Source organism: Shimia haliotis, assembly GCF_900114415.1.
In the GTDB taxonomy this organism is placed as follows: domain Bacteria; phylum Pseudomonadota; class Alphaproteobacteria; order Rhodobacterales; family Rhodobacteraceae; genus Shimia; species Shimia haliotis.
In genome coordinates this window covers 1-227722 of record NZ_FOSZ01000005.1, presented here as the reverse complement: position 1 = coordinate 227722, position 227722 = coordinate 1, and the positions used below count along the sequence as shown (strand labels likewise).

Annotated in this window: 208 protein-coding genes and 3 tRNA genes (1 of these 211 cut by a window edge); 113 read left to right on the top strand and 98 right to left on the bottom strand. The window is 59.1% G+C overall.

The genetic code is table 11. The features are described 5' to 3' along the window. The 3 genes from BM069_RS13575 to trxB all read right to left on the bottom strand — a co-directional run. Positions 1 to 1593: the 5' portion of an adenylate/guanylate cyclase domain-containing protein gene (locus BM069_RS13575; RefSeq protein WP_244503624.1), read on the bottom strand. 105 nt of this gene lie to the left of the window's left edge; only the first 1593 of its 1698 coding nucleotides appear in the window; it begins with the start codon at positions 1591 to 1593; the stop codon falls past the left edge of the window. A gap of 52 nt (positions 1594 to 1645) precedes the next feature. Further along, positions 1646 to 2998 carry a cytochrome P450 gene (locus tag BM069_RS13570; protein WP_093324426.1) on the bottom strand — a complete coding sequence of 451 codons (1353 nt, stop codon included), beginning with the start codon at positions 2996 to 2998 and terminating at the stop codon, positions 1646 to 1648. Positions 2999 to 3094: 96 nt separating this feature from the next. After that, positions 3095 to 4036, bottom strand: a complete 942-nt coding sequence (gene trxB, locus BM069_RS13565) for a thioredoxin-disulfide reductase (protein ID WP_093324424.1) — start codon at positions 4034 to 4036, stop codon at positions 3095 to 3097. A 218-nt stretch (positions 4037 to 4254) separates the two neighbouring features. Here trxB and BM069_RS13560 point away from each other — a divergent pair, with 218 nt between their 5' ends. Continuing rightward, positions 4255 to 4755: an Lrp/AsnC family transcriptional regulator gene (locus tag BM069_RS13560; RefSeq protein WP_093324423.1), complete on the top strand. Its 501-nt coding sequence runs from the start codon at positions 4255 to 4257 to the stop codon at positions 4753 to 4755. A gap of 90 nt (positions 4756 to 4845) precedes the next feature. On the opposite strand, the gene BM069_RS19850 is transcribed toward BM069_RS13560, so the two are convergent. The 4 genes from BM069_RS19850 to lgt form a co-directional block, all read right to left on the bottom strand. Further along, complete coding sequence (locus BM069_RS19850) at positions 4846 to 4983, bottom strand: hypothetical protein (RefSeq protein WP_170846747.1); 138 nt, start codon at positions 4981 to 4983, stop codon at positions 4846 to 4848. 178 nt (positions 4984 to 5161) lie between these two features. Further along, the gene (gene pgeF, locus BM069_RS13555; RefSeq protein ID WP_093324421.1) at positions 5162 to 5920 is read right to left on the bottom strand and encodes a peptidoglycan editing factor PgeF; all 759 of its coding nucleotides are present in this window, start codon (positions 5918 to 5920) and stop codon (positions 5162 to 5164) included. Then, positions 5917 to 6972, bottom strand: coding sequence for a class I SAM-dependent methyltransferase (locus tag BM069_RS13550; protein WP_425288682.1), 1056 nt, complete (start codon positions 6970 to 6972; stop codon positions 5917 to 5919). The genes pgeF and BM069_RS13550 overlap by 4 nt, the downstream gene beginning before the upstream one ends. Then, the gene (lgt, locus tag BM069_RS13545) at positions 6969 to 7850 is read right to left on the bottom strand and encodes a prolipoprotein diacylglyceryl transferase (protein WP_093324420.1); all 882 of its coding nucleotides are present in this window, start codon (positions 7848 to 7850) and stop codon (positions 6969 to 6971) included. Before lgt ends, BM069_RS13550 begins: the two co-directional genes overlap by 4 nt. Before the next feature lie 121 nt (positions 7851 to 7971). Here lgt and BM069_RS13540 point away from each other — a divergent pair, with 121 nt between their 5' ends. From BM069_RS13540 to BM069_RS13505, 8 genes are all read left to right on the top strand, one after another. Next, complete coding sequence (locus BM069_RS13540) at positions 7972 to 8211, top strand: accessory factor UbiK family protein (RefSeq protein ID WP_093324418.1); 240 nt, start codon at positions 7972 to 7974, stop codon at positions 8209 to 8211. 95 nt (positions 8212 to 8306) lie between these two features. Continuing rightward, a complete protein-coding gene (locus tag BM069_RS13535; protein ID WP_093324417.1) occupies positions 8307 to 9035 on the top strand; it encodes an ABC transporter ATP-binding protein in 729 nt (242 codons plus the stop codon). A gap of 4 nt (positions 9036 to 9039) precedes the next feature. Further along, positions 9040 to 11403: an ABC transporter permease gene (locus BM069_RS13530; protein WP_093324415.1), complete on the top strand. Its 2364-nt coding sequence runs from the start codon at positions 9040 to 9042 to the stop codon at positions 11401 to 11403. 5 nt (positions 11404 to 11408) lie between these two features. Continuing rightward, positions 11409 to 12644 (top strand): efflux RND transporter periplasmic adaptor subunit, encoded by a 1236-nt coding sequence (locus tag BM069_RS13525; RefSeq protein WP_093324414.1) that lies wholly within the window; start codon positions 11409 to 11411, stop codon positions 12642 to 12644. 300 nt (positions 12645 to 12944) lie between these two features. Then, the gene (locus BM069_RS13520; RefSeq protein ID WP_093324412.1) at positions 12945 to 13445 is read left to right on the top strand and encodes a type III secretion system chaperone family protein; all 501 of its coding nucleotides are present in this window, start codon (positions 12945 to 12947) and stop codon (positions 13443 to 13445) included. Between the two features lie 32 nt (positions 13446 to 13477). Next, positions 13478 to 14293, top strand: coding sequence for a pyrroline-5-carboxylate reductase (proC, locus tag BM069_RS13515; protein ID WP_093324411.1), 816 nt, complete (start codon positions 13478 to 13480; stop codon positions 14291 to 14293). Beyond that, complete coding sequence (locus BM069_RS13510; protein ID WP_093324409.1) at positions 14286 to 14624, top strand: tRNA-binding protein; 339 nt, start codon at positions 14286 to 14288, stop codon at positions 14622 to 14624. Before proC ends, BM069_RS13510 begins: the two co-directional genes overlap by 8 nt. Beyond that, positions 14621 to 15574, top strand: a complete 954-nt coding sequence (locus BM069_RS13505) for a 2-hydroxyacid dehydrogenase (RefSeq protein ID WP_244503623.1) — start codon at positions 14621 to 14623, stop codon at positions 15572 to 15574. The genes BM069_RS13510 and BM069_RS13505 overlap by 4 nt, the downstream gene beginning before the upstream one ends. 59 nt (positions 15575 to 15633) lie before the next feature. Here BM069_RS13505 and BM069_RS13500 read toward each other — a convergent pair whose 3' ends face one another. Continuing rightward, positions 15634 to 16224 carry a thymidine kinase gene (locus BM069_RS13500; protein WP_093324408.1) on the bottom strand — a complete coding sequence of 197 codons (591 nt, stop codon included), beginning with the start codon at positions 16222 to 16224 and terminating at the stop codon, positions 15634 to 15636. 350 nt (positions 16225 to 16574) lie between these two features. Between BM069_RS13500 and BM069_RS13495 the strand changes: the two genes are divergently transcribed. After that, positions 16575 to 17033, top strand: a complete 459-nt coding sequence (locus BM069_RS13495; protein WP_093324406.1) for a hypothetical protein — start codon at positions 16575 to 16577, stop codon at positions 17031 to 17033. A 71-nt stretch (positions 17034 to 17104) separates the two neighbouring features. Further along, positions 17105 to 17923 (top strand): helix-turn-helix transcriptional regulator, encoded by an 819-nt coding sequence (locus tag BM069_RS13490; protein ID WP_139216205.1) that lies wholly within the window; start codon positions 17105 to 17107, stop codon positions 17921 to 17923. Between the two features lie 383 nt (positions 17924 to 18306). On the opposite strand, the gene BM069_RS13485 is transcribed toward BM069_RS13490, so the two are convergent. Both BM069_RS13485 and BM069_RS13480 read right to left on the bottom strand, forming a co-directional pair. Further along, entirely contained in the window at positions 18307 to 19422 is a 1116-nt protein-coding gene (locus BM069_RS13485; protein WP_093324403.1) for a beta-ketoacyl-ACP synthase III, read from the bottom strand. Positions 19423 to 19497: 75 nt separating this feature from the next. Continuing rightward, positions 19498 to 21324: an ABC transporter ATP-binding protein gene (locus BM069_RS13480; RefSeq protein WP_093324616.1), complete on the bottom strand. Its 1827-nt coding sequence runs from the start codon at positions 21322 to 21324 to the stop codon at positions 19498 to 19500. A 185-nt stretch (positions 21325 to 21509) separates the two neighbouring features. Here BM069_RS13480 and BM069_RS13475 point away from each other — a divergent pair, with 185 nt between their 5' ends. After that, complete coding sequence (locus BM069_RS13475) at positions 21510 to 22706, top strand: pyridoxal-phosphate-dependent aminotransferase family protein (RefSeq protein ID WP_093324402.1); 1197 nt, start codon at positions 21510 to 21512, stop codon at positions 22704 to 22706. Here the strand turns inward: BM069_RS13475 and BM069_RS19845 are convergent. Then, positions 22703 to 22873, bottom strand: a complete 171-nt coding sequence (locus tag BM069_RS19845) for a hypothetical protein (RefSeq protein WP_170846746.1) — start codon at positions 22871 to 22873, stop codon at positions 22703 to 22705. The two genes, BM069_RS13475 and BM069_RS19845, sit on opposite strands and share 4 nt — an antisense overlap. 106 nt (positions 22874 to 22979) lie before the next feature. Continuing rightward, positions 22980 to 24083, bottom strand: a complete 1104-nt coding sequence (locus BM069_RS13470; protein ID WP_093324400.1) for a pyridoxal phosphate-dependent aminotransferase — start codon at positions 24081 to 24083, stop codon at positions 22980 to 22982. Positions 24084 to 24205: 122 nt separating this feature from the next. On the opposite strand from BM069_RS13470, the gene BM069_RS13465 reads away from it, so the two are divergent. Continuing rightward, positions 24206 to 24997, top strand: a complete 792-nt coding sequence (locus tag BM069_RS13465; RefSeq protein ID WP_093324399.1) for a crotonase/enoyl-CoA hydratase family protein — start codon at positions 24206 to 24208, stop codon at positions 24995 to 24997. 78 nt (positions 24998 to 25075) lie between these two features. Here BM069_RS13465 and BM069_RS13460 read toward each other — a convergent pair whose 3' ends face one another. The 4 genes from BM069_RS13460 to BM069_RS13445 form a co-directional block, all read right to left on the bottom strand. Continuing rightward, a complete protein-coding gene (locus BM069_RS13460; RefSeq protein ID WP_093324397.1) occupies positions 25076 to 25402 on the bottom strand; it encodes a DnaJ family domain-containing protein in 327 nt (108 codons plus the stop codon). A 40-nt stretch (positions 25403 to 25442) separates the two neighbouring features. Then, positions 25443 to 28577 carry a valine--tRNA ligase gene (locus tag BM069_RS13455; protein ID WP_093324396.1) on the bottom strand — a complete coding sequence of 1045 codons (3135 nt, stop codon included), beginning with the start codon at positions 28575 to 28577 and terminating at the stop codon, positions 25443 to 25445. A 353-nt stretch (positions 28578 to 28930) separates the two neighbouring features. After that, on the bottom strand, positions 28931 to 29557 hold the full coding sequence (locus BM069_RS13450; RefSeq protein ID WP_093324614.1) for an HD domain-containing protein: 627 nt from the start codon (positions 29555 to 29557) through the stop codon (positions 28931 to 28933). A gap of 14 nt (positions 29558 to 29571) precedes the next feature. Next, on the bottom strand, positions 29572 to 30429 hold the full coding sequence (locus BM069_RS13445; protein WP_093324394.1) for a phytanoyl-CoA dioxygenase family protein: 858 nt from the start codon (positions 30427 to 30429) through the stop codon (positions 29572 to 29574). A 105-nt stretch (positions 30430 to 30534) separates the two neighbouring features. Here BM069_RS13445 and BM069_RS13440 point away from each other — a divergent pair, with 105 nt between their 5' ends. Then, a complete protein-coding gene (locus BM069_RS13440; protein ID WP_093324392.1) occupies positions 30535 to 31425 on the top strand; it encodes a LysR family transcriptional regulator in 891 nt (296 codons plus the stop codon). Position 31426: 1 nt separating this feature from the next. Here BM069_RS13440 and BM069_RS13435 read toward each other — a convergent pair whose 3' ends face one another. Continuing rightward, a complete protein-coding gene (locus BM069_RS13435) occupies positions 31427 to 31864 on the bottom strand; it encodes an Lrp/AsnC family transcriptional regulator (protein ID WP_093324612.1) in 438 nt (145 codons plus the stop codon). A 105-nt stretch (positions 31865 to 31969) separates the two neighbouring features. Here BM069_RS13435 and BM069_RS13430 point away from each other — a divergent pair, with 105 nt between their 5' ends. From BM069_RS13430 to BM069_RS13420, 3 genes are all read left to right on the top strand, one after another. Then, positions 31970 to 33097: a type III PLP-dependent enzyme gene (locus tag BM069_RS13430; protein ID WP_093324390.1), complete on the top strand. Its 1128-nt coding sequence runs from the start codon at positions 31970 to 31972 to the stop codon at positions 33095 to 33097. A 73-nt stretch (positions 33098 to 33170) separates the two neighbouring features. Further along, positions 33171 to 35471 (top strand): xanthine dehydrogenase family protein molybdopterin-binding subunit, encoded by a 2301-nt coding sequence (locus BM069_RS13425; protein ID WP_093324388.1) that lies wholly within the window; start codon positions 33171 to 33173, stop codon positions 35469 to 35471. Beyond that, positions 35449 to 36519, top strand: coding sequence for a DUF2235 domain-containing protein (locus tag BM069_RS13420; RefSeq protein ID WP_093324387.1), 1071 nt, complete (start codon positions 35449 to 35451; stop codon positions 36517 to 36519). The genes BM069_RS13425 and BM069_RS13420 overlap by 23 nt, the downstream gene beginning before the upstream one ends. Before the next feature lie 5 nt (positions 36520 to 36524). Here BM069_RS13420 and BM069_RS13415 read toward each other — a convergent pair whose 3' ends face one another. From BM069_RS13415 to BM069_RS13380, 8 genes are all read right to left on the bottom strand, one after another. Next, positions 36525 to 37196, bottom strand: a complete 672-nt coding sequence (locus BM069_RS13415; protein ID WP_093324385.1) for a nitroreductase — start codon at positions 37194 to 37196, stop codon at positions 36525 to 36527. A gap of 19 nt (positions 37197 to 37215) precedes the next feature. Then, positions 37216 to 38322, bottom strand: coding sequence for a TFIIB-type zinc finger domain-containing protein (locus tag BM069_RS13410; protein WP_093324383.1), 1107 nt, complete (start codon positions 38320 to 38322; stop codon positions 37216 to 37218). Between the two features lie 90 nt (positions 38323 to 38412). Then, positions 38413 to 39558, bottom strand: a complete 1146-nt coding sequence (locus tag BM069_RS13405; RefSeq protein ID WP_093324382.1) for an SPFH domain-containing protein — start codon at positions 39556 to 39558, stop codon at positions 38413 to 38415. A gap of 24 nt (positions 39559 to 39582) precedes the next feature. Next, positions 39583 to 40476, bottom strand: a complete 894-nt coding sequence (locus BM069_RS13400; RefSeq protein WP_244503622.1) for a DUF2927 domain-containing protein — start codon at positions 40474 to 40476, stop codon at positions 39583 to 39585. Positions 40477 to 40502: 26 nt separating this feature from the next. Then, entirely contained in the window at positions 40503 to 41702 is a 1200-nt protein-coding gene (locus tag BM069_RS13395) for a toxic anion resistance protein (RefSeq protein WP_093324379.1), read from the bottom strand. A gap of 29 nt (positions 41703 to 41731) precedes the next feature. Beyond that, on the bottom strand, positions 41732 to 42607 hold the full coding sequence (locus BM069_RS13390; RefSeq protein ID WP_093324377.1) for a 5-bromo-4-chloroindolyl phosphate hydrolysis family protein: 876 nt from the start codon (positions 42605 to 42607) through the stop codon (positions 41732 to 41734). A 165-nt stretch (positions 42608 to 42772) separates the two neighbouring features. Further along, the gene (locus BM069_RS13385) at positions 42773 to 43600 is read right to left on the bottom strand and encodes a TerC family protein (protein ID WP_093324376.1); all 828 of its coding nucleotides are present in this window, start codon (positions 43598 to 43600) and stop codon (positions 42773 to 42775) included. A gap of 144 nt (positions 43601 to 43744) precedes the next feature. Further along, a complete protein-coding gene (locus BM069_RS13380) occupies positions 43745 to 44614 on the bottom strand; it encodes a pseudouridine synthase (protein WP_093324374.1) in 870 nt (289 codons plus the stop codon). A gap of 64 nt (positions 44615 to 44678) precedes the next feature. On the opposite strand from BM069_RS13380, the gene BM069_RS13375 reads away from it, so the two are divergent. Continuing rightward, positions 44679 to 45128: a nucleoside deaminase gene (locus tag BM069_RS13375; protein ID WP_093324373.1), complete on the top strand. Its 450-nt coding sequence runs from the start codon at positions 44679 to 44681 to the stop codon at positions 45126 to 45128. Here BM069_RS13375 and BM069_RS13370 read toward each other — a convergent pair. Both BM069_RS13370 and BM069_RS13365 read right to left on the bottom strand, forming a co-directional pair. Further along, positions 45125 to 46294 carry a M24 family metallopeptidase gene (locus BM069_RS13370; protein ID WP_093324371.1) on the bottom strand — a complete coding sequence of 390 codons (1170 nt, stop codon included), beginning with the start codon at positions 46292 to 46294 and terminating at the stop codon, positions 45125 to 45127. The genes BM069_RS13375 and BM069_RS13370 overlap by 4 nt on opposite strands. Beyond that, positions 46294 to 46989, bottom strand: coding sequence for a metal-dependent hydrolase (locus BM069_RS13365; protein WP_093324370.1), 696 nt, complete (start codon positions 46987 to 46989; stop codon positions 46294 to 46296). Before BM069_RS13365 ends, BM069_RS13370 begins: the two co-directional genes overlap by 1 nt. Before the next feature lie 60 nt (positions 46990 to 47049). Here BM069_RS13365 and BM069_RS13360 point away from each other — a divergent pair, with 60 nt between their 5' ends. The 4 genes from BM069_RS13360 to BM069_RS13345 all read left to right on the top strand — a co-directional run bounded on the left by BM069_RS13360 (position 47050) and on the right by BM069_RS13345 (position 49133). Next, the gene (locus BM069_RS13360; protein WP_093324368.1) at positions 47050 to 47700 is read left to right on the top strand and encodes a ceramidase domain-containing protein; all 651 of its coding nucleotides are present in this window, start codon (positions 47050 to 47052) and stop codon (positions 47698 to 47700) included. Between the two features lie 76 nt (positions 47701 to 47776). Then, positions 47777 to 48436, top strand: coding sequence for a CDP-diacylglycerol--glycerol-3-phosphate 3-phosphatidyltransferase (gene pgsA / locus BM069_RS13355; RefSeq protein ID WP_093324367.1), 660 nt, complete (start codon positions 47777 to 47779; stop codon positions 48434 to 48436). A 4-nt stretch (positions 48437 to 48440) separates the two neighbouring features. Then, positions 48441 to 48686, top strand: coding sequence for a molybdopterin converting factor subunit 1 (moaD, locus tag BM069_RS13350; protein WP_093324366.1), 246 nt, complete (start codon positions 48441 to 48443; stop codon positions 48684 to 48686). Between the two features lie 3 nt (positions 48687 to 48689). Further along, the gene (locus BM069_RS13345; RefSeq protein ID WP_093324364.1) at positions 48690 to 49133 is read left to right on the top strand and encodes a molybdenum cofactor biosynthesis protein MoaE; all 444 of its coding nucleotides are present in this window, start codon (positions 48690 to 48692) and stop codon (positions 49131 to 49133) included. 184 nt (positions 49134 to 49317) lie between these two features. Here BM069_RS13345 and BM069_RS13340 read toward each other — a convergent pair whose 3' ends face one another. From BM069_RS13340 to ubiA, 3 genes are read right to left on the bottom strand one after another with little or no spacing between them, the layout of a single operon-like run. Next, positions 49318 to 49644: a hypothetical protein gene (locus BM069_RS13340; RefSeq protein WP_093324363.1), complete on the bottom strand. Its 327-nt coding sequence runs from the start codon at positions 49642 to 49644 to the stop codon at positions 49318 to 49320. Continuing rightward, positions 49631 to 51769 (bottom strand): OmpA family protein, encoded by a 2139-nt coding sequence (locus BM069_RS13335; RefSeq protein WP_093324361.1) that lies wholly within the window; start codon positions 51767 to 51769, stop codon positions 49631 to 49633. Before BM069_RS13335 ends, BM069_RS13340 begins: the two co-directional genes overlap by 14 nt. A gap of 57 nt (positions 51770 to 51826) precedes the next feature. Beyond that, the gene (gene ubiA, locus BM069_RS13330; protein ID WP_244503621.1) at positions 51827 to 52807 is read right to left on the bottom strand and encodes a 4-hydroxybenzoate octaprenyltransferase; all 981 of its coding nucleotides are present in this window, start codon (positions 52805 to 52807) and stop codon (positions 51827 to 51829) included. Between the two features lie 12 nt (positions 52808 to 52819). Between ubiA and BM069_RS20055 the strand changes: the two genes are divergently transcribed. The 3 genes from BM069_RS20055 (at position 52820) to BM069_RS13315 (ending at position 55657) form a co-directional block, all read left to right on the top strand. After that, a complete protein-coding gene (locus BM069_RS20055) occupies positions 52820 to 53638 on the top strand; it encodes a 16S rRNA (uracil(1498)-N(3))-methyltransferase (RefSeq protein WP_244503620.1) in 819 nt (272 codons plus the stop codon). Between the two features lie 57 nt (positions 53639 to 53695). Further along, positions 53696 to 54205 carry a hypothetical protein gene (locus tag BM069_RS13320; RefSeq protein WP_093324360.1) on the top strand — a complete coding sequence of 170 codons (510 nt, stop codon included), beginning with the start codon at positions 53696 to 53698 and terminating at the stop codon, positions 54203 to 54205. 81 nt (positions 54206 to 54286) lie between these two features. Beyond that, positions 54287 to 55657, top strand: a complete 1371-nt coding sequence (locus BM069_RS13315) for a glutamate--cysteine ligase (protein ID WP_093324358.1) — start codon at positions 54287 to 54289, stop codon at positions 55655 to 55657. Between the two features lie 162 nt (positions 55658 to 55819). On the opposite strand, the gene plsY is transcribed toward BM069_RS13315, so the two are convergent. The 7 genes from plsY to BM069_RS13280 form a co-directional block, all read right to left on the bottom strand. Beyond that, positions 55820 to 56428, bottom strand: a complete 609-nt coding sequence (gene plsY / locus BM069_RS13310; RefSeq protein ID WP_093324357.1) for a glycerol-3-phosphate 1-O-acyltransferase PlsY — start codon at positions 56426 to 56428, stop codon at positions 55820 to 55822. After that, positions 56429 to 57706, bottom strand: a complete 1278-nt coding sequence (gene pyrC / locus BM069_RS13305) for a dihydroorotase (RefSeq protein WP_093324355.1) — start codon at positions 57704 to 57706, stop codon at positions 56429 to 56431. It lies immediately after the preceding gene. Continuing rightward, entirely contained in the window at positions 57703 to 58164 is a 462-nt protein-coding gene (locus BM069_RS13300; RefSeq protein ID WP_093324354.1) for a hypothetical protein, read from the bottom strand. The genes pyrC and BM069_RS13300 overlap by 4 nt, the downstream gene beginning before the upstream one ends. Next, entirely contained in the window at positions 58161 to 58613 is a 453-nt protein-coding gene (locus BM069_RS13295) for a hypothetical protein (protein WP_244503619.1), read from the bottom strand. The genes BM069_RS13300 and BM069_RS13295 overlap by 4 nt, the downstream gene beginning before the upstream one ends. Next, the gene (locus BM069_RS13290; protein ID WP_093324351.1) at positions 58610 to 59116 is read right to left on the bottom strand and encodes a hypothetical protein; all 507 of its coding nucleotides are present in this window, start codon (positions 59114 to 59116) and stop codon (positions 58610 to 58612) included. Before BM069_RS13290 ends, BM069_RS13295 begins: the two co-directional genes overlap by 4 nt. Next, complete coding sequence (locus tag BM069_RS13285) at positions 59113 to 59673, bottom strand: hypothetical protein (RefSeq protein WP_139216204.1); 561 nt, start codon at positions 59671 to 59673, stop codon at positions 59113 to 59115. Before BM069_RS13285 ends, BM069_RS13290 begins: the two co-directional genes overlap by 4 nt. Before the next feature lie 108 nt (positions 59674 to 59781). Continuing rightward, positions 59782 to 60750, bottom strand: a complete 969-nt coding sequence (locus tag BM069_RS13280; RefSeq protein ID WP_093324348.1) for an aspartate carbamoyltransferase catalytic subunit — start codon at positions 60748 to 60750, stop codon at positions 59782 to 59784. Positions 60751 to 60924: 174 nt separating this feature from the next. On the opposite strand from BM069_RS13280, the gene BM069_RS13275 reads away from it, so the two are divergent. From BM069_RS13275 to BM069_RS13255, 5 genes are all read left to right on the top strand, one after another. Next, positions 60925 to 61719 carry a uracil-DNA glycosylase gene (locus BM069_RS13275; RefSeq protein WP_093324347.1) on the top strand — a complete coding sequence of 265 codons (795 nt, stop codon included), beginning with the start codon at positions 60925 to 60927 and terminating at the stop codon, positions 61717 to 61719. Continuing rightward, positions 61716 to 62321 (top strand): metallophosphoesterase family protein, encoded by a 606-nt coding sequence (locus tag BM069_RS13270; protein WP_093324345.1) that lies wholly within the window; start codon positions 61716 to 61718, stop codon positions 62319 to 62321. Before BM069_RS13275 ends, BM069_RS13270 begins: the two co-directional genes overlap by 4 nt. Positions 62322 to 62325: 4 nt before the next feature. Next, positions 62326 to 62868 (top strand): molybdenum cofactor biosynthesis protein B, encoded by a 543-nt coding sequence (gene moaB, locus BM069_RS13265; protein ID WP_093324344.1) that lies wholly within the window; start codon positions 62326 to 62328, stop codon positions 62866 to 62868. Positions 62869 to 63007: 139 nt separating this feature from the next. Continuing rightward, positions 63008 to 64462 (top strand): efflux RND transporter periplasmic adaptor subunit, encoded by a 1455-nt coding sequence (locus tag BM069_RS13260; RefSeq protein ID WP_093324343.1) that lies wholly within the window; start codon positions 63008 to 63010, stop codon positions 64460 to 64462. A gap of 3 nt (positions 64463 to 64465) precedes the next feature. Next, a complete protein-coding gene (locus BM069_RS13255) occupies positions 64466 to 67861 on the top strand; it encodes an efflux RND transporter permease subunit (RefSeq protein WP_093324341.1) in 3396 nt (1131 codons plus the stop codon). Here the strand turns inward: BM069_RS13255 and BM069_RS13250 are convergent. Further along, a complete protein-coding gene (locus tag BM069_RS13250) occupies positions 67853 to 68653 on the bottom strand; it encodes a protein-disulfide reductase DsbD domain-containing protein (protein WP_093324607.1) in 801 nt (266 codons plus the stop codon). The genes BM069_RS13255 and BM069_RS13250 overlap by 9 nt on opposite strands. Positions 68654 to 68804: 151 nt before the next feature. Here BM069_RS13250 and BM069_RS13245 point away from each other — a divergent pair, with 151 nt between their 5' ends. From BM069_RS13245 to BM069_RS13230, 4 genes are all read left to right on the top strand, one after another. Further along, positions 68805 to 69389, top strand: a complete 585-nt coding sequence (locus BM069_RS13245; protein ID WP_280137038.1) for a YqgE/AlgH family protein — start codon at positions 68805 to 68807, stop codon at positions 69387 to 69389. A gap of 229 nt (positions 69390 to 69618) precedes the next feature. After that, positions 69619 to 69909 carry a 50S ribosomal protein L28 gene (gene rpmB / locus BM069_RS13240; RefSeq protein ID WP_093324340.1) on the top strand — a complete coding sequence of 97 codons (291 nt, stop codon included), beginning with the start codon at positions 69619 to 69621 and terminating at the stop codon, positions 69907 to 69909. A 99-nt stretch (positions 69910 to 70008) separates the two neighbouring features. Continuing rightward, positions 70009 to 70359 carry a hypothetical protein gene (locus BM069_RS13235; protein WP_093324338.1) on the top strand — a complete coding sequence of 117 codons (351 nt, stop codon included), beginning with the start codon at positions 70009 to 70011 and terminating at the stop codon, positions 70357 to 70359. A gap of 47 nt (positions 70360 to 70406) precedes the next feature. Further along, the gene (locus BM069_RS13230; RefSeq protein ID WP_093324337.1) at positions 70407 to 70874 is read left to right on the top strand and encodes a copper chaperone PCu(A)C; all 468 of its coding nucleotides are present in this window, start codon (positions 70407 to 70409) and stop codon (positions 70872 to 70874) included. A 50-nt stretch (positions 70875 to 70924) separates the two neighbouring features. Here BM069_RS13230 and BM069_RS13225 read toward each other — a convergent pair whose 3' ends face one another. Beyond that, on the bottom strand, positions 70925 to 71626 hold the full coding sequence (locus BM069_RS13225) for an NAD-dependent deacylase (protein WP_093324335.1): 702 nt from the start codon (positions 71624 to 71626) through the stop codon (positions 70925 to 70927). Between the two features lie 129 nt (positions 71627 to 71755). On the opposite strand from BM069_RS13225, the gene BM069_RS13220 reads away from it, so the two are divergent. After that, positions 71756 to 72193: a low molecular weight protein-tyrosine-phosphatase gene (locus BM069_RS13220; protein ID WP_093324334.1), complete on the top strand. Its 438-nt coding sequence runs from the start codon at positions 71756 to 71758 to the stop codon at positions 72191 to 72193. A gap of 32 nt (positions 72194 to 72225) precedes the next feature. Here BM069_RS13220 and BM069_RS13215 read toward each other — a convergent pair whose 3' ends face one another. The 3 genes from BM069_RS13215 to BM069_RS13205 all read right to left on the bottom strand — a co-directional run bounded on the left by BM069_RS13215 (position 72226) and on the right by BM069_RS13205 (position 74372). Next, positions 72226 to 73191: a LysR family transcriptional regulator gene (locus tag BM069_RS13215; protein WP_093324332.1), complete on the bottom strand. Its 966-nt coding sequence runs from the start codon at positions 73189 to 73191 to the stop codon at positions 72226 to 72228. Positions 73192 to 73254: 63 nt separating this feature from the next. Beyond that, positions 73255 to 73575 carry a hypothetical protein gene (locus BM069_RS13210; protein WP_093324331.1) on the bottom strand — a complete coding sequence of 107 codons (321 nt, stop codon included), beginning with the start codon at positions 73573 to 73575 and terminating at the stop codon, positions 73255 to 73257. 146 nt (positions 73576 to 73721) lie between these two features. Beyond that, entirely contained in the window at positions 73722 to 74372 is a 651-nt protein-coding gene (locus tag BM069_RS13205; RefSeq protein WP_139216203.1) for a hypothetical protein, read from the bottom strand. Between the two features lie 131 nt (positions 74373 to 74503). On the opposite strand from BM069_RS13205, the gene BM069_RS13200 reads away from it, so the two are divergent. From BM069_RS13200 to BM069_RS13190, 3 genes are read left to right on the top strand one after another with little or no spacing between them, the layout of a single operon-like run. After that, positions 74504 to 74824 (top strand): antibiotic biosynthesis monooxygenase family protein, encoded by a 321-nt coding sequence (locus tag BM069_RS13200; protein ID WP_093324328.1) that lies wholly within the window; start codon positions 74504 to 74506, stop codon positions 74822 to 74824. Positions 74825 to 74842: 18 nt separating this feature from the next. Further along, the gene (locus BM069_RS13195) at positions 74843 to 75250 is read left to right on the top strand and encodes a universal stress protein (protein WP_093324327.1); all 408 of its coding nucleotides are present in this window, start codon (positions 74843 to 74845) and stop codon (positions 75248 to 75250) included. Positions 75251 to 75310: 60 nt separating this feature from the next. After that, the gene (locus tag BM069_RS13190; protein WP_093324325.1) at positions 75311 to 75805 is read left to right on the top strand and encodes a hypothetical protein; all 495 of its coding nucleotides are present in this window, start codon (positions 75311 to 75313) and stop codon (positions 75803 to 75805) included. Between the two features lie 114 nt (positions 75806 to 75919). On the opposite strand, the gene BM069_RS13185 is transcribed toward BM069_RS13190, so the two are convergent. Then, on the bottom strand, positions 75920 to 76318 hold the full coding sequence (locus tag BM069_RS13185; protein ID WP_093324324.1) for a VOC family protein: 399 nt from the start codon (positions 76316 to 76318) through the stop codon (positions 75920 to 75922). A 410-nt stretch (positions 76319 to 76728) separates the two neighbouring features. Between BM069_RS13185 and BM069_RS19675 the strand changes: the two genes are divergently transcribed. Beyond that, positions 76729 to 76947, top strand: coding sequence for a hypothetical protein (locus tag BM069_RS19675; RefSeq protein ID WP_139216202.1), 219 nt, complete (start codon positions 76729 to 76731; stop codon positions 76945 to 76947). 1 nt (position 76948) lies between these two features. On the opposite strand, the gene BM069_RS13175 is transcribed toward BM069_RS19675, so the two are convergent. The 3 genes from BM069_RS13175 to uvrB all read right to left on the bottom strand — a co-directional run bounded on the left by BM069_RS13175 (position 76949) and on the right by uvrB (position 80606). Beyond that, the gene (locus BM069_RS13175; RefSeq protein WP_093324321.1) at positions 76949 to 77449 is read right to left on the bottom strand and encodes a HugZ family pyridoxamine 5'-phosphate oxidase; all 501 of its coding nucleotides are present in this window, start codon (positions 77447 to 77449) and stop codon (positions 76949 to 76951) included. A gap of 295 nt (positions 77450 to 77744) precedes the next feature. After that, the gene (locus BM069_RS13170) at positions 77745 to 78176 is read right to left on the bottom strand and encodes a hypothetical protein (protein ID WP_093324319.1); all 432 of its coding nucleotides are present in this window, start codon (positions 78174 to 78176) and stop codon (positions 77745 to 77747) included. 240 nt (positions 78177 to 78416) lie between these two features. Further along, positions 78417 to 80606 (bottom strand): excinuclease ABC subunit UvrB, encoded by a 2190-nt coding sequence (uvrB, locus tag BM069_RS13165; protein ID WP_093324318.1) that lies wholly within the window; start codon positions 80604 to 80606, stop codon positions 78417 to 78419. Positions 80607 to 81121: 515 nt separating this feature from the next. Here uvrB and BM069_RS13160 point away from each other — a divergent pair. From BM069_RS13160 to BM069_RS13105, 12 genes are all read left to right on the top strand, one after another. Further along, positions 81122 to 81433: an ETC complex I subunit gene (locus BM069_RS13160; protein WP_093324317.1), complete on the top strand. Its 312-nt coding sequence runs from the start codon at positions 81122 to 81124 to the stop codon at positions 81431 to 81433. Positions 81434 to 81775: 342 nt separating this feature from the next. After that, positions 81776 to 82576, top strand: coding sequence for a transporter substrate-binding domain-containing protein (locus BM069_RS13155; RefSeq protein ID WP_093324315.1), 801 nt, complete (start codon positions 81776 to 81778; stop codon positions 82574 to 82576). Between the two features lie 60 nt (positions 82577 to 82636). Beyond that, positions 82637 to 83299: an amino acid ABC transporter permease gene (locus BM069_RS13150; RefSeq protein ID WP_093324604.1), complete on the top strand. Its 663-nt coding sequence runs from the start codon at positions 82637 to 82639 to the stop codon at positions 83297 to 83299. Positions 83300 to 83309: 10 nt separating this feature from the next. Next, positions 83310 to 83972 carry an amino acid ABC transporter permease gene (locus BM069_RS13145; RefSeq protein ID WP_093324313.1) on the top strand — a complete coding sequence of 221 codons (663 nt, stop codon included), beginning with the start codon at positions 83310 to 83312 and terminating at the stop codon, positions 83970 to 83972. Then, on the top strand, positions 83969 to 84691 hold the full coding sequence (locus BM069_RS13140) for an amino acid ABC transporter ATP-binding protein (protein WP_093324312.1): 723 nt from the start codon (positions 83969 to 83971) through the stop codon (positions 84689 to 84691). The genes BM069_RS13145 and BM069_RS13140 overlap by 4 nt, the downstream gene beginning before the upstream one ends. Before the next feature lie 37 nt (positions 84692 to 84728). Further along, positions 84729 to 85688: a dihydrodipicolinate synthase family protein gene (locus tag BM069_RS13135; RefSeq protein WP_093324310.1), complete on the top strand. Its 960-nt coding sequence runs from the start codon at positions 84729 to 84731 to the stop codon at positions 85686 to 85688. Continuing rightward, positions 85679 to 86611, top strand: a complete 933-nt coding sequence (locus tag BM069_RS13130) for a 4-hydroxyproline epimerase (RefSeq protein WP_093324309.1) — start codon at positions 85679 to 85681, stop codon at positions 86609 to 86611. The genes BM069_RS13135 and BM069_RS13130 overlap by 10 nt, the downstream gene beginning before the upstream one ends. After that, positions 86608 to 87867: an NAD(P)/FAD-dependent oxidoreductase gene (locus BM069_RS13125; RefSeq protein WP_093324308.1), complete on the top strand. Its 1260-nt coding sequence runs from the start codon at positions 86608 to 86610 to the stop codon at positions 87865 to 87867. Before BM069_RS13130 ends, BM069_RS13125 begins: the two co-directional genes overlap by 4 nt. Before the next feature lie 13 nt (positions 87868 to 87880). Continuing rightward, positions 87881 to 88984, top strand: a complete 1104-nt coding sequence (locus BM069_RS13120; RefSeq protein ID WP_093324306.1) for a cis-3-hydroxy-L-proline dehydratase — start codon at positions 87881 to 87883, stop codon at positions 88982 to 88984. 9 nt (positions 88985 to 88993) lie between these two features. After that, complete coding sequence (locus tag BM069_RS13115) at positions 88994 to 90025, top strand: trans-3-hydroxy-L-proline dehydratase (protein ID WP_093324305.1); 1032 nt, start codon at positions 88994 to 88996, stop codon at positions 90023 to 90025. 107 nt (positions 90026 to 90132) lie between these two features. Further along, positions 90133 to 90813 carry a GntR family transcriptional regulator gene (locus BM069_RS13110; protein WP_093324304.1) on the top strand — a complete coding sequence of 227 codons (681 nt, stop codon included), beginning with the start codon at positions 90133 to 90135 and terminating at the stop codon, positions 90811 to 90813. Positions 90814 to 90891: 78 nt separating this feature from the next. Further along, entirely contained in the window at positions 90892 to 92400 is a 1509-nt protein-coding gene (locus tag BM069_RS13105; protein WP_093324302.1) for an aldehyde dehydrogenase (NADP(+)), read from the top strand. Positions 92401 to 92465: 65 nt separating this feature from the next. Here BM069_RS13105 and BM069_RS13100 read toward each other — a convergent pair whose 3' ends face one another. Next, positions 92466 to 93683 (bottom strand): acyl-CoA dehydrogenase, encoded by a 1218-nt coding sequence (locus tag BM069_RS13100; protein WP_093324602.1) that lies wholly within the window; start codon positions 93681 to 93683, stop codon positions 92466 to 92468. Between the two features lie 101 nt (positions 93684 to 93784). Between BM069_RS13100 and BM069_RS13095 the strand changes: the two genes are divergently transcribed. Then, entirely contained in the window at positions 93785 to 94666 is an 882-nt protein-coding gene (locus BM069_RS13095; protein WP_093324301.1) for a LysR substrate-binding domain-containing protein, read from the top strand. A gap of 159 nt (positions 94667 to 94825) precedes the next feature. Here BM069_RS13095 and BM069_RS13090 read toward each other — a convergent pair whose 3' ends face one another. The 5 genes from BM069_RS13090 to BM069_RS13070 form a co-directional block, all read right to left on the bottom strand. Beyond that, on the bottom strand, positions 94826 to 95320 hold the full coding sequence (locus BM069_RS13090) for a DUF3299 domain-containing protein (protein ID WP_093324299.1): 495 nt from the start codon (positions 95318 to 95320) through the stop codon (positions 94826 to 94828). Between the two features lie 23 nt (positions 95321 to 95343). Continuing rightward, positions 95344 to 96591, bottom strand: coding sequence for an ABC transporter permease (locus tag BM069_RS13085; RefSeq protein WP_093324601.1), 1248 nt, complete (start codon positions 96589 to 96591; stop codon positions 95344 to 95346). Beyond that, on the bottom strand, positions 96591 to 97286 hold the full coding sequence (locus BM069_RS13080) for an ABC transporter ATP-binding protein (protein ID WP_093324298.1): 696 nt from the start codon (positions 97284 to 97286) through the stop codon (positions 96591 to 96593). The genes BM069_RS13085 and BM069_RS13080 overlap by 1 nt, the downstream gene beginning before the upstream one ends. Before the next feature lie 20 nt (positions 97287 to 97306). Further along, the gene (zrgA, locus tag BM069_RS13075; protein ID WP_093324296.1) at positions 97307 to 97939 is read right to left on the bottom strand and encodes a zinc uptake protein ZrgA; all 633 of its coding nucleotides are present in this window, start codon (positions 97937 to 97939) and stop codon (positions 97307 to 97309) included. 84 nt (positions 97940 to 98023) lie between these two features. Next, a complete protein-coding gene (locus BM069_RS13070) occupies positions 98024 to 98713 on the bottom strand; it encodes a Crp/Fnr family transcriptional regulator (RefSeq protein WP_093324295.1) in 690 nt (229 codons plus the stop codon). 256 nt (positions 98714 to 98969) lie between these two features. On the opposite strand from BM069_RS13070, the gene BM069_RS13065 reads away from it, so the two are divergent. The 13 genes from BM069_RS13065 (at position 98970) to BM069_RS13005 (ending at position 115218) form a co-directional block, all read left to right on the top strand. Further along, complete coding sequence (locus tag BM069_RS13065) at positions 98970 to 99569, top strand: TetR/AcrR family transcriptional regulator (protein ID WP_093324293.1); 600 nt, start codon at positions 98970 to 98972, stop codon at positions 99567 to 99569. A gap of 177 nt (positions 99570 to 99746) precedes the next feature. Continuing rightward, the gene (locus BM069_RS13060; RefSeq protein WP_093324599.1) at positions 99747 to 101666 is read left to right on the top strand and encodes an acyl-CoA synthetase; all 1920 of its coding nucleotides are present in this window, start codon (positions 99747 to 99749) and stop codon (positions 101664 to 101666) included. A 147-nt stretch (positions 101667 to 101813) separates the two neighbouring features. Continuing rightward, positions 101814 to 102860: a pyridoxal-phosphate dependent enzyme gene (locus tag BM069_RS13055; protein ID WP_093324292.1), complete on the top strand. Its 1047-nt coding sequence runs from the start codon at positions 101814 to 101816 to the stop codon at positions 102858 to 102860. Further along, a complete protein-coding gene (locus BM069_RS13050) occupies positions 102857 to 104008 on the top strand; it encodes a M24 family metallopeptidase (protein WP_280137037.1) in 1152 nt (383 codons plus the stop codon). The genes BM069_RS13055 and BM069_RS13050 overlap by 4 nt, the downstream gene beginning before the upstream one ends. Further along, entirely contained in the window at positions 104005 to 104712 is a 708-nt protein-coding gene (locus BM069_RS13045; protein WP_093324290.1) for a maleate cis-trans isomerase family protein, read from the top strand. Before BM069_RS13050 ends, BM069_RS13045 begins: the two co-directional genes overlap by 4 nt. A 133-nt stretch (positions 104713 to 104845) precedes the next feature. After that, positions 104846 to 105946, top strand: coding sequence for an ABC transporter ATP-binding protein (locus BM069_RS13040; RefSeq protein WP_093324289.1), 1101 nt, complete (start codon positions 104846 to 104848; stop codon positions 105944 to 105946). Between the two features lie 75 nt (positions 105947 to 106021). Then, positions 106022 to 107110 (top strand): extracellular solute-binding protein, encoded by a 1089-nt coding sequence (locus tag BM069_RS13035; RefSeq protein WP_093324596.1) that lies wholly within the window; start codon positions 106022 to 106024, stop codon positions 107108 to 107110. A 92-nt stretch (positions 107111 to 107202) separates the two neighbouring features. Further along, on the top strand, positions 107203 to 108474 hold the full coding sequence (locus BM069_RS13030; protein ID WP_093324287.1) for an ABC transporter permease: 1272 nt from the start codon (positions 107203 to 107205) through the stop codon (positions 108472 to 108474). A 4-nt stretch (positions 108475 to 108478) separates the two neighbouring features. After that, entirely contained in the window at positions 108479 to 109690 is a 1212-nt protein-coding gene (locus tag BM069_RS13025) for an ABC transporter permease (protein ID WP_093324285.1), read from the top strand. A 160-nt stretch (positions 109691 to 109850) separates the two neighbouring features. Continuing rightward, positions 109851 to 111068, top strand: a complete 1218-nt coding sequence (locus tag BM069_RS13020) for an aminopeptidase P family protein (protein ID WP_093324284.1) — start codon at positions 109851 to 109853, stop codon at positions 111066 to 111068. A 152-nt stretch (positions 111069 to 111220) separates the two neighbouring features. After that, positions 111221 to 111832, top strand: coding sequence for an NAD(P)H-dependent oxidoreductase (locus BM069_RS13015; protein ID WP_093324595.1), 612 nt, complete (start codon positions 111221 to 111223; stop codon positions 111830 to 111832). Between the two features lie 3 nt (positions 111833 to 111835). Further along, positions 111836 to 113806, top strand: coding sequence for a cation:proton antiporter domain-containing protein (locus BM069_RS13010; RefSeq protein WP_093324282.1), 1971 nt, complete (start codon positions 111836 to 111838; stop codon positions 113804 to 113806). Beyond that, positions 113803 to 115218 (top strand): MATE family efflux transporter, encoded by a 1416-nt coding sequence (locus BM069_RS13005; RefSeq protein WP_244503617.1) that lies wholly within the window; start codon positions 113803 to 113805, stop codon positions 115216 to 115218. The genes BM069_RS13010 and BM069_RS13005 overlap by 4 nt, the downstream gene beginning before the upstream one ends. Here the strand turns inward: BM069_RS13005 and urtE are convergent. The 6 genes from urtE to BM069_RS12975 form a co-directional block, all read right to left on the bottom strand. Further along, the gene (urtE, locus tag BM069_RS13000) at positions 115215 to 115922 is read right to left on the bottom strand and encodes an urea ABC transporter ATP-binding subunit UrtE (protein WP_093324281.1); all 708 of its coding nucleotides are present in this window, start codon (positions 115920 to 115922) and stop codon (positions 115215 to 115217) included. The two genes, BM069_RS13005 and urtE, sit on opposite strands and share 4 nt — an antisense overlap. Further along, positions 115912 to 116652: an urea ABC transporter ATP-binding protein UrtD gene (urtD, locus tag BM069_RS12995; protein WP_093324279.1), complete on the bottom strand. Its 741-nt coding sequence runs from the start codon at positions 116650 to 116652 to the stop codon at positions 115912 to 115914. Before urtD ends, urtE begins: the two co-directional genes overlap by 11 nt. Then, entirely contained in the window at positions 116649 to 117905 is a 1257-nt protein-coding gene (gene urtC / locus BM069_RS12990) for an urea ABC transporter permease subunit UrtC (protein ID WP_093324277.1), read from the bottom strand. The genes urtD and urtC overlap by 4 nt, the downstream gene beginning before the upstream one ends. Then, positions 117906 to 119849, bottom strand: coding sequence for an urea ABC transporter permease subunit UrtB (gene urtB / locus BM069_RS12985; RefSeq protein ID WP_093324276.1), 1944 nt, complete (start codon positions 119847 to 119849; stop codon positions 117906 to 117908). Between the two features lie 73 nt (positions 119850 to 119922). Beyond that, positions 119923 to 121197, bottom strand: a complete 1275-nt coding sequence (urtA, locus tag BM069_RS12980) for an urea ABC transporter substrate-binding protein (RefSeq protein WP_093324274.1) — start codon at positions 121195 to 121197, stop codon at positions 119923 to 119925. 289 nt (positions 121198 to 121486) lie between these two features. Next, a complete protein-coding gene (locus BM069_RS12975) occupies positions 121487 to 121867 on the bottom strand; it encodes a hypothetical protein (RefSeq protein WP_093324273.1) in 381 nt (126 codons plus the stop codon). A 152-nt stretch (positions 121868 to 122019) separates the two neighbouring features. Between BM069_RS12975 and BM069_RS12970 the strand changes: the two genes are divergently transcribed. The 4 genes from BM069_RS12970 to BM069_RS12955 all read left to right on the top strand — a co-directional run bounded on the left by BM069_RS12970 (position 122020) and on the right by BM069_RS12955 (position 127053). After that, a complete protein-coding gene (locus BM069_RS12970) occupies positions 122020 to 122658 on the top strand; it encodes an alpha/beta family hydrolase (protein ID WP_093324271.1) in 639 nt (212 codons plus the stop codon). A 60-nt stretch (positions 122659 to 122718) separates the two neighbouring features. Beyond that, positions 122719 to 122795 (top strand) — tRNA-Arg (locus BM069_RS12965). A 330-nt stretch (positions 122796 to 123125) separates the two neighbouring features. Further along, entirely contained in the window at positions 123126 to 124364 is a 1239-nt protein-coding gene (locus BM069_RS12960) for a glycerate kinase type-2 family protein (RefSeq protein ID WP_093324592.1), read from the top strand. Positions 124365 to 124608: 244 nt separating this feature from the next. Beyond that, positions 124609 to 127053 (top strand): Hint domain-containing protein, encoded by a 2445-nt coding sequence (locus tag BM069_RS12955; RefSeq protein ID WP_093324270.1) that lies wholly within the window; start codon positions 124609 to 124611, stop codon positions 127051 to 127053. Here BM069_RS12955 and BM069_RS12950 read toward each other — a convergent pair whose 3' ends face one another. Together BM069_RS12950 and BM069_RS12945 are read right to left on the bottom strand one after the other, a co-directional pair. After that, complete coding sequence (locus BM069_RS12950) at positions 127054 to 127818, bottom strand: DeoR/GlpR family DNA-binding transcription regulator (protein WP_093324268.1); 765 nt, start codon at positions 127816 to 127818, stop codon at positions 127054 to 127056. 107 nt (positions 127819 to 127925) lie between these two features. Continuing rightward, positions 127926 to 134882, bottom strand: coding sequence for an autotransporter outer membrane beta-barrel domain-containing protein (locus tag BM069_RS12945; RefSeq protein WP_093324267.1), 6957 nt, complete (start codon positions 134880 to 134882; stop codon positions 127926 to 127928). Between the two features lie 326 nt (positions 134883 to 135208). Between BM069_RS12945 and glpD the strand changes: the two genes are divergently transcribed. From glpD to BM069_RS12930, 3 genes are all read left to right on the top strand, one after another. Then, positions 135209 to 136810, top strand: coding sequence for a glycerol-3-phosphate dehydrogenase (gene glpD / locus BM069_RS12940; protein ID WP_093324591.1), 1602 nt, complete (start codon positions 135209 to 135211; stop codon positions 136808 to 136810). A 156-nt stretch (positions 136811 to 136966) separates the two neighbouring features. Continuing rightward, the gene (locus tag BM069_RS12935) at positions 136967 to 139183 is read left to right on the top strand and encodes an NADP-dependent isocitrate dehydrogenase (RefSeq protein WP_093324265.1); all 2217 of its coding nucleotides are present in this window, start codon (positions 136967 to 136969) and stop codon (positions 139181 to 139183) included. Between the two features lie 257 nt (positions 139184 to 139440). Further along, the gene (locus tag BM069_RS12930) at positions 139441 to 140391 is read left to right on the top strand and encodes an NAD(P)-dependent oxidoreductase (RefSeq protein ID WP_093324264.1); all 951 of its coding nucleotides are present in this window, start codon (positions 139441 to 139443) and stop codon (positions 140389 to 140391) included. Positions 140392 to 140466: 75 nt separating this feature from the next. Here the strand turns inward: BM069_RS12930 and BM069_RS12925 are convergent, their stop codons facing one another. The 6 genes from BM069_RS12925 to BM069_RS12900 all read right to left on the bottom strand — a co-directional run bounded on the left by BM069_RS12925 (position 140467) and on the right by BM069_RS12900 (position 146790). Further along, entirely contained in the window at positions 140467 to 141963 is a 1497-nt protein-coding gene (locus BM069_RS12925) for a phosphomannomutase/phosphoglucomutase (RefSeq protein WP_093324262.1), read from the bottom strand. A gap of 32 nt (positions 141964 to 141995) precedes the next feature. Next, complete coding sequence (gene kdsA, locus BM069_RS12920; RefSeq protein ID WP_093324261.1) at positions 141996 to 142829, bottom strand: 3-deoxy-8-phosphooctulonate synthase; 834 nt, start codon at positions 142827 to 142829, stop codon at positions 141996 to 141998. Further along, positions 142829 to 144529, bottom strand: a complete 1701-nt coding sequence (locus BM069_RS12915) for a KpsE/RkpR family capsule polysaccharide export protein (protein ID WP_093324259.1) — start codon at positions 144527 to 144529, stop codon at positions 142829 to 142831. Before BM069_RS12915 ends, kdsA begins: the two co-directional genes overlap by 1 nt. After that, the gene (locus tag BM069_RS12910; protein WP_093324258.1) at positions 144507 to 145166 is read right to left on the bottom strand and encodes an ABC transporter ATP-binding protein; all 660 of its coding nucleotides are present in this window, start codon (positions 145164 to 145166) and stop codon (positions 144507 to 144509) included. Before BM069_RS12910 ends, BM069_RS12915 begins: the two co-directional genes overlap by 23 nt. Positions 145167 to 145418: 252 nt before the next feature. Continuing rightward, a complete protein-coding gene (locus BM069_RS12905) occupies positions 145419 to 146453 on the bottom strand; it encodes a permease (protein ID WP_093324256.1) in 1035 nt (344 codons plus the stop codon). Beyond that, positions 146446 to 146790: an ArsR/SmtB family transcription factor gene (locus BM069_RS12900; RefSeq protein WP_093324255.1), complete on the bottom strand. Its 345-nt coding sequence runs from the start codon at positions 146788 to 146790 to the stop codon at positions 146446 to 146448. Before BM069_RS12900 ends, BM069_RS12905 begins: the two co-directional genes overlap by 8 nt. An 86-nt stretch (positions 146791 to 146876) precedes the next feature. Between BM069_RS12900 and BM069_RS12895 the strand changes: the two genes are divergently transcribed. Both BM069_RS12895 and BM069_RS12890 read left to right on the top strand, forming a co-directional pair. Then, complete coding sequence (locus tag BM069_RS12895) at positions 146877 to 147458, top strand: uracil-DNA glycosylase family protein (protein ID WP_093324589.1); 582 nt, start codon at positions 146877 to 146879, stop codon at positions 147456 to 147458. After that, positions 147455 to 148246 carry an SseB family protein gene (locus tag BM069_RS12890; protein ID WP_093324253.1) on the top strand — a complete coding sequence of 264 codons (792 nt, stop codon included), beginning with the start codon at positions 147455 to 147457 and terminating at the stop codon, positions 148244 to 148246. Before BM069_RS12895 ends, BM069_RS12890 begins: the two co-directional genes overlap by 4 nt. A 51-nt stretch (positions 148247 to 148297) precedes the next feature. Here BM069_RS12890 and BM069_RS12885 read toward each other — a convergent pair whose 3' ends face one another. From BM069_RS12885 to BM069_RS12850, 8 genes are all read right to left on the bottom strand, one after another. Beyond that, on the bottom strand, positions 148298 to 149227 hold the full coding sequence (locus BM069_RS12885) for a 2-hydroxyacid dehydrogenase (RefSeq protein WP_093324252.1): 930 nt from the start codon (positions 149225 to 149227) through the stop codon (positions 148298 to 148300). Further along, entirely contained in the window at positions 149224 to 149634 is a 411-nt protein-coding gene (locus tag BM069_RS12880; RefSeq protein ID WP_093324588.1) for a VOC family protein, read from the bottom strand. Before BM069_RS12880 ends, BM069_RS12885 begins: the two co-directional genes overlap by 4 nt. Before the next feature lie 144 nt (positions 149635 to 149778). Further along, positions 149779 to 150918, bottom strand: a complete 1140-nt coding sequence (gene rodA, locus BM069_RS12875) for a rod shape-determining protein RodA (protein WP_093324250.1) — start codon at positions 150916 to 150918, stop codon at positions 149779 to 149781. Positions 150919 to 150926: 8 nt separating this feature from the next. After that, positions 150927 to 152870: a penicillin-binding protein 2 gene (gene mrdA / locus BM069_RS12870; RefSeq protein ID WP_093324249.1), complete on the bottom strand. Its 1944-nt coding sequence runs from the start codon at positions 152868 to 152870 to the stop codon at positions 150927 to 150929. Next, a complete protein-coding gene (locus BM069_RS12865) occupies positions 152870 to 153370 on the bottom strand; it encodes a hypothetical protein (protein WP_093324247.1) in 501 nt (166 codons plus the stop codon). The genes mrdA and BM069_RS12865 overlap by 1 nt, the downstream gene beginning before the upstream one ends. 25 nt (positions 153371 to 153395) lie before the next feature. Continuing rightward, positions 153396 to 154289 (bottom strand): rod shape-determining protein MreC, encoded by an 894-nt coding sequence (mreC, locus tag BM069_RS12860; RefSeq protein WP_093324246.1) that lies wholly within the window; start codon positions 154287 to 154289, stop codon positions 153396 to 153398. Positions 154290 to 154369: 80 nt separating this feature from the next. Beyond that, positions 154370 to 155410 carry a rod shape-determining protein gene (locus tag BM069_RS12855; RefSeq protein ID WP_093324244.1) on the bottom strand — a complete coding sequence of 347 codons (1041 nt, stop codon included), beginning with the start codon at positions 155408 to 155410 and terminating at the stop codon, positions 154370 to 154372. 164 nt (positions 155411 to 155574) lie between these two features. After that, the gene (locus BM069_RS12850; RefSeq protein ID WP_093324243.1) at positions 155575 to 156225 is read right to left on the bottom strand and encodes a TorF family putative porin; all 651 of its coding nucleotides are present in this window, start codon (positions 156223 to 156225) and stop codon (positions 155575 to 155577) included. Between the two features lie 190 nt (positions 156226 to 156415). Between BM069_RS12850 and rlmJ the strand changes: the two genes are divergently transcribed. From rlmJ to BM069_RS12805, 9 genes are all read left to right on the top strand, one after another. Beyond that, positions 156416 to 157201 (top strand): 23S rRNA (adenine(2030)-N(6))-methyltransferase RlmJ, encoded by a 786-nt coding sequence (gene rlmJ / locus BM069_RS12845; RefSeq protein ID WP_093324241.1) that lies wholly within the window; start codon positions 156416 to 156418, stop codon positions 157199 to 157201. 191 nt (positions 157202 to 157392) lie between these two features. Then, positions 157393 to 160257: a monovalent cation/H+ antiporter subunit A gene (locus tag BM069_RS12840; protein WP_093324240.1), complete on the top strand. Its 2865-nt coding sequence runs from the start codon at positions 157393 to 157395 to the stop codon at positions 160255 to 160257. Position 160258: 1 nt separating this feature from the next. Next, positions 160259 to 160627 (top strand): Na+/H+ antiporter subunit C, encoded by a 369-nt coding sequence (locus tag BM069_RS12835; RefSeq protein ID WP_093324238.1) that lies wholly within the window; start codon positions 160259 to 160261, stop codon positions 160625 to 160627. Continuing rightward, positions 160624 to 162150 carry a monovalent cation/H+ antiporter subunit D gene (locus BM069_RS12830; protein WP_093324237.1) on the top strand — a complete coding sequence of 509 codons (1527 nt, stop codon included), beginning with the start codon at positions 160624 to 160626 and terminating at the stop codon, positions 162148 to 162150. Before BM069_RS12835 ends, BM069_RS12830 begins: the two co-directional genes overlap by 4 nt. Beyond that, the gene (locus BM069_RS12825) at positions 162147 to 162635 is read left to right on the top strand and encodes a Na+/H+ antiporter subunit E (RefSeq protein WP_093324235.1); all 489 of its coding nucleotides are present in this window, start codon (positions 162147 to 162149) and stop codon (positions 162633 to 162635) included. The genes BM069_RS12830 and BM069_RS12825 overlap by 4 nt, the downstream gene beginning before the upstream one ends. After that, positions 162635 to 162904, top strand: a complete 270-nt coding sequence (locus tag BM069_RS12820) for a K+/H+ antiporter subunit F (RefSeq protein ID WP_093324234.1) — start codon at positions 162635 to 162637, stop codon at positions 162902 to 162904. Before BM069_RS12825 ends, BM069_RS12820 begins: the two co-directional genes overlap by 1 nt. A 10-nt stretch (positions 162905 to 162914) precedes the next feature. Beyond that, positions 162915 to 163301 carry a Na+/H+ antiporter subunit G gene (locus BM069_RS12815; protein ID WP_093324232.1) on the top strand — a complete coding sequence of 129 codons (387 nt, stop codon included), beginning with the start codon at positions 162915 to 162917 and terminating at the stop codon, positions 163299 to 163301. Between the two features lie 151 nt (positions 163302 to 163452). Next, positions 163453 to 164589, top strand: coding sequence for an efflux RND transporter periplasmic adaptor subunit (locus tag BM069_RS12810; RefSeq protein WP_093324231.1), 1137 nt, complete (start codon positions 163453 to 163455; stop codon positions 164587 to 164589). A gap of 3 nt (positions 164590 to 164592) precedes the next feature. Further along, positions 164593 to 167727 (top strand): efflux RND transporter permease subunit, encoded by a 3135-nt coding sequence (locus BM069_RS12805; RefSeq protein WP_093324229.1) that lies wholly within the window; start codon positions 164593 to 164595, stop codon positions 167725 to 167727. Positions 167728 to 167937: 210 nt separating this feature from the next. On the opposite strand, the gene BM069_RS12800 is transcribed toward BM069_RS12805, so the two are convergent. After that, positions 167938 to 168840 carry a LysR substrate-binding domain-containing protein gene (locus BM069_RS12800; protein ID WP_093324228.1) on the bottom strand — a complete coding sequence of 301 codons (903 nt, stop codon included), beginning with the start codon at positions 168838 to 168840 and terminating at the stop codon, positions 167938 to 167940. Between the two features lie 112 nt (positions 168841 to 168952). Between BM069_RS12800 and katG the strand changes: the two genes are divergently transcribed. Continuing rightward, the gene (katG, locus tag BM069_RS12795) at positions 168953 to 171136 is read left to right on the top strand and encodes a catalase/peroxidase HPI (RefSeq protein WP_093324227.1); all 2184 of its coding nucleotides are present in this window, start codon (positions 168953 to 168955) and stop codon (positions 171134 to 171136) included. A 78-nt stretch (positions 171137 to 171214) separates the two neighbouring features. On the opposite strand, the gene BM069_RS12790 is transcribed toward katG, so the two are convergent. The 5 genes from BM069_RS12790 to xylF all read right to left on the bottom strand — a co-directional run bounded on the left by BM069_RS12790 (position 171215) and on the right by xylF (position 176605). Continuing rightward, positions 171215 to 172411, bottom strand: a complete 1197-nt coding sequence (locus tag BM069_RS12790; RefSeq protein ID WP_093324225.1) for an NADH:flavin oxidoreductase/NADH oxidase family protein — start codon at positions 172409 to 172411, stop codon at positions 171215 to 171217. Between the two features lie 92 nt (positions 172412 to 172503). After that, positions 172504 to 173427, bottom strand: a complete 924-nt coding sequence (locus BM069_RS12785; protein WP_093324224.1) for a glucokinase — start codon at positions 173425 to 173427, stop codon at positions 172504 to 172506. A gap of 26 nt (positions 173428 to 173453) precedes the next feature. Beyond that, on the bottom strand, positions 173454 to 174215 hold the full coding sequence (locus BM069_RS12780) for an ATP-binding cassette domain-containing protein (protein WP_212611542.1): 762 nt from the start codon (positions 174213 to 174215) through the stop codon (positions 173454 to 173456). Continuing rightward, positions 174212 to 175510: a sugar ABC transporter permease gene (locus BM069_RS12775; protein ID WP_093324222.1), complete on the bottom strand. Its 1299-nt coding sequence runs from the start codon at positions 175508 to 175510 to the stop codon at positions 174212 to 174214. The genes BM069_RS12780 and BM069_RS12775 overlap by 4 nt, the downstream gene beginning before the upstream one ends. 66 nt (positions 175511 to 175576) lie before the next feature. Continuing rightward, positions 175577 to 176605 carry a D-xylose ABC transporter substrate-binding protein gene (xylF, locus tag BM069_RS12770; protein ID WP_093324221.1) on the bottom strand — a complete coding sequence of 343 codons (1029 nt, stop codon included), beginning with the start codon at positions 176603 to 176605 and terminating at the stop codon, positions 175577 to 175579. 214 nt (positions 176606 to 176819) lie between these two features. On the opposite strand from xylF, the gene BM069_RS12765 reads away from it, so the two are divergent. Next, entirely contained in the window at positions 176820 to 178007 is a 1188-nt protein-coding gene (locus tag BM069_RS12765) for an ROK family transcriptional regulator (protein ID WP_093324220.1), read from the top strand. After that, positions 177997 to 179538, top strand: a complete 1542-nt coding sequence (locus BM069_RS12760) for a CRTAC1 family protein (RefSeq protein ID WP_093324218.1) — start codon at positions 177997 to 177999, stop codon at positions 179536 to 179538. The genes BM069_RS12765 and BM069_RS12760 overlap by 11 nt, the downstream gene beginning before the upstream one ends. A gap of 24 nt (positions 179539 to 179562) precedes the next feature. Here the strand turns inward: BM069_RS12760 and BM069_RS12755 are convergent, their stop codons facing one another. The 3 genes from BM069_RS12755 to xylB all read right to left on the bottom strand — a co-directional run bounded on the left by BM069_RS12755 (position 179563) and on the right by xylB (position 183704). Further along, on the bottom strand, positions 179563 to 180867 hold the full coding sequence (locus BM069_RS12755) for a cytochrome-c peroxidase (RefSeq protein ID WP_093324585.1): 1305 nt from the start codon (positions 180865 to 180867) through the stop codon (positions 179563 to 179565). An 81-nt stretch (positions 180868 to 180948) separates the two neighbouring features. Further along, on the bottom strand, positions 180949 to 182253 hold the full coding sequence (xylA, locus tag BM069_RS12750; protein ID WP_093324217.1) for a xylose isomerase: 1305 nt from the start codon (positions 182251 to 182253) through the stop codon (positions 180949 to 180951). After that, on the bottom strand, positions 182250 to 183704 hold the full coding sequence (gene xylB, locus BM069_RS12745) for a xylulokinase (RefSeq protein WP_093324215.1): 1455 nt from the start codon (positions 183702 to 183704) through the stop codon (positions 182250 to 182252). The genes xylA and xylB overlap by 4 nt, the downstream gene beginning before the upstream one ends. A 242-nt stretch (positions 183705 to 183946) precedes the next feature. Here xylB and BM069_RS12740 point away from each other — a divergent pair, with 242 nt between their 5' ends. From BM069_RS12740 to BM069_RS12720, 5 genes are all read left to right on the top strand, one after another. Next, positions 183947 to 186400 (top strand): heavy metal translocating P-type ATPase, encoded by a 2454-nt coding sequence (locus tag BM069_RS12740; RefSeq protein ID WP_093324214.1) that lies wholly within the window; start codon positions 183947 to 183949, stop codon positions 186398 to 186400. Next, complete coding sequence (cueR, locus tag BM069_RS12735; RefSeq protein ID WP_093324212.1) at positions 186397 to 186792, top strand: Cu(I)-responsive transcriptional regulator; 396 nt, start codon at positions 186397 to 186399, stop codon at positions 186790 to 186792. Before BM069_RS12740 ends, cueR begins: the two co-directional genes overlap by 4 nt. Before the next feature lie 65 nt (positions 186793 to 186857). Continuing rightward, complete coding sequence (locus tag BM069_RS12730) at positions 186858 to 187364, top strand: TRAP transporter small permease (RefSeq protein ID WP_244503615.1); 507 nt, start codon at positions 186858 to 186860, stop codon at positions 187362 to 187364. Beyond that, the gene (locus BM069_RS12725; RefSeq protein ID WP_093324210.1) at positions 187361 to 188683 is read left to right on the top strand and encodes a TRAP transporter large permease; all 1323 of its coding nucleotides are present in this window, start codon (positions 187361 to 187363) and stop codon (positions 188681 to 188683) included. Before BM069_RS12730 ends, BM069_RS12725 begins: the two co-directional genes overlap by 4 nt. Positions 188684 to 188694: 11 nt before the next feature. After that, entirely contained in the window at positions 188695 to 189177 is a 483-nt protein-coding gene (locus BM069_RS12720) for an SAM-dependent methyltransferase (RefSeq protein ID WP_212611541.1), read from the top strand. Here BM069_RS12720 and BM069_RS12715 read toward each other — a convergent pair. From BM069_RS12715 to BM069_RS12680, 8 genes are all read right to left on the bottom strand, one after another. Continuing rightward, on the bottom strand, positions 189174 to 189374 hold the full coding sequence (locus BM069_RS12715) for a hypothetical protein (RefSeq protein ID WP_093324209.1): 201 nt from the start codon (positions 189372 to 189374) through the stop codon (positions 189174 to 189176). The two genes, BM069_RS12720 and BM069_RS12715, sit on opposite strands and share 4 nt — an antisense overlap. A gap of 248 nt (positions 189375 to 189622) precedes the next feature. Next, positions 189623 to 189697, bottom strand: a tRNA-Glu gene (locus tag BM069_RS12710). Positions 189698 to 189742: 45 nt separating this feature from the next. Next, positions 189743 to 189817, bottom strand: a tRNA-Glu gene (locus BM069_RS12705). A gap of 207 nt (positions 189818 to 190024) precedes the next feature. Continuing rightward, a complete protein-coding gene (locus tag BM069_RS12700; RefSeq protein WP_093324207.1) occupies positions 190025 to 192760 on the bottom strand; it encodes a cation-translocating P-type ATPase in 2736 nt (911 codons plus the stop codon). Between the two features lie 245 nt (positions 192761 to 193005). Beyond that, a complete protein-coding gene (recJ, locus tag BM069_RS12695; RefSeq protein WP_093324206.1) occupies positions 193006 to 194748 on the bottom strand; it encodes a single-stranded-DNA-specific exonuclease RecJ in 1743 nt (580 codons plus the stop codon). Positions 194749 to 194834: 86 nt separating this feature from the next. After that, positions 194835 to 195809, bottom strand: a complete 975-nt coding sequence (gene glpX / locus BM069_RS12690) for a class II fructose-bisphosphatase (protein ID WP_093324204.1) — start codon at positions 195807 to 195809, stop codon at positions 194835 to 194837. An 87-nt stretch (positions 195810 to 195896) separates the two neighbouring features. Next, the gene (locus tag BM069_RS12685; RefSeq protein WP_093324203.1) at positions 195897 to 197195 is read right to left on the bottom strand and encodes a homoserine dehydrogenase; all 1299 of its coding nucleotides are present in this window, start codon (positions 197193 to 197195) and stop codon (positions 195897 to 195899) included. A gap of 83 nt (positions 197196 to 197278) precedes the next feature. Further along, the gene (locus BM069_RS12680; RefSeq protein ID WP_093324201.1) at positions 197279 to 197542 is read right to left on the bottom strand and encodes a hypothetical protein; all 264 of its coding nucleotides are present in this window, start codon (positions 197540 to 197542) and stop codon (positions 197279 to 197281) included. Between the two features lie 110 nt (positions 197543 to 197652). On the opposite strand from BM069_RS12680, the gene BM069_RS12675 reads away from it, so the two are divergent. Next, a complete protein-coding gene (locus BM069_RS12675; RefSeq protein ID WP_093324200.1) occupies positions 197653 to 198240 on the top strand; it encodes a TetR/AcrR family transcriptional regulator in 588 nt (195 codons plus the stop codon). 140 nt (positions 198241 to 198380) lie between these two features. Here BM069_RS12675 and BM069_RS12670 read toward each other — a convergent pair whose 3' ends face one another. Next, a complete protein-coding gene (locus tag BM069_RS12670) occupies positions 198381 to 199292 on the bottom strand; it encodes a pirin family protein (RefSeq protein WP_093324198.1) in 912 nt (303 codons plus the stop codon). Between the two features lie 233 nt (positions 199293 to 199525). On the opposite strand from BM069_RS12670, the gene BM069_RS12665 reads away from it, so the two are divergent. The 7 genes from BM069_RS12665 (at position 199526) to BM069_RS12635 (ending at position 206184) form a co-directional block, all read left to right on the top strand. Then, positions 199526 to 201151: a long-chain fatty acid--CoA ligase gene (locus tag BM069_RS12665; protein ID WP_093324197.1), complete on the top strand. Its 1626-nt coding sequence runs from the start codon at positions 199526 to 199528 to the stop codon at positions 201149 to 201151. After that, complete coding sequence (locus BM069_RS12660; protein ID WP_093324195.1) at positions 201151 to 202041, top strand: alpha/beta fold hydrolase; 891 nt, start codon at positions 201151 to 201153, stop codon at positions 202039 to 202041. The genes BM069_RS12665 and BM069_RS12660 overlap by 1 nt, the downstream gene beginning before the upstream one ends. A 196-nt stretch (positions 202042 to 202237) precedes the next feature. Beyond that, positions 202238 to 203227 (top strand): NAD(P)H-dependent flavin oxidoreductase, encoded by a 990-nt coding sequence (locus tag BM069_RS12655; protein WP_093324194.1) that lies wholly within the window; start codon positions 202238 to 202240, stop codon positions 203225 to 203227. Further along, a complete protein-coding gene (locus BM069_RS12650) occupies positions 203224 to 203895 on the top strand; it encodes a histidine phosphatase family protein (protein ID WP_244503614.1) in 672 nt (223 codons plus the stop codon). Before BM069_RS12655 ends, BM069_RS12650 begins: the two co-directional genes overlap by 4 nt. 33 nt (positions 203896 to 203928) lie before the next feature. Then, the gene (locus tag BM069_RS12645; RefSeq protein WP_093324191.1) at positions 203929 to 204954 is read left to right on the top strand and encodes a phosphotransferase family protein; all 1026 of its coding nucleotides are present in this window, start codon (positions 203929 to 203931) and stop codon (positions 204952 to 204954) included. A gap of 1 nt (position 204955) precedes the next feature. Then, on the top strand, positions 204956 to 205732 hold the full coding sequence (locus BM069_RS12640; RefSeq protein WP_093324189.1) for an SDR family NAD(P)-dependent oxidoreductase: 777 nt from the start codon (positions 204956 to 204958) through the stop codon (positions 205730 to 205732). Between the two features lie 119 nt (positions 205733 to 205851). Continuing rightward, positions 205852 to 206184: a PepSY domain-containing protein gene (locus BM069_RS12635; RefSeq protein WP_170846744.1), complete on the top strand. Its 333-nt coding sequence runs from the start codon at positions 205852 to 205854 to the stop codon at positions 206182 to 206184. Positions 206185 to 206319: 135 nt separating this feature from the next. Here the strand turns inward: BM069_RS12635 and BM069_RS12630 are convergent, their stop codons facing one another. Beyond that, positions 206320 to 206757 carry a pseudoazurin gene (locus tag BM069_RS12630; protein ID WP_093324580.1) on the bottom strand — a complete coding sequence of 146 codons (438 nt, stop codon included), beginning with the start codon at positions 206755 to 206757 and terminating at the stop codon, positions 206320 to 206322. A 213-nt stretch (positions 206758 to 206970) separates the two neighbouring features. Between BM069_RS12630 and BM069_RS12625 the strand changes: the two genes are divergently transcribed. Beyond that, positions 206971 to 207390 carry a PaaI family thioesterase gene (locus BM069_RS12625; protein ID WP_093324186.1) on the top strand — a complete coding sequence of 140 codons (420 nt, stop codon included), beginning with the start codon at positions 206971 to 206973 and terminating at the stop codon, positions 207388 to 207390. Positions 207391 to 207399: 9 nt separating this feature from the next. On the opposite strand, the gene BM069_RS12620 is transcribed toward BM069_RS12625, so the two are convergent. After that, entirely contained in the window at positions 207400 to 208803 is a 1404-nt protein-coding gene (locus BM069_RS12620; protein ID WP_093324184.1) for an aminotransferase class V-fold PLP-dependent enzyme, read from the bottom strand. Positions 208804 to 208933: 130 nt separating this feature from the next. Here BM069_RS12620 and BM069_RS12615 point away from each other — a divergent pair, with 130 nt between their 5' ends. The 5 genes from BM069_RS12615 (at position 208934) to arsJ (ending at position 213332) form a co-directional block, all read left to right on the top strand. After that, entirely contained in the window at positions 208934 to 209413 is a 480-nt protein-coding gene (locus BM069_RS12615) for an Lrp/AsnC family transcriptional regulator (RefSeq protein WP_212611540.1), read from the top strand. 76 nt (positions 209414 to 209489) lie between these two features. Beyond that, positions 209490 to 209831 (top strand): ArsR/SmtB family transcription factor, encoded by a 342-nt coding sequence (locus BM069_RS12610; RefSeq protein WP_093324181.1) that lies wholly within the window; start codon positions 209490 to 209492, stop codon positions 209829 to 209831. Positions 209832 to 209833: 2 nt separating this feature from the next. Beyond that, complete coding sequence (gene arsB, locus BM069_RS12605) at positions 209834 to 210883, top strand: ACR3 family arsenite efflux transporter (protein WP_093324179.1); 1050 nt, start codon at positions 209834 to 209836, stop codon at positions 210881 to 210883. A gap of 129 nt (positions 210884 to 211012) precedes the next feature. Then, positions 211013 to 212023: an ArsJ-associated glyceraldehyde-3-phosphate dehydrogenase gene (locus BM069_RS12600; protein ID WP_093324178.1), complete on the top strand. Its 1011-nt coding sequence runs from the start codon at positions 211013 to 211015 to the stop codon at positions 212021 to 212023. 52 nt (positions 212024 to 212075) lie between these two features. Further along, complete coding sequence (gene arsJ / locus BM069_RS12595; protein ID WP_093324176.1) at positions 212076 to 213332, top strand: organoarsenical effux MFS transporter ArsJ; 1257 nt, start codon at positions 212076 to 212078, stop codon at positions 213330 to 213332. Between the two features lie 7 nt (positions 213333 to 213339). Here arsJ and BM069_RS12590 read toward each other — a convergent pair whose 3' ends face one another. Continuing rightward, the gene (locus tag BM069_RS12590) at positions 213340 to 214998 is read right to left on the bottom strand and encodes an adenylate/guanylate cyclase domain-containing protein (RefSeq protein ID WP_093324175.1); all 1659 of its coding nucleotides are present in this window, start codon (positions 214996 to 214998) and stop codon (positions 213340 to 213342) included. Between the two features lie 138 nt (positions 214999 to 215136). Further along, positions 215137 to 216111, bottom strand: a complete 975-nt coding sequence (locus tag BM069_RS12585; RefSeq protein WP_093324173.1) for a hypothetical protein — start codon at positions 216109 to 216111, stop codon at positions 215137 to 215139. A gap of 276 nt (positions 216112 to 216387) precedes the next feature. Between BM069_RS12585 and lepA the strand changes: the two genes are divergently transcribed. Continuing rightward, on the top strand, positions 216388 to 218202 hold the full coding sequence (lepA, locus tag BM069_RS12580; protein WP_093324172.1) for a translation elongation factor 4: 1815 nt from the start codon (positions 216388 to 216390) through the stop codon (positions 218200 to 218202). 343 nt (positions 218203 to 218545) lie between these two features. Here lepA and BM069_RS12575 read toward each other — a convergent pair whose 3' ends face one another. Continuing rightward, on the bottom strand, positions 218546 to 219022 hold the full coding sequence (locus tag BM069_RS12575; protein ID WP_093324170.1) for a deaminase: 477 nt from the start codon (positions 219020 to 219022) through the stop codon (positions 218546 to 218548). A 41-nt stretch (positions 219023 to 219063) separates the two neighbouring features. Here BM069_RS12575 and BM069_RS12570 point away from each other — a divergent pair, with 41 nt between their 5' ends. The 5 genes from BM069_RS12570 (at position 219064) to BM069_RS12545 (ending at position 223476) form a co-directional block, all read left to right on the top strand. Then, entirely contained in the window at positions 219064 to 219672 is a 609-nt protein-coding gene (locus BM069_RS12570) for a dCTP deaminase domain-containing protein (protein ID WP_093324169.1), read from the top strand. Between the two features lie 957 nt (positions 219673 to 220629). Beyond that, positions 220630 to 221022, top strand: coding sequence for a rhodanese-like domain-containing protein (locus BM069_RS12560; protein ID WP_093324166.1), 393 nt, complete (start codon positions 220630 to 220632; stop codon positions 221020 to 221022). A 196-nt stretch (positions 221023 to 221218) separates the two neighbouring features. Further along, positions 221219 to 221482, top strand: coding sequence for a phosphopantetheine-binding protein (locus BM069_RS19840; protein WP_093324164.1), 264 nt, complete (start codon positions 221219 to 221221; stop codon positions 221480 to 221482). A 1-nt stretch (position 221483) separates the two neighbouring features. Beyond that, on the top strand, positions 221484 to 222698 hold the full coding sequence (locus BM069_RS12550; RefSeq protein ID WP_093324163.1) for a beta-ketoacyl-[acyl-carrier-protein] synthase family protein: 1215 nt from the start codon (positions 221484 to 221486) through the stop codon (positions 222696 to 222698). Next, positions 222685 to 223476 (top strand): MaoC family dehydratase, encoded by a 792-nt coding sequence (locus BM069_RS12545; protein ID WP_093324161.1) that lies wholly within the window; start codon positions 222685 to 222687, stop codon positions 223474 to 223476. Before BM069_RS12550 ends, BM069_RS12545 begins: the two co-directional genes overlap by 14 nt. 11 nt (positions 223477 to 223487) lie before the next feature. Here the strand turns inward: BM069_RS12545 and BM069_RS12540 are convergent, their stop codons facing one another. Next, on the bottom strand, positions 223488 to 223868 hold the full coding sequence (locus tag BM069_RS12540; protein WP_093324160.1) for a DUF3307 domain-containing protein: 381 nt from the start codon (positions 223866 to 223868) through the stop codon (positions 223488 to 223490). A 236-nt stretch (positions 223869 to 224104) separates the two neighbouring features. Here BM069_RS12540 and BM069_RS12535 point away from each other — a divergent pair, with 236 nt between their 5' ends. Continuing rightward, positions 224105 to 227140 carry a cyclic nucleotide-binding domain-containing protein gene (locus BM069_RS12535; RefSeq protein ID WP_093324158.1) on the top strand — a complete coding sequence of 1012 codons (3036 nt, stop codon included), beginning with the start codon at positions 224105 to 224107 and terminating at the stop codon, positions 227138 to 227140. 357 nt (positions 227141 to 227497) lie between these two features. After that, positions 227498 to 227722, top strand: a 225-nt coding sequence (locus BM069_RS19935; protein WP_139216198.1) for a hypothetical protein, incomplete at its 3' end; no start/stop codon positions are given.

Sequence of the window (227722 nt, the reverse complement as noted above, 5' to 3'; positions counted from 1 at the left end):
GACAAATTCAAAACGGCTGGTGTCATGGCCCGCTGCTTCAAGCAGGTCCTTGGAGATCAGCGCCTCAACCGCGAGCTCTTTGGTTTTGCCCTCAAGGCGCGAGGTTGCATTCACGGTGTCGCCGATGATGGTGCGCGGCGCGTTTTCCGCAGCCCCGATTTCCCCCATGACCAGAGTGCCGAGGTGCAACCCCATGCCGATGGCGACGGGCGGTGCCTTTTCGGCTTTGAGTGTTTGATTGAACGTGGCGAGAGCTGCGCTGATGCCTGCAGCGGCGTCAAGTGCTGCCTGTGCGGAGGCCTGCTCGTCGTCTTGTTCAAATACCGCAAGCAGGCCGTCGCCAAGGTATTTATCCACTGTGCCGCCTGCGCCGGTGATCGACGGGACAATTGCATCAAAAAAGCGGTTGAGCAGAAAGACCACATCATAGGGCAATTGGCCGGTGGTGCGGGCGGTGAAGCCACGCATGTCGAGAAACAGGATGGCCATTCCGCGTTCCTGACCCAAACTCTGATGGGCGCGTGCACGGCGACCATCGCCGCGAAAGACCTGTAGGACTGTCGCGGAATTGGTTGGGCGCAGCTGACACGCAAGGCGTGCATTGGGGGGGGCGTTGACCGCCCTGAGGCTGGCGGCTTCTTCAGCGGATGGTGGGTGCAGCAGGTCCGCGCCTTCTTCGATGATGACACGACAGGTGGTGCAGCGCCCTTTGCCCCCGCAAAGCGCCATGTGCTCAACCCCGTTTGACCGTGACATTTCCAGCAGCGTCATGCCGCGCTGCCCCCTGATTTCCGGCCCTGATACATACCGGATAGGCACCGCGCCTCGGTTGATCACAAACCGTCGGGTCAGATGGATCGCAAGGGTTATCAAAACGATGGCGCCAAAAATTAGCAGGTTTCGGTTGGTGGCTTGCAGAAGGTAGGCAAATTGCTCGGCCGAGAGCCAATTGTATTGCTCGGCCAGCGCGGGAAAGGTTTCGGGATCTCTGAACAGGGCTTTCTGTTGGCGGCCTTGCACCATAAAGCCGGTGAGGGCCCAAGCGGGGATAAGGGTGGCGAGGCTGATAAGAATGAGCAGGGAGTTGCGCCACCATGCCTGTGAGCGGAGCCAGAAATGCAGCCCCATGCAGCCGTGTGTCCATGTGATGAGCAGCAAAGCGGACTGATTCCAGCCGCTGGTGGTGTCCCAGATCAGCCCGACGAGATAGCCCATGCGGTCGTTCAAACCAAAGAAGTCGTGGGCCATGCGCGTGTGCACGATATGCGCCATCAGAAGAAGCGGGATCAGCAGGCCGAGGATGATTTGAAAGGCTTCCCAAGCGGGCATTTTGAGGGTGCGGCGGCGGGCAAGCCGGTAAAGGGCAAGGCCCATATGGATGAAGAGAGCGCCGTAGAGCAGGACCGTGCCCAGCAGGGAGCGGTGGATGGCTTGGCGGATGTCCTGAAACCGTTCCATCGCGTCCAGAGAGAAAATCCCGAGCCCGATGTTGATGAAATGAAAAAGGATATAGGCAAACAGGATCAGGCCCGAGATGACCCGCGCCCGCGTGCGCCAGTTGCCTTTCCAGAGGGAGGAGCCGGTTTTTGTCAAAGTTACGTCCTGTCGCGTCTTGAGCCGAGAGTGGCCGCGCAGCAGGGTCGGGTCAAGACACGGTTGTTTGTGCGCGTACGCGCAGAACCACGGGCAGGCCGCCTTTGGGTTGCGGGATAGGTACGCGGATCCAGTCGATGGGCGTATCCGTGGCCAGTTCGATCCGGTGGGTTTTCAGTAGCGCCGCAAGGAAAATTTTCACCTGCATCGTCGCAAAATGCAGGCCGATACATTTGTGGGCGCCACCGCCAAAAGGTGCCCATGCGTATTTGTGGCTGCGGTCTTCGGCGCGGTCGGGGCCAAATCGGTCGGGGTCGAATTTTTCCGGATCGGTCCAGTGTTTGGGCGACAGCATCACCGTCCCCGGTGTTGCGGAGACCCAAGTACCTGCGGGGATGATGTGGCCCTGCCATTCAAAGTCCCGCACCGCGCGTCGCGGGATCAGCGGCACTGGCGGCAAAAGACGCAACGCTTCTTTCAGCACCAGATCGGCAGAATGCATTGAGGCCAGCCCCGCGTCATCCATCGGAGCATCGGGCAGGGCATCGACTTCGGCAATGATTTTGTCCTGCCATTCCGGGTAGGTGGCCAGCGCCCATGCGACTTTGGTCAGGGCGGAGGCGGTGGTGTCATGCGCCGCCATCATCAGGAAATTGAAATGGTCAACCAGGTCCTCGGTGGACCACGCGTTGCCGTCTTCATCGGCGGCGAGCACCATTTGAGAGAAGAAATCATCACCCGGATTGTCGCGCCGTTCGGGGATCATCAGTGAGAAGTGTTGTGTCAGCGTGGTACGGGCGGCCATGCCGCGGGCCATTTTGGTGAAGGGCACGGGTTTGCGGATGACGGCGGTGGCGGCGGCGACCTCGGCCTGAAAGGCATTTGACAGCAGGTCGGCGCGCGGATCACCAAGGTCGAGACCCATGAATACCGCAGCCCCCATGCGCAGGGTCATGTCTTTGATGGCGGGGAAGAATTTGAAAGGTTGGTCGGCCTTCCAGTCCTTCAGCAGGGTATCGGTCGCCTCCTCAAGCCGAGCGCGGTAGGCATCCAGCACCGGTTTGCGAAAGGCCGCTTGCATGATGCGGCGGTGGGAGCGGTGGTCGTCGAAATCACGCAGCATCAGCCCGCCGGGAAACAGCGTGTGCAGCATGTCCCAGCCCTCAAACGAGGAAAAGAGTTTCTGGGTATCTCCAAGGATGAATTCCAGCGCCTCGGCCCCACCAAGAGATACCCGCCATTGGCCCAGAACCTTGACCTTGTAGACGGGGCCGAATTTTGCCGCGGCGCCCATATGCAAACCCATCGGGTCGCGCAACAAATCCAGCGTATGCCCGACAACCGGTGTCAGCGGCGGGTGGGGGATGTCATCTAAGCTGAGGGCGGTGGCTTGGGCTTGGGTCAAGGCGTGGCTCCTGTTCGCTGAGCGAAGGCTACGGCCTTGGGGGTGGGTGTGGCAACCGGCAGTTGTGCCGGTTGCCTGTGTTTTTTCGTGGCAGGATTATTCCTGTTCAGCGATGAATTTTTCGGCGTCCAGCGCGGCCATGCAGCCCATGCCGGCCGAGGTCACGGCCTGACGATAAACGTGGTCTGTCAGATCGCCCGCAGCAAATACGCCGGGGATCGAGGTGCGGGTGGAGCCGGCCTCGACGTGCACATAGCCGCCGTTGTGAAGCTCAAGCTGATCCGCGACCAGCTCGGAGGCTGGCGCATGGCCGATGGCGATGAACACGCCTGCCGCCGGAATCTCGGTGATTTCACCGGTTTGGGTGTGCTTGACCTTCACGCCGGTCACGCCTTTGGGCATGTCGGTGCCGACAACCTCTTCCAATTCGTGGAACCAGAGGGTCTCGATCTTTTCGTGCTTGAGCAGGCGGTCCTGAAGGATCTTCTCGGCGCGCAGTTCATCGCGGCGGTGGATCAGGGTCACTTTGGAGGCGAAGTTTGTCAGGAACAACGCTTCCTCAACAGCGGTGTTGCCGCCGCCGACAACCACGATCTCCTGACCGCGGTAGAAGAAGCCGTCACAGGTGGCACAGGCAGACACGCCGAAGCCCTTGAAGGCTTCTTCGCTTTCCAGACCCAGCCATTTGGCGCGGGCGCCGGTGCAGAGGATCACGGCATCGGCTGTGTAAAGTGTGCCGCTGTCGCCTTTGGCTTTGAACGGGCGCTCGGACAGGTCGAGATCGGTGATGATGTCTCCGATCACCTCGCATCCCATGGCGCGGGCGTGCTCTTCCATCTTCATCATCAATTCAGGGCCCTGCACTTCGACAAAAGAGGGGTAGTTCTCAACCTCGGTTGTGGTGGTCAACTGGCCACCCGGCTCAAGGCCTTGCACAAGGATCGGCCCCAACATGGCGCGGCTGGCATAAACGCCGGCGGTGTAGCCAGCAGGGCCGGAGCCGATGATCAGAACCTTGGTGTGTTTCGTGTCGGCCATGAGGCACCTTTTCATGTGTTGTCTTTGCGAGTCCGTTAGCGGATATAGCCGCCCCGCGCTTTCAGGAAAAGGGGCAGTGCTGTTTCAGGAACGCACAGTCTCGCGATCCGCCGATGTGGGGGACAATGCAAAAGGATATTGCGCTGACGCGAAACATTATTGCGCGCGGGCGTTGCGGTGGTATAAGAACCGCAAATCCAAGAAGAAAGATTGCCCACATGGCTGGACACCGGCTTGATCCGATTGATCGCAAAATTCTGGCAGAATTGCAGGCCGATGGCCGGATGACCAACGTGGAACTCGCCAAGCGAGTCGGGATTTCGGCGCCGCCGTGCCTGCGGCGTGTGCGCACGCTGGAAGAAGCTGGGTACATCCGCGGCTATCACGCAGATGTGGACAGCCGCGAATTGGGCTTTGAAGTGCAGGTTTTTGCCATGGTCGGGTTGGTGAGCCAAGCCGAGGCAGATCTGAGTGCTTTTGAGGAACGCTGCCGCGAATGGCCGCTGGTGCGCGAGTGTCATATGCTCAATGGCGAGGTGGATTTCATCCTGAAATGTGTCGCTCCGGACCTGAGCACGTTCCAGACGTTCTTGACCGAAGATTTGCTGAAGGCGGACAATGTGGCGAGTGTGAAAACCTCGTTGGTGATCCGCGGGGCAAAGGATGATCCGGGCGTGCCGTTTGAAGTGCTTGAAGAGCGCCTCAGCCGCGACGCCTGAGACCTCAGCGGTTCAGAAATTACCAAGACAAACAAAAGAAGCCGCCCGATTAGGCGGCTCTTTCACGAGGGGTCCGGGTATCCGGAGGTCTTAGGCGACTTTCGCCAGACCTGCGCCTTTGCGCTTGGCGATGAACGCTTGGCGACGCGCGCCGCGAGCCCATGGCATGGCAGGGGTCTCTGCTTTGGATGCCGCGACGACCGATTTGATAAAGCGTTGGTTTTTCATGTCTGCTCTCCTTGGCTCACGGCCCTTCTTTTGTGGCCGGTCTGTTTCCGTGTTGAGAACAATTTGGCCCTCGAATGGGGCGCAGATGGGGCAGGATTGGTCAGATTTGAGGAAAATTGCGCACCAACTTTAAGGCAATTTGGCGCAAATGTGGCGCGCGGCGTCCCAAAGCCCCAAATTACAAGCGAATGACCGAGATCAGCCTGCCATAGTCTGCTTCTTTGGCGTGGGTGGTGCGGCGATAGGAGTAGAATCGGTCTTTGTCCGCGTAGGTGCAGTGGCGGGTCCATTCTGCGGCGCCGATTCCCGAGGCGTGCAGGCGGTGCAGGCCAAAGCCCTGAAGGTCAAAGAGTTTGCGATCACCGGTGCCGTCCGCAAAGAAACGGGCATAGTCGGTGTCGTTGCTTGTGAAACTGTCAAAAAATTCGGGGCCGACTTCATAGGCATCCTGCGAAATCGACGGGCCGATGACGGCGCTGGTGTCGGCGCGGGAGGCGCCAAGGGCTTCCATTGCGTCCAAAGTGGCTTCAAGCACACCGTCCAGCGCGCCGCGCCAGCCGGCGTGGGCGGCGCCGATAACACCCGCATCGTGATCGGCAAAAAGCACCGGCTGGCAATCCGCCGTTAGAATGGCAAGCGCAAGGCCAGGTGTGGCGGTCACAATGGCGTCGGCTTTGGGACGGTCGCCGGTTTGCGGCCCTGTCACGGTGATCACGTCAGCGGAATGCACCTGATAGGGCTGCGCCAGATGGCTTAAGGGCACATCCATAGCCTCGGCGACGCGGCTGCGGTTGATTTCCACAATCTCGGATTGATCCGAACTGCCGGTGCCGCAGTTCAACCCCTCAAACACACCGGAAGATGCCCCGCCGCGACGCGTGAAAAACCCGTGACGCACAGGGCTGAGAAGGTCGGACGTGAGGATTTCCAAGGTCATGAGGTGCATCCAGGTGGAGGGGGTGAGTCTTGCGCAAAGAGGGCAAGGACTTTGAACAGGTTTCCCATTTCCTGTGGATGCGTCAAGCGGCGATGGGCGATGATGTGGTTTTCGAGCGCTTCTCCGCGGAGGCGCTTGGCCAGCATTTGCGCCCTTTGGGTGATGCCAAGACGTTCAAGAAAAACGCCTTGCGGTGTAAGCCGGCTGTGCGCGCAGGGAGCGGCTTGGGCGATGGCCTCGAAGTCGACGTGCGCTGTCAGGTCGGCCTCGCCCGGCGAGGCGAGCGGGTCGACGGGGGCGTGGTTTTGCAGTGCTTGCAGCGTGTCGCCCAGCGAGGTCCAGTCGCCATAATCAACCAGCAGAGCCGCGCCGCCATGGGTTTGGATGCGGGTGCCGATGATGTCGGCCACCGAGTGTGCAGGGGCGCATGTTTCCACGATCTGACCGATGGTGGTGTCGGCAAGCCGGTGCTGCAGTTGGGGCTGGGGAAGCTCGGGACCGAGGGCGAAGGCAAGCGCTCCGTCGCGGGCGGTGATCAGGCGTTCAAACCAGCCTTCAGAGCCGCGTTGGAACTGGCGGATGGGCAGGGCGTCGAAGAATTCATTGGCCACAAGGAACAGGGGTTGCTCCGGCAGATCATTGACGCTGTTGTGCCAAGTGGCTGCGCCAACCGTGTCTTTTTGCTTGGCTCGCAACGTGGGGGAGGCTTCGACGAGATGCACTTGGGCAGCGGCGTGAAAGCCGGGCACCTGTTGTGTGGCGCGCAAAATGTCGGCCATTAGCGTGCCACGCCCGGGGCCGAGTTCGGCCAGCGTGAAGGGCGCGGGCGCACCTTGATCCAGCCAAGCCTGAGCCAGCGCGAGACCGATGAGTTCGCCAAACATTTGCGAGATCTCCGGCGCGGTGGTGAAATCGCCGGCCGCGCCGAGCGGGTCGCGGGTGGTGTAGTAGCCAAGCGTGGGGTGCAGCAGCGCCTCGGTCATGAAATCGGCCACGGTCATGGGGCCGTGGGCCTCGATGCGGGCCAAAAGGTGTTGGGTCAGCGCGCTCACGCCGGTTTAGCTCGCGCGATCAGATAGCCTCCGATCAGGATCATTGGCAGCGACAGCAATTGGCCCATGGTGAACCCGTAGCCGCCAAGATGCAGGGCAAGGCCAAGCGGGTTGCCTTCGGTCACAAAATGGGCGTCGGGTTGGCGGAAGAATTCGACGATAAAGCGGGCGGCGCCGTAGCCGGCAAAGAAAACGCCAGACAGCAAGCCAGAACGTTTGAGGCCACCGCGACGCCATGCGAGCCAGAGCAGAAGAGCCCCGAGAATGAGGCCCTCCATTGCGGCCTCATAGAGTTGGGACGGATGGCGGGCGCAAAGGCCGAGCAGTTGGCCGCAATCCTGCGCCGCGTGGCCGGGGAAGATCACGCCCCATGGCATTTCCGTTTGCCGGCCCCAGAGTTCCGCGTTGATGAAATTGGCAATCCGACCAAGAAGCAAACCCGGCCAAATACCGAGAACCATGGCGTCAGAAACGCGCAGCTTGTTGAGCTTGTGAGCGGACGTGTAAAGCCATGCGGCGACGATCACGCCAAGCATGCCGCCGTGAAACGCCATGCCGCCTTGCCAGATTTGCAGAATTTCAGCCGGGTTGGCGGCGTAGTAGGCGGGCTTGTAAAAGAGAATATAGCCCAGACGCCCGCCGAGGATCACGCCAAGGATCACCCAAGTCAGCAGGTCTTCTATCTGGCGTGGATTGATGGGGGCCTCGTCATTGGGCCAAAGGCGCGGGGCGCGCACCGCTGCGACAACGATCCGCCAGCCGATCAGGATGCCAACGATATACGCCAGCGCGTACCAGCGCAGGGCAAACTCCATGCCAAAGACCGTGATCGAGAAGATCTCGGGTGAAATCTCGGGGAACATAATGGATGCGCGCATAGGGTCCTCACCAGTTGGGCCTAAGTGGCCGTGCGGGGCGGATAAAGTCAAGGCGGGCAAAGCGACTTGTGTCCGCGCGCGCAGCCCCCCATATAGAGGACAGCCAAAAGCGGAGAGATTGATGCAGACCCGTAACAAGTTCATGGACGACATGTCCCAGCTGATGACCAATGCGATGGGCGTGGCCCAAGGTGCAAAGGACGAGGCGGAAAACGCCATGAAATCGCTGATGGACCGCTGGCTGGCGGACCGCGATTTTGTCACCCGCGAAGAATTCGATGCGGTGCGAGCGATGGCCCAGAAAGCGCGTGAAGAAAACGAAGCGCTGAAGGCGCGTATTGACGCGCTTGAAAACAAGTAAGCGTTTCTGATCAGGCGTAAAATTGCCTGATACTTTGCGACACATGGACAGGGCCGCGCCGGCGGCCTAGTCTCCTTTGGCAAGAAGGAGACGTCATGTTGGACCGCAATACGATACCTCAATCCGCAACATTTCGCACCCGCGGCCTGACCAAGGTATACGGCGAAGGCGCGGCGGCCGTGCATGCCTTGCGCGGCGTGGATCTGGAGATTCCTGAAGGCGAAATTGTCGTTTTGTTGGGGCCGTCCGGATCAGGCAAGTCGACTTTGCTCAATATTGTCGGGGGGCTGGATCGGGCCAGCGATGGCGAGGCGTGGTTTCAGGATCAGAACCTGAGCGAGATGAGCGACCGCGAGTTGACGCTTTATCGGCGCGACCATGTGGGCTTTGTGTTTCAGTTCTACAATCTGATGCCCTCGCTGACCGCCTATGAAAATGTCGAGCTTGTCACTGAGATCGCCGACAATCCGATGGAGGTTGAGCGCGCGCTTGAGCTTGTGGGGCTTGGAGAGCGGATGAACCATTTTCCGGCGCAAATGTCGGGCGGCGAGCAGCAGCGCGTGGCGATCGCGCGCGCAATTGCCAAAAACCCGACGGTGCTTTTCTGTGATGAACCCACCGGCGCATTAGACAGCGCAACGGGGCGGGCAGTGCTGCATGTGATCAACGACGTGAACCGCGAACTTGGCGCGACGGTGATGGTCGTGACCCATGCAGCGGCAACCGCGCAAATGGCGCATCGGGTGATCCATTTCGCCGACGGGCAAATTCGGACCGTCACCGAAAACGACACCCGACTGAGCCCTGACGAGATCGCATGGTGAGGTGATGCGCGCGCTCGACCGGAAACTGCTGCGTGATTTGTGGCGCATTAAAGGGCAGGCCGCTGCTATCGCGATGGTGGTGGCTGTCGGTGTGCTTTTGCAGGTGATGATGTCGGGGATGATCACATCTCTCGAGCAGACCCGCGCCACCTACTATGAGCGGTATCGGTTGGCCGATGTGTTCGCGCCTGTCACGCGGGCCCCGCAGAAGATGCTGGATCGGTTGGCGGATATTCCTGGCGTGGCCGCGGTTGAGGGGCGGGTCCAGGGGGGCGCGCTGGTTGATATGGCGGGGCAGGATTTGCCGGTCAGAGCGCAGGTGTTGAGCCTTCCGGAGTGGCGCGATCCGTGGCTGAATGATGTCTATATTTCGGAGGGGCAGCGGCCCCGTGCTGGTCGCACGGACGAAATTTTGTTGCTGCGCGCTTTTGCCGACGCTCACGGTTTGGGGCTTGGCGACGTTCTTTCGGCCACGATGTACGGCAGCAAGCGCGCGTTTCGCATCGTCGGAATCGCGCAGTCGCCAGAGTTCCTGTTTACCACCGCACCGGGAGAATTTGTGCCCGATGATGCACGCTTTGCCGTGTTGTGGCTGAATGCCGACGCGCTTGAGGCGGCATATGACATGAAAGGTGCCTTCAATGAGGCGTTGTTGTCGCTTGAGCGGGGCGCGGAGTTGGAGCCGGTTTTGACCGCGGTGGATGCGCTCTTGGACCGCTATGGCGGGCTTGGCGCATATGGGCTGGAGGATCAACTTTCGAACCGGTTTCTCAGCGAGGAAATCAAAGGGCTGACGGCGACGTCTTCGGCTGTGCCGCCCATTTTTATGGGGGTTGCCGCCTTTCTGCTTTATATCGTGGTCAGCCGCATGGTCAGCGCCGAGCGGGAACAAATCGGCCTGATCAAGGCATTTGGCTATACCGACACCGAAGTTGCGCTTCACTACTTTAAGCTGGTGGTTTTCATCGCACTTGCGGGGGCATTGATGGGATGTCTTGGTGGGGTGTGGGCAGGGCGTGGACTGGCGGGGCTGTATCAGGATATCTATCATCTGCCGTTTCTGGTTTTTCGCGTTGAACCCTCAAGTTTTGCGACCGGAATCTTTATCTCAGTGTTGGCGGCGATGGTCGGGGGATTGTCGGTGTTGCGGCAGGTCTTTGCCCTGACGCCTGCGGTGGCCATGCGCCCGCCCGCGCCAGCCGACTATTCGAGGTCCGGCGCAATCACCGCTTCGCTCAAGTCGTGGCTTGATCAGCCGAGCCGTATGGTGCTGCGCCGTGTGATGCGCAATCCGGGGCGAGTGTTTGGCGCGGTGCTCGGGATCGCGGCCGGCATGGGGTTAAGTTCGGCGCAGATGTCGGTGATGTCGGGCTTTGACGAGGCGCTGGACACCACATTCAGCGTGATCGACCGCTCTGATGTGACAGTCACATTCTTTGAGCAGATGCCGCTGAAGGCGGCATTTGATCTGGCGCATATGCCGGGGGTGATCGAGGTTGAGCCGACTCGTGGAGTGAGCGCAGTTTTGCGCTATGGCACAGAGACCTACCGAGGGTCGGTTACGGGCATGGTTGACGGGGCGCACCTCAGCCGGGCAGTGGATGCGGACCATCGCGATATTCCGATGCCGGCCAGCGGAATCGTTCTTGCAAAATCATTGGCGGACACGCTTGGGGTTCAGGCGGGTGACACGGTGACTGTGGAAGTTCTTCAGGGGCGCAGGCCGACGCTGGAGTTGCGGGTGGCGCGGATAGCGGACACGTTGATGGGCGCGCCGGCCTATATGAACATTGATGCGCTGAACCGTGCGATGGGCGAACCAGGGCGGATTTCGGGAGCATTTCTGCGGATCGACCCAGATGCCTATCGAGCGTTTTTCAAAGAGATCAAGGACGTGCCGAGTGTGGCCGGCGTGACCCGTAAAAACGACGCGCGTCTGGCGATGAAAAAGCTGATGGATGAGGGCGCGGGTACTATGCGTTATGTCATGGCGTTGATCGCGGGGATCATTACATTTGGCATTGTTTATAACAGTGCGCGCATAAGTTTTGGCGAACAATCGCGCGATCTGGCGAGCCTGCGGGTGATGGGGTTTTCGCAAGGCGAGGCGGCTTTTATCCTTTTGGGTGAACTGGCGCTTGTGGTGCTGATCGCGCTGCCGCTCGGGGTGCTGTTGGGTTTTGGTCTGAGCTATCTTGTGGCCGCCGGGTTCAGCACGGATTTGTACCAGATCCCTACGGGCTTCCGCGCCGATGCATTTGGCATCGCGGGTGTGGCTGTGGTGCTGGCTGCTTTGATCAGCGGGTGGCTGGTAAAACGTGAGATCGAGAAGGTCGACCTTGTGGCGACCCTGAAGACGAGAGAGTGAGCGCAATGGCGAAGAAACGGCAATCACGGCGGGTTTTGACGGTTGTGGCAGCGTTGGCCATTGGCGGCGCTTTGGCGGCGGCGTTCTGGCCCAAACCTATGTTGGTGGACCTTGGCGAGGTGACGCGCGGACCGATGGTGGTGACGGTGGATGAGGAAGCGCGCACGCAGGTGCGGGATCCCTATGTGGTGTCCACCCCGATTGCCGGCCGGCTTATGCGGGTGTCGCTGGAGCCAGGTGATTTTGTTGAGGAAGGCAAGACCGTGGTGGCGCAGATGCTGCCAATCAATCCGGCGGCGTTGGACATTCGCACCAAGGAACAGGCGCGGGCGGCGATTGCGGCGGCAGAGGCTGCCCTACGCGTGTCGGAGGCGGATTTGAACAAGGCGCTGGCTGATCGGGGTCTGGCTGAGGAAGACGTGAAACGTGCGCGGGCATTGTTCAAACAGGACACGATTTCGCGGGCGGCGCTTGATCGGGCAGAAAGCACATGGAAGGCGGTACAAGCCACGGTGGATACCTCGCGGGCGGCGATTTCCATGCGGGTGGCGGATTTGAACAACGCCGAGGCACGGCTGATCAGCTTTGACGATCAGGGACTTTATGGCGTTGCCCAGAGTGCCGAGGCCAACCCGATTTCGTTGCCGTCCCCGATCACTGGTCGTGTGTTGCGGGTGATACAGAAAAGCGAAACCACGCTGGGCGCCGGCGCGCCAATCTTGGAAGTCGGAGATACGACCAGTGACCTTGAGGTGATCGTGGAGTTGCTGTCCACCGATGCGGTGCGTGTGACCATAGGCGATCGGGTGATCATCACAAACTGGGGCGGCGAAGGGGATCTGGAAGGCGTGGTCGAACGCATCGATCCGTGGGGGTTCACAAAACATTCCGCGCTGGGCGTGGAAGAGCAGAGGGTGAATGCGGTGATCCGTTTTGCGGGTGAGCCTGACAGTTGGAGCACGTTGGGCCACGGGTTTCGGGTTGAAACGCGGATCGTGGTTTGGGAGGCCGAGGACACGTTGATTGTGCCGTCCAGCGCGCTGTTCAGGCAGGACGGAAAGTGGATGGTTTTTGTGGGCGGAGAGAACGGGATTGCGGCGCTGCGCACGGTTCGGGTCGGGCGCAATAACGGACTTGAGGCGCAGGTTCTGGACGGGCTTGCGGCAGGAGATCGCGTGGTTCTGTACCCCTCGGCGGGTCTGATGGATGGCACGACAATCGCCCAAAGAACCGCAAATTGATGGCGCACAACATGGTGCGTCGGGGCGCATTTTTGCGTTAACCAATTAATTTCTAGCGAAAAATTCCGGTCTCGACCGATTTTTGCGGGCGAGGGCGCAGGAAAAGACTGCGTCTTGTACTGAAATCAGTTTAATCCACAACTTATTGCGTTATCCACAGATATTTTGCTTTACAGGCCTGCACCGGCGCAGCACGATATGTTGTAAGATCCGTGGGAACGACCACAGGGTCTAGAGCAGACACCAAGCGTTAGGGATGCTGCCACGTCCTAAGCGCACAGCAAAAAACGAGGTGGCGCTATGGCATTGTCTGAACATCTTCTTGAAGAAGACCTGCATCCAATCGACATCGTCGAACATATTGCAACGCACTATGATTGGAACTTTGACCGTATCGCCGACGATCAGATCGCCATGGCCGTGGAGGGACAGTGGAAGACCTATTCCATCACACTGGCCTGGTCGGGATATGACGAAACGCTGCGCCTTGTATGTTCGTTTGAAAACGAGCCGCCCGAGGAAAAACTGCCGCAGCTCTATGAAGCGCTGAATGCGGTGAACGATGAGTGTTGGACCGGTGCGTTCACCTATTGGCACAAGCAACAGCTGATGATTTATCGCTACGGCCTTGCGTTGACTGGCGGGCAGATTGCCGGCCCCGAGCAGATTGACACGTTGATCCGTGCAGCGGTTGAGGCATGCGAGCGGTTTTATCCGGCGTTCCAACTGGTTGTCTGGGGCGATCGCAAGGTGGAAGACGCGATGCAGGTTGCCATTGCAGAGGCCTACGGGCGGGCGTAACACTTTCCCCCAAACGAACAGGGGGAACCATCATGGACATGAAAACGGTCGCCGACAAAGGGCTGGTCTTGCTGGGATGCGGCAAGATGGGATCCGCGATGTTACAGGGCTGGCTGGCAGACGGGCTTCCGGCCGCCTCGGTTTGGGTGAAAGACCCGTACCCAAATGATTTTGTGCAAAATTCCGGCGTTCATGTGAATGCTGATCTGCCGGCTCAGCCAGCTATTGTGATCATTGCGGTCAAGCCTCAGATGATGGCTGATGCTCTGCCGACGCTGGCTGCGATGGGCAATGGCGATACGCTGTTTGTGTCAGTGGCCGCCGGCATTTCGATTGCGACCTATGAACAGATGCTCGGCGCGGCGACACCCATCGTGCGGGCCATGCCAAACACACCCGCCGCAGTTGGCAAGGGTATCTCCGCCATTGTAGGCAACGGCCCCGCAGGCGACATCGGATTGCGGGCCGCCGAGGGTTTGCTTCAGGCGGTGGGACAGGTGGTTCGCCTAGAGCACGAAGGGCAGATGGATGCGGTGACTGGCGTCAGCGGATCCGGACCGGCCTATGTCTTTCATATGATTGAAACATTGGCCGCTGCGGGCGAGGCACAAGGGTTGCCTGCCGAGCTGGCGATGGCGCTGGCGAAAGCAACGGTGGCAGGCGCGGGCGCGTTGGCTGAGATTGCAGAAGAAACGCCGGAGCAGCTGCGCATTAATGTGACAAGTCCGAACGGCACGACGCAGGCAGGGTTGGACGAATTGATGGATCCGCAATCCGGTTTGCCGCCGCTGATGCAACGAACGGTTGGCGCGGCGGCGCTGCGCAGTAAGGAGCTGGCGAATGGCTGATATTGATTTTGACGACTTTCTGAAAGTTGACATTCGCGTCGGCACGGTGACACGGGCGGAGCCTTATCCCGAGGCGCGAAAACCCGCGATCAAGCTTTGGGTGGATTTTGGCGACGGGCTTGGCGAACGCAAAAGTTCGGCACAGATCACGAAACACTATGATCCAGACCAGTTGATCGGCAAGCAGGTGATGGCGGTCGTGAATTTCCCGCCGCGCCAGATTGGCAAGTTCATGAGCGAAATTCTGGTGCTTGGACTGCCCGACGAGAACGGGGACATTGTGCTAGTCGGCCCCGACAAAGACGTGCCGGTCGGCGGGAGAATGCATTGAAAAAATTATTCATTTCAAGGCCTTTACCAGAGGTCGTGGTGACGGCTGCGCGGCAGGTTTTTGACGTGGTGGTTCGGCAGGAAACGCTGCCTTTGGACCAAGAGGAATTACGGGCGGCGTTGGCGGAATATGACGTGGTCCTGCCCACTTTGGGTGATGCGTTTGATGCCGCGGTATTTGCGGACGTGCCGGAGCCACGGTGCAAGCTACTTGCCAATTTTGGTGTTGGGTTCAACCACATCGATGTCTCTGCGGCGCGGGCTGCGGGGGTGGAGGTGACAAACACCCCAGGTGCCGTGACAGATGCGACCGCAGACATTGCGATGACGTTGATGTTGATGAGCGCGCGACGGGCTGCGGAAGGTGAGCGGTTGGTGCGATCCGGTCAATGGGAGGGCTGGCATCCGACACAGATGTTGGGCATGCATCTGACGCAGAAAACTGTGGCGATTGCGGGCATGGGGCGGATTGGTCAGGCGATTGCGCAGCGGTGCCATTTTGGCTTTGGCATGAAGGTACTGTATTGGAACCGTTCAGAAAAACAGTTGTCGTTTGACGCCGAGCGCGTGACGTCCTTGGCCGAGATGGCCGCGCGCGCCGATGTTGTGGTTGCCGCCGTTCCCGGGGGAGTAGATACCCGCCATTTGTTTGATGCGGATGTGTTTGCCGCGATGCAATCGCATGCGCATTTCATCAATATTTCGCGCGGCGAGGTGGTTGATGAACAGGCGCTTGTTGCGGCCTTGCAGGCCGGTGTCATAGGCGGAGCGGGGCTGGATGTTTATGAATTTGAGCCCGAAGTTCCGGAGGCCCTGCGTGACTTAGACAACGTCACTTTGCTTCCGCATCTGGGCACGGCAGCGCTTGAGGTTCGGACGCAAATGGGCCTGATGGCGGTGGACAACCTGAGGGCTTTTACCGCGAAGAAACCGCTGCCCAATAGGGTCTGACGGGCAGGTCGGCACAGCGTCGGCATTTTGTCGGTATTGCGTCGGTGTCTGCGGTGGTCTTAGCAGTCGGGCAAATCATCCATTGCTTCGCGCCAGTGGTAGCGGCAGAGCGAGACATAGGTTTCGTTGCCGCCGATCTGGACCTGCGCGCCTTCGCGCAGCGCGTTGCCTTGTTCGTCTTGTCGGACAACCATGGTGGCTTTCTTGCCGCAATGACAGATCGTGCGCACTTCGCGCATTTCGTCCGCCAAGGCCAGAAGCGCCGCAGAGCCGGGGAAGAGGTGGCCTTGAAAGTCCACCCGCAGGCCGTAGCACATGATCGGCACCTTGAGGTCGTCCACCACGCGGGCCAGTTGCCAGACCTGATCCTGTGTCAGGAATTGCGCTTCGTCGATGAACACGCAGGTGAAGGGATCCGCCGCAAGTTGGTCGCGGATTTGCGCGAACAAGTCACTGGTTTCGTCAAAGGTGTCGGCGTCGGCCTCGATGCCGATGCGGCTGGCGATTTTTCCAGCACCCGCACGGTTGTCAAATCGCGCGGTCAGCAAATAGGTGTGCATGCCGCGTTCGCGGTAGTTGTGGGACGCTTGCAGAAGCACCGTCGATTTGCCGGCGTTCATGGTCGAGTAGTGAAAGTAGAGTTTGGCCATGGGCGAGGTGATAAAGCGTTGGTGAGGTGGCTCGCAAGACTGAACGCAAAACGGGACGGAAATTTTTCAATTCCCGTCCCGCCTCGACACTTGGTTGCACTTTCCGCTCCGTAAAGGCCTTGACCTTTGGGGATGGATTGGACCGGGCCGTGCGGCCGAGGAGGCTAGGGGCACCGATGGACAGATCGGTTTGTGCCGGAGCCAGCCCCTTTGCGATAAACTTTCAACTCGTCAATCCGGACGTTTGCATCCGGTCTTTTTCAAATGACAAATTCAGAGTAAGTCTTTAATGGGAAAAGACTTGGCGCATTCCCCTGTAATTGGGAAAGCCGGAGAACGGAGCAGGTGTAATGAGTGTTGTAGGCAGCTATCTCAAGAAGCATACCGAGGCCTTGGTCAAGGATGTCGGCATTGAGGCGGCGTGTGAATTGACCGGAAAGTCCAAGGCGACTTTGGGCCGGTATTATTCTTCTCACGATGAACATTTGGACCGCTTCATGCCAATCGACGCGGTTGCGGCGTTGGAAGAGGCCTCGTCTTATCCGCATGTGACTTCGGCTTTGGCCGAACTCAAGGGAAATACGATCAACCACGATGACCGCAGAAGGAACTCTGAGGACACGGGGGGCGTGAACGCGGACGTCATTGCACTGAGCCAACGGTTTGCCGTGTTGATGGCTGAATACAGCCAGTCGATTGAGGATGGCATTATCACGGTCAGCGAGGCCAAGCGGTTGTTGCGGGAGACTGTGGCGTTGCAGCAAGTGTTGGTGGACATGAAGTTGCACCTTGAGGAGGAAACTGTCTGAGCCCTGAGCACAGTACGCGCCGACCGCTGTTTTTGGCCGAGCGCCATACCCCGGAACTGCTGCATACCTTTTTGGTCGACTTGGAGAGCACCAACAGCTCTGCCGAGGTCTGGGCGCTGATTGTTGGTGTTGGACGCACGCTTAACCTGCCATTTGTAGATTTTATTTCGGCGGACAATTATGCCGATTGGCGCCGCACTCTTTTTGTTCGCACGTCTTACGATTCAAGTTGGCTGAATGCGTATAATTCTGACCCCGAAGTTTTGAAATGGTCCTACTTCCGGACGCATGCCGTTAACCACCTGACTCCGATTGCCGTGGGATTGGAATTCATCGACGAATATATGCACATTCCGCAAGCTCGATATCAGGTGCTAGAGGAAGCGGCGCGTCGTGGAATTCGGGCCGGCTTTTCTATTCCGCTTCGGGCGCATGCGCCGCCTCAGGCCTCTGTGATCACTTTCTCGGGCGATCACAGCAAGCGCGACATGAAGCGGATCATTCAGACCCATGGATGGGTGTTGAACACCGTGGCGACGATGGGGTTTCAACACTATCAGGCCCATTTTGCGGCCGAATTTATCGACCGGAACCGGATTTCAGAAAAGCAGCGGGAGTTGCTTGAGATGATTGGCGCCGGATTGCAAGACAAGGTGATTGCCGAGCGGCTGGGCGTGACGGTGTCGGCTGTGCGGCAGCGGATGAACAACATTCTGGCAAAAACAGGATTGAACAATCGGGCCGATCTTGCGGCTTTGGCTATGAGTGTCGGGCTGGTGCCTGACCCGCTGAGCCGCGAGCGCCAAGGGGAGCCGATAGTGCTTGTGGAGATGGGCGTCTCGCCACAAGGCAAGGGCCGATTCCGGCGCAGAGACCCCGAGGAGACATAGTGGCTACGGCGCATGTCGGCGGGACAAAATAAGGGTGCCCCGGACGAGCCGAGGCACCCTCACGTCATAAAAAGACATACAGGAACAAGTGCACGGGTGTGTGCAACAACCTCTGCACGGGACTGCACAGAGCAGAAGGGGGTCGCGGAAAATTCCCAAAACCGGGCCTGATCCTACGGGTCGCCTGGGGAAGCAACGCTATGCAGTGCCAGCACCTTCCATAGACAATGCTAGCGCAGGAACATGAAGGAGTCTGTTAAAGTTCAGTCACAATACGCGCTTGAATAACTGATAATTTTGACAGGTATCCAATGTGTGACTGTAATTCACATCAGGTTTGATTGAGCGGCCGAGGCGGAAATCTTACCGGCGTGGCGGGCGACTCAGTGGCGACGCACCAGCACGGACCCGACAGAGTAACCGGCCCCGAAGGAGCAGATCATGCCATAGTCTCCGGGCTGCAAGTCATCGGAATACTTAGAGAAAGCGATGATTGAGCCCGCGGATGAGGTGTTGGCGTAGTCTTGCAAGATGTTGGGCTGTTCGCCGGCCTCAGGTGTTCTGCCCATGACCTTTTTGCCGATAAAGTCGTTCATCGACTTGTTGGCCTGATGCAGCCACAGGCGGCGCACGTTGGTCACGTCTTCGGCGTCGAGGTGGCTCAGCATATGGGCCGACACCATTGGGACAACCTCTTTGAACACTTTACGGCCGTTTTGCATGAACTGCATGTCGCGCCGGTCGGCAACGCCGTCGGGACGCGAGCGGCGCAGGAAGCCGTTGTTGTTGCGGATGTTGTTGGAGAATTGCGTGGCACAACGGGTCGAAATGATTTCGAAGTGGTCGCCTTTGGCGTCCTCAGAGCGTTCGATCACGGTGGCAGTGGCGACGTCTCCAAAGATGAAGTGGCAGTCACGGTCGCGCCATTCCAGGTGGCCGGAGCAAATTTCGGGGTTCACGACGATGGCGCGGCGCACAGAGCCCGAGCGCACCATGTCTGCGGCGGCTTGAATGCCGAAGGTGGCTGATGAGCAGGCGACGTTCATGTCAAAGGCAAATCCGTTTGCGCCGAGTTCTTTCTGGATTTCGATGGCGACAGCCGGATAGGCGCGTTCCATGTTTGAGGCTGCGCAGATCACGAGATCGATGTCGGCACCGGTCAGGCCCGCCTGTGCAAGCGCTTTGCCGCAGGCATCAACGGCCATTTCGGTCATAACACCAGGTTCGTCGTCAGACCGCTGGCGCAATGTGGGGTGCATCACGTCGGGATCAAGCACGCCGGATTTGTCCAGAACGTGCCGCTGTTCGATGCCGGAGGCCTTGAAGATGAATTCCGAGGAGGAATGCGGCAGCGGCTCCATTTCGCCGGCGGCGATGGCCTCGGCGTTTTGCGCGTTCATTTTGTCTGCGTAGGCGTTGAAGCTTTCGACCAGTTCATCGTTGGTGATGACTTGTTCGGGTGTGAAAACACCGGTGCCGGTGATGGCTGGCTTAAACATATCGCTTCCCCTCGCAGATCTGGTGGCAGGCAGCAAGCACTCAAACCGCCCGAAAGGTCAAGAGTTTCCCCTGGGTTAATTGCGCAACCATCCACCGAAGATACGCCCCAAGATGCCAGGGCGTGGCTCGGCAGAGCCGGCGGCGATTGCGGGCACCGGATGCAGCGCCTGCTGCTCGGCTGTGGCGCCCTCGGTGTTGAACTGCAAGCGATGCAGTTCAGCGTAGACACCGCCGCGCGCCAGCAGTTCTTCGTGGGTGCCTTGATCAACGACCGCGCCCTTGTCCATGACAACGATCTTGTCGGCCTCACGCACGGTGGACAGGCGATGTGCGATCACCAGCGTTGTGCGGCCCTTGGAGAGTTTGTCGAGCGCCTTTTGCACTACGGTTTCGGACTTTGTGTCGAGCGCGGAGGTCGCTTCGTCGAGCAACAAAATAGGTGTGTTGCGCAGCAGGGCACGGGCGATCACCACCCTCTGACGTTGACCGCCGGACAGGTTTGAGCCACGCGGGCCGACCTCTGTGTCCAGACCTTTGGCCAGTTTGGGCAGGAAGTCGGACACATGGGCGGCGTCGAGCACTTTTTTCAGGTCTTCTTCAGACACGTCTTCGCGGCCCAGAAGGATGTTTTCACGCACGGTCTCGTCAAACAGCAGTGCTTCCTGACTGACCACGGAGAACTGATTGCGCAGGTCGTTCAACGTCAGATCGCGGTTGTTCACCCCCTGAAGAGTGACGGTACCTTTTTGCGGGTCCACGAGGCGTGTGAGAACATTGAAGATCGTGGATTTGCCAGCGCCTGACGCGCCGACAATGGCCGTGGTTTTGCCAGCCTCGGCCGTGAAGGTGGCGCCTTGCAGAACGGCGGTGTCGCCATAGGAGAGCTTTACGCCGTCCAGTTTCAGTTCGGGAACGCCAGCGGGCGCCGGTTTGGCTTTGACGGGATCGGTGATGGTGGGTTTGAGCTCCATCAATTCCTTGAGCCGTTCGATGGCTGCGGCCGCGACCTGCCAGAGGCCGGTGATGCCTGCGAGGCGCCGCAGCGGTTCAAACATCATCCCCATCGCGGTGAAAAAGGCCATGAATTCGCCCACGGTTTTTTCGCCGGATACAATTTCGGAACCGCCATAAAGCAGAACGCAGAACACGCCGAGACCGGCGGTGAAATCGACCATGCCGGAGATGGACGAGGTGCCGGCGGTGGATTTGATCTGGGCCTTGACCAGCGATTTTGTGTCACGGCGGAACCGTTCGGACTGGTAGGCTTCCAACCGGTTCAGCTTTGTTGGCACAATGCCGTGAAAGATTTCGTCCAAGCGGGTGGAAATGTCGGCGCCAAGGTCGCGGGCTTCGCGGGCGCGGCGGCGCACGAAACGTTGCGCCACAAGGGCCGGCAGTATGAGGATCGGAATGCCGACAAGGGCCACAAGCGTCCAGACCCAGTCAATTGAGAGCGCGACACCGATCAAGGAAAACAGGGCGATCACGTCGCGGCCTGCGCCGGTGATGAACGCGGCCCAAACACCGTTGATGGATTGCACATCTGCCTGCACGCGCTGAATCAGATGACCCGGTGGGTGGGTTTGGTGAAAGGCGTTGTCTTGCACCATGAGGTTGCTAACCAAATCCATGCGCAGATCGGCGCTCGATTTTTGCGACACCGTGGCCATCAGGATTTTGTGACAGACACTTGTGACGCCCCGAAGCAGGAAAATTCCGCCAAACACCAGTGACACTGAAAACAAAGCACCGCTGTTGCCGGTGGCAAACGCCGTGTCAAACATGGGCTTCATCATATAGCTGAAAGCACCAAGTGAGCCGCCCTCTAGAGCCATCAATATGGCAGCGGCCAAAAGCAACCATTTGTATTTGTTTAGATATCCGGACCAGAGCCAGCGCATCAGCGGCCAGGCTTTGGTTTCGGGCAGGGCCTTGGGTGTGTCCACGGGCGGAGCCTTTGATAGTGTCCGATGTTTCGGGTTTACCGCGCGGTGCGGGGTGAGGCTAGCGCAAACTGGCGTGAGGCGGATTGACGCCGCCGTGCGGGGGCGTAGTGTCTGGCGTTGGAGCAGAGGGAGTTTTGAAAATGACGCTAGCGCACGGACAGGGGTATCTGGCGATTCCGGGCCCATCGGTGATGCCTGAGGCTGTGTTGAGGGCGATGCATCGGGGGGCGCCCAACATCTATGAGGGCGAGCTGATTGATTTGACCCATGGGCTGTTACCGGACCTGAAGATGGTCGCGGGCACAGCGCACGATGCGGCGATCTATATCGGCAACGGCCATGCCGTGTGGGAAGCGTCTTTGGCAAATGTGCTGTCGGCAGGGGACAAGGTTCTGGTGCCGGTCGCGGGATCTTTCGGGCTGGGATGGAGCGATGTCGCCGCAGGGCGGGGGATCGAGACGGACGTGGTGGATTTCGGCCGACGCGGTGCGATTGATCCGGCGCGGGTTGCCGAGGCGCTGGCTGCCGACAAGGATCACAAGATCAAGGCGGTACTGGCGGTGCATGTCGACACTTCGACATCGGCCAAAAGTGACATTGCCGCCATTCGGGTCGCGATGGATGCCGTGGGGCATCCGGCCCTGTTGATGGCGGATTGTATCGCCTCATTGGGGTGTGACCGGTTCGAGATGGATGCTTGGGGCGTCGATGTGATGGTCGCCGCGAGCCAAAAAGGGCTTATGGTGCCGCCGGGCATGGCTTTCGTGTTTTTCAACGACAGGGCGCAGGCGGTCAGGGCGCAACAGGAGCGGGTCAGCAAATATTGGGATTGGGTACCACGGGCCAATCCGGAGTTTTACTATCAACTCTTTTGCGGCACCGCGCCGACGCATCATTTGTACGGATTGCGTGTGGCCCTGGATATGATCAAAGACGAAGGTCTGGAGGCTGTTTGGCGTCGGCATGAGGTGCTGGCGCGGACGATTTGGGCGGCAGGCGATGCCTGGGCCACGGGCGGGCCCTTTGAGTTGAATATTCCAGATGTGGCGGCGCGCAGCCATGCGGTGACGTCGTTGCGGATCGGTAAGGAACACGGCACGCGCTTGCGGCGGTGGTGTCAGGATCAGGCAGGGCTGACGCTTGGCATCGGGCTGGGCATGAGCACGCAAGACGATCCCAAGGGCGACGGGTTTTTCCGATTTGGTCACATGGGGCACGTCAACGCACAGATGATCCTTGGCATGCTGGCCACGGTGCAGACAGGTATGCGGGTGCTGGATATCCCGCACGGCTCGGGCGCGCTTGAGGCGGCGGCGGATGTGATCGCCAGCGCTTAGCGTCGGGCGAGGCGGGTGATGCCGAGGTTCAGAACCCAACCCGTGAAGAGCACCCACACGAAACCGAAGAGCGCCCAGATTGCGGCGAAAATCCAAAGAAGATTTACCAGCCCCAGCACGAGGCAGGTGGTGGTGTAGTTTTCAACGCGGTTGACCGGACTGGACATGGCTGCACTCCCTTCAACGGGGAGTGTAGCGTGGAATGATGCGTTTTGGTGCCACAAGTGCGTGAGGCGCGTGCGCGCGGCAATGTGCAGAGCGGGTATTAGGTGACTAGCCCAGCTCGGCCAGCACATCTTTTAGTGCCGCGTCAAACAAAGCCAGCGCGTCAGCAGGGCCACAACTCAGCCGGATGCAGCGGTTTTGCGGTGCGACAAACGGCATGCGCACAAAGACGCCACGCGCCACCAAACCGTCCAGAACGGCCTTGGCAAAGGCGCCGTCGCGGCCACAGTCGATGGCGACAAAGTTGGTGGCGCTTGGCAGGGCCTTGAGGCCGTGTTTTTCGGCGATGCCTGTGATGGTGTCGCGCGCCTCGGCAACATTGGCCTGCGTACTGGCAAGCCACCCGGCGTCTTGCAGGGCGGCCAGCGCGCCGGCCTGTGCAGCGCGGTTCAGGCCGAAATGGTTGCGGATTTTTTCAAAGGCGCGGATGAAGCCGGTCTCGCCAAGCGCATAGCCGATGCGGGCACCGGCCATGCCGTAGCCTTTGGAGAAAGTGCGCATGCGGATCACGCGCGGGTCGTTGATGTCAACCGGTGCCGCGGCGCCTTCGGGGGCGAGTTCGATGTAGGCCTCATCCAGCAGCAGCACACAGCCCTCGGGGATCATGTCGAGGTGTGCGACAATGTCTTCGCCGGTGAACCAGCTGCCCATCGGATTGTCGGGGTTGGCGAAATAGACCAGCTTGGCATCGACCTCGGCGGCTTTAGCGAGCAATGCGGGCAGGTCTTCGGCGTCGTCGCGGTAGGGCACTTTGTGGAGCACACCACCAAAGCCCGCGACGTGATAGTTGAAGGTTGGATAAGCGCCATCAGAAGTCACAACGGTGTCGCCCTGCTCGATGAGCAGGCGCACCAGATAGCCGAGCAGCCCGTCAATGCCTTCGCCCACAACGATGTTTTGCGGGGTGACACCGTGGAAATCGGCCAGCGCGGTGCGCAACTCATGGCTTTCGGGGTCGGCGTACATCCAGATGTCGCTTGCGGCCTGTTCCATTGCGGCAATGGCCTTGGGGGAAGGACCGAAGATATTTTCGTTCGCCCCCAATCGCGCAGCAAAGGGACGGGACATAGCGCGCTCCTGTGCTTCGGGGCCGACAAAAGGCACGGTTGCTGGCAAGGATTGGGCGAGTTTGGTAAAGCGAGGTCCGGTCATAGGGATTAACTGCCGCAACGGCGTCTGCGCAGCAAGGGGAAATGCCCTCACGTCAGGGTGGATTTCCTTGGCTATGCGGGAAGAGTAGTCTGCGAGAGATCGGAATTCTGAGGAGGCTGGCCATGAGCCGCGTATCTATCGAAGTTGAAAACCACATCGCGCGCGTAACCCTGACCCGCGGGGATAAGATGAATGCGCTGGACCCCGAGATGCTGGACGCGATTGCGGCGGCAGGCGAGAGCTTGATGGGGCGCGATGATGTGCGGGTTGTCGTGCTGTCGGGCGAGGGCGCTTCGTTCTGCGCCGGGCTTGATGTGATGAGCTTTGGTGCGATGGCGGGCAAAGACCCTGAAGAGATGTTGATGCCGCGCACCCACTGCAATGCCAACCTGTTCCAGCAGGTGCCGCTTGTGTGGCGCAAGTTGCCGATGCCGGTGATCTGTGCGCTTCAGGGCGTGGCTTACGGCGGCGGGTTCCAGATCGCGCTGGGCGCGGATGTGCGCTTTGCGGCGCCGGGCACCAAGTTTTCGATCATGGAAATGAAATGGGGCATCGTGCCGGATATGGGCGGCATGGCCTTGCTGCCGCATCTGACACGCTCTGATGTTCTGCGTCGCTTGACCTATACCGCGGAACCCTTTGTGGCGGAGCAGGCGCTGGAGTGGGGGCTTGTGACCGAGATCACCGAGGACCCGCTGGCGGCGGCGATGGCGCTGGCCGAAGAAATTGCGGGCAAGAGCCCCTCGGCCATCCGGGCAGCCAAGGCGCTGATCGGGTTTGCCGAAGACAACATGCACGACCCTGACGCTGTGTTGTTGGAAGAGAGCCGCTTGCAGGCGACTTTGATCGGCAAACCGCATCAGATGGAAGTCATCATGGCCAACATGCAGAAACGCGCGCCTGTGTTTGACTGACGATCGGTCGGAAGCGGGGGCCAGCCCCCGCGCCCCCGAGGTATTTGCAGCAACAGGAAGGGCGCCTTCGGGCGTCGTCTATTTCATGAAGTTGAGGTAGGCCTCGCGCTCGATGTTGTAGGCCAGCTCGAGCTTGGCGATCTCGGCCACCAATGCCTTTTTCTTTTCCGGATCAGTGGTGTCCTGAAGCGATTTTCGCGCTTCGGCGAGCTGTTCCTTGAGCGGTCCCTGTCTGCGGGGCACGCCCATGCCGGCCTTGATCGTGCTGCTGACCGATGCCATGCCGGTTTCTGTGACGTATTTTCTCGGCAGCGGTTTGCCCGCGCCGGAGATGTTGTCCAGCTGCCCCTCGGCTTGCGCCTTGAGCATCTGCCGTTCGATGAGGGATGAAATAGAGTGTGTCATATCCAGTACCTAGGTATGACACACCCCGACTTCAAAGATCTCAGTCCAGCTCGGCAAGTTTTTGCAGAGCGGCTTTGATCTTGGCCTCTTCTTCCTCGCGTGCGGCAAGGTTTGCGCGGGCTTCTTCGACCACTTCATCCGGTGCCGAGGCCACGAATTTGGGGTTGTTCAGACGGCCGCGCAGTCCGCCGAGTTCCTTGGCGAGTTTGCCCAAACCCTTTTCAAGGCGGGCTTTTTCGGCGTCGATGTCGATGATGTCAGCCAGTGGTAGACCAAAGGTTGCGCCATCCACGGCCACGGTTGCCGTGCCTTTGGGGAAGGTTTCAACTTCTTCGAGGGACACCACGCGGGCGATTTTGAAGATCAGCGCCTCGTTGCGTTTGAAAGCGTCGCGGTTCTGATCAGTGATGTCGCTGACCACCACGTCGATTTTGGCACCAGCATTCACACCCATTTGCGCGCGCACGGAGCGGATCTGGTCGATCACGGAAATGACCCAGTTCATCTCGCGGTCGGCCTCGGCAGTCACGAAATCGGCCGACGAGTAGGTAGGCCACTCAGCGTGTACCAGCATCTTTTCGCGATCCCCCAATTCGCCCCAAAGCTCTTCGGTGATGAAGGGCATGATCGGGTGCAAGAGGATCAGACATTGGTCGATGACCCAACGCATGGTGGCTTTGGTTTCGGCCACAGCCGCTGCGTCGACGGAGCCAAAGAGCGGCTTGGAGAATTCCAGATACCAGTCGCAGACCTTGCCCCAGACAAAGGCATAAAGCGCGGAGGCCGCGTCGTTGAAGCGGAAGCTTTCCAGCGCCGCGTCGACCTCTTCGCGGACCTTGGCGGTTTCACCCACGATCCAGAGGTTGGCGGTTTGCGTCAGTTTCTCGCCGGACCATGCGGTCACGTCGTCGGCAAAGACCTCGTTCATCTCGGCAAAGCGCGCAGCGTTCCAGAGCTTGGTGCCGAAGTTGCGGTAGCCCGCGATACGCTGCATGTCGAGTTTCAGAACGCCACCAAGTGCGGCCATAGCGGCCGAGGAGAAGCGCAGCGCGTCGGCGCCGTATTCGTCAATGATCTCCAGCGGGTCCATGACGTTGCCGGTGGATTTGGACATCTTCTTGCCTTTGGCGTCGCGCACGAGGCCATGCAGATAGACGGTGTCGAACGGGATCTGATCCACAACAGCCAACTGCATCATCATCATACGCGCGACCCAGAAGAACAGGATGTCCTGACCGGTGACCAGAGTGGAAGTCGGGAAATATTTTTCCAGCTCTGGCGTCTGGTCAGGCCAGCCGAGTGTACCGATGGGCCAGAGGCCGGAGGAGAACCATGTGTCGAGCACGTCGGGGTCGCGCCAGACGGGATAGACCAGTTTCAGCGGATCTTGGTCGATCACATATTGTGCGAGGCTTTCCCCGAGGCGGTGGATGGCCTCGTGTTTGTCGGACACTTCGATGACCTGCGCGTGGCTCAGCGGCGCCGGAATGTTGGCGTTGTCATCAAGGAAGCCGGATTCGACCTCGGCAAAGCTGGCCGCGCAATGAGAGACATTCTCGCGATGAAGCATGCCGCCTTCTCCAAGCAGACGGCCCATCTCGACAAGATCGAGCGCGCCATCGTTTTCATCATCCTTGAAGTCTTCGGCGGAGAGATCCAGCCCGTACCACACCGGGATCTGATGCCCCCACCAGAGCTGGCGGGAAATGCACCAGGGCTCGATGTTTTCCAGCCAGTGGTAGTAGGTTTTCTCGCCCGACTCCGGCAGGATTTTCACGGTGCCGTCGCGCACAGCATCTAGCGCGGGGCCGACAACTTTCTCGGCGTCCACGAACCATTGGTCGGTCAGCATCGGTTCGATGACCACTTTGGAGCGGTCGCCAAACGGCTGCTGGATCGGCTTGTTTTCAACGTAAGGCACGGAGACTTCGATCTCGTTGCCGTCTTCGTCTTTCTGCGTCTCGGTGGTCATCACCGCGAGGCCTTCAGACGTGATCTGCTCCACCACCAGCTTGCGGGCTTCGAACCGGTCCAGACCGCGCAGGTCGTCGGGCACGAGGTTGACCGCGTCGGCTTCGTTTTCCGTCAGGGTGCGCTCACCCTTGGCGACGGCCATGGCGATGGTTGCGGCGGCTTCGTAGTTGTCGCCGTCCGCGCGCATCGCGCCTTTGGTGTCCATCAGGCGATACATCGGGATTCCGCCGCGCTTGGCGACCTGATAGTCGTTGAAATCATGCGCGCCGGTGATCTTCACAGCACCGGAGCCGAAGTCTTTGTCGGGGTATTCGTCGGTGATGATCGGGATCAGGCGGCGGTGCTCTTTGGGGCCAACCGGAATTTCACAGAGCTTGCCCACGATAGGCGCATAGCGTTCATCCGACGGATGCACCGCCACCGCGCCGTCGCCCAGCATGGTTTCGGGGCGGGTGGTTGCGATAGAGATGTAGTCGCGCTCTTCTTCCAGCGTGACGTTGCCGTCTTCGTCTTTCTCGACATAGGTGTAGGTCGCGCCACCGGCGAGCGGGTATTTGAAGTGCCACATGTGGCCGGCGACTTCGATGTTTTCCACTTCGAGGTCGGAGATCGCGGTTTCAAAATGCGGGTCCCAGTTCACGAGGCGCTTGCCGCGATAGATGAGGCCCTTGTTGTACATATCGACAAAGACCTTGAGCACGGCATCGTGGAAGTTGCCGCCAGCCACGTCTTCGGGTGCGCCGGGCGCGCCGGACATGGTGAAGGCTTCGCGGTCCCAATCGCAGGAGGCGCCGAGGCGTTTGAGCTGATTGACGATGATGCCGCCGCTCTCGCCTTTCCACTCCCAGACTTTTTCGAGGAATTTCTCGCGGCCCAACTCGCGGCGCGAAGGTTGTTGGGTCTCGGCCAGCTTGCGCTCGACAACCATCTGGGTGGCGATGCCTGCGTGATCGGTGCCTGGCTGCCAGAGGGTGTCAAATCCCTGCATACGTTTCCAGCGCATCAGGATGTCCTGAAGCGTGTTGTTGAACGCATGGCCCATGTGCAGAACGCCGGTGACGTTGGGCGGGGGGATCATGATACAATAGGTGGACGCGCCGGGTTTTGCATTCGCGCCTGCGCTGAAGCAGCCCGCTTTTTCCCATGCGTCATAGAGCCGGCTCTCGGCCTCGGCCGCGTTGAAGGTCTTTTCCATCGCCATCGGTCTTGATCCTCGGTGTGATCGGTCTTGTGATCGTGTTTCTCAGTCGGGCATGTCTCTAACGCGCACAGGCCCAAAGGGGAAGCGCGAAGCGGCGGTTGGTGGCTCAAGTTTACCATGGCCGTTCGGTGATGCAAAAGCGCTAGAGGCGGTGGGCTAGTCAATTGGGTCTTTGCCGTCAAAGAGAAGTAGCAAGGATTTGTTAACTTTGGTGCCGTAAAATGAGTCTGCGGTACAGGCTGGGGAGCCGATGACCGTGCCAGTGAAAAATCGCCCGATCCTGCGATACGGATCGGGCGCGTTTGTTTCAGGTTGGTGCTATTTCTGTCGACAAAATGTGCCGATAGCGCGCGCTATTGGCTGGCGCGTTCGGCAGCGATGACCGGGTCGGTCAGCGGCACGCGCTCTCCGGCGCGGATGATGGCAGGGTCATAGGCGGGTCGATCAAAGACCTCGCGCACCATTGGGGTGAAAAACTCGATGGGCTTGGTGTCGTAGTCGGGATCAAAGCTGGCCTGGTCCCAACGCTCGCAGAACACAACGTTGTCCTCGAAATAGGGGTTATCGCGGTGGCGTTCCCGTTTGTTTTGGTCGTGTCCTTCAAGGTGGTGGCCATAGTACACCATTTGAAAGTCACCGTGAGTTTCTACCACCCATTTGCATTGCTCGCGTACAAAGGGTTTGAGGATCGTGGCGGCGTATTCGTCATGGTTATAAGGAGCATAGATGTCGCCGATGTCGTGCAGCAGGGCAGAGACCACCCAGTCGATATCGGCCCCGTCGTTCCACGCCCGCGTGGCGGATTGCAGCGAATGGCCAAGGCGCGTGATCTGATAGCCCGATAGGCTTTCGTCCAGCTCCACCAGCGCCTTAAGCAGCCGGTCAGCGGTGTGGCGCGTGTGGTCGATTTCCAGCGCGTTGAGGAATTCGTATTCCTCTTTCGTGCCGTCCTTCATTTGGGTGAAATCGACTTTGTCCATTTTGGGTGTTTTGGTCATCCGTAAAGCCTTTTGGTGTCTTTGCTGCCTTTCATGAGGGCGGCGGCCTGTGCAGTTCTGATTTCTTCGTAAAGCGCCAGCGACTGTGGAGCAAATGCCGTTTGCGGTGGGGCGACATGGATAAAGTTGCCGATCCGGTCCGCACCGCGCGCCAGCATGGCGAAGTCTTTGTCAGCCACTTCCTGTGCGATTTCGGGTTTGATGTAGCGCACGACAAAGCCGATGCGCCGATCATCAGACGCATTTGGGCCCGAGCCGTGAATGGTCAGTCCGTGGTGCAGCGACATCTGACCGGGATGCAGTTCGATGGCGGTCTTGTCTTCCGCTGCGATGTCCACGGCCACCTCTTGGCCGCGAGACAGAAGATTGTTTTCGCCATGGGAGTCAGCGTGGGGCAGGATCGGGTTTTTGTGGCTGCCTTTGACAAAATCCATACAGCCCGACTGCACGGTGGCCGGTGAGAGCGCGATCCAGGCCGTGACCAGACCGTCGATCGCGCCGAGACCCCAATAGGTCAGATCCTGATGCATCGACACGTAGGCCGTGGTGTTGGGTTCTTTGATAAAAAACTCGGCGCTCCAAACGAGGATGTCCGGCCCCAGCACGCCCTCGACAATGTCCAGCACGCGCGGATTTGAGGCAAGTTTGGCGGCCATTGGCAGCACCACGTGGGCGTTCACGCGCTTGTAGCTGTTCAGCGGCAGGGGCAGGTCGGCCGCGAGCCAGTCGTCTTCGATGGTTTCTATTTCGGCACGCCATTGTGCGGCTTCGTCGGGGCTCATCAAATCGAGTGGAAAGAGGAAGCCGTCGTCCCAATACTGGGCTGTCTGGCTGTCGGAAAGGGTGGATTGCATGGGGGTGTCCTGTGTGGTTCGCACCACGCAGATTAGGTCAGAGCGCGGCAATGGCAGCACGATGGTTCTAGACGGGCAGGCTAAGTTGTACTTAGTCTGGTTGGCATGACAGGACGCTTACCATCACTGAACTGGCTTCGGGTGTTTGAAGCGGCGGCACGCACAGAGAGCTTTGCGCGTGCGGCGCAGCAGTTGCACATGTCACCGGCCGCCGTGAGCCAACAGGTGAAAAGTCTGGAAGAAAGACTTGGCGCGCCGCTTTTTGTGCGCAAGGCCCATTCGGTCGCCTTGACCGACGCGGGACGGGCCTACTTGGCGCCGGTGCAGCAATCGTTGATGACGCTGGAAGAAGCCACGGAAGGACTGTTCGGCCAGTCGCGCGAGCAGGGGCTTTATGTGCAGTGCGTATTGATCTTTGCCCATGGGGTTCTGGCGCCGGGGTTGCAGGGGTTTGAGGCCGCGCATCCGGGGCTATCGGTGGTGTTGAGCACCGGCAACTCCGCGCAGGATTTTCAACAGGGATTTTTCGATCTGAAAATCATTTTCGGCAATCCACATGCTTATGGCGCGGAAAGTGACCGGATCATGGGAGAATGGTTATACCCTGCGGCCACTCCGGAGGTCGCGGCGCGGATCACGCAGGCTTCGGACCTGTTGAACTGGCCGCTGATCGAAGTGGGCACGCATCGCAGTGGCTGGCGGCAAATGCTGGAGTCGCTCAGGGTGATGCCGGGGGCCGGCCGGATGGTATTCGCCGACAGCACGGTGATGGCGATGGCCATGGCCAAGGCCGGACGGGGAATTGCCTTGGCGCGGGCGCCGGCCAGTGATGCGGAGATGCAGGGCGCGGGGCTGGTGCCCTGTCTTGGCGACGCGCGGGTGCGAGGGTCTCAAGCCTATCACCTTGTCTATGAGGATCTGAGTGCCTTGCGGCCACCAGCGCGCAAGTTTCGGGATTGGTTGCTGGGCTGGGTGCGTGCTCAGGGCTGGGACTAGGTCAGGATCGGGTGCGATCAAGGCGGGTTGAGAGGTGGACCAGGCTTTCGGAGCTTTTGACTCCTTTGGCCTCGCCGATGCTGTCCAGCGTGTCGTCGAGTTCGGCGGTGCTGTCGGCGGCGAGTTGTACGATCAGATCCACGCGGCCCGAACAGGTGTGGACCGTTTCCACAGCGGGCAGGGTTTTGAGTTTTTGCAACACGGCGGGACCGGCGCGCAGTTCTATGGACAACAGCGCGGTGGCACGGATGCGCGGGCGGGCGATTTCGCCAAGCCGCAAAGTGTAGGCCGCTATGGCTCCGGAACTTTCCAGGCGGTCAAGGCGGGCCTGCACTGTGGTGCGGGCAAGGTTGAGTTTGCGTGCCAGCGTGGCAACAGGCGCGCGTGCGTTTTCAGACAGCAGGGAGAGCAGTTTGTGGTCGGTGTCGTCAAGTTGCATCATTGAGTCGTCTTTTCGCCATATGTTTTCAGCAATTTATCCTGAGTGACGCGTGAAATCGACCAAAATTCACCTCAATCTGGAAAGAAACAGGAGAGGCAGAATATGCGCAATCAACCGGCTTTGTGGCCGTCCCCACAGTGGCATTTGCCAAAATTCCAACCGGACGCGCCGGTGTTGTATTTTGCACCGGAAGTGTTGCAGGCCACCGCGCGGCGGTTTTTGCAGGGGTTTGACGGGCTTGTCACATATGCGGTGAAGGCCAATGACCACGAAGCGGTTTTGCACAATCTGGTGACTGCTGGCGTGGGAGCGTTTGATGTGGCGTCGCCATTGGAGATGGCGCGGGTGCGTCGGGCGAAAGCGGATGCCGTCCTGCATTACCACAATCCGGTGCGGTCGCGGTCTGAGATTGCGGAGGCGGTTGGTCACGGGATCGCAAGCTGGTCGGTGGATTGTCATGGCGAGCTGGCGAAGCTGGCGGATGTGCCGCGTCAGGATACTGAGATCGCGGTGCGCTTGCGATTGCCAGTGGCGGGCGCAGCCTATGATTTTGGCGAGAAATTCGGGGCGGACCCGGAGCAGGCGGTCACTCTGTTGCAGGCGGCCCGTGATATGGGGTTTGCCACGTCGATCACCTTTCATCCGGGCACGCAATGCGCCGATCCGGAAGCTTGGGCGGTTTATGTCGGTGTGGCTGCGGATGTGACGCGGCAGGCTGGCGTGGTGTTGAAGCGACTGAACGTCGGTGGCGGGTTTGCAGCACACCGCAGTGGTGCAGCGCCGGATCTGGAGGCAATTTTCTCGCGGATTTCACAAGAAGTGCGGGCGGTTTTTGGGCAGGATGCCCCTGGACTGGTGTGTGAGCCGGGACGGGCGATGGTGGCGGAGGCCTTTACACTGGCGCTGCGGGTGAAGGCTGTGCGAGGTGAGTCGGTGTTTCTGAACGATGGCGCATACGGATCGCTAACCGAGTTGCGCGACATAGGCCTGCCGGATCGGGTGTCGGTTTTGCGCGGCGGAGACAGGGTTAGCGGAAAGGCCGTGCCGCGGGTGGTTTTCGGGCCGACGTGTGACAGTCTTGACCGTTTGCCGGATTTGATGCCGCTGCCGGAAGATGTGGCAGAGGAAGATTATGTCTTGATCCGCGCAATGGGGGCTTATTCGGCGTCTATTTCCACGGGGTTTAACGGGTATGGCCGCCAAGAGATCGTAACTGTCGCGACGTTGTGAAGCGCAAGACCTCTGGACACGGCTTGCATGAACGCTACTGTCCCTGACGTTAAGCGCGCGGGGAGAGCCAGCCATGGAAAAATTCGGAAAAAGCCAGCCGGTCAAACGGTTTGAAGACACGCGGTTTCTGACCGGTCAGGGGCAGTACGTCGATGACATTACGCCGGACGGTGCGCTGTTTGCCTATTTCCTGCGTTCACCGGTGGCCCATGCTGTGATCACCGAGCTGGATGTGGCGGATGCGCGTGAGTCGGACGGCGTGGCGGTTGTGCTGACACAGGAAGATCTGCTGGCGGCTGGCATGGATGCGACGCTTGAAGGCACGCAGGTTGAAAACCGCGATGGCACAAAGGGCGCGGGGCCGGTGCGGCCTTTGCTGGCGACGGACCGTGTGCGCTATGTCGGAGAGCCGATTGCTGTGATTGTCGCGGAAACGATGGATCAGGCGCGCGATGCGGCCGAGATGATCATGTTTGACTATGACGATCTGGACGCGCATGTGGCTCTGTCTCGCGGCGGCGAGCAGCTGCACGAGGAGGCCCCGGAGAACCTCGCGTTTGACTGGGGCATGGGCGATGAGGCGGCGACTGCGGCGGCCTTTGAGGCGGCAGCGCATGTGGTCAGCCTTGAGGTTGGAGACAACCGTGTGATTGTGAACGCCATGGAGCCGCGCGGGGCCTTTGCAGAATGGGGCGAAGATGGCCGTGTGCATGTGGCGATCAATGGTCAGGGCGTCTGGGGGCCGAAAGCCCAGATTTCACGGATGCTGGGCATTGATGCGGAATTGGTGCGGATCACCAATCCGGACACCGGCGGCGGTTTTGGCATGAAGGCCATGATGTACAACGAACCGGGCGTGATTGCCCATGCTGCCAAGGTTGCCGGCAAACCAGTGCGCTGGATCGCGGACCGCACAGAATCGATGTTGTCGGACAACGCGGGGCGCGACCTGACTTCGACCGTAGAGATGGCGTTTGACGAGACCCTCAAGGCGACGGCGTATCGCGTTCTCAGCGTCGCCAATATGGGGGCCTATAACTCGCAGTTCGCGCAGGCCATTCAGACGCAGCTTTTCAGCCGCGTTTTGATGGGCGTTTATGACGTGCAGACCACCTGGTTGCAGGTGGACGGGGTTTATACCAACTCGACGCCGGTGGATGCCTATCGAGGGGCGGGACGGCCTGAGGCGATTTATGCGCTGGAGCGGCTGATGGATCGCGCAGCACGCGAGTTGGGCGTGTCTGGTTCCGAGCTGCGGCGGCGCAACTTCATTCCGAAAGAGGCGTTTCCCTATAAGACAACCACGGACGAGACCTATGATGTGGGTGATTTCGTGCGGGTTCTTGATCGTGCGGAAGAGTTCGCGGACCTGCCCGGATATGGTGCCCGTAAGGCAAATTCCGAGGCCGCGGGCAAACTGCGCGGCGTTGGGCTTTGCTACTACATCGAGAGCATTCTGGGCGATCCGAGCGAGAGCGCCAAGGTCGAGTTCAACGAAGACGGCACTGTGTCGATCTATGTCGGAACGCAATCCAACGGGCAGGGGCACGAGACCGTTTATGCCCAATTCCTGAGCGATCAGACCGGTATTCCGGTGGAAATGATCGAGGTTGTGCAGGGCGACAGTGACCGCATCAAACAGGGCGGGGGCACCGGCGGGTCGCGTTCGGTTACAGTGCAGAACACCGCAACACTGGCAACGGTGCAAACCATGATCAAAGCCTTCACGCCCTATTTGGCGGAGAAGATGGGCGTGGACGAGGCCGACGTGCGGTTTGACGATGAACAGTTCCGCGCTGACGGCTCGAACCTGCATCCGACGTTCCTTGAGGCGGCAGACATGGCGCGGGCTGACGGGCGTGAGGATTTGCTGAGCCATGAGGAGCGCACGACCCTTCCGGCGCGCAGCTTCCCCAATGGGGCGCATTTCGCCGAGGTGGAAATTGACCCCGAAACCGGACAGGTGACTATGGGCCGCTATAACGTGGTCGATGATTTTGGTAATCTGATCAACCCGATGCTGGCCGAAGGGCAAGTCCATGGCGGCGTCGCGCAGGGCGCGGGGCAGGCCTTGATGGAGCATGTGGTCTTTGATGAAGACGGCCAACTTTTGACCGCGACCTTTATGGATTATGCGATGCCACGGGCCAGCGATATGCCGATGATCGGATTTACCACCGAAGCTGTGCCGTCGACCGCCAATATCATGGGCATGAAGGGCTGCGGCGAGGCCGGCACCGTGGGGGCGATGGCGGCTGTGGCCAATGCAGTGCAGGATGCCCTTTGGGCGCGGGGTGTGCGTCAGGCGGACATGCCGTTCACACCTTTGCGTGTTTGGGAAATGTTGCAGGATGCCGCTTCGAACGCTGAGTGACAAATTTTGGGGATGGTTGCGCGGGGGATCCGGTGCGGACCATTCAAAGGTGGCGGTTCGGCGCGGGCCTTTGACCCATGTGATCATTCTGGACGGCACATTGTCGAGCTTGCGGGCAGGTGAAGAAACCAATGCGGGCCTGACCTATCGTTTGTTGCAGGAGGCAGGGCCGGACATCTCGCTTTATTACGAGGCGGGGGTGCAATGGCCTGGCTGGCGGCAGACTCTGGATGTGCTGATGGGGCGCGGCATCAACCGGCAAATCCGGCGGGCCTATGGCTATCTCGCCAGTCGCTATCGCGAGGGCGACCGGATTGTCCTGATGGGGTATTCACGCGGGGCTTTTGCGGTGCGTTCGCTTGCCGGTGTGATTGATCGGGTCGGGCTTTTGCGGGCGGAATGCGCGACAGAGCGCAACATCCGCACGGCCTATCGGCACTATGAGTTGACACCGGACAGTGCTGCGGCGCGAGCCTTTGGCGACGCGCATTGTCACGAATGCATCGACGTCGAGATGGTCGGTGTATGGGACACAGTCAAAGCGTTGGGCGCGCGGTTGCCGCTGTTGTGGCGTCTGACAGAAAAGCGGCATGCCTTTCACAATCACCACCTGAGTCCGGTGGTGCGGCACGGCTTTCAAGCTTTGGCGCTTGATGAGACCCGCTCGGTGTTCATGCCGGAGATGTGGGAGTGTCCGGACATGTGGGACGGGCGCATGGAGCAGGTCTGGTTTCGGGGGGCGCATGGCGACGTGGGTGGGCAGTTGCACGGGTTTGGTGCGGCACGGCCGTTGGGCAATATCTCTCTGGTTTGGATGTTGGAGCGGCTTGAAGCCTGCGGGGTGAATTTGCCGGAGGGATGGCGCGGGCGGTTTGCTTGTGACGTCAATGTGCCGATGCTGGGCACATGGCGACGATGGGGCAAGTTTTTCTGGCTTCGCCGCCGCCGGATCGCCGGAAAGGATCGCAGCGAGGCCGTGCACGAAAGCGCGCGGCCCTTTGTTGAAGCGGGCGACGTCAAAGCGCGGGTTGTTGGCGGATTGCGGTGAGGCGCCTAGCTCTTCCACTCCACAAACTCGTCAAGCTCTGCGCGGTCAGTGCGGAACCTGTTGATCGGGGCGTCTTCCTTGCCATACCCAAAAGAGATGGCGGCGAGAACCTTACGGTCTTCGGGTATGTCAAAGTGGTCGCGGATGGCGTCGGAAAAGAGCGACAGCGCCGCCTGCGGCACAGTGCCGATGCCCTGTGCCTGTGCTGACAGGCAAAACGCGGTGATGAAGCCGCCGCAATCCAGCACGCCGTAGGGGCCGAGTTCGTTCGGACAAGTGACCACGGCGACGTGAGGCGCGCCAAAGAAGGTGTAGTTTTCCCGCATCTGTGCCGCGCGTGCGGTCCGGTCTCCGCGTCCGATGCCGACGGCCTCATAAAGTTGCATGCCGCAGGTGCGGCGGCGTTGCAGGTGTGCGCCAGAGTAGGTCGCCGGAAACGGATAATCCGGTGCCGGTTTGCCACTGTCATAGGCCGCGGCCATGACATCGCGAAAGGCGTCGGTTTCGGCGCCAGAGGTGAGGATCACTTTCCAAGGCTGGGCATTGCACCAAGACGGCGCGCGGCCCGCGTCCAGAAGGATCTGTGAAATGACCTCATGCGGCACCGGATCGGCGCGGAATGCGCGGCAGGAAAAACGGCTGCCGAGCAGCTCTTGCAAAGCGGCGTGATGAGTCATTTTCAATGTCCCAAGTCGATTACTGGTTTTGGGCGATGATATAGCCAATCCCGCCAGCCACAAGCAGGCCCAACACAACGGCAATCGCTATTTTGATTGCAGAATAGGGCCGTTCGCCTTGAACGCGTCCGGTTTGGCCGTTCACGACAAAGCGATACGTCTTGCCGCGGTATTTGTAGGCAGCCATCCAGACGGGCAACAGGATGTGCTTGAAGGTCACATCGCTGACGGCGGTGGAAATGCTGTGGATGCGCTGGCGGTCGCCGCCGATGTCAAAGGCCACGTCGCGGCGGATCACAGCGTCCATATGCGCGCGGGCTTCGTCGTAGCCATCCTGCAATTCCACCGAATAGCCTTCGGCTTGAAAGCCGGCGAGAAATTCGGGTGTATAGGGTTCCAGATTGGACAGGTCCCAAGGTTGCAGGGCGTCCGTGTAACGTTTGGGCAGAGCGCGGGAGGCCAGAACCAGAATGTCGTCAAACCAGCGCGCCACGCGGCCTGATGCGGGCCGCCAACGGATTTTCTGTACCTGCCTCTGTTCGGGTTTCCCGTCCCGCATGACGGTTTCAGTCACGTAGTAAACCGTGCCACGCTCGCCGGTGTAGCGCGATTTTGTGTCTGCATCATAGGTCCAGTAGGGCACATAGACGCCGTTCATTTTGCGGCCTTTTCGCGCATAATTGGCAAGGCCGTTCGGCGCGAACCAAAGTTTGCCAAGCCAGGAATTCATCGCGTCATGCGCGACGCGTTCGTCCAATTGGAACGGCAGCACCGCTCGGGGCTTGATTTGACGGTGGGTGCCGGTGTCGACCACTACCGGAGTGGCGCAGAACGGGCATTCGGTGGCGTGTGTGTCGCCCTCAAACACCACATGAGCCGCGCAATTCGGGCAGGTGGATGCACGGGTTTCGACCATTTCGGCGGTGGGCAGCTGTTCCGCCAATGCGGCCTTGAAATCGAGCTCTGCAATGGCGGTGGCGCGATCGCCCTGTTCGGTGGCTTCTTCATTGCCGCAGTGGTCACACACCAGTTTGCCCTGTTGCGGGGCAAAGCGGTAATCCGCGCCGCAGTTGGGGCAGGGAAAACGAGTGGTTTCCTTGGGTGCAGGTGGCGGCATGTCGGTCATGGAAAACAGCTTTCGCGGTTTGCGGAAATCAACGTGGTACGGGCCAATCCGAGAGGCCGCGTGGCTCGGCGGTGCCGCCGGGCGATGTGCTTAGGCACCAGGCGGCGGCGGCGGCAGGATGGTGAAGAGTTGCGCCAACTCCGCCACGTCTTCCGCGTGTTTCCAGCCGTCCTGACCCGCAGTCCAAACGTGGGTTTCGCGCGTCAGTTCACCGGCCGCTGCCATCCGGCCAAGGGCGGCTTTGGAGAACGGGCCTTTGGTGGCGCCATTTTCCGCCACGTGCCAGACGTGTTCCACGGGCGGTGGGGGCGGCGGCGCAGCATGTGCGGCTTGCGGCGCGGGCGCGGCGGCGGGGGCCGCACCCCAAGGGCCAGGCTGTGCCTGCGCGGTCTGGTTGGCCATTTGCTGTGCCATTGCCATGCCCATACCCATGCCGAGACCCGCACCCATGCCGGAGTTCGGTGTTTGCGCGGCGGCGGTCATGGCCTCGGCTGCGGAGAACTGCGTGTATTTGCCCAGATCACCGACGATGCCCATTGAGGTGCGCTTGTCCATCGCTTCCTCCACGGCTGGCGGCAGGGAGATATTTTCGATGTAAAGCTCGGGGATGGCGAGGCCGTATTCCGCAATGGTGCCGGAGATTTCGGCCGCCACCAGCTTGCCCAGATCGGCGGTGTTCGCCGCCATATCCAAAACCGGAATACCGGAGCCTGCGATCACGCGGGAGAATTCTTGCACGATGATGTTGCGGATCTGGAAGCTGATCTCGTCCATGGTGAATTCGCCGTCGGTGCCGACGATCTCGGTCAGGAAACGCGCCGGATCAACTACGCGGATGGCGTAGGTGCCATAAGCCCGCAGTCGCACGGGGCCAAACTCCGGATCGCGGGCCATGATCGGGTTTTTGGTGCCCCACTTCAGATCGGCAAAGCGCGTGGTGTTGACGTAGTAGATTTCGGACTTGAACGGGCTCTTGAAGCCGTGATCCCAGTGCTGCAACGTCGTCATGATCGGCATGTTGTTGGTCTCAAGCATGTAGAGACCGGGGGTGAAAACGTCAGCCAGTTGGCCTTCGTGCACGAACACGGCAGCTTGCCCTTCGCGCACCGTGAGCTTGGCGCCGTATTTGATCTCATGGCCTTCGCGTTCAAACCGCCAGACCAGCGTGTCGCGGGTGTCGTCTACCCAATGGATGACGTCGATGAATTCACCGGTGAGGAAGTCGAAGATACCCATTTTTTGGCTCCTTTGGAGGTGGGATCAATAATTGCGGCCCGTCTGTTCGCGGGCCAAGATGTAAATGATGGGACGGGCTTCGTCCACGGTCATGCCCGCGCTCAGGCGTGGGTCGTAGAGCATGGAAAGCAGCATTTCGTCATGCGTCGTCAGCAGGGCGAATTCGTCGTCGTCGTTAAAAATGGAGGGCCGTGCAGACGGGCTGTCGTTGGCAAGGCCAAGGCCCTGCGCGACCTCTTCGTGCAGGCAGGATTTGCGCAAAAGGTCGGGGTGTTCCGCGCGCACAAGGGCGACCGCTTTGCCGTAGGTGTTGCGGTTTTCGCCGTCAGGGAAGGCGACCACAAAGCAATAGAGGTCACGTGGCAAGTTCAGGAACAGGTTGCGTGTGGTGGCGGATGTGTTGGGCAAGAGTTGGTCGACGCGGGCCTGAAGGGCATCGCGGTCATCGTGCCCCATCACCAGCACGTGAAAGTTTGCGTTGCGGGACGATTGCGAGATTTTGTGACCGGATGCGGCCGCAAGGCGCGGCACAAGAGCGTCCAGCGCGGCGCGGTCTGCGGATTGCATTGCCGATGTAACCGAGGGGCCGAACTCCATGTTGATCCGCACAGGCCGTTCCCAGCGGCGCAGATCGGAGGCTTGTCCCTTGCGGCTGAATCCCGCGTTTTGGGCATATTCCTCAAAGAAAGCGATCTGTTCAAAGTTGCGTGCCAGCATGTCCGGCGTGAACGGGGTGTCCGGGCCGCCGCCATCTACGCGCAATAGGCCACGCGCCTGCAAATCCTGTTGTACATGCGCATAGTAGTTGCGCAGGGACTGGCTGGTTTCCGACACAGCGGGCGCAGATGTCGGAGGCGCGGTCGTGCGAGGCGTGCCCGAGTCGATGGCGTCGCAGGCGGCGAGGGCCGCCAACGACAATGTCGCTGCTATGAGACAGCGTGCCGTCACGCGTTTGGCACGGCGGTCGACGCGGTGTCGCCCAGACCGGTTTTGCGTGCTTTGGCAGACGCCAGAGTATCGCGCAGTTCGGCTTCCATCTTTTTCATGTCTTCTTCGGCGGCGGCCCGTTTGGCCTTGCCTTCGTCCGCGATCTGGAGCGACTCGTTGATGGTGGCGATCAGGTCGGCGTTGGCCTGTTTCACGGCTTCGATGTCAAAGACGCCGCGCTCCATTTCTTCGCGCACCACCTTGTTGGTTTCACGCAGGTTCTTGGCGTTGGCGGTCAGCAGCTCGTTGGTAAGATCGTTGGCATCGCGCACCGCGGCGGCCGCTTCGGCAGAACGCTGGATGGTCACGGCTTGGGCCAGTTGGGTTTCCCACAGCGGCACGGTGTTGACCAAGGTCGAGTTGATCTTGGTCACCAGCGACTTGTCGTTTTCTTGCACCAGACGGATCGAAGGCAGCGATTGCATGGTCACCTGACGGGTGAGTTTCAGGTCGTGAACGCGGCGTTCCAGATCATCACGCGCGGCACGCAGATCGCGCAATTCCTGCGCTTTCATCACCTGATCATTTTCGTCAGCGGCCTGCACTTCGGCTTCTTTGGCGGGAATGGTCGTGGTGTCGAGTTCCGCAATCTTGGCTTCACCGGCTGCGATGTAGAGGGCCAACTCGTCATAGAACGCCAGCGTCTTGTCATAGAGCACGTCGAGAGATTTGATGTCTTTCAGAAGTTTGTGCTCATGACCCAGTAGGTCGTCGGTGACACGATCAATCTGGTCTTGCACTTCTTCAAAGCGCGCGGAGAACTGGGCGAAGGGGGCAGCGCGACCCAGTAGTTTCTCCCAGAAAGTGCGTTTGCGGCGCACGTCCAGTTCTGAGACCGAAAAGCCGCGAATTGTGGTCACGATATCACGCAGGCTGTCACCGGCAGGGCCGACGTCTTTGTTGCGCACGTCCTGCAGCATGGCCTGAGAAATGGTCTGCAATTCCGACTGCGCGGCGGAGCCAAAGGAGACAATCGAATTGGTGTCGCTCATGTCCAGTTCAGCCATGCGCTTGGTGATCGCATCAGAGGTCGGTGCGTCGGCTTCGGCAAGCGGGACGATCGCGTTGGCCTCGGTTGGTTCGGGCAGGATCACGGCGGATACCTGTTCCACTTCGGCGAGCGTGGCCTCGGCTTGTTTGCGGGTCGTGTCAGACATTGTGGTCCCTCTCCGTTGGAGTATGTGTATCAGTTATGGTGGACGCCTTCGCGCGCCAGACGTTCGCGCAGAACGTCGATTTCGATGTTCAGATCGCCCTTGTCGTCCAGCAAAAGCTTCTGGTTGCGGGCGGCGAAGTTTTCTTCGAGATCGTCAAGCAGCGCCTCATATTCGGCACGCGCTTCGACGTTGCGCGTACGGCTGTAAAGATCGGCAAACTTCACCGTCGCGTCCTTGGCCCCCAGCAGATAGACGCCGAGATAGCGACGTGCCGAACTCAGGTCACGTGGGTCGTTTTCGATTGTACGAAAAAGGGCGCGTGCCGCTTGTTGAAAGCGCTCCACACGGCTCTCTAGATCGCGGTCGCCGGCGCGTTTGATCGCATCGGACATGGCTCGCAGGTGTTCTTCGGCTTCGTCAACTGCACGGGCGACGCGATCGGTCTGATGCAGGTTCACACCTTCCATCCCCTTGTCGCGCAAAGGATCAGGGCCAAAGGCGAAAAGGTGCAATCCAAAGCCGACAGCCGCAAAGATCAGGGCTTCGACGACGCCATGTCCCGCAAGCCCGGCCAGCGCAAGGCCGCCGCCAGTGAAAATTGACCCCAGTATTTTGCGCGGCAAAGCCGGCCGGCGGGCCACTTTGCGTGCATCATAAGCGTCATGTGCTTCCTGACCTGATCGGGTCAGCCACGCGGCCATCAGCAACACCACCAGAGCGCAAAGATATTGCGCCATCACCAGAGGTTCGGAGGTGAAGGCCTTCCAGATCAGCGGCAACGGGGCCATGAACAGCAGGTTTACGCGCCCGCCTGCACGGCTGCGGCGCGCATTTTGGAAGGTTTCTGCTTGGGGAGACACCTTGGCGCCACCCGGGCTGTATTTTCCACCAAATTTCTGAGCCATCACGCGCCTCCTGTGACTGTCACATAGAGGATGAGGATGACGAGCAGAACAAACGAGAGTTTCTGCAATCCGCTTTCAGACATAATGGTTCCGGCCTTTTCCAACCCGCTTAAAACCTAGGAACTCCAGCGCCCTATGGCTAGGGGGAAGTTTCATGCAGCTGGCTCAGTGTTTCCCGCCATTTTGTTCGGCGGCGCGTTCGGCAGCCAATTTACGGGCATAGCCCGATTGCAAGATCTCCACGATAAAGAGCACCGCCACCGAGAAATAGAAGGTGGTTTTGGACATAGGCACAACTTCGTAGCCGAAGATTTTCAATGCAAGGCTAGGATCGTGCATCGCGTGCGCAGCCGCTTGGCCCGCCTCGCCCAACAGAACCACACCGACGATCAACAGAATAAACAAGCCCAGAACCTCGTACATGCGGTTCTTTTCGAGAAAGGCGGTCACACCATCCGCAAGCAGAAGCATGGCAGCACCGGACAGCAAGATCGCGGTGGCGAGCACAAAGAAAACGTCGGTGATCGCGAGCGCCGAGAGCACGGAGTCAAAGGAGAAGATCAGGTTCATCGTCACAATCAGGGTGACAACCTGAACCGCGGATTTGCGGCCCTTGTGTTGGACGTCGGTGCCAAGGTGTTCAATCGAAAGCATGTGGCCGATTTCCTTGACCGCCGTGTACATCAAGAAAATGCCACCTACGATAAAGATACAGGTGGCGAAGTTCACACCGCCTTCGATTAGACCGCCTTGGGCAAAGACAAAGAACGGATCCGCCATAGCATCGATCAGTTGGATCATGGTGAACAGCAACACGACGCGCAGGACCACGGCGATGATGATGCCCCAGAACCGCACGGCTTTTTGCTGATGCTCGGGCGCACGTTGGCTCTCGATCGAGATATAGAGCAGGTTGTCAAACCCCAGAACGGCCTGCAGGAAGCAGAGCATCAAAAGGTCGGTGAGGTTTCCCAAGGTCAATAGATCGGCCATCGCGCGCGTCCCCGTTGTTTTTCATGTGTTTTTTCGCTCAATATCGCAGAGCGCGTGACAAACAAATGAAAATCGCCTGCGGGATTTCCCCCTAGGCTCAAGCTAAGAGCTTGAGCCATGCCCAAGCGGCATCGCGCGGGCGGTTTACTTGCGGCGGCGCGTCGGGGTTTTGCGGGTTTCGGGCGGGACGGCACCCTCCAGACCCAATTGGTCGCGCACCACGCGACGGCGCAGTTCTTCGACTTCACCGGGCTTGAGGTTACCAAGTTGGAAAGGGCCATAACTCACGCGGATCAGACGGTTCACGTTGAGGTTGATGGCCTCCATCGCACGGCGGATTTCGCGGTTTTTGCCTTCACGCAGGCCGACAGTGACCCATGCGTTTGCGCCCTGTTGCCGGTCCAGAGTGATTTCCATGGGCTGAAATTTTTCACCTTCGACCACGATGCCCTTGCGCAGCGGGGCAAAGGTGTCCTCGGTCGGGCGGCCGTTGATCCGCACGCGGTATTTGCGCAGCCAGCCGGTGGAGGGAAGCTCTAGCTGGCGTTTGACGCCACCATCATTGGTCAGCAGCAAAAGCCCTTCGGAGTTAAGATCCAGACGGCCCACGGTCATGACGCGGGGAAGATCCGGCGGCAGCTTGTCAAAAATCGTAGCGCGACCTTTTTCGTCCTTGTTGGTCGTCACCAGCCCTGAGGGTTTGTGATAAAGCCAGATGCGTTCGGGCTCGGGCTCACCAACCGGTTTGCCGTCCACGGTGATGCGCGCCCTTGCAGTCACATTGAGCGCGGGGCTGTCGATGATTGTGCCGTTCACCGCGACGCGACCTGCTTCAACCATCCGCTCTGCTTCGCGGCGGGAGGCCACACCTGCGCGGGCGAGAACCTTGGCGATGCGGTCGCCCTCGGGCCTGTCACCACCTGCCTTGGCAGGGGCTTTGGAAGTCGCGGGGCGACGGGCAGCAGGCTTTGCGGGCTTGCCGGAGGGGCGCGGAGATGTGGGTTTGCGGGTCATTGGGCTGCCATAGCGCTATTTCGGGGATTGCGAAAGGGGGCGTTGGCGGGCAAACCCTTGGGCTATGACGTTCAAGAGCCATATGGCGCGGGCTTTGGCCGAAGCGCGGGCCGCTGCGGATCGCGGTGAGGTGCCGGTGGGCGCGGTTGTTGTGTCGCCTGCCGGAGAGGTCGTTGCGGCGGCGGGCAACCGTACGCGGGAGCTGAACGATCCTACGGCCCATGCAGAGGTTCTGGCGATCCGTGCTGCCTGTGAGGCGGCGGGCAGCGAACGACTTGTGGGGCATGACCTCTATGTGACACTGGAGCCGTGCCCGATGTGTGCCAGCGTGATTTCGCAGGCGCGGATTGCACGGCTGTATTACGGCGCAGCCGATCCGAAATCCGGCGGCGTCGCACAGGGGCCGCGTGTGTTTTCCCATCCGCAAAGCCATCACGTGCCGGAAATTTATGATGGGATTGCCGCAGACGAAGCCGAAGCCCTGTTGAAGGCGTTTTTTGGCGAGCGCCGTTAGGCCTGAACAGCGTGGATGTCGCGCGGAATTTTGGCTAAGGGTTTGCCGCCTTCAGGCGTGACCACAAAGCTTTCGGTAATCGCCACGCCCCAGTCCGGTGTCCAGAGGCCTGGCATCAGGTGGAAGGTCATGTTTTCCATGAGTTCTGTCGTGTCGCCGGGTCGCAGGCTCATGGTGCGTTCGCCCCAGTCGGGCGGGTAGCTAAGGCCGATAGGATAACCGGTCCGGTTGGCTTTTTCGTATCCGGCGCGGGCAAAGCTTTCATAGACACAGGCGGCGACGTCTTCGCAGGTGGCGCCAGGTTTTGCGGCGGCGAACGTGTCGTCGATGGCGCGCAAAATCGCTTCTTCGGCGCGGCGGATGTCGGCGGGAGGATCCCCGAGGTAAAGTGTGCGGCTGGCGGGCGCATGGTAGCGTCGGAAACAGCCCGAGACTTCGAAGTAGGTGGCCTCGCCGCGGGTCAGGGGGCGGTCGTTCCATGTGATATGGGAGGCAGACGCCTCAAGACCTGAAGGCGCGATGGGCGCAATGGCAGGGTAGTCACCGGCGATGCCGTTTGTACCTGTGATACCAGCGGCTTGCACCTCGGCGACCAAGTCGTGTTTGAGCCGACCTTCGCGAAATCCGGCCCGAAGGGTGGCGTGCATATGGGCGGTGAGTTGACCCGCGTTGCGCATCAACGCCAGTTCGGCTTGGCTTTTGATGGCGCGTTGCCAGTTCACAAGGCCGGTGGCGTCGGCAAGCTCGCCAAAGGCGGTCGCCAGAATGGCATGGGCTTTGGCTGAGTAGTAGTAATTGTCCATTTCGACGCCGATGGCGCGGGTCAGGTCGCGGTCGTGCAGGTGCTGAACAAGGGACTCAAACGGGTGATGATCGGGATGCTGGACATGTGCCTCGGGCCAATCGAGCAGATCCTCCGACGAGAGCCATGTTGTTTGAGCCGCGCCGGCCTTGTCCTGTGGGCGGCCCCACCAGATCGGGTTGCCGGTTGACGGCAGGATCACCGCTTGGGGAACGTAGAAGCTCCATCCGTCATAGCCGGTCAGCCACGCCATGTTGGACGGGTCCGCCACAATCAGCGTTTCGATGCCGCGCGCGGACATTGCCGCACGGGTTTTGGCCAGCCCTGTCGCGTATTCGTCTGCGCTGAAGTCGCTCGCAGGCATCAGAGGTCAATGGCCTGCATGAGCCGCGGTTCGATTACGTCGACGCCGGGCAGACCGTCGATCAGGTCTTGCGCGGATTGTTCGAGGATCGGGAAGGTGGCGTAGTGGCACGGGATCACGGTTTTGAAGTTGAAATAGCGCTTTGCGGCGTAGGCTGCGCCCTTCATGTCCATGGTGAAATGGCCGCCTGCCGAAAGGATGCCGATGTCGGGTTTGTAGTAGTCGCCCATCCAATCCATGTCAGCCATGATGCCGGTGTCGCCGGAGATGTAGAGCGTCTTGCCCTCAGCCATCAGCATGTAGCCGACTTCGGAGCCTGCGGCCTTGGGGCCGGTGTCGCTGCCGAAGGTGGAGCTGTGGCAGGCCGGCACCATTGCCAAAGACACGCCGTCGCCCAAGGTAACTGTGCCGCCTTTGTTAAATCCAACGGTTTCAATGCCTTCGTGTTCGGCCCAATAGCCCATGAGGTCGTATTGACCAACCACCGGCACCGACAGATCGCGTGCAAGTGGCAGCATGTCTGCCACATGATCAAAGTGCGCGTGGGTCAGGATCAGGTGGGTCGCGCCAGCGGTGGCGGCGGCGTGGTGCTCCTCGGACAGGACCGGATTTCCGGTCAGCCATGGGTCGAGGAGCAAGACTAGACCTTCGGTCTCGATGCGAAAGGAGCCATGCCCCATCCAGATGATTTTCATGCTGTTCCTCCGTCTGCTTTGGGGCGAGACTAGCACGGGTTGGGATTTTGGGAAGAATTCATGGAGTGGACACGCCAGATCGACAGCTATTGTGAGCGGTTGGGGCCGGAGTATTGGGCGGAGCCGGTGAATGCTGTGACCAATGCGGCCTTTGTGATTGCGGCGCTGATCATGTGGCGGCGCGTGCAGGGGAGCGGGTTGGGCATGGCGCGGGCGCTTTGCGTGATCTTGGGGCTGATCGGAATCGGCAGCTATCTGTTTCATACACACGCGGTTGTGTGGGCCGCGATTGCCGACACCGCACCGATTGCGGCCTTTGTCCTGTTTTACATTTTTGTGGCCAATCACGCTTATTGGGGCATGCGGTGGCCTTGGGCCGTGGTGGCGACGCTTTTGTTTTTTCCTTTTGCCTACATCACTTTACCGATGTTTGAGCGGGTGCCGATACTGGGCGTTTCGGCGGGATACCTGCCGGTACCCGCGATGATTGCGCTTTATGCGGTGCTATTGCGGCGGCGGTTGCCGGACGTGGCGCGTGGGCTGGCTGTCGGGGTGGCGATCCTGTTGGCGTCGCTGACGTTTCGGTCTTTGGATGAGGCGGTTTGCGCTTCAGTACCGGTCGGTACGCATTTTATGTGGCACGTTCTAAACGCCGTCATGCTGGGCTGGATGATCGAGGTCTATCGGCGGTATCAGCTGCGTCAGGTTTGAGCGGTCAGGCGCGACAAAGAGGGGCGGCGACATCGTTGGGGTTTTCGTGAGTGGAAAAAGGCCGTAGGAAGTGGCTATGACTTGGAATATTCCCAATATGCTTTCGGTCCTGCGCCTTGTTGCTGCGCCGATGATCGCCGTGATGTTTCTTTATTTTACAAGACCTTACGCGGACTGGTTTGCATTGTGCCTGTTCGTGCTGGCGTCTGTCACCGATTGGTTTGACGGCTATCTTGCGCGGCTCTGGAAGCAGGAGACCCGCCTTGGTGCGATGATCGACCCGATTGCTGACAAGGCAATGGTGGTAATCGCGCTGATGGTGATTGTGGGATATTCGTCCATGTCGCCGTGGCTGGTGTTGCCGGCGACTGTCATTCTGTTTCGCGAAGTATTTGTGTCGGGACTGCGGGAATTTCTCGGGGATGTGGCCGGAACATTGAAGGTCACAAAGCTGGCGAAATGGAAGACCGCGACACAGATGGTGGCGATCGCCTTTTTGTTCGGGCAAGGGGTGTTTGAGCACTATCTCGGAATGTCAGTGCTGGGCATGGATGTCGACATCGTGGACGGCATTATGACAGGGCAAATCGAGGACACTTTGGGGCTGCATTGGAAGCATGCCGGCATGGTCTGGTCGGGTTGGGTCGGAATGGTGCTATTGTGGGTTGCTGCGGTGCTGACTGCGGTGACGGGGTACGATTATTTCCGCAAAGCTTTGCCGCATTTGAAGGATTGATGTGATGGACGTTCTTTATTTCGCGTGGGTGCGCGAGCGTATTGGGGTTCCTAAGGAAGCTGTTGAAACCGATGCAAAAACCGTGACAGATCTGGTCGCGGAACTGCGTTCCAGAGAAGAACGGTATGAAGCAGCCTTTGCAGATTTGAGCGCGCTGCGGGTTGCCGTGGATCAGGAGTTGACGGATTTTGATGCCTCGATCGAGGGTGCGCGCGAAGTCGCGTTTTTCCCGCCGATGACCGGAGGCTAAGCCATGAAGATTGCGGTGCAGACCGAGGCGTTTGATCTGGGCGCGGAGGCCAGCGCGTTGGCACAAGGGCATCGCGACATGGGCGCGGTTGTCACCTTTATCGGCGTGGTGCGGGATCTGGCAGAGAGTGATCTGGACCGTATGGTTATCGAGCACTATCCGGGCATGACGCTTAAGGCGATCCAAGCCATTGCTGAGGACGCAAAAAGTCGTTGGAACCTTGGCGATGTACTGGTCATTCACCGGTATGGCGATCTGGCGCCGGGGGAGATGATCATGATGGTGGGCACGGTTGCGCCGCATCGCAAGGATGCCTTTGAGGCGGCGGAATATCTGATGGACTATCTGAAGTCCCGTGCGCCGTTCTGGAAGAAAGAAATCACCTCTGACGGGGCCGATTGGGTGGCTGCCAAGGACGAGGATGAGGATGCGCTGAGCCGTTGGTAAAATCGGTGGCGCGAATCAGGCATTAACCTTCTGAAAATTTTGACAAAACAGGTGTCGGCATCGCGTCGGTAAAACGTCGGTATTGCGTCGGTGCATTTGCGCTCTCAGCGCATTGTAAACGCAACGTTCGGTGGGTGAGGCGCAAGAATGGTAGACGCGCCGCGTGTCGGTGCGGGGCCTGTCGTTATCCGGCGTTCAGACGTTCCACGTAGGCGCGCATCTCTTCGGCCTCGGCGCGGGCGTCGCGCAAACCGTCCATGGCAGCGCGCAATTCGGCTTCGGTCTGGGTGATCTGATTGGTCAGTTCGGCTTCGCGCTGCTGAAGATAGGTGATCGCCTGATCACGGGTTTCTTCGGCCTCGTGCAATTCCTGACTCATACGTTCCAGCTCGTCTACATCAGCCTGTGCGACGCGGGTGAAACGATGCACCAGCCAGTTGGCGAACCAGCCCATGCAAAACGCCACAAACAGGATGACAGCGGTGGTCAGGATGAACTCAGTTCTGGTCATTTGTGGTCTCCTCGCCTGCAGGGGCCGTTTGTTCGGCCTCGTCCGCTGGGGCGGTTTCTGCTTCTGCCTCAACTTCGGTTTCGGACGGTTCCGTCTCCGAGTCAACGGGGGCAGGGGCAGTTTCCGTCGCTTCTTGCTCGGAGGCGGTGGCAGATTCGCCTTCGGCGGGGGCGGCGGGGGCCTCGTCCGCCTGAGTGCTGTCCTCTGCCGTGTCATCGCCTTCAGAGGTGCCTTCAGAGGCCGCGACGTCATCGCCGGCTGTCGCTTCATCGGCAGCCGAGCCCTCTTCGGCATCGCCAGCGGCACCCGTGTCTGGTGTGATCAGCACAAATTCGATCCGGCGGTTGGCCTCGCGGCCTTCTTCGGTCTCATTGTCGGCAATCGGCTGCGTCTCGCCGTAGCCATTGGCGACGAAGCCTTTGGTCAGGATGCGCCGGTCTTGCAGCGCGGTGAGGACCGATTGCGCGCGGGTCTGGCTGAGCGCCTGATTCATCGACTCCCGACCTTGGCTGTCGGTGTGTCCCTGAATTTCGAGCTGCATCTCGGGGCAGTCGGAAATCTTGATCGCGATGCTGTCCAGAATGTCGGCGGCGGAGGCATCCAGCGTGCCGGACCCCGGTTCAAAGACGATTTTGTTGTCTTTGTTGAACGCTTGAATGTCGGCGATGCATTCTTCGACGGTGGGCAGAGCGGCAAGCGGGTCAAGTTCTTCGACGTAGAGCACATCAATGGAGAAGTGATCGGTCGAGGACAGGTTGCCCGCAAGAAGTTGGGCGATGCGCGCGTTGGCCTCTGTGTCGCCGGTCTTGCCGGTCACAGCCAGAGATTCCGGCGTGATGCGCAAGGTGCCGTGGTGCAACTGCGCCAGCGCGTCCAGACCGGCCATCACGCGGAACGGCCAGCTTTGCGGCAGGGTCTCGTCCAGACGGGCGGCCATATAGACCTGTTCGGAGCCGAATTTGGCCTTGGCAAAGCTTTCGGTGGTGGCGCGGGCGACGTCATTGGACAGGCGGCCCCGCAGCGCGACCAGACCTTCGGGGCTGAGGGTCGCGGTGAATTCCGGTGTGGTGCCTTCGGCGACGGTTTCCGGTGTTTCCGGCAGGGTGGCCGCGAGAGCAAAGACCTCGGGCAGGGCGCTGTCCATTTCGCCGATGACGCGGTCAAACACCGCCTGATCGGTGCCTTGCGCTGCGGTCAGGGACATGTCGGCGTCCGAAAATGTCACAGAGCCCGCGCCCAGTTCGGCCAGCCCATTGATGGCGACCTCGACCGCTTCGGCCCAGTTTGGCGACGGCACGCCCAGACCGATGGTGCAGTTCGTGCGGCTGGCGTCCATGCCGGCGTTGCGGGCGGCGGTCAGGATGCGGGTGCGGGAGCGGTCAGTGTCTGCCGAGCAGGCATCAAACCGTGCGCCGTCTTCGTCGATGAGAAAGCGCAGCGTGAACGGGGCAATGACGGGACGCGGGGCGGAGATGTCGAGGTTCACGTCCACGGTGCCAGGTGCGGTGCGTACCAGCTTGGCGGAGAGCTCCTGACGTTCGTCGGGGCTGTTGGCCATGGCGGTGATGCTGACCTGTCCGGCGTCCACAGAAATTTTGGATCGCGGCAGGTCGCGGAGCGCCTTGAGCGCATAGTCGAGGCTGTCTTGCCACGCGCGCGGGGCATCATATTCGGCGGTTTCAAGAAGGTCGGTCACGGTGCGGGTGCCGGCCAGTTTGCGGATGGTGCGCAAAATGGCGTCGCGGTCGCTGTCCGCCGGAATCAGGCCGATCAGGGAAATGCCGGCGTCGTTGCGCAGGATTTCGATGGAAAAGCGGGGCGGCGCGATGTCTGCGGTGGCGATCACCTGCATGTTGTCGATCACGCGGGCGGCGTCGACGATGCGCCCTGCGGCGGTCATGGCGCGGAAGCGGTCGGCCTCGGTCGGGGCGGTGCCCGCGAGAAAGACCTGCAAGCCTTCGGCATGCACTTCGGCCCAATCCTGTCCGGCGAGGGAAAGTTCGCGTTTGACGGCGGATTTGGAGGTGTCTTCGATCAGGTCGGCCGAAAGGCTTGCGGCCACAATAGAAAGCAGCGCAGCAGTGGCGAACGTCGCGAAGACGATAAGAAGGGAAGAAAGTCGCATACAGGTCAGGCTTATCTGGTGTTCTGGTGTGATAGGCTGATTGGGTCGATCATGCAATCACAGGAAAAGGGCTATGGCGAAAAACCCCACCGCCAAAAGGCCGGTGTCGCGGTTTGAGCGAAAGAGCATCATGCAAAGATGCGGGTCCGAGGTGTCAAGCTTGCGCAGTTGCCATTGCATGTGCCAGCCCATGCACAAAGGGCCCAGCAGCGCCACGATCAGCGCCGCGGGGCTTGCGGAGAGGCCGGCCATGATGGTGGCCAGACCCATGAGCGCGACGGTGGCGATCAAAAAGAATTGAAGCCACTGTGGAGTTTTCTCGGCAAACAGCCGTGCGGTGGATTTCACTCCGATCAGAGCATCGTCTTCGGTATCCTGATGAGCGTAGATGGTGTCATAAAACAGCGTCCATGCGATGCCCGCGGCATAAAGAACCAAGGCGGGCGGTTGCAGCGCGCCGGTGTGGGCTGTCCACGCCAGAAGCGCACCCCAGTTAAAGGCGATGCCAAGAAAGACCTGCGGCCACCAAGTGAAGCGTTTGGCAAACGGGTAGATGGCAACCGGCACCAGCGACAGTACACCCAGCAGAATGGCCGCTGTGTTGAAGGTGAGCAGGATGCCCAAAGATATCAGCGCCTGAAGCCCCATCCAGACCGCCGCCTGTTTGGCGCTGACCTGACCCGAGGGGATCGGGCGGGAGCGGGTGCGCTCGACCTGCGCGTCTATCTTGCGGTCGGTGATGTCGTTCCATGTACAGCCTGCGCCACGCATGAGAAAGGCGCCAAGAGCGCAGCCGACAGCGATCCAGAGGTCGTGCAGCGAGGCGGTGCCGGTGCTGAGCATGGCGAGCAAAAGGCCCATCCAGCACGGCAGCAAGAGCAGCCATGTGCCAATCGGGCGGTCCGCACGGGACAGCCGCAGGTAAGGACGGGAGAATGCCGGCGCGAAGTGGTCGACCCAGTTGCCTTTGACGGCATCGGAGACCTGACCTTGAGGGTCTTTGACGGTTGGTTCTTCCGTTGGGCGCATGTCAGCCATATGTATGGTCCCATGAAACAGGCAAAAGTCAGATTGTATGTAGAGCAGGGGCTGGGGGAAGGGCAAACCATTCCTCTGGAGCGCGATCAGGCGCACTATCTGTTTGGCGTGATGCGGATGGCCGTGGGCGATCCGGTATTGTTGTTTAACGGGCGCGACGGCGAGTGGCGGTGCAGCGTGACTGTGGCGAATAAGCGCAATGGCGAATTGGTTTGCGAAACACAGGCCAAGCCCCTGCAGATGCCGCCGGACCTGTGGCTGTGTTTTGCGCCGATCAAAAAGGCGCGTACAGATTTCATCGTTGAAAAGGCCGCCGAGATGGGGGCTGCGCGGATTGTGCCGGTGGCGACCGAGTTCACCAATTCCGAGCGCATCCGGCAGGATCGGTTGCAAGCCCATGCGGTTGAGGCGGCAGAGCAATGCGGCGGAACATATGTGCCCGAGGTTGCGGATCTGACCAAGCTGGAGAAGCTGTTGACGGATTGGCCCGAGGGGCGGCAGTTGATGTTTTGTGATGAGGCGGAAGTTGGCGAGAACCTTTGGCTGGAGACGCAGCCCAGCGGCCGATCCGAGGGCGGAAGCGAAGCGCCCGCCCGTGGGGGCGGATCGGGCGCTGATCGGATCGCGAGCGATCCGATTTTGGGGAAGGATGGCAAGCAATGGGCCATCCTCATCGGACCGGAAGGCGGGTTTTCGGATGCGGAGCGGGCGAAACTAAAGGCCCTGCCGTTTGCTCATGTGGTCAGCCTTGGTCCGCGGATATTGCGGGCAGATACGGCTGCTGTGGCGGCGATGACTTTGTGGCAGCAGGCGCTGGGAGACTGGGGATGAACCGGCGGGCGGTCGCGGGGGCGGCCGGTCGGTCAGGCACATGGGGAGACATCTGATATGAGTTTCATTCGACCGGAAGCGCGGGTGGCGCTTATGAAGTGGCGCGAAGTGTTGATCGGGTTTGGCGTGTTGTGCGTGGGTTTCTGGTGGGCCAGCGGCGGCGGCATTCTGCGCTGGATCGGCTATGCGGTTTTGATCGCGGGCGCTGTTCTGATTGTCAGTGGCATTCAGCGCGCGCGGTTCCGGCGAGGGGCCGGCGGGCCGGGGGTGGTTCAGGTTGATGAAGGCGAAGTCGCTTATTTCGGCCCGCTCAACGGCGGCAGTGTGGCCGTGCGCGCGCTCAGCCGGTTGGTGCTGGACGGGCGCAGCAGCCCCGCGGTCTGGGCGCTTTACCAGCCGGGGCGGCAGCCGCTTCACATCCCTGTGAATGCCGAAGGGGGCGAGACTTTGTTTGATGCGTTTGCCAGCCTTCCCGGGCTGAAAACCGAACAAATGCTGGCCAAGCTGAACGAACAGAAGCCTGAGCCGGTTCTGATCTGGGCCAAGGATGATCGACGGTTGAGTTAGATGTGCGTCTGAGCACATTGACAGTCCCGACAAATCGCTCCACCACTGGATGCCACGGCATTTTTTGAGCGGAGCGAGCTTATGTCTATTCCCCAGTCCGGCGGCGGCCCGATTGAGCATCACGATCAGTTGGCAGAATACCTGTCCTCGGGCTGCAAGCCCCGTGAGGAGTGGCGCATCGGGACCGAGCATGAGAAATTCGGGTATTGCAAGGACACGCACAAGCCGCTGCCCTATGAGGGTGAGCGCTCGATTCTGGCGGTGCTGGAAGGGCTGCGTGATGGCCACGGTTGGACTCCGCTTGAGGAAGGCGGCAAGCTGATCGGGCTTGAGAAAGACGGGGCGAACGTCAGCCTTGAGCCGGGCGGGCAGCTTGAGCTGTCGGGCGCGCCGCTGGAAAACATCCACCAGACCTGTGACGAGGTGAACGAGCACCTGCGCGACGTGAAGGACATTGCCGACAAGATCGGTGTGGGTTTCATCGGGCTGGGCGCGGCGCCGGAATGGTCACACGAGCAGATGCCGGTGATGCCCAAGGGGCGTTACAAGCTGATGACCGATTATATGGATCGCGTCGGCACCATGGGCAAAGTGATGATGTATCGGACCTGCACGGTGCAGGTTAACCTAGATTTCGCATCCGAGGCCGACATGGTGCAAAAGCTGCGCGTGGCGTTGGCGTTGCAGCCTGTTGCCAATGCTTTGTTCGCGAATTCGCCGTTTCTGGACGGCAAACCCAACGGCATGAAGTCGACCCGGGGGCTGGTGTGGCGGCATCTGGATGATGCCCGCACGGGCATGTTGCCGTTTGTGTTCGAAGAAGGTTTCGGGTTTGAACGGTGGGTGCAGTACGGCCTCGATGTCCCGATGTATTTTGTCTATCGCGATGGGAAATATATTGACGCGCTGGGCATGTCGTTCCGTGACTTCCTGAAGGGTGAATTGCCTGCGTTGCCGGGGGAGACCCCGACGTTGAGCGACTGGGCGGATCACCTGACGACCGCCTTCCCCGAGGCGCGGATCAAGAAATACATGGAGATGCGCGGGGCCGATGGTGGCCCTTGGCGGCGGCTCTGTGCCTTGCCGGCATTCTGGGTGGGGCTGATGTATGATCAAGCCTCGCTGGACGCGGCGTGGGATCTGGCAAAGGGCTGGGATGCGGAAACCCGCGAGGCTCTGCGGGTGGCGGCGAGCGAAGACGGACTTCAGGCGCAGGTTGGCTCCATCAAGATGCATGATCTGGCGCGCGAGGTTCTGGCGATCTCGGAAGCTGGCCTGAAGGCACGGGCGCGGCCCGGAGCGGGCGGTTTGGTGCCGGATGAGACCCATTTTCTGAATGCGCTGAAAGACAGCATTGAAAGCGGCAAGGTGCCGGCGGATGAGCTGCTTGAGCGCTATCACGGCGATTGGGGCGGGGATCTGAGTAAGATCTACGGCGACTACAGCTACTAAGTGAGCGCCGCCGAAGTCCGGCGGCGGTCCTTTTCCAGGTTATGACATCCGGTCTCGCCGATGTGGCGGGGCAGCTGCATCAGTTTTCATCCAAATCCGAAATCTCGCTCATTTCAGTAAATACCAAAAGTGGGTCGGATCAGAAACTGCCCATGGTGGGGCTTAGCTTTTTTGTCCAATTTTGGGTTCCGTGCCTTCGCGCATGCGGCGGATGTTGTCCCGATGGCGCCAGAACACAATGATCGTGAGGATGACGCCGAGGACAAAAGCGTTGGAGTGTCCGAGGAACACCATCCAGAGCGTCGATGAGCCAGCGGCGAGCAAAGCCGCGAGCGACGAGATGCGGAACAGTGCGGCGCCGACCAGCCATGTCAGGCAGCAGGCGATGCCGACGGGCCAAGCCAGTGCGAGCATCAGGCCGAGGAAGGTGGCAACCCCTTTGCCGCCTTTGAACTTGAGCCAGACGGGGTAGCAATGGCCGATGAATGCCATCAGGCCCGCAACCTGTGCTGCGTCTTCGCCAACGAGGCTCCGCGCAAGCAGCACGGCAACGGCGCCTTTGGCACCATCAAGCAGCAGGGTCAGGGCGGCGGCTTTCTTGGAGCCGGTGCGCAAGACGTTGGTGGCGCCGATATTGCCCGACCCGATGTCGCGCAGGTTGCCAAGGCCCATGGCCTTGGCCAGCACCATGCCGAAGGGGATCGACCCTAGGAGATATCCGAGCACCGCCCAGAGCATGAGGACGGTGAGGGGCGAGTCGATCAGCGGCATTTAGTCTCTCCGGTAGACGGCCTTTCCGGCCACGTAAGTGGCGTGCACCTTACCCTGCATCTTGGCGCCGTCAAACGGGGTGTTCTTGGATTTGGACTGCAATGTGAAGCGGTCCAGAATAAACGGCGCGTCAGGGTCGAAGACTACGAAGTCGGCGGGCGCGCCCTCTTCGATGCGACCGGCCGGCAGGCCAAGGCGGTTGGCGGGGTTGAGCGCCATGGCTTTGAACAGCTGCGGCAGGGTCAGGTCGCCGTTCTGATAAAGCTGCATCGCGGCGGGCAGCAGGGTTTCCAGACCCACGGCACCAGAGGCGGCTTCCTCAAACGGCAGGCGTTTGCTTTCTTCGTCCTGCGGGGTGTGCATGGAGCAGATCACGTCGATCAGGCCGGATTTCACAGCTTCGACCAGCGCGAGGCGGTCTTCTTCGGCGCGCAGGGGAGGTTTGACTTTGTAGAACGTACGGTAGTCGGCGACGTCGAGCTCATTCAGCGTCAGGTGGTGGATCGAGGTGCCGGCGGTCACGTCAAAGCCGTTTTTCTTGGCACGTTCCAGCGCGGGAAGCGCACGTGCGGCGGTGATCTGGTCGGCGTGGTATTTCACGCCGGTCATTTCCACCAGCGCAAGATCCCGGTCGAGCCCCATGCGTTCGGCCATCGGCGACACAGCAGGCAGGCCGCGCAGGGCGGCAAATTTGGAGGCGTTGGCCGAAGCGCCCTTGGACAGGCCGGGGTCTTGGGGGTGGGACATGACCAGAGCGCCGTTGGCACGGGCATAGGTCATGGCGCGGCTGAGCACCTTGTTGTTGGTCACAACGTGGTCGCAGTCGGTGAAGGCAATCGCGCCGGCGTCCATCAAGAAACCGATCTCGGTCATTTCCTTGCCTTCACGGCCTTTGGTGAGCGCAGCCATCGGGACAACGTTCACAGGCGCGGCCTCGTTGGCGCGACGTTCGACAAATTCCAACACCTCGGGAGTGTCGATTGCCGGAAGGGTGTCGGGGCGTGTGACCATGGTGGTGACACCACCTGCGGCGGCGGCGAGGCCAGCGGTCTTGTAGCTTTCTTTGTGGCGCTCACCCGGCTCGCAAACCTTTACGCCGATATCGACAATGCCCGGTGCGAGGCATTTGCCGCCGCAGTCGATGGTTTCATCGGCGGTCTCAGAGGGCGTGTCGTTGCCAAGGGCGGTAATTTTGCCGTCGCAGACAAGCACCCATCCGGGCGCGTCGCTGTTGCGCGAAGGGTCGATGAGGCGGGCGTTGGTGAAGAGTGTGGTCATGTGAGTTGCCTTTCCAGAGCAGCATGAAAGGATTTTGCGTGCGGGAGGGCACGAAGGGTCAGGCCGTCGGCTTCGTTCTGCCCGTTGATTTTAACGGACATCCACCCGCGACGGATGGAGGCGATGTCGTCCAGCATGGTGTCGATCCCATTGGCCGCTATCACGCGGTAATTGGTGATCAATGCGGGAAGCTGGCGGTGGTGGGGAATGAGGTTCCAGTCCAGCATGGTCCAGAAAACGGTGATGACGGTGGCCGCAATGACAAAAGCAAAGGCCGCCGTTGCCGCGGTTTCGTGGGTCATGAATTCATCAGGGGCTCTGACGAGATCGGTCAACAGGCGGGCCGCGAAATAGAGCACGATGAACATGAGGTAGTAAAACAGCACGGGGCGCGGGTTCTTTACAAACGTAACGCGCTCGCCGTCTTTCAGGTCGTGGCCATAAAGATCGTCGTTCACTGCTGGCCTCCGGACTTGGCAGACTGGATTGCTGCGATGGTGGCGGCGGGATCGGCTTGGAACTTGATCAGGTGCTTGTCGCCGGAATGAGTCACGATCTGCACGACGGAGCCCATTTTGTTGAGCTCCTTGATCTCTTGCAGGCGGATTGATTTGGTGCCGGCGCCAAGCACGCGTTTGTTGGTGAGATCCCAACGGGCAGCGAGTTCTTCGCTCATCAGATAGGCGGTGCGTACGCCTATGGCGGCGAGACCCCCTACTGCACCGGTCCAGATGTGCGGGTTGCCCATGGCCCACAGGGCGATCATGCCAAAGGCCATGGCGCCGGCCGCAAGCCACGTGGAGGAGCGGATGTAGGCCACGCGATCAGCGGAAAAGCTTTGCAGCACCTTCTCGTCCTCAAGCAGCGGCGATTTCGGGGCCATCCGTTCGGTATCTCTTATACTCATGCGGTGGCCTCCTGTGGCTGGCCGGCCTTATAGGCGGCTGCGGCTTGGGCGATTTGGTCGGCGACAGCCTTGCGGTCGCGCAAATAGGGCAGGATCATTGCGCCATGGGGCAAAAGCCGGAGGCGCACCGACCACCACATCCAGACACCTGCTTGGCCGCAGTTGTTCAGGGACAGGTCGGCGGGCTCGCTTTGGTCCATCGGGTTTACAAACAGAAGGCGCCAGTTCGTGAGCACCCAATGGTCATCGCGGCGCGCGCGCCATTCAAATACGTCGTCGAAAATGAAGGCATAAAACGCAGCCGAGGCGACGAGGCCGACGATCCAAACCAGAGGGCCGGAAAAATCGGTGAAGGCGTCAAAAAGGCCACCGAGTAGCAGCGCGGTCAAAATCGACACAAACGCCAGCTTGCGTAAAAATACCGGAAAGGCGGGTTTCCAGACCGCGATCAAGGTTTCGTCGGGATGCAGGCGAATGCTGTCTGGGAGGGCGTGTTGGTTCATGGGGTTGTCCCCCAGAGGAACAGCAACCCCAGAACCAATGCGGCGGCGGGCAGGGCGAGGATTGCCAAAAGCACCGTCTTATACGGATTGCGTTGCGGCTCAGGTGTCGGAGGGGCCAGCGGTGCCCCTTTGGCTCCGGCATCGGGCAAGGGCTCATAGCGCACGCGGGCGCCTTCTTCTTTGTAGGTGCCAAGCCAGCGCAGGGGGCGGTGGGGGGCAAGGGTCTGTTCGGAGCGTCCGAAAGCCGAGGACAGGACCACCAATATCCAGCCGCGCTGGGCGGACAGGCGGCGCACGTCTTCCATCACATCGTGTTCTGAAATGCCAAGGCCCTGAACCATGTATCCCGGAAGGCCGAGGCCTTCGAGATCATTCACGTTGAAGAGTTCGACAAAGTCTTCGTCCAGATCAGTGGTCCCCAGAGCTTTGCCGAGGGGCCAATCTATGATTTCTCCGTCCTCATCCGTGACGGCTTCGCGAAACGCCTCGACCTCGTCAGACGGCAGGTCAACGGCAAAGAGCCGCACCAGACCGCGTTCTGAGGCAGAGACATGCACGCGCTCAGCCCCCGATCCAGATCATCAGGCCAACGATGGCAAACATGACAATGAGGGCCACGGAGGCAACGCGGCCGCTCATTTTCGGATCTTTGGGGTCTTCCACGGTCAGACCTCGACCGGCTGGTTGGCGGCCGCTTCGGCGCGGCGCGCGCGCAGGTTTTGCGCCAGAAGGTCCATTGCGGCGGCGCGTACGGCCACGCCCATTTCGACCTGTTCCTGAATGACAGAGCGGGTCGGGTGGTCGGCGATTTCGCTGTCGATCTCGACGCCACGGTTCATCGGGCCGGGGTGCATGATGATGGCGTCGTCCTTGGCGTTGGCCAGTTTCGCGGCATCAAGGCCGTAACGGTGATAGTATTCGCGCTCAGATGGGATGAAGCCGCCGTCCATGCGTTCTTTCTGGATGCGCAGCATCATCACGACGTCGACGTCTTTGAGGCCTTCGTCCATGTCCTCATAGATTTCCGCGCCGAACTCCTTGAAGCTGGAAGGCACCAGTGTCGGCGGGCCGATCAGGCGGACGCGGTTTTCCATCTTGTTCAGAAGGATCAGGTTGGAACGCGCCACACGGGAGTGGGCGATGTCGCCGCAGATTGCGACGTTCAGGCGGTGAATGCGGCCTTTTTCACGGCGGATGGTCAGTGCATCCAAGAGCGCCTGTGTTGGGTGTTCATGGCGGCCGTCGCCGGCGTTCAGAACCGCGCAGTTCACTTTCTGCGCCAAGAGGTCCACCGCGCCGGAGTGCGGGTGACGCACAACCAGCAGATCGGGGTGCATGGCGTTGAGAGTGGTGGCGGTGTCGATCAGGGTTTCGCCCTTTTTGATCGAGCTGGCCTGCATGGCCATGTTCATCACATCCGCACCAAGGCGTTTGCCGGCGATCTCAAAGCTCGCCTGCGTGCGGGTGGAGTTCTCGAAGAACATGTTGATCTGGGTCATGCCCTTGAGCGCAGTGGAATGCTTGTGCTCGGTGCGGGCTTGGTCGGCATAGGTATCAGCCAAGTCGAGAATAGCGGTGATTTCATCGGGCCGCAGGGGCTCGATCCCCAGAAGATGGTTGTGGCCAAAGGTCATTGGGGCTCTCCATTCTGTCTCGATCGCGCTGCTTATATGGATCGCCTATTTACAGAGCAAGCGCGGCTTTGGTGCATACATGCATAGCGGCTATGAAATTGCCTAAAATCGGCGGGGAATTGCCGGTAATTTGGTGGTCTTTCGCCACCTTGGCAGAGAGGCTAGTGTTTGGCCATGGAATCGGCACTGGATTATTACACGGCAGAAGCGCTCTTGGCCTGGCAAATTGAGCTTGGGGCCACGGAAGCGGTGATGGATTCGCCGGTGAATCGCTATGAGACACCGAAGGAAGCCCCCAAACCCAAGGCCGAGATGCCGGTTGCGCCGGTCGCCGAGACCGTGCGGCCTGTGAAGGCTGAGGTCAATGTCGCGGAGGAGGCCAAACGGGCGGTGTCCGGTGCGGCCGACCTTGATGGCCTGAAGGCGGCGATCGGAGCGTTTGAACACTGTGAGTTGAAACGCGGCGCGCGCAATCTGGTGTTGGCCGGCGGCAATCCGGCGGCGCGTGTCATGGTGATTGGCGAGGCGCCAGGACGTGAGGAAGATATGTCAGGCAAACCCTTTGAGGGGGCTGAGGGTCGATTGCTGGACAAGATGTTTGCCGCAATCGGCATGGGGCGCGACGTGCCTTTGTCCAAAGACGCCATTTACATCAGCTATGCCTCGCCGTGGCGACTGCCCCAAAACGCGGCGCTGAGCTCTGCCAATGTGGGGGTGTTGCGGGCGTTTGTTGAGCGGCATGTGGAAATCGTCGCGCCGGACGTGATTGTGGTGATGGGCAATGTCGCCTGCGAAGTGGTTTTGGGCAAACGCGGTGTGACGCGCCAGCGCGGCGAGTGGCAGGAGGCCTTTGGCAAGCCGGTGTTGCCGATGTTTGATCCGCAGCGCCTTTTGCAGACGCCGCAGGCCAAGCGGGATGCTTGGGCGGATTTGCTAAGTCTGAAGGCCAAGCTGGAGGCTTTGGCGTGAGGGTTCTGGCGTTTTCCGATCTTCATCGGGCCGCCCCTGCAGCGCGCAGGTTGGTGGAGATGAGTCAGGAGGCAGACCTCGTGATCGCCGCCGGAGATTTCACCAACCATCGACAGGATCTGGCGGGCGCTATGGCTTTGCTGGAGGGGTTGAAGGCACCGGTGGTCATGGTGCCAGGCAACAACGAGAGCGAAGACGAGTTGCGTGCCGCGGCACCGGACGGGGCGGTTGTGTTGCATGGCCAGAGCGCCGAGGTGGCCGGATTGCGCCTGTTCGGGATTGGCTATGCTATTCCTGTGACACCCTTCAAGGACTGGTCTTGTGATCTGACCGAGGCGCAGGGTGCGGACTTGTTGTCGGGATGCGGCGAGGTGGATGTTCTGATCACGCATTCGCCGCCAAAGGGCGTCGTTGATGTGACGTCGCAAGGGGTGTCGTTGGGCTCGACTGCGGTTCTGGACACGATCAAACGCGTCAAGCCGCCGTTGGTGGTTTGCGGACATATTCACGACAGTTGGGGCCAGAGCGCCAAGGTCGGCGAGAGCCATGTGGTCAACCTTGGGCCGACCGGCACATGGTTTGACATTGAGCCCAAAGGATAAGGCGATGAGCAGACTCGACGAGAGCAAAGAGTTTATTCCGGTGCGGATTGCGGTTCTGACGGTGAGCGACACGCGCTCGCTTGCCGAGGACAGATCAGGCGACACCTTGGTGGCGCGGCTGGAAGGGGCGGGGCACAGGCTCGCGGATCGCAAGATTGTGCAGGATGAGCGGGACGTGATCGCCGCGCAGCTGCGCGACTGGTGCGCGAGGGACGAGGTGGATGTGATCATTTCGACCGGAGGCACCGGTCTGACGGGGCGCGATGTGACCGTTGAGGCGCATCGCGACGTTTATGAAAAAGAGATCGAGGCCTTTGGCACAGTGTTCACCATGGTCAGCATGCAAAAGATCGGCACCAGCGCCGTGCAAAGCCGCGCCACCGGCGGAGTGGCGAATGGCACCTATCTTTTTGCGTTGCCCGGCAGCACGGGGGCCTGCAAGGACGCGTGGGACGAAATCCTGAAATGGCAGCTCGACTATCGCCATCGGCCCTGCAACTTTGTCGAGATCATGCCACGGCTGGACGAACACATGCGCCGCAAGTGACGCGGTCCGTTTTTTGCGACATTGCGATTTTTTTGCGACGGAACAGGGGTGCGCGTGCGTATCACCTTAACTTGCCTTGGCATTTCGCGGTGTCAGGCCCATCATATCGACGAGCGACGCTAAGGGGAGACGGAGCCAGATGCGATTTTTGCGGCAGAGTCTGACGGGACTTTTTCTGTTGGCGGTTACGGCTGGGCTTCTGCTTTATGCGGGCAATCTGGTACGAGGCGCGGTTCAGGATCGATTGGCGCGTGACAACAGCGGCCCCCCGGCGCGCGAGCGGGTGTTTTCTGTCAATGTGGTTGAAGCTGTTTCGGGGGTGGAATCGCCCGAGTTGGTGGCGTTTGGTGAGGTGCAGTCGCGTCGCTCGCTTGAGGTCCGTGCCTCTGCGGCGGGCTCGATTGTGCGACTGTCGGAGAATTTCGAAGAAGGCGCGCGCGTGGTGGCGCGGGAAGTGCTGGTTGAAGTGGACCCGAGCAAGGTGCGCTTTGCGTTGGAGCGTCTGGCCAGTGATCTTTTGGATGCTGAAGCCGAAGATCGCGATGCGGTGCGCACGTTGAAACTGGCGCAGGATGAATTGGCGGCGGCAGAGGCGCAACTGGCGCTGCGTCAGAAGGCGTTTGATCGTCAGGTGGATTTGCAAGCACGTGGCGTCGGCACTGCGGCTGCGGTGGAAACCGCCGAACTGTCGCTGTCGTCCGCGCGGCAGGCGGTGTTGTCCAACCGGCGTGCTGTTGCGCAGGGCGAGGCGCGCATTGATCAGGCGGAAACCCGACTTCAGCGGGCGCGGATCTCCTTGGCTGAGGCGGAACGGGATTTGGATGACACGATCATTCGCGCCGATTTTGCCGGCACTCTGTCAGAGGTGAATGCGGTGGAGGGCGGCCTTGTTTCGATGAACGAAAGGCTTGCCACCTTGATTGATCCGGCGGCGCTTGAGGTGGCGTTTCGGGTGAGCACGCCGCAATATGTGCGGCTTTTGGATGATGACGATCAGTTGCATGAGGCCGAGGTCAAGGTGTCGCTGGATGTGATGGGCGCGGATGTGCAGGCTACAGGCATCATCACGCGCGATGCGGCGGCCGTCGGAGAAGGGCAGACGGGGCGGGTTTTGTATGCGCGTCTTGACAGCGCGCGCGGACTGAAGCCCGGCGATTTTGTGACGGTTCGGGTGCGCGAGCCCGAGTTGGAGCAGGTGGTGCGCCTGCCGGCGACGGCGCTGGATGCTGCAGGCACCGTGTTGGTGGTCGGAGAGGGCGACAGGTTGGACACGCTGGATGTGCGTCTGGTCCGGCGTCAGAGCGACGAGGTGCTGGTGCGCGGCAGGGGGCTGGATGGTCAGCGCGTGGTGACACGACGCACACCCTTGTTGGGTGAAGGCATCAAAGTGAAGCCGATTGCGCCGACCGGAGAGGCGCCGGCCGCTCCGGCCATGGTGGCGTTGAGCGATGAGGAGCGGCAACGCTTTGTCACTGCAATCGAGGCCAGTCAGCGCCTGCCGAGTGACGTTAAAAAGCGGATGTTGAACGCGCTGAGTCAGCCGGAAGTGCCTGCACGGATGGTGGAGCGACTGCGCGAACGGATGGGGGGCTAACCCATGCGGGATCTCGGAGACCGCGCGGGCGGGGTGCTGAGCTACTTTACCCGTCACGCCACGGCGGCCAACCTTTTGCTGGTTATTCTGATACTGGCCGGATTGGCTGCTGCGCCCCGTATGCGGGCGCAGTTCTTTCCCGATGTTATTGTCGAGACGGTCACTGTTTCGGTGGTCTGGGATGGAGCCGGTGCGGAAGATGTGGACAACACGATTGTTCAGGTTCTGGAGCCGGCCTTGCTGGGCGTGGAAGGGGTGGAAACCACCTCATCACGGTCGACGGAAGGTTTGGCACGGATCACTCTGGACTTTGAGCCGGGCTGGGATATGGCACGGGCCACGGATGATGTGCAGGTCGCGGTGGACGCGGTCACGACGTTGCCGAGTGAGTCCGAGGATCCCGTGGTCAGGCGCGGAGCATGGCGGGATCGGGTCACGGATGTCGTGATCACCGGACCCGTCAACATTGATCAGGTGGCGCGGTTTGCCGATGAATTTGTCGCACGACTTTATACGGAAGGTGTCACGCGCACGACCATTCGCGGGCTGGCGGAGCGCGAAACCATCGTCGAGGTATCGTCGGTTGATCTGATCACCCATGACATCACAATTGCCGAGATTGCCGAGGCGATCGCACAAGAGGTCAATGCCGATCCGGCCGGCGATGTCACAGGTGCGGCGGCACGGGTGCGCACGGGCGTCGAAAAACGCGCGCCGGACGAGATCGCAGGCATTGTGCTGCGCTCCAACCCGGACGGCACCAAACTGATTGTGGAGGACGTGGCGGACATCCACATCGAAGGTGTGGACCGCAACCGCAGCTATTTCGTGGGTGACAATCCGGCTATCTCCATTCGTGTGGATCGCACCGCCTCGGGTGATGCGATCTCGATGCAGGCCAAGGTCGAAGAGGTCGCCGCTCTGGTGCAATCCACACTACCCGAAGGCGTGACGCTAGAGCTGATCCGGACGCGGGCCGAAGCCATCACAGGGCGTTTGAACATCCTGATTGAGAACGGGCTCATGGGGTTGGTGCTGGTGGTGGTGCTTTTGTTCCTGTTTCTGAATGCGCGCACGGCGTTCTGGGTGGCCGCAGGTATTCCGACGGCGATGCTGGCGGCTGTTGCGCTGATGTATGCGGCAGGGCTGACGATCAACATGATCTCGCTGTTTGGTTTGATCATCACGCTGGGCATCGTGGTGGACGACGCGATTGTGGTTGGCGAACATGCGGATGCACGGTCAAGGCGGCTGGGAGAGGCGCCCTTTGTTGCGGCGGAAAACGCGGCGCGGCGCATGTCGATGCCGGTGTTTTCCTCGACGCTGACGACGATCATTGCCTTCTTTGGCCTGACGGTGATTTCTGGCCGCTTTGGCGAACTGATTGCGGATATTCCGTTTACCGTGATCGTTGTACTGGCCGCGTCGCTGGTGGAGTGTTTCCTGATCCTGCCGCACCATATGGCGCATGCGCTCAAGCACACCGCCAAGGAACATTGGTATGACGTGCCGAGCCGTGTGGTGAACCGCGGCTTCCGTTGGGTGCGGGACCGGTTGTTCCGGCCGTTGATGCGGTTTGTGATCTGGGCGCGATATCCGGTTGTGTCGCTGGCCGTTGTTGTGCTCGCCTCCCAAGTGGTTTTGTTCATTAATGGCGATGTGAAATGGCGCTTTTTCAACGCGCCGGAGCGAGGGTCGGTGACGGGCAATTTCGCGATGCTGCCAACGGCGACGCGCGATGACAGCATGGCGATGATGCGGGAAATGCAGCGCGCCACCGAAGAGTTGGGGCGCGAGTATGAAGAGCGCCACGGACGCAACCCGCTGGACTATGTGATCGCCGAGATTGGTGGCAACTCGGGACGCAGCATTCCGGGCTCGGAATCTCTGGATCCCGATCAACTGGGGTCGATTTCGATCGAGTTGATTGACGCGGATTTGCGTCCCTATTCCAGCTTTGCCTTTGTTGGGGAGTTGCAGGACCGCGTGGCGAAGCATCCGATGGCGGAAACCATCAGCTTTCGCGGCTGGCGGTCCGGTCCGGGGGGGGACTCGCTGGATGTGGAGTTCTTTGGCGCGGATGCCGATACGCTTAAGGGGGCCAGCGAGGCGCTAAAGACAGCGTTGGACGAGTTCCCAGAGGTGTCGGCGGTTGAGGACAACCTGAGCTATGACAAGGAAGAGCTTATATTGGAGCTGACGGCGCAGGGGCGCGCGCTTGGCTTTAGCATTGATGCGCTGGGGCGTGTTTTGCGGCACCGTTTGAACGGGCTTGAGGCGGCGACCTTCCCCGACGGGCCGCGCTCGGCTTCGATCCGTGTGGAACTGCCCGAGGGCGAACTGACGGCGGATTTCCTTGAAGGGTCGCTGATGCGCACACCGCAGGGGGCCTATGTGCCGCTGGCGGATGTGGTGACAGTTCAGAGCCGTACAGGATTTTCGACGGTGCGGCGGGTGAACGGGGTGCGTCTGATCAATGTGACAGGCGATATTTCCGAGGATGATCCGGCGCGGGCCGAGGCGATCATGACCCAGTTGCGAGACGACATTCTGCCCACCATTGCCGCAGACAAACAGGTCGAGTGGCGCCTGTCGGGATTGGCTGAACAAGAAGACGATTTCCTCAAGGATGCGCGCACCGGTCTGATCCTGTGTCTGGCGGGCATCTATCTTGTGCTGTCTTGGGTGTTCTCAAGCTGGACACGGCCTGTGGTGGTGATGGCAATCATTCCCTTCGGGCTCGTGGGCACGATTTACGGTCACTATATGCATGACGTGCCGCTGAGCATGTTCACGGTCATCGGCCTGTTGGGCATGACCGGCATCATCATCAACGACTCGATTGTTCTGGTGACAACGATTGATGACTACGCGGAGGAGCGCGGCTTGATCCCGTCGATCATCGATGGTGCGGCGGATCGCCTGAGGGCGGTGTTCCTGACCACCGCCACAACGGTGCTCGGGTTGGCGCCGCTGTTGTTTGAGCGCAGCCAGCAGGCGCAGTTTCTCAAGCCGACGGTGATCACTTTGGTCTATGGCTTGGGCTTTGGCATGATTCTGGTGCTGATAGTGGTGCCTGCTCTGATGGCCATGCAGGCGGATGTGGCACGGCAGGTGGCGGCGGTGCGCCGTGGGGCGCGGGCCAAAGGCACGCGGCCTGTGGTTGTTGTCACCGGTGCGCTGATCGCGGCGTGGTTGGTGGCGACGCTTGGTTGGGTTGTGGCCTATGGCGCGGTGATGCCCGCCTTGGTTGGCGTTTTGCCGGCTCTGGGCGTGGTCACAAACGGCACAGCGGCTCTCGGCGTTTTCATACTGGGGGCCTGGGCGCTCACGATGGCGGCGCTGGGCGCAGGGGGGCTGGGGATATTGATGCGGCGGCGACGTGCGGCGTCAGCCTGAGCAACCGCGGATATCCACCGCGTGCTTTGATCCCAGCACGGTGATGCGTATCGCGGAACGGTCCAGCATGAAGGGCACCTCGTCCACGTGCATCATCTCGGTTTGAGCAACCAGCGTATTGCCGCGCCGTGTGGTGGTGCCTTCCGCAACCCAGATTTGCGGATCACCAGTCTCGATGACCGCGACTTCGGTGCCACCCGCGTGTGGCATATTGACCGTGGCCGTAAGGCGTAGCCCGTCCTTGGTAGGATCGACCTTGCAGGTCACGGCGCCGACATGGGCGTCTTGTGCCGACAGGGGTTGATCCACAATCGCCGTGGCAATGCGCGCGTCGCGCGCGCCCTGTGGTGGCAACTCGGCCTTAACCTTGATTGTTTGCGGCACACAAATGTCCCGACAAACGCCGATCTCAAGCTGGGCCTTGACCGTCACGGGCTTGCCCTGGGTTTGCGGTGCGACGTGAACCGGAATGATCACTTCTTCGGAATAGCCGATCGAGCGCATGCCGTTTTGGTCAAACACTTCAGGCGTGGGCCAGTCGAGATCCACGGCCTCTATGTTGCGGGACCCGCGCCACGTGATGCGAGGCGGGATGCCCGCATCGCCCGGTGCGCGCCAGTAGGTCTTCCAGCCGGGATTGAGCGTGATCCGAAGCGCGGCTGTGTGGCTGCCATCGTCGTTGCGCCAGCCCGGCAGGACTTCGGCCTGTACCACGCGATCAAAGGATTGCGCCTGAACGGCGGAGATCATGAGTGTGAGCGCAAGGGCGGTGGTCAAAGCAGTGGTCTTCATGGGTTCACAGATGGGGCAAAGCCGGTTCAAAGCCAATACACATGTTGGCGAGAAAACGCGTGAGTTCTGAAACATAGCCTCTGCCCTTGCGTCCTCGGCGCGGTAGGCACATGTTGGAGGAACCACAGCCGACAGGCGGAAAGGACGGCCCGTGCAGGACGCAGACAACAGCGACGAGACCCTGAATCTGACCGGACGATTGCTGATCGCGATGCCCGGAATGGGGGATCCGCGGTTTGCGCATTCGGTGGTGTTCCTCTGTGCCCACTCTCAGGACGGTGCGATGGGTCTGATCGTGAACAAGGCGATGGAAGGCGTGCAGCTTTCGTCCCTGTTGGAGCAACTCGAGATCGCGCTGGCGCGTCCGGAGCTGGACAGCACTTTGTACTTTGGCGGTCCGGTTGAAGGCGGACGGGGGTTTGTGTTGCATTCTCCCGACTATATCAGCGATCTCAACACGCTGACGGTGGGCGACGATTTTTCAATGACCGCGACTCAGGACATTCTTGAGGCCATGGCCACAGGTGCTGGGCCGCTGCGCAGCCTTATGACGCTTGGCTACTCCGGCTGGGGGCCGGGGCAGTTGGAACGCGAGATCGCACAGAACGGCTGGCTTGAGTGTGAAGCGACGACGGATCTGGTTTTTGACCTGCCAAACGCCGACAAATGGGCCGAAGCGCTGCGCTCTCTGGGGGTCGATCCTGTTACGTTGTCGGCCACTGCCGGTCACGCCTGACCAAGGGGCTTTTTACTGGCAAGAAATACCCCGGGCGAGGCGCCGCTTGCGGCGACGGGGGCTGGCCCCCATTTTTTTGCCCATCGCGTCACAGATCGCCCTGAATCACTTGACGCCCCCCCCAAACAGGCCTAAAGACGCCGAACGAAATTCCGGGCGCGGCCTTGGCGGCGCCTATTTGCTTTGTCGGGGTCACTGTCCCCGTAGACCGTAAAACGAGGATGAACCCATGTCGCGCCGTTGCGAACTGACCGGAAAAGGCCCGATGACGGGCAATAACGTAAGCCACGCCAAAAACCGCACCCGTCGTCGGTTTCTGCCGAACCTGAACGATGTGACCCTGCAGTCCGAGACTCTCGGCCGCGGCGTCAAGCTGCGCATTTCTGCGGCGGCTCTGCGCACTGTTGATCACCGCGGTGGTCTGGACGCGTTCCTTGCAAAAGCGAAAGACGAAGAACTGTCTGACAACGCTTTGAAAGTCAAAAAAGACATCGCCAAAGCGCAGGCTGCAAACGCCTAATTGTTTTGGACTGTTGACGTTTAAAAGGCCTCGCCCAATCGGCGGGGCCTTTGATTTTTGTCAAGTTGCACCCCTGTGTTGACCGTGTATACGGAGGACATGACACGTCACGTGCGCTTCGCGCTATCCTGGTTGCTGGTTGTTGTTTTTGTCCTGACAGGGCAGGCGATGGCCGTGGCGCGGGGCATGCCCGGCGCCGCAGGGTATGCGGAGTATTGCATAGGCGAATCCGCGATCTTGATCGCGGTGGATGCGGAGGGCAATCCGACCGGCGAAAGTCACATCTGCCCCGATGTCAGCCTGACTTTGCTGAATATGGTGAGCGTTGGGGCCGTGGTCATTCCGGTGCCTGTATTCAGAACGGTCACTCTGGAGCTGCCCCGCGAAACGGCCGCGCCCGTGATTCGCACCTACAAGGGCGCGGCCCGTGCGCCACCTGTCCTGTCTTAAGACCTATTCGTTATTCTTAAGACACTGCTCAGGACAGGAGAAACCACATGTCCCTTAAATCAACCACACTCGCGGCGCTGTTGGCGGCCACATCTTTTGCTTTGCCGGCTTTTGCGGAGATCGCCATCGTTGATCCTTATGCGCGGGTATCCACGCCCACCTCGAAAAACGCCGGTGCGTTTATGGTGTTCACCAATTCGGGCGACGCGGATGACCGCCTTGTCGGCGTCAAATCCGAGATTGCAGCGCGCTCGGAGCTGCACACCCATATGGAAACTGGTGATGGCGTGATGAAGATGATGGAAGTCGAAGACGGCTTTGTCATTCCGGCCGGCGGCGAGCACGGGCTGATGCGCGGCGGGGATCACGTGATGTTCATGGGCCTGCGGTCCAGCTTGAACCACGGCGATACATTCCCGGTCACGTTTGTTTTTGAAAAAGCTGGCGAAATCACCATCGACCTGACGGTTGATCTGGAGCGCAAGCCGATGCACGGCAAAAAGCACAAGCACTGATCCGGTGTCGCGTTTTTGAAGATTGGCCGTCCCGGATCGGGGCGGTCTTTTTATTTGGCACCAGCCAGAACATCGTCGACCCAGCGCGGGACGACCTCTGTTGCCGGACCAAAGCGGGTTTCAGCAAATCGCGAGGCGCCAGCGGACGGGTCCAGGTTAAGTTCGACCGTGTGGGCGCCGGTCTGTGTGGCTTCGGCCACGAAATTGGCCGCCGGATAGACTTCTCCGGAAGTACCGATAGAGACAAAGGTCTCGGCGCGGGCCAAGGCTTCGCTGATGACGTGCATTCCGTAGGGAACTTCACCGAACCACACAACGTCAGGGCGCGTGGCGGGCGCCTTACAGCGCGGGCAGGGGTCAGAGGTGGCCATGATGTCGTTTGCGGGCCAGCGGTGGCCACAGGCGCCGCAGAGGGCGCTGGCCAATGCTCCGTGCATATGCAGAACGTTCCGGCTGCCTGCGGCTTCGTGCAGGCCATCGACATTCTGTGTGACAAGGAAGACCTCGCCGGAATAGTTGGCTTCCAACTTGGCCAAGGCGTCGTGGGCGGCGTTAGGTGTGGCCGCAAGCGCGTTGGCGCGTCGGGCGTTGTAGAACTCCATCACCAGTTCGGGATTGCGGGCAAAGCCCTCGGGGGTGGCAACGTCGTTGAGGTCGTATTTGGTCCAGAGACCGTCCACGTCGCGAAAGGTGCCTAAGCCGCTTTCGGCGCTGATTCCGGCGCCGGTCAGGATCACGATTGTTCCGGTCATTTCAAAATCCCGCGCGGTTTGGCCTGTGTATGGTCAAGGCCAACGGGGTGGCGGTCACAGGCTTTGAGATGGCAGTGCAAAGAGGGTATCGTCATGGAAAACCTCAAGAAACAAGAATCGAGGCCCAGAATGGCGCAAAAAATTCTGTTTGTCTGTCTTGGAAATATTTGCCGCTCTCCTGCGGCAGAAGGTGTGTTTCGGGCCATGGCTCCGACGGTGCAAACCGACAGCGCCGGCACCGGAGGTTGGCACGTGGGAGATCCGCCCTATGGCCCGATGCAGGCCGCCGCGGCGGATCGCGGCTATGACCTTTCGGATTTGCGGGCGCGCCAGTTTCGGGCCGCGGATTTTGAGCGCTTTGACCTGATCATCGGGATGGATGCAGACAATATTGCCAATATGGAACGGCTGCGTCCGGTGGGGAATGACACGCCGCTGCGCTTGTTCACGGAATATGCGCCTGAGGCGGGGGCGACGGCGGTGCCTGATCCCTATTATACACGTGACTTTGATGGTGCCTTGCAGTTGATCGAAGCCTGCGCGGCGGGATTGCGGGATGCATTGTAAGCGGCGCGGATTTTGATTCGCTTAAGGTGTCGCTATGCGTCGAGCACGCGGAAATCGTTTTCCAACCATGGGAAACGGTCGATGCCCGGCGTGATGAAGTGTTGTGCAATCAGGTGGCGCAGCGTTTGGGCCATGTCGCGTGGCACGGTGTCGGTCCAATCATCTCTGGCCAGCAGTGAAATGTTGCGCGCAAAGGGCGCGATCGGCAAAGGATGGGCATCCACCTTTTCATGAAACCGCGCGGCGCGCAGGAAGCCGAGGGGCGTGGTGATGGCCCAACCGATGCCGCGTGACACCATTGCGATCAACGACGGGTTGGAGGCGATTTCGAACCGGTTGGGTGGATCGAAAGACACCCTCTTGAGGTGCGCCTCGATCTGGCGTGAAATCAATTGCTCACGGCCATAGCGCAGCATTGGCAAGTCGTTGAGCAAAGGCAGGGGGTCGCTGTCGCGGGGAAGAAATCCAGCAGGTGTGACGAGGATGAACGGGTCGCGGGCCAGAGGATATTCCGTAATGCCATCATAGACTTCGCCGGTTGAAGCGGTGACGCCAAGATGCAGATCCCGATCGCGCAGGGCGGCGGTGATTTCGTGGCTGGGCGCGGTGAGCAAGCGGAACTGGCACCGCGTCATGGATTCTGCCAGCCCTGTCACCAGCCGCGGTGTCAGGTCATTGTCAAAGTCGTCGATGATGCCCATCGAGAGCTGTGTGAGATGGGTCAGGTCCATCACCGCGAGCTCGGAATGGGCCAGCCGCAATTGGGCAAGCACAGGAGAGGTCCGCGAAAGATAGCTGCGGCCTGCCGGTGTGAGTTGCATGGGGCGTTTGGTGTGGTCCACCAGATCAGTGCCGAGCGCCGTTTCCAGATTGCGGATTTGTTGGCTGACAGCGGGTTGGGACAGACCCGTGGCCTCGGCGGCCTGCGCGACGGATCCCGTGGCGGCGAGGGCTTCGAACACTTCGAGACCGCGAATGGTCACGCCTTTGATCAACATGGAAACAGCTCCGCTAGATTTGCCTTTTGTGAATTCAGCGGGGCTGTCGGGTCAAGCGAAGATTTAGCGCAGGTGGCCGCAGCTGGCAGACACAACGGTGCCGAAGTCCTTGTAGCGGAGCCAGAATTTTTCATGGCTTCGGTTGTCGGATTGCCGGATTTTCTGTGCTTTGTGGGGGTCTTCAAAGAACGAGGCGGCGAGTTTTTGGTCGGACTTTGACAGATTCTGGTTGGCGACTTTTTGAATGCAGCGGCAAACCTTGCGCGTGGCGCCGGCGCGGTCCGATTTTTGGCAGGCACGTGACATTGTGCTGGCATCAGCTGCGGACGGAATGGTCGTGCATAAAATAGCCGCCGCGACTGCGGCGCTGAAAAGCGTTTTCATATGTGCCTCTCTTCCGGACTGCTCTGCCCGGTATCTGCCTCAAGACTTGCCTGACGATGCCCGCTTTGCGGTGTCGTTTGCGTCATGCGTTGTTGCCATTATGGGGAAATTGAAGAGGCGGTGCAACGCGCACTTGCGATGGGTGGTTAAAACTTTGTCCATACGCCGAATTTCAGCTTGGCCCGCGTGTCATCAGAGAAAATGGCGCCGCCAAGGACATGCAGGTTGTCGTGGATTTTGTAGGCAACTGAAGGCGTGACTTTGGCGACGGCTTGGCCTGTCTTTTCGGCTTCAACGGTGGCTTGCAACATCGCAGTCACCTTGGTTGAAATCGTGAGGCCGACTGTGGTTTCCATTTTCAAAACAGAGCTTTGAAGTGTCGGAAGGTGTGCAATCGAGGCATCAAGTTGCATCCAGCCCGAACGATCAAACGCCTCAAGCGAGCGTCCCCAAGTCAAGGCAGGTCTCAGGGCAGAGCCGGTGCCGGTTTTTGTGGTTTGCCGCCCGAGGCCGATCTCAAACGCCAGTTTCGAACGCGCACCGGACCAAACGGGTCGACGCAGGAAAACAAAGGACTTTTCATACCCCAGAGCATCCGCGCCGGCGTCGATCCCGATGGTCCAGTCATGGCGTAATCCGCGTTCGTAAAAGGCTGAGACAAAGGATTGGGAAACGGCATTTTCGGCAATCGGTGTTTCCACCGAAAAGCTCAAGAACTGCTCGCCCGGAGGCCTTGGCCAAGGTCCGGCCTGAGCCGCCGATGCGAGCGCGAGGAACACCAAAACCAAATAAATCATAAACACCTCGCTGTTCATGATTGGGAAATCATAGTGAACAAATGGTTAATCACGCCAAATTGGGGGGCGGGTTTTCATGTAGCCAGCGGGGCGCGGGGTGGTCTAAGCTGAACTCAGCAAGGGAGGACGCCATGCCGACAATCGCCAAGGATACCCAGCTGCAAACCGTGATTACGACATTCGAGATGACGCCTGGCACCTGTCAGGATCTGATGGAAGCGCTCACGGATGCCTACGACAATTTCATCTCGAAACAACCGGGGTTTATTGCGGCGGGATTGCATGTCAATGATGCTCAGACGCGGATCGCCAACTATAGCCAGTGGGAGCGCCGTGAGGATTTTCAGGCCATGTTGCGCACGCAGGAAATGCGGGAAAGGAACCGCAAGATCAACACGCTGTGTCGCAGTTTCGAGCCGGTTATGTATGAGGTGTCCGCGGCCTTTGATTGAACGCGGAAAGGGAGCCTGATGTATACGCATATTCTTGTGCCGGTGTCTTTTGACGAGGACCACAATACCGCAGCCGCCGTGGCCGTTGCAGGACAGCTTGTGTCTGAGGGCGCCAAAGTGACTTTGTTGCATGTGATGCAGCAGGTGCCGAAATACGCGGCGAACTATATTCCGCGAGGATTTCAGAACGAAGCCCGTCAGGCTATTTCTGAAAGTCTGACAACGATTGGGGCGGACCTTGCAAATGTGGAGGGCGTCGTGGTTGAGGGACCGGTGGGCAAGACCATCCTGAAATGGGCGGAAGCGCATGAGGTCGATTGTGTGATCGTGGCCTCACACAAACCGTCGATGCAGGATGTTTTGTTGGGCAGCACTGCAACACATGTGGCGCGTCATGCGCGCTGTGCGGTGCATTTGGTGCGGTGACAGGTTGAAACTGTTGGGCGACACGCTTTAGAAGTGAGTCAGGTATTTGGAGGTAAGGGCATGTCAGCGTTGAGGAAATTCACTCTGGCCGTGGTTTTTGGATCGGCAGCCTTGTCGGCACAGGCCGAGCAGGGCGACATGGGCTTTTCCGACAGTCAGACGGAACGGGCTGTAAGCACCCTTAAGACCGGATTGGACGGATGCATGGAGGCACCGCCGCAGTTTAGGGTGGATTGTTTTCAGCAGGCCTATGTCGGTACCGTCCGGGTGATCGCCAATGCGTCGGCCTATTGGGAGGCCGAGGTTGCCATGACGCGGATCAGCCGCGCGCTTTATGGGTTTATCCGTGCCAACACCGACAAATCGTTGGGCAAGGAGCGGTATCATTTCCGAGTACGGGCTGTGACTGAGGCCGCGATGCCCGAGGCGCAGGCGATCTATGCGCAGAGTGTTGATCAGGCGGTGGCGATCATGCGCGGTGGCAGCACCGCGGAAGTAAAGTATTTTGCCCCGTTGGCGGAGGTAGTGGAAGCCTCACGAGATCAGCTGCGATAGGCAGTTTTGACCGCGGCGCAGAAGCTGTGAATTCTACCGTCGGTTTCACGTCGGTATTGCGACGGTGTCACATCGGTGCTGTCACTAGTCGGCGAAGCCCGGACGTTTTTGGCCTCAGCGGCTTAGGCCTGCGGCTTCCAGTTCATCGATGTGAAAATCCACATGCAGGTGGTTGCCATCGGGATCATGGATATTGACCTGAACAATTGGAACGCCCGGAGGGAAGCCGAGATAGTAGGCGACACCGTGATCGGCGAGTGTGGCGATAAAGGCCTTGAGATCGGTGGCGCGAAAGGCGGCATGTTCCAAAGCGAGATCGCCATCGGTCTGAGGTGAGCCCTCGACACCGACAAGATGCACTACGGCATGGTCCCCCAAATAGAGCCAGGCTCCGGGAAAGTCGAACTGTGCTCGCGGGCCGTTTGTCATGTTCAGAACGTCTTCGTAGAAGGCGATCATCGTGGCGAGATTGGCGGTGCGGATATTGGCGTGATCCAGAGAATGTAAAGGCATGGCGCGACCCTAGGCAGCGGTCGGCAACGGATCAAGTCTTTTGTGTTGGCGCTAACATAAATTGATTTTGACCGCAGGGCGCGCGTGCCGTTCAGTGTGCGGATTAGCGAAGGCCGAAGTTGTTTGTGCGGCCCGCAGAGGTTGGTTTCAAAGACATTGGAGACGAGAAGATGATGCGATGCGCGATTGCGTTGGTGTTTGTGTTGAGTGGCGCGCCGGTTTGGGCGGAATTTTATTGCAAAGGGTCCAGCGAACCGGCGTGTTTGAAACCGAACACTGTGCTGTGCAAACCAGACAGTATTTGCCTTCCAGGCAGAGGCGGGGAGTGCGGGTCGCAGGGGTATACCTGTCAGCGATATTTGAATGAGTGTTCCGATACGGTGCAGGCGTGTTCAGATGAGTTTGAGCGTATGAGACAGCACTATGACGACCGTGGCGAGGAGCTGCAGGACGAGTTTGAGGCGCTCTACGAGGCGCGAGGCGAGGCTGTTGAGGCGCTTCGCCGCGCTGAGTACGAGTTGCAGGCGGCAACAGACGCGGCCCGCGGTATGGAGGTCGTTTGGCGCGAGATGGCGATCTGTGTCCGAAGCGCGCAGTCGCTGGCGCAGGCACAGGATTGCACGCGATGACTTAGCCTGTCAGCGCTGCCACCAGATCGGCAGGGGCAAGACGAAATGCGCGGCCAAAGCCTCCGTTGAGCAGTCCGCCGGTGATCGTGAAGCGCAAAAACGTAAAATCGGGGAAGTCGATGTAGAGCTTCGATTTTGGGCGGCTTGCGAGGTAGTGCGCCCTGAGTGCGGCGTGGGCTTCGGTGCCTGAGGCGACAAACTCGGCGGTGCAATGCAAGGTCATGCGCGGATGGGTCAGAGGATCCCCTTTGGGTCCGGGTTCGCCAAGCAGGAGTGCGCAGCGATTGTCCGCCGTGAGCGCGGTGTGGTGCGTGGCGAGGCGCGAGATCAGGGTCACGGGGGCGCCCGTCGGATCGGTGCCTATCGCGATGCGGGTCACAGAGGGCGCGCCGGTGGCCGCGTCGATCACCGCCAATGCCCCAAAAGTGGCATCGTGCAAAAGCGATCTGGCCAGAGCGCGGGCCTCATCGTCTGTGGGCTGAACAGGGTCTTTGTCGGTCATGAGCGCAGTGTGCCATCTGTGGAGAAAAAGAAAAGCGGCGCTCGAGGGCACCGCTTTGATGGCTGGCTGGATCCGGACTGTCTTGCTGCGTGGCTGGCGGGCGAGCTGGGCGGGTGCCTTGCTGGCTGGCGTGCTGCGGAGCTGGATGCCGGTCTGGCTTGCTCTGTCTTGAGGCATGGATATCGCGAGTCGTGAGGCGGGTCAATGGTGGCGCGAAGAAAATTGTTTAAAAACAAAATATTGACTGTATTTGTCGGGATTGAGTGGCGGGGGTGAATGTCCGGCGGTGCCGAGTTCAAGATAGATGCGCGGCGGTGCAGTCGCGGAATTTGGCCACCTCCGGCGCGGCGCCGGTGAGGTCGATGGCCTCGCCGTCGTTTTGAGTGCCCGCGAGCGCCATGGCGTTGAATTGCAGCCCGTCCAGCACGTTGGAGAAACCGCTGTCGGCCACGTTGAGGGTCTGGCCGCCGTCAGAGAGCGCGTGTTTGTCGGTGGAGATGGTGATCTCATTGGGGCCGACAAAACGGATGGCGAACCATGGATCATCCGGCCAAGGCGCGCCCTTGCGGGTGATCGAGAGGGTGTAGAGGGGCTTCGTGGGGTCGTAGGTCAGATGGATATGCGCGGTGTCGGTCTCATGGGTGAGGGTGCAGATGTCGGCGACGGTGGCCTCCCACGCGGCGGCGGGGGAGGTGAAGAGGAGGAGGGGGATGAGGAGGGTGCGCATGGGGGGAGGGTAGGCTGGCGCGGTGGGGTGTGTCGATATGGGGGAGATCACAAAAGCATGATGCTTCGCATCATGCCGCGCCCGACCTCCCCCACGGGAGGGCGCGTTCGCTTCCTCCCTAGGTCGGACGCGACGGCGTAGATAAAGCGAAAGGAACACGTAGGACGGCCAGCACCAAATTTTCGGCGTTTAAGGCACCGCCCCTGGTCCGGCGCTAGCCCTTTGGTTAGGCGTTGGGAGCTACCGCCCCCGCCGTTTCACATTCCCGCCACGCTGCCCAGCCCGCCCAGCCGTTGAGCGGCCGCGTGAATTGACCGCTTTCTCTGCCGCCGCTTCCACCGCGTATTGCCGTGCCATTGGGTCGTCGGCGACGGCCAAGTCCACGGCCTCCAGACGTTTGACCTCGTCGCGCAGGCGGGCGGCTTCTTCGAACTCCAAATTCTCTGCCGCCTTGCGCATGTCGTCGCGCAGGCCGTCCAGCACGGCCTCCAGATTGCCGCCGTGCAGCGGGTTGTCGATCTTGGCGGTGACGCGGGATTGGTCGGTGTCGCCTTGGTAGAGCCCCGCCAGCACGTCCTCGACGTTCTTTTTCACGGTCGCAGGCGTGATGCCGTGCTCAACGTTGTAGGCTTCTTGCTTGGCGCGGCGGCGGTCGGTTTCGCCAATCGCGCGCTCCATTGAGCCGGTGATCCTGTCGGCATACATGATGACGCGGCCTTCGGCGTTGCGCGCGGCGCGGCCGATGGTTTGCACGAGGCTTGTTTCGGAGCGCAGGAAGCCTTCTTTGTCGGCGTCCAGAATGGCGACCAGACCACATTCGGGGATGTCGAGGCCTTCGCGCAATAGGTTGATGCCGATCAGCACGTCAAAGGCGCCAAGGCGAAGGTCGCGCAGGATTTCGATGCGCTCGAGCGTGTCGATGTCGGAGTGCATGTAGCGCACTTTGATGCCCTGTTCGTGCAGGTATTCGGTGAGATCCTCGGCCATACGTTTGGTGAGGGTTGTCACGAGGGTGCGGAAGCCGTCAGCCGACACTTTGCGGATTTCGTCGAGTAGGTCGTCGACCTGCATTTCCACTGGGCGGATTTCGATTTGCGGATCAAGCAGGCCGGTGGGGCGGATGATCTGTTCGGCAAAAACGCCGCCGGATTGGTCGAGTTCCCACGCCGACGGGGTGGCGGAGACAAAGACCGATTGCGGGCGCATGGCGTCCCATTCCTCAAACTTCAGCGGACGGTTGTCCATGCAGGAGGGCAGACGGAAGCCGTGTTCGGCCAGTGTGAATTTGCGGCGGTAGTCGCCACGGTACATGCCGCCGATTTGTGGCACAGACACGTGGGATTCATCGGCAAAGACGATGGCGTTGTCGGGGATGAACTCAAAAAGGGTGGGGGGCGGCTCACCAGGGGCGCGACCCGTCAGGTAACGGGAGTAGTTTTCGATGCCGTTGCAGAAGCCCTGAGCCTCCAGCATCTCAAGGTCGAACTGCGTGCGCTGCTCAAGGCGTTGCGCCTCCAGCAGTTTGCCTTCGTCGACCAGTTGATCGAGCCGTTGGCGCAGTTCCTTTTTGATCTCGACAATGGCTTGGTTTAGCGTTGGTTTCGGCGTGACATAGTGGCTGTTGGCGTAGACGCGGATTTGGTCATAGGTGTCGGTGCGTTCGCCGGTGAGCGGGTCAAATTCGGTGATCGCTTCCAGTTCTTCGCCAAAGAAGGAAAGCTTCCACGCGCGGTCCTCGAGGTGGGCGGGGAAGATCTCTAAGCTGTCGCCGCGCACGCGGAAGGAGCCGCGTTGAAAGGCTTGGTCATTGCGGCGGTATTGCAGGGCGACAAGGTCGGCGATCACCGCGCGTTGGTCATATTCGCCGCCTGCTTTGAGATCGAGCGTCATGGCGGAGTAGGTTTCCACCGAGCCGATGCCGTAGATGCAGGACACAGACGCGACGATGATCACGTCATCGCGTTCCAGCAAAGACCGCGTTGCGGAGTGGCGCATGCGGTCGATCTGTTCGTTGATTTGGCTTTCTTTTTCTATGTAGGTGTCAGAGCGCGCCACGTAGGCTTCGGGTTGATAGTAGTCATAGAAGCTGACGAAATATTCGACCGAGTTTTCAGGAAAGAAGCCCTTCATCTCGCCATAAAGCTGGGCGGCGAGGGTTTTGTTGGGGGCCAGAATGATCGCGGGGCGTTGGGTTTCCTCGATGATCTTGGCCATCGTAAAGGTCTTGCCGGTGCCGGTCGCGCCAAGAAGGACCTGATTGCGCTCGCCCTCGTTCACGCCTGCGGTGAGTTCGGCAATGGCGGTGGGCTGATCTCCAGCGGGTTCGAATTCGGTATGCATAACGATGCGCCGCCCGCCTTCAAGCTTGGGGCGGGATTTCGGATCAGCCGGTGTGGCGCTTAGGAGCGGGGCCTCAACAGATCGGGACATACGCAGAATCCTTTTGGTCTGCGGTATAGTTTGATCTCTTTTTGTTCTTGTTCAAGGGGAAACGGGGCGCGGCGGATGAAAACAGGCTCGGGTTATGCTGCGGAGCGGCGAATTCATGTTTGCGGGTGCGGAAAATCCTGTGATGCGAAGAAGGCGAATTTCTCGGATATGGGGAATGTGACGGGGCGTCTTGTGGGTTCTCAGAGACATATTGGTAGGAAACGACCCTCTTTAGGGTAATTTCAGAACAATATTCCTGTGTTTTGTGAAATAAAGTTCATGTTGCACTTGCCAAATAATGCTTGTGGCCCGTAAGCTCATTGTTAGCAAGCAGCCGGTTTCGTTGTTCCGGTACACCACATTACACCCCTCGCTCCCCGTGGTCGGTCCGCTACGACAGGCTGCTTGCAAGCCATCCCCTCGTTTGTGTTCGATCTGTGGCCGGTTGCGGCAACTCGGCTCTTGCCCGGTGGCAGGGAATCCGTGATAAAGCGGGGCAGCCAAGGAGTTTGCCAATGATTGCGCGTATCTATCAGCCCGCCCGCACCGCGATGTCGTCTGGTGTTGCGAAAACCAAGGACTGGATTTTGGAATACGGCCCGTCGGAGGCGCGTGAAATTGATCCGTTGATGGGGTGGACCGGCTCTGGCGATACGCAGAGCCAGGTGCGGCTTCGGTTTGACAGCAAAGAGGCCGCGTTGGCTTATGCCCAAGAGCATGGGATCGACGCGCAGGTCAGCGAGCCGCAAAAGCGCAAAGCCAACATCCGTCAAGGTGGCTATGGTGAGAACTTCGCCACCAATCGGCGTGGTCCCTGGACCCACTAATAATTAGCTTATCGAAAATGAGTTTCGGCGCACCGGTAGGCGGGAGCGTCTCAGAAGAGTTGTGCTTGTGAAGGCCGGTCGGCCTGTGTGATCCGCGGATGGGGTGACGCAGTGCTCGGGGATGTGCCTGTTGGTCTTTGCGGTGGCGCCCAATCTGACCGGTCGGATCGATGATTTGGTCTGTGTTTCTGCGATTTGGCGGAGAGCATGCGGGGCGTCTTTAGAGCCTAATGTCCTGAAATTATTCGTCTATTTCCGAAGACGGAATATTGATCTCGAATACACTTGTATATTGGATACAATATCCTGTATGCAGTTTGGCATCCAAACAGGGAGAGAGAAATGTTTAAGAAATTTGCCGCCGTCGCGGCGTTTATGGCAGCCTCCGCCACCGTGGGCGTTGCAGACACTCTGGACGATGTCGTGGATCGCGGCACACTGCGTTGTGGTGTGGTTTTGGATTTCCCGCCAATTGGCTATCGCGACGCCAACAACGAACCGGCCGGTTTTGACGTGGAATACTGCAACGACCTCGCCGCCGCTCTGGAAGTGGATGCTGAGGTGCTGCCGGTCACTTGGGCCGAGCGTCTGCCGGTGATCGTTACAGGGCGTGCCGATGTGGTTTTTGGTGCGACGTCCGACAGCCTTGCGCGTGCCCGCACCGTTGGTTTCACCATTCCTTACGCAATCTATTATGCGCAGGGCGTCGTGAACGCCGACAGCGGCATTTCCTCTTTTGAGGACATCCGCGGCAAGCGCGTGGCGGCAGCGATCGGCACCGTGCCCGAGCAGGAATGGCTGAAGATTGCTGCCGAATGGGGCGAAGAGAACCTGTATCAGGGCTATCAGTCTGAAAACGAGGTTTTCCTCGCTGTGGCGCAGGGCAAAGCCGACATCGGCATCACCACCAACACCGCTGTTCTGCCGATCACCCAGCAGTACGACAGCGTGCTGGCTGGCCCGCGCATGCCGTGGACCACGGACTACACCTCGGTTGTGGGCAAGCGTGAAGACGTGACGTGGCTAAACTATCTCAACCTGTTCGTCACCCATCAGGTGCGTTCGGGTCGCTATGGCGAGCTGTGGGGCAAATACGTGGGCGGCGACGCGCCTGAGCTGCGCATTCCTGGCGTGATGTACTGACGCAAACCATCCACGACGACCCTCGCCGGACATGGGCGGCGGGGGTCATGAGGTTTCATGATGTTTGACTATAATTTCCACTGGCGGCCGGTCATGAAGAACCTGCCCGATTTGCTTGAGGCGGCGCTTTTGACGCTTCAGGTGGCGGTGCTGGCGATGATCCTGGGGATCGTGATCGGTTTGGGGCTGGCTTTGATCCGTCTGCATATGCGGGGGCCGCTGCGCTGGTTGGCAAGCTGCTGGGTTGAATTGGCGCGCAACACGCCTGCGCTGTTTCAGTTGTTTTTCTTTGGCTTTGGCCTTGGGGCATTCGGCCTGCACCTGTCGCCGTATATGATCGTTCTCACCGGACTGACGTTTAACTGCGCAGGGTATCTGGCGGAGAACTTTCGCGGCGGTTTTCAGGCGGTGCCGGATACGCAGCTGCGAGCCTCGCGTTCGTTGGGCATGACCGCATGGCAGGCGTATACCCGCATCGTGATCCCGCAGGTGCTGCGCATTGTTTACCACCCGATCACCAACCAGATGGTCTGGGCTGTTCTTATGTCGTCGCTTGGCATGCTGGTCGGCTTTCGGGAACTGTCGGGGGAGACCCAGTTTTTTGCCTCCCGTACTTTCCGCATCTTTGAATATTTCGCCGTCACCGCAGTGATCTACTACGTGATTGTGAAAATCATCCTTCTGGGGTCACGCCTGCTGGCGTCGCGCCTCTTCCGGTACTGAGGAGTCGCCAATGGAACCTACTATCAGCTTCTTCAGCGGCTTTACTCCTAACGACCTGCTGTTCCTTGGCGAAGCCGCTTTGCGCACGCTTTGGATTTCGGTTTTGTCCATCAGTATCGGGACGGTGCTGGGAGTATTTTTTGGCTGGATTTTGTTTGAGGGCAAATGGGCGGCGGCGCTGACCGTTGCGCCGGTGCTGGATATCTTCCGCTCTGTGCCTTTGATCATTCAGCTTGTGCTGTTTTACAACTTTGCGCCCATCGTCGGCCTGAACCTTGATCCCTTTGCCTCCGGTGTGGTGATCCTCACGATTTACACCGCTGCCTTGGTGGCCAACGTGGCCCGTGGCGGGATCGAAGCGGTGGGCACACCGATGCGCCGCGCGGCGCGCAGCCTTGGCATGAGCTACTGGCAGGACCTGCGCCATGTGGTGCTGCCGATCGGTGGGCGGGCTGTGTTCCCGGCCTGGGTCGGGGTGGCGCTTGGCGTGATGAAAGACAGCGCGCTGGTGTCGGTGCTGGGCTACGTCGAATTGCTCAAGGCCAGCCAGATCCTGATCACCCGCACACAGGAACCTTTCCTGATCCTGTCTATCGCCGGCGCGTTCTATTTCGCGCTGTCCTATCCGATTTCGCGCTATGCCGCGTCACTTGAAAAAAGGTGGGCCCAATGATCCAGATCCGTGATCTCCACAAATATTTTGGCACCCTGCACGTTCTCAAAGGCATCGACCTGGACGTTGACAAGGGCGAAGTGCTCTCGGTCATCGGGGCGTCAGGCTCCGGCAAATCCACGCTGCTTTATTGCATCAACGGGTTGGAACCGATCCAGCAAGGCAGCGTCGAGGTCGACGGCACCGATGTTCACGCCAAAGGCACCGACATCAACAAACTGCGCCAGCAGCTTGGTATGGTGTTCCAGCAATGGAACAGTTTCCCGCATTTGACCGCGTTGGAAAACGTTGCGCTGGCCCCCAAGATCGTCAAAGGCAAGTCCAAGGCGGAAGCTCGCGAGATTGCGGCGCAGCAACTGAAGCATGTGGGGTTGGGCGAAAAGCTCGACGTTTACCCGTCGGCGCTTTCAGGCGGGCAGCAACAGCGTCTTGCCATCGCCCGCGCGCTGGCGATGGAGCCGGAATACATGCTGTTTGACGAGGCGACATCGGCGCTTGACCCTGAACTGGTGGGTGAGGTGCTTGAGACCATGCGCATGCTGGCCGAAGAAGGCATGACCATGATCTGCGTCACTCACGAGATGGGCTTTGCCCGCGACGTGAGCGACCGCGTGGCGTTCTTTCATCAGGGCGTGATGGAAGAGATCGGCCCGCCGGCGCAGATTTTTGGCGACGCACAATCCGAACACACCCGCAAATTCTTGGCCAACGTGCGCTGATCGCGCGGCCATTCCGACATTGAAGAAGGGAATCCCCATGTCGAAAAACGTATTCACCGGCACCATGCCGGCGCTGATGACCCCCTGTACAGCTGACCGCATACCGGACTATGACGCGCTGGTGCGCAAGGGGCAGGAAATGATCGCGGCAGGAATGTCGGCTGTGGTCTATTGCGGCTCGATGGGCGATTGGCCGTTGTTGTCTGATGCCGAGCGCATGACGGGGGTCGAGCGCTTGGTGGAGGCCGGTGTGCCGGTTGTGGTCGGCACGGGCGCGATCAATTCGAAGTCGGCTGTTGCCCACGCGGCCCATGCGCAAAAGGTCGGTGCTGTGGGTTTGATGGTGATCCCGCGCGTGTTGTCGCGCGGCGCGTCTCCTGCCGCGCAGAAGTACCACTTCAAGGCCATCCTTGAGGCTGCGCCGGATGTGCCGGCGATCATCTATAACAGCCCCGTTTACGGCTTTGCGACCAAGGCGGACCTGTTCTTTGCCTTGCGTGCAGAGCACCCGAACCTGATCGGTTTCAAGGAATTTGGCGGCAAGGACGACCTGCGCTATGCGGCCGAGCATATCACCAGCCGCGACAACGACGTGACCTTGATGGTTGGCGTGGACACCGAGGTTTACCACGGGTTTGTCAATTGTGGTGCCACCGGCTCAATCACCGGTATCGGCACCGCGTTGCCCAAAGAAGCGCTTTTGCTTGCGGCGTTGTGTCAGAAGGCGGCGCAGGGGCATGCCGAGGCCCGTTTGCGTGCGCGTGAGCTGGAAGAGGCGTTTGGCGTTTTGGCGAGCTTTGATGAGGGCACCGATCTGGTGCTTTACTACAAGCACCTTCTGGTTCTGAACGGCGAGGAAGAATACCGGCTGCATTTTGTGGAAACCGATGAATTGTCGGATGCGCAACGCCGGTATTGCGAGGCACAATATGCTCAGTTCCGCACCTGGTTTGCGGATTGGAGCGCGCAGGGTGGAGTGATCACTGAATGCATGTGATCGACAGTCATACCGGCGGCATGCCAACGCGTGTGATCCTGAGCGGCTGGCCTGATCTGGCTGATGGGCCGCTGGCAGATCGCGCCAAGCAACTGGGGCAGGACCATCTCGGGTTCTGCCGCAGCATTCTGGCCGCGCCGCGCGGTCAGGAGGGCATGGTTGGTGCGCTGCTGGTGACGCCGGCGGACGAAAGCTGTGTGACTGGCGTGATTTTTTTTGACGCGGATGCGGTTTTGGGCATGTGCGGACATGGTACGATCGGGCTGGCGGTGACGCTGGCGCAGATCGGTCAGTTGAGCGTTGGTGAACACCGGATTGAAACGCCGGTCGGAGTTGTCGAAATCACGTTGCATGACGCACAGACAGTGACGGTCAAAAACATCGAAAGCCGCCGCGTTGTCGCGGACGTCGCTTTGGATGTGGCCGGCGTTGGCTCTGTGTCGGGTGACGTGGCTTTTGGTGGCAACTGGTTTTACATTGTCGAGCCCGCACCATTGCCGGTGCGGCCTGACAATATCCCTGCCTTGACCGAAGCGGCGATTGCTGTGCGCGCGGCTGCGATTGCGGCGGGGCTGGGCGGAGAGAATGGCGAGCCGATTGATCACGTGATCTTTCAGGATGCCAGCGACGATCCTGCCGTGCACAGCCGCAACTTTGTGCTGTGTCCTGATGACACCTATGATCGGTCGCCCTGCGGCACAGGGAGTTCGGCGCGTCTGGCCTGTCTTGCGGCGCGGGGGCGGTTGTCGCCGGATACTGAGATTGTTCAGCAAAGCGTCATCGGCAGCCCGTATCTGTTGTCCTATCAGCCGGGTCAGAATGGTGGGGTCATTCCCAGCATCACGGGCGCGGCGCATGTGATGGCAGACAGCACGTTGGTGTTTCCGGAAACCGATCCCTTTTTGAATGGCATCCCTACATGAACAGCACCACGGCCAATTCCTCCTGTGATGTCGTGGTGATCGGTGCTGGCGTCATTGGCGTCAGCACCGCCCTTGCCTTGCAAAACCGCGGTTTGTCCGTGTGTATCGTGGATCGCAAGGGCGTGGCTGCAGAAGCGAGCCAAGGCAACGCGGGGGCTTTTGCGTTCACGGATATTGAACCCCTCGCGACCCCTGGAATCCTGCGCAAAGCCCCGAAATGGTTGCTGGACCCACTTGGGCCGCTGTCGGTTCCGCCGTCTTATGCGCTTCCTATCCTGCCGTGGATGCTGCGGTTTTGGCGCGCGAGTTGGCGCGATCGGTATGTGCAGTCGGTGAGGGCTCAGGCGGCTCTTATGGCTTTGTCGCGTGTGGCGCTGGAGCGCCAGATTTCAGATGTTTCGGGCGAGGCGCTGATCCAGCGGGAAGGGCAACTTCAACTGTATGAGGGCGAGGCACAATTCCGCGCCAGTCGCGCCGGATGGGCGTTGCGCAAAGAACATGGGGTGTCCTTTGAGGCGGTGTCTGGCAAGGCTGCTCTGGCGGAAATCCAGCCGGGGTTGAACGAGCGGTTTACCCATGGTGTGTTCACGCCCGAATGGATCAACACCATAAATCCGAAATCATGGGTGCAGCATCTGGCGAGCAGTTTTTGTGACCGCGGTGGCCGCATCAAGATTGCCCAAGTGGTTGGAGCGCATGCGCAGCCCGATGCGGTCACGCTGGACACAGATGCGGGGACAATCGTCGCGCGCAAGCTTGTGGTGGCCGCCGGCGCGTGGTCGCATCAGGTGGCGCGGTTCTTCGGCGATCGCCTGCCGTTGGAAACCGAACGCGGTTACAACACAACCTTGCCCGAGGGCGCTTTTGAGTTGCGCACCCATCTGACGTTTGGAAACCACGGTTTTGTTGTCACCAAGATTGACGGCGGTGTGCGGGTTGGCGGTGCGGTTGAGCTCGGGGGGCTAAAACGTAAGCCAAATTACCGGCGGGCACAGGTTCTTCTGGACAAGGCGGCGCAGTTTTTGCCTGAATTGGACACCGGCAATGGTCAGCAGTGGATGGGATTTCGGCCGTCCATGCCGGACAGCTTGCCGGTGATTGGCGCAGCGCCGCATGTGCCAAACGTCACTTATGCTTTCGGGCACGGACACTTGGGTCTGACCCAATCGGCGGCGACCGCCGAACTTGTGGCGGCTGTGGTGACGAACGACCGCCCGGCCATGGATATTGCACCCTTTGCAGCATCGCGTTTTTGAAAGGACGACATAGATGAAAATTACAGCTTTGACTGTCTATCAGGTGGATTTGCCTTTGCGTGAAGGGCGTTATGCCTGGTCAAACGGGAACTACATCGACGTTTTTGACAGCACGGTTCTGGAGATCGAGACCGACGCGGGTGTGACCGGATATGCCGAATGTTGTCCGTTGGGGTCGGCCTATCTGCCGTCATTTGCGCGCGGGGTACGGGCCGGATTGGAGGAGCTTGCTCCGCATCTGATCGGGCTGGATCCTCGCAATACCAACGGCATCAACCGCGTGATGGACGCAGGCTTGCGCGGCCACCCCTATGCAAAGGCGCCGGTGGACATCGCATGCTGGGACATTCTGGGTAAGGTCTGTGACTTGCCCGTCTATATGTTGTTGGGCGGCGCGGCGCAGGATGACGTGGCTCTCTATCGTGCCATCAGTCAGGAAGATCCGGAAACCATGGCGCGCAAGATCGAAGGCTATGCCGCAGAGGGATACACCAAGTTCCAGCTGAAGGTTGGGGGCAATGCCGACGAGGACATTGCGCGTATTCGCGCCACAAGAGCGGTTCTGAAGCCTTCTGACCTTTTGGTGGCGGATGCCAATACTGGCTGGACCCGTCACGAGGCGGCACGCGTGGTTGCCGCTGTGGCCGATTTGGACGTGTATATCGAACAGCCCTGTCTGAGTTATGAGGAAAGCGTCTCTATCCGCCGGCGCACCGGTTTGCCCTTTGTTATGGACGAAGTGATCGACACTCCGGCGACGCTGGTGCGCGGCATTGCGGAGGACGCGATGGATGTGATCAACCTCAAGATTTCGAAAGTCGGCGGCCTGACCAAGGCGCGGTTGATGCGCGATTTGTGCGTGGCCCACGGCATTCCGATGACGATCGAAGACACATGGGGAGGCGACATAACCACGGCGACGATCGCCCATTTGGCACGGTCTACACCGGAAGAATTCACCTTTTCGGCGACGGATTTCAATTCCTATGGCACTGTCACGATCGCAGAGGGCGCACCGACGCGGATCAATGGTCGGATGACGGCCTCGGACGCACCCGGTTTGGGCGTGACGCCGATCAAAGAGGCGCTGGGGCAACCCGTCGCGCGCTATAGCTAAGGAGACCCCATGCGCAGCAGCAGGACACTTCATGTGATCTCCGCCCATGCGGAAGGCGAAGTTGGCGACGTGATTGTCGGGGGGGTAACACCGCCTCCTGGCGACACGCTTTGGGAGCAGCGCGGCTTTGTCGCGCGTGACGACACGCTGCGAAGGTTCGTTTTGAACGAACCGCGGGGCGGTGTTTTTCGCCATGTGAACCTCTTGGTGCCGCCCAAGCATCCGGATGCGGATGCGGCCTTTATCATCATGGAGCCCGAAGATACGCCGCCAATGTCGGGGTCCAATTCGATCTGTGTTTCAACCGTTCTTCTGGACGGGGGAATCGTGCCGATGCAGGAGCCGGAAACACATCTGACGCTTGAAGCGCCGGGGGGCTTGGTGAAGGTGCGGGCGGAATGTCGGGACGGGAAGGCGCAACGTATCTTTGTGCAGAACCTTCCGAGCTTTGTAGACAAGTTGGATGCCACGCTGGAGGTTGAGGGCATTGGCACGTTGACGGTCGATACCGCCTATGGCGGGGACAGCTTTGTGGTGGTTGACGCGGCGGCTCTTGGATTTGACATCGTTGAAAGCGAAGCGCGCGACATTGCGCGTCTTGGCGTGGCGATCACCAATGCTGCGAACGCGCAGCTCGGGTTTCACCATCCCGAAAATCCCGATTGGCGCCACATTTCGTTTTGCGCCTTCTGTGGGCCGCTTGAGGCAACAGAGACAGGCTGGCGCGGAAAATCGGCGGTGGCCATTCAACCTGGCAAAGTTGACCGTTCCCCGACGGGAACAGCGGTGTCGGCGCGCATGGCGTTGATGGCTGCGCGGGGGATGATGACGGCGGGACAAACCTTTGAAGCGCAGTCCATCATCGGTTCGACCTTTTCGGGGCGTATTCTCGGAGAAACCCAAGTCGGACAGCGTGCCGCCATTTTGCCGGAGATTTCAGGACGTGGTTGGATCACGGGAACGCACCAGCACATGCTGGATCCCGATGATCCCTGGCCCACGGGGTATCGTCTGAGTGACACTTGGGGGGCAGGGACGTGACCGGCGTGGCCATTGATCCTCAGTCCCGATTGGCCTTGGCGGGTCCGACTGGACGTCCTGTGCCTCGACATGTATCCAAAAACCAGACACGACAAAGGATTGTCCACTTGGTTGGAAAGCGCGCCGTACAGAAACAAAGCCTGCCTGAAGTCATCGCCAGCGACCTGCGGGAACGCATTTTAAGCGGTGATATGGCGGAAGGCGAAGTGATCCGGCAGGAAGCTTTGGCGGAAGAATATGACGTGTCGCGCATGCCGATCCGCGAGGCGTTGAAGCGGTTGAGCGCCGAAGGGCTTGTGCAATGGTCCAACAATCGCAGCGGCACCGTCACGAAGCACTCTCTGGAAGAAATCGGAGAGATGTTTGATCTGCGTATCCTGATCGAGATTGATTTGTTTCGCCGCGCCATTCCTTTGATGACGGCATCCAACTTCGCCGAGTGCGAGGACATTCTTGCGCGCATGGAAGCCTCTTATGACGAGGATGATGTCGGTAGGTGGGGGTCTTTGAACCACTCGTATCACACCGCCCTTTATGCGGCGGCCCAGCGGGGACTAACACGGGAGTTGCTGGATCGCATCAGTTTGCAAACGGACCGCTATGTCCGGATGCACCTGAGTGTGATGAAACAGCGAGAGCCAGCCAAGGAAGAACATCGCGGCCTGTTGGATTGTGCAAAGGCAGGCAAGGTGGAAGAAGGCTGTGCCTTGTTGGTGGACCACATCCTGCGCACCAAAGAACAATTGTTGTCGCTGGTTGCTGCCAATCGCGCCGCGGAAACCGACTAACTCATACCGCTTGAGGGGGTTTGTCTGCCTCTAAAAAGTGGATCCAAAATCCAATCCTTAGAAATTCAAGGGCGTCCTATGACATTTACTCCACATGGAAAACACCTGATCGCCGGTCAACGGCGCGACGGGGCAAGCGAATTCACGTCATCACCGGCGCATGGGCCGGTGCACAGTTTTGCGGCCGGATCTGCCGTCGAAGTTGATGCCGCCGTGGCCGCCGCAGAAGAGGCGTTTTGGAGCTATGGCTATAGCAGCAGCGAAAGCCACGCCGCGTTTCTGGACGCGATCGCGGAGGAAATCGAAAAGCGCGCTGAAGACATCACCGAGATCGGGTGTCAGGAAAGCGGTCTGCCGGAGGCGCGCCTGCAAGGGGAGCGGGGCCGTACCACCGGACAACTTCGTCTGTTTGCGCAGCACATCCGCAGTGGCCAGCACCTTGATCAGCGCCATGACGCGGCACTTCCGGATCGTGCGCCTCTGCTGCGGCCGGATCTCAAAATGATGCAGCGCCCTATTGGGCCAGTTGCGGTTTTTGGCGCATCTAACTTTCCTTTGGCCTTTTCGACGGCTGGGGGCGACACGGCGGCAGCCTTGGCTGCGGGTTGTCCTGTGGTGGTCAAAGGGCATGAAGCGCATCCAGGAACTGGGGAAATCATTGCCGACGCAATCGCAGCCGCCGCAGCGGCCTGTGGCGTGCATCCGGGTGTGTTCAGCCTTGTTCAGGGCGGTGGCCGCGAAGTTGGGGCCGCGTTGGTGCAGCATCCGTTGATCCGCGCGGTCGGCTTCACCGGATCCCTTCAGGCGGGGCGTGCCTTGTTTGATCTTTGCGCGCAACGTGCCGAGCCGATCCCGTTTTTCGGGGAATTGGGATCGGTCAATCCGATGTTTGTTCTGGATGCCGCGCTTGAGGCGCGTGCAGAGGCGATGGCTCAGGGGTGGGCGGCGTCGTTGACGATGGGGGCGGGGCAATTCTGCACCAATCCGGGAATTGTCGTCATGACGGAAGGTGAAGCGGCTGAAAAGTTCACCAAGGCGGCGACATCGGCGTTGTCGGAACAGGGCGCGCAGACGATGCTGACAGAGGGCATTGCTGCGGCTTATGCCTCTGGTCAAGATCGGCTTGCGGGCACGGAAGGTGTGCAGGTTTTGTGTGCATCCGAAAGTGGTGCGCGCGAAGCTTTGCCAGCTCTTTATCGTACCACCGCCGACGCGTTTCTGGCCTCTCCATCTTTGTCAGAGGAGGTTTTCGGGCCGCTTGGCATTCTGGTGACGGTCAAGACAGAGGAACAGCGCCAAAAGATTGCCCGCGAACTGGAAGGGCAACTGACCTGCACTGTGCATATGGATGACGATGACACAGACGCGGCGCGTGCGTTGATGCCAGTTTTGGAACGCAAAGCAGGGCGACTGTTGGTCAACGGTTTTCCAACGGGTGTGGAAGTGGCCGATAGCATGGTACATGGCGGCCCTTATCCCGCATCCACCAATTTTGGAGCTACCTCGGTTGGGACGTTGTCGATACGGCGGTTCCTGCGGCCGGTTTGCTATCAGAACATGCCGGATGCTTTGCTACCAGCTGTCTAATGCGTTGGCCTGTCGTCAGGTCGAGATTTTTAAACGCGGGCGCCTTTGTTGCGCCCGCGTTTGTCTTAGGCGAAGGCCTGAAGGCCGGTGATGGCACGGCCCAGAATAAGGGCGTGGACGTCATGAGTGCCTTCGTAAGTGTTTACCGTTTCCAAATTCATCATGTGGCGAATGACTTGAAATTCTTCGGAAATTCCGTTGCCGCCATGCATGTCACGGGCCATGCGTGCGATGTCGAGGGCTTTGCCACAGTTATTGCGCTTGACCATTGAAATCATCTCGGGGGCGGCGTCGGCGCTGTCCAGCAGGCGCCCCACCTGAAGGGAGGACTGCAAGCCCATGGTGATGTCGGTCATCATGTTGGCGAGTTTGAGTTGAAACAGTTGTGTCTGTGCAAGTGGCTTTCCGAATTGCTTGCGATCCAGACCGTATTGACGGGCGGCATGGAAACAGAATTCAGCGGCGCCCAGCACGCCCCAACTTATGCCATAGCGCGCGCGGTTGAGGCAGCCAAACGGACCCTTGAGGCCTTCGACATGCGGCAAGAGAGCGTCTTCGCCGACGTGAACGTCTTGCATGACGATCTCTCCGGTGATTGAGGCGCGCAGGCTGAGTTTGCCCTGAATTTTCGGGGCGGACAGGCCTTTGGTGCCCTTGTCCAGAACAAAGCCGCGGATGCGGCCTTCGTGAGCGTCCGATTTTGCCCAAACCACAAAGACGTCGGCAATCGGGCTGTTGGAGATCCACATTTTGCTGCCGTTCAGAACATAGCCGGTGTTGGTCTTTCTGGCGGTGGTTTTCATGCCTCCGGGATCTGATCCGGCATCAGGTTCGGTCAGTCCGAAACAGCCGATAAAGGCACCGGATGCCAGTTTGGGCAGGTATTTGCGGCGCTGCTCTTCGGAGCCATAGGCGTAGATCGGGTACATCACGAGGCTGGATTGGACGGACATCATCGAGCGGTACCCGCTGTCCACCCGTTCGATTTCGCGCGCGATCAGGCCATAGCTGACGTATCCGGCACCTATGCCGCCATGGGTTTCCGGAACTGTTGCGCCCAAAAGCCCCATCTCCCCCATTTCGCGGAAGATGTCCGGATCGGTCTCTTCATTGCGAAAGGCGTCAATGACGCGCGGTTGAAGGCGATCCTGTGCAAAGGCCGCAGCAGCGTCACGCAACATGCGTTCGTCGTCGGTGAGTTGTGTGTCCAGTCGGAAGGGGTCGGCCCAATCAAACTGAGCAAGATCGGGGGCGTCTTTGGCGGAGAGCGTGGTGTGTGTCATCATGTGATCCGTGGTTTCTCGGATCGGTTTTAGCGGGCTGGTCGGATCATGGATAACGAAGAAAACTTGCCAGTTTATGCGCAAAAATCATAAATGAAGAGATGAGAAGTGCATATACCCCCAGTGTTCAGGAGTTGAACGCATTGATAGCCTGTGCGCAAACAGGCACGACCTCGGCGGCGGGGATGGCGATGAATGTAACGCAAAGTGCGGTGAGCCGCTCTATTAAGTCGTTGGAAGATAAGCTGGGAGTGCTGTTGTTTGAGCGCGTGCGCCAGCGGTTGCACCTGACAGATGCGGGGCGTTTGTTGGTGCAGGACGCAGAACGCATTCTGGCGCAACTTGATCAGAGTGCGCGCACAGTGTTGGCCTTTTCTGGCACGAAGCAGGTGCTGAGAGTGGCGGTTTTGCCGACCTTCGGGCAGGCGTGGCTGATCCCTCGGTTGCCGAGGTTTCAAGCGGCGCACCCTGAGATTTCATTGCACATTGGGGCGGAGCTTGGGCGGATCGACTTTGCCCGTGATCCATATGATTGCGCAGTGCAAAGGGAGGAGTTAAGCGGCGGGGACACGGTTTGCGTGCCCTTGATGACCGAGCGGGTTGTGGCCGTTGCCGCACCGTCGGTGACGCGGACATTTGGTGATATCACGTCGATGCCATTGTTGCAGCAGTCGACCCGTCCGACGATGTGGCAAGAGTGGTTTGAGGGGACCGAGGTAGAAATCAAGACGCTGTTGCGGGGGCCGCGATTTGATCATTTCGGGATGGTTGTCGCCGCTGCCAAAGCAGGGATGGGGGCCGCTTTGGTGCCGGAGGTGCTTGTAAGCGAAGAGTTGGTGTCCGGTGCGCTGGAGCCGGTCTTTGCACGACGGGGGCTGACGGGGGCGACCTATGCGCTGATCCATCCGGCGGACCGGATGGAGAACACCGCAGTGTCGGCATTCCGCGCTTGGTTGGAGCGCGAAATCGTTGAAGGCCCTTGAGAGAGGCCGGTGTGCTAACTCGCTGACAGGTAGTCCTGCAAATCCTGAAGGCACAGAAGCGTCAACCAGCGGTCTAGGCCATGGTGCGCACTGAGATGGCGCCGAAATTGATCGAAGATGGATTATGGTGTCGAAGCTCAGGAAGCTGACCCGAATTGCTTAGTCTTTGTAAGGTCTGATCCTGGACGCTTGCAGCGTGTAGCCAACCTCGGCAAGCTCCGTGCTCGTGGCGGTGGTGCCAAAAGTCCCTGTGACCTCAACGGGGTCGTAGAGGCCGCTCAACTCATAAGGTTTTTGGGACGTCACCATCACCAATTGATTTGCGGGCGGTGGCGGGACGTGAATGCAGGCGCCAACAAATGGCGCGAGAATGAAGGTGGTGACGCCGGTGGCGCTGAAATCCAGTGGCACGACAAAGCCGGGCAGGCGAACTGTTTGGCCATTGAATTCTTCGGTCACAGCGCGCGCGGCTTCTTGATCAAAGCCGGTGGTGAGTTGACCGTGTTGGACCACACCTCGCAAGTCTTTGAGTAGCTTTCCGGAGTCGCCGTCCGGCACCAGATCGTCCCAGTCCAGATCAAGTGGTTTTGCCAGCGCAGGGCCTGCACCAAGGGCGGCAGCGGTTGCGACAAGAAAGGTGCGGCGGGTGAGCATAATAAACTCTCCTATGGGCGGCGTCAGGAGCGGACCTGCATTCCGTCGGCCAAAGACAGGAAATAGGCGCGCAGGGCAGGAATGAGGCTGACCAGAGTTCCGGCAAGCACAACGAGGGCCAACACAACGAGTTCACGGCGGCTGGGCCAGGTTATTTCCAAGTATAGGCCAAATGCGGCGTCGATATAGGACTGAGCAACAAACAATCCCGTGTAGAGCAAGGCAAGGCCGAGCAGCACAGCCATCAGGCTCATAAGTGCGGCTTCGGTGGTTAGCAGGGTCAGGATGGTGCGGGGACGGGCGCCAATGGCACGCAGGAGGGCCATTTCACGGCGACGTTCGTTGAGACCGGAAAAGATCATGGCGATCATGCCGAGCAAAGCTGTGATCACCACCATAGTGGACACACCAATCAGCGCGGTTTCGGCAACGCCGATCAGGCTCCAGAGTTCGGAAAGCGCCACGCCGGGCAGGATGGCGAGCAGGGGTTCCTGCGTGTAGTCGTTGATCCAGCGCTGCAGAGTGAAGATTTTCAGGCGCGAGGTGACGCCGACCAAGGCAGCTGACACGGACTTGGGTTTGAGATCCATTTGCCGGACATCTTTCGCGCTGATGGGGGTCTGCGAGCGACCGCCGCCTTGCCAGTCGATGTGGATGGCCTCGATGGCGGCCAGCGAGACAAACACGGTGCGATCCACAGGCGTGCCGGTTTTTTCCAGAATTCCCGAGACACGGAAAGGTTTGTCGTCATGTTCAGTGAAAGAGGCGACCCCATGGGCGACAACGATTTCGTCACCAATTTTGTAGCCGAGTTCCGAGGCCACATCCGCACCGAGCACAGTGTCAAACAAATCGTTGAACTGTGTGCCTTGGGCGAAGTCTATGTCACGCCCGCCTCGATATTTGTACCGGTCAAAGAAAGCTGTGGTTGTGCCAAGGACGCGAAAACCGCGGTGGCTGTCGCCGAGGGAAAGTGGCACGATCCACTTTACCTCGGGGCGGGCGGCGATGTCTTGATAGCTTTGCCATGTGACGTTGTTGGTGGCGTTGCCAACGCGGAACACGGAATAGAGCAAAAGCTGCACGCCGCCTGAGCGTGCGCCGACGATCAGGTCGGTGCCGGAAATGGTGTCGGCAAAACTGGCCTTGGCACCGGTTCGCACTTTTTCCACGCCAAGGAAAAGCGCCACGCTGAGCGCAATGGCGAATACGGTCAGGGACACCGTCAGGATACGGCTGCGTAGGGATTTGAGGGCGAGGCGCAGAAGGATCATGCCATGCCTCGTGTGGCCTGAGCGACGTCGGCAAGGTCAAGGTGGCGATCGAAGCGGTTGGCGAGGCGGGCGTCGTGGCTGACCATCAAAAGCGTGGCACCCGCAGCCTCGGCCTGCGTCATCAGCAGATCGACAAAAGCAGCCTGACTTGTGGCATCAAGTGCGGATGTGGGCTCATCCGCGACAATGAGTTTCGGGCCGCCGATAAGCGCCCGTGCCGCCGCGACGCGTTGCTGCTGACCGATGCTCAATTCGGTTGTACCGGCGGACGTGACCAGAGTTTCGTTCAGCCCGAGCGCTGAGGTCAGGCGCAGCGCTTCGGCTCTTTGGTTTGCCACTCGGGCCTTACGGTTTGGTGCAAAGGCAAGCGGCAGAAGGATATTTTCCAGAGGTGAGGCGTAGGGCAGCAAATTGAACATCTGGAAAATGACCCCGATGTGCTCCGCCCTGAACCGGTCGCGCGCGGAGGCGCTGAGATCCGGCAGGTTGGTGCCGTCAAGGACAAGACGGCCTTCGGACGGGGTGGTGATCCCGCAAATCAGGCTAAGCAACGTCGATTTGCCCGTGCCGCTTTCCCCGAGCAGGAACAGTTTTTCACCTGCTGCCACCTTCAGATCAGGCACAGCAAGTGAAAATGAGGTTCGGCCGCGCCATGAAAATCGCAGGCCTTTGATGTCAATCGAGGCAACCATTGCCGACAGGTGTAGCGCTCTTAGTTGAGGTTGATAACCGCAGATTCGCCTGTCAGGTCGATTTTTCGCGCGCCGGAATCGGTGATCAGTTGCACCTCAAGGGCGCGGGCGTTTGGGAAAGTCTCGAAATAGGTCAGGGAGATGTCGGTCAGCTGTGCGGGGGCTTCGCAGGTCAACTGATACTCGGCGTGAAATTCGGAATGGCTGTCGGTTGCGGCGTCTTCTTCATGGTCGTGCTCTTCGTGGTCATGGTCGTCATGATCCTCTTTTTCCCCATGCTCTTCGTGGTCATGGTCATGTTCTTCGCCGTGATCGTCATCTTCATGTTTGTCATCGCCATGCAATTCCGCGACAGCTTCCACAAGGGAACACCCTGCGCCTTGCGGCACCGCAAAGATCAGAGCTGGATCGGACAGCTTGTCCAATGCAGACTGGATTACCTTTTTGTCCTGCTCGGATTCTGCCGCGTGTTCAAAACCGACGAGGTCAAACCCAGGCGTTTCCAGCTCCAAAGCCAGAGTGGTCCCTTCGATCGCAACGTTGAGGGCGCCGTGGCCATGCACATGGGCGCCCAAAGCACGCTTTTCTTCGGCGGATGCGGGCAAAGCAGCGACGATTAAAGCAGAGGCGAGAAGCAGTGTTTTCAAAGGCATTTTGGGATTCCTGAGGATTGAGCCAAATTTTGCATGATGTAATGTTATTCAGTTACAAAATGCAAGGTGAAGCGAGAGGAAAATTCATCCCACTTTGGCGACGGGTATGCGAATGTCCCGCCCCGAAACCCGAATGACACCTTCGTCCTTAAGCCGTTTGAGGACACGCGACACAGTTTCCGGTGTGATCCCGAGAAGATCGGCGAGGTCCGTGCGTGATAAAGGCAGACGCATTTGCAGGTTTTCGCCTTCCTGACGCCCATAGGTGCGCATGAGCTTGACCAGAATTTCGATCAGACGGTCCTTGTTGTCACCTGTGGCAGTGGCAACAATTCGGTCACGGCTGTTGTTGATTTCGCCGACACATCGCCCCGCCACGCGGGTGAGGACTGCAGGATCGCCGCGCACGACGTCGCCCGCCGCGCGATGGGCGACGGTGCAAATTCGCGAGGGTAAAACGGCGCGGGCCTCTGTGCGGTGGGGTTCATCGGCCAGAAACGACCGAAAGCCGACCAGATCGCCGGGGTAGGCCAGCTTGAGCAGGATGGAACTCCCGTCCTCTTGGTAGCTGCGCAACGCAATGAGCCCGCGCGAGACACAGAATATGCCCTGATTGTCGTCGCCTTGGTGGAACAAGGCCTGACCGGAGTCGATATCACGGCGCGAAAAGCCGGACACAAGCGTGGATACATTGGATCCCGCGACAGGCTGCCAGACCGAGCTGTCGAAAAAAGCACAGTTGGCACAGGGATGAGGAGCTGGGGAAGATCGCATGGCGCACCTTTGAGTCCGGTGTATGCCGCACCCTAATTGGGGGGCGCATTGAGGTCGACCGGAGCCCTTTGGCATCGGCATCTAATTGCCGGTAGCACTGACATTTTGACGAGAGTCAATGACGAGAGGGGCAGAGGGCTGGGCGCGCTACCCGCCGTCGCGTCACTGTGAAATGCACTGGCAGTTTCGCAGAATTTGCGATTTTCTTTGCGGGCCGTTTGTACGGCATCCCCCGCAAACAAAGCACTGAGCAGACATGGCACAGAAGGCGAATTCATATCACCACGGAAATCTGTCGGAGGCTTTGGTCTCCGCGGGAATGACCTTGTTGCAGGATCGGGCAGCGGAGGAGTTGTCATTGCGCGCAGTGGCGGAGCAGGTTGGCGTAAGCCGGACCGCTCCCTATGCCCACTTCCCTGACAAACGATCATTTTTGCTCGCCATCAGCGCGGCGGGGTTTCAGCGGTTGTCGGATGCAATGGAGGCGCGGAGGGTGGCCGAACGTGGCCCGCGTGAGCAGGTTTTGGTGTTCGGAGATGCCTATGTTCAGTTCGCGCTGGATCATCCCAATCTTTACCGGTTGATGCTGGCGACCATGACGCCGCGCAATGAAGGCGACGGGCGCGAACAGTTTCCGGGACAAGTCCAAGCGGAGGCGCGCAGGCCCCACGCGATCCTGAATGCGGAATTTGCCAAAATGGTTAGCGATCCCGCGCGGGCCGAGGCTTTGTCTCAGGGAGCGTGGGCGATGGTGCATGGGCTGGCGTCGCTGGTGGGCGAGGAGTTGATCCATCCGCATGAGGGCGGGGTGGAAGGAATTTTGCGCACCTTTATGGACGCCCAACAGCGCAGCTGAACCTTCGCTGGCGACCCTTGGATACGTGTCCGCCAAATCAGAAAGCCCGCCAAACTATGGTGTGTGGCGCCGCTGTGGAGGCGGGTTCCAGTCACGTCACATAAGAAAAAATGTCGCCAAAGGACGGAGAAATGGACCAGAGTTGAGTCAATAGCCCGAATGGGCAAGGGAGGAAACATGACTGAACCAGCCAGAGGCGAGGGGTTTTTAGAACAACTCGCGGACGTTTACGCGGCAAAGCGCGCGCTTGCTGAAACCACCACTTGGGAAGAGACCCAGCCCTATCACACCATTCATCAGATGGTGTCCGCCAAGGCGGCTGAGCATCCGGATTTGCCCGCGATCACGTTTCAATTGACGTCTGATCCCGACGACAAAGGCCGGACCCTGAGTTATGGCGAATTGCATGCTCAGGTGACGCAATGTGCAAATATGCTGCGTGATTTGGGTGTGGGACCGAAGGATGTGGTTGCGCTGGTGATGCCAAACTGTGCCGAGACACCGGTGGCGATGCTTGGGGCGATGTGCGCGGGCATTGTGAACCCGATCAACCCGTTGTTGGAAGCAGGTCAGATCAGCGGCATTTTGCGGGAAACCAACGCCAAGGTGGTGATCACGCTGCGCAGTCTGCCCAAGACCGACATCGCCCAGAAATGTGCCAAGGCGCTTGAGCACGCACCAAGTGTGCAAACCGTTCTTGAGGTGGATCTTGCTGGCTATTTGAGCCCCGTTAAACGGACCATCGTCAACCTGATACGCCCCAAGAATCCCAACCATCACAAGGCCAAGGTGCTGCGTTTTGCCAAGGAGCTTGGCAAACAGAATGCCAATGGCCTGGCGTTTGAGGATGTGCAGGACGATCGGTACGCCGCCTATTTCCACACTGGCGGGACAACAGGAACGCCCAAGGTGGCCCAACACAAGGTGTCAGCGATCATCTATCAGGGGTGGATGTTCAGCGACGGTATGATCGGCACAGATGACGTCGTCATGTGTCCTTTGCCGCTGTTTCATGTCATGGCGGGCCATGTGGTCATGGGGCAAGTTTTACAGGGAGGCGGGCACTTGATACTGCCAACCCCGCAAGGATTCCGTGGCGATGGGGTGTTTGACAACTACTGGAAGCTAGTAGAACGCCACAAGGCGACCGCGGCAATCATCGTGCCGACTGCAGCAGCTCAGTTGATGCAGCGGCCTGTGGATGCGGATGTTTCAACCCTGCGACTGGCAACCTCCGGATCCGCGCCCATGCCAATGGATCTGTTCCGTCAGTTCAACGCGGCAACTGGCCTTTCGGTGATGGAAGGCTATGGCATGACGGAAAACACCTGCATGGCCTCGATCACGCCTCCGGGTGTGGCCGACAAGGTGGGCTCGGTTGGAGTGCCCGTCCCCTTTGCGGATGTGAAAGTGCTGGATATCAAGCCTGATGGCACCGAAACCGAATGCGGTGTGGATGAGATCGGCGAGATCTGCGTGCATTCGCCCGGAGTAAACGTTGACGCGACCTACATCGAAGCTGACAAGAACGCGGGGCTCTATGCAGCGGGGAAATACCTGCGCACGGGGGATCTCGGACGGATTGATGCGGATGGCTACATCTGGATCACAGGGCGGGCAAAAGACCTTATCATCCGTGGCGGTCACAACATTGATCCGGCGGTGATTGAAGAGGCGCTTATGGCGCATCACGACGTGTCATTTGTCGCCGCCGTTGGACAGCCTGACGAAAAAGCAGGTGAGCTGCCTTGTGCCTATGTCGAGTTGGTAGAAGGCGCGAAGCTGTCTACTGAGGCATTGCTGACGTTTGCGAAACAGCACATTTCGGAGCGTGCGGCGACGCCGAAGTATCTGGAAATTGTGGACGAGATGCCGCTGACGCTGGTGGGCAAAGTGTTCAAGCCTGACCTGCGCAAACGTGCAATCACGCGGGTGTTTGATGCAGCCTTGGAGGCGGCTGCTTTGGAACAGCGCGTGAGCTTCGTCCTTGATGACAAAAAGCGCGGATTGGTGGCGCAAATCGCGCCGCAAGGGGATGCCGCGAAGGTCGATGACTGTCTTAAGGGGTTCATTCCAAGCTGGGAATGGGCCGAGTAATCGCCACGACAATAGTGAAGGCGCGCTGTGTCAGGGAGATCTGACACGGCGCCTTTTTGTTTTTCTCTACTCACGAATTCTGTTGGGCATGTGCAGGGGCATGTCTAAGGTGCGGCGGATAAGGGAAATGGGGAGCGGTGGCGCGACATGAAACTGGTGGTTAACCCGTATCGGGGCAAAGACAAAATATGCGTGGGATTTGAGTATCCCTCTGTGGATGCAGAACGGGTTGCCGGTCTTTTGGACCTGTGTCCGGTGGCCAAGGAAACGCCGTTGGTCGATGTGTCAGACGCGGCGCCAGTCGCGGCGTTGTGGGTCAAGGATGAACGCAAACGCATGGGCCTTGGGTCTTTTAAAGCGCTGGGCGCTGCTTATGTGATCGCGCGCCAGGCATGGGATGCCAGCGGTGGCGCACCAGGGGCCGAAAGCCTTGTGGGGCGGACTTTTGTCACCGCAAGTGCGGGCAATCACGGAATGAGCGTGGCCGCAGGCGCGCGCGTTTTTGGCGCGCAGTCGGTGGTGTATATCGCGGAGACAGTGCCAGAGAGTTTTGCCGAGCGTTTGGCAGTACGCGGGGCGACTGTGGTTCGAGAAGGGGCAGACTATGCTGCCTCTATGGCGGGGGCCGCCAAGGCCGCAGAGGCACATGGCTGGACTTTGCTTTCGGACAGTTCGTGGGACGGCTATGCCGAGTTGCCGCATATCCTGATGGAAGGGTATTTGCAGATGGCGGCCGAAGCCGCGCGGCAGTGCCCCGCTGAGCCTACACATGTGATGTTGCAGGCAGGAGTTGGTGGTTTGGCGGGAGCCGTCGCCGCCTATGTACGCGAAGTCTGGGGGGACGGACCTCAAATCGTGGTGGTTGAGCCAACCGCCGCGCCGGCGTTGCAGGCAAGCATCGAAGCGGGCAAAGCTGTTGCTGCAGATGGGCCTGACAGCATCATGGGCCGGCTGGATTGCAAGGAGCCGTCACTCATTGCATTGAACGGTCTGGCGCGGGATGCGGATGTGTTTCTGACATTGTCTGACGACGCGGTGAACGCCTGTCTGGGTGCGATGGCGGCCTTGGGACTGGAAACCACAGCGTCAGGCGGCGCGGGACTGGCCGCTGTGCTGGATGATGCGGCCCGCAGCGCTCTTGGCTTGGATGAAACGGCGCGGGTTCTGTGTTTTCTGTCTGAGGTGCCAGATTGAGCGGGCGCGGGTTTCCAGAGGCCGAATTCGCGGCGCGGTGCGCCAAGGCGCAGGCGAAAATGGCCGAGGTGGATCTTGCGGCGTTGGTTTTGACCAGTGAGCCGGAGGTTCGTTATTTCACTGGGTATCTGACGCGGTTTTGGGAAAGCCCGACGCGCCCCTGGTTTGTGATTGTACCGGCGAGTGGCAAGCCGATCGCGGTGATCCCGTCGATTGGCGCGGCCTTGATGGGGCAGACTTGGGTGGAGGATATCCGCACTTGGACGGCGCCGGATTTGCGTGACGATGGCGTTACTTTGTTGGCGCAAACGCTGCGCGAGGTGGTGCCGGAGGGTGAGCACATCGGGCTGCCTGATGGGCATGAGACCCATCTGCGGATGCCTTTGGCCGATCTTCAACGGGTGCGCGATGACATTGGCGGTCGTAAAATTGCGGGCGACGCGGGAATTATGCGGGCCCTGCGCATGGTGAAGTCCGATGCCGAGATCGCAAAGATCGAAACCGCCTGCGCCATTGCGGGGCGTGCTTTTGCGCGCGTGCCAGAAATTGCCCGCGCTGGCGTGCCTCTGGAAGAGGTTTACCGCCGGTTTCAGATGCTCTGTCTGGAAGAGGGCGCGGATTGGGTGTCCTATTTGGCAGGAGGCGCAGAGCAGGGCGGGTATGGCGATGTGATTTCGCCGGCGATCGACACCCCTTTGACGGCGGGCGACGTGTTGATGTTGGACACGGGCGTGGTTTGGGACGGGTATTTCTCGGACTATGACCGGAACTGGTCAGTCGGCTCGGCAACCCCCGAGGTGGCAGGCGCACATGCGGCACTGATTGAGGCATCTGATGCGGCGTTTGAGTTGGCAAAACCCGGAGTGACGGCGGCCGAACTGTTCCACGCGATGAACGATGTCGTGTCCGGCGGGCAGGGGGGCACGGACGCCGGACGGTTGGGCCATGGTCTGGGAATGTCTTTGACAGAATGGCCTTCGTTGATTGCAATGGATCATACAGTGCTTGAGGCAGGCATGGTGTTGACGCTTGAACCGGGGATCGCTGTTGGTGACAAAATTCTGGTGCATGAGGAAAACATCGCGATCACGCACTCCGGCGCGCGATACCTGAGCCCGCGGGCCGGACGGGAGTTGCCGGTGATATGAGTGATCTGACCTACACATTGGATGAGCCGACGGTTTCACCGATGGGGCTCATTGTTCTTCAGGTGGATGAAACCATTGAGCCTGAATTCAAACAGGCTTTTGCCGATCATCCTTCGCCGCTTTATGTCTCGCGCATTCCGAGTGGGAAAGAAGTCACAACCGAGAGCCTGTCAGCGATGGCAGCGGATTTGAAAGTGGCTGCGGGGTTGTTGCCAAACGCGCGACGGCTCGGTGTTGTGGGCTACGCCTGCACCTCGGCGAGTTCGGTGATTGGGTCGCAAAAGGTTGAGGACCTTGTGCGGGCCGGATGCGACACCTCAGCTGTGACCAATCCGCTTCGGGCGGCAATCGCCTGTGCGGCTCATCTTGGGATTTCGCGGCTCGCGTTGCTGTCGCCTTATATCGAAGAGGTCAACACTCCGTTGCGTGCCGCGTTTGCCCAAGGTGGGGTCGAAATGCCGGTTTTTGGAAGCTTCGGAATCGCCGAAGAATCCAAGGTCGCGCGCATCACAAACGAATCTGTTGTTGAGGCTGCTGTGCGGCTTGGGGCCGACAGCGGCGTTGACGGGGTGTTCATTAGCTGCACAAACCTGCGTAGTTTTCAGGCAATCGAGACGGTTCGGGATTTAATCAAAAAGCCGGTTTTGTCCAGTAATCAAAGCCTTGCGTGGCACATGAAAGCGTTAATGGAAGCCGAAATTTAGGGCGCTAACAGGGCGGTGATGTTACTGAAGGGTCGTTTTCGCACTTGCTAAAGTCGATTCTGGCGCGTTGTATTGGGGTGTCAACTGGGACGGCGGGATCAACCTGCCGCGACAAGGAAGACAGGGAGATACCGTGGCTGATACGGGGAACCACGACGCGTTTGTCGAATTTAAACGCGTGCAAAAATCTTACGATGGAGAAAATCTCGTCGTAAAAGACTTGAACCTTTCGATGCCGAGAGGGGAATTCCTAACAATGCTGGGGCCGTCAGGCTCGGGCAAAACAACATGCCTGATGATGTTGGCCGGCTTTGAAACCGCAACCCACGGAGAGATCCTGTTGGGCGGTACGTCGATCAATAATATTCCGCCGCACAAACGCGGCATTGGCATGGTGTTCCAGAACTATGCGCTGTTCCCGCATATGACCGTGGCAGAGAACCTGTCGTTCCCGCTGGAGGTCCGCAAGCTCGGCAAATCGGAGCGCGAGGCTAAGGTCAAACGCGCGTTGGATATGGTGCAGATGGGGGCCTTTGGTGGTCGTCGTCCGGCGCAATTGTCCGGTGGTCAGCAACAGCGGATCGCGCTGGCCCGTGCGCTGGTGTTTGAGCCGGAGCTGGTTCTGATGGACGAACCGCTTGGCGCGCTGGACAAGCAGCTGCGTGAGCATATGCAGTTCGAAATCACCCGTTTGGCGCATGAACTCGGTATCACGACGGTTTACGTGACTCATGACCAGACCGAAGCGCTGACCATGTCGGACCGTGTGGCGGTTTTTGATGATGGCCGCATTCAGCAGCTTGCACCGCCGGACCAGCTTTATGAAGCGCCGGAAAACAGCTTTGTGGCGCAATTCATCGGTGAAAATAACACTCTTGAGGGCGTTGTGACGTCGATCAGCGGTGACACCTGTGTGATTACACTGGACGACGGTGAAGAAATCGACGCGGTTCCCGTGAACGTGCACAACGTTGGTGATCGGACCAAAGTGTCGATCCGTCCGGAACGTGTCGAATTCAACAAAGACCGTTTGCACGCTGATGCGCATACGCTGAAGGCGAAGGTGCTTGAATTCATCTATATGGGCGACATCTTCCGGTTCCGGCTGTCGGTGGCTGGCAATGACGAGTTTATCGTCAAAACCCGGAACGCACCTGATGCCATCAAGCTTGCGCCAGGACAAGACATCGAAATCGGCTGGTTGCCGCAGGATTGTCGCGCGCTCGACGCATAATTTTTCAGAAGTTCCAAACCCGGACGTCAGATTCGGGAATAGTCATAAAACAAAGTTCAACAAGGAGTGTTTGAAATGAAAACCAAACTGACAGCGCTTGCCGTCACAACCGCGCTGGTGGCACCTGCCGCTATCGCAGAAGAAATGACCATCGTGTCCTGGGGCGGCGCCTATTCCAAGTCGCAACTTCGTGCCTATCACGAGCCCTACTCTGAAAAGACCGGCGTCACCATCATCAACGACGACAGCTCTGCCGAAGCCGTAGCCAAGCTGCGCGCGATGGACGAAGCGGGCAACGTGACATGGGACGTTGTTGACGTTGTTGCAGCGGACGCGATCCGTCTGTGTGACGAAGGTTTGGCGATGGAAATCGATCCGGACACCATGCTTGCAGCGGCGCCTGATGGCACCTCCGCAGCGGATGACTTTGGTGACCTGCTGGTCTCCGAGTGCTTTATCCCTCAGATCGTTTACTCGACCACTTTCGGCTATCGCACCGACCTCGTTGGTGACACCGCGCCGACCGACATCTGCGCTGTGTTCGACACCGACGCATATCCGGGTAAGCGTTCGCTTGAAAAGCGTCCGATCAACAACATGGAATGGGCTCTGCTCTGTGACGGTGTTGCAAAAGACGACGTTTATGACGTTCTGGCGACCCCAGAAGGTCAGGACAAAGCTCTGGCGAAACTCGACACCATCAAAGACGACGTGATCTGGTGGTCTGCTGGTGCGGACACTCCGCAGCTGCTGGCTGACGGCGAAGTCATCATGGGCTCGACCTACAACGGCCGCCTGTTCTCGGTGATCGAGGAGCAGAAACAGCCGGTTGCGATGCTTTGGGACGCGCAGGTGTTTGACCTTGACGGTTGGATCATTCCGGCGGGCCTGTCAGACGAGCGCAAGAAGCGCGCGTTGGACTACATCATGTTCGCGACCGACACCCAGCGTCTGGCGGATCAGGCGAAGTACATCTCCTATGGTCCGGCACGTAAGTCTTCGGCGCCTCTCGTAGGTAAGCACGCGGACATGGGCATCGAAATGGCGCCTCACATGCCGACCGATCCGGAAAACGCAAAGAACACGTTCCTCTACAACTACGAGTTCTGGGCTGACTACCGCGACGACATCGACGCCAAATTCCAGGCGTGGTTGGCGAAATAATCGCATGACTTCCTGAGGGGGCGGGCTACGCCCCCTCAAATCAAACCGACGGCGGACAAACCGCCGCGATGTTTACCAACGGGATCAGAATTATGAGCGACGCAACACAGTCGGGTCCGGTATTGGCCGCAGACGGCACACCGTTGAAACGCAGCCTTGCGCGATCTTTGCGGGTTCAAAAAATGCGCGCGATGGCGCTGATTGCTCCGCTGCTGATCTTTGTTTTGATCTCCTTCATTTTTCCAATCGGCAAGATGTTGTTCAAGTCAGTGCAAAACGACATTGTTGAACAAACCCTTCCATTGACGGTGCAACAGCTGAACCAATGGGATGCGACCACTGGAGAGTTGCCAGACGAAGCGCTGTATGCAGCTTTCGTGGCCGACATGGTTGTTGCAATTGATGCCAAAAAACACACGCGGCTCGGCACGCGCCTGAACTACGAACAAACCGGCATGTCTTCTCTGTTCCGCAAATCGGGACGCAAGATAAAACGCCTTGATCCAGAGACAGATGGCCCGTTCAAAGACAAGCTGATCAAGATCGACAAGAAGTGGGGTGAGGTCGAGACCTGGTCTGTGATCAAGACCCACTCGGTAAAGATCACCAACGGCTATTTTCTGAATGCTGTGGACATGCAGCGCACCCCGGAAGGCGCGCAAGCGCAACCGGAAGACAAACGCATTCTGATCAAGCTGTTCCAACGGACGCTGATCATGTCTCTCATCATCACTTGTTCCTGTATTATGCTGTCCTATCCGGTGGCGTGGTTGCTGGCGAACCTGCCAGCCCGGTCTGCGAATATGCTGATGATCCTCGTTCTTCTTCCTTTCTGGACCTCCCTTCTGGTGCGGACCTCCGCATGGAAGGTGATGTTGCAGCAGCAAGGCGTGATCAATGAAACGCTGGTCTGGCTAGGGCTGGTCGCGGATGACAGCCGTCTGGCCTTGATCAACAACGCGACGGGCACGATCATTGCGATGACGCATATCCTTTTGCCGTTCATGATTCTGCCGATGTATTCGGTCATGCGAACCATTCAGCCGACCTATCTGCGGGCTGCAAAGTCAATGGGCGCAACCAACTGGACAGCCTTCTGGCGGGTCTATTTCCCGCTGTCGGTTCCCGGCATTGGCGCGGGCTCGATCCTCGTGTTCATTCTGGCGATTGGCTACTACATCACGCCGGAAATTGTAGGCGGCACCAAAGGTGTCTTTATCTCGAACCGGATCGCCTATCACATCTCCAGCTCGCTGAACTGGGGTCTGGCGGCTGCCTTGGGGTCGATCCTGCTCGCCGTCGTTCTTCTGCTATACTGGTGCTATGACAAAATCGTCGGCATCGACAACGTGAAATTGGGGTAAGACCATGGCATCACTCACTCCAATTTCGCGTAAGCCGCTTTCCTTTGTCCTGCCAACCACTGCAGCCTTCGGGGCGTTTCTGGGGCTGTTTGTAGGGACCGCCAACGGCTCTGGCCTTACGGGGATCCTTGCGGGGGCCGCAATTGTCGCGGTCATGGGCATTCTGTTTGTGTCGGTGATCAGAAACGAAGGTCTGTCCAAATGGATTTCCATCGTTGGCGTGGCCATGATGGGTTTGTTCTTTGCAGGGCTTCCGGGCATCATCCTCGGGGCCTTGGCAGGCTGGTTTTTCCACTGGCTGACCTACTGGCTCTACGAGGGGCGGTATCGCGCCAAGCTGTTGCCCTATCTGACCAGTGGACAAGTGCTGTGGCACTACACTTTCCGTACCATCTGCGGAGCGATCTTTGTCTTTTTGATCACGCCGATCCTTGTGGTGATGCCGTTGTCGTTCAACGCGCAGGACTTTTTTACATTCACACCTGAAATGCTGCGGCTTGATCCGGCGGGATACTCGCTCAAGCACTATCAGGATTTCTTCACCAACAACGAATGGCAGCGCAGTTTTAAAAACTCGCTGATCATCGCACCGATTGCCACCGTGATCTCAGTCAGTCTTGGCACGCTGGCGGCCATTGGCCTGAGCCAAAGCCATGTGCCGGGGCGCCGCGCAATCATGGCGATCCTGATCTCTCCGATGATCGTGCCGCTGATCATTTCAGCCACTGGCATGTTCTTTTTCTACAGCGACATCGGCAACTGGCTTGAGGGCACATTGGGTCTGCCAAAGAATTTTGTTGGCTATGTCAAAGTCATCCTTGCGCACGCAGTGCTTGGTATTCCGTTTGTGATCATCACAGTGACCGCGACGCTAGTGGGCTTTGACCATTCGCTGACCCGAGCCGCAGCGAACATGGGCGCGAGCCCTGTGACGACCTTCTTCCGCGTGCAGATGCCGTTGATTTTGCCAGGTGTGATCTCGGGTGGCTTGTTTGCCTTCATAACCTCGTTTGACGAGGTTGTGGTGGTGCTGTTTGTTGGCTCTGCCAGCCAGAAAACACTGCCTTGGCAGATGTTTACCGGCCTGCGCGAACAGATCAGCCCGACCATTCTGGCGGTTGCGACGATCCTTGTGGTGATCTCGGTTCTGCTTCTGGCAACGGTTGAGATGTTGCGCCGTCGGTCCGAACGCCTGCGCGGTATGAGCCCGACTTGACCTGAATCATTTGCTGATCTAGCCATAGGCCATGTTGTTCGCCCGCGATGGCGTCGCGGGAGAGCGGACAGCATGGTCCTCGCTTGCCGAGGCCGCCTTGTCCTGAACGCCGGGACTTTGTGGCCGGGCACCTGTTCGGCCTTTTGGACAGGAGAGCAAGATGACCGATCTTTCCAACCGACCAGAGTTCTTTAACCGACCCAACGGGGAAAAAGCGCCGCTTCCCTTTAGCAAAGCGGAATATGCACGTCGCCTCGCGGGGCTGCGCAAGATCATGCAAGCACGGGACATTCCCGTGGTGGTGCTGACCTCGATGCACAACATCGCCTACTATTCTGGGTTCCTATATTGCGCGTTCGGGCGGCCTTATGGCTGTGTCGTCACCATGGATGATTGTACCACGGTGTCGGCCAATATCGATGCGGGACAGCCGTGGAGGCGCTCGGTCGAGAACAACGTGATTTACACTGATTGGCAGCGCAACAACTACTGGCGTGCGGTGGCCTCCTTGGCAGGAAATGCGGGGCGTGTGGGCATCGAAGGCGATCACCTAACACTGGCGCAACGCGACCTTGCTGTGGAGTTCTTGGGCGCGGAACTTGTTGATATTGCTGGCGATACCATGGTTGCCCGTATGGTGAAATCCGCCGAGGAAATCGACCTGATCAAGGGTGGCGCGCGCACAGCTGATGTCGGTGGTGCGGCCATTCATGCGGCGATCCGAGCGGGTGCGACCGAGATCGAGATTGCCATGGCAGGTCGCGATGCGATGGAAGAAGAAATCGCGCGGGCCTATCCGGATGCGGAGTACCGCGACACATGGGTTTGGTTCCAGTCGGGCCTCAACACCGATGGGGCACACAATCCAGTGACGAAACGGGCGCTTGAGAAGGGGGATATTCTGTCGCTCAACACCTTCCCAATGATCTCAGGATACTACACCGCTTTGGAGCGCACATTGTTCTGTGGTGAGCCAGACAAGGAAAGCCTGCGCCTATGGGAGGCCAATGTCGCCGCACATGAGTTGGGTCTGAGCCTGATCAAGCCCGGCGCGACCTGCTCGGGTATCACCGCCGAAATCAACCGCTTTTTTGAGAGCGAAAATCTGTTGCAATACCGGTCGTTTGGCTATGGGCACAGCTTTGGCGTGCTGAGCCACTACTATGGCCGCGAGGCGGGGCTGGAGCTGCGCGAAGATATCGACACGGTGCTTGAGCCAGGCATGGTCGTATCGATCGAGCCTATGATCTGGGTGCCAGAAGGCACAGCTGGCGCGGGCGGCTATCGGGAGCATGATATTCTGGTTGTGGGCGAAGACAGCGCCGAAAACATCACCGGCTTCCCCTATGGGCCGGAACACAACATCATTGATCGCTGACTGATCTGATCGGGCGTGCTGGTTGGCCTGTACGCCCGACATGCTTGCCCTCCCTGCATGCAGTGTTAACACTTAGACTGCGAACGGGTTTTGTGGTGGGGAACATGAGACCGTGACACGTGGCGTTGCTGCGCAAATATGCGGGAGGTTTCATGGCCAAGATCATCCACTACTACGCCCATCCAGGGCACAGATATTCACATGCCAACAAAGCGATGTGGGACGCGTCGCGCGCCGTGAAGGGTATTGAACACGTTGATTTATATGCTGAATATCCGAGGCATAACGTCAACATCGATCGTGAACAGCAGCGGCTTTTGGATCACGATGTGATTGTCCTTCAGTTTCCGATTTTCTGGTATTCGTCGCCGTCTCTGCTCAAGGAATGGATCGACCTGACGCTTGAGCACGGGTTTGCCTATGGCAAGGACGGCGACAAACTGGCGGGCAAATGGTTAATGCTGGCGGTGACGGCGGCGGGGCCGGAAGACGCGTATTCCGAGGGCGGATATCAGCATTTTCCGCTGCGCACGTTCCTCACACCGTTTGAGCAGACCGCGCGTCTGTCCAAGATGCGTTTTGCCGCACCCTTTGTGTTTCATGATGCTCTGAAGGCAGACCCAAAGCCGCATGCCGCGGGGTTTGTGACCCTATTGGAGGGACTTCGGGACGGGCGGATTGACCTCGAAAAACTCGAGACTTTGGACTGTCTGCATAACGTCGGTATTGCGTCGGTATTGCGTCAGTCGGAATTGGAGGCCTAGACGATGACGGATTTTCTTGTTCTCGCCTTCGTGTTTCTGGTGGCAGGGGTGGCGGCAGTGCCAATTGCTTCGCGCCTCGGACTTGGCTCCGTACTTGGGTATCTGATTGCCGGCGTGGCTATCAGCCCGATTCTGGCAATGCTGAATGTGGATGTGGTGGCAATCCAGCACTTTGCCGAATTCGGCGTTGTGATGATGCTGTTCCTTGTCGGGCTTGAGCTTGAGCCCAAGATGCTTTGGCAGATGCGGCACCGCTTGCTGGGTTTGGGCGGCTTGCAGGTTGGGGTCACGACGGCGCTTGTGATGGGTGTGTCGATGATGTTTGGCCTGACATGGTCGGTTGCGCTGGCCTGTGGTCTTGTGCTGGCGCTTTCTTCGACTGCGATTGTTTTACAGACGCTGAACGAAAAAGGGCTGATGAAGTCGGACGGCGGGCAGGCGAGCTTCTCGGTGCTGCTGTTTCAGGACATTGCGGTTATCCCGATGCTGGCTTTGATCCCGCTTTTGGCATTGCCTGAGCTTGGTGATGTGACAGGACATGCGGTGGGTCATGAGGTTGTCGCGGAGGCGGCACATGGCGAGGCCCATCACGATGATCATGGTGGCGATCACGGCATGAACATCAACCTGGTTGAGAACCTGCCAGCGTGGCAGGCGGCGGTGGCGACCATCGGGGCGATTGCGGCGGTGGTCGTTGGTGGCGCGTTTCTGACGACGCCGGCGTTCCGGTTTGTGGCGATGGCGAACCTGCGGGAATTGTTCGTGGCAATGGCCCTGATGTTTGTGATCGGGATCGCGCTGTTGATGACGCTGGTGGGGCTGTCGCCCGCGCTGGGGACGTTTCTTGCCGGGGTGGTTCTGGCCAACAGCGAATACCGGCATGAGCTGGAGAGCGATATCGACCCGTTCAGGGGGCTGTTGCTTGGCCTGTTCTTTATGACGGTTGGAGCGGCGGTCAATTTTGGCGTGCTGTTTGAGAACTTTGGCATGTTCCTTGGGCTGACGCTTGGGCTGATGGCGCTCAAGTCTTTGGTACTTTTCGGATTGGCGCGGATTTTTAAGCTGCGGGGCGGGGACAAATACCTGTTTGGGCTTGGGTTGGCGCAGGCCGGGGAGTTCGGCTTTGTTTTGCTGTCCTTCACCGTGGCCAACAACGTCATCCCGCAGCAGATTGCAGACCAGCTTTTGCTGGTGGTCGCGCTGTCGATGATGCTGACACCGCTTTTGTTCATTCTGTATGAAAAGGTGATCCTGCCGCGGCTGGATGGCGGAGAGGAACAGGAGCCGGACGAGATTGATCAGACCGGTCAGGTGATCATTGCGGGGCATGGACGCTTTGGCGGTGTTGTGAACCGGATGATGCGCTCGGCGGGCTATGAAACCACGGTTCTGGATTATTCGTCGGTGCAGTTGGAGCGCCTACGGCGGTTTGGTGTGAAAGTGTTCTTTGGCGATGCGACGCGGGCGGATTTGCTGCATGCGGCGGGCATTCATGAGGCGCGGCTTTTGGTTGTGGCAATTGATGAGCGGGACGCGGCAACCGAAATCGTGCGCCATGTGAAACACGAGCATCCGGATTTGCCCGTAGTGGCGCGGGCCGTGGATCGTCATCACGTCTATGAACTTTATGCGGCGGGGGCGAACCACATCGTGCGGGACACCTTCGACAGCGCGGTTCGGGCGGGGCGGTCGGCCTATGAAGAGTTGGGCGTGCATGCCTTTGATGCTGAGATGCTGGCGCGGGCCTTTGTGGATGAAGATCGGGCGATGCTGTCGGCGCTGGCATCGGTGTATGACCCAACCGTCGCGGCACATGAGAACCAAGAGTATCTGGACAAGGCCAAAGAGTTCATTGATCAGCGCGACGATATATTGTCGGGCAACGGCAAAGCGTTCCGTGTTCGCACTGAGCGCGGATGGACCCCGCCGACCAAGGAAGATCTGGACGCTGAGATAGAAGCGGACAAAGCATGAGCGCACAAAGAGGGTCTTCGGCGGTCTTCCTCGAGGGCGGCCTGATGCGGCATGTGACGCGCATGTCGTTGACGGCGAGCATCGGGTTGATGGCGATCTTTGCGGTCGATTTCGTCGACATGGCGTTCATTGCGATGCTGGGCAATGACGCCTTGGCCGCCGCCGTGGGCTATGCCGCGTCGCTTTTGTTTTTCACCAATTCGATCAATGTGGGCCTGTCGATTGCAGCAGGTTCGCTTGTGGCGCGCGAGATTGGCGCGGGGCGTGCGGATCAGGCACGGCAATATGCGACGAGCGTTGCGACATTGGGCGTGGTGATCGGGGTCGTTCTGCCGATTGTGGTGCTTTGGAACGTGGACGCGCTTTTGTCTTGGCTTGGGGCCGAGGGCGAAGTTCTGCGACTGGCGGTGCGCTATGTCTGGTTCATTTTGCCGACGATGTGGGTCATGGCGCTGGCAATGGCGGGCATGGCGGTGTTGCGTGCTTTTGGTGACGCCAAGCGGTCGATGATGGCGACGCTTTATGGTGGCGTTGTGAATGCGGTGCTTGATCCGATTTTGATCTTTGCTGTCGGGCTGGGGCTGGATGGCGCGGCGATTGCCTCGGTGATTGCGCGGGTGGTGATGATGATTTTTGCCCTCAGGCCCGCGGTCCGTGTTCATCGCGGTTTTGCAAAGCCGTCTGTGGTGCATGTGAAAGAGGATTTCCATGCAGTGCGGGCTATTGCCGTTCCGGCGGTGTTGACCAACGTGGCGACGCCCGTGGGCAACGCGATTATCGTGCGTGAGATTGCGCAATTCGGAACGGATGCGGTGGCAGGGATGGCTGTGATCGGCCGTCTGATGCCCGTGGCGTTTTCGGTGATCTTTGCGCTGTCCGGCGCGATCGGCCCGATCATCGGGCAGAACTTCGGAGCGTGGAAGACGGACCGTGTGCGCGGGGCCTATCGGGCGGGCCTGCAGTTTACGGTGGTCTATGTGCTGTTGATGTCAGCGGTGCTGTTTTTGCTGCGCGTGCCGATAGCGGATTTGTTTGTGGCCCAAGGTGAGACACGGACGTTGATCTATCTTTTCTGCGGGCCGCTGGCGCTGGCGTCGGTGTTCAACGGGATCATTTTTGTCAGCAATGCGAGTTTCAACAACCTTGGTTATCCGATTTATTCGACCTGGGTGAATTGGGGGCGGCATACGTTGGGAACGTGGCCCTTTGCTGTGCTTGGCGGGCAAGTGGCCGGGGCGTCGGGCGTTCTGCTGGGGCAGGCGGCTGGGGGCATGATCTTTGCGCTTGTCAGCTGGATCATGGTGCAGAGGGTGTTTGGCAAATTGCCGAAACCCGATGACATCGACCCGCATCATCCGAATTTGAGCGGGTCGATTGATGGTTCCTTTGGGGCGCGGGTGAAGAACCGTTAGACGCTGACTGCGTCGCGTAAAGTGTCCTTGGGGATGGTGTCGGTTGTACCGGTGAGTTTCACGGCCCCGCGGTCCATCACCACGAAACGGTCGCCAAGTTCGTAGGCGAAGTCGAAGAACTGCTCCACCAGAATGATGCACATGTCGCTTTGGCCCCTGAGGTGGCGGATCACGTCGCCGATCTGTTTGATGATGTTGGGCTGAATGCCCTCGGTCGGCTCATCCAGCAGCAGGAGTTTGGGGCGAGTGATCAGGGCGCGGGCGATGGCGAGTTGCTGTTGCTGGCCGCCCGAAAGGTCACCGCCACGACGGGCGAGGAAATCCTTGAGGATCGGGAAGAGGTCGAAGATTTCGTCGGGGATTTTGTGCTCGGAGCGGGGCAGACAGGCAAAGCCCGTTTCAAGATTTTCCTTCACCGTCAGGAACGGAAAAATCTCGCGGCCTTGCGGCACATAGGCGACGCCGTTCTTGGCCAACGCATGAGCGGAGGTTTTGGTGATCGTTTCGCCTGCCAACTGATAGCTGCCGCCGCTGTGGGCATGGGTGCCCGACAGCGCCTTGAGCAGGCTGGTTTTGCCAACGCCATTTGTGCCCATGACGCAGACAACTTCGCCGATGTTGGCATCCATCGAAATTCCGTTGAGGATCTGGCTGCCGCCGTAGTGCAGGGTCAGGTCGTCGATTTGAAGAAGATTATCGGCCAAGGTACACCTCGATTACGCGTTCGTCGCTGGTCACGTGGTCAAGCGAGCCTTCGGCCAGAACCGACCCTTCGTGCAGCACCGTCACCCGACAATTCAGGCGACGGACAAATTCCATGTCATGCTCCACAACCACCACGGCGCGGGTTTTGGCGGCTTCGACCAGAAGCTCGGTGGTATGTTCACGTTCGGCGGGGCTCATGCCTGCGGCAGGTTCATCCACCAGCAGAAGTTTCGGGTCTTGGCTAAGCAGCATGCCGATCTCGAGCCATTGTTTCTGGCCGTGGGAGAGCTCGCCTGATTTGCGCTCAAGCTGGGTCAGAAGGCCGATTTGCTCGGCAATCTCGGCCACCTTGTCACAGTCGTGCTGTTTGGGGCGGAAGCCCAGCACGGCAAAGGGAGAGCGGTCGTTCTTCAGGGCCAGCATGAGGTTTTCGGCGACCGTCTGGTCCTCGAAAACCGTGGGGCGCTGGAACTTGCGGCCGACGCCTGCTTGGGCGATGCGACTTTCGTTCATCGACAGCAGAGAGACCGATTTTTCGCCCCACAAGACGCGGCCCTCGTCGGGTTTGGTCTTGCCGGTGATGATGTCCATGAAGGTGGTTTTCCCCGCTCCGTTGGGGCCGATCACCGCGCGCATTTCGGCAGGGCCGATTTTGAACGCGAGGTTGTTGATCGCCTTGAAGCCGTCAAAGGAGACAGAGACGCCTGAAACTTCGAGAAGGGTGCTCATTGGTCGGCCTCCTGTTCGCGCAATGCGCCTGCGTCCGGTCCCAGTGCCGCGCCGTGGCGGTTGGGGCTGCGGCGTTCGGAGATCAGGTCAAACAGACCGCCGATGCCGCGCGGGGCGAAGATGGTGACGGCAACAAAGGAGATGCCGAGAAGGATGGTCCACCAGTCGACCCATTGGATCGTAAAGAGACCAAGGTTGATGTCGGGGGCTTGTCCGCCGGTGAACCATGTGGACAGGAGCGAGACGAAGGCCGCGCCGATGACTGCGCCGTAGAGCTTGCCACGGCCACCGATGGCGACCCAGACCGCGAGGTAGATCGAGGCGATGGGCGCGATTTCGGCGGGGTTGATGATGCCGGCCTGCGGGTAATAAAGCGCACCTGCGATGGCCGCGATGATGGCGGTGAAGGTGAAGATGAAGAGCTTGTAGGCTTCGACCGAGTAGCCGAGGAAGCGCACGCGGGCCTCATCATCTCGGATGGCGCGGATGACCGAGCCGAATTTGCCGGAGATCACCCAAGAGCAGATGATGAAGGCCAGACCAAGCGCCAAGGCGGAGGCCCAGAAGAACACGATGGAGATCGTGGACTGCGGGATGTGATCCAAACCGGGCAGGTTTTGCAGGCCCGACAGGCCGTTGTTGCCACGCAGGCCGCTGTCGTTCTGGAACAGGAACAGGGCGAGGGCGAGGGTCATGGCTTGGGTCAGGATCGACAGGTAAACGCCGGTGACGCGGCTGCGGAAGGCGAGCCAGCCGAAGACGAGCGCCAGTAGGCCTGGCACCAGAACCACGGCGGCGAGTTGCAGCGGGAAGGAATGCGCGAAGGCCCAGATCGGCGGGAACTCGGACGCGCCGACAACGCCGAAGATCTGGCTCGCGATGCCATCGGAGATTTCCGCAGGCGTGGGCGGCAGCGGCGCGTTGGCGAGCGAGGAGGTGACGATGATTTCCGTGCGGGCGTACATCAGCCACATGCCGATCGCGTAGCCGCCGATGCCGAAGAACGCCATATGGCCGAGCGAAAGGATGCCGCAATAGCCCCAGACAAGGTCCATCGCCAGCGCCACCATGCAAAGGCAGAGGGTCTTGCCCAGCGTTTTCACGAAGGAGGTCGAGATTACACCGATGCCGAAGCCTTCGGCCAGCACGCTTACCACGAGGGTGAAGAGTGCCAGAATGCCGATGAAAACGAGCATGGCGGGATAGCGGGCCGCAAAAGGTTTGCGGGGCGGGTTGAGAGCAATATCAGACATTTACGCCTCCGCCGCGCGGCCTTTGAGGGCGATGATGCCTCGGGGCCGGAATTGAATGAAGAAGATGATGAAGAGGATCATGTAGGTCTGTGCCGCCAAACTGTTGGAGGGGTTGAGCCATTCGATGCCTTTTTGCAGCGAGCCGACCATTGTGGCGCCCAGAAGCGTGCCCCAGATGTTGCCGACGCCGCCGACAACCACGGTCATGAAGGACTGCACGATGTAGTCGGTGCCCATTTCCGAGGTGACTTTGGCGTAAAGGCCGATGGCGACGCCTGCGATGCCTGCGATGCCGGAACCAAAGCCGAAGGTCAGCATGTTGATGCGGTCGGGGTTGATGCCCATCGAGGACGCCATGCGCGGGTTTTGCGTCACGGCGCGGACCTCAAGGCCCAGACGTGTGCGGTTCATCACAAAGAGGAACAGGCCGAGGAACAAGAGCGCAAGCACGAAGATCGCGATGCGGATGTAGCTGATGGAGACCACGTCGTTGATGATCCAGCTGCCGTCGAGCCAACCGGGTGCTGTGAGCGGGCGGGCCTGTGTGCCGAAGATGTTTTTGGCAAGTTGTTGCAGGGCGATGGAGACACCAAACGTCGCCAGCAGGGTTTCCAGCGGGCGATGGTAGAGCCAGCGGATCACCAGACGTTCCATGGCGACGCCTGCGGCGAAGGTGACTATGAAGGCGGCGGGGATCGCGACGATGATCGACAGCGTGTAGTCGGGTACGATGAGTTGCACGACATAGCCCGTGTAGGCGCCCATCATGATGAATTCACCGTGCGCCATGTTGATCACGCCCATCACGCCAAAGGTGATGGCGAGGCCGATGGCGGCGAGGAAGTAGATCGAGGCGAGGCTGATCGCGTCCAGCGCAAGGTCGGCGGTCTGGTTCAAGGCCACGCTGGTCTCGATGGCGTCAAGCGCGTCTTGCGCGGCGATTGCGACCGCGATGGGGGCGTTGGTATAGGTCTGGAAGAACTGGAATTGTTTGAGCGTGGCAGCGATGTCGGCCTCGGTGACAGCGGGTTGCGCCGCGCCTTGGTCGGCCAGCGTGTTGTAGGCGGCCAGACGGGCCGCGTCGGTGTTCAGTGAGGCCAGTTGCACACCTGCGATCTGGGTCCCGTCGATGTTGGCCACGAGGGTCTCGCGGATGGTGTCGTGTGACACAAGCGCAGGAGCGAGGTCTTCGGCAACCAAGAGGGCGTAGGCGTCTGCAGGGGGCAGATCGACGGGCATGGCGCCCTCGGGTGCGGTTTTGGCCGCGTCTGTTGTGGTGGCGACGAGCGGGTTCAGCGCGGCGCGCACATCAACGCCAAGATCGCCTGCGAAGCTTTGGATGGCAGCGATGCGCTCGGCGTCGTCTTGGCCAAAGCGGATGGTCAGGAGGCGTTCGAGGCGCTGTTTTCGGGTTTTCAGCGTCGCGTCGGTTTCGCTGTCGATGGCGCCTCGAAGGGCGAGAAGATGGGAGACTTCGGCATCACGTTCGATGGCCGTTAGGGCGGTGGCGCGGGTTTCGGCGTCGGGGCTGTTGAGTTGGAACTGCACCAGAGCGGCCCCGATCAGGCCACGGATGCCGGAGTTGGGTTTGAGCTGTTTGAAGGCTTTCTTGGGGGCCTCGCCGATGGCGACACCGCCTGCGACATCAAAAAGCGCGAGGGTTTTGCTGTCTTTTTTCTCGGCGAAGACAAACAGGCCGCTGTCTTTGTTGACCCAGAGTTCTTTGGTTTGCCAGCGCTCCAGCACCAATTGCGCGTCTTCAAGACCGCTGTTGGCGAGGGCGTCGATGGCGGGGCCGATGGTTTTGCGCGAGGATTTTTTCAGCACCTCGGCGTGCTCTTGCAGGAGCAGTTGGATCGGCGTGTCAGTGGTTTGGGCGGTTGCCGTGAGGGCGTGCAGGCAGAGCGCCATGCAAGCGACCATGAGGCGGCATAGGGTCAACATTTCAGAATGTCCTGAGAGGGTATTGTCGGGGTCCGGACGCCGTGGTGGCGTCCGGAAATCGTGTGATATCAAATCAGTAGTTGGATTTGATTTGAACGCAGGATTTGGTTTCGGTGTTGTACATACCGCAGCCGAGTTCTTTCCAGTCAGACACCAGAACCGCAGATTCCGGCAGGAAGTCTGTCCATGCGTCGCCCGGGACTTCTTCGGTCTGGGAGATGATGTCGAACTGACCGTCTTCCTGAATTTCACCGATCAGAACCGGCTTGGACAGGTGGTGGTTCGGCAGCATCACGGCGGTGCCGCCGGTCAGGTTCGGGTATTCCTGGCCGTACATCGCGGTACGGACCGCATCAACTTCGGTGGTGCCAGCAGCCGTCGCGGCGTTTACCCACATGTTGAAGCCGATGTAGTGGGCTTCCATGGGGTCGTTGGTCACGCGCTCTTCGCCCATTTTGGCTTTCCATGCCTCAATAAAGGCTTCGTTGGTGTCAGATTCTGCGGACTGGAAGTAGTTCCATGCGGCGAGATGACCAACGAGGTTGGAGGTGTCCAGACCGGAGAGTTCTTCTTCGCCAACGGAGAAGGCAACAACCGGAATGTCGTCTGCAGAGATGCCAGCGGCGGCCAGTTCTTTGTAGAAGCCGACGTTTGCGTCGCCGTTGATGGTGGAGATCACGCCGACCTTTTTGCCGTCAGCACCCAATGCCACAACGTCAGCCACGATCTTGGACCAGTCGGAGTGACCGAACGGGGTGTAGTTCACGAAGATGTCGTCAGCGGCGATGCCTTTTTGCTGCAGATAGCTTTCGAGAATGTTGTTGGTTGTGCGCGGGTAGACGTAGTCGGTGCCCAAGAGTGCGAATTTCTCGACGCCGAGTTCTTCGAGGAAGTAGTCGGTGGCCGGAATGGCTTGTTGGTTAGGCGCGGCGCCGGTGTAGAAGACGTTCTTGGAGCTTTCTTCGCCTTCATACTGAACAGGGTAGAAAAGCAGGCCGTTGAGTTCTTCGATCACGGGCAGCACGGATTTGCGCGATACAGAAGTCCAGTTGCCGAAGATCACGTCGACGTCGTGAACAGAGAGCAACTCGCGCGCTTTTTCTGCAAACAATGGCCAGTCAGAGGCGGGGTCCACAACCACGGCTTCGATCTCGCAACCCAGAACGCCGCCCTTGGCGTTTTGCTCTTCGATCAGCAACTCCATGGTGTCTTTGAGCGTGGTTTCAGAGATCGCCATGGTGCCGGACAGGGAGTGTAGCACGCCCACTTTCACTGGGCAGTCAGCCAGCGCAGGTATGGCGGCGGTCATCATCAATGCGGTGGTGGCACCAAGTAGTTTCGTAGACATCGTAGATCCCTTCTTACGACGCGCGGCGGCCTTGCAGAGCAGTGCTAACTCCCCCATATTCCGCCTACGCAATTTATTGCGGCGTGCGATGGACCAATGGTTCCTAGGCCGGATCCGTCGCACGTTTTCTGACTGGGTTTTATTCCCGTGCTCACCATAGGGTCAGAGACGCGCGTGCCGTAAACAGTGGCGGTATATGAATCTTCGGATTCCGCGAGGGGGCGCCTAAATTTCAATCAGGCGGCCATATTTGGCGCAAATATTCACCATTTCTTGGATGCGTTGTTTGTCAGCCGCCCAAAATGAGGCTGCGGCAGCTTTCCAAATAATCATTTGCCAGCAGGCGCGCCGTGCGGGCACGATTGGGATCAGGGCTGAAACTTGCGATGGTCAAAAGAGAGGCATGCGCCTGTTTGGTTTCGATCCTGTGTCCGAGAATGGCACGGTGGTCGTCCAATATCGCGGCCTCAAGGACCGAGGCAAAGGTCTGGCGTTCGCTCTGCAACGCGTCGGCACGGGAGTCGGCGATGAGCCAGCTGTGCTCCATTTCGGCCGAAAACCTGCCCGTGCACCCTGCAAGGGTTTTGACGATGTCTTGCGCGGCGTGTGCCTGTCCGTTCAGGGTCAGGCAAATCAAGATTGCGGCGCCGTATGTTTTTAGACTGGTCACAATTTAATCGTGACCCCTGAAAAAGTGACCGTCAAGAAGGCGGTTTGAAAACTTTGGCGAGGAGGGCGGGGTTTGCCTTTGTTGGTGCGGTGTGCTGATTTGCTTATGAAGCGCGCCGTTTTGGCGCGGAAATTCGCGGGGAGGGGTGTTAAGTGGTTGATTTTATTATTGACGGTGATCGCAGCGCGAACTGGACGTTTGTTTTTGCGCATGGCTCCGGCGCGGCAATGGACTCTGTGTTCATGCAGGAGATCACGGACGGATTGGTGGCGCAGGGCATTTGCGTAGCGCGGTTTGAGTTTGCCTATATGGCGGGACGGCGCAGGGGTGGATCAAAACGACCGCCGCCGAAAATGCCTGTGCTGGAAGATGAGTTTCGCGATGCTCTTGCGGAGTTGCAGCCAACGGGAGGTGTCATCATCGGAGGCAAATCTATGGGCGGGCGTGTCGCGAGTTTGATTGGTGGGGATTTGTATGCCTCGGGAGCCATTCATGGAGTTGTCTGTCTGGGATATCCGTTCCATCCGCAGGGCAAGCCCGAGAAATTGCGCACAGCCCATCTGGAGGATTTGGACGTTCCGACCTTGATATGTCAGGGCACGCGCGATCCTTTTGGAACGTCACAGGAAGTCTCTGGCTATGCGCTTTCGGAGAAAATCGAGGTCGCGTGGTTTGAAGACGGGGATCACGATCTGAAACCACGCAAGCGGGTAACTGGCATGAGCCATGAGGCACAGTTGGGCGCGGTTTGTGATCGGGTGACGGGCTGGATCAAAGGCGTGGCTGAATAAAGTTGGCAGGAGAAAATGCTCTGGGCAAACCGGATTCCTTGGATTAGGAACGCTTTCAGCGGTCCCTTAGCTCAACTGGATAGAGCAGCTGACTTCTAATCAGCAGGTTGAGGGTTCGAGTCCTTCAGGGATCGCCAATATCTTGCTCGCTATGCAGTGGATGTCGAACAGGCTAGCCGTATTTGGGCAACCGAGTTTTCGGCCAATTTCTTCGCGGCGTTGTCATGGATCTATTGCATCTCAATTGGTCAACCCATCGTCCACCAGCGGATAGCATTCTGGCGCGTGTGGTCGGTTTCGGGAATGATATTTTGCGCCCATAAACAACGTGGGCTATGCCGTTCGGTGTTGATATCAATCGGTTCGGATACTCAGGGCGACGTGATCAGCGGGTCGTGGATCAAGATTTCCTTGAGGCACGCGCACGCTTGAGTGTCTGAGTGGAGACAAAGGTTTTGGAGGGCACTTTGGACGATCCCGAGAAATTTTTAAGAGCCTTGTTTGAGCGCGCTGTGGCCGTGGCCGATCCGATGGCATCAATGGCGGAGGCTTTGCCGGAGAAACCTGCGGGGCGGGTGGTTGTGATCGGAGCAGGCAAAGCGAGCGCGCGGATGGCCGAAGCGCTGGAGGCGGCTTGGGGCCCCTGTGAAGGCTATGTGATCACCCGATACGGATATGAGCGCCCTTGCCAAGGAATCCGCATCGTTTCCGCAGCACATCCGGTGCCGGATGCGGCAGGGAAAGCCGCCACATTGGAACTTTTGGAATTGCTGTCGGGGTTGGGCGAAGATGACACGGTGATCGCGCTGATTTCAGGCGGAGCGTCTGCGTTGCTGACCGCGCCGCTGCCGGGGTTGACGCTGGATGATTTGCAGGATGTCAACGCGCAATTGCTGGCCTCTGGTGCGCCCATTTCGGCGATGAACGCCCTGCGCAAACATCTGGATCGGGCCAAGGGCGGACAACTGGCTGCTGCTGCGTTTCCCGCGTCAGTGGTGAGCCTTTTGATATCGGATGTGCCGGGCGATGATCCTGGCATGATCGGGTCGGGGCCAACCGTGGGGGAGGACGGGAGCTGGCAAGACGCCGTGGTACAGGTGGCCGAGTATGGGGTCAAGCTGGCGCCACACGTCCTGCAAGCGATGGAGGCCCATTCAGGCGTGGTATCGACCGATGACCTGAGGCTATCGAGAACTCAAAACCGGCTTTATGCGTCGCCGGCGCGCAGCCTTGAAGCTGCCGCAGACTTTGCGCGGGATGCGGGTGTGGATGTTGAGATCATCGGGGATGCGCTTGAAGGCGAGGCCCGCGAGGTGGCCGCGCAGCATGCGGCGCTGGCGGAGGGCGGAGACAGAGCACCAAGGCTTGTTTTGTCAGGCGGCGAGTTGACCGTGACGCGCCAAGGTGATGGCGTCGGTGGTCCCAATGCAGAGTATGCGCTGGCGTTGGCGCTGGCGTTGCAAGGGCGCGAGGGTGTGCATGCCATTGCCTGTGACACAGACGGAGTGGATGGTGCGGCCGATGTGGCAGGGGCTGTGATCGGACCGGATACTTTGGCCAAGGCCAAGATCGCGGGCGTAGATGCAGCAGAAGCGCTGCGCCGCAATGATGCTCACAGGTTCTTTGAGGCGATTGGTGATCAGGTGGTGACGGGTCCGACGTTGACCAATGTGAACGATTTTCGGGCGATCTTGGTGTTGTCCTAAAGCACGCGCGTCGGTTTGCCAGCCAAAAAATGGACAGGAAACACAGGCGCGCCCGATGGGCGAGCGTTCTGGTGCACGGTCCGTGTTAAGCATTTGGGCGCAATGTGGCGAAACGTTAAACAAAGCCTAAAGAAACTGCCGCTAGCTCTCTTAAATCTCGGCCAAAACTCTCTCTAGTTTGCCGGGTTTTGTTAAGGTTTCGTTTAGCCTGCCTGCCTACTCCGATCCCAAAGGAGTAGAGGCCATGGCTAAATATATTGGCTACCGACTGTATTTGGATTCCGATTACGACGGGGCTGCGAGCACCGGTGATGGTATCTCGGGGGGCTACGAAACCAGCATAATTTTCACCGATCACGACATGCCACTGGGATCAGGCGTCGTGACCTATCCAACCACAGTCGGTGCCGTGTCGGGCGTATTTTATGAATATAGTGGCAACACCTATTTTGTACCGGACGACGATACGGGTTTTCCGCCCTATGAAGCAGGCACAATCACCGAATTTGTCGAGGCCATTCGAGGCACTCCAAACAATGACAATCTCGAAGGCACCGCCGGCGATGATGTGATCATCGACACCGACGAAAGTATTCACAACCCCACGGGCGTTGATCGAATACGCGCAGGAGAGGGCGATGACACCGTAATTTTCGGGGATGGCAACGACACAATCGACGGTGGGGGCGGCAATGACAAGATCGGGTTCTGGTCCGGCGGCAGCGGAAACAATCTGATTGATGGTGGCGCTGGAGACGACTCTATTATCGGTGGCTCTGGTGACGATCAGATCATCGGCGGTTCGGGGAACGATTGGCTGAGCGGGGATGCCGGTCGGGACACGATTGATGCCGGCGATGGCATGGACAACATCTGGGTCACGGATGACCACGACTATGCCAAAATTATCGGCGGTGAAGGGTATTCTGACTGGGACGTGCTCGGGTTCTCCAACTGGGTGAGCTCGGAGGGCGTGAACGTCAAAATGACCGGACCCGAGTCGGGGACTTTTGAGTTCAGAGGCAGCGAAACCCACGGCGAGTTTTCGGAAATCGAGCACATTGTCGGCACAGATTACGGCGATGCCGTGGATTTGTCGGGCGACACCTCCGGCCTCAAGGTTCAGGGCTATGGCGGCGACGACACGATCCGAGGTGGTTCAGGCGCGGACTCCCTGCATGGCGACTGGGGCAATGACCAAATATCCGGCGGCCAAGGCGCAGACACCCTGTTTGGCGGCAGCGGAGATGACGTGTTGGCCGGAGGCGATGGCGATGACTATGTGGAGGGCGGAGAGGGCAGCGACACCCTGACGGGTGGCGCAGGCGAGGACACTCTTTTTGGGGGTGACGGCAACGACGTCTTCAATATCTACGACGCCGATGAGGACACGGACGTGGACGGCGGCGGGTGGTGGGACACAATTGTGTTTCACGACGAAAGCAGCGGCGAAGGTGTCGAAGTCATCTACGACGGTGACGGGTCCGGCGAGTACGAGTTGGGAGATGCCGAAGGGGATTTCTCCGACGTCGAGATGATCCAGACAACACAGAATGCGGACTTTGTGGATGCCAGCGCGTCCGATCAGGGCATTCTGTTGGTCAGCGACGACGGAGCGGACACGGTGGTCGGAAGCGCCGGAGCAGACGAAATCTGGGCCGGCGACGGAGAGGATTCCATTTCCGGCGGCAGGGGGGCGGACAAGATTTGGGGTGGATCGGAAAACGACACCATTCAAGGCGGCGAGGGGGGCGACACGCTCAAGGGTGAAATTGGCGACGACTTCCTGTCCGGGGGCAAGGGCAACGATGTGCTGTATGGCGGCTCGGGTGATGACGTCTTTGCCATGCAGGATGATGGAGGGTTTGATGTTGTTCACGACTTCAGGCTGGATGGCGTGGAGCATGACCAACTTGATGTGACGGGGTTGACGGATGCTTCGGGCAATCCTGTAAACGTCCATGATGTAACCGTTGGCGATGACGGTTGTGGCAATGCGGTTCTCAGCTTTCCAAACGGGGAGGGCATCCAGTTGAACGGGATCGATCCCGCGACGCTGGACAACAAGACGCTTTTCAAAATGGGCATACCCTGCTTTGCCGAGGGAACCCGTATTCGCACGCCGCAAGGGGATATTCCGATCGAGCGGTTGCAGGTCGGGGACATGGTGCAAACGCTGGACAATGGGGTTCAGCCCATCGTCTGGATAGGACGGCGGCACCTGTCACAACAGGACCTGAAGGAAAATCCGAAACTGCGACCGGTTCGTATCCGCGCGGGCAGTCTGGCCAACGATCGTGACCTGATTGTGTCGCCGCAACACGGCATGGTGACTACGCAAAACGGTGATGTGACTCTGGCACGGGCCACTCATCTGGCACGGGATGGCGGTGCCGGTTTCCGTGTGGCGTTGGGTATCAAGTCGGTGACGTATTTCCACCTGATGTTTGAGCACCATGAAGTCATCATTGCGGAGAACACGCCAAGCGAAAGCTTCTATCCGGGGCCGATGGCTTTGAACGCGTTGGCGCCGGCCGAGATTGCGGAGATTGCCGCGATCTTCCCCGAGTTGGTGTCGAGCTCAGGTCCGGTTGACATCTATGGCCCGAGGGCGCGCCGGTTTTTGCCGCGACAGGAAATCACCCGCAATGTTGCCTCGCTGTTTGAGGTCGGCCGTGCGTTTGCCTGATCAAACGGGTGGGCAGAGCACCACTTCTGTTCCTGAGGTGGTGCAGCACGCGGCCAGATCGTCGGACATGGCATCGGTATACAGCCGGTCAAATTCTTCGGGACCGGCGATGCGCACAGGGGCGTGGCGCTGATATTTGGACTGGTCGGCCAAAAGCCAGACCGCGCTGGCGCGGGCCATTGCAGATTGACTGACGGTGATTTCATCCATGTCAAAATCAAAGGCTTCGGCGGTTTCGGAGAGGGCAGAGCAGCCAAGGATCGCGTAGTCAAAGGCAAAGCCGTTGACCATTTTGGCGGCAACCGGTCCAACCAACCCGCCATCTTCGGGGCGGGGGCGGCCGCCCGTCAGCAGAACTTCACAACGCTCGTTGCCCGACAGGATACGCGCAACGTTGAGATTGTTTGTCACCACCAGTAGCCCGTCATGGCCAAGCAGCGCCTGTGCCAGCGCTTCGGTGCTGGTGCCGATGTTCACAAACAGAGAAGAGCCATTGGGAATGGCCTTGGCGGCCTCTGCTGCGATGGCGTCTTTGGCGTCGGCATTCACGCGGCGGCGTTCTTCGTAGGCGATGTTGCGCACGCCCGAGGGCAGCATGGCGCCGCCGTGGACGCGTTCGAGCAGCCCTGCGTTTGCCAACTGCGTCAGATCCCTGCGAATGGTCTGGACGGTCACATCAAAATGCGCGGCCAAAGCATCAACTGTGACCTTGCCCTGCGTGCGGGCGATTTCGAGGATGTCATGTTCACGAAAAGACGAGTGCATTTGCCAAGTTCCTGCTGTGGTGCGGAAACTTCGCCTGTGGCCGGAGGCTTTGCAAGGGAAATAGATGTGGCGGGCCGCGTTCTGCGGCCCTGCCGTGGGGGTATGGATTAGCGTGCGTTAGGGCGCCCTGTGGGAATGTTGATGTCAAAGGCTACTCCCCACGCTTCGTAGTCGTCGCGGCCAATACCGTCGTAGGTGCCGCTGAGTCCGATTGTCGTGCCGCCGGCAGTGGTGAAGTTCAATCCGGCCTTCAGACGCCCGCGCCAGCCCTGTGTTTCAGGAGCGTTCGGATTGGTGACGGTGGTCCCCCACGTGTCGCCAAAGTTGTAGATCGCATCTAGCGAGAAAGATGGCTGATACGCACGGCCATTGGCGCCGATAAAGTTGCCTTTGAAGGTCGGGCCAAAACGGAACTGACCGAGGCCGACTGTTTGGCTTGGGATCGCTACGCCAAGGCTGTCGGTGTAGGAGCGTTGCATCTCTTGGAAGTAAGCCAGCGTGGCGTTTGGCTGGATAGTCCAGTTGCCGCGCTGGAAGTCTCCGGTGATTTGCGCCCGTGCCAACCAGCGTTCGCCGTCGAAATCGTCGGAATACGTGCCCAAAGGCGATACCGTGTTGCGGGATTGGCCATAGGCGATACGCCCATCGAAATAGAGCGCTTCAGACAGTCGTTTGGTGACATAGGGGCCCACCATCCAGCCCGTGCCGCTTGTCGAGGAGCCGGCTGCGGAATCGGCGTTGTCCATATCGTCGATCTGCAACATGGCACCCACCAGAGTGTCCTGGTTCAGGACGTAGTCCGCGCCCAGTGACAACAGCCCAAAGTGGCCGGAGGAGGCCGTGCCGCCCTCGAATTTCTGCCAAGTCCCTTCGGCCCAGATATCCCAGCGGCGATTTTCGACCCAGCCTTCGGCGTCAGAGCCACCAAATGCCAACCCTGCCTGCGCGACCGAGTTATCGATCGCATTAAGCGAAGTGGCAAAGCTGTAGTTGCCGCTGCCGATTGTTGTGAGGTCGAAGTTGAACGGGTTGAGCGCTTTGAGGTCGCCATCCGCATAAGACACACGAGTCGCCGTGTCATACCCGCGACGCAACCGGTCAATTCGGCGACCGTTGGATGGTTCGTTGGCAAGGATCAGGTCGGCTCTGCGGGACAGGAATTCGTTGATCGTGTCCACAGTTTGTTGCCGCGACGCCACCGACTGGAATGTGCAGGTCACATTTTCCAATGGCGCCAGATTGATGGTGATGGCACCGGTGACAGGGTCTGCTGTGCTGTCGGCGTCGTCACAAACCAGAGACGCATTGCCGCTGCCGTCTGGTCGGATTTGCGTCACGTCGTAGGTGCCTGCGGTCAGCCTGATAGGCCCAAACTGTCCGCTGCCGCTGGCGGTGACAATGGCAAAATTCAGGTCCGGAGTTGCGGAGGTGTAGGTGAATGTTCCGTCGGTGTCTGCGTTTTGCACGATGGTCAGTGTGCCGGTAGTTGCTGCAACTACAGTCAATGTGACGGAGCCTGACGCGACGGTGCCGCCCCAGCTTGTAAGGCTGCCGGACGCGGCGTCAATGGAGCTGATCGCGCCTGCTGTGACATCGACTGATACTTCGCATGACGACAATGCCGCCACCGTGCCGCCGCTAGCGGCAAAAGTCGTACCGGCGGCTGCACCCGTGGTGCTGGTGCCGGAGCAGGTTGTTGTGATGTTCGGTGTGTCGGCGATTTGCAGGCCTGACGGAAGGTCATAGCTGAACGTCACAGGGGAGAAGTCGATGAAGGCGCTGGTGTTGTCGATCAGGAAAGTCAGCGTGGAGACCTGTTCCTGTTCAATGGTATCGGGCGCAAAACTGTAGGACAGCTGTGGGGTTGGAGCTGCGGTGACATCAAGTGCGGCGCTTGCGGTCCCGCTGTTGCCCAGAGATGAGGTCAAATCCCCCGAGGTAAAGCTGTTGCTGGCGACCGTGGTGGATGTCACATCCACCGAGACCTCGCAGGTGCTGGACACAGCAAGTGCGCCGCCGCTAAGCGAGAGGGTGGTGCCGGTGGCTGTCGCCGTGCCGGAGCAAGTGTTGGACAGATTGGGTGTGGTGGCAAATGTCACGCCGCTGGGAAGAGTGCCCGATACCGCCACGGAGGTCGCGTCCACAAAGCTGCCCGTGTTTTCCAAGGACAGAGTGAGCGTCGATGTTTCGCCTTGAGTGATCGTGTTCGGGACAAATGCCGCGGCAAAATCAAGAACAGGCGCTGCCGTCACGTCAAGCGTGTCGGTTGCGGTTCCGCTGTTGCCAATGTCCGTGATCAGGTCTTCGGTTGTATTGACAAGGCTACCGCCTGCGGTGGCGGTGACATCAAGGCTGATGGTACAGCTGGCCGATGCGAGAATGGTGCCGCCCGAATAGGTGACAGTTGTGGTGCCTGCGTCTGCTGTCAGGGTGCCGCCTGTACAGGTTGTGCTGGCCGCAGGAGAAGAGGCCACTTCCATGCCTGACGGGAAATTGTCCGTCAGGGACACATTTGTGGCGTCAATGAAGTTCGTGCTGTTGTCCAGCGTGAAGGTCAATGTGGTCGTGTCGCCCTGTGCAATGGCATCGGGTGAGAAAACCTTGGTGAACGCGGGCGGGGTCGCAGCCGTGAGAGCGAGCGCGGCTGTGGCTGTGCCGGAATTGCCCAAACTCGAGGTCAGATCACCCGTGGTGTTCGTCACAGATGAGGTGCCTGTCGCAAGGATATCCACCGAGATTGTGCAGAGTGACGTGGGCGCCAGTGATCCGCCGGAATAGGCAATACTTGTGCCACCCTCTGTTGCGGTCAACGTGCCGCCAACACAGGTGGAAGAGGCATTGGCGCTGTCGGTTGCGATGGTGATGCCAGCGGGAAGAGGATCGGTGAAATCCAGCGCGGTCGCCGCAACGAGGCTGCCTGTGTTGTCGATCGTAAAGGTCAGAGTGGTTTCCTGTCCCTGATCCACAGCCGATGGGCTAAACGCTTTGGTGAATGTCGGCACGGGGGCCGCAGTCACGGTAAAGGCGGCTGTTGCGGTGCCTGAGTTGCCAAGCGACGACGTCAGGTCGCCGGTTGTGTTGGTGGCGCTGAGAGCGGCGTTGCCGACAACATCAACGGCAATCTGGCACTGGCTGGCGGCGGCAACGGAGCCTCCGGTGTAGCTGATGACATTGGTGCCGGCTGTGGCGGTAACAGTGCCGCCGGTACAGGAGGACACGACATTTGGCACAGTCGCAACAAGCGAACCGGTCGGCATTGTATCGGTGAAGTCAAGATTTGTGGCCGGAACCAAAGCGGTGTTGTCGATTGTGAACGTCAACGTTGTCGTTGCGCCCTGCGCGATGGTAGAGGAGCCATAAGCCTTGGAGAAAGCGGGAATAGGCGCAGCCGTCACCGAAAGCGTGTCAGTTGCCGTGCCCGAATTGCCAAGGGATGAGGTCAGATCACCTGTTGTTGTCGGGTAGTTCCCGATTGTTGCGGAGCTGACATCGAGGCTGATGGTACAGGTCGCGCCGCCAGCAAGGCTCCCGCCGGTATAGGCGACTGTGCTGCTGCCTGCGACTGAGGTAAGGGTGCCGCCGGTGCAGGTCGTTGCCGCGTTGGGTGTTGTGGCCACAGCCACATTTGCGGGTAGTGTCAGTGTGTAGTCCAGCGACGCGGCCGTGAGCGTGTTGGCCGTATTGTCGATTGTGAAAAGCAGCGTCGAGTTTGCACCCTGAGCGATGCTGGTCGGCCCGAAAGCCATTGTGAATACCGGCGGTGGAACGATATCGAGTGAGGCTGTGGCCGGTGCCACCAAGGCGGTGCCGGCGCTAAAGAGAGAACTGGTGGAATTGACGTAGTTGCCGGCTGCGGCTCCTGCAGGCACCTGTAGGGTCACGTCAAATGTACAGGACCCGGACGGGGCCAGTGAGCCGTCAGTGAAAGAAAGTGACGATGACCCTGTGATGCTGGAGCCGGCGCCACAAGGCGTGCTGGGGAGGGACGAGGCCACAAGGCCTGACAAAACCGCTGACAGGTCATCGGTAAACGCGAGGTTGGACAGGGACGTGGAAGCATCAGTGTTGGTGATGGTAAAGGTCAGTGTGACGGTTTCACCCGGAGCTGTCTGGCCGCTGAACGACTTGGAGAACGCCGGAGCCGATGAACCGGACACTTCGAGATTGTCTGTGGCAGCGTCAGCAAAAACAGCAAAGCCGTCGATTGTGCCCGACAGGGTGGATGTCGTGTTGGTGTAATTTCCAGGTAGGGCGCCTCCCGGCACGGTGACCTGTGCGGTCAAGAGACAACTGCTGCTTGCAGCGACGGAGCCTCCCGAAAAGGAGAGCGTTCCGGTGCCTGTGCCGGTCGGAGTGCCGCCGCAGGAGTTCGCGGAAATGCTGTCCAGCAGTGCGCCGCTGAGCATGGCGGAGAGGTCGTCCGTGAAGTCGATGTTGGATGCGGGCGAGGTGCTGGAGTTTTCGATTTCGAATTCCAGAGCAACTGTCCCGCCTGACGCAACAGGATCGTTTGTGAACGATTTTGACAGGATCAAGGCGTTGGAGTTCACAGAGAAGGTGGCTATCAACGGATCAATCACGGTCGCCACTCCGGCAATTGATGTGGAGATAGAGCTGGTTGTGGTTCGATAATCGCCGTCCGCGGCCCCAACAGGTACCAAGACGTCAACCTCGATCGTACAACTTCCGCCCGCAGGGATAGCGCCCCCAACATAGATCAGGAAAGTCGTGCCAGAGAGAGAGCCCCCACAGGTGTCCGTTGTGGCTGGACCAGTCGCGGCGAGGCCAGCCAGAGCTGTCGCGAGGTTTTCCGTGAAGAACGTAATGTCGATGTTGTTTGTCGGGTCCGAGTTTTGCAGCGTGTAAGTCAAAGTGGCGGTTTGACCGGGGAACAGCGTGTTCGGTGCAATCGATCGGGTAAAGCCGGCGGGGTCGAAGCTGTATATGTCGACATTTGTGATCGGCGAGGGTTTAGAGATGACGAGACCAGAAACCGAGCCGGTCAAGTTGGATGTGTTGGTGTTATATGACCCTGCCGTCGCTCCGGCTGGTACGTTGACTTGTGCGCTGATCGTGCAGGAAGCGCCGGGCGCAATGGTCGCGCCGCTCAGGGAAAGGGCCGTGTCGCCCGATGAGAGTGCCGCGGTGCCACCGCAGGTATTGGACAGGGCAGAGTAGGTGGTGCCAGCGGGGAGTGTTCCAATGTCGGCCGTAAACGCGGCTCCGGTGACATCCACAGTGGAGGATGCATCGCTGGAGATAGAATACTCGACCGTAAAGTTGCTTCCCGCGGCAACTGAACTGGGAGTGAACGATTTGCCAAAGTTCCAGCTGACGCCGCCGTTGACGGTCAGCGTATCCGAGCCACCGGGCACAGAGATTGGCGTCGAACCGACGAGTGCGGATAGGTCGCCGGTTGTATTGACGTAAGTGCCTCCCGCGAGGTCGGCTGGAATATCGATGTCCACGTCGAAGGTACAACTCGACGCAGGCGCAATTGTACCACCGGTGAATGAAATCGCCTGACGATCGGTATCTGGAAAGATAAACGATGCGCTGGCCCCTGCGCCACAATCGGCGCTGGAAATCGTGGGGAGGGTCACCGAAAGCGGGAATGGCAGGAAGGTTGTCAGTTCGTCTTGGAACGAAACGCTGGTAAGGGTTTGCGTGGCGTCGGCGTTGGCAATGACGTAGCGCAGGGTGGTGCTACTGCCAGCCGCAACAGGGTCTGTAAGAAACGTGATCTGAAGGTCTGGCAGCGTTGCCGCCGCAACATTGATTTTGCTGGTGGCAATGTTGAAGGTAGACGGAAGCCCGTTCAATGTTCCAGTGAGAGCAGACGTCGTGTTGGTATAAGTGCCAGCTGCTGCGCTGCCGGGGAAATTGACCAAGGTGGAAATCGTACAATCGGTTGCTGCTGCGACGCTGCCGCCGGAGTAGCCGATTGTGCCTGTCCCGGCACCTGTTAGCGTGCCGCCACAAGTGTTCGAAGTTACACTATCGAAGACAGCGCCAGACAACATCGCGTTCAGATCGTCCGTAAATGCAAGGTCTGTAGTTGCATAATCGCGGGACCGGTTGCTGATGGTAAAGTCAAGTGTCGCCTGTCCTAGCGGATCAATCTGGCTCTCGACAAAGTCCTTGGAAAAAATAGCGCCGCCTGTTGGGGCTGTGACAGTCAATGTGGCCGTTGAGGCGCCTGCAGAGGTGAAGTCGGAGAGCAGATCACCGGAAGTGAGCGTTTGGGTGCCCAAAGCGCTGGCGACGATATCGACCGATACTTCACAGGTCGCGCCGTCGGAGAGAACCTCAAAGCCGGGAAAAAAAGTGCTGCCATCGGCATCTAGACTGATTGTGTCGCTGCCGGACACAGCTGTGAGGGTGGTGTCAGGAAGGCCGGTGCTTACGCAGTCGGTTGTCGCATTACTTGGGCTGGCAACAACGATTCCGCCAGGAAGAGTTTCTGTGAAATCAAGATTTCCAACTCTCGCGGCGTTGGCGGTGTTGTCGATGGTATAGGTCAGGGTGGCCGTGCTGTTATAGCTGACACTGGTCGGCGCGACTGATTTGGTGAAGCCCGGGCGACTGGTCACAACGGTCAACGCGCCAGGCGAAAGCAGTGAGGGCGATGCATTGGCCGACGTCAGGCCGGAACTGGGGTCGGTATAGCTGCCCGCGCTTGAGGCGGTGACGTCTACGGTGATCGTGCAGCTGCCGAGGGCAGGCACTGTCCCGTCGGCGAAGGAAACAGTCGCGGTGTTTTGCGGAGCAGACAGTACAGCGCCTTGGCAGGTGGTTGACGCGGCTTCGTTGGCGATCAAAACAGGCCCCGGGACAGAGGGGAACGTGTGGGTGAACGCAAGACCTGTGACTGGCGACGCGTTAGGGTTGGTGATGGTGAACTCCACGGAGGAGGTGGATCCCGACCCGATAGAAGCTGGCGTGTAGCTTGACGTGAAAGAGGGGGCCGACAATCCGGCTTGAGCGAAAGCATGTGTCCCGGATAGACCTGATGCGCCCAACGCAGCGGCCAGCGCGGCGCGCTTGATCCATGTGAAATTCATTGTCCCATCCCTCCGAGCACCAATTGTCCTTTTGGCGTCTCGTTCAAACTGATGTGGCCACGCTGAAAAGCAGCGCCACTGGCTTTAAATTACACTCGTTACAAAAAACAAAAATTTGATTCGATTTTTACCTTAGCAGGTGATCGAAGTTTTGCGGGCGCAGAACTTTATTTGCGTATTGGGTGTTGCCAAACTGAATCACGAACATTGGGGGAGGGTCCGACTGGCTTTCTTTTGGGGCCGCGGCAGAGAATGCGGGCCGTTTCTCTTGACGCACGATGGAAAATGAGGTTCGTGGGTTTTCTAAAATGTTCGTGAGTGTTCCTATGTCAGCAAAAAGCGAAAATGTGGTGGATGTCTTTGTCATCGGCGGCGGCATCAACGGCTGTGGCATTGCCCGTGATGCGGCGGGACGGGGGCTGTCGGTTGAGTTGGCCGAGATGAATGACCTCGCCTCGGCGACGTCCAGCGCGTCGACAAAGCTGTTTCATGGCGGATTGAGATACCTGGAGTATTTTGAAGTGCGCCTGGTGCGGGAAGCGTTGGTTGAGCGTGAAACGCTGTTGCGCGCGATGCCGCACATCAGTTGGCCGATGCGGTTTGTGCTTCCGATGCACCGTGACATGCGATTTGACAACGAAACGCCAACATCCAAGCTGTTGAGCCTGGTGATGCCCTGGATGAAGGGGCGGCGGCCTCGGTGGCTGATCCGGACGGGGTTGTTTATGTATGACCATCTGGGCGGCCGGAAAATTCTGCCTGGCACACGTTCGCTGGATTTGAGTGCCGATACCGCTGGTGTGCCTTTGCTGGATAAGTTCCAAAAAGCGTTCGAATACAGCGACTGTTGGGTGGAAGACAGCCGGCTGGTGGTTCTGAATGCCCGCGATGCCGCGGCGCGGGGGGCGGTGATCCGTACCCGCACCAGGGTGGTCTCGGCACGTCGCCAAGAGGATGTGTGGCGCGTCGAAACAGAAAACACTGAAACCGGGGCGCGCGACGTCGTGTTTGCGCGCGCGCTGGTGAACGCGGCCGGCCCGTGGGTTGCGGATGTGATCGAAGGGGTTATGGGCGAGAATACAAAGGCCGGCGTCCGGTTGGTGCGGGGCAGTCATATCGTGACCAAACGGCTTTTTGAGCACGATCGGAGCTATTTCTTTCAAGGCACCGACGGGCGGATCATCTTTGCCATTCCCTATCAGGAAGATTTCACGCTCATCGGCACCACCGACCAAGAACACACAAATGCGGATGTTCAGCCGAAGTGCACCGATCTGGAGGCGCAGTATTTGTGCGACTTTGCCTCTCAGTATTTCAAACGTCCCGTCAGCATGGACGACATCGTGTGGCGCTATAGCGGGGTGCGTCCGCTCTATGATGATGGGGCGACGTCGGCCACGGCTGCGACACGGGATTATGTGTTGAAACTGGATGGCGACCAAGCACCGGTCCTGAATGTGTTTGGCGGTAAGATCACGACCTATCGCAAACTCGCGGAGGCGGCCATGGCCAAGCTGGTGCCGTTCTTTGAGGGTGCGACCGGTGACTGGACCGCAGGCGTAGCGATGCCCGGGGGGGATTTTGCGGTCGACGGAGTTGATGGGTTGATTGCAGATTTGCGGACCGAATACCCATTTTTAACACCCGCTTGGGCAAAGCGCCTTGTGCGGGCATATGGCACGGACGCGCACACCATTCTTGGCACGGCCGAGACAGCCGCAGATTTGGGGCGCGCCTTTGGCGCGACCCTGACGGAGGCTGAAGTTGATTGGCTGATGCGCCGCGAATATGCGTGCAGTGCAGAAGACATTGTGTGGCGGCGGTCCAAGCTTGGCTTGAGGCTTTCGACGGATGAAATCGCTGCGCTTGAAAGCCACGTTGCCGCGGCGCGTCAAAATGCGCCTGCTCGGGGCCATGCCAAGAATTGATCTTTGCCGCTTTGCAGAATATAGGAAGCCTGCACGTTGCCGTTGTGCGGGTTTCCTGTCGCGACGGCTGAGGAGATTTTGACGGGATTTCCGGCGCCAGACGCCATGAAAGACCCATCACAGACACCCCGAACCCGAAAAAAGGTTGTGAGAAAAATGGCAGAAAACAAGACACCAGACATTCTGTATACAATTGTAGACGAAGCGCCCGAACTGGCCTCGGCGTCCTTTCTGCCGATCATCCGCAAATTTGTTTCCGCAGCGGGTATCTCTGTGGGCACACCGGACATTTCGCTGGCGGGACGCATCATTGCGACCTTCCCTGAGAACCTGACAGATGATCAGCGTCAGTCCGACGATCTGGCCGCATTGGGCGAATTGGTGAAAACTCCGGGCGCCAATGTCATCAAGTTGCCAAACATCTCCGCATCGGTGCCGCAACTGGTCGCCGCCGTCGAAGAACTTCAGGCGCAGGGCTACAATATCCCTGCCTATCCGGAAGATCCGCAGACCGACGAAGAAAAGGCGATCCGCGCCCGTTTTGATAGCATTAAGGGCTCGGCTGTGAACCCAGTCCTGCGCGAAGGCAACTCTGATCGCCGCTCCGCGCGCGCAGTGAAAAACTACGCCCAGAACAACCCGCACTCCATGGGGGCTTGGGACAGCGCGTCCAAGACCAAAGTCAGCTCAATGCCGGGCAACGACTTTTACGCAAACGAAGTCTCCGCCACGATTTCCGCAGCCCAAGCTGGTGACGCGAAGATCGAGTTTGTCGGCAAAGATGGCGCCGTGACTGTTCTTAAGGACAGCTATCCGCTGGAAGAAGGCACCGTTGCTGACGCGACATTCATGTCCGCATTCGCTCTGGGCGCTTTCCTTGCAGACGCGATTGAAGACACCAAAGCCGACGGCACCATGTTCTCCCTGCACATGAAAGCCACCATGATGAAGGTGTCGGACCCGATCATCTTTGGCCACGCAGTCAAGGCATGGCTGGGTCCGGTTTGGGATGCGCATGGCGACGCGATTGCCTCAGCCGGTGGTTCCCCGAACTCCGGTCTGGGTGCCGTTCTGGCCGCCATCGACACGCTGGATAATGCGGATGCGATCAAAGCCGAGATCGCGGCGCTGGACCGTCCGTCGATGTACATGGTCGACTCGGACCGTGGCATCACCAACCTGCACGTGCCGTCCGATGTGATCATCGACGCCTCGATGCCGGCAGTGATCCGTGCTGGCGGCAAAGGCTGGGACGAAGCCGGCAACAAAGGTGACACAAACTGTGTGATCCCTGACCGTTGCTATGCGTCTGTCTATGACGAGACCGTCAACTTCTTCAAAGCCAACGGCGCCTTGGACGTGACCACCGCAGGGTCCGTGGCGAACGTTGGTCTGATGGCTCAGAAGGCCGAAGAGTATGGCTCCCACCCAACCACGTTTGAAGCCCCAGCAGCGGGTTCTATCCGCATCGTACTGGAAAATGGCGACGTGCTGCACTCCCACGATGTGGAAGCGGGCGACATCTGGCGCTCCTGCACCGTGAAAAAGGCCCCGATCGAGAACTGGATCGAACTGGCGCTGGACCGTCAGCGTTTGACCGGTTCGGAGGCGATCTTCTGGTTGGACGCAAACCGCGCGCATGACGCGGAGCTGATCAAATACGTGACGCCTGCGCTGGAAGCAGCAGGCAAAGCGGATCTGTTCCAGATCATGGCCCCACGTGAGGCGACGGCACAGTCGCTGAAAACCATCACCGCCGGCAACGACAGCATCGCCATCACCGGTAACGTGCTGCGTGACTACCTGACCGACCTCTTCCCGATCCTTGAGCTGGGCACCTCTGCCAAAATGCTGTCGATCGTGAAGTTGATGAAGGGTGGCGGTCTGTTTGAAACCGGTGCTGGTGGCTCCGCGCCCAAACACGTGCAGCAGCTGGTTGAAGAAAACCACCTGCGCTGGGACTCCATGGGTGAGTTCTGCGCGCTGGGTGAGAGCCTGAACTTCCTTGCGGACGTCAAAGGCAACGCCAAAGCCGGTGTTCTGGGCGTGGCTGCGGAAGCGGCAACCCAAGGCATTTTGGATGACAACCGGTCACCATCCCGCAAAGTGGGCCAGCCAGACAACCGCGACAGCCACTACTGGTTCGCCCGCTACTGGGCCGATGCGCTGGCGGCACAGTCCGACGACGTTGATCTGGCGGCCGAGTTTGCTGGCGTCGCCAAGGCACTGGCAGACGGCGAAGCGGCCATTCTGGCAGAGCTGGCAGCGGCACAGGGTCCGGCAGCGGACATCGGCGGCTACTATCGTCCGTCTGTAGAGCTGAAGGCAAAAGTAATGCGCCCATCGGCAACGCTGAACGCGATTATCGGCTAAGGCTGAGACATCCATGAAATGAAAGCCGCCCTGAGAGGGGCGGCTTTTTTGTTGGGCATGTCCAAAGCCAAAGCAAGGCTTTGGCTAGCGCCCGAACCGCCCCCACGGGGCGGGCGCTTCGCTTCCACCCCTCGGTTCGGGCGCGATCATTGTGGTTTAGCGAGACAATTCAAAAACGGCGTTTGCAAAGTCGCGTTTGTGCGTGACTTGCGTGCGTTGCCCGCGCAGCCTGTTTGAAACACAACAGGGAGTGCGTCATGAAAATCGGCTTTATCGGATTGGGCAATGTGGGCGGCAAGCTGAGTGGCAGTTTGCTGAGGAATGGCGTCGATTTGACGGTTTATGACCTGAACGCGGACTTGGTCGCTGGCAAGGTTGCGGCAGGCGCAACGGCGGGGGAGAATCCCGCGCAGATGATGCGCGATTGCGATGCGGTGATCACCTGTTTGCCGTCGCCTGCGGCGTCCGATGCGGTGATGCGGGAGATGTTGCCAGAGGTGGGTTCCGGCAAAATCTGGATGGAAATGTCGACCACGGATGAGGCCGAGGTGAAGCGGCTGGGCGGTATGGTGATTGCGGCGGGTGGCGCGGCAGTGGATTGTCCGGTGTCGGGTGGGTGCCATCGCGCGGACACCGGCAATATTGCCATTTTCGCGGGCTGTGATCGGGCGACGTTTGAACGCATTCTGCCGCTGTTGACCACAATGGGGCGGCGGATTTTGCACACGGGCGATTTGGGGTCGGCCTCGGTTCTGAAGGTTGTTACCAACTTTCTTGCCACGGCGCATCTGGTGGCGAGTGCAGAGGCCTTGACCACCTGCGCGGCTGCGGGGATGGACCTCAATACGGCATACGAGGCGATCAAGATCAGCTCTGGAAATTCTTTCAGCCACATCACTGAGAGCCAGGTGATACTGAACGGCAGCCGCGATATCAGCTTTACGATGGACCTCGTGAAAAAGGACATCGGCCTGTTTCAGGAGGTCGCCAATCGGGCAGGGGTTCCGCTTGAGATGAACCCGTTGATGATCAATATTTTTGACGATGGCATTGCGCGCTATGGCGAGCGCGAGCTGAGCCCCAACATCATCAAACGACTGGAAGAGGCGGCGGGCGTTGACGTCCTCGCGCCTGGATTTCCGCCGGAAATGCTCGACGATGAGCCCGAAGAGCCCGGCTATGAGGTGATCCCCACCGGACGCGCCTAACGAAAAAGGCTCACGGCGTCAGCCGTGAGCCATGCCCACCCCCGAGAAAGGGGCGGGAGCACATCGCGCAGAAGATCAGATGGTCTGATCGTAGTCGCCAACACCGGGTTCCGTTCGGATCACCGCGTCGATCTCGGCAAAAATTTGACGCATCTCGTCTTCACTGTCGTTGCTTTCGATCACCACAACAAGGTTTGGCGTGTTGGAGCTTGCGCGTACCAACCCCCAGCTGCCGTTGTCGAGAATGACGCGGGCGCCGTTCACGGTCACCACTTCCTTGATGGCGCGGCCCGCAAATGTGTCGCCTGCCTCGTGTTTGGCCGCCAGTTTGGCCACCAGACGGTCAAGAATATCGTATTTCTCGGTATCAGAGGCATAAGGCGACATGGTCGGGGTAGACCATGTTTTTGGCAGCGCTTTACGCATGTCAGACATCTTCATGTCTGGGTTGCGGTCCAGCATTTTGCAAATTTCCACCGCAACGCGCATGCCGCAGTCATAGCCGCGCCCGATGGGTCCTGCGAGGAAGTAGTGGCCGGATTTTTCAAAGCCCGCCAGCGCGCCGAGTTCGTGCACACGGCGTTTCATGTGGCTGTGGCCGGTTTTCCAGTAATCGGTTTTGGCTCCCGTGGCCAAAAGGTCCGGGTCAGCGGCATACAGGCCAGTGGATTTCACGTCTGCGACAAAGGTCGCGTTGGGGTAGATCTTGCCCAAATCCTTGGCCATGATCACGCCAACCTTGTCGGCAAAGATTTCTTCGCCTTCGTCGTCCACCACGCCGCAGCGATCGCCATCGCCGTCAAAACCAAGCGCAAGGTCCGCACCCGAGGCTTTGACGCTTGCAGACATGTCGTGCAGCATTTCCATGGCTTCAGGGTTGGGGTTGTAGTTGGGGAAGGTGTAGTCGAGCCGGTTGTGGCTATCGACGACTTCAACGCCCATGCGTTCAAAGATTTCCGGCGCAAAAGCGGCCGCGGTGCCGTTGCCGGTGGCGCAGACAACCTTGAGCTTGCGGCTCATCTTAAAGTCGCCAACCAGATCGTCGATATAGGCTTCTCGTACGCCATCCACGATCTCGTGTTTGCCGCCGTCATGGGCGTCAAAGTCACCGTTTAGAACGATGTCGCGCAGCTCGGCCATTTCGTCAGGACCGTGGGTCAGCGGCTTTTCAAAGCCCATTTTGACGCCGGTCCAGCCGTTGGGGTTGTGTGACGCTGTCACCATCGCCACCGCAGGCGCATTAAGGTGGAACTGTGCAAAATAGGCCATCGGCGAAAGGGCAGGACCGATGTCTTTGACGTGGATGCCGGCTTTCATCAGGCCGACAATCAGCGCCATTTTGATGGCCACGGAATAGTCGCGATAATCGTTGCCCACCGCAATCACAGGCTCAATCCCGCGCCGCTGCATTTGCGTGCCCAGACCAAATCCAAGCGCGGTCATGCCGGGCAGGTTGATGGCCTCGGGATATTGCCAGCGGGCGTCGTATTCACGGAATCCGGTTGGGGCGATCATCGGGTCGCGCAGGAATTCCCAAGTGTTGGGGCGCACGTCGGGCAAGGGCTTTTTCATGGAAATGGTCTCTCGGTCACTAATGAATGTCGTTAAATTCGGATCGGATTGGCCTTTGCCAACTCGTCAAAGCGCATCAATGTTTCGATCAATTGCCCCATCTGATCGAGCGGGATCATGTTGGGGCCGTCAGAGGGCGCGTTGTCAGGATCATCGTGGGTTTCAATGAACACAGCGGCAATGCCCAGCGAAACCGCCGCGCGGGCCATGACCGGCGCGAATTCGCGTTGGCCGCCCGAGCTTCCGCCCTTGCCGCCTGGTTGTTGAACGGAGTGGGTGGCGTCCATAACCACTGGATAGCCGGTGGTTGCCATTTGCGGCAGGCCGCGCATATCTGCAACCAACGTGTTATAGCCAAACGACGTGCCACGATCGGTCAGCAGAATGCGGTCGTTGCCTGTGCTTTCGATCTTGGTGACGATGTTGCCCATCTCCCACGGTGCGAGAAACTGACCTTTTTTGACGTTCACCACGGCACCGGTTTTTCCGGCGGCCAAAAGCATGTCGGTCTGGCGACACAGGAAGGCGGGGATTTGCAGGATGTCGACCGCTTCAGCAGCAATCGCACATTGTTCTTCGGTGTGTACATCGGTCAGCACCGGCACGCCGAACTCTTTGCGGATGCCATCCAACACCGCAAGGCCAGCATCAATTCCCATTCCGCGAATGCCAGACAGGGACGTGCGGTTGGCCTTGTCGTAGCTGGCTTTGAACACATACTGCGCGCCGACAGCCGCACAGGCGTCTTTCATGGTGCCGGCGATCATCTGCGCGTGGTCCGCACTTTCGAGCTGGCAGGGACCGGCAATGACGGTCAGCGGGTGATCGTTCCCGATCTTGAGGTCTGCGACCTCGACAGTTTTCATCACGAAGACACCTGTTCTCTGAGGATTGACGCTGTGAGCGATATCATCAGATAAATGCCTGAAAAAATCAGGAAGGCCAAGATCGTGTTCTCGAAACTACGCGGATAAGACGCGTCTTCGGAGGCCACCGGTTCGACCGATGTGGTCAGGTAACGCACCTGACGGGAGGCTTCGAGTTCGGTTTGTTTCAGCGTTTGCAGCGCGGATTGCATGATCAGATCAGCCGTGGCGAGATCGGCCTGTGCGATCTGGATTTCCGCTGTTTGGGCAGCAAGTGAGGACTCTCCCTCGGTTGCATCGGTCATTTCGGTTTCGAGTTTGTCCAACAGATTTTGCAGCCGGCGCACGTCACCGCGCACGCCGTCTACGCGTGCCTGATTGGGGCGGCTGTTGTCGAGCAAGGCGGCCAGTTGCAGTTCTTTCTCCTGCAATTGCACCTGAACATTGGAGATTTGTTGACGCAGCGCGGCGATCACGCCCTCCGGGTCAACAACAGTGTTTTGCTGTTTCTCAACAAGCGCGAGTTGCGCAGCGCGGCGTTCGTCCTTGGCCTCTTGCAGGCTGCGGCGGGCGTCGCGCATCTGGTCTTCACGTTTGCGCTGCGACAGATCGTCGACACGGTCTTCTGCGTAGGTGATAAGCGCACGCGAATAGGCGGTGGCAACCGCCGGATCGGCAGCAATCACTTCCATCCTCACCGAGCCTTCTGTCGGGTCATAGCCGATTTTCACAAACTTCTTATAGAGCTTGTAGGCCTCTTCGTTGGACGGGTTCGGATCGAGGCGCTGAATCGGGTCGATCATTGGGTCCGAGAAATGCGATTTAAACCCAACATCGTTGTCCAGTCGGATCATCGCATCCTTTGATGTCAGATAATCCTGAACCGCGATGGCATCCTGGTTGGCGTTGAGTTGTGAAGGCAATAGCGAACCAAGGCCGGAGCCGCCGGTGCTGTCGGCCTGCTGTACGAGGAAGGCGGATTTGGTGGCGTACATGGGCGTCGCCACCCCATAAAAATACCAAGCCGCGAAAATGGTTGGCAAAAAGACAAAGGCAGAAAGGCGGCCAAACAGCAGAAGCATGCGTTTGCGGCGGCGGCGCGCGATGTCTTTCTGGATTTCGCCGATTTCCATTGCACGCATTTCTGCAGGTGAACGCGTTTCGGTGGACGGCAGATTGGTTTTGTCCACCGGCATGGTCTGAGGCAGCTGAATGCGGCCGATCGACATTTTGTTTCCGGATTTTGGCTTTGCTTCGGTATCACGCGCGTCGCCGGTTGCGTCAGGCGGCAGCAGATCAAGCATATTTGTACGCTGGAACGGGTCGATGCCTGCGTTGCGAAGAAGGCGTACCGCATCATAATCAGACGTAGCGGCAAGCCCGTGTTTTTGCGCCATCCGCCGCGCGAGGCGCAGCTGGCGGCCAGTGAGCCCCTCACGCTTGATCGCTTCAATGTCCGCATCTGGCGATCCGGTAGCCGCAGGAGGCTGCGCTGTCGCTTTTGCTCGCGGAGCGGGTTGTGGCGTGGGCGGCGCTTGGGGCGGGACCGCTTGTTGAGGAACAGCGGAATGCTCAGGCGTAGCGGCGGCTGTGCCACCAGCAATGACGCGGGGCTTTGAGACCGGCGCACCGGTGTCCGCTGCGGCCTGTGGAATGGACCGGCGGATGCGGAATTTTTTAGCCTTGGGTTTGGTAGTCATAGAGCTGCTTTGCCTCTTCCAAGGTGTCAAACATATAGAGCTTGCCATTCAGCAGCACGGCTGCGGATTTGGCAAATTTCTCTAGCACCTGAGCCTGGTGCGACACGATAATGATTGTGGTGGTGCGCAGGCGCTCGCGGAGCACATCGCCTGCTTTCTTGTTGAACTCCACATCGGTGGAGGAGGGCATGCCCTCATCGATCAGATAAATATCAAAATCCAACGCCAGCATCAGGGCAAATGTAAAGCGCGCGCGCATGCCGGAGGAATAAGTGCCAAGTGGCTGTTCAAAGTATTCGCCAAGGTTGCAAAGCCAGCGGCAGAACGCTTCGACGTAGTCGGGGTCCAACCCGTAAAGGCGGGCGATGTAGCGGCTGTTTTCCACGGCGGTGTGTTTGTTCACCACGCCGCCCATAAAACCGAGCGGGAAGGAAATCCTGCAGTCGCGCCGGATCACGCCTTCGTCCGGTTTTTCAAGGCCGGCCATCATGTTGATCAGTGTGGTTTTGCCAGTACCGTTCGGCGCGAGGATGCCAAGCGAGTTTCCAAGTTCAACGCGAAAAGACACGCGGTCAAGGATCACCTTGCGCTGCGTGCCGGTCCAGAAGGACTTGCTCACGTTTTCAAACTCGAGCATCCGATGCTCCTGCCACTGCTCTTCCGACACTTTAACGTAACCAGGTTAACGCTCTCTGTCGGCGTTTTTCCCAATATGTCGGATGTGGGGTTGTCTTAGCAACGGCTTGGGGCAGAATTTGGGCGTTGAGGCCGGTATTTCACGGAAATTTCCGGGATTTGCGGATTTTGGGGCGCAATTCCGGTGACATTCACTGTCGCAAAAAGAGTGTGGACGCCATGACAGCGTCCACAGGTGGTATCAAACTTGGTTTCAGGCGACGGCCTGCCACACAGTACCAGCGATCAGTGCACCCAGCATCGCGTAGCCAAAGTAAGCCGCAAAAACGCGGGGTTTTACAAGAGCCCAGACCGCGATGGCTGCGGGGATACAGCTTACACCGCCTGCGATCATGAACGACATGGCCGCGCCGTTTGACATGCCCTGTTCCAAAAGGCCGGCAACAAGTGGCACAGCTGCATAGCCATTCAGATAGGCGGGCGCACCAACCAAGGCCCCCAGAAAAATCGGCTGGAACCCGTCGCCGCCAAGGATTTGCGCGATCCATTCCGCGGGTACGTAGTGGATCATCAGGGCTTCGATGACATAGGCCAGCGCCAGCCATTTCAATAGGAACAGGCCGTTTTCAATGGTGGTGTCGCGGAAGGTGTCACGACGCGCCTTTTCTTTCCAGAATTTCCATTCCGGCTTGTCGGAAAACGGTTTGGACACGCCGCAGCAGCCACCGACTTGCGGCTTTGCACGCAAGGGGTCGGCGAAGACAGGGGTGGATTTCAAGAGCATTGTGCCAAAGCCGCCAAGCAGGCCCAGACCAATTGCGGACGCGGCCTTTGCCAGCGCAAATTCATAGCCCAAAGTGCCGGAAGTGATTGCAAACATCGCAGGATCCATAAGCGGTGAGGCGAGCCAGAATGCCATGACAGCAGACAGAGGTGCGCCGACGGCCAGCAAGGCAGCGATAAAGGGGATCACTTCGCAGGAACAAAAAGGAGAGAGCCCGCCCAGTAAAGCTGCGAGCACGATCATACGTGTTTCTCGCCCTTCAAACGCTTTGGCCAGCAGGTTCTCGGCACCAGTGGCCTTGAGATAGCCGATCGCAAAGATGGCAAATAGAATGAACGGCGCAGTGTGCAGCAAAGCGTTGGCCGTGAAATCCACCGTCGGCCGGAACTGCGGCGGATCGAGAACGGCAACGCTGATGAGAATCAGAATAGAGGCCGCCCATGCCTTGTCGACTTTTGCGAGCCGGGTGCCAAGCGGAGATGGGGTTTGGGTCGTGTCAGCCATGTGAGTGGTCCTTGTCGGGGCTGGTGCTGTCTGCACAGCATTCTTTGAGGAGGAAAGTTGAGAGGTCGCGGACCGCGTCATACGCGACCGCCGCGCAAATGATGGAGCGCCCCTGTTTTTCTTGAGTCACAAGCCCCGCCTGAGCGAGGATTTTCATGTGGTGTGTCAGCGTGGAGCCGGTCACGCCCGTGCGTTTGCCAAGCTCGCCGATGGTCAACCCGTCGCTGCCGGCACGCACGAGACTGCGCAGAACAGACAGACGTTGTTCCGACCCAAGCGCGGCAAATGTCGAGGCCGCCAGGGTGAGAGTGATATCGGTGGGAGTGTCATGTTTCATATTTCTAAAAATATCGAAATGAAGCCGAGGTGCAAGCTTTTATTTCGATAATTGTCGAAGTAATGTTTGTCCGCTATCACAAGCTTATGGATTTGCAGGAAGAAATCGCCGCGTGTCGGGAGTGTGAGGCGCGGTTTTTACAAACACACAGCGCGCATTCTCCTCGGCCTGTGGCATGGTTTCGACGCGGTGCGCGACTCCTAATAGTTGGTCAGGCTCCGGGCGCACGTGTACACGCAAGCGGCAAGCCGTTCACCGATCCGTCAGGGGATCGGTTGCGGGCGTGGATGGGAGTGAATGAGGCGACATTTTATGACAAATCTCGCATCGCCATAGTGCCAATGGCTTTCTGTTTTCCGGGCTACAATGCCAAGGGCAGCGACCTGCCGCCGCCGCCGGTCTGCGCCAAAACATGGCGGGCACGTGTGATGGACGAGCTTGGCGAGGTGCCCCTGACACTGGTCGTCGGCGGGCACGCTCAGAAATGGCATTTTGGCACCAAGGCCGGCGTCACCGACACGGTTGCCGCGTGGCGCGACCATGCGCCCTTAGCCTTCCCCTTGCCTCATCCGTCGTGGCGGAATACGGCTTGGCTCAAGAAGAACCCGTGGTTTGAGGCAGATCTGCTTCCGGTGCTGCGGGCGCGTATAGAGGACGTTCTCGCATGACTGATGTGACCCCGCTTGATCAATTCCACGCCGCAATGGAAGCCGCTCCGTCGGATGATGGCGCGCGGTTGCGGTTTTTTGAGCGGTTGGCGGATGCCGAATTGTTTCTGCTTCTGGAAAAAGAGCCTGAAGGCGATCGGATTGCGCCGGAGGTGTTTGAAACGTCGGATGCGTCTTTCGTTCTGGTTTTTGATACCGAGGAGCGGCTAAGCCAGTTTGTTGGCCGTGTCGCGCCCTATGCCGCGCTGTCTGGCCGGATCATTGCCAATATGCTCGCGGGGCAGGGGATCGGGCTTGCGCTTAACCCTGAAATTGCGCCTTCATCGATGTTGGTGCCGGCCGAGGCGCTTGGCTGGCTGGTGGATACACTGACCCATGCCCCAGATGAAATGGAAGCCAAGGTAGAGGCCTTCACAGCGCCCGCAGGGTTGCCGGAAACCCTTATTGCTGCGCTGGATGCAAAGCTGGCCACCACAGCCGGTTTGGCCAAAATGGCCTATCTCGTCGGCGTGACTTACGAGTCCGGCGCCAAATCGCATATGCTGGGATTTGTTGATGCGGTGGAAGCGGCCCAAGGTGCGTTGGCCAAGGCAGTGAACGAAGCGCTGACATTCTCAGGCATTGAAGCGGGGGCTTTGGATGTCGCGTTTTTCGGCGCCAATGATGTGGCGGCGGCCCAATTGGCACGTGCGGGCCTTCGGTTTGACCTTCCACAGCCGGAACAGCGGCAGGACTATGTGCCGGTGACGCCCGGCAGCGACCCGGATAATCCGCCGATATTGAAGTGACGTAACGCGGGTTTGATGCGGCTGGCATCGCCCTCGTTCGCCGTTTCGCCGTCAATACCCTGCGGTTCGATCTACAAGGTGCAGGAAGTCCTCCCCGACTTCGCCCCGCCGGATGTTTTCCGCAATCACCTCGGATGCGGTGCGGGCGCGAGTTTCAGAAGCGATGTGCGGCGTGACCGTCACCTGTGGGTGCGACCAATAGCGATGATCGACCGGCAGCGGTTCGATCCGGAAGACGTCCAGTGTCGCATGTGCGATGTGGCCCGCGTCAAGCGAAGCCAGAAGGGCGGTGTCGTCGATTAGCTGCCCGCGACCTGGGTTCACAATAACCGCGCCCTTGGGCATCCAGCTTAGGCGTTCTTCGTTCAACAGGTTTTCTGTAGACGCCGTTTTGGGCAGCAACAGGATCAAGATATCGGCCTGTTCCAGTGTTTCGCGCAAGCCGTCCTCGCCATGACGACACGTGATGTTGGGGGCTGATTTGGCGCGGCGGCTCCATCCTGTGACCGGAAAGCCCAGACCGGACAATGCGTTGGCACAGGCCATCCCAAGTTCCCCAAGGCCAAGCACCGAAACACGCCGATCCTGCGCGAGCGGCGGGACATGGTCGCGCCAGACACCGTCTTGGCCATGAATGTGCAAATCCATCCCGAGGTGATGCCGCATGACGTGGCCGACGACAAATTCAATCATGCCTTGCGTCATCCCGGGATCGACCATGCGGGCGAGGGGCTGAGTCAGGGTGTCATTGCCGACAACATTCTCGACACCGGCCCACAGGTTCAACACCGCCTTGCAGCGGGTATAGGGGCGAAAGTCCTGCACTGGACTGTTGGGGGCATAGATGATGTAGTCCACGTCTTGCGCCGGGAACTCGGTGCGCAGATCGACAGGCAGGTCCAGCGCTGCGAATGCGGTGCGGAGGTCCGCCTCATATTCGTCCCAGCGATCCGGCTTGGCAGCGAAAAGCACGTTGATCATGATGCAAATACTCCGTCCATATCTGCAAATCCCTTGATCTCGATCGGATTGCCTGAAGGATCCCGAAAGAACATCGTGCTTTGCTCACCAGGTTCGCCCTTGAAGCGGGTGAAAGGCGCAAGAACGAAGTCCATTCCGGCCTCTGTCAGCCTCTGGGCCAGTGCGTCCCAGCTTGGTTTGGGCAAAATCACTCCGAGATGCGGCATAGGCACCAAATGGTCGCCCACATGGCCCGTATTGGCCGTTGCAAAGGGTTCGCCCAGATGCAGCGAGATCTGATGACCGAAGAAATCAAAATCCACCCAGGTTTCGGTGCTGCGGCCCTCTCGACACCCAAGGAGATCGCCGTAAAAGGCGCGTGTTTCGTCCAGATCCCTGACGTTAAAAGCCAAATGAAAAACGCTCATGATGTCCTCCTGTTTGGGCGCATTTGCGCACAAGGCCGTTCTGAGGACAAGCAGCCTTCTAATGGGCCGAAAGCACCTCGGGGTGTGCTCACAGCGGTGCTGTGAGATAGGGGCCGGCCCATTGGCCGTGCATTGGGTGGCTTGTTATCGCGGACGGTGGACGTGCGCGCTTTGCAAAAGGCCAAACGCCAACATCAGAACGAGCATCGCGGAGCCGCCATAGCTGACCAAAGGAAGCGGCACACCGACCACCGGTGCGAGCCCCATGACCATCGACATGTTGACGGCAAAGAACAGGAAAAACGTGCTCGCAACTCCGATGGTCAGCAAAGAGGCATAGCGGTCGCGGTTCGAGATCGCGCTTGCGAGGCAAAAGAGAATGATCAGCATATACAGCGCCAGCAAAGAGATGGCCCCGATGTAGCCGAACTCTTCTGCCAGCGTGGTAAAAATAAAGTCGGTGTGCTTTTCCGGAAGAAAATTCAGCCGGCTTTGTGTGCCTTGCATAAAGCCGCGGCCCGTCCAGCCGCCGGAGCCAAGCGCAATCTTTGACTGGGTGATGTGATAGCCCGCGCCCAGTGGGTCAGAGGCAGGATCCAAAAAGGTGTCGATGCGCCGGTATTGATAGTCTTTCAAAAGCTGCCAAGAGGTGCCCCGCGATTGAAAAACCGCAAAAACCAGTCCGACCCCCATGCTAATCACGGCTGTGAAATACCCCCAATGCACCCCAGCGGCGAACATCACGATGGCGCCTCCGGTCAGCAGAAGGATAGAGGTGCCAAGGTCCGGTTGGCGCAGCACCATGGCCGTCGGAATGAGGATCAGAATGACGGGGATTAGAACATATTGCGGCCGCGACGTTTTGCGCGGCGGCAGCCAATCATAGTAGGCAGCCAAGGCCATCACCAGCGTGACCTTCATCAACTCACTTGGCTGGAGGCGCATGAAGCCAAGGTCAATCCATCGCTGCGCGCCCATCCCGACGCTGCCCATCACTTCGACCAGAACCAGCAAAACAAGGGTGCCAAGGTATGCGGCGCCGGAGACCGAGCGCCAGAACCAAATGGGCACCATCGCGCACATGAACATCACAACCACGCCCAAAGCGTATCGTTTCATTTGCGGTTCGGCCCACGGTTGGAATGACCCTCCGGCCACCGAATACAGCATCAGAAATCCGACTCCCGCCACGGCGCTGATCAAAAGTAGCAAGGCCCAGTTAAAATGCAGGATCTTGCTCGGCCCGGTTGGCACATGTTTGACGGAATACTCAAGATAACTCATGCCGGCTCCTAGGCTCTGTCCCGCCGCGTGAGGTTGCGTCCGGGAACGAGTTTTTGCAGCCGTTCCTGTTGCTCCTCGATGCGTTTTCGGTCCTTGGCCGGGTAAGCTTCCAGCGGCGGCTGGCCACCGTGCAGCGCTTGCAGGGTGATGTCGCGGGCGATTGGTGCAGCGGCCTTTGACCCGCCGCCGCCATGTTCCACCACCACGGCCACGGCATATTTCGGATTGTCATAAGGCGCAAAGTTCACAAACAGCGCATGGTCGCGCCGGTTCCATGGCAGATCTTCGTTGCGTGACACACCGCGCGCGCGTTCAGCTGCGGTGATGTTGCGGACTTGCGAGGTGCCGGTTTTTCCCGCGAGACGATTGGTATCTTCGATGATCCTGCTTCCATAGGCGGTGCCTCGCCGGTGATTGGAAACGGCATACATCCCGCGCCGCACTTCATTCAGAAAGGCTTCGTTGATGCCAAGCCGTTTGGAGGGGGGCTGTGGCGTGTCCACGCCATTGATGGATTTCACAAGGCGGGGCGACACATCGCGACCCGTCGCCAAGCGCGCGGTCATCACCGCCAGCTGCAAGGGCGACGTCAGAACAAACCCCTGTCCGATCGAGACATTCACCGTGTCCCCGACAACCCAGTCCGCGCCGCGCACATCGCGTTTCCAGTCCCGTGTCGGGTTCAGCCCCTTGGCGACACCCGACATAGGCAGGTCGAAGCGCTCGCCGATGCCAAAGCGGGCGGCCATCGCAGAGATCTTGTCGATGCCGACTTCGAGCGCGAGTTCGTAGAAATAGACGTCACAGCTTTCGCGCAGAGCCTGAGCAAGGTTCACATGGCCATGGCCCGCGCGTTTCCAGCAGTGAAAGCGGCGGTTGGAGACTTCAAGGTGTCCCGGGCACCACACAGTGTGATCGGGAAAGGCAATGCCTTCCTCAAGCGCGGCTAACGCAGTGATCATTTTGAAGGTGGAGCCGGGAGGATAAGTGCCTTGAACTGTTTTTGCGGCCAGGGGGCGGTAGTCATTGTCCGTCAACTCGCGATACGCAGCAACGGAAATGCCCTCTACAAAGAGGTTGGGATCAAATGTGGGCGCTGAGGCAACAGTCAACAGATCGCCTGTATTGCAATCCATAACGATCGCTGCGGCGCTTTCGTCACCAAGGCGGGCTTGCGTGTAAGACTGCAGCCCCTGATCGATGGTCAATTGCACATCGTCGCCCTGTTGGCCTTCCCGACGGTCCAGTTCGCGCATGACGCGGCCTACCGCATTCACTTCGACGCGTTTTGTGCCGGCCTTCCCGCGCAGAGATTCCTCCATTTTGCCTTCCAGGCCCACTTTGCCGATCTGAAAGCGGGGGATGCGCAGAAGCTGATCCGGATTTTCAATTTTTGACAGATCATAGTCCGATACCGGACCAACGTAGCCGACCACATGAGCAAAATCACCGCGCATAGGATAAAACCGAGACAAGCCCACTTCGGGAGTGACACCGGGTAACACTGGCGTGTTCACGGCAACCCGAGACAGGTCTTCCCATGAGATGCGATCTGCCACAGTCACCGGCAGAAACGGCGGAGATCGTTTCATCTCCGCGGCGGCGGCTTCCAACTCTCCCGGATCGAGTTCGATCAAAGAGGCGAGGCGGGCGATCACCTCATCCACATCACCGGCGTCTTCTGGAACAAGAGTAATTCGGTACGCAGGCTCGTTGCGCGCGATGGCAACCCCGTTGCGGTCAAAAATCTGGCCGCGGGCCGGCGGTATCAGTCGGATGTTGATGCGGTTTTCTTCGGCGAGCAGACGGAACTGGTCTGCCTGCTCGAGCTGAAGCTGACGCATGCGCAGGCCAAGGCCGCCCATAAACACAAGCTGTGCGCCTCCCAAAAGAAGCGCCCGTCTCGTGACGCGGCTGTGCGTTTCGGCATTTTCCTGAGGGTTCTTTCTCATCAGGTGGTCCCCAAATGCCCGTCACGCGCGGCCTGCCGCCGCACGCCAAACAGGACTTGAGAGAGCAATACCACAAGTGGATAGGTGGCAAAATTCATCAATACTTGAATGAGCGTGAGCCCAAGGGAGGGGGGATCTACAAAAACGACCAACATGATGAGGCGGGCCGCCAAGGCGGTTGCCAGCATAAGGCCCGCCGCTGTTGCCCATTCGGTGACAAAGGTCGCATCGCGTATGCTTGGGGCGCGGCGGCGTTGGACTTCGACGGCGATCACCATCACAAAGGCCCCCAATCCCGGCGGGCGCATCAACAGGAAATCCGCCAACAGAAACATTCCGGCGATCAGCCACGCTGGAGTGTAATCCGGTTGGCGTGCAGCCCAAGCAAGCGAAAGTACCACCATCCAGTCCGGACCGGTCCACAACTGCGGGGCTGTGCTAAAGGGGGTGAGCTTGAGAAAGATAAACGCCAGACACAACGCGGCAAAAAGCACGCGCATCCCCCACACTCGGGAACCAACCCCCTCAGCCATCCTGACCACCGGCGGGCGCGACGGGCCCGTCTGGACGAACGATCCTGCCATGGGTGTTGATCCGTTCCTGTCCATGGTGGCGCAGAACACGGAGGAATTCTAGGCGTTCAAAATCGGCCGCAGGGCGCACGCGCAAACGCCCGCTGGGGTCCACGGCAACCTGACCGATCAACAACCCACCCGGGAAGACCCCCCCGTCGCCGGATGTGACAACACGGTCTCCGGGGCGGACCAGATCCGGTGTCTCGACAAAATCAATCAATGGCGCGACGGAGTTGTCTCCGACAATTAGCGCAGCCTGTCCAGACTGTTGGATCACGGCCGGAATGCGGCTTGAGTTGTCGGTTAGAAGAAGCACGCGCGACGAGGAGCTGCCCACGCCGGAAATGCGACCAACGAGGCCAACACCATCCATCGCGGCCCAGCCGTCGACAATGCCGTCGCGCTGGCCAATGTTCAGCAGCACTGATTGGCGGAACGGCGAGCCGCTGTCGGCCAGAACCACGCCAGTGATAAAAGTCAGACGGGGGTCAAGGCGCACGTTGTTAAGATCAAGAAGGCGCGCGTTTTCCTGTTCGAGCTGCAGGGCGGCCTCTTTCCAGACTTTCATCTGTTGTAGCTCGCGCCGCAATTCGCGGTTCTGCTCCACGATGCGCTGATAGCTTTGAAAATCGCGCAGCATATTGACGGCGCCGGTGACTGGGGACATGGCCCAATCAAAGCTTGGAACAACGGTATCTGTGATTTGTGCGCGAAAGCGTTCTACGCGCGGGCTGTCGATGCGCCAGACAATAAAAATGCCAATCAGGACAAGGAGAATGACACCCAAAAGCAACCGCTTGAGCGGGCCGGAGAAGTCTTCGCCCTGATTGCGATCTTTTGCCAAAGTGCCCCCATTGATCTGATGTTGTGCAGTGGTTTAGCACGCCTGAACGTGCCAACCAAACTCACATATGGGTCAGGCCCTTAGCTGTCGTAGTCGATGGCGTGGCGCAGCTGCTTTTCATATTCCAGCGCCTTGCCGGTGCCCATGGCCACACAATTCAGGCTTTCGTCTGCGATGGAGACTGCCAGACCGGTTTGTTCCCGCAGAGCCAGATCCAGTTCGCCCAGAAGCGCGCCGCCACCGGTCAGCATCACGCCACGATCGACGATATCAGCCGCAAGGTCCGGCGGTGTGGCTTCGAGCGCGGTCATCACCGCTTCGCAGATTTGCTGCACGGGTTCGGCCAAAGCTTCGGCCACCTGAGCCTGAGAAATTTCGGTTTCTTTGGGCACACCATTGAGCAGGTCGCGACCGCGGATTTGCATGGATGCCCCACGGCCATCGTCGGGCATGCGCGCCGTGCCGATAGAGGTCTTGATGCGCTCTGCGGTGCTTTCACCGATCAGCAGGTTCTGCTGGCGGCGCAGGTAGTTGATGATGGCTTCGTCCATACGGTCGCCACCAACGCGCACCGAGCGCGCGTAAACGATGTCGCCAAGCGAGAGAACCGCAACTTCGGTGGTGCCGCCGCCGATGTCGACGACCATGTTGCCGGTCGGGTCGGTGATTGGCATGCCGGCCCCAATGGCGGCGGCAATGGGTTCTGCAATCAGGCCGGCGCGGCGAGCGCCTGCCGAGAGAACCGATTGACGGATCGCACGTTTTTCAACGGGTGTTGCGCCGTGCGGGACGCAAACGATGATCTTGGGCTTGGAGAAAGTGGAGCGCTTGTGAACCTTGCGGATGAAGTGCTTGATCATCTCTTCGGCGGTATCGAAGTCCGCGATCACGCCGTCACGCATCGGGCGGATGGCCTCGATCGAGCCCGGTGTGCGGCCCAGCATCAGCTTGGCGTCTTCGCCCACGGCGAGAACTTTTTTCACACCGTCTTTGACGTGATACGCAACCACCGAAGGTTCGCTGAGAATGACGCCTTTGCCTTTGACATAGACCAGCGTGTTCGCGGTCCCCAAATCGATGGCCATGTCAGAGGTGAACAGACCGCCCAGATTTCCCAGCATGTGATTACTTTCCCTCAAATTCAAATTGCCCGCGACTCTTCCGAGTCCGGGCGCTGCACTTATATGAAGGCTTTCGGCTTTGTGAAAGACCTAGAAACCGAGCTTGGCGTGTTTCCGCCAAGTCAGGGCGGCCGGGGCGGCCACCCTGATGAAGTGAAGCGCGATCAGAAGGCGAAGCTGACAGTCGCGACCCAGCCGGCATCGCCGAGCACGTCGTTGTCGGTGCCGTGGTAAGTCACGTTGGCTGCCGCAAAGTCGGTGAACGCATAGGAACCGCCGATCAGCCAGTAATCGTGGCCGTAGGATTCGGAGTGGCCGTACTGACCTTCAAACGAGATTTTGTCGTTGAGGGCATAGCCGAGTTCGGCGCGGTAGTTCCACAGTTCGTTCTCTGGGTCATATGCGGCATAGCCGGTGAGATCGACAGCAGTCGACGGCGTGAAAGTCAATTGACCGACGATTTCGCCGGAGTCGTTGCCCAGCTCGCCGTTATAAAGGTAACGGGCGTAGCCGACGTCATAGGACCACTGATCGTTGATCGAATTCCGGTAACCAAAGTAAAGGTCGGTTTCCCAATCGTCGGTGGTGCCCAAGTCTACGTTGGACATCCAGGTGCCAAAATAGAAGTTGCCGACTTCTGCTTCGACCCAAGGTTGAATGGCGGCGCTGCCGTTGGAATTGGTCACACCGCTGGAAATGTAGTCGCTTACAAAATCAACACCGTAGTACCATGTGATTCCTTGTGCAGAGGCTGTGCCAGCTACCATCAAGGGCGCGCAGAAAGCGGCGGCTGCGACTGTGGAGGGGAGTTTCATGTCGTCTGTTCCTTGGCTTGGTTAAGAAATGATTTTTCCTTTTTTGCGACATGGTCTTTTCCTTCGCCGCTTGCAATATGGCTCGGGTCAAAGCGGCGGATTTTGGCTGATATTCGCAACACCCCGTCACGAAATCCAAACTCTCGTAATTGCATTGTGGCCGTTCGGTTGTTCTGGTTGAATGGCAGCCATGCTGTCTTATCAACACATTTTTCACGCTGGAAATTTGGCGGACGTTCACAAGCACGCTTTGCTCGCCTGTGCGCTGACCTATATGACTCAAAAACCCAAACCCATGAGTTATCTCGAAACCCATTCCGGGCGCGGGGTTTACCATCTGGATTCCGCGGAAGCGGTCAAAACCGGCGAGGCAAAGGCCGGCATCGAGGCGGTGGCGGGTTGGTTCACGGAGGACCATCCCTATGCCAAGGCGATGGCCGCAATCAAAGTGCAGTTCGGAAAAACCGTTTATCCGGGTTCACCAGCGATCGCGGCATCTATTTTGCGGACGGGGGACACCCTTCATCTTGCGGAGTTACACCCGCGGGAAAATGATGCGCTTCAGGATGCCATGGTGATGAGCGGAGCAAAAACCTATCTGCAAGACGGGTTTGGAATGGCACATGCGGTTTGCCCGCCGACGCCGCGGCGTGGAATGCTACTGATTGATCCCAGTTATGAGATCAAAGGGGACTACACCACGATTCCGACCTTTGTCTCCAAATTGCATCGCAAATGGAATGTCGGGACCATTGCGCTGTGGTATCCCATCCTTACGGACGACAGCCACAAAAGAATGCTCTCCGCGCTCGAAGCGCAGGCATTGCCCAAAACCCTGCGCCATGAGGTACGTTTTCCGCCGGCCCGCGAAGGGCATCGGATGGTTGGGTCGGGTATGTTTTTTGTGAACGTGCCTTTCGGACTGGATACTGAGTGCGCCCGACTGGGCGAGCGATTTCTTTCGCTTTCGAAGTAGTTTTCCCCATAGGGCGGGATTGGCAGCGAATTTTTGCGTATTCGGACACATCTTATTGCGCGAATATTTGCCGCCTTCCTTGGTGGCAGGTTGCCGTTTTAGATGCATTGTGCCTTGTGTTTTCGAGCTATATCTACCCAACTGTTACAAATTCTAACACGAACCCAAAGGGTCGACGCGGGAGACGTCAAATGACGAACAGCACGAGTTTGCTGGCGATCATTGCCATACTACCATTTCTAGGCGCTTTGGTGCCCGGACTGATGATCCGTGCTGGGCGGAATGCCTGCGCCAGCTTTGCGGCTATACCTACAGTTCTTGCACTGATCCTGCTGGGCACACTTGCTCCTGCGGTGTTGCAAGGCGAGGTGATCCAAACCTCTTATGAATGGCTGCCGTCCCTTGGATTGTCGGTGAGCTTTTTTCTGGATGGCTTGGGATTGTTGTTTGCGCTGATGATCCTTGGCGTCGGGCTGTTGATTATTCTCTATGCCCGTTTCTATTTGTCCGCAGACGATCCTATGGGGCAGTTCTATACGTATTTGCTTTTGTTTCAGGGCGCGATGCTTGGCATTGTTCTTTCTGATAACATCCTGCTTTTGCTCGTTTTCTGGGAGCTCACCAGTCTGTCCTCCTTCCTGCTGATCGGGTATTGGAAGCACCTTCCAGAAGGGCGCCAAGGCGCACGTATGGCGCTTACAGTGACGGGCGCGGGCGGGCTTGCGATGATCGCGGGCATGCTGATTATCGGCAATATCGTTGGCAGCTACAATCTCACCGACATTCTGGCGGCGGGCGATGTGATCAAAGCCAGCGAGTGGTACATGCCCGCGCTGATCCTGATCCTGATCGGGGCGTTCACAAAATCCGCGCAGTTCCCGTTCCATTTCTGGCTGCCGCACGCGATGGCGGCCCCAACACCGGTTTCGGCCTATCTGCACTCTGCCACCATGGTGAAGGCGGGCGTGTTCCTCATGGCCCGCATGTGGCCTGCGTTGGCCGGCACCGAAGCTTGGTTCTATATCGTGGCCACGACGGGTCTTGTGACTATGGTGATCGGTGCGCTGATCGCGCTGTTCAAGGATGATCTTAAGGCCTTGCTTGCCTTCTCCACGGTCAGCCACCTCGGCCTGCTGACGATGCTGCTGGGCTTTGGCACCAAAGCGGCGGCGATTGCAGCGGTTTTCCACATCATCAACCACCTGACATTCAAGGCCGCGCTCTTTATGACCGCCGGCATTGTCGACCACGAGACCCACACCCGTGACATCAAGCGTCTGGGTGGTCTCGCCAAGCTGATGCCGATTACTGCCACGATTGCGACGATAACCGCCTTGTCGATGGCGGGAATGATTCCGCTGAACGGATTCTTGTCCAAGGAAATGATGCTGGAAGAGGCCGCGCATACATCTTGGATGCACAATCCCTGGATCGTGCCGGTTCTGGCCACGCTCGGGGCCTGTCTTTCGGTGGCGTATTCGCTTCGCTTTATTGTGCATGTCTTTGGCGGCAAAGTGCGCGACGACTATCCCAGCCACCCGCATGATCCGCCGTTCGGGCTTTATGCGTCACCAGCCTTGTTGACTGTGCTGGTGGTGCTGATCGGCACGATGCCGTTCCTTGCAGAGCCGATTGTGACCGCAGCTGCCAATGCCGTCACCGGAGCGGACACCCATCCGCATCTCAAAATCTGGCACGGCGTAACGCCTGCGCTCTATATGTCGCTGACCGCCTTTGGTGTCGGGGGCGTTCTGTTGGCAATGCACGGCTCTTTGGAGCGCGTCTGGAATGCGCTGCCGCGTCCCGAGGCCAAAGTCATTTTTGACTGGATCATGGATCGTTGTGTGGCCTTGGCCAAAAGCATCACGGCCTCGGTTCATAACGGCGCGATCAGCCGCTATCTGGCGATCTTCGTATCTGCGACTGTGGTTCTTGGATATCTGGCCTTTACCAGCGGCCCGATTGCACCGGCGACCAGAGACATGCTGCCGGTTCCTTTGCCCATTGCGGTCGGCTGGATCATTCTGGTTGCAGCGGTCGGACTTGTGGTGACAAACCACCACAAACGGTTCCTGTCGCTGGTCTTTATCAGCATGATCGGTCTCGCCATCGCCGGGGGCTTTGTCTATCTGTCGGCGCCGGATCTCGCACTGACGCAAATCTCGGTTGAAACGGTGACGGTGATGCTCTTGTTGCTGGCACTGCACTTTATGCCGAAATCGACGCCTCGCGAGAGTTCGAATGCCCTGCGTGTTCGCGATGCGGGCATTGCCATTGCCGCCGGTGTGGCGGTCGCGGCCTTGGCCATGGCGTTCCTGTTGCGCGATTTTGACTCCATCTCTGCCTACCACCTTGCGAACTCCTATCAGGGGGGCGGCGGCACCAATGTGGTCAACGTCATCCTTGTCGATTTCAGGGGTTATGACACCTATGGCGAGATCATCGTGTTGGGCATCGCGGGGCTGACGATCTATGCCCTTATGGATGCGTTGCTGCGTGGTCCGGCTGCAAAGCGTCTGCGTGAGACAGACTATTCGCAAGACCGCTCCCGTGATCGCCACCCGATGATGATGGTGGTGGCAACCCGCGCGATGTTGCCGATTGCGATCCTCGTCGGGGTCTACATCTTCCTACGCGGACACAACCAACCAGGGGGCGGCTTTATCGCCGGTCTCGTTATCTCGATTGCCTTGCTCATGCAGTATATGGCCTCGGGGTTTGCGTGGACACAGTTGCGCCAGCGCATCGAATACCACTCGCTGCTTGGCTGGGGCGTGGTGATCGCGGGTCTGACCGGAGCAGGCGCGTGGATCGCAGGCAAACCGTTCCTGACCAGCGCCTTTGGGTATCTGCACTTCCCGCCCATCGAGGAATTTGAGTGGGCCACGGCAATTGCCTTTGACCTTGGTGTGTTCCTTGCGGTGTTGGGAGCGGTGATGCTGATGCTTTATAGCCTCAGCCGGATCGCACGCTATGCCGGTGAAACCATCAACATTGATCCGATGGATCATGACCCGTCGGCAGCCGCCGAAAAGACCGAAGCGGAGGCGAATTGATATGGAATTTCTGGTTGCCAGCGCCATTGGCGTGCTCACGGCCGGAGGGGTTTACCTGATCCTTCGTCTGCGGACATTCCCTGTGATCCTCGGAATCTCTCTGCTGTCTTATGCGGTGAACGTTTTTCTGTTTGCCACTGGTCGATTGGCGGTGGATGCCCCGCCGGTTCTGCAAAAATATGCTGATGTCGCCTATACCGATCCATTGCCGCAGGCCTTGGTCCTTACGGCGATTGTGATTTCCTTCGGGATGACCGCTGTTTTGGTGATGTTCGCCCTTGGGGCCTATCTCGAAGCAGATCACGACCAGATCAACATCCAAGACGCGGATGAAATCGAAAGCTCAGATGAGAAAGGGCAGGGCGCATGAACCACTGGATAATAGCCCCTGTTGTGCTGCCGGCGCTGCTGGCACCACTGCTCGCGTTTGTGATGCGCCACGACATCGTGCTGTCACGGGCTGCTTCGGCCGTCGGTACTGTCTGTCTGGCAGCGATTGCGATCGGCCTGACCATGCTGGAGGCCGGTGGCGGCACTCAAGTCTACTTCCTCGGCAACTGGACAGCACCTTTTGGCATCGTGCTGGTTCTGGACCGGCTGTCCGCAATTATGGTGCTGCTCACCGCGGTGCTGGCGCTGATTGTGCTGTGGCATTCAATCGCGACCGGTTGGGACAAACGCGGACGCCATTTCCACGCGCTGTTCCAGTTTCAGCTCATGGGCATCAATGGTGCGTTTCTGACCGGCGACGCCTTTAACCTCTTCGTGTTCTTCGAAGTCCTGTTGATCGCGTCCTATGGTTTGATGATCCACGGCGGGGGCCGCACGCGGTTGCGTGCCGGTTTGCAATATGTGGTGATGAACCTTGCGGGCTCGACGCTGTTTCTTTTTGCCTTGGGCACACTCTATGCGACGACCGGTACGCTCAACATCGCCGATCTGGCCGTGAAGGTTCAGGCAATGCCTGCGGATGACGTCGCGCTTGTACGCGTTGCGGCGGTGCTGATGTTGATCGTTTTCGCCATCAAGGCCGCGCTTTTCCCTGTGCAGTTCTGGTTGCCGGGAACCTACGCGAATGCGCCGGCTCCGGTGGCGGCGTTGTTTGCGATCATGACCAAAGTGGGCGCTTATTCCATCATTCGGATTTACACCATCGTGTTCGGGCCGGATGTGGCAGCGACGCAGGGGATCGTGACGGACTGGTTGATGCCGGCGGCGATTATCACGCTTGCGCTTGGCGCCATCGGGGTGCTTGGGGCCAAACGCCTGATGCCGCTTCTGGCGTTTTCCGTGGTGGGCTCTATGGGCACATTGATGCTGGCGGTGTCCGCCTTCACGCCCTACGCGCTGTCGACTGCGCTTTACTATCTGTTGCACTCCACCTTTGCAGGCGCGGCTTTGTTCTTGCTGGCGGATCTCGTTGTCAGCAGGCGTGGTAACGATGCGCTCACGGCCCAGCCGCCAATTGTACAGAACGGGCTTTTTGCGGCGCTGTTCTTTGTGGGCGCTATTGGTATGGCAGGCATGCCGCCGTTGTCCGGTTTTCTGGGCAAGCTGATGGTGATGGACGGTGTGCGTGATCAAAGCTGGATGGCTTTGGCCTGGGGGGCGATCCTGATTGCCTCGCTGGTCACAATCGTGGGGTTTGCCCGAGCTGGCAGCGTGCTGTTCTGGAAATCAACGGCAATGGAACCGGCAGAGGCATCTGACACAGTCACTCCGGCAACCGCGCTTCAGGTCGGGCCCGCTATGTGTGCAATGGGCATGCTCGTCGCGCTGAGTGTGTTTGCAGGGCCGACGGCCTCCTATCTTGAAAGCACCGCTGCGCAACTCTTTGACAGCAGCGGCTACATTGACGCCGTACTGTCTCCGGCCTTGGAGGGTTTGAAATGATGAAACGTCTTCTGCCTCACCCCCTGTACAGCCTGACTTTGGTGGTTGTCTGGCTGATGCTTGTAAACAAAATCACGGTTGGCAACCTGCTTTTGGGGGCGATCCTCGGCATGGTGGTCCCCGCGATCACAGCGCCTTATTGGCCGGGCCATCCGCACGTGCGCTCCCCTTTGCGTGTTCTGGAATATATTGCGGTGGTTGTTTGGGACATCATCGTTGCCAACTTTCATGTGGCCGGAATTATCCTGTTCAAAAAGAACAAGGACATTCAGTCCAAATGGGTCACTGTTCCGTTGGATTTGACCTCGCCGGAAGCGATCACCATTCTGGCAGGAACCATCACCATGACACCGGGAACCGTGTCCTCGATGTTGTCCGCAGATGGCGGCAGCATTCTGGTGCATTGTTTGGATTGTGAAGACACGGATGCTGTGCGCGACGAGATCAAATACCGCTACGAACGCCGCCTGAAGGAGATTTTCTGATGCTTGAAATCGCTTTGATGTTTGCGGTGCTGTGTTTCGCCGGTGGCCTGTTCCTCAACCTTTGGCGAATTGCCCGAGGGCCATCGCGTGCGGATCGCATTCTTGCGCTGGATACTATGGTTATCAACGTGATTTCGTTGCTGGTGCTCTATGGCATCTGGGAAGGTACGTCGGTCTACTATGAAGCGGCTATGTTGGTTGCCATGGTCGGATTTGTGTCAACAGTCGCTTACTGCCGCTTTGTTCTGCGCGGCGACATTATCGAGTGAGGGTTAAGGCATGGAACTGTTGATTGAAATCGTCATCTCATTCTTTCTGGTCATTGCCGGTGTGTTTGGCTTTGTCGGCTCTTTCGGCATGCTGAAGTTGCGCAATACGATGCAACGCCTGCATGCGCCGACAAAGGCAACAACGCTGGGTGTTGGTGGGGCGTTGATCGCATCGATGCTATATTTCGCATTGGTCAAAGAGTCGCTCAGTTTTCACGAGCTCTTGATCACGATTTTTCTATTTCTCACTGCCCCTGTGAGCGCACACTTCATTGCCAAAACTTACATTCAGGGGCGGGAGAAAGAGGAAGACCTTCCAGCAACCGAGCGGCCCTACGGCTGGGCCGTTTTTGACGATTCCCCTTCCCATCCCGAAGACGACGGACCTCAATATTAAAACTCGGGCCCACAAAGAGGCCTGAAAATTCATTTGACCTCAAGGCTGTCCTTGTTTGCACGCATGGCCCGTGCTTTCATGGTGCCAATGCGATGCGCGATGTTTGGTCTGTAAATGCGCCGCGCTTCAGTCATAGTCAGGACGAGATATTATGCAAAAAACATCCAGCAAGAGATTTTCCGCAATCGCTTTGATCATGGCTGTGGCCGCAGGCGGCGCCAGTGCTCAGGAGACGCCAGCGCCAAAGGTGGCTGTTGCAGCGGCCTATACCGATGAATTGGTCAGCGAAGTCACCTTTATCGCCAAAGGGGCTGCTATCGACAAAGTGGACATTCGAGCCCGCGTCAGTGGATTTGTCGAAGAGATCTACTTGCAGGAAGGCGAATTTGTCGCCGAGGGCACCAAGTTGTACCAGATCGAACCGGAGGTCTATGAAGCGACCCTGGCCGCACGCAAGGCGGATCTGGCACAAGCCGAGGCAAACCTGAAACTGAGCGAAGTGGAACTGGCGCGCAAAACCGAGCTGTTTGAGCGTGATGTTGGTACCGAGGCGGATCGCGACGTGGCGCTCGCGGACAATGAGGTGGCCAAGGCGCAGGTGGCAATTGCCCAAGCGGCGATTGATCAGGCGCAGCTTGATGTGGATTACACCTTGGTTCACGCGCCGTTTGATGGCCGGGTCGGTCGGTCTTCGGTGAGTGTTGGCGAATTGGTGGGACCGACGTCTGAGCCGTTGATCAATCTTGTGCGCACACGGCCCATTCAGGTCGCGTTCTCCATGACTGAAAAGCAATTGGTCGACATTATTGAGCACAAGGACGACGCCGTCGGCGCGCACGATGCCGCAGACCATATCCCCAATGTGATCGCGATTTTGCCAAATGGGGACGAGTTGGACGAAATCGGACGTGTTGTTTTTGCGGACAACGTGATCAATCCGACCACCGGCACCATCACGCTGCGCGCGGAATTCGCCAACGAACGCGGGCTGATCATTGATGGATCATTCATGAATATCCGACTGGAAAGCCAGCAGCCGGAAAAGGTTTTGTTGATCCCGCAAGCCGCGGTGCAACGGGATCAACGGGGCGATTTTGTTCTCGTGGTTGGTCAGCAGCGCACAGTAGAGCAGCGCTATGTCGAGCTTGGTCGTCAGGTCGACGTTGCAGTTGTCGTAGAGAACGGGTTGCGCGAAGGTGAAGCCGTGATCGTCAAGGGTTTGCAGCGGGTGCGCCCGGGTGTCGAAGTCGATGCCGTGCTGGATGGCTCCCCGACAGAGGAGAACTGATCAGTGTTCTCCTCAATCTTTATCGCTCGCCCAAAGACATCGTTTGTGATCTCTTTGGTGCTCACGCTGATGGGAATTATCGGTTTCACCGCGCTTCCCGTTGAACAATTTCCCGACATCACCCCTCCTGTGGTGACTGTCAGCGCCAACTATACCGGCGCCAATTCCGAAACTGTGGAAAACACTGTTGCTGCGCCGATCGAGTCCAAGGTCAACGGCGTGGATGACATGCTTTATATGTCATCCGACAGCACTGACACCGGTGCCTACAATCTTTCGGTCACATTCGAAGTGGGCACCGATCCCGACATCGCTTCCGTGAACGTGCAAAACCGTGTGGCCCAAGCCACATCGGCGCTGCCGACTGAAGTGACCAATTCCGGTGTTGTTACCCAGAAATCCGCGTCAAACATGCTGTTGATCGTCACCTTGGTGTCGCCCAAAGGCACCTACGACGAGGTTTTCTTGTCCAACTATGCCTCTATCAACCTTGCTGATGCGCTGGCACGTGTGGGCGGTGTCGGCAAAGCAGAGGTGATGACCAACTTTGAATATTCCATGCGCATGTGGATGGATCCGGACCGGATGGCGGGGCTTGGCCTGACGCCAACGGATCTGATCAATGCTGTGCGCGAACAAAACATCGAAGTTTCAGCCGGCCAGATCGGCACCCCGCCGATCGCCAGCGGTCAGCAGTTCCAATACACGATCACGTCCAAAGGTCGCCTGACCACAGTTGACGAGTTTGAAAACATCGTTCTGCGTACTGGCGATTCCGGTAGCTTGGTGCGTATTCGCGATGTGGCGCGTGTGGAACTCGGCGCGAACTACTACAATGCTTCGGGCCGCGCGAGCGGGCAAGCCGCAACGGTTCTGTCGATTTATCAAGCGCCGGGCGAGAACGCGCTGGCCGTGGCCGAGGGGGTCAAAGCCGAGCTTGAACGCCTTTCACGGGCGTTTCCAGATGATGTGGAATACCAAGTCCCTTACGACTCCACCCTGTTTGTGGAGCAGTCACTGCAGGATGTGATCTCGACCCTGATGATGACGTTTGCTCTGGTGATCTCAGTGGTCTTCATCTTCCTAGGAAGCTGGCGGGCGACGATCATTCCGGCGGTGGCTATTCCGGTTTCACTGATCGGGGCTTTTGCCTTCTTGCTGCTATTTGGCATGTCGCTCAATACAGTGTCCCTTTTCGCCCTCGTGCTGGCGATCGGCATTGTGGTGGATGACGCGATTGTTGTGGTTGAAAACGTCGAACGTATCATTGCGGAAGAGGGGCTAAATGCCGCCGATGCAACCCGTAAGGCTATGGGGCAGATCACCGGTCCGGTGATTGCAACCACGCTGGTTCTTTTGGCGGTCTTTGTGCCTGTGACGTTCATGCCGGGCATCACCGGACGGCTCTACACCCAGTTTGCCGTGACAATCTCTGTTGCTGTCGTCATTTCGTCGGTCAATGCGCTGACGCTGTCTCCGGCGCTTTGTTCGTTGATTTTGAAGCCGCGCGCCAAAGGTGGCCCCAAAGGGGTTATGGCTGTCTTTGAAAAAGGCGTCGATGCTTCGCGCAATGTCTATGTTGGCATGGTCAAACGGCTTGTCAGGGTGCCTATTCTCGCGGTGGTCATTCTTGCGGCCATGGGCGTGGGGTCGGGCACATTGCTTGGCAAGATTCCTGCGGGCTTTATTCCGATCGAGGACAACGGCGCCCTGTTTGTGGATGTGCAATTGCCGGACGCCGCATCGCTTGAGCGGACCGAACGTGTGACCGCACGTCTGAACGAGCAACTCATGGCGATTCCCGGTGTCGCGGGGTCGGTGAACGTGAACGGCTTTAGCCTGATGAATGGCGCGGGCTCAAACGGGGCGATGATCATTCTCAACCTCGATCCATGGGATGATCGGCAGACCGATGAGTTGAGCGCGGACGGGATTCTCCAAAAGGTTTATGGCATCGCCAGTCAGGAAATCTCCGCCAACGTGATCGCATTTAACCCTCCGCCGATTTCCGGCCTTGGGCTGAGCGCAGGCGTGGAAATGAAAGTTCAGCAAACCGGTGGCGGATCTGCACAGGACCTGTCGAGCGCGGTTGGCTCTTTGGTTTATGCGGCCAACCAACGCGAGGAACTGGCGCAGGCCTATTCGACTTTCCGTGCCAACGTTCCGAAGGTGTTTGTGGATTTGGACCGCGAAAAGGCCAAGTCTCTGAATGTCGCTATTTCGGATGTTTTTGTGACCTTGCAGGCCTACATGGGGTCGTTCTACGTGAACGATTTCAACCTTTTCGGCCGCGTTTATCGTGTGATGATTCAGGCCGATGGCGCCTATCGTGACAAGGTCGAGGACCTCAATGCGTTGTATGTCCGGTCGACGGCCGGTGATATGGTTCCGATGGGCACGCTCATTGACGTCGAGAAAGAACTCGGCCCGGTAGCGCTCAATCGCTTCAACATGTTCCGCGCTGCGACCGTGACGGCTGTGCAGGCCCCTGGACTGTCCACAGGCGACGCGATTCGAGTGCTTGAAGAGGAGGTCAAAACCGCACTGCCGCCAGGCTATGCCTACGAATGGACCGGTACCGCCTTCCAGCAGCAATCTGCGGGCGGCATGGTGATCGTGATCCTGCTTTTGGCGGTGGTCTTTGGCTATCTCTTCCTTGTGGCGCAATACGAAAGTTGGACGATGCCGGTGGGCATTCTGCTGTCGGTTACGGTTGCCCTGTTCGGGGCTCTGGCTGCGGTCTTGATCTCAGGTGGGGATGTAAACCTCTATACGCAGATCGGGATGATCATGCTGATCGGGTTGGCGTCCAAAAACGCCATTCTGATTGTGGAGTTCGCCATGGAGCGTCGTGCCGCTGGGCTGTCGATCAAAGAGGCTGCAATGGAGGCCGCGCGCCAGCGTTTCCGTGCTGTGATGATGACCGCACTATCCTTCTTGTTGGGGGTTGTGCCCCTGCTTGTGGCGAGCGGCGCGGGTGCTGCCAGCCAGAAGGCGATCGGTGTTGCGGTCTTTGGTGGCATGTTGGCGGCAACGGTTGTCGGCGTCGTGCTGGTGCCGGTGCTTTATGTGATCCTTCAGAGTATGCGTGAATGGGTCAAAGGCACGGGTAAGAAAGAGGCCTCAACCGAAGCTTAAGCTCCCACGATTAGGTAGCAAATCACCCCGCGGCGGATGTATCCGGCGCGGGGTTTTTTTGTTGGTTCGGAGGAGCCGGACTCAGACGCGAAACGCGTCCCGACCTCAAAGTTCATTGGTCGGTTGCAAGAGCCCTTTTGCGGCATCGGTATCGCGTCGGTAAAACGTCGGTATTGCGTCGGTGCCTGAGAGGGGGAGAGCAAGCTGAGCCTAGCTCGTCCGCAGGGCTTGCCCAGACGCGCGCACAACATCGGAGAAGGCTTCAAGCTGTGTCCCGAGCGGAGAGGACGTTCGCCAGATCATGCCTATGGTGCGCGCCGGCCGTGCGCCGGCGAAACGGGCGACCGTCACCTGCGCAGAGGGCGTGTCCACCGGCACCGCCATTTCCGGAATCACAGTGACGCCCAGTCCCGCGCCGACCATTTGCACGAGGGTCGACAAGGAAGATCCGTCCAAGCCTTCGTGCGGGCGTGCTGTGGGCAGAGAACAAAACGACAGCGCCTGATCTCGAAAACAATGTCCCTCTTCCAGCAAGAGCAAGCGCTCCCGCTCCAGTGCCTCGGGGGCGGGGACGGGGGCTGAGGCTTCGTTGGCGGGACGCACCAGCACAAAATCCTCGGTCCAGAGCGGCACTTCGGCGAAGGCTGGCTCTGACACCGGCAAAGCGACAATCGCCGTGTCGATCTTCCCTGCGTGAAGCTCTGATATCAGATTGGCGGTCATGGTCTCACGCACCATCAGGGACATGTCGGGAAAAGCGGTCTTTATGTCCCGCAGCAAAGTCGGCAAAAGATAAGGCGCAATGGTCGGGATCACGCCAAGGCGCAGGCGGCCCGCAAGGCCGGAATGCGCGGCGCGGGCCATGTCGGCGAGCTCGTCCACGTCCCGCAGTATTTGGCGCACACGCGCCAGAACGTCTTCGCCAAAGGTGGTGAGGCGCACGCTTCGGGTAGTGCGTTCCAACAACGGTGCTCCGAAGCTTTCTTCCAGATCTTTGATTTGCACAGACAGCGCAGGCTGCGAAACCGCGCAGGCATCGGCCGCGCGACCAAAGTGTGCATGGGTGGCAACGGCATCAAAATAGCGCAGTTGTCGAAGAGTCAGGTTATTCATAACTCTAAATTATCAATTTGATCAGAAAATGCAACTTCACCCAATCAAAATGGGTTGGTTAAACTGATGTCAGAGAATCGCGTGACATCAACTTTTCCTCAGGAGGACCCCAATGGATGGTGATATGAAATCAGGCGGCTGCCCCGTCATGCACGGCGCTGTCAGCAACAAAGCACGCGGCAACCGTGATTGGTGGCCAAACCAGTTGAATTTGCGGGTTCTGCATCAGAACTCGGCCAAGTCCGATCCGATGGGCACGGAGTTCGACTATGCGGAAGAGTTCGGCAAACTAGACTATAAAGCGTTGAAGGATGACCTTTATGCGCTGATGACCGACAGTCAGGATTGGTGGCCTGCGGACTATGGCCACTATGGCGGTCTGTTCATCCGTATGGCGTGGCACTCCGCCGGCACATATCGCACCTCTGACGGTCGCGGTGGCGGTGGCACCGGACAGCAACGTTTTGCGCCGCTTAACAGTTGGCCCGACAACGGCAACCTCGACAAGGCGCGCCGCCTGCTGTGGCCGATCAAGCAAAAGTACGGCAACCAGATCAGCTGGGCTGACCTGTTCATTCTTGCGGGCAACGCCGCGATCGAAAGCATGGGCGGCACGACATTCGGATTTGCCGGTGGCCGCGCCGATGTGTGGGAGCCGGAAGAGGATGTGTATTGGGGGGCTGAAGCCGAATGGCTGGCGGATTCCAAGTCGGAAAACTCGCGCTACTCCGGCGAGCGTGATCTGGAGAACCCGTTGGCGGCGGTCCAGATGGGCCTGATCTATGTGAACCCAGAAGGGCCGGATGGTGAGCCGGATGTTCTGGCCTCAGGACGTGACATTCGCGATACCTTTGCCCGCATGGCGATGAACGACGAGGAAACCGTCGCGCTGGTCGCGGGTGGCCACACCTTTGGCAAGGCACATGGTGCAGGTGATCCGGCACTGGTCGGTCCTGAGCCGGAAGCCGCGCCGATTGAGGCGATGGGCTTTGGCTGGATCAACGGGCATGGCACGGGCAAGGGTGGCGACACCACGACCTCTGGTATTGAGGGCGCGTGGACCGCGAATCCGACGCAGTGGGACAACGGCTATTTCGATCTGCTGTTCGGTTATGACTGGAACCTGACCAAGTCGCCTGCGGGCGCGTGGATCTGGGAGCCGGTAGGCGTTACCGAAGAGGACATGGCGCCGGCAGCGCATGATGCGAGCCAGAAGGTCAAAACCATGATGACCACCGCTGACATGGCGATGCGTCTGGACCCGATCTATGGCCCGATCTCCAAGCGGTTCCACGAGAACCCCGAGGAGTTCGCCGACGCCTTTGCTCGCGCGTGGTTCAAGCTGACCCACCGCGACATGGGACCGCGTGCGCGTTACCTGGGTGAAGAAGTGCCCGGCGAAGAACTGATCTGGCAGGATCCAATTCCGGCGTCGGAAACTGATTTGTCGGCGGACGATGTTGCGGCGCTGAAAGCGGCTGTGATGGCGACCGGCCTGTCGGTGAGCGATCTGGTGAAAACGGCGTGGGCCTCGGCCAGCACGTTCCGCGGCAGCGACATGCGCGGCGGGGCCAACGGGGCCCGGGTGCGTCTTGCGCCTCAGAAGGACTGGGCTGCGAACGAGCCGCTTGAACTGGCGCGCGTGCTAGACGTGCTGGACGGCGTACAAGCCGGCTTTGGCAAGCCTGTCAGCATGGCCGACCTGATCGTGATCGCCGGTGCGGCGGGTGTCGAGAAGGCAGCGTTGGATGCAGGCCATGATGTGTCGGTGCCTGTGACGCTGGGACGTGGGGATGCGACGCAAGAGCAGACCGACGTGGAAAGCGTTGCCATGCTGGAACCTGCCGCAGACGGTTTCCGCAACTATCAGAAGACGCAATTCACTGTGTCGCCCGAAGAGTTGATGGTGGACAAGGCGCAGCTTTTGACCCTGACCGCGCCTGAAATGACTGCGCTTGTGGGGGGGCTGCGCGTGCTCGGGGCCAACCACGGCGGCACCGCGCATGGCGTGTTCACCGATCGCGTCGGGCAACTCTCCAATGACTTCTTCGTCAACGTGCTTGATATGGCGACCGCATGGTCGGATGCCGGTGATGGCGTCTATGAAGGCACGGATCGCGCGACGGGTGAGACCAAATGGACCGCGACACGCTGTGATCTGGTGTTCGGGTCGAACTCGCAACTGCGGGCGATTGCCGAAGTCTATGGTCAGGCAGATGGCGAAGCCAAGCTGGTCGCGGATTTCGTCGCCGCTTGGTGCAAAGTCATGGACGCGGATCGCTTCGATCTGAAGTGATCTGAGACGTTAGAAAACTGCAAAGGCGCGGCTTCGGTCGCGCCTTTTTCGTGCGGATGTTTTGGGCAGCTGGATACTCTAGTTAGGCGGGCCGAAGTGGCGCAGCCAAATATCTGTGCGGTCTTTGTCGCGCGCTTCGTAGGTTTCCAGCGCGGCATCCAGATCCAAAAGATCGGGCTCCGTGTTGCCCGTTGCGATCTTGGACAGGCGCATTGTGTACCAAGCGGTGACGCCGCCTTGCGGTGATGTTGCAAATCTGGGGAACTGAGGCGCAAGCGTGGTCTGCGCTCGCCACAGGTCGGGCAGGGAGGGTTCAAGGGCCATGGCGCGCGCCAAGCCAACCACATCTACAATTCCGGAAGACACCGCATCATGCGCTTGATCATAGGTTTTGAAGCCGCCGGTTAGCATTAGGGGTTTGGATGTCAGAGCGCGGGCGCGACGGGCAAAGGTCAAAAAATAGGGGCCGCTGCTTGTGGCATCCGAGGCCGATTTTGCGCCGGGAAAGTAGGTGCCACCGCTGATGTCGATCAGGTCAATGGATGTCCTGTCGAGTGCCGCTACCACCTGAAGGGAGTCGTCCTCGGTCAAGCCGCCATGCAACTGGTCCGATGAGTTGAGCTTTACGGCGATAGGAAAAGACGGGCCGACCGCGGTGCGCACTGTTTCGATTGTTTCCAGAAGAAGCCGCATCCGGTTTGTCAGCGAGCCGCCGTAGGCATCGGTGCGTTTGTTGAACAGCGGCGAAAGAAACTGGCTGAGCAGAAAACCGTGTGCCGCGTGGATTTGCACGCCGCCAAAGCCTGCGTCTTTGGCGAGTTTGGCGGTGTGTGCGAAATCAGCGGGCGCTTGCTTGACAGCTGCACAGGAAAGCGCTGTGCATTGGAGGTCCGGCAGATCCAGAGCACTGGGCCCTTGGGGCGTGCTGGTTGGGGCGTAGGCCAAGGCGCCGCCATGCCCCAGTTGCACCCAAAGGTGGGCATTGCGCGCGCGTCCTTTGTTGGACAGTTCCTGAAAGCGTGCCAGATCGGAGGAGCCGTTTAGCACGAGATTTCCGGGTTTTTCCGCGACGAAAGGTGATCCCTGAACTTCGCCGATGATTGACAACCCGACGCCGCCTTCGGCCCAGCGTTGATAGAGTCTGACTTGAGGGGGCGTCGGATGGCCGGTGCCGTCGCCGAGGGAATCCGACATCGCCGATTTTGCCAATCTGTTCTTCAATGTGACCCCGCAAGGGAGGGTCAACGGGTCAAAGAGAGTATTGGGAGAGGTCATATTAGAGAACTCCACAGGGGTAAGCCTGTGTCACAGTCTTGCAAATCACCGCCGGTGACAATGGACATTTGTTCCGAGGAGAAAGCGCCGGTTTAGCTCGTTTGCACGAGGTACTGGCGGCAGCCTTCCAGTGCGGCGGCGTCGTCGGTGATCACGCTGAGCGGAATGCTGGCCGGATCAACGATTCCCGGGCCTTCGGCCGTTAGGCTGTCGATGAAGTCGTTCAACGCGTCTGAGGCAAGGACTCCGCGTGAGGCGCTGCCGGCGAAGGCGATGCCGTCACGCGGCATGTATTGGTGCATCATTGAGCGGGTGAGTTGGCCCAATGCGCGGGCAAACAGGCGCACGGTGCGTTGGGCGGTGGCGTCGCCGGCCTCAAATGCGGCCATGATGTCGGCACCACCCAGATTTTGACCGCTGACCACCGTGTGCAAACGTTCAAGGCCGGGGCCGCAGAAGATGTCTTCGTAGGTCTGAAACTCCGCCGCAGCCGCGCCCAAGTCGTCGCGCATCAGGGTTGCGACAGGGAAAGGCAGTTCTGCGTGACCGAGTTCGGCCTCCATCGCCACGGTGGCTCCGGCAAGGCTGCGTTTGGTGGGGCTGACGTTGAACCCTGTGCCCATACCGACAACCAGCGCCTGACCGTTTTTCGCACGATCTGTCGCGCCATAAATATGTTCGGGCGTATTGCGCAAGAGCGCAAAGCCAAGGGCCGTCAGGTCGTTGATGATCGCCGCACGTGCCGCGCCGCATTGCGCGCCAAATGTCGCGGCCTTGAGCGACCAGTCGCGGTTGGTCAGGCGACCGGACGTGCCTTGTACGGGGCCGGCAATGGCAACGCAGATGCCGTCGATCTCGCCTGTTTCGTGTTTGGAAAGATAGTCCGCCAGCACGTCGTCAAAGCTGGCGTAGGAGTCGTTGCGGGCGCGCATCAGGGTGGCGGTGTTCACACCGCTTTCGTCGGCCAAAGCCAGACGTGTGTTTGTGCCCCCGATGTCGCTGACCAGATATGTCATGCGCCCGCAACCTTTTCTTTTTGTGTTTAACCTTGAACGTTCACGCCTTCGGGGCGTTTGCCCAGAATGATCATGCTCAGAAGGTCATCGTCGGTCACATCTTTGACGTCCACGGTGCCCACGAGTTTGCCGTTCTTCATGACGCTGGCGCGGTCACAAAGTTCAAGCACGTCGTGGATGTCGTGGCTGATCAGGAAGATGCCGATGCCCTGTGCCTTGAGCTGTTGGATCAGCTCGGACACCATTTGGGTCTCATGCGGGCCGAGGGCCGCCGTGGGTTCGTCCATGATCAGGATTTTGGCGTCAAAATAGACCGCACGGGCAATCGCCACCGACTGACGCTGACCCCCCGAAAGGGCAGAGACAGGCTCGTTGAACTTGGCGAAGTTCGGGTTGAGCTTGCCCATGATCTTGCGGCATTCGGCCTCCATTGCGTCGTCGTCCACCAGCCCGAAAGGCGTGACAAGTTCGCGCCCGAGGAACAGGTTGGACGCCGCATCGAGGTTATCGGCCAGCGCAAGCGTCTGGTAGATGGTCTCGATGTTGAGCGCGCGCGCGTCGCGGGGATTGTGGATCTCGACCTTGTCACCGTTGATACGGATTTCGCCGCTGTCGGCCCGATAGGCGCCCGACAGGATCTTGATCAGGGTCGACTTGCCCGCCCCGTTGTGGCCCAGAAGGCCGACAACTTCGCCCGGTTGCAGATCGACGCTGACGTGGTCGACCGCGTGGACACCCCCAAAGGAGATGCAGATGTCCTTCATTTCAACAAGAGGGGTGCTCATCATGCTTCTCCTGTGCGTTTGCGGTAGATGATGTCGATCAGAACCGCCAGAACCAGAACGGCCCCGACAACGATGTTCTGAAGCGGCGCGTCAACGCCAACCATCGCCATGCCCGATTGCAGCGACTGCATGATCAAGGCGCCAAGGATGGCTCCGTGGATCGTGCCGACGCCACCTGCGAGCGCGGTGCCGCCAATGACAGCCGCAGCGATCACGCGTAACTCGTCCAGTGTGCCGATGTCGTTGGAGTGGTTGCCCAGACGGGCGGAGGCCACAACCGCGGAGATCGCACAGAGCGCGCCGACGAGGGCGAAGATTTTCACCGTGAGCAGGCGGGTGTTGATGCCCGAAAGCTCTGCCGCGTCAGGGTTGCCGCCTGTGGCGAAGATATAGCGACCCAGACGGGTGCGACGCGCCAGAATGGTCATCGCGATGGCGATGGCAATCAGCAGCAGCACCGAGATCGGGATGCCGTAGGACTGGGTGTAGCCTTCGGGCATGACCTCGCCCTGCGCTTCAAAGATGCGCTTGAGCTTGCGGGTCGGAACTTCGTAGGCGTTCAACACGGCGACAAACCCGAGGATGGCTGCGGAGATGATGCCGGCAAGCACGCCCTCTGCCCAAAGCGGTTTCACGGTGAAGCCGTGGCGCTTTTTGTTGTTGCGCGAGGCATAGAGGCCATAGATCGCACCGGCCACAGCAAGAAGACCAACGATCCAGCTTCCGGTGGCACCCAGAGTGCCGTTGATGCCGCCAAACTTCATAAAGGTCTGGTCCAGCGGGCCAATGGTTTTGCCCGAGGTCAGATACCAGCCGACGTTGCGCCAGATCAGCAGACCGCCCAGCGTCACGATAAAGGCCGGAATGGTCAGGTAGCCAATCAGGTAGCCGTTGAAGGCGCCGATCAGGGTTCCGACAGCAAGGCCGACCGCGATTGTGACCCAAGGCGTCAGCCAGTGTTCAAAGCCAAGGCCAAGCACGTTTGGCAGGAACTGGGTCTGTGTCATCGCCATGACGGCGGAACAGGTTGCCAGCAGCGCGCCGACCGAGAGGTCGATATGGCGGGTCACAATGACGAAAACCATGCCAGTGGCCATGATGGCGACCGAAACCGTCTGGATCGTCAGGTTGAAGATGTTGCGCGGGGTCAGGAAGCGACCGCCAGTGGCGATATCAAAACCGATGCAGAGAACTACAAAGGCGCCGATCATGCCGAGCAGGCGAAGGTCCAGTTCCAGCGTGTGAATAAGGGAGCGTTTCTTGCCCGGGGCAAGATCGCTTGCGTCAGATTGGGACATTTTGGGGGACTCTGTCTAAAGGGGCGCTGTCCCGATCGTTGTCGGAACAGCGCTGTGTTTCAAGACTTAGTTACAAGGGGCGGGGCCGCCCGATACGCCCTGGCACAGAGCGTCTTTGGTGATCCAGCCTGCGTCAACAACGGCAGACAGGTTGTCTTTGGTGACCGGAACCGGCTTCAGGAAGATGGCGGTCATGTCGGTGCCAGCAGGGCTGGTCCATGCCATTGCGCCGTCCACTTTGTCCATCATGGTGCCGCCTGCGAGAGCCACGGCGATTTCACCGGCGGCTTTGCCGAGGTCACGTGCGTCTTTCCAAACCGAAACAGTCTGGTGGCCTTTGGCAACACGGTTCAGAGCCGCGTGGTCGCCGTCCTGACCGGATACCGGAATGCCTTCCATGCCCTGTGCAGTCAGCGCAGCAACAACACCGCCGGCGGTGCCGTCGTTGGACGCCACAACCGCGTCAACGCCGTTGTCGGCTGCGGTTAGGATCTGTTCCATGTTGCGCTGGGCGTTCGCAGGCAGCCAGCCATCTGTGTAGGCTTCTGCAACGATTTCGATGTCACCGGCGTCGATGGCTGCCTGAAGGATCTCTTGCTGACCGCCGCGCAGGAAGTCTGCGTTAGGATCGGTCGGGGACCCTTTGATCATGACATAGCGGCCTTTGGGCATCGCTTCGAAAACAGCGCGGGCCTGCATGCGGCCAACTTCGACGTTGTCAAAGGTCAGATAGAACGCGCGTGGGTCTTCGATCAGACGGTCATAGCCGACAACCGGCACACCTTCGTCAGCGGCGGCCTGAACAGCCGGCCCAATGGCCTGTGCGTCTTGCGCCAGAATGATCAGAGCGTCGGCGCCCTGAGCGATCAGGCTTTCAACGTCGCTTAGCTGTTTGGACGAAGAGCTTTGCGCGTCGGCGGAGATGTAGGTGGCACCGGCAGCTTCAAGCGCGCCCTTGATGGCGGCTTCGTCGGTTTTCCAGCGCTCTTCCTGGAAGTTGGACCAGCTGACACCAACAACAAGATCGTCGGCCAGCGCGGCGGTGCTCATAAATGCGCCGGCAATGATCGCCGTCGCGGATGCGAATAGTTTCATGGTTTCCTCCCAATATTCGATCCAGATCCCGTCAAAGGCTCACAGCGTGAATCACTCTGCGGGCTGGTGAGACCATGTTAGCGGATTAAATTTGTAAATCAAATTAAATAAGCTAATCTTGAAAAAATCGGCAAACTCGCGCCCTCTCGTCGGATCGCTTGCGCCGTGATAAAGACTGTTTAAGGCGGCGATGACGCAAAGGAATGTGGTGTAGATGTCGGTAAATCAAAGAGAAATTGGTCGCAGGACCCTGTTCGCGGAAATTCGCCGTCATGGACGCATTCCGCGGATCAACCTCGCCGAACTGACGGGAATCAGCCGCGCCACGGTCACAACAATCACCGCAGAGCTATTGCGTGAGGGTCTGATCGAAGAGGTTATGAGCGAATCTTCGGACAAGGGGCGGGGGCGTCCCAAGGTCGATTTGAAGGTGCGCGGCGCGGCGCGTTTGATCGCGGGGGGCAAGATTTCGAACCGCTCCGTGTCGTTGGTGCTCCTGGATTTTGAAGGCACCCAACTGGCCGGTCATGAGGTCGAGTTGGATCAGACAGCCCATGAGTCGGGCGAGTTGGCAGCGCTTTTGGCAGGCCACGTCGGCGAGTTGGCGGAAAAAATTGATCGCTCCTTGGCGGATGTGGCCGGTTTTGGTCTGGGGATCGCGGGGATCGTGGATGCGCCGCGTGGGTTCGTGCATTGGTCGCCTTCGCTGACCGCGCGCAATGTCGAGTTCGGCAAGATCCTGACGGCAACGCTTGGTATTCCGGTGTTTCTGGACAACGACGCCAATCTTGTGGCGATGGCCGAAAAAAGCTTTGGCCTAGGGCAGGGGCATTCCGACTTTATCGTTGTCACGATTGAAAGCGGCGTCGGCATGGGTGTTGTGATCAACGACGAGATTTACCGTGGCACCCGTGGGTGCGGGGCGGAATTCGGTCACACCAAAGTGCAGCTTGAAGGCGCCTTGTGCCGCTGTGGACAGCGGGGATGTCTTGAGGCCTATGTGGCAGACTATGCGCTTTTGCGTGAAGCGATGAGCGCAAGCGGCGGTCAGGACAGCCGTCAGGTCGAGGAACTTCTGGCGGCGGCAAAGGGCGGCGACGCGGTTGCGGGCTCCATTGTCGAGCGCGCGGGGCGCATGTTCGCCATGGGGTTGGCCAATCTTGTGAATATTTTTGACCCCGAGCTGATCATCCTCGCCGGTGAGCAGATGCAGGCAAGCCACCTTTATGCCGAAGAGGTCATAGAGGTGATGCGCAAGCTGATTGTGCAAGTGGACAAGGCGCCGCCCGAAGTGGTGGTGCACAAATGGGGCAACCAGATGTGGGCCCGCGGGGCCGCGGCCTATGCGCTCGACAATGTCTCGGAACTGGCTTTGCAGGAGATGAAAGACCATGTGGCTTAAGGTTTGCGCGGCGCTGGGCGTCGGTTTGGCAACTGGCGCGAACGCCGAGGTGCGGTTTGCGCCCGTGACCGTGGACGCGCATGTTTACGCGGGCGGCTGGGAACATTTTGTCGGCGGCGGCGTGGCGGTGTTTGACTGTGACGGAGATGGATTGTCCGATCTGGTGGCCGCAGGTGGCGAAAACCCTGCCGTATTGATGCGCAATCGTTCGGATATCGGTGGCGACATGCGCTTTGAAACCACGACGCCGGACGCGGTGGCGGTGACAGGCGTGAGCGGAGCCTATGCGCTGGACATCGATGGCGACGGCTGGCGCGATTTGGCTCTGTTGCGTGTGGGCGAGAACATACTGCTCAAAGGTGGGCCGGAGTGTTCCTTCCGCCCGATGCAGATTGACGGTTTTGAGGGGGGCGACGGTTGGACAACCGCGTTCTCTGCGACTTGGGAAGAGGGCAACAGCCTGCCGACACTGGCCTTTGGCAACTATGTCGATCGCGGCAATCCGGCGGGGCCGTTTGAAGCCTGTGACACAAACACGCTGTTTCGTCCGGACGGGCGGAAGTACGAGAAATCCGTTCTGGCGCCGGGGTATTGTCCTTTGTCGATGTTGTTTTCCGATTGGGGACGGCAGGGGCGCGCAGATCTGCGGATCAGCAATGACCGGCACTACTACGTCAAAGGTGGGGCGGAGCAGATGTGGGCTATGGAAGACAAGCCGCGCCTCTACGGCGAGGCGGATGGCTGGGCGACGCATATGCTCTGGGGCATGGGCATTGCCAGCCGTGATCTTGATTTCGACGGGCAGAGCGAAGTGTTTCTAAGCTCGATGGGAGATCAGCGTTTGATGCGCCGGACAGAGGGGGGCGGCCCGTCATTTGAGGATGTGCCTTATGCGATGGGTACGTCGGCGCACCGACCCTATCAGGGCGATGACGGGCGGCCATCGACCGGCTGGCACATTGCGTTTGGCGATGTGAACAACGACGGGCTGGATGATGCGTTCATCGCCAAGGGCAATGTAGAGCAAATGCCGGATGCGGCGATGGAAGACCCCAACAACCTGTTGATGCAAAAGGAAGATGGGTCGTTTGAGGAACGTGGCGGCGTGGCCGGTGTCGGCACTGCAGAACGCTCGCGCGGGGCGGCGTTGGCGGATTTGAACAACGATGGTCTGTTGGATCTGGTTGTGGTCAACCGGCGTGCGCCGATAGAAGTGTATCGCAACGTGACCGAGGGCGCCGGCCACTGGCTTGGCGTGTCTCTGTTGGGTGAAGGCGGCAACGGCGACGCGGTTGGTGCCTTTGTTGAGGTGAAAGCGGGCGACCGGACCTATGTTCGGGAGGTCGTTGTTGGCGGTGGCCATGCGGGCGGTGTCAGCGCACCGGAGCACTTTGGCTTGGGCGATGTCAATGAGGTGCAGGCGCGGGTGATCTGGCCGGAAGGCGCGGTGAGTGACTGGGTTTCGCTTGAGACCGGCGCGGTTTGGATGCTCTGGGCCGATGGCAATGGATTGGCGTCCGCGGAGTACTGAGGGGGTATCGCCCGTAGGTCCGGTTTAGCGGTCGACCGGCAATCCTGACGGTACGGTTTCTGGCACGCCAAGGCGGCCTTTGAGGCTGTCATAGTCCGTCAGCGCACCGAGGAAGGCGAGCAGGTCGGACACGTCTTGGTCGGTCAGGTCCACCGGTTGCAGCGCGTTGGCCGCCGCCACAGCAGCGACTTCTGCGGCTTGCTGCATCAGCGCCGTATCGTTGGCAAAGTCACCTTCCGAAAGCAGCGATTTTTCAATGCTGTAGCTCTCCAACGCCGCGACAGGATCAAGGTGATGGCGCACTGTATCCTCAAGCGAGGCATAGGCCCCAGCATGTCCGTAGGGCGCGGTTTCGGTCACGTTACGCAAAGATGGCGTGCGGAAGGCGTAGAAATCAACCGCGTTGCCGGTCACGCGGCCACGGCCGACATCGCGGTTGTGGCGCTCAAACCGCGCGGCTTTGCCCGGCCCGATTTGGGGCATGGCAATGGCATGGAAATCGTGGTCGGTCTGGAACAATCCGCTGTGACAGCTGCTGCATTGCGCTTTGCCGTAGAACAGATCCATGCCCGCGGCGGCGTCTTGTGGCAACGGTGTGCCGTCGCGCAGGAAGGCGTCAAACGGGCTCTTGTCGGCGCGCCATTCAACGGTGATGAAGGCCGCCATGGCATTCGCAATGTGGGTGAAGTGGATCGGGGTGCCCGCACCAATCACTTCGTCAAAGGCGGCGCGGTAGGCGGGGATGGCTTCGACGCGTCGTGCTAGAATGTCCCATGCGCCGCCGTCTCCTGTCAAACGGCCAAGGCGCACGGCTTGGGCCACGTCATTTTCCGAATAATGCCCTGCCATTTCGTCACCCGACAGCACAGGGAACATGGCCTGCGCGGCCAGCGCATTGGTGAAGCCCATCTCCATTTCCGCACCCAACGGCGTGCGGATGCCGGAGGGGCGCGTGGGGTCGTCTTCCAACCGTCCATCGTGGAAAAATACTGTGAATTCAGTGGCCCCGAGGTTCCAGAGCGCGGGCGCGTTGCGCGGGATGCGTTGTTCAGGCGGGTTCGCGTCGTCGATCACACGGTTGGTGCCGAGACCGGTTGCTCCGTCGCCAAGGCCCAAGGATAGACCATCGGACGTGCCAAGATCGGGGTGGTGGCAGGTGGCGCAGCTGACCGAGCGGTTGCCCGACAGGATCGGGTCGTAAAACAGCTGCCAGCCAAGGCGCACTTCGGCCGCGTCCTGCTCCGGAAACACCGCGTCGGGCTTGGGCAGGTCGGCAGCGCCTACGGCCAAGGGCAGAAGGGCAAGAGCGGTAGTCAAAAGCTGGCGCATGGTCAATTCCAAATCAAAAACCCCTCGCGCCGGCAAAAGCGCGAGGGGGCAGTGTGTCAGTCAATTCCGCATCTGTCAGGATCAAACAAAACGGTTCACATAGTTTTCCAGGATCTCCTGACGGCCGGATTTCGGCGCGGGGTTGATGCCTTCGCCGGTCACTTTGTCGAAGATGCTGCCAAGATCGCTATTCAGCATCGCTTGAGCTTCTGGTTTGTCCCAACCGGCGTAGCGTTCGGCCAGTGCGGTATCCAAACCGCCGTCTTCAATCATCGCCGCCGCCGCTTTCAGGCCGCGGGCACAGATGTCCATGCCGCCCACATGGGCCGCGATCAGGTCGTCGGCGTCGAGCGACTGGCGACGCAGTTTGGCGTCAAAGTTGGTGCCGCCTTTGGTGAAGCCGCCATCCTTGAGGATGTGGTAATAGGCCAGCGCCACCTCGGGAACATTGTTGGGGAACTGGTCGGTGTCCCAGCCGGATTGATAGTCGTTGCGGTTCATGTCGATGCTGCCCAGCACACCCAAAGCGGAGGCGGTGGCGATCTCATGCTCAAAGCTGTGGCCGGCAAGAATGGCGTGGCCCTGTTCGAGGTTCAGTTTGACGTCGTTTTCAAGGCCATACTTTTGCAGGAAGCCATAGCAGGTGGCCGCGTCAAAGTCGTATTGGTGCTTGGAGGGTTCCTGCGGCTTGGGCTCAACCAGAATTTGACCCTCAAAACCGATTTTGTGTTTGTAGTCCACCACCATGTTCAGGAAGCGGCCCATGTGGTCGAGCTCGCGCCCCATGTCGGTGTTGAGCAGGGTTTCATAGCCTTCGCGGCCGCCCCACAGAACATAGTTCTCGCCGCCCAGTTTCATGGTCGCGTCCATGCAGGTTTTCACGGTTGCGGCGGAGTAGGCAAAAACCTCGGGATCGGGGTTGGTCGACGCGCCCGACATCCAGCGGCGGTGGCTGAACATGTTGGCGGTGCCCCAGAGGAGTTTCACCTTGCGGGTGCTCATTTTCTCGCCGAAGTAATCGATGATCGCCTCGAAATTCTTGAGGCTTTCCGCAAAGGTGTCGCCTTCGGGGCGGATATCGGCGTCGTGCCAGCAGAAGTAGGGCTGCCCCAAGATGTCGAACATCTCAAAGGCGGCGTCGGCTTTGATTTTCGCGGTCGCCATCTGGTCCTGCGGATGCCACGGGCGCACGAAGGTCTGGCCGCCAAAGGGGTCGCCACCTTCCCATGCGAAGCTGTGCCAGTAGGCGATGGCGAAGCGCAGGTGGTCTTCCATGCGCTTGCCCATGACGACTTCGTCAGGGTTGTAGTGGCGGAAGGCCAGCGGGTTGGTGCTGTCGGCACCTTCGTATTTGATCGGCGCGATGCCGGAGAAAAAATCGGTCATGATTGCAGGGCCTTTATGCCGGAGTAGGAGTTGCGGAAGGCGGCGTAGGCCGCGTCATATTGGTCGCGCAGCTCGGCGCGCGGTTGGATGATCGTGTCGATCTCGGGTCGGGTCATTGTGGCGACCGGATCGGCCTTGTCGGCGGCGCAGATTGCCAGCCGTGCCGCGCCAAGGGCTGCGCCAAACTCGCCTGCCTTGGGCAGGGCGATGGGCAGGTTGAGCACCGTGGCGATGAGTTCGACCCAGAAGGGCGATTGGCTGCCGCCGCCAATAGCGATGACTTGTTTGAGGTCCGCGCCTGTGGATTTCAGCGCTTCAAGGTTGTCTCTGAGTGCGAAGGTGACACCTTCGAGAACGGCTTGCGTCAGGGCCTCGTGGCCTGAGGCGATGTCGAGCCCGATGAAGGCGCCACGAATGTCCGCGTCGTTGTGCGGTGTGCGTTCGCCCGAGAGGTAAGGCAGGAAGCGCATTTTTCCGGGGCCGCTGATGCTGCTGCCAAGGGCGCGTGTCAGATCGGCTGGGCTTTCTTGCAGGTTGCGGGAGAGCCAGTTGAGGCTGTCGGTGGCGGCAAGGATCACGCCCATCTGATACCAACGGTCGGGGATCGCGTGGCAAAAGGTGTGAACTGCGCTGGCCGGTTTGGGGGCGTAGGCATCGCGACCTGTGAGCAGCACACCGGAGGTGCCAAGGCTGACGAATCCGTCGCCTTCTCCCAAAGCGCCGATGCCGCAAGCGGCGGCTGCGTTGTCGCCCGCACCAGCGGCGACAATCACGCCCTCGGGCAGGCCGAGTTGTGTGGCAACGTCGGGGCTGACCGTGCCGATGGCTTCGGAGCCTTCGAACAGGTCTGGCATCTGGTCACGGCGCATGCCGGAGGCGGCGAGCAACTCGTCGGACCAGTCGCGTGCGCCCACATCAAGCCAGCTTGTGCCGGCACTGTCGCTCATGTCGGAGGCGTAGACGCCGGTGAGCCAGAAGTTGAGATAATCCTTTGGCAGCAGAACTTTGGCGGTTTTGGCAAAGATGTCTGGTTCGTTGTCGGCCACCCAAGCCACTTTGGGCGCGGTGAAGCCGGGGAAGACGATGTTGCCCGACAGATCGCGCACGTTTTCGGTGGCGTCCAAACGCGCGGCCTGCGCGACCGAGCGTGTGTCGTTCCACATCATGCAAGGGCGCAGGGGCGTACCGTCGGCATCCAGCAGGTTGGCGCCGTGCATGTGACCCGACACGCCGATGCCACGGATCGCGGCCACCGCGTCGGGCGCCTCGGCGCGCAATTCGGCAAAGACCTTGATGCAGGCGTCGGTCCAGTCGGACTGTCGTTGCTCAGACCAGCCTGCGTGCGGGCGTGTTGTGTCGTATGATGCTTCCTTGGCTGCAATGACCCGTTGCGCATCGTCGATCAAAAGCGCGCGCAGGCCGGATGTGCCAAGGTCGATTCCCACAAACATGGGGTATCTCCTTTGTGTCTCCTCCAATTAGTTTTTGCCTCAAATTAATTCAGAGATCAAACTAGAAATGCAGAAGATTGCGCATTTTTGTTTAAACGGAAAAATCCCGAACGCCTTGCGGTGGCGGTTTTCCCTTGTTTTTAGCGTATTTGCACGCATGGCAGTTATGCGGTTCACGCGCTTGACCTTCCACCAACTGGAAGCCTTATGTACGCTGTCAGGTAAGACAGAAAGGCGAGTCGATGACGGCGCATGTGTTGGATTTCCAGATTGCAGGGTTGAACTGTGCGGGCTGTGTTGGCCGCGCAGAGAAGGCGCTTGCGGGAGTGGAGGGTGTCAGCGAGGCATCGGTTAATCTTGCTTCAGAAACCGGGCATGTGGTGTTTGACGCACCAGCGGAGGCCGAAACGCTTTTTAGGGCGCTGGACAAGGCGGGCTATCCGGCGCGGATTGCGACCACGACGCTGGAAATTTCGGAAATGAGCTGCGCAGGATGCGTGCGGCGAGCGGAAACGGCGCTGGCGGCGGGGCAGGGCGTGATCGACGCTTCGGTCAATCTGGCGACGGAAACGGCGCAGGTGCGCTACGCCGAAGGGGTGATCACTGCCTCACAGGTGGCGGCTTTGTCCACGCGGGCGGGTTATCCGGCGCGCCTGCAACAGGCGGAGGCGACGGTCGTGGATCGTAAGGCCGATGAGGCGGCGGCGCTGAAACGAAAGGTGGTTTTGGCGGCGGCTTTGGCCTTGCCGGTGTTTCTGGTGGAAATGGGCGGGCATCTTTATCCGCCGTTGCACCACTGGATCGCGGCCAATGTCGCCACGTTCACTAGCCATGTGATCCAGTTTCTACTGACTGCCATCCTGCTCGCTGGGCCGGGGCGGCAGTTTTATACCAAAGGCTTTCCCGCGCTGTTCAAAGGCGCGCCGGACATGAATTCGCTGGTGGCGATGGGCACGTCGGCGGCATTCCTGTTCTCGGTGGTGTCGACCTTTGCGCCGGACTGGCTGCCTGCCGGAACGGTAAATGTCTATTATGAAGCCGCAGCGGTGATCGTCGTGTTGATCCTCGCGGGGCGCTGGATGGAAGCGCGGGCCAAGGGGCGCACGGGCGAAGCCATTCGCAAGCTTGTGGGCCTGCAACCACGCACGGCGCGGGTGGAGCGCAAGGGGGAGGACAAAGAGATCGCGATTGACGAGATCGCGGTGGGCGACGTGGTTGTGGTGCGCCCCGGTGAGAAGATTGCCGTAGACGGGCGGGTAATTGACGGGCGGTCCTATGTGGACGAGGCGATGATCACCGGTGAGCCTGTGCCGGTCGAGAAAATCGCCGGCGCAATGGTTGTCGGTGGCACGGTCAACGGGCAGGGCGCACTGCGGTTTGAGGCGGAGGCGGTGGGCGCAGAGACCATGCTGGCCCAGATCATATCGATGGTGCGCGAGGCGCAGGGGGCGAAGCTGCCGATACAGGGCATGGTGGATAAGATCACAGCGGTTTTTGTGCCTGCGGTGATCGGGTTTGCGGTGCTGACCGTGGTGCTGTGGCTGGTGTTTGGCCCGTCGCCTGCGCTGGGCCATGCGATGGTGGCTGGCGTGGCGGTGCTGATCATTGCCTGCCCCTGCGCGATGGGGCTGGCGACGCCGACCTCGATCATGGTTGGCACGGGACGTGCGGCGCAGCTCGGTGTCTTGTTCCGGCGCGGCGATGCGCTGCAGAGGTTGCGCGATTGCAAAGTGGTGGCCTTTGACAAAACCGGCACACTGACCGAGGGGCGGCCGAGTCTGAGTGATTTTCTCGTGGCAGAGGGCTTTGAGAAGGCAGTGGTTTTGCGCCTTGTGGCGGCGGCGGAACAAGGATCGGAGCATCCGCTGGCGCAGGCTGTGATTGAGACGGCAGAAAATGACCTGCCAGAGGCCGAGCATTTTGAGGCGGTTGTCGGCATGGGGCTGAGGGCAACCGTTGAGGGCCGAGAGGTCCTTGTTGGCGCGGATCGGTTCATGATGGCGGAAGGCGTCGATATTTCTGCGCTGAAGGGCGAGGCCGAACGGCTTGCGAATTTAGGAAAAACGCCGGTGTTTGCAGCCCTAGACGGGCGAAGTGCGGCGCTTCTTGCGGTCTCGGATAAAGTGAAACCCGCAAGCCGCGCCGCTGTGGATACCTTGCATCAGATGGGTGTGAAAACCGCGATGATTTCGGGCGATAACCGTGCCACAGCAGAGGCCTTGGCCGCGCAGCTTGGCATTGACCACGTGGTCGCAGAGGTTCTGCCGGAAGGCAAAGTTGCGGCGTTGAAAGCGATGTCGGACACAATGGGTGCGGTGGCCTTTGTCGGTGATGGCATTAACGACGCGCCAGCGCTGGCAGCCGCAGATGTGGGGATTGCGATTGGAACCGGCACGGATGTTGCCATTGAAGCCGCAGACGTGGTTTTGATGTCGGGCGATTTGCGCGGCGTGGTGAACGCTGTCACGGTATCGCAAGCGGTGATCCGTAATATTCGCCAAAACCTGTTTTGGGCGTTTGCCTACAACGTTGCGCTGATTCCCGTTGCTGCGGGCGCGCTTTATCTGGTGGGCGGTCCTATGTTGTCGCCCATGCTGGGGGCTGGCGCGATGGCCTTGTCGAGTGTCTTTGTGCTGACCAACGCGTTGCGGCTGCGCTCGGTCAAAGCGGCTATGCCAGAGGAGGCTGCAGCATGAATATCGGAGATGTGGCGGAGCGCTCGGGCCTGCCGGCAAAAACCATTCGCTACTATGAGGATATCGGCTTTATCCGGCCCGCGCGCAGCGCCAACGGATACCGGCAATTTTCCGACCGGGATTTGCACAAGCTCGCCTTTGTCGGGCGGGCGAGATCGCTTGGTTTCACGATCGAGGACTGTCGTACGTTGCTGGCCCTATATGAGGACAGGGGGCGGGCGTCTGCAGACGTCAAACTGGTCGCCAAACAGAACTTGGTGGACATAGATGCCAAGATCGCGGGGCTTCAGGAAATGCGCAAAACACTGTCGCATTTGGTGGCGTGTTGTGCGGGCGATGACCGCCCTGATTGTCCGATACTGGACAGCCTTGGCGGCGTGCCGGAAGCCTGAATTTTTGTAACTGTTGACAGGTGCATCCCCATCGCCATTGTGGCGACAAATTGGGGAGGGCAAACGTGTACCGATTTTTGGACAAAGCAGTGGGCTGGCTGGCCCGTGCTGTGGCGATGGCGGGCGGGGTCGTTTTGATCGGCCTTGTGATCATGGTCACGGTGTCGATCACCGGCCGTTGGTTGATACCATTTGGCCTCAAGCCGGTGCCCGGCGATGTGGAGCTTTTGGAAATGGGCATGGCCTTCGCCATTTTTGCCTTCCTGCCCTACTGCCAATATGTGCGCGGGCATGCGCGGGTCGATCTGTTTCAACCCTCCTTCGGGCGCATCGGCAACAACCTTCTCGACCTGATCGCGGACATCGGCATGGCCTTTGCTGCGGTGGTGATCTGCTGGCGTTTGTGGTTGGGGATGCTCGACAAGAAGTCCTACTACGAGACCACATTCATTCTACAAATTGACATCTGGCAGGCCTATGCGGCGGCGATGGTGGGTGCGGTGGCCTTTGTCATTGTGTCTCTGTTTTGCGTGCTTCGCAGCCTAAAGGCATTGCCGGGAGGTGGGGCATGAGCGATCTGGAAATTGGCATCTGGTCCTTCCCTGTTCTTTTGGCGTTGATCTTTCTGCGGGTGCCGATTGGCCTTGCGATGATGGCGGTGGGCGTGGGCGGCACATGGATGATCATGGACAGCCATGCGATGGTTCTGGGGCAGCTTAAGAACCTGACCTTCAGCACCTTCTCAAGCTATTCCCTGTCGATTGTGCCTCTGTTTTTGCTGATGGGGCAGTTTGCCACCCACTCGGGCATGTCCAAGCGCCTGTTTAAGGCCGCAGAGGCCTGGATGGGGCACCTGAAAGGCGGGGTGGCGATGTCGGCCATTGGCGCCTGTGCGGGCTTTGGCGCGATCTGCGGCAGCTCTTTGGCAACAGCCGCCACTATGGGGCAGGTCGCTTTGCCGGAGTTGCGCCGCTATGGCTACTCGGGGCCGCTGGCGACGGGGGCTTTGGCCGCAGGCGGCACGCTGGGCATTCTCATTCCGCCGTCGGTGATTTTGGTGATCTACGCCATTCTGACGGAACAGAACATCGCCAAGCTTTTTGTCGCGGCCTTCATTCCCGGCATTCTGGCAGCGGTTGGCTATATGCTGGTTGTGGCGATCTATGTGCGACTTGTGCCCGGCTCGGGTGATCCCGCAGAGCGGGTGCCGTGGGGACAGAGGTTCTGGGCGCTGGTAATGGTGCTGCCGGTTCTGTTCATCTTCCTGATCGTGGTGGGCGGCATTTATGCCGGTATCTTCACCCCGACCGAGGCCGCAGCGGTGGGCACCTTCCTGACCGCTATGGTTGCGCTTTTGTCGGGCGGGCTGGATCTGCACAAGATTGTGCAGTCGATTCTGGCGACCGCCAATTCCACCGCGATGATCTTTTTCATCGTGTTGGGCGCGGGCATGTTCAACGCCTTCCTTGCGCTGACGCAATTGCCGCAGACCTCGGCGCAATGGGTGGCTGAACAGGGCTTCTCGCCGATGTTTGTCCTGATCTGTGTGCTTGTGCTTTATCTGATCTTTGGTTGTGTGATGGACAGCCTGTCGATGGTGCTTTTGACGGTGCCGATCTTCTTTCCGATCATGATGGCGCTGGATTTCGGCATGAGCGGTGAGGACTTTGCCCTTTGGTTCGGCATCATCGTTCTGATCGTTGTGGAGGTCGGTCTGATCACGCCACCGGTGGGAATGAACCTGTTTGTCATCAACGCCATGGCGCGCGACATCCCGATCAGCGAAACCTTCCGCGGCACCGCGCCGTTTGTTCTGGCCGATATCGTGCGGGTGATCATTCTGGTGGCCTTCCCGCCGATTACGCTCGCAGCGGTGTGGTGGATTTATTGATGGAGTGACCGATGATGGAACCGGAAATCCGTGAAGGCGAAACGCAGTTGGGGTTTGACCCGCTGGAGCGTGTCGACGCGCAAATCCGGTTCATCGGCCGCATCCGCACCCCGTGGGCGCGCGGCGATTGCCCCAAGAATGTCACCCGCGCCCGCGACAGCGGGAAAGGCGCGACGGTCGAGTTGGAACTGGCCTTTGTGCAGGGTTTGACGGGCCTTGAAGTCGGGCAGGGGATTTTGTTGTTCTACTGGATGCATCAAGCGCGGCGCGATCTGATCACCCAAAGACCGCGTCACCGTGACGAGGCCTGCGGCACCTTCGCATTGCGCTCGCCAAATCGGGTCAATCCGATTTCACTGGCGGCGGTGCGGATCACGTCACTGGATCTTGAGGCCGGTCGGATCGGCATTGATGCGATTGATTGTTTTGACGGCACGCCGTTGGTGGACATCAAGCCAAGCGCGCCAGCCGTGGATGTGCCGCCCGTGCTTTAATCGCGCAACCAGCCCGGGCGTCTGCCCGGAGCCCGGTCCAGATTGTCGGCTTGCGTTTCAGCCAGAAGGGAAGACCCTTCTCCGGCTCTGGTGGTGGCCCAGAAGAATGAGCCGGTCACTTCGGGCGCGCCCTTCACCTCCGTTGTCGGGGCCTTGGCCAATGGCAGAATCCACATCAAAAAAAGGTTGGCGGGCATTGCGAAGTCTCCGATTGGAGGGGTTGCGTGCGATGACCGATATGTAAACCCGCAGCGCGCCGTGTCCATGTGAACAGACGAGTATTCGATGCCAAGCTATAGTTGTGAGGCGACAATCTTCCTAAAATGCAATGGATCGGCAAGGATTTGCCTTTGCACACAGGGAAAACAGCATCCCACAGCGGATCGAAGTATGCGATCGGCTACGATGCAGGCGGTTGCGTGAGTGGGGAGCATGGTGGAAAAAATGGCATCCCGTAGGGGAATCGAACCCCTCTTTCCAGGTTGAAAACCTGGCGTCCTAACCGATAGACGAACGGGACGCTCTTTTCGGGTGCGTCAGATACGTGATCTTTTTGCCCGGCTTCTGGCATCCCGTAGGGGAATCGAACCCCTCTTTCCAGGTTGAAAACCTGGCGTCCTAACCGATAGACGAACGGGACGCGTTGAAGCGTGACGCGTATCTAGTGAATGGTGCGCACGGGTGCAAGTGGAAATTTGGCAGCCGAGGAGATTTTTGCGCATCCCGGTCTTTGGCAGTCTGAGTGCGCCTGTGGCCGCAGTTTTTGCGCGTTTTTAAGACACCAAAGTTGCCGGTTTTTGGGCGGGTGTTGTGTGTAGAGCGGGGCACGCGGCCCCGCCCGACGGTGTCAAAGCCAGGACCACCCAAAGATCTCTTTGAGACCCGACAGAACCAGCGTGGGCAAGGCGGCGACAAAGGCGCATCCGAGCAGCAGTTGCGGTGTCAGACTTGCGGTGCCCAGCACGAAGTGACCCAACGGCGTGAAGACCGCGACGGCCGAAAGTGCCAGCGACAAACCGACAGCCATCAGGAGCTTCGGGTTGCCAAACGGCGACTTGCGGAAGAGCGTTGTCGTCGTGCGGGCATCAAATACATGCCAGAGCTGCGCGAACATGATGGTCACAAACGCCATGGTTTGCGCCGTTTCCAGATCAAGATTGAGGCTCAACGCCTCCTGGAAGGCCCAGTAGCTGACCGCACCCACGGCAAGGCCGCGGATCAGGATGCGCTGCTTGAGACCACCGGCAAAGATGTCCTCGTCGCGGGCTCGCGGCTTGCGCTGCATGATGTCGCCTTCGGCTTTTTCAAAGCCGAGCGCCAGAGCTGGGATGCCGTCGGAGACAAGGTTTACCCAGAGGATCATCAGAGGCGTCAGCGGCATCAGGGGATCTGCTCCCATCAGGATAAACGCAAAGAGGATCGTAGAGACCTCGGCCACGTTGGCGGTCAGCGCCTGGCGGACAAACTTCAGAAGGTTGTCATAGATACGCCGGCCTTCTTTCACCGCCTTGACGATGGTGGAGAAGTTGTCGTCCAGCAGCACCAGCGCAGCGCTGTCTTTGGCCACCGAGGTTCCTGTGATGCCCATGGCGACGCCGATGTCGGCTTTGCGCAGAGCAGGGGCGTCGTTCACACCGTCACCGGTCATGGCGGCGACCTCGCCCGTGTTTTGCATGGCGCTGACGATGCGCAGCTTGTGCTCGGGCGTGACGCGGGCAAAGACCGCGGCGTTGGGCACGACCGCCTCCAGTTGCTCGTCAGACATCTGATCAAGGTCGGCGCCGGTGTGCACAGTCTGATCGTCGCGCGTTTTGATGCCGATCTGCTCGGCAATCGCTTGTGCGGTTTTGGCGTGATCGCCGGTGATCATCACCGTGCGGATGCCCGCGCTGGTGGCGTCGCTGACCGCGTCGCGCACTTCCGGTCGCGGCGGGTCCATGATGCCGTGGATGCCGATCAGCACGATGTCCTGCTCGGGGTCCGTTGGATCAAAGATTCCGTCGTCGGTCTGGCGGTAAGCCACAGCCAGCGTGCGCAGGGCGCGGGAACCGAAATCGTCGATCACCGCCTCGACTTCGGCGCGCATGGCGTCGGTCAAAGGATGTACGGCGCCGTTCATCCAAACGCCTTTGGCACGGTTCAGGATGACATCCGGCGCGCCTTTGGCAACGAGGAACTTCTCGCCGCTTGGCGTTTGCACGTGCAGACTCATCATCTTGCGGGTGCTGTCAAACGGGAAGCTTTCCAGCGTCTGCACGTTGCGCTCCCGCAGGCGGTCCCGCGACAGGCCAACCTTGGCGGCAGCCACGACCAGTGCACCTTCGGTCGGGTTGCCCTGCACGGAGGCGCGGCCATCCACTGTGACCAGGTCGGCGTCGTTGCAATAGGCGGAAATGTTGAGCATCTGGCGCAGGTCGAATTCCTTGCGGATGTCTGCCTCATTCCCTTGGGCATCGACAAAGGCGCCGTTTGGATCAAACCCTTCGCCGGTCACGTCCCAAGTCTTGCCACCTGCCCAAGCGCGCATAACCTGCATCTGGTTCTGTGTCAGCGTGCCTGTTTTGTCAGAGCAAATCACCGAGGTCGTGCCCAGTGTTTCAACAGAGCTGAGCTTGCGGGCCAAAGCGTTGTTGGACGCCATGCGTTGCGAGCCAAGGGTCAGGACGATGGTCACAACAGTGGGCAGGCCTTCAGGGATCGCGGCCACAGACAGCGAGATCGCCGTGTTGAGCATCTCGGTCATGTCCATACCCTGAAAAATGCCGATGCCTATCACCACAGCGACCACGGCCAAAGCCGCGCCGATCAGAACTTTGGAGAGCTTTTCGATGCGCAGTTGCAGCGGGGTTTTCGGATCTTCGGCGGTGGCCATCAGGTGGGCGATGTGGCCCACCTCGGTCTGCATGCCGGTGGCGGTGACAATGCCTTCGCCGGTGCCGTTTGTAACCTTGGTGCTCATGAAGCCCATGTTCAGCCGGTCGGCGAGAACGATATTTGCGTCCTCAATAGGCAGGGTGTGTTTGTCGACAGGTTCGGATTCACCTGTAAGTGCAGCTTCGTCCACGGCCAGACGCGCGGCATCGGTGAATCGCACATCTGCGGCGATTATGTCGCCAGCCTTAAAGCGCAACAGGTCACCCGGCACGATGTCGACTGCGGGAATTTCAATCCAAGTACCGTCGCGCTTTACCATTGCCATGGGCGCAGCCATGTCTTTGAGCGCGGCGAGAGACTGGGCGGCGCGGTATTCCTGCAGGAAACTGATGACCGCGTTGATCAGAACGATCACCGCAATGGCAACTGCGTCGACGTAGTGTTGTGTATAAAATGAAATCGCCGCCCCGATCATCAGGATGATGAGGAGCGGGCTTTTAAACTGCTCGAGAAACAAAAAGAACGGCGAGACTGCATCGCCTTCCACAAGCTTGTTTGGACCGTGTTCCGCCTGTTTTTTGGCCGCCAGAGCTGTGGTCAGGCCGTGGTCTATGTCGGTTTGGTGCGTGGCGCCAACGGTCTCGGCAGTTCGAGTCCATGGAGGCGGAGTGGCGCGTGTCGCGTTCGGGGTTTCGGTTGGAACAGTCATGAGACAGCCTTTCAGCCAAGCGAGCAGCCGACCCGGAGACGCGCGGGCGAAGAGGGCGGCCACGTTAGGTAAGTTGGTGTGGGTTGAGGCGAGATCTCACTAGGGATGTAGGAAACTTTTCCGAAAATTCGACTGTGTCCGCGCCGCATGAGCAGTGAATTGCCGATGGGCTCGCGGCCGCGCAGAATGCGGGCTGTTTTTGCTCAGCGGCAAAGCCGGAACACGGCAGGGGACCTCAACAAAAACTAGGCGCGCGCAGCGTCTTCAAGGCGTAGTTGAACGGTCTGGCGCCCGCCCCATGTGTTGATCTCCAGACGACCGGCCAGATGGAAGCGCGCGCCACCATGGCTTTCGAGTGCGGGGCCAAGCGGCGTGTCGTAGGCACCAAAAGCGATGGCGTCGAGGCGGGCGCCGAAGCCGTCGCCGAATGTCACCTTGATATGGCTGTCGCCGACACGTTTGGTGAAGCGGATTTCCACATCGGGAAAGGCAAACCGTGGTGCGGGTGCGCCAGCGCCATAGGGGCCGGCTTTGTCGATGTCCTGAATGAGTTCGACGGTGGCTGCCGCTGGCATCAAAAGACCGTCGAGTTTCAAATCAGCAGGACCCGCATTCCCCGCGCCCTGTTTTGCGAGCAGTTCTGACAGGCGCGCCATGGCAGGTTCCAACTGGTCGCGGGCCACGGTGAGACCAGCGGCCATTTTGTGACCGCCCCCTTTGATCAGCAGCTCTTCGGCCGCGAGTTTCTGGATCGATGCGCCAAGGTCGACACCGGAGACCGAGCGGCCTGACCCTTTGCCCTCGTCGCCGTCAAGGCCAATGACAATCGCGGGACGGTTGGTGTTTTCTTTCAAGCGGGAGGCCACGATGCCAACAACACCCGGATGCCAGCCTTCGCCTGCGGCCCAAACGAGCGGCGCGTCAAGGCCGCGCTCTTCGGCCTGCGCCAGCGCTGCGGCGCGCACGGCGGCCTCGATATCCCGCCGTTCGGTGTTGAGGTGGTCGAGTTGATCGGCAATGGCGCGGGCTTCCTGTTCGTTGTCTGTCGAGAGCAGTCGCGCGCCAAGATCGGCCTTGCCAATGCGCCCGCCCGCGTTCACGCGTGGGCCCAGCAGAAAGCCGAGGTGGTATGTGTTGGGAGCGCTGTCCATGCGGCTGACGTCTGAGAGCGCTACAACACCAGCGCGCTCGCGGCGGCTCATGACCTTGAGACCTTGACGCACCAGCGCGCGGTTGACGCCGATCAGCGGAGCCACATCCGCCACAGTGCCAAGCGCCACCAGATCGAGCATCGACATAAGGTCTGGGCCATTCGCGCCTTCGGCGCGCATCTGGCGGTTGGCTTCGACGAGCATTAAAAACACCACTGATGCTGCACAAAGATGGGCAAGCTCGCCACTTTCGTCCTGACGGTTGGGGTTCACCACCGCCACGCAATCCGGCAGGGTTTCCCCGCCAAGGTGGTGATCAAGAACCACCACATCCGCACCCTTGGCGGCTGCAATCGGGTCATGGGAGAGCGTGCCGCAGTCAACGCAAATGATCAGGTCGTGATCCTTGGCCAACGCTGCCATGGCTGGTGCGTTGGGGCCATAGCCTTCGTCGATCCGGTCTGGCACATAAAGCGTGGCTGTCAGGCCCATGGCGCGCAGCCACGTGATCAGAAGCGCGGCGGAGGTGCCGCCGTCCACGTCATAGTCGGCAAAGACCGCGATCCGCTGTTTGGCTTTCACCGCCTGCAAAAACCGCGCTGCGGCGACCTCCATATCCTTGATTGTGCGTGGATCGGGCAGCAGGTCGGCGAGCTTTGGTTCCAGAAAACTCGCGGCTTCCTGTGCGGGCACGCCGCGACGGGCCAGCACGGCACAAAGCGCGGGGGGCAGGTTGGTGTCCTGAGCGATCTGTTCGGCAGCGCGGCTGATTTCCACCGCAGGGCCAACCCAGCGACGGCCCGTCAGGCTTTCGGAGACATCGAGAAAATCGCTCATGAGGTGGCCTTTGTCTTATGAAAAGGCCCGCCAAAGGGCGGGCCATCAGGGCGCGTGGCCCAGTCAAACAAGCTTTGGTCGAGTGATCAAGAGGTCTGATCCACCGGCGCGCGGTAGGTCATGCGACGCACAGAGCCGGATTTGGAACGCATCAGCAGCGTTTCGGTTTCGATCCAGCCCGGGCTGCGCTTGATGCGTGGCAACAGCGAGCCGCCGGTCACGCCGGTTGCGGCAAAGATCACGTCCTGAGTGACCATCTCGTCGCGGGAATAGACACGATCCAGATCGGTGATGCCGGTCTTGGCGGCACGGCCACGTTCGTCGTCGTTGCGGAACACCAAACGACCCCACATCTGGCCGCCCATGCATTTCAGAGCGGCTGCTGCCAGCACGCCTTCGGGGGCGCCACCGCGACCCATATACATGTCGATGCCGGTTTCTTCGGCTTCGGCGCAGTGCATCACGCCAGCAACGTCACCGTCGGTGATCAAGCGGATCGACGCGCCGGTGCCGCGCACTTCGGCGATCATGTCCTCGTGGCGGGGACGTTCCAGAATGCAGACGGTGATGTCAGAGAGGTCACAGCCTTTGGCCTTGGCCAGCGCGGCGACGCGTTCCGCGGGCGACATGTCGAGAGTCACCACATTTTCGGGATAGCCAGGGCCGATTGCCAGCTTGTCCATGTAGGTGTCGGGCGCGTGCAGCATCGAGCCGCGTGGCCCCATGGCGATCACGGTCAGCGCATTGGGCATGTCTTTCGCGGTCAGGGTGGTGCCTTCCAGCGGGTCAAGAGCGATGTCCACGCCGGGGCCGTTGCCGGTGCCGACCTCTTCGCCGATAAACAGCATCGGGGCTTCGTCACGTTCGCCTTCACCGATCACCACAACACCGGCGATGTCCAACAGATTGAGTTGTTCACGCATGGCGTTCACAGCCGCCTGATCTGCGGCCTTTTCGTCGCCGTTGCCGATCAGCGCGGCAGAAGCGATGGCAGCCTGCTCCGCGACACGCGCGAGGCCAAGGGACAACATGCGGTCGTGAAATTCGGGCGATTGCGACATGGGGAAATCCTTATGTACTGGTCCTGCCGATGCAATACCGCAGGCGGGGAAAGCTCACAAGCCTCAAGGGCTTGTAAGCCCTGTCATTCATACTGTTTCGATGCGGAGCGCGACCGGATCGGACGCCATAACACCGCTGGCGCGCATGGCCTCGATGGCCTGATCAAGCGCGTTGCGCTGGGTTTTGTGCGTCACGATCAGAACCGGTGCGTGGGCGTCGTCGTGGCGGGTCTGGCGCATGCGGTCGATGCTGATGCCATTGTCGCCCAATGCTGTGGCGATCTTCGCCATGGCGCCGGGTTTGTCTTCCAACGCAAGGCGTAAATAGAAGGGGGCCGGCGAGTTGGACTGCGCGCTACTGGCTTTGCTCAGTTGCGTTGCGGGGACACCGAAAGTCGCGACACGGATCCCGCGCGCAATATCGCAAACGTCGCCCATCACCGCGCTGGCGGTCGGGCCTTCTCCAGCACCAGGGCCACGCAGAACGACCTGCTCAACCGCGTCCCCTTCGATCACCACCATGTTGGTGCCGCCCTTGAGTTGACCAAGCGGGCTATCGGCGGGCACGAGACAGGGCGACATGCGCTGCTCAAGGCCGCGGCCGGTCAGTTGGGTCACTCCCAAGAGCTTGATTTTATAGCCAAGTTCCGCCGCCTGATGGATGTCCTCGATGGAAATGCGCTGAATGCCTTCAAGCGCCACGCCGTCGAAATCGACTTGCGTGCCAAAGGCGATGGACGACAACAGCGACAATTTGTGGCCCGCGTCGATGCCGCCCACGTCAAGGTTGGGGTCAGCTTCGAGATAGCCAAGTGCGTCTGCTTCGGCAAAAACCTCTTCATAGGGCAGGCCGGCGTCTTGCATCCGTGTCAAAATGTAGTTGCAGGTGCCGTTCATCACGCCCATCACACGGGTGATTTCGTTGCCCGCCAGTCCTTCTGTCAGGGATTTGATCACCGGAATACCGCCAGCAACAGCGGCCTCAAAGCGGATCACCGCATCTTTGGCTTCCGCGGCTTCGGCCAGCGCTTGACCGTGATGCGCTAAAAGCGCCTTGTTGGCGGTGACCACATCTTTGCCAAGGGCGATTGCGGCCTCAATGGCGTCTTTCGCTGGGCCGTCTTCGCCGCCCATCAGCTCGACAAACACATCCACGTCGTCGCGTTTGGCCAGCGCCACAGGATCGTCTTCCCAAGCATAGCCGGACAGGGTCACGCCGCGATCCTTGTCGCGGGAACGGGCCGAAACGGCCGTGATTTCTATGGCGCGACCGGTGCGGGCGGACAGAAGCGCCGCTTTCTGGCGCACGATTTTCACAACGCCGACACCAACGGTGCCAAGCCCTGCAATCCCAAGTCGCAATGGCGGGAGCGGGGAAGTGGTCATCAGCGGTGTCTCCTGAAATCGGTAGTTAATACGTCCTTGCCCTTTAGCGGGTTCGTGACGGTCGTGCAACGCAAGCTGCCGACTTACTTCTGCAAAGCCTCTGCACGCTTGCGTAAGCGGCGTTCGCGGGCTTCCAGCGCTTCGTCGCTGCCGGAATGCAGACGCGGAGTTTCCGCGACAAGCGCCTCTGTGTTGGGCAAAATTTTGGGATACGCGGCGCGGGTCAGATTGTCATCGACCTCGCCGACCACCTCGGGAAACTGCCCGCAGGCGGTCAAAGCCAAAGCGGTAGCGCCCAAAATAGCGGAGCGGGTGAGGGAAACCATCTGTGCAGCCTGTGTGATCACTTTGGCCTCTTTATGACCGATGCACAGTCTTGCGGCAATAGAGCGAAAGCCGGTGCGCGCGACCTCGGAAGGGGTTTTATAAGAACGCTTGTTCAGTTATTTGTCTTTTTATGGCACGTACCCAAGGTTCTCATTCTGACATCACCGGCCCCCGCGTTCGCACGGCGGCTCTTAAGCTGTTCGCGCAACACGGGTTTGCTGCGGTTTCGATGCGCCAGATCGCGCGCGAAGTGGGGGTGCAAGCCGGCGCGTTGTATAATTACACGCCGGACAAGCAGAGTTTGTTGTTTGACCTGATGAACACGCATATGGGCGAATTGCTGGCCTCCCGCGCCGATTTGCCGGACGACGCGACGCCGTTGCAAGCGCTTGAGACATTCACACGGTTCCACATCCGCTTTCACTCGGAACGCCCCGAAGAGGTCTTTATCGCCTATATGGAGCTGCGCAACCTGAGCGAAGACAATTTCGCCCGCATTGAAGGGCTGCGCCGGACCTATGAGGATCAACTCGAGGTGATCCTGCGGGCGGGGATGGCTGAAGGCGTGTTCCATGTCGCGGACCCGAAGCTCGCGACAATGGCGGTGATAGCGATGTTGACCGGCGTGAACACTTGGTTCCGCGAAGGGGGCCGTCTGTCGCTGGAAGAAGTTGAACAGATTTATTGGGACATGGTGCGCAAATCCGTCGGAGCGTGATTTGAGAGCGGAATTGTCTTGCCGCATTTTCGTCCACGCGGTCCGGTGCGGAAGGTCCGATCCTTCAGTGCGAGCGAATTATTCTGTAGGGAGAATGCATCTTGCTGCGGCTGGGGCAAAGCTCCCAGCCGCAAGTTGGGTTAGTGCGCCGGCTTGATAAACGTGCCATTGCGCAGGTCTGCAAAGGCCTGTTGCAGCTCAGCCTGCGTGTTCATCACAATCGGTCCGTGCCAAGCGACAGGTTCTTGAATCGGCTGGCCGGAGATCAGCAAAAACCGCACCCCTTCCTCACCGGCCTGCACGGTGACTTCGTCGCCGTTGCCAAAGCGCACAAGCGTACGATCCCCGCTTAGGTCGCGGATATTCACCTCGTGGCCAGCGACTTCTTTTTCCAAAAGAATTCCAGTCGGCTGGCTCGCGTCCGCAAAGGCACCTGCGCCCTCAAACACATAGGCAAACGCGCGGCGGCGGGTGTCGACGGGAAAGGTCTTTTTCACTCCAGCCGGTACCGTGACATCAAGAAACATCGGGTCAGCAGCAATGCCGTCAACCGGTCCGCTCCGCCCCCAGAAATTGCCGATGATCACGCGCACACGGGTGCCGTCATCTTCGATGATCTCCGGAATTTCCTTGGCTTCCACGTCCTGATAGCGCGGATCGGTCATTTTCAGGTCACGCGGCAGGTTGGCCCAAAGCTGAAAGCCGTGGTTCATGCCGTTGGCATCGGCGGTAGGCATTTCCTGATGCAGAATACCACGTCCGGCGGTCATCCATTGCACATCACCGGATTTCAGGTTGCCAGTGTTGCCAAGGCTGTCCTGATGCTCCACCGCACCCTCTATCACATAGGTGATTGTCTCGATCCCACGGTGCGGGTGCCACGGAAATCCGGCCTCATACATGCGGGGATCGTCGTTGCGGAAATGATCCATCATCAAAAACGGATCCAGTTCCTCCGGATCACGAAATCCAAACGCGCGGTGCAATTGAACGCCGGCGCCCTCAGTGGCGGGGACGGCTTTGCGGGTTTCCAAAACAGGTCTGATAGACATGGGGTCTCCTTCCGAAGAACTGTTCGCTCTTTTCATAGCTAAGTCACAGCCAGACTGTGCGCAATTCGCGCGGGGTCACGATTACTGTGCATCAAAGCACAGTCGCCAGTGGGGACCGGTGGCCAGCGACAAGGCTCGCGACGCTGCGGCATGACCCATTTGTGCTTTTGCTTTTTGCGCCCGCCCGCATAACCTGCACGCCACTCGATTCACTTTGGCAGGGAGGGCCAGTGATGCAAGGCTCCATGATGATGCGTCCGCTCAAGATTTCGGACATTCTTTCCTACGCGGCAGAAATTCACCCGTCGGGCGAGGTCGTTTCGGTCCGCACCGAAGGCGACATCCATCGCCAGACATATGCGGACACGGCCCTGCGCGTGGCCAAACTGGCCCATGCACTCAAGGCACAAGGCCTGCAAACCGGCGATCGCATCGCGACGCTGGCTTGGAACGGCTATCGCCATCTGGAGCTGTATTACGCCATTTCCGGCGCGGGCGGCGTCTGTCATACCATCAACCCGCGTCTGTCGGCGGAACAGATGAGCTACATCGTGAACCACGCCGAGGACACGATGCTGTTCGTCGACACGACCTTTGTGCCGCTTGTGGACGCGCTGCGGGGCCAATGGCCTTCGGGTCTCAAGGTGGTTGTGATGACCGATCGCGCCCATATGCCCGAGGGTGACTACCTGTGCTACGAAGAGTTGCTAGAGGGTCAGCCGGAGTATTTTGACTGGCCTGATTTCCCCGAAGATACCGCGGCAGGGCTTTGTTATACCTCGGGCACTACGGGCAATCCGAAGGGCACGCTTTATACCCATCGATCCACAGTGCTTCACGCGATGATGGTGGCGTTGTCGCTGCCCAAAGCGTTGCAGCCGGGCAAACGTATTCTGCCGGTTGTGCCGCTCTTCCACGTCAACGCATGGGGCCTGCCTTATGCCGCGCCGCTGACCGGTGCGTCGCTGATCTTCCCTGGTGGGGCGCTGGATGGCGAAAGCCTGTTCCGCCTGATGGACAATGAGAAGGTCTATTCCGCGTGGGGTGTGCCGACCGTTTGGCTCGGGCTTCAGGGTGAAATTCACAAACAGGGCCGCATGCCCGAGGGGCTGGGTGACATGGTCGTGGGTGGCTCTGCCGCGCCTGCCAGCATGATTGCTTTCTTTGAGGAAGATGGCGTCAATGTCTGTCACGCATGGGGCATGACGGAAATGAGCCCGATCGGCACGCAGGGCAACCTGCCGGTGCATCTGGAACATCACGTTCTGAGCGAACGGGTGGCAATCAAGTCCAAGCAGGGCCGCCGTGTGTTCGGTGTGGACCTCAAGATCGTGGATGAAGACGGCAAGCGCCTCGCCCATGATGGCAAAGAAGCCGGCGAGCTTTTTGTCCGTGGCAATGCCATCACAGCGGGCTATTTCAACAACGATGAAGCCAATGCGACGGCCTTTGACTCTGAAGGATGGTTTGGTACGGGTGACGTGGCGACCATTGATGAAAATGGCTATCTGACGATCACCGACCGCGCCAAAGACCTGATCAAGTCCGGCGGCGAGTGGATTTCTTCGCTTGATCTGGAAAACTCGGTCATGGGGCATCCCAAGGTGGCCAATTGCGCGGTGATTGCCGTGCCGCATCCGAAGTGGGACGAACGCCCGCTGATGATCGTGGTGCCCTCGCCGGAAGGCAAACCTGAGGTTGGCGAGCTGATGGATATGCTCAAAGAACACTTCGCCACATGGCAGTTGCCCGATGACGTGGTGTTTGTTGACGAGCTGCCGATGACGGCCACGGGCAAAGTGTCCAAGCTGAACCTGCGCAAACAGTTTTCCGATTACGTGCTGCCCGATCAGCGGTGATGCGCAACGAAACACTGAAGATCTCCGGCCAGCGGTTCAATATGCTGGTGGCCGGAGAGGCAGGAAAGCCCATGATGCTGTTCCTGCATGGTTTCCCTGAATACTCAGGCGCTTTTGAGGAGCTGATGCCGCATCTGGCGCAGGATTTCCTCTGCGTCGCACCAGACCAGCGTGGCTTTGGCGCAAGCTGGAAGCCGCAGGACATCAAAGACTATGTGCTGCCAGCGCTGCTGTCTGACGCCACCGCCGTGATCTCTCACTACAGTCCGGACGCGCCCGCCGTGGTGGTCGGCCACGATTGGGGGTCCGCCGTCGCCTATGGGCTGGCGTTTCGCAATCCGGACTTGGTCTCGCATTTGATCATCGCCAACGGCGTGCATCCTGGCCCTTTCCAACGTGCCATGGCCGCGGGCGGGGCGCAGAGCGTCGCCAGCCAATACATCGCGGATCTGCGCCGTGAGGGCAAAGAACATGATTTGGTCGCCAATGATCACGCCGCAATCTTTGATATCTTCAACAAACACATGGATATGGGGTGGATGACACCTGCTCGGCGCGCGGCTTACCGTGCGGCTTGGGGCAATGTGGAAGGGGTGCGCGCAATGTTGAACTGGTACCGCGCCTCGCCGCTCAAGCTCGCCGATCCCGGTTCGCCGATCCCGCCTGAAGAGTTGCCTGACTTGCCAACTGATGCCCTGCGTGTGCGCATGCCGCACCTGTTGATCTGGGGGATGAACGACACCGCACTTCTGCCCGAGAGCTATGAAGGCCTGCAGGAGTATTGTGACACCCTCACCATTGAAGAAGTCGCCGACGCCGATCATTGGATCCTGCACCAGCGTCCCGCCGATGTCGCCGATCGCATCCACCGATTTTTGGCGCAACACTGACCTTGCGGGGGGCAATCACCCCGACCGCTCAAGGGGCGGTTTTGTGGCCACAGGGGAGACCCTCCGCAGCCCTCAACACGTTTCAAGGCGTGAAAAAACCGACACCGCGTCATGTGACGTTAAGTTCTTTTCCAACACGCTTGCTTGAGGCCGTAACAAACGGCCTTATCCTGCCAACCAACAACAGGAGTTTCCCATGTCTGGTGACAGCCATCTGCCCAAGGCCCTGCAAGGACTGCGTATCCCCGCAGTTGCCTCGCCTTTGTTTATTATTTCGGTCCCCGCGTTGGTGATTGCCCAATGTAAAGCAGGCATCATTGGCAGCTTTCCGGCGCTGAACGCGCGCGAAGGCGAGGGCGAGCATCCCTTGCTGGATACGTGGCTGACGGAAATCCGCGAAGAACTCGACCGTCACAATCAGGAAAATCCAGACACTCCGGCGGCGCCTTTTGCGGTGAATCAGATTGTGCACCGGTCCAACACGCGGCTGGAGCGTGACATCGAGCTTTGCCACAAACACAAAGTGCCGATCTGGATCACCTCGCTGGGGGCACGCGTTGAAGTCAACGACGCCGCACATGACTGCGGCGGTATCGCGCTGCACGACATCATCAACAACAAGTTTGCCAAGAAGGCGATCGAGAAAGGCGCGGATGGTCTGATCGCGGTCGCCGCAGGCGCCGGAGGCCACGCCGGCCCGCAAAGCCCGCTGGCCTTGATTTCTGAAATCCGCGAGTGGTTCGACGGACCACTGCTGCTGTCGGGCTCGATCGGCACTGGGGCGTCTTTGCTTGCCGCACAGGCCATGGGCGCGGACCTCGGCTATATCGGCACGCCGTTTATTGCCACCGAAGAGGCCAACGCGGTGCAGGGCTATAAAGACATGATCGTCGACAGCGGCGCGGACGACATTGTCTATTCGTCGCTCTTTACCGGCGTATCCGGCAACTACCTCAAAGGCTCTATTTCCAATGCCGGCATGGATCCGGACAATTTGCCGGAAGGTGACGTCAAGACCATGGATTTTGGCGATGACCGTGAAAAACCCAAAGCGTGGAAAACCATCTGGGGGTCCGGTCAGGGCATTGGCGCGGTTAAGGATGTCTTGCCGACTGCCGAGTTGGTGAACCGTATTGAGCGCGAATACATTGCGGCGTGGGAGCGCCTTCAGGGCCGCATGAAATGAGCCAGATGTTGCATCTTGTGCGTCATGCACAGGCGAGTTTTGGCGCGGCCGACTACGACAACCTGTCGGACCTCGGTCATCGCCAGTCGCAGGCGCTGGGCGCGGCTTTAAAGAAGCAAGGTGTGACGCCGGATGCCGTGTTCATCGGGGCACAGAAACGGCATCGACAAACTTGGGAGGGCATCGAAAGTGCCCTTAAGACCGGCATAGAGCCGGTGGTTGTCCCAGGCTGGAACGAGTTTGATTTCGGCGGGTTGCTGGAAGCGCGGTATGCGGATCGTGATGACAAGCCCGCAGGCCTGCATGATGATCGTAAAACCCACTTCCGCATCCTGCGTGATACGGTTCTGGAGTGGCAAAACGGCGAGATCGCCAACCCACCGGAAACCTTTGCTGCCTTTACCCATCGCGTGCGTGAAGCGCGTGAGATCATTGCAGCCTCAGGCGCCAAAACCCCGATCGCCGTCAGCAGCGGCGGCGCCATCGGGCGTACGGTGGCGGATGTGGTTGGCGCGCCTGCGGACCAGATGATCCTGTTGCAATTGCAGGTGAAAAACTGCGCTGTGGCACGATTTGTGATGGCCAAGGGGCAGACTTGGCTCAACGGCTTTAACGAGACGCCACACATCGATGCAAACAACGAAGACGAGATGCTGACATACAGCTAAGACTAAGGCTGCAGGCGACCTCGGGAGGACAAAATGGACGCGACAATCTTGGACACAGCCGCAGTAGACCGCTGGCTTTCCGACAACCTTGAAGGGTATCAAGGCCCCTCGGAGGCGACGAAATTCAACGTCGGGCAATCCAACCCGACCTTCCGACTGGATGCCCCCTCGGGGCAATACGTCCTGCGCCGTAAGCCGCCCGGAGTTCTGTTGAAATCCGCACACGCCGTGGACCGCGAGTTCCGCGTGCAAAAGGCGCTGGCAGGTAGCGACGTGCCAGTCTCTAAGATGCATGTGCTGTGTCAGGATGCGGATGTCATCGGCTCCGATTTCTATGTCATGGATTTTGTCGATGGCCGCAATTTCGACGATCCGCGCCTCAAAGACCTGACCAACGACGAACGCGCCGCTGTGATTGGCGACATGAACCGCGTTCTGGCGGCGATCCATTCGGTGGACATCAACGCTGTGGGCCTGTCGGACTACGGCCCCGAGGGCAATTACTTCGAGCGTCAGGTCGGCCGTTGGACCAAGCAATACCGCGCGTCCGAAACCGAAAGCGTGCCGCAGATGGATGAGCTGGCGGAGTGGCTGAACGCCAACATTCCCGCGGACGACGGCAAGCGCACCTTGGTGCATGGCGATTACCGCATCGACAACATGCTCTTTGCGAAAGGCCGACCCGAAGTGGTTGCGGTGCTGGATTGGGAACTGTCGACCATCGGCCATCCCTACGCCGATCTGGCCGCTGTGATCATGCAGTGGCAAATGCCTCCGGGCAACGAAGGTCGCGGGCTGGCGGGCGTGGATCGTGCCGCTCTTGGCCTGCCGACGGATGAGGAATTTGTGGCGGCCTATTGCAAGCGCATGGGCCTGCCGGGGATCGAGAAATTCGGCTTCTATCTCGCCTTCTGTTTCTTCCGCATGGCGGGGATCATTCAGGGTGTGAAGAAGCGTGCGCTGGACGGCAATGCGTCCGATCCGGAAAGGGCAAAACGTCTGGGAGGTTTTGTGCCGATGTTTGCAATGGCGGGTCTGGAGGCCGCAAAACGTGGATAAAATGTATCAAGATAAGGTGGTTATGATCACCGGTGCCGCCAGCGGCTTTGGCGCGATGGCAGCACAACGGTTTGCAGACGAAGGCGCGAAGCTAGGTCTATCGGATGTGAATGGCGAAAAGCTGAACGAGGTGGCCGAAGAGCTGCGCGCGCAGGGTTTTGAGGTTGTGGCCGATGTGGTCAACGTCGCGGACGAGGCGCAGGTCAAGGCGCATGTCGACAACATCGCGGCGGCCTTTGGCACCATCCACGTGGGCATCAATAACGCCGGCATCGGCCACGATGTGCGCCCGATGCATTACCTGACGACCGAAGATTTCGACCTGATGATGGATGTGAACGCCAAGGGTGTGTTCCTGTGCATGAAGTATCAGATCCCCTTGATGCAGGAGCACGGGCAGGGGGCGATCCTGAACACCGCCTCGGCCGCTGGTCTGATGGGGGCGGGGCACCTGTCGCTCTATGCTGCTGCCAAACACGCGGTTGTCGGCATGACCAAGGCCGTGGCGGATGAAAACGCCAAACGCGGCATTCGCGTCAACGCGCTGTGTCCGTCGTTCTCGGCCACACCGATGGTTGAGGAAATGGCCGACATCGTAGGCGACCGCTCCGGGTTGTCGCGTGAAGATGCTTATTCCCACATCGCCAGCCGTGTGCCGATGGGTCGGGTTAGCAAGCCTGAGGAAGTGGTGCAGGCGATGCTCTGGATCAACGCGCCGGAGAACAGCTTTATGACCGGTCAGGCGATTGCCATTGATGGCGGGTTGAGCGCGGTCTGACAGGGCTGGCTTTCAACAGTCTTAAAATTCCGTAAGGTAATGTATTTGCTGTTGAAACAGGCGTCAGACACCTCCAGATCATGGGCGTAACCCAACGCAACCTCTCAAGGATACCGCCCATGAAAATCGCTGCTTTCACCTCTATTGTCGCCGTTGCCGGCACCCTTTTTGCTGTACAGGCCGTGGCCGAGACCGACGCTTTGCCGCCGCTTTCTTCGCCTTTGACCTTTGATCAGGCCATCGCAATCGCGCTCGATCACGCGCCGGGTCAGATTGTTGAAATCGGCCTGGAACGTGAAGCCGAAGACGTTGTGATCGACATCGAAGTTCTCAATGACGCTGGTGAAGAAGTCGAATTTCTGCTGGACGCACAGACCGGTGAAATCCTCGCCACTTGGACCGATGACGATATCAACGATGACATGGTCAACGAGAACGATCCTGACAGCTGATCCGAATGGAAGTCTTTTCCTGATCCATCAATGCAGCCCGCACAGCCGGACTGCTTTTTGTTTGGGCGACAAGCGGCAATTGGGCGGCAAAAAAGGCGGCACGATCAATGCCGCCCTCATAGTTTCTCACGCGGCTTATTCGGCCTGTGCTTGGACGTAGCCGATCAGGCGTTTCCTGGTGCGGCTGGGCAATTTTGCGGGCAAATCTTCCAATGTTGCGGGTGCGTCGCCGACTTGGACGATCATCACCATGCCCATCGCATAGTGCGGCGCGCATTTGAGCCCATAGATCCCTTCAACGTCAAAGGTCACTTCAATTTCCTCATTCAGATCACCTTTGAACGGCGTCGCCCCTTCGGGCAGCATTTTCGCAATTGTCTCGACGTTGTGGCTTTTGTCAGTGGCAACAAATCGTACCGAGTCACCAGCGGCTATTTTTAGGTATCCCGGCTCATAGCTCATCGGTCCGGACGCGGATTTGTTGAGCATCCGGACTTCGTGCAGTTCGGCTGCTGCAAGGCTGGGCGATGTCAAAAGAAGGAGGCAAAGGCTGATGCGGGGAAGGGTACGCATGAATTCACTCATCTGGTTGTGGATGTATCGGCAAAGGACTGTGTGTCACGCTGTCGTGCCCAAGTGACATGGCGTCCTGCGGCTGGAAAGGAAACAGGTTGGCGGTATACAATTTTGACAAGTTTCGGTTGGCGCAATGCGGCTATGCATGTCACTGACTGAGAAGAACTTTCGCGCAGCTTTGCCTGTGCCCCACGGGAGATCGAATTGACCATGCTTTATGCCCCTCTTGACCCCGCGCTGGACGAGGCCCCCTACGAGCTGCAAAAGCACCTCGGCTTTCAGCTCACTCATTGGGACACCGATTATGCACGGCTGGAGCTGCCCATCGCGCCACATCTGATGAACCGCGCGGGCATACCGCACGGCGGTATCTATGCGACACTTCTGGACACCGTCATGGGATTTGCGGGCTGCTACACCGGCACGCCGGAGCATAAGAAACTGGCGCTCACTTTGTCGCTCACCACCAACTTCCTCAGCCGCCCAAAGGGCAAGGGTCTGATAGCAGAAGGCCACCGCACGGGCGGTGGCCAGCGTACCTTCTTTGCCGAAGGCACGATTTCGGACGAAACCGGCGAGATCATCGCACGTGGCAGCGGGGCGTTCCGCTACCGGAATACCACGCTTTGACCGACTTTCTTAGGCTGCTGCGGCGTCCAGCCGATCCCAGCTTTCGGCCAGTTCTACGACCGAATTCAGGATAAAGTCGATGGTTTCGTCATCCATCAGCACACTCAGGTTCAGCCGCACAAACCCCGGTTTTTCAGAGCTGTCGCCGGATACGATGTTGTCGCGAATGCGCAGGCTGTCGGTGTCGGCAATCGCCAGAAGATGATGGACATAGGGCCCCGCGCAAGAACAGCCGCCACGCGCCTGAATGCCATAACGCTCTGACAAAGCGGTGGTGAAGGCGTTGTGATCAATCCGCGCGCCGGATCCGTTGAGCGGAACAAACGACAGGATCGGCAGGCGGTCCTGACGGTCCGCGGCCAGAAGTTTAACGTGCTTGTGACCTCCCCAAGCGGCAAAGGCTTTGGCGGTCAGCTCCGCATTGCGCTGATCCATGAACGACTGCCCGATCACCTCTTTGACGATCATCGCCAGAGCGGCGCGAATGTCGCCGATCACGTTTGGCGTGCCGCCTTCTTCGCGTTGTTCCAGAGAGGTCACATAGTCGTGCTGTTGTGCGTTCACAAAGGCAACGGTGCCACCGCCGGGGCGATAGGGTACTTCGCATCTCACGCTGTTGCGCCGCACGACAAGAACACCGCTCGCGCCCGGGCCGCCGACAAATTTGTGCGGAGAAAACACCATCGCGTCGATTTGCACTTCCGGTTCCGGCCGCATGTTCATCTCAAGGTAGGGCCCGCCGCCCGCATAATCCCAAAGAACCAGCGCGCCAGCCCTGTTGGCGAGGCGCGTCACGTCAGCCACGTTTGTGGTCACGCCGGTAACATTGGCTGCGGCGCTGACCGCGACAAAGACTCGCCCGCGGGCGCTGTATTTGGCCAATTCGCTTTCCATTGCCAAGAGATCCGGCCCAGGCTCGACACCTTCGGGCACCTCGACCACAAGCGCGCCGCTCTCGCGCCATGGCAAGAGGTTTGAGTGATGCTCGTATGGGCCGACCAGAACCGTGTCGCCCGGTCCAACCTTCCAGAGGTGCAGCAACTGGTTGATGCCCTGAGTGGCGCCGCTGCCGGCGAAAATGACCGCGTGGTCGTCTTTGTTGGCGCCGCAAAGCCGCGCAACCGTCGACCGCGCCCCCTCGCGCAGTTCGGTCATTTTCGCACCGCAAAAAGACGCTTTGGTGTGGGTGTTTGCATAGTAGGGCAACACCTCTTCCATCACAAAAGTTTCCACTTGGCGGAGGGCCCGTCCGGAGGCGACGTAGTCTGCATAAACCAGCCGTTGCGGACCGAACGGACCCTCGATCTGGGTATCCGAGCCGATAACCCCATCATACAGAGCGCTCCTTGGCGACGGCGCAGCGCCCTTCAAGGTGGCAGCAAAAGTCTCGAATGCATCGCTCTGTATCGACATCGTTCTTCCCAGTTATTTGGCCACCAATCGTGACCGTTCCCAAGTGGTGCATCAAAAGTAGGCGCGTTTGGTGAGGTAAGCTTTACCAAATGATCTGGAAAATTTCGATTTCTTGTGTCATATGATCACTATGAAGGGCGAAATTGACACAATTGATCGAAGAATACTGGATGCGCTGCAACGAGATGCCTCTTTGTCCCAACGTGCGCTCGGTGAGCAGGTGGGCCTGTCCCAAAACGCGCTGTGGCGCCGGCTGAAACGGTTGGAGGAGACCGGCGTTTTGAGGGGCAGCCACATGGCGATAGATGCGGCGCAACTTGGATTGGACCTGACGGTCTTTGTCATGGTGCGCACCCGCAACCATTCGATGGATTGGGCCGAAGGATTTCGCAAACATGTGGCTCGCATCCCGCAAGTAATTGAAATGCATCGCATTGGCGGTGATTGGGACTATATGCTCAAGATCGTGACCACCGGAATGTCAGGCTATGACGCGGTTTACCGGCGCCTGACCACGGGGTTCGAACTGGACACCGTGACCGGCTATTTCGCGATGGAGACTATGCTGGAAGACCGTCCGCTTGACGTGTTTGACGGCATGGCGCGCTAAAACTGTCATGAAACTTTCATCGGCAGGTAGGAAAAGGCGCTTGCAGACTCAATAATAGTTCCATTATTCATGAAGTATGGAAAAGAAAAGCGCCCTGACGGCCTTTGCCGCCCTGTCACAGGAAACCCGCCTTGATGTGTTCCGGCTTCTGATCGAAGCCGGAGAAAGCGGGCTTGTGGCCGGAGACATCGCTGAAACCCTGAACGTGAAGCAAAATACTTTGTCGGCCAATCTTTCCGTGCTGTTGAACGCCGGACTGGTCAAGAACCAACGCGAAGGACGCACGATCCGCTATTTTGCCAACACTGAAGGGCTTCAGGGCCTGCTTGGCTTTTTGCTTGAAGATTGTTGCGGTGGGCGACCTGACCTGTGTCAGCCGCTGATTGCGAATGTCACCTGTGCGAGCAAGGAAACCTGATTATGAGTGATCATGCGATACAAGTCGAAGCTGGTCTTGGCACCTTTGAACGTCTGCTGTCCTTGTGGGTGGCGATTGCCATTGCCACGGGTCTTTTGCTTGGCAGCCTGTTTCCCGCCCTTTTCGCCCTTCTGGCATCGCTGGAGGTGGCCTCCGTCAACCTGCCGGTGGCGGTGCTGATCTGGGCGATGGTTTATCCGATGATGGTTGGTATCGACTTTGGCGCGCTGGCCGATGTTGGGCGTAAACCCAAGGGGCTGATCATCACCGTGGTCGTCAACTGGTTGATCAAACCCTTCACCATGGCGGCGCTTGGCGTCTTGTTCTTTGAACATATCTTTGCCCCTTGGATCGACCCGCAAACCGCCTCCGAATATCTCGCAGGCGTGATCCTTCTGGGCGCGGCGCCCTGCACGGCGATGGTTTTTGTCTGGTCCAATCTGGTGCGGGGCGATGCCAATTATACGCTGGTGCAGGTCAGCGTGAACGACATCATCATGGTTTTTGCCTTTGCGCCGATTGTGGCCTTTTTGCTGGGCGTAACCGACATCACCGTGCCGTGGGAAACCCTGATCCTGTCGGTGCTGCTTTATATCCTGCTGCCGCTGGTGGCGGGCTTTGTGACCCGCAAGCGTTTGATGGGGCAGGGCGGTGAGGCGGCGGTTGAGAACTTCCGCAACACCCTGCGTCCCGCGTCGGTCGGGGGGCTCTTGCTGACCGTGGTTTTGCTCTTTGGCTTTCAGGCACAGGTGATCCTTGAGCAACCCTTCAACATTGCTTTGATTGCGGTGCCGCTGATGATCCAGACTTATGGTATCTTCTTCATAGCCTATGGGGCCGCGCGGCTCTGGAAAGTGCCCTTTGAAGTCGCCGCGCCCTGTGCTCTGATCGGCACGTCGAACTTCTTTGAACTGGCGGTCGCCGTCGCCATCTCGCTTTTTGGACTGGGCTCAGGTGCTGCGCTGGCCACCGTTGTGGGCGTGCTGGTCGAAGTGCCGGTGATGCTCAGCCTTGTCGCATTTGCAAACCGCACAAGGGGTTGGTTTGCTTAAACCTTAGCGCGGGCCGCAGGCCCGGGCGGCGCCCGACCTCCCCCCAAGGGAGGGCGCTTCGCTTCCTCCCGAGGTCGGTCGCCGCCCTTTGGAATTCATTCTATGGGGGATGAAATGAGGGATTTGGCTATGACCAAAATCGCAATCAACGGCCTCGGTCGCATCGGCAAGCTGATTATGCGCAGTTTTTTTGATCTCGGGATCGAGGCCGAAATCGTCCTGCTAAACGACCCCGTAGGCGATGCCGAACTGCACGCCCATCTGCTGGAGTTTGACACCGTGCATGGCCGTTGGCGTGCGGATTTTGCCTTTGACGACGACAGCATCACCATCGACGGCCACAAGATGCGCAAAACCGCCGCGTGGAACCTCGAAGAACTGCCACTTGAAGAACTCGGCGTGGATATCGTGGTGGACTGCACCGGCGCGTTCAAATCCAACGCCAAGCTGCAACCCTACTTTGACGCAGGTGTGAAAAAGGTGGTGGTCTCCGCGCCAGTGAAAGAAGACGACGTGGCCAACATCGTCTATGGCGTGAACGACGACACCTATGATGCGAGCGCGCACAAGGTCATCACCGCCGCCTCCTGCACCACCAACTGCATCGCGCCCGTGGTCAAGGTGATGCGTGACAAACTCGGCATCGAGCAGGCGAGCTTTACCACCATCCACGACGTGACCAACACGCAGGTGATCGTAGACAAGGCCCACAAAGACCCGCGCCGCGCGCGCTCGGCGTTGAACTCCCTGATCCCGACCACCACCGGCTCCGCCAAGGCGATCGTGCAGATTTTCCCCGAGATGGAAGGCAAGATCGACGGCACCGCCGTGCGCGTACCGCTCCTGAATGCGTCCCTCACTGACATGGTGTTTGACGTCAGTCGCGACACCACGGTGGATGAGGTCAACGGCTTCTTTGCCGAAGCAGCCTCGGGTGCGTTGGATGGTATCCTCGGTTATGAAACCCGCCCGCTGGTGAGCTGCGATTTCACCAACGACGACCGCTCCACCATTGTTGACGCGCTTTCCACCCGCGTGGTGAATGGCCGTCACGTCAAAATCTATGCGTGGTATGACAACGAGTGGGGCTATGCCTTCCGTCTCGCGGATGTAACGCGGATGGTGCTTGCCAGCCTCTAATCTCCTTGGCTCGTGCGCTGGCACGGGCCGCGCCGGACCCTCAGAGACCGCCATGACCGACACACCGACCGAAAAAACCAACGGCCTCGCCGCCTATGTCACCGTGACCGCCGCCTATTGGGCCTTCATGCTCACCGACGGTGCGCTGCGTATGTTGGTGCTTTTGCACTTTAACGGGCTTGGTTTCTCGCCGATCCAATTGGCCTATCTGTTCCTGCTCTACGAGGTCATGGGCATCGTCACCAATCTCTCCGCCGGCTGGATCGCCGCGCGCTTTGGTCTGACTTCGACGCTTTATGCCGGCCTCACGATCCAGATTGCGGCGCTGATCGCTCTGGCACAGCTTGATCCGGCTTGGGGCGTCACGGCCTCGGTGATCTTCGTGATGAGTGTGCAGGGCGCGTCCGGTGTGGCCAAAGATCTGTCGAAAATGTCGTCCAAGTCGGCGGTCAAACTGCTTGCTCCCAAAGACGGCGGCGGGTTGTTCCGCTGGGTGGCGATCCTCACAGGCTCCAAAAACGCAGTCAAAGGCTGTGGCTTTTTCCTCGGCGCGGCCCTGCTGGCCCTCTGGGGCTTTCAGGCCAGCGTTTGGGGAATGGCCGTGATCCTCGCCGTGATCCTCTTAGGCGTCGTAGCCTTCATGCCCGCAGGCCTGCCGCAAGGCTCCAAAAAGGCCAAGTTCAGCCAAGTCTTCTCAAAGGACAAAAACGTCAACCGCCTGAGCCTCGCCCGCATGTTCCTTTTCGGCGCGCGCGATGTGTGGTTCGTGGTCGGCATCCCCGTCTATTTCAACGCAGTCCTGTCCGATGGCACCACTGAGGGGCGGCGCGAGGCGTTTTTTATCATCGGCATTTTCATGGCCGTCTGGATCATCCTTTATGGCGCGGTGCAGGGCAACGCGCCCCGCATCCTGAAAGCCGCCAACGCCACCACCGGCGAGATCGTGCAAAAGGCGATCAATTGGGTGGGCTATCTCACCCTGATCCCGCTGGCTCTGACGGCGGCAGTGCTGGTCTTTGAAACCTCACTCACCCTGACCGCGATCCTGATCATCGGCCTGCTGGTCTTTGGCTTTGTGTTCGCCGTGAACTCTTCCGTCCACAGCTACCTGATCCTCGCCTTCACCTCGGACGAGCGGGTCACAATGGATGTGGGTTTTTACTACATGTCCAACGCCGCAGGACGCCTGCTCGGCACACTCCTGTCAGGGCTGAGTTATCAGGTCGGCGGCCTGCCGCTTTGCCTGTTCACTGCCGCAGTCATGGCCGCGCTGAGTTGGCTTGCTGCGCGCAGATTGAGGGACTCTTAAGACGGGTCTAGACTGGCTCCGCCTCCGGGTGCAGCGCATCGTTGAGCCACTGCAATTCGTCCGGCAAAGCCAAACGGTTCAGCGACACCGACGGCAATTTTGGCAACTGTTTTGCGGCCGCACGGGCCGCGGCCAATCCTGCCGCATCTCCGGCTTTCTTACAGGCCAGCGCTTTCAAAAGCTGCAAGCCGCGATCCATCGGGCGCAGATCGGCGGCCTCCAGCGCGGTCACATGCGCTGCCTCATATTGTCCGGCGCCTAACAAGACTCGCGCGTTGAAACACAACCGGTTCACGCGGAAGGGATCACCGCTGCCCATTTCCTCATAGACCGTCAACGCCTCAAGTGCGTCATCGTAGTTGCCTTCAAGGAACGCCTTTTGTGCGATCAGGTCGACGACACCGATAAAGTTTGGGTTGATCTCGCGGCTCCGTGCGATGTCACTCGCCGCACCTTGCAAATCGCCCAACACTTTCAACCGGTAAGCGCCCCGCGCCCAAAAGACAAAATCACTGGTCGGGCATTCCTCAATCGCGACGTCCAGATCGCGGCCAAGCTGCGCCAACACCTCGGGGTCTTCCTCGGCAAACATCACGTTCGACAGGTTCATCCGGCTTTGCGCCCGCATGGCAAGGCTCATGCCATCGTCCGGAGACAGCAGCACCGCCCGATCAAGCGCTTCCAGACCCTGTTCCCAAGGCTCCAGAGATTGTTTGAAAAACATCGTTGCCGCCCGCGCACGCAACTCGCTTACGCTCAGTTGGTTGATGTCCAGATGCGCCTGCCGCTCACCGTCATAGGCGATTGTCTGAATGCGCACATCGCCCTCAAGCCGCGGCATCAACTCGTCTACAAAGGCAAAGGGATCGCTTGGATCCCCTTCATAGGTGCCGGTCCAAAGCGTGCGCATATCATCGCGTAAAACCAACGACATGCTGAATCGTGCACGGTTCCCCGAGACCCGCAGCCTGCCTCGAATGAGGTAATCGGTAGGTGTGGTCGCAAGCATTTCTGCGTCCACAGTGGTGAACCCGGTGCGCTTGAGTGACAATTGCACCAGCCCGTCGTGCAAATCCTGTGCGATGGCTGTGGACTCCGGCGTGTCGGGCGCCGCGACAAAGCTCTCAAACCCTACAGAAGGCAGCTGCCCCTTGTCGGGGGCGGTGGTCAGGTTGGCTGGGCGCCATTGATAGAGGCGGATCGGCTTGGCGATGTTCTTGAGGTTGAACATGCCTGCATCGTTCAACTCCTGCTGCCGCTCTTCGGAAAGCTGCTGAAACAGGTCTTCGCTGAACATCGCGCCGCCCGGAGGCGCTTCGGTCTCGATGCGCTGTGCGATGTTCACGCCGTTGCCGTAAAAATCAGCCTCATCCTCGACAATCTCGCCGATATGACACCCGATGCGCAGGGTAATCACCTCATGGTCGGCCAGACTGCTCTGTACCTCTTCGGCACAATCCAGCGCTTCTTCCACATCGGGAAAGGCCAGAATCCAGCCATCGCCCATGCGCTTGAGCACTTCGCCCCCATGGGCCTTGGCCACAGGTTCCAGATGGGTGCGGCGCAGTTCCTGAACAGAGGCCACAGCAAGCGCTTCATTCTCGCCCATAAGGGCGGAATAGCCCACCAAGTCCGCACACATCAAAGTGGTCAATCGCCGGCGCATAAATGTCTTCCCTGACACTGAGGCCTGCGAGGTCGCAGGCTCTTTCTTATCCTGCCCAGAATCTTGTGTCGGGCAAGGGCGGCTTCAAGAGGGTGGCGGTGAAAAAGTGAACTCATCTGTTCAGTTTGCTGCGAGCCTCTAGGCCGCGCGCCATGCGTCAACGTCGTCAAGAACCGCAAGCGCACATTTAATTGCATTGGCCACGGCCTTGGCGACTTTGTGCGCACCGGCTCCAGCCCACTCTATGGCGGCGAGAGCAATGTCGACCAAGGCTTTGGCGATCGCCCGCCAGTTTGAAAAGATCAATTTGATCAACGCTTTCAGAAGCTTCCATCCTTTGTTGGCAAGCCATTTCAGCGTCTTTAGCAATCCCGTTGCAAAAGTCTTGGCTGCCTCGGCAAAAGCTTTCTTTTTACTGGCCCCGCGCAAGTTCTCCGACACTGCTTTATCGCGTGCGTTTTTGTAAATGTTATAGGCATCTTCAAACTGTGTGAAATAGTCATCCGCGTCATCCACCCACTTTTTGTATTTGCTCAAACTGTTCGCCAGCTCTTTGGCCCATTTGTAGTCTTTCGCGACTGGAATATCGAGCAAGGCAAAAGCCAGCGCTATAACATCAAGACACAGCCGGATCAGCGCCACCATCTTGTCCAGCCCCTTGGCACGCGCCATTGCCGCCGACATTTCAAGCCGTGCCTCACCGTCTATCATCAAAGTCACTTGATCGCCGTTGGTCTCGAGTACAAAGGCGTCAGACAGGCCAGCGTTTTGTGCATCCAGCTTGGCCATTGTCTCTTCGATAGGGGGCAAAGCGCGGTAGTCCTGCGCAAAATCATCAAACAGGGCTTCGGCACTTGTGGCGCCGTCATGTTCCGTCATCAGTCCGGTAAACTCTTCTTCCATGAAACCTTTGGCCACCGCATCCCGTACGGCCGAAATCGCGGTCTCTCTGTCTGCGCCAGTCTCAAGTAGGGCGGAAAACGGCGTGCCCTCTTCATCTGACCGCTCCGGCGGCGTGTCCGCGAGCAACGCGCGCAGGGTGTTTTCGGAAATGTAGTCGGGATCGATGGAAATGCCGGAAAACTCCGGCGCATTCAAAGCAACAAGGGCCATAGCCACACCTCAAAGAAACTTAAAACAATGCCCCTGCATAGCACAAAACACCTTACCTCGCGAACGCTGGGTCTCGCGCTCAATTGGCGGCAAGATTGATGTCGGCTGGGTCGTTCACGTAGGAGTGGACCTTTTTGGCGCGGGCAAATCTCGCAGCGTCATTTTGTGCGCTTATCCAACAGGCAGGGTCGGTAAGGGGCTTTGCGCCATCAATTCCTTGCCCATAGAGGCCAACGCGCCTTGACCAATACAAGATTCCCCCTCATATCCCGCTCCATGACCGATCTGTCCAAAATCCGCAATTTCTCCATCGTGGCCCACATTGACCACGGTAAATCCACCCTTGCTGACCGCCTCATTCAGGAGACCGGTACAGTGAAGGATCGCGATATGAAGGAACAGCTGCTCGACAGCATGGACATCGAGCGCGAGCGTGGCATCACGATCAAGGCCAACACTGTGCGCATCGACTACAAGGCCGATGATGGCGAGACCTATGTCTTGAACCTCATCGACACCCCCGGTCACGTCGATTTCGCCTATGAGGTCTCCCGCTCCATGCGTGCGGTTGAAGGCTCGCTTTTGGTGGTCGACAGCTCGCAAGGCGTTGAGGCGCAAACGCTGGCCAATGTGTATCACGCGATCGAGGCCGACCATGACCTCGTGCCGGTCTTGAACAAAATTGACTTGCCCGCGTCCGACTGTGACCGCGTGGCGGAACAGATCGAAGACGTGATCGGCATCGACGCCACCGGCGCCATTCAAGTGTCCGCCAAAACAGGGCAGGGCATCCACGAAACGCTTGAGGCCATTGTGCGTGAGCTTCCGGCCCCCAAAGGCACGCTGGACGCGCCGCTCAAGGCGATGCTGGTGGACAGCTGGTATGACGCCTATCTTGGCGTGATCGTTCTGGTGCGGATCATGGATGGCACCCTGAAAAAGGGTCAGCGCGTCAAATTCATGTCCAACGGCACCCTGCACAATGTGGACCGCGTCGGCGTCTTCCGCCCCGAGATGCAGATGGTGGACAGTTTGGGCCCGGGCGAGATCGGCTTTCTGACCGCCTCGATCAAACAGGTCCGCGACACCCGCGTCGGTGACACCATCACCAACGACCGCCACGGCACCGAAACCGCGCTTGACGGCTTCAAACCCGCTCAGCCGGTGGTCTTCTGTGGCCTCTTCCCCGTTGATTCAGCGGAATTCGAAGACCTGCGCGACGCCATCGACAAACTGGCGCTCAACGACGCGTCTTTCAGCTTTGAAATGGAAACCTCCGCCGCGCTGGGCTTCGGCTTCCGCTGCGGCTTCCTTGGCCTGCTGCACCTCGAAGTCATCCGTGACCGCATCGAGCGTGAATACAACATCGAGCTGATCACCACCGCGCCGTCGGTGATCTATCACGTCTATATGAAGGGCAAGGACAACGAGCCCGGCGAGATGATCGAGCTGCACAACCCAGCCGACATGCCCGACATGTCCAAGGTCGACCACCTTGAGGAGCCCCGCATCAAGGCCACCATCCTTGTGCCGGATGAATACCTCGGCGACGTGCTGAAACTCTGTCAGGACCGCCGCGGCATCCAGCTTGACCTGACCTACGCCGGCTCCCGCGCGATGGCTGTCTATGACCTGCCGCTCAACGAGGTGGTGTTTGACTTCTACGACCGTCTGAAATCGGTGACCAAGGGCTATGCGTCCTTTGATTATCAGATGGAAGGCTATCGCGAAGACAACCTCGTGAAGATGTCGGTGCTGGTGAACGACGAACCTGTGGATGCGCTGTCGATGATGGTCCACCGCGACCGCGCCGAACAGCGTGGCCGCGCGATGTGTGAAAAGCTCAAGACGCTGATCCCGCGCCACATGTTCAAAATCCCGATCCAGGCGGCGATTGGCGGCAAGGTGATTGCCCGCGAAACCCTGTCTGCATTGCGCAAGGACGTGACCGCGAAATGTTATGGTGGCGACGCCACGCGGAAACGGAAGCTGCTCGACAAGCAGAAGGCGGGTAAAAAGAAGATGCGCCAGTTTGGTAAGGTGGATATTCCGCAAGAGGCGTTTATCAGCGCCTTGAAAATGGACGACTAAAAGTCGGCCATTTTGCAAGGCCAGCGGGCGAAAGCTTTTTGGCAAAGCCAAAACGCGTGCCCGCCCCGGCAATTAAGGCGCACAACGCTTGCGCCAAACACCCAAAGGCCGCTCTCCCGAGCGGCCTTTCTCTTTTCCCAAACCCATCCGCATCGCCACACCGATAGGATCGCGCCCGACCCCAAGGGCGGCTCTTCGGTTGGTGCAGCCTGTCGCTAATCCTCACGCGTTCCCTCTGGCGCACCGTTGCAAAATCGCGTCCGCCGTCAAACCGAAGGATTGCCTTCGGTAAAACGGGGGAGGGGTTGGGCGCGATCTGGTTTACAGGTGATCCGGGCCCAGATTATTCGAGCCAGAGAACTCGAATTCTAGCTTCGGATAGAATATCGATGGCCGCAAACATGGTTCGTTGGTGTCGGGTTTCTAGATCACTGACACGAGGGGCGAGCAAGGTGGGTATTCCCGCTTGAATAATCGCGCGCGCGCAATCTGCGCAAGGAAATAGGCTTACCGCCATCAAGCATTCGGATAGATCGATGCCGTTTTTGAGTGCCGAGAAAATCGCGCCGCGCTCTGCGTGTTCGATCCAGTAGTATTTTTGGTTGTCCACTCTGGAAGTGCGCACCGAGTACTTTTCATTTCTTGGTGTTACGAGCTTGTTTGCCGATGCGGAAACCACACGTCCGTCGGGTGCATAAATTACGGCGCCAACTTGCCTATCAGGGTCGTCACTCTTTGTAGATACTTCTTGAAGTTGTTTTCTTACGCTGAGAGTATCCAGTCCCATGCTTGCGAGAGTTGTGATTTCTTGTTTGCTCATTAGGAGGGCTTTGCTTGTTAGTAGAATCACAGATTGAAGACATGAAACTTGTGGAACCTTGCCGCAAGCAGAACTTTAGAAACTCTACCTACGATTTGACGATAGGTGAAATTTTTCCAATGGGCGCGGATTATGAAGAAAACACGGGAAGTTTGAGCGAGTTTTGGTTGGAACCCAGCGCCATGGTGGCGGTAAGAACAATGGAACGTGTGGTTTTGCCAAGCCACGTTACAGGTCTTGCCACGTTGAAAACGTCTTTAACACATGATGGTCTTCTTTGTCTGAACGTTGGGGTCATAGATCCGGGGTATGATGGTCATCTTAGTGCGTTTCTTGTAAACTTTTCACGACGAAGCCGAAAAATCTCTTTGAATGATCACCTGCTGAGGGTTCTTTTCTTTCAGCACAATTCTGTTTTGGCACTTGAGTCATGGAAAAACTCTAAGGGTGATTACCAGCGGTTCCTTGCGAACAAATCCGAGAATGAATTCTCAAACACATTTTTGGATGCCCAAGGTCTGGCAGAGTTGTCGAAAAAGAATGCGCTCAAGGTAATCTTGGATGCGTTTTTTAGTCGATGGATTAACGTGGTCAGCACAGTTGTTGCGTTCGTATCGCTGGCAGTGGCGGTTTTGTCCTATTTAAAATAGCTATTGCGCTGAACACTTCTTGCCCCACTGGCCCGGCACGGGTCGCGCCCATGGGCTCCGCCCGTTCAGGCCTGAATTGATCCACTGGATCAATTCCGGGACGGCCTTCACTCCCCACGGGAGGGCGCATTCGCTTCCTCCCAGCGTCAGGCGCGGCCCTTTGTTGGTCTCTCGACTAGGGCTCCGCCCGTTCGCGGCTAAAACGGTCCACCGGACCGTTTCCAAGACGCCGCTCACCCCACAAAAAACTTCCATCCCTCCACAACTCCCCCTCCCAAAACCCTTTTCCCAACCCATCCCCACATTCCCCACAACTTATCCACAGGCTTGCCCACGCAGCTGCCCACAGGCCCCGACAAAATTTCCTTGCCCGACTCGGCCTTCCTGACCCAACGTTAAGTCAACGCAAGGGGTCGTGAGACACAGTCAAACACCCCAGGCGGGACGCGAAGGTCTCTTGAGGTCGGAGCGGGGCGCGGGTCGGAAACGGTCTACATCTCGTGTTGAGGGCATCAGGATGCTGGCCGAAACGTCGCGAAGATTGGGCGCGCTCTTTGAGCAAACCCCATCAACCCGAGGCGGGAAGGCGGTGCAAAAACCGACGCGGTAGGCCGGTTGGACGGGGTTCGCCCCCAAGACCGGTAGGGGGGAGCGAATTTTGGGACGAGATCCAGCCAAGGGGGCAACCCGGCGGTTGGGTGGATGTGACAAGGTTCGGATCCCGCAGCAACGGCAGATCAGATGGCCCCTCTCGAGGATCGCCCGGTTTGCCTGAGCAGCGAATGGAAATACCTTTGGGGAAACTCGCGGGTGTCAACATTCCACGAAGGCGTCAGGTCCGCGGACTTGGGGAGGTTTCTCCCCGCAATGTCCGAGCCCCTGACGCCTTCTCTGCGTTTTGGTTGCAAAAACTGGCATGTGTCCTAGGCTGGCAAAAACCCGACACAGGAGAAAACCATGTCCGTGACCGCCGCCAACCTTCTTGCCGCTGCCCATGCGGTTGTTCCCAAGATTTCCACCGCTGATGCGCAGACCAAGATGGCTGAGGGCGCGCTCTTGCTTGATGTACGTGACGCACCGGAGCTGGCCGCCAATGGCCGCGCAGAGGGCAGCCATCATATCTCCCGAGGCATGCTGGAATTTCGCGCCGACGCGGCGACGCCGTTTTATGATCCCGAACTGCGCAAGGACCGCCCCGTGATCCTGCACTGCGCGTCTGGCGGCCGCGCGGCGCTGGCCGGAAAGCTGCTAAAGGACATGGGGTTTGCCGAGGTCCACAACCTTGGCGGGTTTCAGGATTGGGTCGATGGCGGCGGGCCGGTGATCGAACCGGTTGATGCCGGCATGTAAGGTTTCTTTGGATTTCGGCGAAAAATACCGACGTTTTACCGACGTAATACCTACGCTTTGCAGACAGGCGTTTCCGGCGTCTGGCTGCCGCGAAGTTCCATCTGGAAACTTTCGCATTTGCCACTTAGACTTACGCCCATGCCCGGCGATTTGCGGGCGCAAAGATTTGAAGATTGAACTTGCCGGAAGGACGACCATGAGCACGGATCGCGAGACGTTGACCAAAGACCTGATGGAAATGGTCGCGCAGGAAGGCATGGTGGATATTTCCGAGATTTCGCCGGACAAACGTCTGGAAGATCTGGATATTCAGTCTGCGGATTTTGTGATGATCCTGATGGCGATCGAAGAAAAATGGGGTGCCTATATTTCGGTGGATAATGAGCTGACCGACGTGGAAACCGTGCAGGACCTGCTCAATCTGGCGATCTCCAAGATCGAAGAGCATCAGGCCGCATAGAATGCATCGCGTCGTTGTCACCGGTATGGGAGCCGTCTCCGCCTGCGGGCTGGGCGCGGAAAGCTTGATCGAGGCCACGCAGGCCGGAATTTCGGGTGTGAAATCAATTGCTTTTGATACTCTGGATGTCCAGAGGGTCAATACGGCCGCGCGACTTTCGGACACGGATTTGGCCGCGACAATGGAGGCTGCGGGGCACAAAATGCGCGACCCTGTCGCCAGCTACGCGGTCCTTGCGGCACGGGAAGCCGTGGACCAAGCGGGTTTGGATGACGGGGATTTCGGTGATGCTTGCGGCGTGTCCATCGGGTCCGGGTTTGGCGGCGCACAGACGTTGAACAAAAACTACCTCAAATTCGCCGCCGAAGGCAGCATGCGGCTTGATCCGATGTCCGTTCCCAAGATCATGAACAATGCCGCGGCGAGCTGGGTTTCGATGGAGTTCGGGGCAACGGGCCCCGCGATGTGTCTTGCTACGGCCTGTTCTTCTGCCAGTCAGTCCATCGGTCTTGGCTGGCAGATGGTTGCCTTGGGGCAGGTGGACCGCTGTTTGGCTGGCGGGTCCGAGGCTTGTCTGGAAAGCGGCGTCTTTAGGGTCTGGGAGCTGTTGCGCGTGATGACCGCGGGCGTGAATCGTCCATTCAGCAAAGACCGTAATGGCATGACCCTGGGAGAGGGCGCCGGGGTTTTGGTTCTTGAATCCCTGGAAAGCGCTGAGGCGCGCGGAGCGCATGTCATTTGCGAGTTGGTTGGCTATGGCAGCAACTCGGACGCTGCCGATTTGCTGCGGCCCGACCCCAAACGGGCGGTTGCCTGTATGCATCAGGCGCTGAAGGCCGCTGGTATGCAGCCATCTGACATCGGTTATGTGAATGCCCATGGCACGGGCACTGTCGCTAACGACATGAACGAAGTGGCAGCCTTGCGGGAAGTGTTTGGCGAAGGTCTGAAAGACATGAAAGTTTCGTCTACCAAACCCGTTCATGGTCACGCCTTGGGCGCAGCGGGGGCATTGGAGTTGATCACTTCGATTGGGGCGTTGCTTAAACAGTCAGCCCCGCCAACCATCAACTTTACCGAAATTGACCCTAAGGTTGGGCTGTCACCGGTTCCTAACACGAAACAACCTATGACTGCTCACGCAGTGATGTCCAATTCACTGGCGTTTGGCGGCATCAACGCGACGCTGATCGCCAAGGCATATGTCGGAGCTTGAGTTCGTCGACCGTATTGCGGACGTGCCTGTGGTTGGCGCCGTAGAGCGCGAGGTGCTGACTGAGTTGCTCGCAGGTCTTTTGCCAGAGCATTCCATCTCCTGCCCTCTGTCTATGTCCGCTCTGTTGTTGGCGGCGCCGCAACTGGATGACGTTCGCAAGGCGTTGCAGCCGCCGTCGGGACTTTCTGTGGTTCATGAAACGCAGCGGTTTGTGCGGGATGCCCCAGACGCGAGCGGAGTGTTTGTGTCGCTGGAGGTTTTGCGGCAACGGATTGGTCACACTGCGCGGTTTGTTTTTCGCACTGCTGGCGGTGAAGTAAATGCATCAGAGATGGAAACGCGACTTCGTTTTATTGAGCCGTCTCAGATGCTTGCGCTGAAAGGCGCACAGTTCAGTGACCGGCTTTCCGGGGATGGGGCGGTCGTTTTCTCTACGGATGTGATAAATAGATCTGCTGTGCAAAGGTATGTGTCTTTGGCCAAGGACGACAACCCGATTCACGTGAGCGATGCCTCTGCGCGTCAAGCGGGCCTGAGCAAAGCCGTCGTGCCGGGCATGTTGCTGTGTGCTTTGTCGGAGTCCTATTTTGGGTCAGTGTCTGGCGGTACAGCTCGGGAAATGAAGACCCGTTTTATGGCGGCCGTTCCAGTGGAGGAGCCCGTGAAACTTGTGGCCAAATCGCGTGGGCCAGAAGGGAGCGAATGGGCGCAAGCGCGCGTGATTTGCGTTGGAGCAGACAATGTCATCGCCGCAATTTCGGATATTCGCGCCTTTTGATGGCGGTCAGATCAGAGACAGATCCAAATCCAAGCCATGACCAGATAGGTGAGTTGGTGTGCGGCCTGATCTGTGCCCATCGCATACCAGTAAAGAGGTTGATCCGGTTGTAGATTCCGGTTCACGGAATACCGTGCCTTGAGCCAGTCGATGTGGAAATGAATGATGAACTCAGCCACCACAATCGCCAGTAACGGGACAAGTGGTGTTCCGAAAATGCCCAGAACGAGGGTCGAGAAAATCGAATGGATTCCTGCGTGTTGGGTACGTCCCAAATGCCAATAGACCTCGCGCCCCATGATCATTTTACTGTTTTGCAGAAAGAAATCCGCAATCAGGTGTTTGATCTGAAGTGCCGCAATCAGCAGTAAAAGCAGTAATTGGTCGTTCATCGACCGCGTCCCATGTAAGCCCTCATGATTCGAGACTAGCGACAGAAAGTGTGCCACGCAAATGCCGTCTCGCTTCCTTGACGTATCGTCGCAAGAAAGCGTTTGAATTGTCAAAGCTTTCGTTGATAGCATCCTAAAGATCGGGCAGGGGAGCCGTTCGGCCTCCTTCAGCGGGAGACTTCATTATAGAACGTACACTTTTTTCCTTCATCTGGAAGTACTCGAAGCGCGATCAGATGGTCCTGTTGGTCCTGACGGCGTGTTTGTTTCCGCTGCAGTTTCTGACCCTAGAACTGCCCAAGCGTATTATTAATGACGCGATTGACGCCGGGCAAAGTGTCATCGATGTCTTTGACTATGAAATGGATCAGGAAACTTTCCTGATTGTCCTGAGTGTTGCTTTCCTTGTCGCGGTTTTGGCGCATGGTTTGATGAAGATGCGCATCAACACAATGAAGGGGGTTTTGTCGGAACGTATGTTGCGCCGCTTCCGCTACACGCTGATTGGTCGTATCACGCGGTTCCCCCAACCTTATCTGCGACGCACCTCTCAAGGTGAGTTGGTGTCAATGATCACCGCAGAGGCGGAGCCCATGGGCGGAATGATGGGCGATGCGGTCAGCCTGCCGGTGATGCAGGCGGGGCAAATGATTACCATTCTGACGTTCTTGTTTCTGCAAAACCTCTGGTTTGGGTTGGCGGCGGTTGCCCTGATCCCACTACAGGCGTGGATCATTCCCAAACTTCAGCGGCAAATCAATCTGCACAACAAAGACCGCATCAAAGAAGTCCGCCAATTGGCCGCAGAGATCGGAGAAACCTCTGCGGGCGCGCCTGAGCTTCGGGTGAACGGCGGCTGGCGATACCGGTTGTCGTTGATCACGCGGCGCCTTGGAACGCTTTTTCTGATCCGCCTGACGATTTATCGCAAAAAATTCTTCATGAAGTTCCTCAACAACTTCATCACCCAGTTGACGCCGTTCTTCTTCTATCTTGTGGGCGGCATTCTGGTGATCCGCGGGCAAGTATCGCTTGGCGCTCTGGTTGCGGCGTTGGCGGCCTACAAAGATCTGTCCTCCCCATGGAAAGAACTGCTGAATTACTACAACCGTGTGGCGGATCTGTCTGTGCGCTGGGAGCTGATTGTGGATCGGTTCAGCCCGCCAGGCATCGTGGACGAAGAACTGTTGGCTGGCGAGCCGGACGAAATCCCGCGCCTGACCGGCGATGTAGTGATTAAAGATGTCTTTGTGCGGGATCATGACGGCGACACTGTGCTTGAGGACATCACCGTCACGTTGCCAAAGGGCGGGGTCGTGGCGGTCAAATCCCAAGACGCGGAAGAGAGGCGGGCGGTTGCGGAGTTGTTCACGCGGGAAATCACCCCCGTGAGCGGTAGTATCGAGGTTGGTGGGCAGGTGTTGAATGATTTGCACCAGCGTGTTGTCGCCACGCGCGTCGGGTATGCGGATCCTTCGCCTTATGTGTTTGAAGGTACATTTGGAGAAAACGTGTTGATGCCGCTCAAGCGGCGTCCGGTTTCGGAATTGCCAGATCCGCTTGGAGAAGCAGAAGCTAAGAAACGCGCCTATGAAACCGAACGCACCGGCAACAGTTTGGACAAGCTCTATGCAGATTGGGTTGATCCGGCTCTGGCAGGGTTGGACAACGAAGATGATGTGCACGCCTTTTGGCTTCGCTTGATGGAAGCCACTGGCGCGGGCAATGCACTCTTCCGCCGTGGGCTTGATCAGCCGTTTGAAGAAAAAGATCACCCCGATTTGGCGCAGGCGCTGATTGATTTGCGCCCCGAAATTGAACAGGCCCTGAAAGACGCCGATTTGGACAAGGCTTACTACCGGTTTGATCCCTCTCTTTATAACCCCGCTCTACCGGTGGCTTCGAACTTGTTTTTCGCAACGCCCCGTCGGGCAATGGATGATGTTGAATACGCCGGTCTAAGTGACTTTCTTGACCTACTTCATGAGTTGGGCATTGAGGACGGCATTCTGCGCATGTCGCGTGAAGTGATCGAGATGTTGAACCAGACCTTCGGTGTTGATGGCACTGATCACCCGCTGTTTCAGCAACTTGGTCTGAACCCCGACGTCTTTACCCGCAAAGTCGGTCTGGTGAGCAAGAGCCGTGAAGTTGGACTGGCCAATATGGAGCGGGATGAGCTTGTTCAGATGCTCGAGCTGCCGTTTGAAGTCTCGGCAGAACGTATCGGCCCCGGCTTCACCGAAGAGCTTAAGAACAGCATCATCGAATTGCGCCACAACGAAGCGGAAAAACTGGCGGAGTGGCTTGTGGTCTACTTTGCTCCTCTCACTGAAAACACATTTGCTCCGGGGCTGACGGTTCTGGAAAATGCCATCTATGGCAAACTGTCGGCATCAGCCGGTGCGCGGGGTGAGCAGATCCGTGACATCGTGGCTCAAAAACTTTCCGAAGCCGGCATGAAGCAGGAGGTGGCGGAGCTGATCTACGCGGTTCCATCCGGTATCGGCGGGGCTGGACTGCCGTCAGCGTTTGCTGAGCCCTTGGCGATCAGCCGCGCTGCGATCAAGAAGCCCGACATTCTGATCCTGAACGGATGCCTCTCCTCCTTTGATGAGGCCGAGCGCAGCCATGTGGTTGCCAATCTGCGAGAATTGCTGCCGGAGACAACGGTTGTCTATCTCGAGGAAGACTTTGAAGACGCGGAGGCCTTTGACTTTGTTCTGGAGCTAGAGCATGGGCGTTTGAAGGATGGTGGCACCGGAGCGGTGGCGGAAACCGACAACGCCGCAAGTGCCGACCTGCGCCGCAAGATGCGGGCGCTTGTCTCTGCGGACATGTTTGCCAACCTTTCGCGCCGGCAGTTGCGTCTTCTGGCCTTTGGGGCGCAATGGCACACAGCGGGGCAGGGCGAATATATCTTCCGAATGGGCGATGACCCCGGCGATGGCGCCTATCTGATCCTCGAAGGCGAGGCGGGTCTTGGTTATGACACGCCCGATGGGGACAGCCATCTGGTGGCTGTGGCGGGTCCGGGCACATTGGTTGGGGAGCTGGCTCTCCTGCGCAAAGAAAAGCGCGCGCTCGACATGTATGCCAAAACCGACCTCCAGACCCTGCGGCTGGGGGAAAGCGAATTCATGGCTGTGGTTGAAAACGATGCGTCTACGGCCTTCCGCATTTTGCAGGCAGTGTCAGGCTACGTGGGCGCCCCCAAGAAGAGTGAGGCTGAAGACTCTGCCACCTCAGAGCCGCAAGAGGAGAGCCGTTAACTCTGAGACCGGCAGGTTTTGATCCCGTGTCGGGGAAATTCGGACGACTCGTGTGCGTTTTACCGACTATCTCGACTGACTCGTTGCCTCGACTCGCGTGATTCACGCCCAACTTTTGCCAAATCCCCCATTGTCCGGTTCTCGTGCCGGCAGAGAGGGGCCAAAACGGACCTGGCAAACATCAAAAAACTACAAAAAAGATCAAGAAAAACAGGGCTTCGACATCTTTTTTGAAAAAAGTGGGAAAAAGTTGGAAAAAGCGCTTGCGGCTGTTTGGTGTTAGGCTTAGAACCCCCTTCACCGGCGGCGCTGAGGCGCTAACGGCGGGCCAGACGGACACGGAGCGGCGCTTCGGGGATGGACGGTTCGGAAGAAAATCGAGCAGTATCAGCGGGTTGCGCTAGCAAGTTAGTAGCGCGGTCGGTTGATTTTGTCTCTGGGGTTTTGGCTCCGACGTTATTTGACATTGTTACTAAACTGAAGAGATATGAGGGCGGTTTGGTTCATTTCGATGAACAAACACCTGCATATCTGGCTCTTAGGTCTTTCGGGATCGATGATAGAGTTACAACAGCTTCACTG

What these genes read in the sequence shown, in the direction of transcription:
- BM069_RS13445 (WP_093324394.1), bottom strand. Translation starts at nt 30,429, where the DNA reads ATGCAATCCACCCTTTCCGACAGCCAGACAGCCCAGTATTGGGACGAC.
- rlmJ (WP_093324241.1), top strand. Translation starts at nt 156,416, where the DNA reads ATGCTGTCTTATCAACACATTTTTCACGCTGGAAATTTGGCGGACGTT.
- BM069_RS12755 (WP_093324585.1), bottom strand. Translation starts at nt 180,867, where the DNA reads ATGCGCCAGCTTTTGACTACCGCTCTTGCCCTTCTGCCCTTGGCCGTA.
- BM069_RS13250 (WP_093324607.1), bottom strand. Translation starts at nt 68,653, where the DNA reads ATGAAGACCACTGCTTTGACCACCGCCCTTGCGCTCACACTCATGATC.
- BM069_RS13235 (WP_093324338.1), top strand. Translation starts at nt 70,009, where the DNA reads ATGACACGTCACGTGCGCTTCGCGCTATCCTGGTTGCTGGTTGTTGTT.
- BM069_RS13220 (WP_093324334.1), top strand. Translation starts at nt 71,756, where the DNA reads ATGGCGCAAAAAATTCTGTTTGTCTGTCTTGGAAATATTTGCCGCTCT.
- BM069_RS12620 (WP_093324184.1), bottom strand. Translation starts at nt 208,803, where the DNA reads ATGTCGATACAGAGCGATGCATTCGAGACTTTTGCTGCCACCTTGAAG.
- glpD (WP_093324591.1), top strand. Translation starts at nt 135,209, where the DNA reads ATGTCAGCAAAAAGCGAAAATGTGGTGGATGTCTTTGTCATCGGCGGC.
- xylF (WP_093324221.1), bottom strand. Translation starts at nt 176,605, where the DNA reads ATGAAACTATTCGCATCCGCGACGGCGATCATTGCCGGCGCATTTATG.
- BM069_RS13100 (WP_093324602.1), bottom strand. Translation starts at nt 93,683, where the DNA reads ATGACACACACCACGCTCTCCGCCAAAGACGCCCCCGATCTTGCTCAG.
- BM069_RS12915 (WP_093324259.1), bottom strand. Translation starts at nt 144,529, where the DNA reads ATGACTACCAAACCCAAGGCTAAAAAATTCCGCATCCGCCGGTCCATT.
- BM069_RS13205 (WP_139216203.1), bottom strand. Translation starts at nt 74,372, where the DNA reads ATGATTTATTTGGTTTTGGTGTTCCTCGCGCTCGCATCGGCGGCTCAG.
- BM069_RS12905 (WP_093324256.1), bottom strand. Translation starts at nt 146,453, where the DNA reads ATGGCTGACACGACCCAAACCCCATCTCCGCTTGGCACCCGGCTCGCA.
- BM069_RS13365 (WP_093324370.1), bottom strand. Translation starts at nt 46,989, where the DNA reads ATGAAAATCATCTGGATGGGGCATGGCTCCTTTCGCATCGAGACCGAA.
- BM069_RS13520 (WP_093324412.1), top strand. Translation starts at nt 12,945, where the DNA reads ATGGCATTGTCTGAACATCTTCTTGAAGAAGACCTGCATCCAATCGAC.
- BM069_RS12585 (WP_093324173.1), bottom strand. Translation starts at nt 216,111, where the DNA reads ATGGCCCTTGTTGCTTTGAATGCGCCGGAGTTTTCCGGCATTTCCATC.
- BM069_RS13405 (WP_093324382.1), bottom strand. Translation starts at nt 39,558, where the DNA reads ATGGGTATCTTCGACTTCCTCACCGGTGAATTCATCGACGTCATCCAT.
- BM069_RS12715 (WP_093324209.1), bottom strand. Translation starts at nt 189,374, where the DNA reads ATGCCCGCCAACCTTTTTTTGATGTGGATTCTGCCATTGGCCAAGGCC.
- BM069_RS13190 (WP_093324325.1), top strand. Translation starts at nt 75,311, where the DNA reads ATGTCAGCGTTGAGGAAATTCACTCTGGCCGTGGTTTTTGGATCGGCA.
- BM069_RS13375 (WP_093324373.1), top strand. Translation starts at nt 44,679, where the DNA reads ATGACGTTCAAGAGCCATATGGCGCGGGCTTTGGCCGAAGCGCGGGCC.
- BM069_RS13295 (WP_244503619.1), bottom strand. Translation starts at nt 58,613, where the DNA reads ATGAGTATAAGAGATACCGAACGGATGGCCCCGAAATCGCCGCTGCTT.
- BM069_RS13080 (WP_093324298.1), bottom strand. Translation starts at nt 97,286, where the DNA reads ATGGTTGCCTCGATTGACATCAAAGGCCTGCGATTTTCATGGCGCGGC.
- xylA (WP_093324217.1), bottom strand. Translation starts at nt 182,253, where the DNA reads ATGACCGATTTTTTCTCCGGCATCGCGCCGATCAAATACGAAGGTGCC.
- BM069_RS13255 (WP_093324341.1), top strand. Translation starts at nt 64,466, where the DNA reads ATGCGGGATCTCGGAGACCGCGCGGGCGGGGTGCTGAGCTACTTTACC.
- BM069_RS13360 (WP_093324368.1), top strand. Translation starts at nt 47,050, where the DNA reads ATGGAGTGGACACGCCAGATCGACAGCTATTGTGAGCGGTTGGGGCCG.
- BM069_RS13170 (WP_093324319.1), bottom strand. Translation starts at nt 78,176, where the DNA reads ATGCGCACCCTCCTCATCCCCCTCCTCCTCTTCACCTCCCCCGCCGCC.
- BM069_RS13020 (WP_093324284.1), top strand. Translation starts at nt 109,851, where the DNA reads ATGACCGATCTTTCCAACCGACCAGAGTTCTTTAACCGACCCAACGGG.
- BM069_RS12570 (WP_093324169.1), top strand. Translation starts at nt 219,064, where the DNA reads ATGAAACTTGTGGAACCTTGCCGCAAGCAGAACTTTAGAAACTCTACC.
- BM069_RS13155 (WP_093324315.1), top strand. Translation starts at nt 81,776, where the DNA reads ATGTTTAAGAAATTTGCCGCCGTCGCGGCGTTTATGGCAGCCTCCGCC.
- BM069_RS13015 (WP_093324595.1), top strand. Translation starts at nt 111,221, where the DNA reads ATGGCCAAGATCATCCACTACTACGCCCATCCAGGGCACAGATATTCA.
- BM069_RS12800 (WP_093324228.1), bottom strand. Translation starts at nt 168,840, where the DNA reads ATGAATAACCTGACTCTTCGACAACTGCGCTATTTTGATGCCGTTGCC.
- BM069_RS13290 (WP_093324351.1), bottom strand. Translation starts at nt 59,116, where the DNA reads ATGAACCAACACGCCCTCCCAGACAGCATTCGCCTGCATCCCGACGAA.
- BM069_RS13440 (WP_093324392.1), top strand. Translation starts at nt 30,535, where the DNA reads ATGACAGGACGCTTACCATCACTGAACTGGCTTCGGGTGTTTGAAGCG.
- BM069_RS12545 (WP_093324161.1), top strand. Translation starts at nt 222,685, where the DNA reads ATGTCGGAGCTTGAGTTCGTCGACCGTATTGCGGACGTGCCTGTGGTT.
- rpmB (WP_093324340.1), top strand. Translation starts at nt 69,619, where the DNA reads ATGTCGCGCCGTTGCGAACTGACCGGAAAAGGCCCGATGACGGGCAAT.
- trxB (WP_093324424.1), bottom strand. Translation starts at nt 4,036, where the DNA reads ATGGCCGACACGAAACACACCAAGGTTCTGATCATCGGCTCCGGCCCT.
- BM069_RS12670 (WP_093324198.1), bottom strand. Translation starts at nt 199,292, where the DNA reads ATGTCTATCAGACCTGTTTTGGAAACCCGCAAAGCCGTCCCCGCCACT.
- BM069_RS12775 (WP_093324222.1), bottom strand. Translation starts at nt 175,510, where the DNA reads ATGTCCCAATCTGACGCAAGCGATCTTGCCCCGGGCAAGAAACGCTCC.
- BM069_RS13525 (WP_093324414.1), top strand. Translation starts at nt 11,409, where the DNA reads ATGGCGAAGAAACGGCAATCACGGCGGGTTTTGACGGTTGTGGCAGCG.
- BM069_RS13280 (WP_093324348.1), bottom strand. Translation starts at nt 60,750, where the DNA reads ATGACCTTTGGCCACAACCATCTTCTGGGGATCGAGCCCCTGCGGCCC.
- cueR (WP_093324212.1), top strand. Translation starts at nt 186,397, where the DNA reads ATGAATATCGGAGATGTGGCGGAGCGCTCGGGCCTGCCGGCAAAAACC.
- BM069_RS12685 (WP_093324203.1), bottom strand. Translation starts at nt 197,195, where the DNA reads ATGACCACTTCCCCGCTCCCGCCATTGCGACTTGGGATTGCAGGGCTT.
- BM069_RS12910 (WP_093324258.1), bottom strand. Translation starts at nt 145,166, where the DNA reads ATGCTCGAGTTTGAAAACGTGAGCAAGTCCTTCTGGACCGGCACGCAG.
- BM069_RS12855 (WP_093324244.1), bottom strand. Translation starts at nt 155,410, where the DNA reads ATGCTGGGAAATCTGGGCGGTCTGTTCACCTCTGACATGGCCATCGAT.
- BM069_RS13420 (WP_093324387.1), top strand. Translation starts at nt 35,449, where the DNA reads ATGCCGCTTCGAACGCTGAGTGACAAATTTTGGGGATGGTTGCGCGGG.
- BM069_RS12635 (WP_170846744.1), top strand. Translation starts at nt 205,852, where the DNA reads ATGAAAATCGCTGCTTTCACCTCTATTGTCGCCGTTGCCGGCACCCTT.
- BM069_RS13025 (WP_093324285.1), top strand. Translation starts at nt 108,479, where the DNA reads ATGGCATCACTCACTCCAATTTCGCGTAAGCCGCTTTCCTTTGTCCTG.
- BM069_RS13320 (WP_093324360.1), top strand. Translation starts at nt 53,696, where the DNA reads ATGAGTTTCATTCGACCGGAAGCGCGGGTGGCGCTTATGAAGTGGCGC.
- BM069_RS13395 (WP_093324379.1), bottom strand. Translation starts at nt 41,702, where the DNA reads ATGTCTGACACGACCCGCAAACAAGCCGAGGCCACGCTCGCCGAAGTG.
- BM069_RS19845 (WP_170846746.1), bottom strand. Translation starts at nt 22,873, where the DNA reads ATGTCCAGTCCGGTCAACCGCGTTGAAAACTACACCACCACCTGCCTC.
- mrdA (WP_093324249.1), bottom strand. Translation starts at nt 152,870, where the DNA reads ATGAGAAAGAACCCTCAGGAAAATGCCGAAACGCACAGCCGCGTCACG.
- urtC (WP_093324277.1), bottom strand. Translation starts at nt 117,905, where the DNA reads ATGTCTGATATTGCTCTCAACCCGCCCCGCAAACCTTTTGCGGCCCGC.
- BM069_RS13060 (WP_093324599.1), top strand. Translation starts at nt 99,747, where the DNA reads ATGACTGAACCAGCCAGAGGCGAGGGGTTTTTAGAACAACTCGCGGAC.
- glpX (WP_093324204.1), bottom strand. Translation starts at nt 195,809, where the DNA reads ATGTCGCAATCGCCCGAATTTCACGACCGCATGTTGTCCCTTGGCCTC.
- BM069_RS12865 (WP_093324247.1), bottom strand. Translation starts at nt 153,370, where the DNA reads ATGCGCGTGCTTTTTGCCGCGTTGTGTCTGGCGTTTATCTTTCTCAAG.
- BM069_RS13485 (WP_093324403.1), bottom strand. Translation starts at nt 19,422, where the DNA reads ATGTTTAAGCCAGCCATCACCGGCACCGGTGTTTTCACACCCGAACAA.
- BM069_RS13540 (WP_093324418.1), top strand. Translation starts at nt 7,972, where the DNA reads ATGCAGACCCGTAACAAGTTCATGGACGACATGTCCCAGCTGATGACC.
- BM069_RS13090 (WP_093324299.1), bottom strand. Translation starts at nt 95,320, where the DNA reads ATGCTCACCCGCCGCACCTTTCTTGTCGCAACCGCTGCCGCCCTTGGT.
- BM069_RS13500 (WP_093324408.1), bottom strand. Translation starts at nt 16,224, where the DNA reads ATGGCCAAACTCTACTTTCACTACTCGACCATGAACGCCGGCAAATCG.
- BM069_RS12535 (WP_093324158.1), top strand. Translation starts at nt 224,105, where the DNA reads ATGGTCCTGTTGGTCCTGACGGCGTGTTTGTTTCCGCTGCAGTTTCTG.
- BM069_RS12645 (WP_093324191.1), top strand. Translation starts at nt 203,929, where the DNA reads ATGGACGCGACAATCTTGGACACAGCCGCAGTAGACCGCTGGCTTTCC.
- BM069_RS12725 (WP_093324210.1), top strand. Translation starts at nt 187,361, where the DNA reads ATGAGCGATCTGGAAATTGGCATCTGGTCCTTCCCTGTTCTTTTGGCG.
- BM069_RS13140 (WP_093324312.1), top strand. Translation starts at nt 83,969, where the DNA reads ATGATCCAGATCCGTGATCTCCACAAATATTTTGGCACCCTGCACGTT.
- BM069_RS19850 (WP_170846747.1), bottom strand. Translation starts at nt 4,983, where the DNA reads ATGAAAAACCAACGCTTTATCAAATCGGTCGTCGCGGCATCCAAAGCA.
- BM069_RS13495 (WP_093324406.1), top strand. Translation starts at nt 16,575, where the DNA reads ATGAGTGTTGTAGGCAGCTATCTCAAGAAGCATACCGAGGCCTTGGTC.
- BM069_RS12840 (WP_093324240.1), top strand. Translation starts at nt 157,393, where the DNA reads ATGACGAACAGCACGAGTTTGCTGGCGATCATTGCCATACTACCATTT.
- BM069_RS12655 (WP_093324194.1), top strand. Translation starts at nt 202,238, where the DNA reads ATGTCTGGTGACAGCCATCTGCCCAAGGCCCTGCAAGGACTGCGTATC.
- rodA (WP_093324250.1), bottom strand. Translation starts at nt 150,918, where the DNA reads ATGAGTTATCTTGAGTATTCCGTCAAACATGTGCCAACCGGGCCGAGC.
- BM069_RS12590 (WP_093324175.1), bottom strand. Translation starts at nt 214,998, where the DNA reads ATGCGCCGGCGATTGACCACTTTGATGTGTGCGGACTTGGTGGGCTAT.
- BM069_RS12550 (WP_093324163.1), top strand. Translation starts at nt 221,484, where the DNA reads ATGCATCGCGTCGTTGTCACCGGTATGGGAGCCGTCTCCGCCTGCGGG.
- katG (WP_093324227.1), top strand. Translation starts at nt 168,953, where the DNA reads ATGGATGGTGATATGAAATCAGGCGGCTGCCCCGTCATGCACGGCGCT.
- BM069_RS12615 (WP_212611540.1), top strand. Translation starts at nt 208,934, where the DNA reads ATGAAGGGCGAAATTGACACAATTGATCGAAGAATACTGGATGCGCTG.
- BM069_RS13225 (WP_093324335.1), bottom strand. Translation starts at nt 71,626, where the DNA reads ATGACCGGAACAATCGTGATCCTGACCGGCGCCGGAATCAGCGCCGAA.
- BM069_RS12650 (WP_244503614.1), top strand. Translation starts at nt 203,224, where the DNA reads ATGAGCCAGATGTTGCATCTTGTGCGTCATGCACAGGCGAGTTTTGGC.
- BM069_RS13195 (WP_093324327.1), top strand. Translation starts at nt 74,843, where the DNA reads ATGTATACGCATATTCTTGTGCCGGTGTCTTTTGACGAGGACCACAAT.
- BM069_RS13370 (WP_093324371.1), bottom strand. Translation starts at nt 46,294, where the DNA reads ATGCCTGCGAGCGACTTCAGCGCAGACGAATACGCGACAGGGCTGGCC.
- BM069_RS12835 (WP_093324238.1), top strand. Translation starts at nt 160,259, where the DNA reads ATGGAATTTCTGGTTGCCAGCGCCATTGGCGTGCTCACGGCCGGAGGG.
- BM069_RS12675 (WP_093324200.1), top strand. Translation starts at nt 197,653, where the DNA reads ATGGCACGTACCCAAGGTTCTCATTCTGACATCACCGGCCCCCGCGTT.
- BM069_RS12575 (WP_093324170.1), bottom strand. Translation starts at nt 219,022, where the DNA reads ATGAGCAAACAAGAAATCACAACTCTCGCAAGCATGGGACTGGATACT.
- BM069_RS13055 (WP_093324292.1), top strand. Translation starts at nt 101,814, where the DNA reads ATGAAACTGGTGGTTAACCCGTATCGGGGCAAAGACAAAATATGCGTG.
- moaD (WP_093324366.1), top strand. Translation starts at nt 48,441, where the DNA reads ATGGACGTTCTTTATTTCGCGTGGGTGCGCGAGCGTATTGGGGTTCCT.
- BM069_RS13535 (WP_093324417.1), top strand. Translation starts at nt 8,307, where the DNA reads ATGTTGGACCGCAATACGATACCTCAATCCGCAACATTTCGCACCCGC.
- BM069_RS13185 (WP_093324324.1), bottom strand. Translation starts at nt 76,318, where the DNA reads ATGCCTTTACATTCTCTGGATCACGCCAATATCCGCACCGCCAATCTC.
- urtB (WP_093324276.1), bottom strand. Translation starts at nt 119,849, where the DNA reads ATGTTGACCCTATGCCGCCTCATGGTCGCTTGCATGGCGCTCTGCCTG.
- BM069_RS12610 (WP_093324181.1), top strand. Translation starts at nt 209,490, where the DNA reads ATGGAAAAGAAAAGCGCCCTGACGGCCTTTGCCGCCCTGTCACAGGAA.
- BM069_RS13125 (WP_093324308.1), top strand. Translation starts at nt 86,608, where the DNA reads ATGAACAGCACCACGGCCAATTCCTCCTGTGATGTCGTGGTGATCGGT.
- BM069_RS12700 (WP_093324207.1), bottom strand. Translation starts at nt 192,760, where the DNA reads ATGACTGTTCCAACCGAAACCCCGAACGCGACACGCGCCACTCCGCCT.
- ubiA (WP_244503621.1), bottom strand. Translation starts at nt 52,807, where the DNA reads ATGGCTGACATGCGCCCAACGGAAGAACCAACCGTCAAAGACCCTCAA.
- xylB (WP_093324215.1), bottom strand. Translation starts at nt 183,704, where the DNA reads ATGTTTGTGGGAATCGACCTTGGCACATCCGGCCTGCGCGCGCTTTTG.
- BM069_RS12880 (WP_093324588.1), bottom strand. Translation starts at nt 149,634, where the DNA reads ATGAGCGTTTTTCATTTGGCTTTTAACGTCAGGGATCTGGACGAAACA.
- BM069_RS13425 (WP_093324388.1), top strand. Translation starts at nt 33,171, where the DNA reads ATGGAAAAATTCGGAAAAAGCCAGCCGGTCAAACGGTTTGAAGACACG.
- BM069_RS12950 (WP_093324268.1), bottom strand. Translation starts at nt 127,818, where the DNA reads ATGCACTCGTCTTTTCGTGAACATGACATCCTCGAAATCGCCCGCACG.
- recJ (WP_093324206.1), bottom strand. Translation starts at nt 194,748, where the DNA reads ATGAGCGATTTTCTCGATGTCTCCGAAAGCCTGACGGGCCGTCGCTGG.
- BM069_RS12765 (WP_093324220.1), top strand. Translation starts at nt 176,820, where the DNA reads ATGTCGGTAAATCAAAGAGAAATTGGTCGCAGGACCCTGTTCGCGGAA.
- uvrB (WP_093324318.1), bottom strand. Translation starts at nt 80,606, where the DNA reads ATGTCCCGATCTGTTGAGGCCCCGCTCCTAAGCGCCACACCGGCTGAT.
- BM069_RS13260 (WP_093324343.1), top strand. Translation starts at nt 63,008, where the DNA reads ATGCGATTTTTGCGGCAGAGTCTGACGGGACTTTTTCTGTTGGCGGTT.
- BM069_RS13130 (WP_093324309.1), top strand. Translation starts at nt 85,679, where the DNA reads ATGCATGTGATCGACAGTCATACCGGCGGCATGCCAACGCGTGTGATC.
- BM069_RS13345 (WP_093324364.1), top strand. Translation starts at nt 48,690, where the DNA reads ATGAAGATTGCGGTGCAGACCGAGGCGTTTGATCTGGGCGCGGAGGCC.
- BM069_RS12830 (WP_093324237.1), top strand. Translation starts at nt 160,624, where the DNA reads ATGAACCACTGGATAATAGCCCCTGTTGTGCTGCCGGCGCTGCTGGCA.
- BM069_RS12925 (WP_093324262.1), bottom strand. Translation starts at nt 141,963, where the DNA reads ATGAAAAAGCCCTTGCCCGACGTGCGCCCCAACACTTGGGAATTCCTG.
- moaB (WP_093324344.1), top strand. Translation starts at nt 62,326, where the DNA reads ATGAGCAGACTCGACGAGAGCAAAGAGTTTATTCCGGTGCGGATTGCG.
- BM069_RS13530 (WP_093324415.1), top strand. Translation starts at nt 9,040, where the DNA reads ATGCGCGCGCTCGACCGGAAACTGCTGCGTGATTTGTGGCGCATTAAA.
- BM069_RS12930 (WP_093324264.1), top strand. Translation starts at nt 139,441, where the DNA reads ATGAAAATCGGCTTTATCGGATTGGGCAATGTGGGCGGCAAGCTGAGT.
- kdsA (WP_093324261.1), bottom strand. Translation starts at nt 142,829, where the DNA reads ATGAAAACTGTCGAGGTCGCAGACCTCAAGATCGGGAACGATCACCCG.
- BM069_RS13210 (WP_093324331.1), bottom strand. Translation starts at nt 73,575, where the DNA reads ATGAAAACGCTTTTCAGCGCCGCAGTCGCGGCGGCTATTTTATGCACG.
- urtD (WP_093324279.1), bottom strand. Translation starts at nt 116,652, where the DNA reads ATGAGCACCCTTCTCGAAGTTTCAGGCGTCTCTGTCTCCTTTGACGGC.
- BM069_RS13450 (WP_093324614.1), bottom strand. Translation starts at nt 29,557, where the DNA reads ATGGACAAAGTCGATTTCACCCAAATGAAGGACGGCACGAAAGAGGAA.
- BM069_RS12780 (WP_212611542.1), bottom strand. Translation starts at nt 174,215, where the DNA reads ATGATGAGCACCCCTCTTGTTGAAATGAAGGACATCTGCATCTCCTTT.
- BM069_RS13200 (WP_093324328.1), top strand. Translation starts at nt 74,504, where the DNA reads ATGCCGACAATCGCCAAGGATACCCAGCTGCAAACCGTGATTACGACA.
- BM069_RS13065 (WP_093324293.1), top strand. Translation starts at nt 98,970, where the DNA reads ATGGCACAGAAGGCGAATTCATATCACCACGGAAATCTGTCGGAGGCT.
- BM069_RS12630 (WP_093324580.1), bottom strand. Translation starts at nt 206,757, where the DNA reads ATGCGTACCCTTCCCCGCATCAGCCTTTGCCTCCTTCTTTTGACATCG.
- BM069_RS12885 (WP_093324252.1), bottom strand. Translation starts at nt 149,227, where the DNA reads ATGATCAACGTGCTTTTCGCTGCCAAGCCGGATCGCTGGGACGAATAT.
- BM069_RS13120 (WP_093324306.1), top strand. Translation starts at nt 87,881, where the DNA reads ATGAAAATTACAGCTTTGACTGTCTATCAGGTGGATTTGCCTTTGCGT.
- BM069_RS12945 (WP_093324267.1), bottom strand. Translation starts at nt 134,882, where the DNA reads ATGAATTTCACATGGATCAAGCGCGCCGCGCTGGCCGCTGCGTTGGGC.
- pgsA (WP_093324367.1), top strand. Translation starts at nt 47,777, where the DNA reads ATGACTTGGAATATTCCCAATATGCTTTCGGTCCTGCGCCTTGTTGCT.
- BM069_RS13335 (WP_093324361.1), bottom strand. Translation starts at nt 51,769, where the DNA reads ATGCGACTTTCTTCCCTTCTTATCGTCTTCGCGACGTTCGCCACTGCT.
- pgeF (WP_093324421.1), bottom strand. Translation starts at nt 5,920, where the DNA reads ATGACCTTGGAAATCCTCACGTCCGACCTTCTCAGCCCTGTGCGTCAC.
- BM069_RS12810 (WP_093324231.1), top strand. Translation starts at nt 163,453, where the DNA reads ATGCAAAAAACATCCAGCAAGAGATTTTCCGCAATCGCTTTGATCATG.
- BM069_RS12790 (WP_093324225.1), bottom strand. Translation starts at nt 172,411, where the DNA reads ATGACCTCTCCCAATACTCTCTTTGACCCGTTGACCCTCCCTTGCGGG.
- pyrC (WP_093324355.1), bottom strand. Translation starts at nt 57,706, where the DNA reads ATGACCACACTCTTCACCAACGCCCGCCTCATCGACCCTTCGCGCAAC.
- BM069_RS13070 (WP_093324295.1), bottom strand. Translation starts at nt 98,713, where the DNA reads ATGCGATCTTCCCCAGCTCCTCATCCCTGTGCCAACTGTGCTTTTTTC.
- BM069_RS12895 (WP_093324589.1), top strand. Translation starts at nt 146,877, where the DNA reads ATGGATTTGCAGGAAGAAATCGCCGCGTGTCGGGAGTGTGAGGCGCGG.
- BM069_RS12600 (WP_093324178.1), top strand. Translation starts at nt 211,013, where the DNA reads ATGACCAAAATCGCAATCAACGGCCTCGGTCGCATCGGCAAGCTGATT.
- BM069_RS20055 (WP_244503620.1), top strand. Translation starts at nt 52,820, where the DNA reads ATGAAACAGGCAAAAGTCAGATTGTATGTAGAGCAGGGGCTGGGGGAA.
- BM069_RS13045 (WP_093324290.1), top strand. Translation starts at nt 104,005, where the DNA reads ATGAGTGATCTGACCTACACATTGGATGAGCCGACGGTTTCACCGATG.
- zrgA (WP_093324296.1), bottom strand. Translation starts at nt 97,939, where the DNA reads ATGCCTTTGAAAACACTGCTTCTCGCCTCTGCTTTAATCGTCGCTGCT.
- BM069_RS12625 (WP_093324186.1), top strand. Translation starts at nt 206,971, where the DNA reads ATGCTTTATGCCCCTCTTGACCCCGCGCTGGACGAGGCCCCCTACGAG.
- plsY (WP_093324357.1), bottom strand. Translation starts at nt 56,428, where the DNA reads ATGCCGCTGATCGACTCGCCCCTCACCGTCCTCATGCTCTGGGCGGTG.
- BM069_RS12935 (WP_093324265.1), top strand. Translation starts at nt 136,967, where the DNA reads ATGGCAGAAAACAAGACACCAGACATTCTGTATACAATTGTAGACGAA.
- BM069_RS13030 (WP_093324287.1), top strand. Translation starts at nt 107,203, where the DNA reads ATGAGCGACGCAACACAGTCGGGTCCGGTATTGGCCGCAGACGGCACA.
- BM069_RS13560 (WP_093324423.1), top strand. Translation starts at nt 4,255, where the DNA reads ATGGCTGGACACCGGCTTGATCCGATTGATCGCAAAATTCTGGCAGAA.
- BM069_RS13005 (WP_244503617.1), top strand. Translation starts at nt 113,803, where the DNA reads ATGAGCGCACAAAGAGGGTCTTCGGCGGTCTTCCTCGAGGGCGGCCTG.
- BM069_RS12785 (WP_093324224.1), bottom strand. Translation starts at nt 173,427, where the DNA reads ATGACATATCTGGTCAGCGACATCGGGGGCACAAACACACGTCTGGCT.
- arsJ (WP_093324176.1), top strand. Translation starts at nt 212,076, where the DNA reads ATGACCGACACACCGACCGAAAAAACCAACGGCCTCGCCGCCTATGTC.
- BM069_RS12900 (WP_093324255.1), bottom strand. Translation starts at nt 146,790, where the DNA reads ATGAAACATGACACTCCCACCGATATCACTCTCACCCTGGCGGCCTCG.
- BM069_RS13160 (WP_093324317.1), top strand. Translation starts at nt 81,122, where the DNA reads ATGATTGCGCGTATCTATCAGCCCGCCCGCACCGCGATGTCGTCTGGT.
- BM069_RS12815 (WP_093324232.1), top strand. Translation starts at nt 162,915, where the DNA reads ATGGAACTGTTGATTGAAATCGTCATCTCATTCTTTCTGGTCATTGCC.
- BM069_RS12660 (WP_093324195.1), top strand. Translation starts at nt 201,151, where the DNA reads ATGCGCAACGAAACACTGAAGATCTCCGGCCAGCGGTTCAATATGCTG.
- BM069_RS13415 (WP_093324385.1), bottom strand. Translation starts at nt 37,196, where the DNA reads ATGACTCATCACGCCGCTTTGCAAGAGCTGCTCGGCAGCCGTTTTTCC.
- BM069_RS13510 (WP_093324409.1), top strand. Translation starts at nt 14,286, where the DNA reads ATGGCTGATATTGATTTTGACGACTTTCTGAAAGTTGACATTCGCGTC.
- BM069_RS13410 (WP_093324383.1), bottom strand. Translation starts at nt 38,322, where the DNA reads ATGACCGACATGCCGCCACCTGCACCCAAGGAAACCACTCGTTTTCCC.
- BM069_RS19840 (WP_093324164.1), top strand. Translation starts at nt 221,219, where the DNA reads ATGAGCACGGATCGCGAGACGTTGACCAAAGACCTGATGGAAATGGTC.
- BM069_RS13465 (WP_093324399.1), top strand. Translation starts at nt 24,206, where the DNA reads ATGAGCCGCGTATCTATCGAAGTTGAAAACCACATCGCGCGCGTAACC.
- BM069_RS12820 (WP_093324234.1), top strand. Translation starts at nt 162,635, where the DNA reads ATGCTTGAAATCGCTTTGATGTTTGCGGTGCTGTGTTTCGCCGGTGGC.
- BM069_RS12665 (WP_093324197.1), top strand. Translation starts at nt 199,526, where the DNA reads ATGCAAGGCTCCATGATGATGCGTCCGCTCAAGATTTCGGACATTCTT.
- lgt (WP_093324420.1), bottom strand. Translation starts at nt 7,850, where the DNA reads ATGCGCGCATCCATTATGTTCCCCGAGATTTCACCCGAGATCTTCTCG.
- arsB (WP_093324179.1), top strand. Translation starts at nt 209,834, where the DNA reads ATGAGTGATCATGCGATACAAGTCGAAGCTGGTCTTGGCACCTTTGAA.
- BM069_RS13390 (WP_093324377.1), bottom strand. Translation starts at nt 42,607, where the DNA reads ATGGCTCAGAAATTTGGTGGAAAATACAGCCCGGGTGGCGCCAAGGTG.
- lepA (WP_093324172.1), top strand. Translation starts at nt 216,388, where the DNA reads ATGACCGATCTGTCCAAAATCCGCAATTTCTCCATCGTGGCCCACATT.
- BM069_RS13455 (WP_093324396.1), bottom strand. Translation starts at nt 28,577, where the DNA reads ATGGCGATGGAAAAGACCTTCAACGCGGCCGAGGCCGAGAGCCGGCTC.
- urtA (WP_093324274.1), bottom strand. Translation starts at nt 121,197, where the DNA reads ATGTCTACGAAACTACTTGGTGCCACCACCGCATTGATGATGACCGCC.
- BM069_RS12540 (WP_093324160.1), bottom strand. Translation starts at nt 223,868, where the DNA reads ATGAACGACCAATTACTGCTTTTACTGCTGATTGCGGCACTTCAGATC.
- BM069_RS12560 (WP_093324166.1), top strand. Translation starts at nt 220,630, where the DNA reads ATGTCCGTGACCGCCGCCAACCTTCTTGCCGCTGCCCATGCGGTTGTT.
- BM069_RS13095 (WP_093324301.1), top strand. Translation starts at nt 93,785, where the DNA reads ATGAGAAGTGCATATACCCCCAGTGTTCAGGAGTTGAACGCATTGATA.
- BM069_RS12640 (WP_093324189.1), top strand. Translation starts at nt 204,956, where the DNA reads ATGTATCAAGATAAGGTGGTTATGATCACCGGTGCCGCCAGCGGCTTT.
- BM069_RS12850 (WP_093324243.1), bottom strand. Translation starts at nt 156,225, where the DNA reads ATGAAACTCCCCTCCACAGTCGCAGCCGCCGCTTTCTGCGCGCCCTTG.
- BM069_RS13315 (WP_093324358.1), top strand. Translation starts at nt 54,287, where the DNA reads ATGTCTATTCCCCAGTCCGGCGGCGGCCCGATTGAGCATCACGATCAG.
- BM069_RS12890 (WP_093324253.1), top strand. Translation starts at nt 147,455, where the DNA reads ATGACTGATGTGACCCCGCTTGATCAATTCCACGCCGCAATGGAAGCC.
- BM069_RS13010 (WP_093324282.1), top strand. Translation starts at nt 111,836, where the DNA reads ATGACGGATTTTCTTGTTCTCGCCTTCGTGTTTCTGGTGGCAGGGGTG.
- BM069_RS13340 (WP_093324363.1), bottom strand. Translation starts at nt 49,644, where the DNA reads ATGACCAGAACTGAGTTCATCCTGACCACCGCTGTCATCCTGTTTGTG.
- BM069_RS13175 (WP_093324321.1), bottom strand. Translation starts at nt 77,449, where the DNA reads ATGACCGACAAAGACCCTGTTCAGCCCACAGACGATGAGGCCCGCGCT.
- BM069_RS13480 (WP_093324616.1), bottom strand. Translation starts at nt 21,324, where the DNA reads ATGCGCTGGCTCTGGTCCGGATATCTAAACAAATACAAATGGTTGCTT.
- BM069_RS13105 (WP_093324302.1), top strand. Translation starts at nt 90,892, where the DNA reads ATGACATTTACTCCACATGGAAAACACCTGATCGCCGGTCAACGGCGC.
- BM069_RS13215 (WP_093324332.1), bottom strand. Translation starts at nt 73,191, where the DNA reads ATGTTGATCAAAGGCGTGACCATTCGCGGTCTCGAAGTGTTCGAAGCC.
- BM069_RS13115 (WP_093324305.1), top strand. Translation starts at nt 88,994, where the DNA reads ATGCGCAGCAGCAGGACACTTCATGTGATCTCCGCCCATGCGGAAGGC.
- BM069_RS12760 (WP_093324218.1), top strand. Translation starts at nt 177,997, where the DNA reads ATGTGGCTTAAGGTTTGCGCGGCGCTGGGCGTCGGTTTGGCAACTGGC.
- proC (WP_093324411.1), top strand. Translation starts at nt 13,478, where the DNA reads ATGGACATGAAAACGGTCGCCGACAAAGGGCTGGTCTTGCTGGGATGC.
- BM069_RS12955 (WP_093324270.1), top strand. Translation starts at nt 124,609, where the DNA reads ATGGCTAAATATATTGGCTACCGACTGTATTTGGATTCCGATTACGAC.
- BM069_RS13470 (WP_093324400.1), bottom strand. Translation starts at nt 24,083, where the DNA reads ATGACCGGACCTCGCTTTACCAAACTCGCCCAATCCTTGCCAGCAACC.
- BM069_RS13430 (WP_093324390.1), top strand. Translation starts at nt 31,970, where the DNA reads ATGCGCAATCAACCGGCTTTGTGGCCGTCCCCACAGTGGCATTTGCCA.
- BM069_RS12825 (WP_093324235.1), top strand. Translation starts at nt 162,147, where the DNA reads ATGATGAAACGTCTTCTGCCTCACCCCCTGTACAGCCTGACTTTGGTG.
- BM069_RS13380 (WP_093324374.1), bottom strand. Translation starts at nt 44,614, where the DNA reads ATGACCCGCAAACCCACATCTCCGCGCCCCTCCGGCAAGCCCGCAAAG.
- BM069_RS13145 (WP_093324313.1), top strand. Translation starts at nt 83,310, where the DNA reads ATGGAACCTACTATCAGCTTCTTCAGCGGCTTTACTCCTAACGACCTG.
- BM069_RS19675 (WP_139216202.1), top strand. Translation starts at nt 76,729, where the DNA reads ATGAGACAGCACTATGACGACCGTGGCGAGGAGCTGCAGGACGAGTTT.
- BM069_RS13275 (WP_093324347.1), top strand. Translation starts at nt 60,925, where the DNA reads ATGGAATCGGCACTGGATTATTACACGGCAGAAGCGCTCTTGGCCTGG.
- BM069_RS13460 (WP_093324397.1), bottom strand. Translation starts at nt 25,402, where the DNA reads ATGACACACTCTATTTCATCCCTCATCGAACGGCAGATGCTCAAGGCG.
- BM069_RS13385 (WP_093324376.1), bottom strand. Translation starts at nt 43,600, where the DNA reads ATGGCCGATCTATTGACCTTGGGAAACCTCACCGACCTTTTGATGCTC.
- BM069_RS13230 (WP_093324337.1), top strand. Translation starts at nt 70,407, where the DNA reads ATGTCCCTTAAATCAACCACACTCGCGGCGCTGTTGGCGGCCACATCT.
- BM069_RS13035 (WP_093324596.1), top strand. Translation starts at nt 106,022, where the DNA reads ATGAAAACCAAACTGACAGCGCTTGCCGTCACAACCGCGCTGGTGGCA.
- BM069_RS13435 (WP_093324612.1), bottom strand. Translation starts at nt 31,864, where the DNA reads ATGCAACTTGACGACACCGACCACAAACTGCTCTCCCTGCTGTCTGAA.
- BM069_RS12720 (WP_212611541.1), top strand. Translation starts at nt 188,695, where the DNA reads ATGATGGAACCGGAAATCCGTGAAGGCGAAACGCAGTTGGGGTTTGAC.
- BM069_RS13135 (WP_093324310.1), top strand. Translation starts at nt 84,729, where the DNA reads ATGTCGAAAAACGTATTCACCGGCACCATGCCGGCGCTGATGACCCCC.
- BM069_RS12740 (WP_093324214.1), top strand. Translation starts at nt 183,947, where the DNA reads ATGACGGCGCATGTGTTGGATTTCCAGATTGCAGGGTTGAACTGTGCG.
- BM069_RS13475 (WP_093324402.1), top strand. Translation starts at nt 21,510, where the DNA reads ATGACGCTAGCGCACGGACAGGGGTATCTGGCGATTCCGGGCCCATCG.
- BM069_RS13150 (WP_093324604.1), top strand. Translation starts at nt 82,637, where the DNA reads ATGTTTGACTATAATTTCCACTGGCGGCCGGTCATGAAGAACCTGCCC.